Raw genomic sequence first — 230686 nt, forward strand, 5'->3', positions numbered from 1 at the left:
ACTGCATTATCTCGCGTGGAAACGACTCGCGCAGGATTTGGGCATTACAGATTTCACAGAGCAGGACAACGCCCGGCAAAGAGGAGTGAGCCGAATGGCTTCACTGCAGGTTGTTCTGGAAAAGTCAAACCATTCCTACACTGACCAGGAAAAAATCGATTTTGCAGAAAGAAAGAATCAATATTATGTTGAATTGCTGGAAAGTCTGACAGAAAAAGCAATTTTGCCAAATGCGGCTGAAACAATCGTGCTGCTGCGTAAAAAAAATATTCAAATCGCGGTTGGCTCAGTAAGTAAAAACGCTCCGGCTATTTTGCAGCGGACGGGACTTCTTCCGCTGATTGACAAAGTCGGCTGCGGACTGGATATTATCCGTTCCAAACCTGATCCCGAGGTCTTTCTCATCGCTGCCAAGAAACTCGGACAGAATCCGAAGAACTGTCTTGTCGTGGAGGATTCCGAAGCCGGTATACAGGCTGCAAAAGCGGCAGAAATGAAATCCCTTGCCCTTGGACCTGAAAAAGAAAATCCTTTGGCGGATTATCACGCGGTATCCCTTGCCGATCCCAGTATTAACTGGGATATGATAATTGCGTCATAATTTATCGTAAACTTTGACCTGTATGATTGCTGTAAATTCATTCTGCAAAGTTAGAGGCATATACGTCAGTATTGAAATACTCGCTATGATTGTAATGATCCTGGCAATCTTTTCCCCGTCAACAGGCGTGTAAATTCCCGTCCGCTTCATATTTAGCGGAGCTGTATCTGTTCTAGGCTGCGCTATTCGATAAGAAGTTAGCCATTCATTTAAAACCGAAGGGGGTGAATGAAAAAACATCCTTTTAGTGTGAGCGGTTTTTTACCTTTTGCAGTCTGAAAATATTGGAGGGGAAATTATGAAAATGCATTTTAAAAGGTATACCCATGTGATTTTAGCCTTAGCAATCATTTTTACACAGTCGTTTGTTTCAACGCCCGCTGCATATGCAGCAGACACGACGAATCTTGCTGCCGGGAAGACAATAACTGCTAACAATTATACTCAAATTTACGTACCGGCAAATGCGAATGATGGCAACATTAACACATACTGGGAAGGTGAGATGAATTCATACCCTAACACCTTAACAGCTGATCTTGGCAGTTCACAGTCGGTCAGCAAAGTTGTATTGAAATTAAATCCATCCTGGCAAACGAGAACGCAGACTTTATCTGTCCTATCCAGCACAGATAATAGCAACTATGTGACCCTCGTTTCCTCAAGCACATACACGTTTGATCCTTCATCCGGTAATACCGTAACCATTGCCTTTACTGAGACAAGCGCGAGGTATATCAGGTTAAATTTTATGGCGAACAGCGGTGCCACGGGCGGGCAAGTTGCAGAATTTGAGGTTTACGGTCCTTCTTCCACTACTACCGGAGAACCCGATTTGGTTGTAACGGATATCACTTGGAATCCTGTAAGCCCTGCGGCTGGCAATGCCGTTACCTTCAGTGCAACGATTAAAAACCGGGGGACAGGTGAGACAACGGCTGGAGTAATCAATGGAGTGAGTTTTTTTGTTGATGGTACTCAAGTAAGCTGGTCCGACAACAATACAAGCTCAATAGCAGCAGGTGATTCTATAAAGGTAACTGCCAGTGGAGGACCAAATGGATTATCTACATGGGCAGCGACACCAGGTTCTCATACCATCATGGCATGGGTTGACGATGTCAACAGAATAACGGAATCAAATGAAAGCAATAACAAGTATTCAAAGATGCTTACGATAGGTGGAACAACAAGTAAACCGGATTTAATCGTTACTGATATTCTATATTCTCCAATAACTCCTAAAGAAGGCGACGAGGTTACGTTCAGTGCAGTCGTGAAAAATCAGGGTACAACAGATGGAGCCGCCGGAATTGTTGCATTTCAAGTTGATGGCGGCCGGATCGCAACATCTGCAAACAACACCGTTCCTATTGCAGCCGGTTCTACAAGTACCATCAAAGCAAGTAGCACGTGGACTGCGGTAAACGGTGTTCATTCGATCAGTGCTACTGCCGACAGCAGTGATACCACCGCTGAAACGGATGAGACGAACAATACATATAGTCTCAAGCTGGCAGTAGGAAATCTCGGACACGGTGCTACAGTACCATACCATAGATATGAAGCGGAAGATGCCTCAATCGGCGGCGGAGCCATATTGCGTTCTGCCCCCGACTTCAATTATGACCTTATTGCCGCGGAAGCTTCAAATCAAAAGTATGTAGCGCTTCCGACGACTGGTTCCTATGTCGAATGGGCAGTCAATCAGGGTGGCGCGGGCGTAGATTTGAGATTTACAATGCCTGATTCCAGTGATGGTATGGGACTGAACGGATCACTTGACTGCTATGTGAATGGCAAAAAAGTTACAACCATTCCATTGTCTTCTTATTGGTCATGGCAGTACTTCAACGGCGACCAGCCCCAGGATATCCCGAACGGTTCACAGGCTGCTTTTCGTTTTGACGAAGTACATTGGAAACTTCCTACAGAACTAAAGTCCGGCGACAAGCTCAGAATTCAAAAAACAAATGAAGACAGTTTGGAATACGGCGTTGACTTTGTGGAAATTGAGCCGATTCCACCTGCAATTTCACAACCACCCAATTCCCTTTCAGTCACAGATTACGGGGCAAATCCGGATGACGATACAGATGATCTGGCCGCTTTTAATTCTTGTGTCAATGCTGCGACAGCCTCAGGAAAATCTGTGTATATTCCGGCGGGTAAGTTTCATTTAGGCGGTATGTGGACAATAACTGCAAACAATATTACCATTACCGGCGCGGGGATCTGGTATACTAACTTGCAATTTACGTCGCCAAATGCAGCTAGCGGCGGTATTTCGTTCCGTATCACCGGAACAGTGGACTTCAGTAATGTATACATCAACTCGAGACTTAGGTCACGTTATAATCAAAATGCAATTTATAAATGCTTTATGGATAACTTCGGTATCAACTCCAAAATCCATGATTTCTGGGAAGATCATTTCGAAAGTGGTTTCTGGGTAGCAGATTACGCTCATACACCGGTTGTTGTAGCAGACAATCTGCTGATCGAAAACGGTCGCGTAAGAAATAATCTGGCAGATGGAGTTAATTTTTGTCAAGGAACCAAAAATTCTACAGTTCGCAATTGCAGTATAAGAAACAATGGTGATGATGGATTGGCTATGTGGTCTGACAATTCAATGAATGCGCCGATGGAAGTGAATAACTCTTTTTTAAACAACACAATTGAAAACAATTGGCGCGCGGCAGCAATTGCTATTTTTGGCGGCTCAGGACATAAGGCACAGTACAACTATATCAAGGATTGCTTTATGGGTTCCGGTATTCGGCTGAACACTGTATTCTCAGGTTATCATTTTGAAAATAATACGGGAATCACATTCTCCGATACTACCATTATTAATTCCGGTACCAGTAAAGATTGTTACAATGGCGAACGCGGTGCAATTGATTTGGAGGCGTCCAAGTCCAGTATTCAAAACATTACATTTGAAAAAATTGATATTATTAATTCGCAAAGAGATGCAATCCAAATAGGATACAACGGGGGTTTCAGCGGTATTGTGTTCAGAAATATTCATATTGATGGAACAGGCAAGGATGAAATTACAACATCAAGATTTTCATCACCGCATTTGGGAGAAGCTATTTATACCTACACAGGCAATGGTTCAGCAACTTTCATAAACCTTACCACAAGTAATATTGAAGCTCCTGAAAAATATCTTATCCAGAGCGGATTCAACATTATCCTTCAATAATTATTCCAAAGTAAAAAGGATGCCTACAATATAAATGATTATAGTTCAATTGTAAACAGGCTGAGGCCATGGCGAATTCGCCATGGCCTCAGTGAAGTATGGAGGAAGTTTTTTGTCCAACCGCTGTTGACAAACCCGCTATTGCGTGTTACTATATAGAGGTAATAAGTATGACTACATACAAGTCATACAAAATAGCAAGGGGTGAATTATGTTGGAAAACCTAACGGAAATGCTCAAAGGCGTGCTTGAGGGCTGCGTTCTTGAAATTATAAGCCGCGAAGAAACCTACGGCTACGAAATCACGCGGCGGCTGAACGCCCTCGGCTTCACGGACGTTGTTGAGGGAACGGTCTACACCATTCTGGTGCGGCTCGAGAAGAATAAGCTGGTGAATATTGAAAAAAAGCCGTCCGATATGGGGCCGCCGCGCAAGTTTTACGCGCTCAACGACGCAGGGCGCGAGGAACTGCGGAAGTTCTGGGAAAAATGGGAGTTCGTAGCATCAAAAATTAACGAGTTAAAGGGGAAAATAAAATGAATTTTTGGGAAAAGGTCACAGGCAGCGACATGACCAAAGAAATGAAAATTTTTGAATCGCGAGCCCAAAAGCTGCCTGCTGATTATCAAGCGGCATGGGAAAAAATCAATTCCAATCTTTGGCTGCATGCAGATTTCACCGGCCGCAACCTCATGCCGATTCTTGACGGTGTGCTTGGCCTGCTCGAAGAAGCGGCGGCGGACGGTCAGAGCATCCGGGAGGTTTTGGGCGACGACATCGAAGGCTTCTGTTCAGCGCTGGCCGGCGAAGAAGGTGCAAAGTCTTTTCGCGACAAGTGGCGCGAGCAGCTCAATAATACTATCGCTAAAAAATTAGGCAAATAGGAGGGTAAAATGAGCATACAGGATATCATCGAAGGCAAAAAAGAGTGGCGGGCGCACATGGCGCGTGTCAAAGCGCTCCCGCAGGATTATCAGATTGTTTATAAAGAGATTCAAAAATATCTCTTTAAGGTCGGCCCTGTTGAACTGACCGAAGAGACGGGTCTGCTCTCGGGGATTGTCGATCTTTTTGAAGAGGGCGTGGCCTCGGGGAAAAGCGTGCTCGAAGTGACGGGCAGCGACGTGGCGGCTTTCTGCGACGATCTGCTCAAAGATTCAAAAACTTACGCAGGCATCTGTCAGGAATCTGTTGGCCAGGAAGTTAACAAGGCTATGAAAAAGGTTGCGCACAAAACCAAAGGAAAAGGGGAAAATCGGGATCGAAAAAGCAATTTAAATAAAAGTCTTTCGAGACCGCGGAAGTCCTGAAGGGCGTGGATTTTTAAGACGCAGAGCCGATAACAGGTGAGATTGTTCACCGTTATCGGCTCTTTTTTAGGATAACTTAAAAGCGATGGCGGCTGCGGGCATTCGATAACAATGCATGAAAAGCCGCCTTTTTTCTTTTTGAAAATAAGGACAATGATGGGCATAATAATGCAGCTTTGGATGGAAAGTTTCTACTATTTACAAATAAAAAAGATTGGTGTATAATAACGACAAAAATTTTATGAACCATGATTCATAACAGGGGGCCGTGTATGCCAAAGATCATAAAGAATGTGGATCAAACCATTCGGGAATGCGCAAGGGAGCTATTTATTCAGTCTAGTTTCAATGATGTTGATATGCAGATGATATCAAAAAAATCCGGAATCGCTGTGGGAACCCTATATCATTACTATGTAAGCAAAAAGCAGCTTTATATCAGTATTCTTAACGAAAGCTGGGAAAGCACTTTTCGCAGGCTTGATGCTGTCAATCATTCCGATCTTCCATCAAAAGAAAAATTGAGGCGATTCCTATGCACGTTATATGATGATATTGAAGCAAGAAACGGTATAGGGAAAGTAATCCTGAATTCTTCAGCGGATGTATTTAGGGATGACAAAGAGGTTCAGGATATAAAGAACAGCTTGTTTCTAAAAACGAAAACGCTTTTTCAAAGTTTTAAAAAGATTGAAACATTCGGAAACTGCGATGCCAAATTAGCAGAAACATTAATCGTATCCGTCTTAACAATGCTGGAATTTTATCCAAATGATAAAAACGGAAATATTGACTATTTATCAAATTATTTTAATCTAACAATCTTATAAAAAAGGGGTCTATCATAATTATATGCAGATATTTTATTATTTAATGGCAGTCGTAGTCGGCGTTCTCACGGGAAGTATCACAAGCCTGATAGGAGCAAGCGGGGTTATGATCATTGTTCCTATCTTGACGATGTTCTTTCATGTCAGTATCCACAATGCGATTGGAACAAGCCTTTTCGTTGATGTTATAGCATCTTTGACGGTATCTTATTCCTACTTTAAAAAGGGCAATATTGATCTTAAATCAGGCATCTGGATCGCTTTGACTTCCATAATAGGCGCTCAATTCGGCGCGTCGTGGGCAAATAAAATGGGGGCGGCTAATTTATCCGCCGTCTTCGGTATTGTGATGATTCTCGCTGGATTCTCATTGCTTCGCAAAGGCTTTCAAACAGAAGACGACTCGTCTAAACCCATAGGCAGATTTTTGAATTTTAACAAGGAATATCAAAAAATCATAGCGGCTTTGCTGATAGGGCTCGGTATAGGCATATTAAGCGGCTTGTTTGGTGCCGGCGGCGGCGTTATGATCCTGTTAGCTTTAACTGTCTTAATGTCTTTCCCGCTTCATAAGGCGATCGGAACTTCAACGATGATCATGGCTATAACAGCTCTTTCTTCAACGATCGGTTATGCCAGCAGAGGAAATATTGACCTTGTAATCGGAAGCTTTATCGCCGCAGGGGCAGTGATCGGCGGAATTGTAGGATCGAAGTTTGCCAACAATATGATTGAAAAGACACTCCAAAAGGTTGTCGGAATATTCTTTATGGCTATGGGTGTAATCATGGCTGCAATCGTTATCATAAAGTCGGTAAATATTCACTGAAAGCTGTTATCGACGCTTTTGATGTTACGATTGCGGTTGATTTCGAAACCTGCCGCCGGAAACAATAGCTTACAGATACAAAAAAATATCCCGCAGTTCAAAAAGCTGCGGGATATTTTTTGCAGAATTGGTTTTCCTTTATTCTGTAGCTTTTTGTCCGGAATAAAATCGAATGGCGCCCGCAAGGCCGACGACGGTAATTCCCGCGAGTACGTAATATGCCGTACGAATATTGAATTGCCCCGTAACCGCGCCGGTAATCATCGGGAAGGTGGTCATGCCGATCGCGTAAACTGCCTGATAAAAGCCCATTGCCGTGGAGCTTTTTGCTTTCGGAATGTCCTTCATTGCTTCCGAAGTACAGAAGGAGAACAGGATTCCGGTTGAAAGTCCGGATAAAATCTGCGCCGCACAAATCCATTCTACTGTCGGAAGGTTGGGAAGGAGGATGCAGTACGCCGCGAGACAAAGCAAGATTACGGGAATCCAGATTCGGGCCCCGGCTTTCTGTGCCGCTTTTGAAGCGGTAAAATAGGAGCTGATGACGGCTGTCAGAATATAAATAATGGAGCAGATGCCAATCTGAACGCTGCTCGCGCCCCGGGACTGCGCGATTTTCGTGGTAAAGGACATCGAAGTAGACAGCTGGACGCCTTGCTGAATGAGCGCCAGCAGGGAAAACACAATCAGCCGCTTGTTAAAGTAAACCTGAACGAGTTCTTTTACAGGAAGCGCATCTTCGCCTGTATCCGCTTCTTTCAGAAAGAAGGACAGCAAAAACGCGGGAATCGCAAGGAGGAAGCTTAAGGCGCAAAGCAGCTGCATCCCGTATTTTTCGTGCAGCAGGGTACCGGCCAGAAAACCGATCAGAATGCCGAAATTATTCGCGCCCACTGCCAAGCCGGAAGCCTGCTGAAGCTGTTCCTTTTCATAATAGGAGAAAAACAGAATCATAAAAGAAATCCACATGGCGGACGCGCAGCCGGACAGAATGCTGCCGATCAGATAGCCCCATTCATTCGGAAGCAGAATCCGGAACAGCGAGGCAGTGCCGGCCAACAGTATCCCGAGAAGAATAAAGGGTTTATGCCTTGCTTTCCGGTCGGCCATCAATCCGATCGGCATTCGTAAAGCAAGCTGGGAAAAGCCATAAGCGCCGACGATCAGGCCGATCAGGGACGGAACGACCCCGATGGAAGTCAGGTAAGTTGCCTGATAGGGAATATAAATATACTGGGAAAACCAGAAGACGGTGATAACGGTTAATAAAATCCGTTTTTGCTGTTGATTCGACCGAAACATGAGATCATCCCTTCCGTGCCGTTCATTCGAAGAGATCAGTATGCCAGCGAAAAGGGAGACTACTTCCATTAGCGAAATAGTCTCCCTTTTCTTTTATAAATAGGGGATTGGAAAAAGTATAGGCTTATTGATATATTTTATCGGATGGGAAATTAAATGGTGCCGTCCCATGTGCTTACATTTGTGGATTTGCTTTCTTCCTCGTCAAACCAGCGGGTGGTAACAACCTTGCTTTCCGTAAAGAAGCGGAATCCGTCTTTTCCAAGGCAGTGCAGGTCGCCGAAGAAGGATTTCTTATGTCCGGCAAACGGGAAGTACCCTACCGGTACCGGAATACCAACATTTACGCCGACCATGCCGCCGTCCGTATGACGGACGAACTCTCTGGCATAATGGCCGTTTTGCGTAAAGATAACCGAACCGTTCGCGTACGGATTGTTGTTCATTACGGCAAGGCCTTCTTCAAAGGTTTTTACTCTCTTTACGCAGAGAACCGGCCCGAAGATTTCACGGTCGCCGATCGTCATGCCGGGTTTTACATGATCAAAAATCGTCGCCCCAAGGTAGAAGCCCTCTTCAAAGCCTTCAACGGTAACATTTCTGCCGTCGAGGACCAGCTCCGCGCCTTCGTCGATGCCCTTCTGAATCCAGTTCAGGATGGACTGGCGATGCGCTTCGTTGACAACCGGGCCGAGTTTTGTGGATTTATCATAGGCAGGTCCGATCTTAATTTCTTTTGCCTGCTTTGCAATCTCCGCTACCAGCTTATCGGCGATTCCTTCCTGCGCGACAATAACGGGAAGCGCCATGCAGCGCTCGCCGGCACAGCCGTATGCAGCGTTAATGATACCGGCCGCCGTTCTCTCAACCGGAGCGTCGTTCAGAACAAGCGCGTGGTTTTTCGCCTCGCACAGAGCCTGTACACGTTTGCCGGCTGCCGCGGCGGTGGAGTAAATGTGAAGGCCGACCTCTGTGGAGCCTACAAATGTAATAGCCTTGATATCCGGATGCGTCAGGAGGATTTCCGCCTCGTGACGGGAGCAGGTAACAATGTTGATGACTCCGTCCGGTAAACCGGCTTCTTTATACAGTTCGACAAAGCGGAGCGCGGACTGCGGGGTGAAAGTCGCCGCTTTCAGAACGATTGTGTTGCCGCAGGCGATGCAGATCGGGGTCATCCAGCCCATCGGAATCATGGACGGGAAGTTGAACGGGATGATGCCGGCGCATACGCCGAGAGGCTCACGGTACAATACGGTATCGTATCCTCTGGAAGCGTCCATCAGGCTGTCGCCCATCATCAGGGATGTTGCGGAAATAGCCTGCTCCGTTCCTTCTTTTGCTTTCAGAACGTCGCCCTGTGCTTCCGCCCAGTTCTTGCCGTTTTCCTGTGCAACCAGGTAGGTCAGCTCATCCATGTGCGCTACGATCAGTTCACGCATTTTAAACAGAATCTGTACGCGCTTGGTGACAGGGGTTGACGACCAGCCCGGGAATGCCGCTTTTGCGCTTGCAACAGCCTTTTCCACTTCGTCCGGTGTGCAGCAGGGAACCTGAGCAATAATTTCGCCTGTGCTCGGGTCATAAGCGTCGCTGTATTTGGAAGTTTTGGACTCCACAAATTCACCGTTAATATAAGGCTTTAGTTTTTTAACTTCACTCATTACATAGCTCCTCCTTCAAAATGATTAAGTTTTGAACATATTGAATACTTTTGGACTCATTATAGCCTGCTATTTATCAAAAGTCAAGAACTATTCAAAATATATTCATTTTTTGAAGGCGAGAGCGGATAAAGAAGGAATGAACCGGGTTATGCCGTTCATTTTTGAATTTCGATTTGATCAAATTGAAAGCTTACTTTGCAATTAGAATCCTTCCGCCGTGCTCTTCAATATAGCTGCAGACGTCTTTCGGCGGGTACTCGTCGGTTACGAGCGTATTTACTTTACTGAGGTTGCAGTACGTAATCAGGGATACCACCCCGCATTTGCTGCGGTCGGCCAGCAAATATACCTGCTGGCTGCGCTGCACGGCCATCCGTTTCACATCCGATTCCAGCGGGGAGGAATTGGTGCAGCCGCTGGCGATGGAAAAGCCGGTGGCGGCCATGAACGCCTTACTGATATTATACGTTTGCAGAACCTGCGCGGCGCTGGAGCCGGTAAAGGACAGCGTCTTCCGGTTCAGCGTGCCGGACAGCGAAATAATGTTTATATTGCTGTAGGGGATGGCGCGTATGATAATTTCAACATTATTCGTCAGGATAGTGACTTCTTTCTTGTTTCCGATATGGTCAATGATTGGAAGGGTGGTTGTACCGGAGTCAATGAAGATAATGTCGCCGTCTTCCACCAGTTCCGCGGCCGCGGCCGCAATACGCTCTTTTACGTTCAGGTTGGATATGTTTCTTTCTTCAAAGGAGGTCAGCTCTTTTTCCGGAAGAACCGTAACGCCCCCGTAAATCTTTTTGATATCCCCGCCTGCCAGAATTTCGTTCAGGTCTCTTCGGATCGTACTTTTCGAGATCTTAAAATTCTTACAGATTTGGTCAAGTGTAACGGTTTTGTTTTCATAAATGTAGTCTTTAATTTCTTCAATTCTTTGTGGTCTCATAACTATTAGCTCCCTTATGTAATGATTGGTTTTGAGAATCATCACAAATAAATACCGGCATGCAGCGAGGCGGACGATGATTCGCAAAAAATGAATACATCTTTATCTGTATTATAGTAAATTTATTCAAAATTTGCAACAGGTTTTCAACTGCAAATGCAAAAAATATTTTCCGATACGAATTATGATGAATATATAAGGAATTCAAACATGCCTATATTGGGTAAGTTTGTTCTAAAATATACAGAAAACGCCGGATTATCACCACTTATTGGATTGAATTTCTTGTAGGTTATCATTTTTGCACAAAAAATTAAAATATTTTAAAAATAACTATTGAAAAACTGAAAAACATATGCTAACATATAGTCAAAACTTGTTCAAAATGTTACAGAGAGAAGGACGAACATGTCTATCTGCTATATGAAAGAGCTTTTAAAGGAAGCAGACAAACACGGCAGGGCGGTTGGAGCCTTCAGCGTGGGAAATATGGAAATGATCATCGGCGCGGTAAAGGCTGCGGAAGAACTGAACACGCCGATCATTCTGCAGATTGCCGAAGTGCGGCTGCCGCACTCCCCGCTGCACCTGATGGGACCAATGATGATAAAAGCGGCAAAGGAAGCCAAAGTGGACGTTGCGGTTCACCTTGACCACGGTTTAAAAATAAGTACCGTACAGCAGGCGCTTGATCTTGGCTTTACTTCCGTTATGTTTGACGGCTCGCGGTATGACCTTGCGGAGAATATCCGGCTGACGGTGGAAGTTGTTGCAATGGCTTCCCGCACCGGGTCGACAACGGAAGCGGAACTCGGCGTGGTCGGCGGCAGTGAAGACGGCAGCGAAAACCACAAAATCGTCTGCACGGACCCCGCGGTGGCGAAACGCTTTGCAGAAGAAACCGGCGTGGACGCGCTTGCGGTCGCGATCGGCAACGCACACGGGCATTACGCCGCGGAACCGAAACTGCGGTTCGATATCCTGAAAGAGATCGCGGATCAGGTTGACCTTCCGCTGGTTCTGCACGGAGGCACCGGTATCAGCGCCGAAGATTTCCGCAGAAGTATTACCCTGGGAATACGGAAAATCAATATTGCAACGGCGAACTTTGACGCGCTTACACAGGAGGCCGGCATCTATTTTCAAGAAGACGCCTCTCCCAATTACTTTAAGCTGAACGAAGCCATGGTGCGCGGCGTTTATAAAAATGTAAAGCGGCACATCCTGATATTCAACAATCAGGTACCGCTTGATCAAATAGAAAACGCTTGAAAGGAACGGAGTGAAAGAATGAAATACATAGAATTTGACGCGAATCGTAAGTTTGACCTGACCCTTTTAGGAAGAGTTACCATCGATTTCAATCCTGTGGATTACTACATGACGCTGGCGGAAAGCACAACGTTTAAAAAGTATCTGGGCGGTTCCCCCGCGAATATTGCGGTCGGCCTTTCCCGTCTGGGCAAAAAATGCGGCTTCTTCGCGCGGGTTTCCGACGACCGGTTCGGCGATTTCGTAACGGGCTATTTCGAAAAGGAAGGAATCGATACTTCCCGCATCCGCCGCTGCGAGCATGGGGAGAAGCTGGGGCTTACGTTTACGGAAATCCTGAGCGAAACCAGCAGCAATATCTTAATGTATCGCAATGAGATTGCGGATTTGCAGCTTTGCGTGGATGACATTGACGAAGAATACATCAAGCAGAGCAAAGCGATTTTGATTTCCGGCACGGCGCTTGCCCAAAGCCCGTCCCGCGAGGCGGCGCTGAAAGCATTGTTCCTTGCGAAGAAGACCAACACGCCGATCATTTTTGATATCGACTATCGTCCTTACAACTGGGTGTCAAATGAGGACATGGGCATATACTATGCGTTTGCGGCAAAGCAGGCGGACGTGATTCTCGGTTCCCGCGAAGAATACGACCTGACCGAGCAGTTGATTGAACCCGGCCGCACCGATCCGCAGACAGCGGCTTACTGGCATAAGCAGGGCGCCAAGATCGTGGTGATTAAACACGGCAAGGAAGGCTCCACCGCCTACACCTGCGACGGCCAGAAATTCACAATCAAACCGTTCCCCATTAAGCTGCTGAAAGGATTCGGCGGCGGCGACGGCTATGCTTCCGCTTTCCTGTACGGACTGATGGAGGGCTGGGAGGTTATCGACTGCCTCGAGTTCGGCAGCGCTTCCGCTTCCCTGCTGGTGGCCAGCCATTCCTGCGCGGACGATATGCCGGGCGTGGAAAAGGTAAAGAAATATATTGCGGACTGCAAACAAAAATACGGCGAAATGATTGCAAGAGCCTAACGAAAATCAGAAAGGGAGCGTTATGATGGGCACGATCAGAATGACTACGGCACAGGCGCTTGTGCGTTTTCTGGATAACCAATATATCTGTGTGGACGGCAAAGAAATCAAATTTGTCGAAGGTATCGCAACGATTTTCGGGCACGGAATCGTCTGCGGACTGGGTCAGGCGCTTGACCAGAACCGTGGGGGCCTGAAATATTTCCAGGGCAAAAATGAGCAGGGCATGGCCCACCTGGCCACTGCTTTTGCAAGACAGAACAACCGGAGGAAAATCATTGCCTGTTCTTCCTCCATCGGGCCGGGCGCCGCGAATATGGTGACGGCCGCCGGCTGTGCCACCGTAAACAACATTCCGCTTCTTCTTCTGCCCGGCGACGCGTTCGCCACACGGCAGCCGGACCCGGTATTGCAGCAGGTGGAGCAGACAAACAATTTGACGGTAACGACCAATGACGCGTTTAAGGCCGTCTGCAAATACTGGGACAGAGTCCAAAGGCCGGAACAGCTGATGACGGCAATGATCAACGCGATGCGCGTTCTGACGGATCCGGCGGATACCGGCGCGGTCTGCATCGCTCTGCCGCAGGACGTTCAGGGCGAAAGCTATGATTATCCCGATTATTTCTTACAAAAAAGAGTACACCGCATTACCCGCCCGCTCCCTGCGCAGGAAGAATTGCAGGACGTTATGGACGCGGTCATGGCTAGCAAAAAGCCGCTGGTTATCTGCGGCGGCGGCGTGAAATATTCCGAAGCCGGAAAAGCGCTCCTTCATTTCTGCGAAAGCTTTTCCATTCCGTTCGGCGAGACGCAGGCCGGCAAAAGCGCCTGCCCCTCGAGTTCCGAATACAACCTCGGCGGAATCGGCGTAACCGGAAATCTGGCGGCCAATCAGATTGCGGAAAAAGCGGATCTGGTGATCGCGGTCGGTTCCCGTCTTTCCGACTTCACAACCTCTTCCAAGTGGCTTTTCAGAAATCCCGCTGTCAGGATCGTAACCATCAATGCTTCCCGGTTCCATGCCTACAAGATGGACGGGATCAAAGCTGTCGGCGATGCAAAAGCTGCGCTGGAAGCACTGACAGAGCTTTTGAAAAACAAAAAGTACCGTTCTGCCTATAAAAATGAAATCAGAGACGCAAAGGCGGCCTGGAATAAAGAAATGGACCGTTTGGCGGCATGTACCTACAATAAGGATTTCAAACCGGAAATCGAAGCACGCAATCCCGACAGCATCGACGAATTCGCAAAGATGACGGGAAGCAGCTTGACGCAGACCGCGGCCATCTGTGAAATCCGCAGAGCGATCGCCGACGATGCGATTGTGATCGGCGCTTCGGGAAGCCTTCCGGGTGATCTACAGAGAATGTGGACGACTGACGTACGCGATTCTTATCATATGGAATACGGTTATTCCTGCATGGGCTACGAAATCTCCGGCGCGCTCGGCGTGAAAATTGCGGAGCCGGAACGCGAGGTTTACGCGATGTGCGGGGACGGAAGTTTCCTGATGCTGCATTCCGAATTCTTTACCTCCATTCAGGAACACCAGAAAATCAATGTTCTCCTGTTCGACAACGCCTCATTCGGATGCATCAACAACCTTGAAATGGGCAACGGCATCGGGAATCTGGGAACGGAGTTCCGTTACCGCGAAGCCTCGGGCGATCTGACGGGCGGTTTCGTACCGATTGATTTTGCAATGATCGCCGCGGGTTACGGCGCAAAAAGCTATACCGTCCACAATATGGAGGAACTGAAAGCCGCGCTGGAAGACAGCAAAAAGCAGAAAGTTTCCACCCTGATCGATATTAAGATTCTGCCGAAAACAATGACGCACGATTATCTGTCCTGGTGGCATGTGGGAATCGCGAGCACTGCGGAGAAATCTTCCGTTTGCTCAGCCTGCGAAAAGAAGAACCAGCATCTTGCAGAAGCACGGAAGTATTGATAAACAGGAGGATTTGAAAATGTTTGACAAAGAAAAGGTATTTTTAGGAATCGCCCCCATCGCATGGACAAACGACGATATGCCGGATTTAGGCAAGGAAAACTCTTTTGAACAGTGCATCAGCGAAGCCGCTCTGGCCGGTTTTCAGGGAACGGAAGTCGGCAACAAATATCCGCACGACGCCGATACGCTGAAGGGTTATCTGGAAGTCCGCAACCTTCGCATTGCGAGCGCGTGGTTCAGCTCCTTCCTTACGACAAAGCCGTACGAGGAAACCGAAAAGGAATTCATCAAGCACCGTGATTTCCTGTACGCCATGGGTGCGAAAGTCATTGTTGTTTCCGAGCAGGGACACAGCATTCAGGGCCAGATGGAAACTCCGATTTTCGACGGCAAATATATCATGAACGACGAGGAGTGGAAGCTCCTGACCACCGGCCTGGAAAAGCTCGGGAAACTGGCCGCTGAAAAAGACATGAAAATTGTTTATCACCATCACATGGGCACCGTTGTCCAGACAACGGCCGAAATCGACCGCTTAATGGAAAACACGGACCCCGGCCTTGTATCCCTTCTGTTTGATTCCGGACATCTTGTGTATTCCGGCGAAGATGAGCTTGCCATTTTAAAGAAATATATCCATCGTATCAAGCACGTTCATTTGAAAGACGTCCGTCCGGAAATTGTCAAACGGGTAAAGGAAGAAAAACTCAGCTTCCTGAAAGCGGTTCGTCTGGGCGCGTTCACCGTGCCGGGCGACGGCTGCATTTCCTTTCAGCCGATTTTCGATGTTCTGGCGGAAAACCATTACGAAGGCTGGCTCCTTGTGGAAGCCGAGCAGGATCCCGCGGTGGCAAATCCGTTTGTTTACGCGAAGATGGCGCGGGAATACATCCGGAAAACCGCCGGAATCTAAATGTAATATTTGGTGTGTGTAAAATCGCTTGAAACCTTTGAAAGAAAGCAGTCAGGATTTAAAATCAAATCCAGGGAAAGAGAGATTGAAAATATGGATAAAGTAAGGATTGGGTCGATCGGATTAGGCCGGCTCGGCGCCCAGCATGCGGAAAACATCGCAACAAAAATTCCGAACGCAGAGCTGGTCGCTCTGTGCGATATGGACACCGCTAAGCTGAAGGAAACGGCGGAACGCTTACATGTTTCCAAGACGTTTACAGACTATGATGAAATGATTGCATGTGACGATATTGATGCGGTCGTCATTGTATCACCATCCGGCCTGCATACGGAACAAATCGAGAAAGCACTGGCAAGCGGAAAACATGTATTCTCTGAAAAGCCCCTCGGCACAACGGTGGAACAGTGCAGAAAAGCGGAGAAAGCGGTTGAAAAATACTCCGACAAAGTATTTATGCTCGGCTTTATGCGCCGGTTCGACGATTCCTACCGCTATGCGAAGGCGAAGGTGGACGCAGGGGAGATCGGAAATCCGATTTTATTCCGCGCCTACAGCCAGGACCCCGAGAAATTTATCGCAGGTTCCATTGCTTTTGCGGCACACAGCGGCGGCGCGTTTCTGGATATGGCCGTGCATGATATTGATCTTGCCCGCTGGTTTGTAAAGAGCGAGCCGGAGAGTGTTTATGCAATCGGCGGATGCTATGCGCACCCGGAATTTGGAAAGTATAACGACGGGGACAACGTTTCCTGCCTGATGAAATTCCAAAACGGGGCCATGGGATTCCTGCTTGCGGGCCGTACCGCTCCGCACGGTTATAACATTGAAACCGAAATCATCGGCACAAAGGGGACTTTACGGATTGGTTCCGTACCCCAGAAAAACTTGGTTGAAATTCTTGATTCCTACGGCGTACGCAAAGAGTGCAGCGAAAATTTCCTTGAGCGTTTCGAGAAGTCCTATGTGGAGGAAGTTAAGGAATTTGTCGATTGCATTTTAAACAACCGTAAACCCGACGTAACAGTATACGACGGCAGCCGCGTATTGGAAATCGCGAATGCATGCAAGAGATCCTTCGAAACAGGAGAACTGGTTAAAATCTGATTTTTGATTGAAACGAATAGAATTTTCCTTTCGCCGCTTATCCGGACCGTTAAAATGATCGCATAGTTTGGGGCCTGAAGGCTAACTGAAAACAGCAGGAGTTTTATTTCATGTAAATTGGACAGAAGGGTCCTTTTACATAAAAGACAGTATTGAAAGGAGATCACTATGAAAACCAGGAGAATTTTAGCAGCAATTTTGGGAGGAGCAATGGTTCTAAGCATGGCTGCCTGCGGCAGCACGGGCGGTTCAAGCACTGCGGCAAGCGCGGCGGCTGAAAGCACCGCAGCCAGTGCAGCAGCCAGCACAGCCGGCAAAGGCAATTCCGACATTACCATTGGTGTTATTTTAAAAACATTGTCCAGCGAATACTGGGGCTATGTTGCCGCCGGTGTAAAACAGGCGGAAAAAGACTTAGGCATTAAGGTGGAACTGCAGGGACCTCCGTCTGAAACTTCTTACAATGAGCAGAGCAACATGATTGAAACCACGATTTCCGCGGGCAAAGTGGATGCGCTTGTCATTTCTCCGCTTCAGCCGGACATGGTCGTTACAAAATTGCAGGATGCAACCATGCCGATCCTTTTTGTTGACACCGACGCAAAGTATGACAAGAAAGTCGCGTTTGTCGGCACCAGCAATGAAACCGCCGCAAAAACAGGCGGCGAATATATTGCAAAGCTGATCGGCAAAGGCAAAAAGGCGGTTCTGATCGGCGGCGTACAGGGCGATACAACCTGCGAAGCCCGTATGAAGGGTTACAAAGAGGCTCTTGAAGCCAACGGCATTCAGGTACTCGGCATACAGTATGCAAACGCCACGGCGGACAAGGCTGTTCAGGTAATGGAAAACTTTATGCAGACATATCCGCAGATCGACGCTGTTCTTTGCAATAACGACGATATGGCAATGGGCGCGCAGAGAGCCGCCGCTCAGGCAGGCCGCGCGGACAAGATGAAGTTCATGGGATTCGACGGCAATGCAACCAGCGTGCAGAGCATTATCGACGGCAAAGAGACCGCTTCGGTTGCACAGTCCCCGTACGACATGGGCTATCAGGCAGTTGCCAATGCAGTGAAAGCTGTTAAGGGCGAGAAAGTCGAAAAGAATATCATCGTTGAAACAAAGCTGATTGATTCCTCCAATGCGAAAGAGTATTTAGCAACGCTGAAGAAAATGTCAGGCAAATAATAACCTCCTAGTTTGCCGGGAATCCCCCCTGCCGCAAGGCAGGGGGCGGCTACCCGGCCGATTCTTGACAGCGATATCATGAAAGAATAGTGGGATTCGAAAAAATCCGATCATTTGGAAAGTAGGAATACACTTTACGGTAACCTTACGAAGATATTTGATTTTATAAAAACAAGCGGAAATAAAATTTGACTTCGAAAATACTGGATAAGGAACGTTATCCAAATAATATGAGGATACCCTCAAAAGACAGGTGAAGCTATGAGTGAATATGTAGTTGAACTGAAGAATGTTACGAAACGCTTCCCCGGTGTAGTGGCGTTAAGGAACATGTCGATTCAGATTAAACCCGGCGAAATTCATGGCCTTATCGGAGAGAACGGCGCGGGAAAGTCCACACTTATCAAAGTGCTGACCGGCGTGCACGCTGCCGATGAAGGAGATATCTATGTTGACGGCGAAAAAAAGGTCTTTAAGAGTCCGAATGACGCAAAAGCGAGCGGTATCGCGTGCGTTTATCAGGAACTGAGCATCGTTAAGCTGCTTTCCATTACCGACAATATTTTTATGGGCAATACCATTAACCGGAAGGGCAGCCCCTTCCTCGATTACGATCAGATGCACAAAAAAGCGTCCGAACTGATGGAGTCGCTGGGGCAGAAAGTGGACCCCCGAAAGCTGTGCGGCACCCTTGGCGTCGGTGTGCAGCAGATGGTTGAAATCGCAAGGGCAATTTCCATCGATACCAAATTGATCATCATGGATGAGCCTACGTCGAGCCTGGGGGAAACCGAGGTTCAGCAGCTGATGAAAACCGTACGAATTTTGAAGGCAAAAGGGGTTGCGATCCTGTTCGTATCCCACAAGCTGGAGGAATTGTTCGAGCTGTGCGACCGCGTAACGGTCATGCGCGACGGCGAGCATGTTTTTACGGACGATATCGGCAATATCGACAACGACCGGCTCATTACCGCGATGGTCGGGCGATCTATGGATAAGCAGTTCCCGAAGATTCCCGGCAAACGCGGTTCGGAAGCGCTTCGAGTGGAAAATCTGTGTTCCGCGGGTGTTCTGCACGACGTCAGCTTTACGGCGTACCACGGCGAAATCCTTGGCTTTGCCGGTCTGGTCGGCGCAGGGCGCACGGAAACATTCCGGGCGATTTTCCGGGCGGATCCGATTGACGGCGGAGATATCTACATAGACGGCGAAAAAGTAAAACTGAAATCCCCGAAAGACGCAATCGCTCATAAAATTGCTTTCTTAACGGAAGACAGGGGCAGTCAGGGCCTTGTGCAGGCGATGGATATCCGCACCAACCTGATTCTTGCCAATATGAAGCGGTTCCAGAAGGGCCCCTGGCTCGATAAAAAGACGACCACCGAAATCGGCGAGGAGAATATCAAGTCCCTGAAAATTAAGACAACGGGACTGGACGAATCGGTTGCCCAGCTTTCCGGCGGCAACAAGCAAAAGGTTGTTATCGGAAAATGGATTAATACCAGCGCGGATATCTTCATTTTTGACGAGCCGACCAGAGGAATCGACGTCGGCGCGAAAGTGGAAGTTTACAATGTTATGAACAGCCTCGTCGAGGCGGGAAAATGCGTTATCATGATTTCCTCCGAACTGCCGGAAATCCTCGGAATGAGCGACAGGGTCATTGTTATGCGCTCCGGCCGGATTATGGCGGAAATGGAAAACAAGAGCGATCACTTTAACCAAGAAGATATTATGAAAGCTGCCTGGGGAGGTACATTAGAATGACTAAGGGAAAAACGAGTTTAAAAGACATCATGGGGAAGCTCGGTTCGCTTCTCGCACTCTTTATTCTGGGTGTGATCCTATCCATCGCAACGCCCAACTTCTTAACAATCAGCAACCTTTTGAACATTTTAAGACAGACAGCGGTAAACAGCCTGATCGCTTCCGGTATGCTGCTTACACTGATTACGGCGGGTATCGATCTTTCCGTTGGCGCCAACTGCGTGCTCTGCACCTGCGTCATGGGTGCTCTGGTCAATAACTTCGGCGTGACCAACCCCATACTGCTGATCATCATCGGTTTGTCAACCGGTCTGGCAATCGGCCTTTGCAACGGCCTTCTGCTGACAAAGCTGCATCTGCCTCATCCGTTCGTATCGACATTAGGTATGAAAAACGTACTCTGCGGCCTCGCTTTGCTGGTTGTTTCCAGCAAAACGGTTGCCGGTTTCCCGGACGGCGTTACCGCCCTCGGCGCAACGAACCTCTTTAAGATTCCGGGGAAATTCTCCGGTTTCCCGCTTTCCTTTATTGTTGTAATTCTGCTTTTCATCGGATTCCATTTCTTCCTGAATAAAACCGCGCTCGGCAGACAGATCTTCTGCGTGGGCGGCAACCCGGAGGCAACCCGCCTTTCCGGTATCAATTCGGACAACGTTCTGATCTTTGTTTACGCGCTTTGCGGCCTGATGAGCGCCATCGCGGGTATCGTACTGATTGGCCGTACCGGCGTTGCGAACCCGGCTTCCGCAATTGAACCGTATGATACCGACGCCATCGCGGCCTGCATCATCGGCGGCGCCTCGTTCATGGGCGGCAAAGGCACCATCTGGGGCACACTGATCGGCGCGATTCTGATTTCCACCATCCGCAACGGCTTAACCCTTCTGGAAGCATCCAGCGATATTCAGTACATCGTAATCGGTTTGGTTATTATTACTGCCGTATTTATTGACGTAACCCGCGGAAGAATGGAAGCAAGAGCCAGACGTTTAGCTACAAAATAAAAACTGTTTCGGCTGAAAACATTCACTTCAAGAATTCATTAAGCTAAGGAGAGATGATTATGTTAAACATCGGCATCATCGGCGCCGGAAGAATCGGGAAGGTTCACGGGGAAAGCATCAAATTCCATGTTAAGAACGCACAGGTGGCCGCGATCGCGGACTCCTACTGGACGGAAGCATCAAGAAAATGGGCGAAGGAAATGGGTTTCCCCACCTATGACGATTATCATGAGATTCTGAACGACCCTTCCATTGACGCCGTCATGATCTGCTCGTCCACACAGACGCATGCGCCGATTTCCATCGAAGCGATTAAAGCGGGCAAACATGTTTTCTGTGAAAAGCCGATTTCCAAAGACCTTGCGGAAATCAAGGCGGTTATGCAGGAGCTGGAAAAAACGAATTTGAAATATCAGGTCGGTTTCAACCGCAGATTCGACCACAATTTCCGCGCGGTTCGGGACGCCGTAACTTCCGGCAAAATCGGAGACGTTCAAATCGTAAAGATCACCTCCCGTGACCCGGATGCACCGCCGGTTGAATATGTGAAGGTTTCCGGCGGCATCTTCCTCGATATGACAATTCATGATTTTGATATGACACGCTACCTCACCGGCAGCGACGTGGAAGAAATCTATGTCAACGGCGCGGTTCTGGTTGACCCGAAAATCGGGGAAGCCGGCGATATCGATACCGCGATCATCACCATGAAGCTGAAGAACGGCTCTCTTGCCGTAATCGACAACTCCCGTAAAGCCGTTTACGGATATGACCAGCGCGCGGAAGTGTTTGGCTCCAAAGGCCAGGTTGCCGTATCGAACGATACGCAGTCCAGCGCGGTCATCAGCACAACCGACGGAATCGTCGGGGAGAAGCCGCTGTATTTCTTCCTGGAACGCTATATGGAATCCTTTGCCCGCGAGGTTTCGGAGTTCACAGAGGCGGTCCTGAACGATACGCCGGTGCCTGTAACGGTTGTTGACGGACTTCAGGCGGTTTTGATTGGCATGGCGGCAGGAAAGTCCTTTAAAGAGCATCGTCCGGTTAAACTTTCTGAAATTCAATTTTAATTGAAACAAAATGCAGGCTACGAGAGATCATTCCCGTTTCGGGGAAAGGTTCCTTTTAGCCTGCAAATGATTGTGAGGGTATTTTCATGAGTAATATTTTCGGCTATCCCGCGTTCGACGAAGACGGCGTGAAGGAGCTTACACGTACAAAAGGCCTTTATGCCGATATGCTGATGAATATAACGGTGTTTCATCTGGAAGAAGGAAAAACGCTTTCTTTTTCCTTTCCTGCGGAAGAAATGGCGCTGCTGCTCATTCAGGGCGGAATAAAAATCAGTTGGCAGGGAAAGGGCGTTACCGCTGAACGGGATGATTTTATCAAACAGGGGACAACCTGTCTGCATGTTTGCAAAAATGTTCCCGTTACCGTTACCGCAGTGAAAGAAAGCGAAATCCTGGTGCAGTCCACGGAAAATGATAAAACGTTCGACAGCATCCTTTACACGCCCGAAAACTGCGGGGAAGAAACCTTCGGGCAGAACCAGTTCGAAGGAAAAGCGCAGCGCACGGTCCGCACGTTTTTTGATTACCACACCGCCCCGTATTCCAATATGGTCATGGGCGAAATCCTTGTTCCGCAGGGCGGCTGGTCGAGTTACCCGCCGCATCATCACCCCCAGCCGGAAGTCTATTATTACCGCTTCCAGAAGCCGCAGGGGTTCGGCGCCTGCTTTATCGGCGATGAGGTAAACAAGATTAAAGACGGAAGCTTCTGTGCAATTCCCGGAGGGAAAACACATCCCCAGGTAAACGCGCCCGGTTATCCGATGTACTACGTATGGATGATCCGCCATTTTGATGGAAATCCGTGGACGGACCGCATTTTTGACCCGGCGCATGCATGGCTTTTGGATGAAGCCTGAGAAACGGTTCCTACTGAATGAAAAAAAGGGCATCGGTATTTTTTCGATAAAATGCGGATGCCCTACATAAAACCAATTCAAAAAAACATACTAAATACATGGAAAACACTTGAAATAAAGCATTTAGCATGGTATGATAATACCGTCAAATGATTGTTATTATTTTAACGAACAAATAACATAAGAAATTTCTAGGAGGAATCAAAAATGGCACGTTTTACTTTACCAAGGGACATTTATTTTGGGCCGAATGCGATCAGTGAGCTGAAAAACTTAAAGGGTTATAAGAAGGCCTTCATTGTCACCGGCGGTCATTCGATGAGGAAAACCGGATTTTTGCAGAAACTGGAAGACGTATTGAAGGATGCGGGTTTACAGACTTATATATATGACGGGGTAGAGCCGGATCCGTCCATTGAAAGAGTATACGACGGCGCCAAAGCCATGCGCGAATTCCAGCCGGACGTCATTGTTGCGATCGGCGGCGGTTCTCCGATGGATGCGGCGAAAGCCATGTGGGTTTTCTATGAATATCCGGAAAAGACCTTTGAAGATATCAAGAATCCTTTCACAATGCCCAAACTGAGAAAGAAAGCCATCTTTGTCGGGATTCCTTCCACCAGCGGCACGGCTTCCGAAGTGACCGCGTTCTCCGTTATCACGGACTATTCCACCGACATTAAATATCCGCTCGCCGACTTCGAAATCACCCCGGATATTGCGGTTCTGGATTCCGATATCCCCATGACGATGCCCAAAACGCTGACGGCGCACACAGGCATGGACGCTTTGACCCATGCGATTGAAGCGTATGTCGCTTCCGCGCGCTCCGATTTTTCCGACGCGCTGGCGCTGAAAGCGATTTCCAATATATACGACAGCATTCTTGATTCCTACAACGGCGACGCGCAGGCGCGCGGCAAAATGCATATTGCACAGTGCCTTGCCGGTATGGCGTTCTCGAATGCCCTGCTCGGAATTGCGCACAGCCTTGCGCACAAGACCGGCGCGGTGTTCCATATTCCGCACGGCTGCTGCAACGCGATTCTCCTGCCTAGCGTTATCCAGTACAATTCGAGAGTCTGCATGGAAAGATATGCGCAGATCGCCAGAGAAATCGGCCTTCCGGGCGTAACAGACAAGCAGCTTACAAACGCGCTTGTGGATTCTGTCCGCGAATTGAACAGGAAGCTCAATATCGCTCAGACCTACAAGGACAACGGCGTAAAAGAAGAGGATTTCAAGGCACACTGCCAGGCCATTGCGGAGAACGCTGTGGGCGATCCCTGCACCGGTTCCAACCCGAGAGAAACAAACGCGGAGAATATGCTGAAGGTTCTTACCTGCGCCTATTACGGCGAAGACGTCAACTTCTGATTTATTTGATTCATACCGTCTATCATAGTAATTGCGAAGCGCCCGGCTTATGCCGGGCGCTTCTTCGTCTGTAATAAGGTAAAATAACAGGCGAAAGAAAAGGAAAAGAACGGGGCAGGTTCTATTTGGAACTTCGGGAACGATGTGCAAGGGGTATCCCGTATTCACAGGACGCCCGATCATACACTGGAAATTTTTCTTGACTTTTAAAAAGAATTGGACTAAAATACTTAATCAGTTAACTTTTAACCGGCTAAGTAATAAAGGGGGGATTTCAGTGAATACCGACATACGCAGAATCGTCGGCCTGTTGGGGCAGATTCATATTCTTCACCGGATATACGTTCACCGTGCGCTTTTGGCAACGGATATTTATTTCGGGCAGTTTCCGATTTTGGAATATGTTGAAAAGCACGACAAATGCACGCAGCGGGAGTTGGCGGATACGCTTCAGGTTTCCGCGCCTTCCATAGCGACTTCCATCAAACGCATGCAGAAAACCGGGCTGCTCGAAAAGGAATGCGATGAGAAGGATTTGCGGTGCACCCGTATTTCCATTACCGAAAAAGGCAGGGATCAAATGCTTCAATGCCGCAGGGCATTTGATGCGATTGATAAGCAGATGTTCGAAGGCTTTTCAAAGGAAGAGACGGCTGTGTTCAAAGAGTACCTGAGCCGTGTCATATCGAATTTGACAACCGATGAATTCAAGGGAAAAACGATGTTTTCCCTTATTGAGACAATGACGAATGAAAAGCATGTACAGCGGCAGGGAAAGGAGGAGTCGATTTGATAAAGCAGCTTGCTCCCTTTGCCCGCAAATACTGGTGGGCGATGGTCATTGCTCCGGTGACCATTCTTTGCGAAGTATTGATTGAAATCCGAATCCCGGTATTGATGGCCGCGATTGTGGATAAAGGAATCCCCAGCAGGGACATTTCTTACGTAACGCGGACCGGCGGCATTATGGTCATGATGGCGCTGTTTTCCCTTCTGATGGGAACTGTTTCCGCGCGCTTTTCGTCGGTTGCCAGTATGGGCTTCGGCAGCGAAATCCGCGCGGGACTGTTCAGAAAGGTGCAGGAGTATTCCTTTTCGAATGTGGATAAATTCAGCACGGCGTCGCTGGTTACCAGGCTGACGACGGACGTCAGCAATGTGCAGATGGCGTTTATGATGCTGATCCGCATTGCGGTTCGCGCCCCGATCATGCTCGTAGGCGCCACGGTGATGGCTTATTATATCAATTCCAGGCTGGTAACCATCTTTTTGGTGGCGATACCCGTGCTTGCGCTGATGCTGTTTACCATCGGAATCACCACCTTCCCGAAGTTTCAGGCGATGCTGCGGAAATACGACGCCATGAACGCCTCGGTTCAGGAAAATCTGATTTCCATCCGGGTGGTAAAAGCCTTTGTACGTTCCGCACATGAAAAGAAGAAATTTAAAAATGCAAACGACGACCTGATGGCCGCTTCCATTAAAGCGGAGCGGATTCTCCAGCTGAATATGCCCGTCATGCTTCTTACGATGTATTCCTGCATTGTGGCGATCATGTGGTTCGGCGGCAACATGATCATCGTCGGCGGGATGAAGACCGGCGAGCTGATCGGCTTTATCAGCTATGTTACCCAGATTCTGATTCAGCTGATGCTTCTCTCCATGGTGTTTATACAGGTGATCATATCCCGGGCTTCCGCCAGCCGTATCGTGGAAGTGCTCAACGAAAAAATTGATATTACGGACGACGGGGCAAAGGAGGAAACGAAAGTGCGGGACGGCTCCGTGCGGTTCGAGGATGTTTCGTTCCGCTACAACCGGGATGCGCAGGACAATATCCTGAAACATATCAATCTGAATATCCAATCGGGGGAGACGATCGGAATTATCGGCGCGACGGGCAGCGCGAAAAGCACGCTTGTCCAGTTGATTCCGCGTTTGTACGACGTGACCGAAGGCCGTGTTCTGGTCGGCGGCCGGGATGTTCGGGACTATAAAATCAAAGAGCTCCGCGACGCGGTCAGCATGGTGCTGCAAAAGAACGTGCTGTTTTCCGGTACGATTAAAGAAAATCTGAAATGGGGCAATGAAAACGCAACGGACGACCAGATCACGGAAGCGTGCAAAGCGGCGCAGGCGCATGACTTTGTCATGAGCTTCCCGGACGGTTACGATACCGATCTGGGGCAGGGCGGCGTCAATGTGTCCGGCGGCCAGAAACAGCGCCTCTGCATTGCGCGCGCGCTGCTCAAGAATCCGAAAATCCTGATTCTGGACGACAGCACCAGCGCGGTGGATACCGCTACAGACGCGAAAATCCGCGCTTATTTTCGGGAAAACCGGAAGGATATCACCACGATCGTGATCGCCCAGCGCATTACTTCGGTTTGTGATTCCGACCGGATTGTGGTCATGAACGAGGGCGAAATCAGCGCGGTCGGAACCCATGAGGAACTTTTGCAGACAAGCGAAATTTACCGCGAAGTATACGAATCCCAACAGAAAGGAGTTGCTGACTGATGCCGGGACCGGGAAGACCGAGGACGGGTGCAAAGCCGAAAAGCATCCGGAAAACCTTATCCAGAATAATGGGCTATATTTTCCGTCAGAAGACAAGGTTTATTCTCATTATTCTTTTTGTTTTTATCGGCTCCTGTGCGAATGTTGCAGGCACGTATTTTATAAAACCGCTGATCAATGGCTGCATTGTGCCGCTGATCGGCAAACCTGTTACAGCGCAGGCTCTTCTGCCGTTTCTGAAAATGATTTTGCTGATGGGCGGAATTTATCTCATTGGCGTACTGGCAACCTTTCTGTACACACAGCTTATGATAAAAGTGGCAAACGGAACGCTGAACGCCGTACGAACCGATTTATTCAACCGGCTTCAGGATCTTCCGATCAGCTATTTTGACACGCATACGCACGGGGAGCTGATGAGCCGCTTCACCAGCGACGTCGATACCCTGCGCGAAGCGATTTCCATGGGCGTAACGCAGCTTTTGTCCTCCGCGATAACCGTGGTGGGAACCTTTGTGATCATGCTCGTTCTCAGCCCGATTCTGACGGTGCTGATTGTGCTGATGCTCGTGGTTATGATGCTGATTATTAAGAAAATCGGCGGAAATTCCGCCGCGTATTTCAAAAAGCAGCAAAAGGCGATCGGTGCGGCAAACGGATATATCGAAGAATTAATCGAAGGCCAGAAGGTTGTCAAGGTTTTCAGCCATGAAGACGAAGTCAAAAAAGAATTCGGCGTGCTGAACAACAATCTGCGTCAGGCCGCAACCAACGCGAACTTTTACGCCAATGTTCTGATGCCGATTATGGGGAACCTTACGTATGTCAATTACGCGATGACGGCGACCGCCGGCGCGGCGCTTGTCATTACCGGAAGGATGGATATCGGTTCCATCGCGTCTTTTTTGCAGTACACAAGGACTTTCTCCCAGCCGATTACGCAGATTTCACAGCAGTTCAACGTGATTCTGGCGGCTCTTGCCGGTGCGGAGCGCATTTTCGAAGTGATCGATGCCGAACCGGAAACAGATGAAGGGTATGTAACGCTCGTGAATGCGAAAACGGACGCGGACGGGAGTTTAACGGAAACGTCGGAACGCACCGGCCTGTGGGCGTGGAAGCATCCGCACGGCGACGGAACCACAACGTATACGCAGCTCAACGGCGACGTCCGCTTCAACGATGTAACTTTCAGCTACGACGATAAGAAAACCGTTCTGCACGATGTATCGCTTTACGCGAAGCCGGGGCAGGAAATTGCTTTCGTCGGTTCCACCGGAGCGGGAAAAACAACGATTACCAACCTGATTAACCGCTTTTATGACGTGAACGAGGGCAAAATTACGTACGACGGCATCAATATTAAAAAGATCAAGAAAGACGATCTGCGCCGTTCGCTTGCCATGGTTTTGCAGGATACCCACCTGTTCACCGGAACCGTGAGGGAAAACATTCGTTACGGCAAACTGGATGCCACCGATGAAGAGGTGATTGCGGCGGCAAAGCTGGCAAACGCCGATTACTTCATCCGGCACCTGCCGCAGGGCTACGACACGATGCTGACCGGCGACGGCTCGAACCTGAGCCAGGGACAGCGCCAGCTTCTCGCAATTGCCCGCGCGGCGGTTGCCAATCCCCCGGTTCTGATTCTGGATGAAGCGACAAGCTCAATCGATACCCGAACCGAAGCCCTGATTGAAAAGGGAATGGATAAACTGATGAACGGGCGCACGGTATTCGTAATCGCGCACCGGTTGTCCACCGTTCATAACGCGGACGCGATCATGGTTTTGGAAAACGGCGAAATCATTGAACGCGGCAGCCATGGCGACCTGATTCAGGAACACGGAAAATACTATCAGCTTTATACCGGACAATTTGAATTGGATTAAATAAATTTCCGTATAAAAACGGGCCCGCTGCGGTATCCATTACCACAGCGGGCCTGTCCTGTATTTTCCTAATTTATATATTTAAGGTTTTATAACGGTTTCGTCGGTTTCCGCCTCAAATTCGCTTTCGATTTCCTTCATATCTTCCGAAAGGCTCTTGCGTTCTCCGTTTGCCTTTTGCAGGCGGATACCGGGTATGAAAGAGATAAAGGAGCCGATAATAATCAGAAGGATGCCGATTGCCATTTGCAGGGTGATGGGTTCGTTCAGTACGAAAAAGGCAAAAATCGGCGCGAGAACCGGCTTGATGTAGAAAACAAGGGAAGCGGTTGCGGCGGAAGTTTCCTCCATTGCGCGGAAATAAAAGGTATATCCCAGCCCCGTAACGAAAATTCCGACGTAAATCAGCCCCGGAATGGAAGAAAGCTGGATTCCGGACAGAACCGGAACGTTCACAAACATCGGAAATCCCGCGCCGGTGAACCAGTTTGCTACGGCTGAAAGATGCGTAACCGCAATGAAAAGAAGCATTTCGGCGCATCCGAACAGAAAGCTGAAGCAGGTAAGAGTGATGCCGCCGTACCGGTCGCTCTTTGTACGGCCGATCACGTTGTATAAGGCGAAGGTGATGGCCGCGCCGATGGAAAATACAATTCCCGCCGCGTTTCCGGAGAGATGGGCGGGATTAATGATGACAAGCATGCCGGCGACGCTCACAAGAATCGAAAGAATGGTATGGCGGTATATTTTTTCAGCAAGCAGCAGGTAAGCAAACAGGACAACGAAAACCGAGTTGCAGCTGAACAGAACAGCAACGACAGATGCCTTGGCGTACACAATCCCCAGCTGATACAGGATCATGCTGACAAAAACGCAGATGAATCCGGTTAAGGAAAAGAATTTCCAGTCACGGATGTGGAAGGAAATCTGCCTTTTGCGGATTTCACGGATTGCCAGCGGCAGCAGAACCAGCGCGCCGATCAGGAACCTTAAAAAGGTAAGCTGGATGGGGTTGTACGATCCTGCGGAGATTTTTAAGGCAATTTCCATGGAACTGAAAAAGAAAGTTGCCAGAATGATGTAAAGATAGCCTTTTTTCAAAAAATAGTCCTCCTAACTTAGTAACCAATATATAAGTTTATCACAAAACGGCAATTATGCAACGCGCGCAGGCGTATGAAAACGACGAAGTATCGGAACCGTTTTTAAAATATTTTAGGTAATTTCCAGTTGACAAAACACGAAATCCGGTTTATATTGATGATACACCCCACAGGGGTGGGAGGTATGAAATGAATCAGAAATTTCAAGTTACAGGCATGACCTGTTCCGCCTGCTCGGCGAATGTAGAAAAGAGTGTAAGCAAACTGGAAGGCGTTCAAAAAGTCAATGTGAATTTGCTTACCAACAGTATGATGGTTGATTTTGACACCGCGCTCACCGGGGACGGCGCCATTATAAAAGCCGTGGAAAAGGCGGGCTACGGCGCGTCGGTTTTTCACCGGGGCGAGGCGGCCGAAGGAAAAAAAGAGAAGGGCGAAAATCCCGTGGAGACACAGCGCCGGTCCATGAAAATCCGGCTGCTTGTTTCTTTCGCGTTCCTGCTTCCGCTTCTGTATCTTTCCATGGGACACATGCTGCACCTTCCTTTGCCGGGCTGGGCGCACGGAACCGAAAACGCCCTCGCTTTCGCGTTTACCCAGTTCCTGCTCACCCTGCCGATTGTATACGTTAACCGGAAGTATTATCAGGTTGGTTTTAAAACCCTGTTCCACGGCGCGCCGAATATGGACTCGCTGATCGCGGTCGGTTCGTCGGCCGCGCTGCTGTACGGTGTGTTTGCGATTTATGAAATCGGTTACGGGCTTGGCCACCACGAGATGCAGCTGGTAATGCAGTACAGCATGGATTTATATTTTGAGTCGGCCGCAACCATTTTAACCCTGATCACGCTTGGCAAATATCTGGAGGCGCGGTCGAAGGGAAAAACCTCCGAAGCAATTGCGAAGCTGATGGACCTTGCCCCGAAAACCGCGACGGTTTTGCGCGGGGAAGAGGAAACGGAGGTGCCGGTCGAAGAAGTTGCCGTAGGGGATATCGTGATCGTGCGGCCCGGGCAGAGCATTCCGGTGGACGGCACCGTCGTTGAGGGAAGCTCGGCGGTGGACCAGTCGGCGCTTACGGGCGAGAGTATCCCGGTGGAAAAACAGGCGGGCGACAAGGTTGTTGCCGCAACCATTAATAAATCGGGCTTCTTAAAGTTCCGGGCGGAAAAAGTTGGAAACGACACCACACTGGCAAAGATCATCGAGCTGGTGGAAGACGCAAGTGCGTCCAAAGCGCCGATCGCCAAGCTGGCGGATAAAATCAGCGGCGTTTTTGTACCGGTCGTGATCGGTATCGCCGTTTTGTCCACAATCGTATGGCTTCTCGCGGGGCAGCCTTTTTCCTTCGCTCTATCCATCGGCATATCCGTGCTGGTGATTTCCTGCCCCTGCGCGCTGGGGCTTGCCACACCGGTGGCGATCATGGTGGGAACCGGCCAGGGCGCGTCAAACGGGATCCTTATTAAATCCGCCGAAGCGCTCGAAACCGCCCATACGGTAAAAACGGTTGTCCTCGACAAAACGGGAACCATAACCGAGGGCAAGCCCGTTGTTACGGACCTTCTCGTCACCGGGGGCACAACGGAACAGGAGTTGCTAACGGCGGCGGCGTCCATTGAAAAGCGGTCGGAGCATCCTCTGGCGGAGGCAGTCGTGGAAAAAGCCGGTCAAATGGGGATTTCCCTGCAATCCGTACAGAATTTCCAGGCGCTGTCCGGGCTGGGGATAACGGCGGAAATCGACGGGGAACCGTATTTTGCCGGAAACCTTGCCTTTATGAATCGCAGGGAAGTGGATACATCTTCGCTTGCGGAACAAGGGGACGCATTCGCCGCAAACGGAAAAACGCCTTTGTATTTTGCAAAAGGCAGGAAACTGATGGGGATTATCGCCGTAGCCGATGTCGTAAAACCGACCAGCGAAGAAGCGATCCGCCAGTTCAAATCCATGGGAATGGATGTTGTCATGCTGACGGGCGATAATAAAAAAACAGCCGAGGCGATTCAAAAACAGCTTTCGATCGACCGGGTTGTAGCCGAAGTACTGCCGCAGGATAAGGAGAGCGAAATCCGTAGAATACAGCAATCCGGCAAGAAGGTTGCCATGGTGGGGGACGGCATCAACGACGCCCCGGCCCTTGCAAGGGCGGATGTCGGCATCGCCATCGGCGCCGGAACGGATATCGCATTGGAATCGGCGGATATCGTACTCATGAAAAGCGATTTGCAGGACGCGGTAACCGCCATTCAGCTCAGCAAAGCGGTTATCCGGAATATCAAGGAAAATCTGTTCTGGGCATTCTTTTACAACAGCATCGGAATTCCGCTTGCGGCCGGCGCGCTGTACTCCCTGTTTGGCTGGAAGCTGAACCCGATGTTTGCCGCGGCGGCGATGAGTTTAAGCTCGGTCTGCGTGGTTACGAACGCGCTCCGGCTGAAACTTTTCAAGCCTGTCCGGGGGATACAGAATCATCAAAATTTATCAGAAGCGAAAGGGGATTTTATCATGAAAAAAGTAATTCAAATCAATGGAATGAGCTGTGAGCACTGCAAGGCAAGAGTGGAAAAAGCGCTGAACGCGATAGAAGGCGTAGAAGCAAAGGTGGATTTAAAGCAGAAAAACGCGACGGTAACGCTGAAAACGGACGTTTCCGACGAAGTCCTGAAGAACGCGGTGAACGAAGCGGGCTACGAGGCGGTTTCGGTCGAAGAGAAAAAAGGACTGTTCGGAAAATAAGAAAAGATCAGCGGAGGAGAAAAAATGAAAGCGGACAAAACCAAAATCACCCGCTTATTGAAGACGGCCAGGGGCCAGCTGGACGGGCTTCTGAAAATGGTGGAAGATGATCGCTACTGCATCGATATTTCCAACCAGTTGATGGCGACACAGGCGATTCTGCGCAAGGCAAACTGTGAAATCATGCATGCGCATCTGAATTCCTGCGTCCGGGAGGCCTTCGAAGAAGGGGACTCCCTTCGTACACAGGAAAAGCTGGACGAGATTATGGAAATGATGGATAAACTTTCAAAATAAAGAAATTCAGAAAAGCTCCCATTTATTTGGGAGTTTTTTCTATACTATGCTTAAATGGACTGTGTATTTCAACAAATATCTACAAAATTTTCATAAAGTAATATTCATTGACAAAATTTCACGTCTGAAATATAATAATTGTACAGCATGTATTGTTAAATGTAACATGGAATAGTGGTAAATGAGTAAAATTTTAATCAGTTTTGAACTGAATTTCAAGGCGGTAAGGAAATGAATACTACATTTAAGAAATCCGTACTGGCTTCCCTGGCGGGCATTGTTCTCTTGCAGGGAATAGCATTTCTATTCCGTTTCAGCGGCTTCACTCAGTTTCTGTTTTCCGTTATTGGCAGTGCTCTGGTTCTTTTTGCGGCCGACCGGTTCTTTGGCAATACCGACAAAGATGCTTATTCTTCCGCGCGAAAGCAGCCGAACGACGACGGGGACTTAGGCGAAGAACTGTTTCGCGTAGCGGAAACAATGGGATTTGACTCCCAGCAGCTGATCTGGCTTTCCAAAGACAACATGAAAACCTTTGAGAAGCTTATGAAGATTTCCTTCGAAATTGAAAAGCTGAGCGAGCAGAACGCCGCCAGCACGGAGGAGATCAACGCGAGTATCAACGAATTGGCAGGGGTTTGCTCCGACCTGAATTCCGGTATTGTAAAAATAAAGGAGCATTCCGAAACTTCCGTAGAGATGCTGGATAAAAACGGACAGACCATCCGCAGCATCGGTGACTTTATTCTCGATCTTACTTCGAGAATTAAGGTGGCTTCCGACAGCAATTTGCAGCTTCAGGAATCTTCCAATAAGATTAACGAGATTGTGGATTATATCCGCAAAATTTCAAGCCAGACAAATTTGCTCGCCCTGAACGCCGCGATTGAGGCCGCAAGAGCGGGTCAGGCGGGGCGCGGATTCTCGGTGGTTGCCGGTGAAATCCGAAGGCTTGCGGTTCAGACGGATGAGGCGATTTCCGTAATTGAGGGCGTCGTGAAAAATATTGTGGAAAAAATCGATACATCCAACGCGGCGATGTCCGATATCGGCGACAAGATGAAAAATGTGGATACGATCGTCAATGAATCATCGAAAATCATTCAGGAGATTAATTCCATTTTAAAAGATGTGGACGGCTCGATCGTTGCGCTGACGGAAAAATCCTTAATGCAGAAAGATACTGCCGCCGAAATTGAACATGCGGTCGGCAATGTTGCGCAGGCCGTGCAGGAAACGCACGATGTTTCCTGCAAATCGATTCAGATGGTGGATGTGCAGCAAAAGAAAAACCAAACCATCCTTGCCTTCTGTAATAAAATCGGAGAAACGGCTGAATCACTGCAATTGGACGCCATGCATTTTAAAAAGGACAACGAAATCATTTTCGGCGTCAATCCTTTCGTCGAGCCGGAACGGATTAAAAAAACCTATGTACCTATTTTGGAACGGGTCTGCTCCAGCATCGGTTTAAAATGCCGCACGCTGATTGTAAGAAATTACGATGCGCTGAGTGAAAGCGTTGCAAAGGGAATTATTGACATCGGATGGTTTTCTCCTTTCGCTTACGTAAACGCGCACCAGAAATGCGGCGCGAATGTTCTGATAACGCCGAAGGTGAACGGCCGCTGTTCCTATAACGGGTACATCATCGCGCGCAAAGACGGCAGGGTGCATTCGCTGAACGATCTGCCGGGAAAAACGTTTGCCTATGTGGATGAAAAAAGCGCTTCGGGATATCTGTATGCAAGGGACATGATGAAGCAAAATCATATGAATCCCGATACAATTTTCGAAAAAGTGGTCTTTCTGGGAAATCATAATAATGTTGTGAACGCGGTTCTTTCCGGCGAAGTGGATGCGGGCGCAACCTATGACGAGATTTACGATCAGGCCCGCGCGGACGGTTTGTTTACGGATGAGATCAGCATTGTCGCCCGTACGGAGGAGATTCCGAAGGATGCGCTTGCCGCAAGAAAGGACTTCCCGCAGGCGCTGGCGGATCAGTTAAGCACCGCTTTTGTGGAATTCAAAGATTACAGCGGAATCGATACGACGGTTCAGGGCTTTATTAAAAATACCGATCAGGCGTATGATATTATTCGCAAGTTGAATTAATTACCAGAATACGGTTTGGTTTACATAATTTTCAGTATTGTCTTCTTAATCGGATGGTGTTACCATGGGAAACAAGAAAAGTTACAAACATGTAACCTTTCAATCGGGGAAATCCCAGAAAAGAAAAGGAGACAATGCATGAAAACGAAAATACTTGCTTTGATAGCATGTGTGTTTGTATCCGGTACGGTAGGCGCGATTCTGAATAACAACGCGTCGGCCGCGGCAGTTAACGGCAAAACGGTTACAAGTACCTCCCAGTCGGTGTGCAATCAGACAAATGGCACCGCTGCAAAGACTTGTTCCACAGTACCGACATACACACAAACAAGCAATGCTGCAAATAAGGGAAATTGCGGCACTTCAGGCACCTGCCCCCAGACTGCCGGCAAAACAGCCGGAGCAACAACTTGTAAAACGGCTTCCAACTGCGCCGGAAACACGGTTTGCAACAGCGGAAACTACGTGAACAGCGCAAACTGCAAATCCGGAAACAGCACCGCATGCACTTCCGGAAATTGTGCAAACAGTTCCAATTGCAAAGGCGGTAACTGCGCGAGCAACAATTGTACGAACGGTACAAATTGTGTAAACGGCAACTGCGTGTGCGTTATTGGAAACAATAAATTTGTTGTCAGCGGATCGTTCCCGAATTTTAAAATCTGCCTTCAGCAAAATTCCGGTTCCTGCCCGAATTCTGCAAGCTCCAAACCAAGCACAGGCACAAAGTCCCCCGCCAGTTCTCAGCCCGCTTCAAGCAATCCTTCTTCCGGTTCAGCGGCAACCGGCAGCTACGCCTCTTTCCAGAATCAGGTTGTTCAGCTTGTAAACCAGGAAAGAGCAAAAGCCGGCTTAAAGGCGCTCACTGTAAATTCACAGCTTACCAAAACGGCTACTCTGAAATCGGAAGACATGGCAAAATTAAATTATTTTGACCATACTTCTCCGACGTACGGCTCGCCGTTTGATATGATGAAGCAATTTGGAATCAGCTACCGTGCCGCCGGCGAAAATATCGCAATGGGCCAGACTTCTTCCCAGCAGGTTATGCAGGGCTGGATGAATTCCCCGGGACACAGAGCCAATATTCTGAATGCTTCCTTTACGCAGATCGGCGTAGGCATTGCCAAAAATGCAAACGGACAGTATATTTGGACGCAGCAGTTTATCGGATAAAATGAAAAAATCAGAGGGTTGCCGTTTCCGGCAGCCCTCTTTTTCATTTGCCTTATCGGCAAACCCGTTTTACATTACCCTGACCGGGAACAGGGCGTCCAGAACACCAATTACCAGGGCGCCGAGAACGGCGCCGATAATGGAAACATTCATACCTGGTACCAAAAATTGTGTGACGTATATGATGACCGCGGAAATGAAGAATCCGGCTAATCCTTTGCCAAACGGCGAAGCATCAATGCCCATGATTCTTTCCACAAGATAATCGAGTAGGCTGATCACTACCGCAGCCAGTAAAAACGACCACAATCCATGGATGGAAAATCCGGGGGTTAAGAAGGATACAACCATCAGGATAATTGCTACAATTATAAACCTTCCGATCCACCGAAAAAATTCTGAACCTCCGCTTGTTGGTTTGCTTTCTGCACGCGTTTCATGTGTCGTCATTCGCTTCTCCTCCTAAATATAAAGTCTGCGAACAGATATATCTTTGCCATAATCACGCGCGCTATCCTTCCGGATTGCTAGCATATATTGTTATGGTAAAAATGGAAAAGAACGGACAAATGATATTCTTGCACAAAATTTCACCTGCTGCATTATTATAGCAATAAAAGCTTTTTGGCGGGTGAATGAATGTGAATGTCCTTTCCGCGCTTCTGTTTGCGCTTTCCGCGAATCTGGATAATTTTGCCGTTGCAATTACCTTTGGAATGCGAAAAATTCGAATAGGATTTTTCATTAATGTTCTGATTGCCGTCATCATAGGTGCCGGTACTTTTTTTTCCATGTCGATCGGGCGGGCGGTGTCCCGATTTCTTCCCGCGGGCGTGTCCAATATTCTGGGCGGTATTTTGTTAATCGGAATTGGCGTTTGGTTTTTAAAGGATTTTTTCAAAAAACCGGAGGAAAAGGAACCGGCGGAAGAGGAGCCGAAAATCGATCTCAACCGGATGCTGAAAGAGCCCGAAAAAGCGGATATCGATCATTCGGGTACGATTGACGCGAAAGAATCCGCCATCCTCGCTCTCGCATTGACGATTAATAATTTTGGAATGGGCGTGGGCGCAAGCTTTGCGGGTCTGGAAATTTACAGTACGACCGCCTGTACTTTTTTCGTAAGTATGCTGTTTATCGCGCTGGGATATCGGGTGGGGGAAAAATGCATTCCCAAATTTTTGTCCCGTTACGTTTCGCTTTTGTCCGGTGCAATTGTTATCATTCTCGGCATTTATGAGATGATTTTTTAAATTTCAATAAAAATTTTGGATTAGCCGCCGAGGGTGACATCCTGTTCCTGATACCACTCCAATGCTCTGTAAAACTGTTCCGGCGTAAAATCGGGCCAGAGCTCGTCCAGAACGTAGATATCCGCGTAGATGGACTGGATCGGCAGAAATCCGCTTAAGCGCCGCCTTCCGCCCCAGCGGATAATCAGGTCGATCCGGGAAATGTCGGCGGAGGCAATCGTATTTGTCAGGTTTCCGTTAAACTTTGCCTCGCTGTTTTTCAGTGAGCAGTTCAAATCCCAGTTCCAGCCGTAATTTACAAGAAAATTCAGCTTCATCCGTCCGCGGCCGAACTTGACCCGCTCGGAATAAGGAATCAGTTCCGGAGGAAACAGAGGCGAATCGGTGTTGCCGACAATCAGCAGGTCGGCATCCTGATTCGCGAGGGTCTGCACCGCATCCACACATGCTTTTTGAAATGCCCTCGTTTGTATGGACGGGCGTTTGGTATTATCGATGGTAAAACCGTAAAATGTCATTTCCTGAATACCCAGATCCAGGCAGAGTTTGTAAAGCTCAAAGCCGGGCTGGATGCCGAACCGGTATCCGTCCTGCTTCTCGTATCCGTTTTTTACCGCCCATCTCCGATTCCCGTCGGGTATAATACCAATATGCCGCGGCAGCCTTTTAAACCGTTTTTCGTTCATTTTTTTCTCCGATTCTTTTCTATCGTTATTTGAATAGTTTGCATTTCCTCCCGTTATTTATACTGCCTTTTGCAATTAAGAATCACAGAAATAAAAGCAAATGGATTTGAAGTCCGGGCATATTACGGATAGAAAGCGGAATCAAAAAAGCCTGCCTGTATACCGTGTTGGTCAGGCAAAATGAAATTTTTAAAAATGACAGGAAATACGGCTGAAATGGGAAGATCAATCGATGAAAAATATGGATTTCACGATTCCGGCGATGCGTAATCGGATTCATTTTTAATAATATAACAGCTATCCCGGGAAGGATAGCTGTTATATTATAGAATAATTAGAAAAATCTTCTCCTGAGGGATAATTCCGAGAGCAGCAAAATATCAATCATGTCACGGAATAATCCTCTCCGGCGAAATCGGCGGTCAAAAAACCCGGGATGGGAAAAGCCGGGACCAAAACCTAACATTCCAAGGCCAATTCCGAACGGCGGGTCGGACGGATCGTTGTCTTTCATTTTTTGCTCCGATTCACGCGCATATTCCGCCAGGTCGGGATGCATTCTGCATACGTCTTCGTAAATACCGTCGCCCATTTGCTCGATCATTTCCTGAGAAGGCATCATGGGCCCGAAGGAATCCATCTGATCGCAGGCGATTAAAATATAGGGCTGCAATTTGTAATAAACTTCCGGATAAGCCATCTGCACCTTTCTGCTCATAAAAGGAATGCCCTGCATCGGACAGCGGCAGGACGGTACCATTTCCGGCATTGGCGCTGCCGGATTCATGGAAGAAATCAGGTTTTCCTCGAATGGTTTCTCACTTATATTGCTTATATTGCTTACATTTTCATTGCTTATATTCATATTTGCTTGTTGCACTTTGCTTCCTCCGTTTCCTTTATTGCGGGACATTCTATCTTATGATTCGCGTAAACGTATTGTCACAAGATCGATCATCGGCCGGTCGATTTTCCGTACGGAGTCCGCAAACATCAGCTTAAAAAGAAAAACCGCGCCTGTTTGTCCGGGTGGAACAACGGGCGCGGTTTCGGGGAATCCCTCAATCTTTCGGTTTTAAACGGGCGGCGCCCAGCGCAACAACAGCCGCGCCGCATAAAGTGACAACGATACCGAGTACAAACTCGGCGATGGACAAACCTTTTCTCAATTTTTCATCACCTCTTTTTCAGTATAGCGTATGAAAAGGCATATGACAATAAAGAATATTTACGAAAGGCTACATAAGGAGAATTCTATTCGTTAGACGAACGGTTTCGATTATGTTATAATTTATAGAACAACAGATGGATAGAGGGTTTCCAAATGCTGCACAATGACAGATGAAAATCAATATTAGGAGAAATTATGAACTTTAACGATCTCAAACTCAATCCAAGAATTTTAGACGCACTCGAAAAAGAAAATTATGTAAAACCGACCCCGATTCAGGAGCTGGCGATACCGCTCGTACTGGAAGGGAAGGATTTACTGGGCTGTGCACAGACGGGAACCGGAAAAACGGCCGCATTCGCCGTGCCGATTTTGCAGCTTCTCAGTACGCGTGCGGTGAACAAAAGCGAACCGCGCAAAATACGCTCGCTGATCTTAACGCCGACAAGGGAGCTTGCCCTTCAGATTTATGATAATTTTCATTCGTACGGACGGTATACAAGGCTTCATGCCTGCGTGGTGTTCGGCGGCGTATCCCAGAAGATGCAGGTGGAAAAACTGAAACGGGGCGTGGATATTCTGGTCGCGACGCCCGGTCGGCTCAATGATTTGATGAATCAGGGATATATCGACCTGCAATTTGTGGAGATTCTGGTTTTAGATGAAGCGGACCGTATGCTCGATATGGGTTTTATTGCGGATGTAAAGAAAATTATTACAAAAATACCGGCGCAAAGGCAGACGCTGTTATTTTCCGCAACAATGCCGAAGGAAATCGAAGAAATGGCGGAATCCATGCTGAAAGATCCGGAATATGTTACGGTTACGCCGCCCGCAACCACGGTGGAGAAAATTGAGCAGTCCGTTTATTTTGTGGACAAGGACAATAAGCGAAAGCTTCTTATCGATCTTTTAAGAAATCCGGAAATCAAATCGGCTTTGGTTTTCACCCGGACAAAACACGGTGCGGACAAAGTGGAAAAGGAACTGGTCCGTGCCGGAATCGGCGCGCAGTCGATTCACGGAAATAAATCGCAGTTTGCGCGGCAGACCGCGCTGAACAGCTTTAAAAACGGAAGCATCCGTGTCCTTGTCGCAACGGATATTGCGGCAAGAGGAATCGATATTGAAAAACTGTCCTGTGTTTTTAATTACGATCTTCCGGAAGTACCCGAAACCTACGTGCACCGAATCGGAAGAACCGGACGGGCGGGATTAAGCGGGACCGCCGTTTCCTTCTGCTGTATTGATGAAAAAGAGTATTTAAGGAATATCCAGAAGCTTATTGGCATGACCGTTCCGGTGGTGGAGGAGAATCCCTATCCCATGCTGATTACGACGCCGACGCCGAAGTCGAAACGCCGCCGTCCTTCCGAACGAAGCTCCGAGCCGAGGCGTCCGGCCTTGCTGAAAAAGGAAGTTCGCCCAAAAGAAACGAAAAGTGAACAGCAAAAACGGAGCTATCCCACAAAAAAGCAAAGGGGAAAACCGAACTGGAGAAGCAAAGCGTATCATAAGGATTAAGCCCTGTTTGTTTTGCTGAACTTACGCTGCGTTAAGAAAACGGGAAGAGTTCTGCCGGATTTTCCCTGCCGGGCGCAGTTAAATTTTACAAAGCTAAAGAAAACCGCCGTGAGAATTTCGCGGCGGTTTTTCATAACAGTTTACGATATTATAGTTTAAAATCATCCGCCCGATACCGTTTTAAAGGCGGAAGGTTATTGGGGGAACGTTTCAGCGGGTCGTAAGAAAAGCGGCTGCAGCTTCCGTCCAGCTGAAGGTATCTTCCAAGGCCGCAGACATCCGCTCCGTCAAAGTCGGAACTGTTTGTGCAGTATTTGCAATTCGTTTCAATATTCTTGCCAAATAGTTTTTCTTTTTTCTTTCCAAACATTTTCTACTCTCCTAAAATGTACAAATCGTATCTTCTGTAATCTTCGGTTGTATAGAATTTCTTTGACAACCCTATTATAGCATCAGATATCCTCAATTTCCAGTTTTTCACGCGGAAGGCAAATTATGAGTGCGATACAAAGAATAATTAATGCCGCGGAAGCCGGAACGGACCCGGAAAGGCTTGGCGTCAGCGGTTTCGATATATTGCTGAACGCTTCGATGTCAACGGGAAAGACCCGCATCAGCAGTACGGTTGTCAGCGCGGCAAGCAGGCCGTGCAGCAGGCGGTAAAAAACGAAGCGGGGAAGATGCACCTTTATATTGGGAAAGAAGGACAGAATCTGGAAATGTACGCTGATGCCCGCCCAGCCGATGGCGAGCGAAAACGCCCACAGCGGTACGCCCAGCTTGGTAAGATCGGAGCAGCCGCCCGTCACCTCCATCAGTGCCGAAAGCACGGTTGAGGCGATCGGCTGCTTTACCCAGATTCGAAACAGGTTTAAAAAAGCGGCGAATAAGATGACGAAACAGCACATCCCGACCATTGCTTTCGCGGCGTCCGCCGCCGAGAGCACCAGCGCGTTCGCCGCTCCGACTCCGCGCCGTTTCCCGGCCTTGCGGGGTACCGTTTCGTTTTTTGCGGAAATACTGCACAGAATGCTTAAAAAGAAGGAGGCAATCAACTGCGAAGCAAAAAGAATTCCGCCGGCGCGGGAGCTCTTTAAAAATCCGGCGCCCACCGCGCTGATAACAAAAGCGGGCCCGGCGTTTACGCAGAAGCAAAGCATTCGCGCCGCCTGGCTTTCCGTCAAGGCGCCGCATTCGTACAGCGCGGCGATGCCGCGCGCCCCGGTCGGGTATCCGCCGATCGCGCTCATCAGAATAGTTGCGGCGGCGCTGCCGGGCAGCTTCAGAACTTTCCGGCAGGGCACTTCCAATACGTTCCCCATTTTTTCGGAAAATCCGGATTTTACGATAAATACGGATAATACCATAAACGGGTACAGGGAGGGTACGAGAATTTGCAGGCAGTAGCCGATTCCGTTTTTTGCGCCCGCTGCTGCCTCTGCCGGAAAAATCAGAAGCGCGCACGCGGCAAGAAAAGTAAAGATGAGCAGAAGGCTCTGTCTGATTTTCATAATCTACCACCGTTTCTTAAAGGAAAGTAAAATCCATGGGACTACAAATTATATATATGCCGCCGCGCGGATATTTACGCCACCGTCCGCATAGGCTTAATGTGACAAAACGTTGAAGGCGGCGATGATATTGGTTAAAAAAGTGAATATCCAAAAGCTGACGGCGCCGCTGAAAATGCCGTCTCATATGGAAATAAACGGGAACCAGGAAGTCATTGTAGACGGCTGCAGCGGAGTGCTTGAGTACGACACCGACGTCGTCCGGATTAAAACGGGCAAACTGATTGTCCGCTTTACCGGCCGTGGCCTCGTGATTAAATGCCTTACCGCCGATTCTCTGGTGGTCGCAGGCTTTTTAACCGGGATTGAGTTTATTGTGTGAGGTGGCGGGATGATTTCTTTGCGACTGACGCGCTGGCTTTTAGGCTATGTGCGCTTTAAGACGGTCGGCGGCAGCTCCGAGCGCTTTCTGAATCACTGCGCCCGTTCGGGCATTAATTTGTGGGACATTAAAAGCGGAAGAGAGTGCGAAGCCTGCGTGGCCGTTCAGGGTTACCGTGCGATTCGGGCCTGCGCGCGGAAGGCAAACGCAAAGGCGAAGGTACTGGAAAAACACGGTTTTCCGTTTGCGACGAAAGGAATTCGAAAGCGAAGGGGAATCCTTTACGGCACTATTCTGTTCTTTTTCATCCTGTATGTGCTGTCCATTCATGTCTGGAGCATTGAAATTATCGGAAACGAAACCATACCGACCCAGCAGATTCGGATGGAGCTCACCCGTCTGGGGATAACGACCGGCACGCTGAAATCAAAGGTGCATCCGCTGGAGCTGCAGCAAAAGCTGATGCTGAAATTCCCGAAAATCAGCTGGCTGTCGGTGAACACAAGAGGGTGCAGCGCCGAAATCCATCTTCAGGAGAAGGTCGACCGGCCGCCGATGATTGAACCGGAAGAAAAGAGTTTCTGCAATATAAAAGCCTCCCAAACCGGGCAGATCATTTTTATGGATGTCTACGCGGGCACGCCGCAGGTTGCGGAAGGCGACGCCGTGATCGAGGGGCAGCTTTTAATCAGCAGTATTGTGGAAAACAATGCGGGGGAAGTCTCCCTTAAACATGCGGGGGGAAAGATCATTGCGGAAACCACCCATAGTTATTCGGCGGAAGTCAATTTAAAACAGACGGCAGTCAGGCCGACGGGACAGACGGTAACCAGGCGCAGCCTCTGCCTGTTCGGGGCCCGCGTACCGCTCACCTTTGAGGGAAAACCGGACGCAAGCTATCGGGTGCAGGGGGTGCATACCGACGTCAAACTGATGAATTCCGTTCTGCCGCTCAGCATATACGAGGAAACATGGACGCAGGAGAAGGCGGAAACGATCACGCTGACGAAGGCGCAGGCAATTGCCCAGGCACAGAAAATCATACAGGAAAAGATGAAAGAGGAATTAAAAGATGTAAAAATTATCACTTCCGCGCCGACCGAAAAAATAGCCGGAAACAAGCTGATTTATAATTTATTTATAAAATGTGAAGAAAATATTGCCCGAGAATCGGAAATATTAATAAAATAGAAACAATTTTCGGCATTTATTATGGTGACGAATGAGAATTGTTGTGTTATAATAAAATTAATTTATCGTGTGACATTTGTTGCCCGATAACTTCTTAAGGTGATAGAATGTTTGAACAAAGGATTAATATAGACCGTATGGAACAGGCGGTTGCTCTTTTCGGCAACTTCGATGAAAATATCAAGCTGATTGAAAAGGAGTATCATGTCAGTATTGTTGGGCGCGGCAGCGAAATAAAAGTTTCCGGAGAACCGGAAGACGTCGCTTTGGCGGTTCGCGCCATCGACAGCCTTTTAACGCTGATTAACCGCGGAGAAGCATTAAGCGAGCAAAACGTGCGCTACTGCATTTCGCTTGTAAACGAAGGCAGCGAGTCAAAAATTGAAACCCTTGCAGGCGACTGCATTTGTATAACGTCCAAAGGGAAACCGGTCAAGGCGAAAACACTGGGGCAGAAAAAATACTGCAGCGCCATTCAAAAAAATACGATTACCATCGGGGTGGGCCCCGCGGGAACCGGTAAAACCTATCTTGCCGTGGCGCTTGCGGTTACCGCGTTCCGCGCGCAGGAAGTAAACCGTATCATCCTGACGCGCCCGGCGGTGGAAGCCGGAGAAAAGCTTGGCTTTTTGCCGGGCGATCTCCAGCAGAAAGTAGACCCTTATCTGCGCCCCCTTTACGACGCGCTGTTCGACATGCTCGGAGCGGAGACTTATCAGAGATATGTTGAGCGGGGCAACATCGAGGTGGCTCCGCTCGCGTATATGCGCGGAAGAACGCTGGACGACAGCTTTATCATTCTCGACGAAGCGCAGAACACCACGCCGGAGCAGATGAAGATGTTCCTTACCCGGCTGGGGTTCAATTCAAAAATGGTAATAACGGGCGATATTACCCAGATCGATTTACCCGACGGCCGCCGGTCCGGTTTAAAAGACGTTATTAAGATTTTACGCGATGTGGACGATATAGCCCAAGTAAGGTTTAATGAAAAAGATGTCGTGCGCCATAAGCTGGTACAGGACATTATCAAAGCATATGAAAAAAATGAGGAGGCCGGGCGTTAATTAAAATGGAAAAGATTAGAGTTATTATTGAGAACAAACAAAAAGAAGTAAAAATCCCGACTGGCTTGCGCATGCTGGTCCGCCGCTGCTGCAACGCCGTACTGAGGATGGAAAAATTCGGCTCGCCCGCGGAAATCAGCGTAACGTTTGTCAATAACCAGCAGATTCAGGAACTGAATAAACAGTACCGGAACAAGGACGTTCCGACGGATGTTCTTTCTTTCCCGATGGGTGAAAACGGCGTTTACGATATAAATCATTCCACCGGAGCGAAGATACTCGGCGATATCGTTATTTCCATGGAAAAAGCCGTGGAACAGGCGGATCGCTACGGGCACAGCCTTGAGCGCGAGGTCGGTTATCTGTCGGTACATTCGATGCTGCATCTTCTTGGCTACGACCATGAAAACGGCGGTATCCAAAGGGTGCATATGCGTGAAAAAGAAGAACTGGTCATGACGCAGCTTGGTCTTCCGGGAACAAGCAGCTATGTACTGGATGAGGATGAGGAATAGGTTTGCGGTTTTTTAAAAGCTTTAAATATGCTTTTCGGGGGATCGTTTACTGTATTAACAATGAACGGAATATGCGAATACATACAGTGGCAGCGCTGTATGTATTCGTCTTTTCACTCTTTTTTAAAATGTCACGGACAAGCTATGCGGCGGTATTTTTAGCCGTTGCCATGGTGATGGCGGCGGAACTGTTCAACACGGTGGCGGAGGAGCTTTGCGATATGACCGCGGCCAGCTTTCATCCGGTTGTCCGTATTGTGAAGGATATGGCTGCGGGCGCGGTTTTGGTCTGCGCCGTTTTTGCCGCCGCCGTCGGTATCTGCGTATTTTGGCAGCCCGCGGCGTTTCTGAAAATCCTTCAGTTTTTTGCCGCAAAGCCATTGATGCTTCTTTTGCTTGCCGTGTCTGTTGCAGTAAGCATTGTGTTTATTATATCCGGCCCGATTGGAATCCGTGACCATATCCGGAGAAATCGTGAAGAATGAGGAGAAATATATGATAGAGCGAACAGGAGAGAAGTCGGCCTTTATTGCAATTGTAGGCCGTCCGAATGTAGGGAAATCGTCCCTTTTGAACGCGATGCTCGGACAGAAGGTCGCGATTGTTTCCAACAAACCGCAGACAACGCGCACACGTATTATGGGCGTGCTGACGCAGGAAGAATATCAGCTTGTCTTTATCGACACCCCCGGCCTTTTAAAGCCGCACAACCAGCTTGGCGAATATATGGCGCGTTCCGTAAGCGAGTCTGTTGCCGGTGTGGACGCGTGCCTTTTGGTGGTGGAAGCGGGAAAAAAGACGTCTCCCGCCGATTTAACGCTGATCGAAAAATTCAAATCGCTTCAAATGCCGGCGGTTCTGGCGATCAATAAAATTGATCTGCTGGCGGATAAAAGCGCGTTAATGTCCCAGATTTCCGAGCTTTCCGCCCTCTATGCGTTTGAAGCCGTCGTGCCGGTTTCGGCGATTGACGGCAATGGGATAAAGGATTTAACGGCGGAACTGGAAAACCTCGCCATGCCGGGCGGCCATTTCTTTGAGGAGGATATGCTGACCGACCAGTCGGAACGTGTTTTGGCCGGGGAAATGATACGCGAAAAGCTGCTGCGCCTTTGCAGCAAAGAGGTTCCCCACGGCATCGCCGTTGTGGTGGAGCGGATGCATGAGCGGAGCGACAAAAGCGGCATAACCGATATCGACGCGACCATCTATTGCGAAAAAGACAGCCATAAAGGGATTATTATCGGGCACAGCGGCGCGATGCTTAAAAAAGTGGGCACGCTTGCGCGCGAGGACATGGAACGCTTTTTCGACTGCAAAATTAATCTGAAATTATGGGTCAAAGTGAAAGAAGACTGGCGCAACCGCGCGGAGGTTTTGCGCAGCTTCGGTTTTGACAGCAATCATTTTAACCAATAAGGCAAAGCATATTTTAACAGTAAAATTTGTCAGTTTATGGGTTTAAATCATTTATTTACCGCTCATATAAGAGGATTTAAGGCAAATACTTAAATTAGCAAATGAAAAAGGAGCGGGAAAAATGGATGAAAATACTGCGTGGAATTGTTTTCAACATACGGGGAATATCAGCGATTATCTGATTTATACGCAATGTAAGCACAATCATGAGGAAATGCAAATGCGGGAGGACCTGGATGCAACTGGAGACCAAGGGCCTGGTGATTCTGGAGAAATGCGTGGGTGAGAGCGACCGTCTTGTCACCGTGCTGACGGATAGAGAAGGCGTTTTGCACGCATTTGCCCAGCAGGCGAAAAAAATAAAAAGCAGCAAGCTTTCCGCAACTCAGCTGTTCAGCTATTCCCGCCTTTCCATTTTTAAAGGGCGGGATAAATACATAATCGATGACGCTCAGCCCATCGAGGTCTTTTTCGACCTGAGAAAAGATATTGAGCGCCTGTCCCTTGCCCAGTATTTCTGCGAGTTGGCGGGTGCGCTGGCTCCGCAGGAAGCGGAGGCGGGGGATTTTTTGCGTTTAATGCTGAATGCCCTGCATTTTCTCAGCAAGGGAACCCGCCCCAACGACCTTTTAAAGGCGATTGTGGAAATGCGGATGCTTTCACTAGCGGGTTATATGCCGAATTTGATCTGCTGTTCCGGCTGTTCGTGCTATGAAGCGGACCAAATGGCTTTTCTTCCGCGCAGCGGGCTGATTTACTGCGGGGACTGCTATAAGCCTTCACAGGAACAGGCGATTCTTTTGGGCCGCGGCGCGTTAACCGGAATGCGCCATATTATTTACTCCGATTTTGAGAAGCTTTTTTCTTTTACCCTTTCAAAAAAAGGATTAAAACAGCTTTCAAAAGCGAGCGAATGCTTTACGCTATGCACCCTTGAACGCAGTTTTCAAACGCTCGATTTTTACCGGCAGATGAAAACGGAGCAGGAGTAGGGTTACAAGGCAAAGAATCGGAGTTGGATGAATAAATTGATTAATAAAATCGCAGGAAGAACATAGAAATAGAAGAGGTACCTATGGAAGAAATGCAAAAACATTACCGGGCGCTGGAGCTCGATAAAATACTGAAAATGCTGGCGGGGGAAACCGCCTGCGACGATGCCGCGGAGCTTGCTTTACAGCTTACCCCATCCCATTCCCTGAGCGAGGTCCAGCGGCTTTTAAATGAAACGGACGAAGCCCATACCCTTATGGCCCGTTTTGGCGCGCCGTCCTTCGGCGGGCTGAAAAACGTTTCGAATTCCCTGCGCCGTGCGGAAGCGGGGGGCACGCTGACCATGGCGGAGCTCCTGCGTGTTGCCGGGGTGCTTCGCACGCTGCGCGGCATTGTGGATTGGCGGGCAAAAAGCGCCGGTCTGAAAAGCTGCCTTGACTGGCGTTTTGATTCCCTGATGCCCAATAAATATCTGGAAGACCGTATTTTCGGCGCGATTCTTTCCGACGAGGAAATGGCGGACACCGCGTCCGCGCAGCTTGCCTCCATCCGCCGCAAAATCCGTTCCGCCTCGTCCCGCGTAAGGGAACAGCTGGATAAAATGATTCATTCCACCGCCTACCAGAAATATTTGCAGGACCCGATTGTAACCCTGCGCGGCGGCCGTTTTGTTGTTCCGGTAAAAGCGGAATTCCGCGGGGAAATTGCCGGACTGGTGCACGATACCTCCTCAAGCGGTGCAACCGTATTTGTGGAGCCGATGGGTGTGGTCGAGGCCAACAATCAGGTAAAAGTGCTCCAGTCGGAGGAACAGGCGGAAATCGAACGGATTCTCGCGGAGCTTTCAGCGGAGATGGGAAATTTCGCAAGCGGCATTATCAGCGGATATCAGGCGGCCGTGGAGCTGAACCTGATTTTTGCAAAAGCAAACCTCGGCTACAAAATGAAAGCGAGCCTGCCCCTTGTGAATGATAAAGGGGAAATCCAATTAAAGAAAGCGCGCCACCCGCTGATTGACCCGAACCGTGTCGTACCGACCGATATCGAGCTGGGAATCGGATTTGACACCCTCGTCATTACCGGCCCGAACACCGGCGGGAAAACGGTATCGCTGAAAACCGTCGGCCTTTTAACGCTGATGGCGATGTGCGGTCTGCTGCTCCCGGTTGCCGAAAACAGCCGCGTCTCCGTTTTCCAGAAGGTTCTGGCAGATATCGGCGACGAGCAGAGTATTGAACAGTCCCTGTCTACATTTTCGGCGCATATGACCAATATCATAAAAATTATCGCACAGGCGGACGAAACCAGCCTGATTTTGATGGATGAACTGGGGGCGGGAACCGACCCTGTCGAGGGGGCGGCGCTTGCCATGTCGATTCTGGAGGCACTGCGCAGGAAGGGCGCGCGGATTGCCGCAACCACGCATTACGCCGAACTGAAAGCGTATGCCCTGCAGACGGCGGGTGTGGAGAACGCATGCTGTGAATTTGACGTAACCACGCTTCGCCCGACCTACCGCTTGCTCATCGGTGTGCCGGGGCGCTCCAATGCTTTTGCCATTTCCCGGCGTCTCGGGATGGATGATGAAATCGTGGGACGCGCGAGGGAACTGGTGTCCAGCGAGAACACCCGCTTTGAAGACGTGGTGCAAAGTCTGGAAACCAGCCGCCAGAAGCTGGAAACCGAGCGGGCGCAAACCGAGCAGGCGCGTCTGGAAGCCGACCGCGCGCAGAAGGAAGCGCAGAAAATCCGCGACAGTATTCAAGAAAAAGTGGATCAGGAAATGGAAAAAGCACGCCGTCAGGCCTCCGAACTGGTTTCGCGCACGCGCGGCCAGATCGACGCGCTGCTGAACGAAATGGAAGAACTGAAAAAGCAGAAGGATAAAGCGCTGAGCGCCGAACAGAAAGCAAAGCTGAAATCCGGTCTGCGCAGCCTTGAGGAAACCGCCGACCCCGTTCACAGCCGCGAGGAGCAGGGCGCGTATATTCTGCCCCGTCCGCTGAAAGTGGGCGATACGGTTTTGATCTACGATATTGATAAACAGGGAACCGTGCTGCAGCCTCCCGAAGGAAGCGGCCAGAACGTACTGGTTCAGGCCGGAATCATCCAGACCCGTGTTCCGCTTTCCAACCTCCGTCTGGTTCAGGAGAAGAAAACGGCCCGTAAACCGCGCAGAACGGTTACGCGCAGCATGACGAGCAGGGCGGAAGCCAAAGTGACAACCGAATGCGACCTGCGCGGGCAGACCATCGAGGAAGCGATTATGAACGTCGACCGCTTTATTGATTCCGCGCTTCTCAGCGGAATCGAACAGCTTACCGTTATCCACGGCAAGGGAACGGGCGCCCTGCGCACCGCGGTGCAGCAGCATCTGAAGCGCCATCCGAGCGTGAGAAGCTACCGCCTTGGCACCTTCGGCGAGGGTGAAGCGGGCGTAACCATTGTGGAATTAAAATAAATGGTTGGATAAGCGCCTGTGGGAACAAGATTTGCAGGAGGGGACTTCCATGAAGACAACCCAAAAGCACAGTAAAACACCGGCCATTGTAATTTCCGTTTTTGTTTTTCTGCTGGCCGCGGCTGGAATCGCATTCGGCCTTGCGCTGAATGATCCCAATCCGCCGCTTGTTCCTTCGGGGCAGACGGACAGCATCGCCGTCAGACTGATTCATGCCGCTGTTACCGGAGAACCTGCGCGCCTTTCAGAAGAGGAGGTCAGCGCACTGGTATCGCATAAACTTGCGCGGGATGGCGGCAAGGTTCAAGGCGTACGGTTCTCCATCAATGATAATCACACGGTAAACGTCTATATTCCCGCGGCCTATAAAGGGCTGCGCCTCGGTTTCAGCGCCGTGGTATCGCCCGGATGGGACAGTACGGCAAAACAGATGACTGCCGCCGTTCAATCCGTTCGCATCGGACGCCTGCCGGTGCCGCCCCGCTGGTTTTTATCCCGGGTAAAAAAGGAGGCGCCGCAGGGCCTGACTGTGCAGGGAAATCAGATTCGGATTCCCTCTTCTCTGCTTGGCGGAATTCCTTTGACAGACAATCATGTGGCGTATATCAACGGATTATCCGTATCCGACCATGTTTTTCTTGTAAATGTTACGGCGGATTTAAACGGCTTGAAGAATTATCTGGAAAACTTTTTAAAACCGTAAAAATACAAAGCGCGGTGAAAAATAGGGCTTTTCCTATTGACATTCACCGCGCTTTATTGTATAATTCAAACCTGTAAAGCAATTCACTTTACAGGTAAACGGAGGGACACGCTGTGGCAAAAAATTTGGAAATATCGCTGTTGCTTGATTTTTACGGCGATATGCTGACTGAAAAACAGCGCGAAGTCATTGAATGCTATTACAACGAGGATTTATCCCTCTCTGAAATTGCGGACAACCAGGGCATTACCCGTCAGGGCGTCCGCGACTCCATTAAGCGCGCCGAGTTTCAGCTTCTCGATATGGAGGAGCGTTTGGGGCTTGCCCGCCGCTTTCGTGAAATGCGCAGGGGCTTGGAGCAGATTAACGCAGCCGCGCAGCGCATTAAAGAATTTAATCAACATTCCATCTATTCCAATGAACTGGAAGAAGATGCGAAACGCATACTGGAAATTACACAAAAGCTCTGCGAGTAGGAAGGAGGGGCTCCGTTGGCATTTGAAGGACTTGCCGATAAATTATCAGCCGCGTTTAAGCGCCTGAAATCAAAAGGAAAACTGAACGAAGCCGACGTAAAGGAGGCAATGCGCGAAGTGCGCCTTGCCCTGCTGGAAGCCGACGTAAACTATAAGGTAGCGAAAGATTTTACGAATACGGTCAGCGAACGCGCCATTGGCTCCGAGGTTATGGAGAGCCTGACGCCGGCGCAGATGGTGATCAAAATCGTCAACGAGGAACTGACTGCGCTGATGGGCGGAAGCGACGCGAAGATTGCCAGCGCGTCTTCTCCGCCGACCATCCTCATGCTCTGCGGTTTGCAGGGCGCCGGTAAAACCACCCACGCGGGCAAGCTTGCGGTGATGCTGAAAAATAAAGGGCACCGTCCTCTCCTTGTCGCGTGCGATATCTACCGCCCCGCGGCGATTAAGCAGTTGCAAGTCGTCGGCGAAAAAGCGGGCGTTCCCGTTTTTGAAATGGGTACGGCGAATCCGGTGGAAATCTGCAAGGCCGCAATACGCCACGCAAAGGATTACGGAAACGATATGGTTTTAATCGATACCGCCGGCCGGTTGCAGATCGACGAAGTATTGATGAATGAACTGAAAGACATCAAAAATACGATTTCCCCGCATGAGATTCTGCTGGTCGTGGACTCCATGACCGGGCAGGAAGCCGTCAACGTTGCAAAAACCTTTGACGAGCTGCTGAATATCACCGGCGTTATCCTGACGAAGCTGGACGGCGATACCCGCGGCGGCGCGGCGCTTTCCGTACGTGCGGTTACCGGGAAGCCGATTAAATTTGTCGGTACCGGCGAAAAATTACAGGATCTTGAAGTGTTCCACCCCGACCGTATGGCCTCGCGAATCCTCGGCATGGGCGACGTTCTGACCCTGATTGAGGATGCGCAGAGCAAACTGGACCAAAAGGCCGCGGAGAAAACGGCTCAGAAGCTGATGCAGAATAAGTTCGATTTCAACGATCTGCTCGATCAGCTGGTGCAGGTAAAAAAGATGGGGCCGCTGAAAAGCGTGCTGTCCAAGATGCCGGGAATGGAAAAGCAGCTGAAGGATGTGGATATCGACGACCGCGAAATGGACCGTATCGCCGCCATCATTCTTTCCATGACGCCGGAGGAGCGCGGAAAGCCTTCTCTTATTAATCCGTCCCGCAAAAGGCGCATGGCCGCCGGAAGCGGCATGAAGGTTGAGGATGTCAACCGTCTGTTAAAGCAGCTGGAACAGATGCAGAAGCTGATGAAGCAGCTGAAAGGCCGCGGCAAACGCCGGTTCCCCGGCATGGGTATGCCGTTTTAATCAGAATTCATCCAAGAAGGAATTTTTGGTGAAGATATTTATCAATTCATGGAGGTGAACATTATGTCAGTGAAAATCAGATTACGCAGAATGGGTGCAAAAAAAGCTCCTTTCTATCGCATAGTTGTTGCAGATTCCCGCTTCCCGCGCGACGGTCGTTTTATCGAGGAAATCGGTTATTACAATCCGCTCGAGCAGCCTGTCGTTGTGAAGGTTGACGCGGAAAAGGCCAAAAAATGGATCGCAAACGGTGCGCAGCCGACAGATACCGTAAAAGCTCTTTTAAAGAGCAACGGTGTACTGTAATCGCGGAGGTTAATCATGAAAGAACTGCTGATTACAATCGCACAGGGTCTTGTGGAAGACCCGTCCGCCGTTCGTGTGGACGTTGACGAACCCAACGAGGAAGGAACCGTTGTTTATCATCTTCATGTTGCCGAAGACGACATGGGGAGGGTAATCGGAAAGCAGGGACGCATTGCCAAAGCGATCCGCATTGTCATGCGCGCCGCAGCGACCCGTAACAACGGCAAAGTTTCCGTTGAGATTGACTGAGTAGGAAACAGGGCTGCAACGGTTCTTTTGTTGCGGCCCTGCTTTGTAAATTGAAACTTTAAAATGATAGCAGAGTAGAATTTTGAGCGTTAAGTGCTGCCTGAACGGGGAGTTGTCAGGCGGACGAAAAGGAAACTTGCGGTTCAGAATTCGCATCCCGCTGCTGCATACTCTGAGGGAAGCCTCTTTTATGTAGCAGAAAAAACATGAAGGAGGCTTTTTTATGTATTCTTTTTTTCGTTCTATCAAACAATCTGCTGAAGAGTTAAAAAACGCGTCAACCATTGCAATCTGCGGCTTGCTGATTGCCCTGAACGTAGTGCTGGGCCTTTTTGCCATCGTTATTACCAACGTATTGCAGATTCGGTTTTCGTTTCTTGCGGTGGCGGTGGCGGGTTTTCTTTACGGCCCTGTTGTCGGCGGGATTGTAGGCGCTGTCAGCGATATTGTGAACTTTGTTGTTCGCCCGACCGGGCCGTTTATCCCGGGCTTTACTCTGGATGCGTTTTTTACCGGATTTATCTATGCGCTCGTTCTTTATAAAAAGAAAATTACCGTCCGGCGGGTTTTGGCGGCAAACACGGCCGTGATGATTATTGTCAATATTTTTTTCAATTCCATCTGGCTTTCGCTCATGTACGGGCAGGCTTTTACTGCCATTATTTCTGCGCGTATCATAAAAAACCTGATTATGCTTCCGGTAAATACCGGACTGCTGTATGCTATGATTCGGTTTGTTGAAAAAGTGCCGAGCCTTCGTTTCAAAAGGCAGAAGTAACGGCATACGGCTTTTCATAAGCAGGCATCAATATTTGGAGGTCATTATGCTGCATCAGTTTTTAGAAGCGGGGAAGGTTGTGGGAACCCATGGTCTTCAGGGTGAACTTCGCGTCGACCCATGGTGCGATTCCGCTGAATTTTTGGCGCGTTTTAAAACACTGTATTGGGATGAGGGCGCGGAGGAGGCAGACGTTGTTTCTTCCCGCGTGCATAAAAACCAGCTTTTGTTAAAATTGAAAGGCATCGATTCGATCGAACAGGGCGATATGCTGCGCGGAAAAGTGCTGTATATCCGCCGCGAGGATGCAAAGCTGGACGAGGGTTCCTATTTTATGCAGGATTTGCTCGGCATGGATGTGTACGACGCCGATTCCTATATTTATTACGGCACGCTGACCGATATTCTTCAAACCGGTGCCAATGATGTTTATCAGGTTACAGCGGAAGATAAGAAGAATTATTTGATTCCTGCTATACCGGATGTAATAATTAATATCAATTTAACGAACGGTAAAATGCAAATTCGGCCGCTCAGGGGGATTTTTGACGATGCGGATTGATTTTCTTACCCTTTTCCCGGATATGTGCGAAGCGGTGATGTCTGCAAGCATTATCGGACGGGCCCGTAAAAAGGGCGCGGTCGAAATTCATTGCCACCAAATTCGTGATTTTGCATATGATAAGCATAACCGGGTCGATGACGCGCCCTTCGGCGGCGGAATGGGAATGCTTCTGATGGCGGAGCCGATTGCCCTCTGCATTGATGATTTAATTGAAAAGCTGGGGGAAAAACCGCATTTGATTTATATGTCTCCGCAGGGGCAAACCCTTACGCAGCAGCGCGTAAGGGAACTGGCGGAATATCCGAATCTTGCCTTGCTTTGCGGGCATTATGAGGGGATAGACGAACGCATTATCGACCGGTATGTGGACGAAGAAATTTCAATCGGCGACTATGTTGTTACCGGCGGTGAGCTTCCGGCGCTCGTTCTGGCGGATTCAGTCTGCCGTATGATCGACGGGGTGCTTTCGAGCGAGGAATGTTTTCGGGAAGAAAGCCATTTCCATTCGCTTCTGGAGTACCCGCAGTATACCCGGCCGGCTGTTTGGAGAGGAATGAAAATACCGGAGGAACTTGTTACCGGGCATCATGAAAATGTACGAAAATGGCGCAGGAAGCAGTCGTTAATTCGTACGGCTTTGAAGCGCCCGGATCTGCTGGAAGCAGCGGAATTGACCGAGGACGACCGGAAGTTTTTGTCCGATCTGCGGGAAAAATCGGAAAATACGGAAAAAGAAACGGATTCAGCGCAAGACTAGCAAAAAACGGTCATGGCATAGAAACCAAAAGTTTTCAACAATTACGGCAAATTGCACAAATTGAAACCAAATAGAAACCTCCCTATTCAGTCATCAATCCAAAGTTTTTTTATTTTGTTGACGGTTAACCGAATTGTGCTATAATAACCTTGAATCTTGAAATTAACTAATTAATGATTTGCGGAATTGATTTCCTGTTAGGAGTGAATAGTAATGTGTGTTAAAGAAGTTCTGGTTCAGAATCAGGTGGGGCTTCATGCCCGTCCGGCGACTTTCTTTATCCAAAAAGCAAATGAATTCAAATCCTCTATTTGGGTTGAAAAAGAAGAAAGACGTGTAAATGCAAAAAGTTTACTGGGCGTATTGTCTCTTGGAATCGTTGGCGGAACCACCATCCGGATTATTGCAGATGGTGCGGACGAAGAAGAAGCCGTAAAAAGCCTTGTAGAATTGGTTCAGTCCGGTTTCACCGAGTAATTTTTCCGACGAATAGCACCGCTTAGTCAGCGGTGCTTTTTTTGTATTGTTTCAAGGAGAATGCAATGACCGACCACGAAAAACATATTAAAGAACTGCGCAGCCGCGCCATGCGCCTTCCCCTGAATCCGGGCGTCTATATTATGCACGACAAAACCGGGAAGATTATTTATATCGGCAAGGCAAAGGCGCTTAAAAACCGTGTGAGCCAGTACTTCGGCTCGGAAAAAAACCATGACGACAAGGTACGCCGCATGGTTGCAAACGTCGATTTTTTTGAATATATCCTTACCGACAGCGAGTTTGAAGCCCTTGTGCTGGAGTGCAGCCTGATTAAGCAGCACACGCCGAAATACAATATTCTTTTGAAGGACGATAAAGGATACCATTATATTAAGGTAACCGCCGGCCCGTGGCCCAGGATATCGGAAGCGAAGCAGATTGCCGACGACGGCGCGAATTATATTGGCCCCTATGTCAGCTCCTGGGCGACAAAGCAGTCCGTTGACGAAGCGCTGAAAATTTTTAAACTGCCGACCTGTACGCGGAAATTCCCGCAGGACATCGGCAAGGCAAGGCCGTGCCTGAATTATTATATCAAGCAGTGCTGCGCGCCGTGCCGGGGAAAAATTTCCGAATCGGAGTACAATGAAAGCGTTGAAGAAGCAATCGGTTTCCTGCGCGGCGGCAGCGCACAGTGCGTGCGTCAGCTTACCCGGAAAATGGAAGAGGCTTCCGAAGCGCTGGAATTTGAACGCGCGGCAAGAATCCGTGACCGTCTCGCGGCGATTAAACGGATGGGTGACCGCCAGAAGGTGGTTGCGGCCCGCGTGCCGGAGCAGGACGTTATCGCGCTGGCGCAGGGAGCGGGGACGAGCTGCTTTGAGGTTTTCCGCTTTTTGAACGGGCGCCTCTGCGACCGGGAAACCTTTTTAATGGGGGAAACGGGAAACCCGAAAACCGCCCGCGGGGAATTCATCGAACGCTATTATTCCATGCGGGATCGGATTCCGCCGCGTATCTGCCTGGACGGAGCGGCGGAAGGCAGCGAGCTTTTGGGAGACTGGCTTTCGCAGAAAGCGGGCAGGAAGGTGGTTCTGTCCGTACCGCAGAAAGGCGAGCAGGCGAAGTTGGTGGAAATGTGCCGCAACAACGCCGCCGAGCAGGTGGCGCAGGCTACGGGGCGCACGGTGCACGAAGCGTCGGCTCTGGATGAGCTGGGCCGTCTGCTTGGCATGGAAAAACCGCCGCTTTATATTGAATCTTATGATATATCAAATCTTGCGGGAAGCGGGAACGTCGCCGGCATGATCGTTTTTGAAAACGGAAGACCTTTAAAATCCGCTTACCGGAAATTTAAAATGAAGACCGTGATCGGGCAGGACGATTACGCGTCCATGCATGAAGTGATGGAACGGCGTATTCGTGAATATTTTGACGCGCAGGGGAAGAATATTTCCGACGGCTTCGGCAGGCTGCCCGATTTAATCCTGCTGGACGGCGGACAGGGTCAGGTCGGCGCGGTGAAACCCGTGCTGGAGGCCGCCGGTCTGAAGGTTCCCCTTTTCGGCATGGTGAAGGACGATAAACACCGAACGAGGGCAATTGCTTCCGACGGCGGCGAAATCGCCATTCATTCCAACCGGAAGGCCTTTACGCTGGTTTCCTCCATTCAGGAGGAGGTTCACCGGTTTGCGATCGGGTATCACCGCCAGACCCGTAAAAAAGCCACGATATCGTCCACGCTGACTTCGATTGAAGGGGTCGGCACATCCCGGGCGAAGGCGCTTTTAAAGCATTTCAAAACGATTGCCGCCATAAAAAACGCAGACCTGGAAGAGCTTTGCGCAGCGCCGGGTATGACGAAGCCGGCCGCCCAAAACGTGTACGATTATTTCCATGCGCAGGAGGAAAAAAGTTGACACGGCGGCGGTGAAATGGGATAATATCGGGTATAAGGTTCGAATTTGCAGTTTAAGGAGTTTTCATAAATGAGAGTAATAACCGGACTGGCGCGCGGAAAACGGCTGACCACGCCGGAAGGCGAAGACATCCGGCCCACACCGGAAAGAGTGAAGGAAGCATTGTTCAGCGCCATACAGTTTCAGATTGAAGGACGGCGGGTCCTGGATCTTTTTGCGGGAACCGGCCAGCTTGGCATTGAGGCGCTGAGCCGCAGAGCGAGGGAAGCGGTCTTTGTGGATGCGAGTAAGAATTCCCTTGCCGTAGTGCAGAAAAATCTTGAAAGTACGGGGCTCAGTGAAAACGCCCGCGTTAAGAATATGGATTTCGCCTCGTTTTTCATGCAGAGCGGAGAACCTTTTGACTTAGCGTTCCTCGACCCGCCGTACCGTACCGGCCTTTTGCAGCGCGCGCTGCCGATGACCGCCGAGCGGATGAACAAGGGCGGAACCATTATCTGCGAGAATCCTTGCGATGACGACATACCCGAAACGGCAGGAGAATTTGTTCGGGACCGAAGCTACCGCTATGGAAAAATCCAGATAACATTCTACAGACATAAGGACGTGACCTCAGAATGAAAATTGCAATTTGCCCGGGCAGCTTCGACCCGGTTACATTAGGCCATTTGGATATTATCAATCGGGCGCGTAAAGTGTTTGATAAGACCATTGTCGCAGTTCTGGTGAATCCCGAAAAACATACCATGTTCACGGTGGACGAGCGTATTGAGCTTTTAAAAAAATGCACCGCGGGTATGGACGATGTCGAAGTTGTCGGTTTTGAAGGCCTTTTGGCCGATTACGCGAGGGAACGCGGCGTAACGGCGATTGTGAAGGGCCTGCGGGCATTGTCAGACTTTGAGTATGAATTTCAGCAGGCGCTGACGAATAAGAAACTGAATCCGAATCTGGAAACCATGTTCTTAACGACAAGCTCGGAAAACATGTTTTTAAGTTCCAGCATTGTAAAGCAGATTGCGCGTTTCGGCGGCGACATTTCCAACTTCGTGCCGGAATGCATCTTAAAAGATATTAAAAAGCGTATTTATACAGGAGGAGGAAAAAGCGAATGAGTGAGCTAAATACAGAAGAGTTAATTGACGAACTGTATGAAATGGTTGAAAAAGCCTGGAGCCTTCCGCTCAGCCACGGACGCGCGGTTCTGGACGGGGAAGAAGTAAAGCAGATCCTTGATGAAATCCGCAGCAGTCTTCCTCAGGAAATCCGCCAGGCACGGGCAATCTGCACGGACCGTGCCCAGATCATCGCCGACGCGAAGCGCGAGGCGGAGACCGTTGTCCGCGTTGCGGAAGAACGGGCCAAGGCAATGGTGAATCAGGATGAAATCGTAAAGCAGGCGCAGCAGAAAGCAAACGATATGCTGAGTCAGGCGCAGGCGAAGTTCCGCGAAATGCGGAAAGCCTCCAATGATTACATAGACGATTTAATGAAGCGTACGGACGACGGCCTTGCCGCCAATCTGGCGGAGCTTCGCCAGACACGTCAGAATATAAAAGCGTCCCAGAGGTCCGGGCAAAATTAAAATTTTTGTCGAATTTTAAAAAATGCACCACAAGATATTGTGGTGCATTTTTTGTTTCTTCCAGATAAGTAAAAGTATGAAAAATCAAGGGAATTTGGTAATAATAATCAAAAAATAATGGTTGCAATTTGTTAATAAATACGTTATAATCAAAAGCACAAGTGGTGAAAGGTGGGGACAAGTAGCACAATGTGGTTGGCATGTTGCGCTTTTGCTCTATAAGTGGCTTGCTATGTTGATCGGTGAGTACCAACATAATATTGACACAAAAGGCCGTGTAATTGTTCCGGTCAGATTCCGTGAGGATCTGGGCGATCATTTTTATATCACAAAGGGACTGGATGGCTGCCTTTTTGTTCTTTCACAGGAAGAGTGGGCAAGGCTTCAGGATAAGGTAAAAGCAATGCCGATATCCAAAGCGCGGGGCCTTCAGCGCTTCTTCTTTTCCGGTGCGGCGGAAGCCGAGCCGGACAAGCAGGGCCGCATCTTAATTCCGCAGGTACTGCGCGACCACGCGCATCTCTCAAAGGATGTAACCTTTATCGGTGCTTCCAGCCGGGCGGAGATTTGGGATACCGGCCGCTGGAACGAATTCAATTCCAATTTAACAGAGGAAAGCATAGCCGAAGCAATGGATATGCTTGATTTATAACAGGCGGTAAAGTATGGAATTTCAACACAAACCGGTACTGTTTGACGAAACGATTGCCAGTTTGGCCATTCGTCCGGACGGTATTTATATTGACGGCACGGCCGGCGGAGGCGGGCATTCCCACGCAATTGCGGAAAAGCTCGCAACCGGAAGGCTTCTGTCCATTGATCAGGACCCGGACGCCATCCGGGCGGTTACCGAAAGACTGAAAAATTATCCGTGTTCTATTGTTTATCAGGCGAATTTTTCCGAGATGGCCAAGGTGGCGGAGAAGCTTCAGCTCGTCCCCGTCGACGGCGTACTTTTGGATATAGGCGTTTCTTCCTACCAGCTCGACAACCCGGAGCGCGGGTTTTCTTACCATAACGACGCGCCGCTGGATATGCGGATGAGCAGGCAGGGCGTTTCCGCCAGGGATTTGGTGAATACCCTTACATGGCAGGAGCTGGCGCAGATCATCAGCCGCTACGGCGAAGATAAAAATGCGCGCGGCATTGCAAAAGGGATCATCAAAGCAAGGGAACAGGAACCGATTGAAACGACGCTGCAGCTGGCGGAAATTATAAAAGCTTCCGTTCCGGCGGCGGTAAGGCGGGAGCCGGGACATCCGGCCCGCAAGACCTTTCAGGCGCTGCGGATTGCGGTTAACGGGGAATTGGACAGGCTGTCGCAGGGACTGGACGCCGCCTTTTCCATTTTAAAGCCGGGCGGGCGTCTGGCCGTTATTACTTTCCATTCGTTAGAAGACCGTATTGTAAAACAGAGAATGGCTTCGTGGTGTACGGGCTGCACGTGCCCGCCGGATTTTCCGGTTTGCGTGTGCGGGAAAAAACCGAAAGCGGAGCTCCTTTATAAAAAGGGTCTGGCGCCGTCGGAGGCGGAATTGGAACAGAATCCGCGCAGCCGAAGCGCAAGACTCCGGGTTTGTATAAAACTGTAAATACGAATATTCAAGACAAGGAAGTGGAAGTATGGCTACACCGAACAGCAATGGTGCTTATGATTTTGCGTTATTTGAGCCAAAACGGCAGCAGGAATCACCGCAGAAAAAAAACAATATCATTGAAATCCCTCAGGAAAAACTGGAACAAAACCGCAGAACAGGAGCAAAACCGTTCCGGGCGGTTTCCTATTTCCTTGCGCTGGCGGTTATGCTTGGAATAGTCGGTACCTATGTTTACGGCCAGGTACAACTCACGGAATTAACCGAAAACCTGAATGCGGCGACAAAAACGCTCAATGAAAGTGAGAGTGTTTATACACAGACGCAGATGAAAGCGGATTCCCAGCTTTCCCTTGAAACAGTGGAAAACTATGCAACCAATAAACTTGGCCTGCAGAAAATAGCGCAGAATCAGGTGGAGCCGATCTCCCTTTCAAAGGGGGATAAGATACAGGTTATCCAGAGCGGAAAAGGGAAAAACTGGCTGTCATCCCTTTGGAACTCCATTCAGCATTTGTTGTCATAAAAAAAATAGTTGATCAATAAGTATTACTACCCGTATTCGAGAGATGTCCGGGTTGGCATGCGATAAGGGAGAGTTGAGAGCGAATCTTAACTCTCATTTTTGTAACACGGCCTAATTTTGGAGGAAAGAAAATGGCAAAAGGCACGACAATAAGAATGTGGCGCCGCACGGTTTTTGTGCTGCTGGCTCTGATCGTAGTCGGTTTCGGCGCAATTATATTCAGCTTGGCCAAACTGCAGCTTGTGGAAGGGTCCAGTTTGCAGACGCGCGCGGTTGACCAGCAGCTGAAAGACACTTCGTTCAGCGCCCAGCGCGGAACGATTTATGACTGCAACATGAAGCCGCTTGCCGAAAGCGCCAGCGTGTGGAAGGTTGTGCTGGAACCCGCGTTTATCACGGATAAAAACCGCGAGGTCATTGCAGACGGCCTTTCAAAAATCCTTGGAATGGATAAGAATGAAATCATCAAGCGCAGCATGAAAAAAACTTACTATGACGAACTGAAGCGAAAAGTGGAAACCGATGTAAAAGATCAAATCATTCAGTTTAAGGTAGACCATAAAATCGACAGCGGCATCCGCCTGATCGAAGATTATAAACGGTATTATCCTTACGGCGAATTCGCGGCGCCTGTGCTTGGCTTTACCGGTACGGACAATCAGGGACTGTACGGCCTTGAAAAACAGTACGACAGCTATTTAACCGGCGTGCCGGGGAAACTGGTCACCGCGAAAAACGCAATCGGTACGGATATGCCTTTCCAGTATGAGCAGAAGGTAAACGCCCAGAACGGCGACAGCCTTGTCCTCACAATCGACGAGGTTGTGCAGCATTTCCTCGAAAAGAATATGGCGGAAGGCGTTGTAGAAAACAAGGTCGGAAACCGTGCCTGCGCGATCGTTATGAATGTAAAAACCGGCGCGATTCTCGGAATGGCGGTCAAGGGGGATTTTGACCCGAATAACCCGTTTGCCGTTGCCGATAAAGAGGAAGCCGCCAAAATCGCCGCCATGCCGGAAGGAGACGCGAAAAAGGCCGCGCTGAAAGCCGCGCAGGAAAAGCAGTGGCGAAATAAATCCATCAGCGATACCTATTACCCCGGTTCCGTTTTTAAAATGGTAACGGGTTCTTCCGCCATGGAGGAAGGCGTCGTGAACGAGAGTACCCCGTTTTTCTGCGGCGGGTCCATTAAAGTCGCAGGCCAGACGATCCATTGCTGGCGTTCGCGGGGCCACGGCAGTGAAAACTTTGTGCAAGGCCTGTGCAATTCCTGCAACCCGGTTTTTGTCCAGATAGGGGAAAAACTTGGGCCGCAGAGATTCTTTAAATATTTCTCCGCGTTCGGTTTTACAAGCAAAACGGGCATTGACCTGCCCGGTGAGCCGCTACGGACGATTTACTATACGCCGGATAAATTGAACCCGGTCGAGTTGGCGACCGAGTCGTTCGGCCAGAACTTCAGTATTACCCCGATTCAAATGATTACGGCGATTGCCGCTGTTTCCAACGGCGGCTACCTTGTGCAGCCCCATGTCGTCAGCCAGATATTGGACGAAGACGGGAATATCGTCAAAACAGCGGACACAACACCGAAACGCCAGGTGATTTCGGCGGATACTTCCGCCCGCATGTGCAAAATTTTACAGACGAACGCCACGATCGGTACGGCGAAAAACGGCTATCTGCCGGGCTATCGCATCGGCGGAAAAACAGGAACCTCCCAGAAAATGGACGTTAAGCAAAAAACGGGCGTTATGCAGTATATCGCTTCCTACGGCGGCTTTGCGCCTGCGGACGACCCACAGGTCGCCATGCTGGTGTTTTTCGATGAACCGCACGGAAACAGCTACTACGGCGCCGCCGTAGCAGGGCCTGTATTCGCGAAAACGATGGAGGAAATCCTTCCGTATCTTGGGGTTCAGCGCAAGTATACCGACACGGAATTAGCAAAACTCGACGTGAAAGCGCCGGATGTTGTCGGAAAGACGATCGATGAGGCAAAATCAGCCCTGAGTAAACAGAAGCTTACGCCAAAGATTTACGGCAGCGGGACGAAAATTGTTTCCCAGGTGCCGGAAGCGGGCAAGACTATACCGCAAAACGGCACAATGGTACTGTTTACCGATGAAAAGAGTTCGGATACGACCGTAACGGTTCCGAAGCTGGTTGGACTGTCGCTTCCCGCGGTGAACAAGGCGGCGGCGAACGCCGGGCTGAACATCAGCATTACCGGCGCCGCGCTGACCGGGACGAATCCGGTTTCCAATTCGCAGAGCATTGCCGAGGGAACCAAGGTGCCGCCGGGAACGGTCGTTGTGGTTGGGTTTATCGAGCCGAACCAGGTGGAGTAGGATTTTTCCGGAAAGGGGATGGCTGCATGGAAAACCTTCATTGTATGAAAAAGCGGATTGCTGTAAGTGACAAAAAAGGGAATACTCTTTCCATATTGAATGAAATTCTGGCTTTCTGCGGCCGGGAGAACTACATTGTTCAGTCAGCGGAAGAACCGGCTGCAAAAAATACACAGCCGTCGGTGCTTCTCCTCTGCGATGCAGATTCCCTGAATCAGACTTCCGATTTTATAGCCTGTGTGGCGGAATACGAATTGCTTACAAAGCCCGAGGTGGCGGAGCGAAATCCGATTACATATTCCGTTTCCAGCGACAGTGCGGATTTTACCGCCAGAAATATTCGGAAAACGCCGGACGGCTTTGCGGCGTTTGAAATCATCGGTGTGGGCGTGATCGGCCGTGTGCGGCTTTCCGCAACCACTCTTGAGCCGGTCAGGGATGCCCTTGCCGCTTCCGTAGCGGCGGTCGCCGGGGGAATCCCGTTTGCGGATGTGCTTGATGCTTTAAATAACATTCATTTTGAAAGATAAATGATTGGAAGAATATGATATAATATTACCTAAGTCTGTGCCCAAACGCATGGACAACAATAACAAAAGGTGGAGTTAGAATATTATGAACCTGGTTTGGACTGCTTTGGCGGCCTTGCTCTCTTTCGGGATTACCGCAGTCATCGGAAAGTGGATGGTGCCTTTCCTTCACAAAATCAATTTTGGGCAAACGATTCGTGAGGTAGGCCCCAAGTGGCACAGAAAAAAGAACGGAACACCAACCATGGGCGGCTTTATGTTTATCATCGGGATTACGGTGACGATCGTCATCTGCGTCCCCCTGTATTACACGGTTACAAAACAAGACTCGCTCGCCATGCTGATGCGCACGAAAATATTCGGCGGCTTATTAATGGCAATCGGTTTCGGCGCAGTCGGTTTTTTCGACGATTATATAAAAGTCGTAAAAAAGCGCAACCTTGGCTTAAATGTAAGGCAAAAGCTGGTTTTGCAGTTTTTGATTGCCGCGGCGTACCTTTATTCGCTGTATCTCGCAGGCGGCTCTTCCGTTACGCTGATTCCCTTCTGGGGCAGTGTGAACCTCGGGATCTGGTATTGGATAATCGCGTTCCTCGGCATTGTCGGCATTGTGAACGCCGTGAATTTTACGGACGGAATCGACGGCCTGAACGCGACGGTGACTTTCTTTGTATGTTTATTCTTTATGCTTCTTTCCGGAATGATGGGTGTGAACGGCCTGAGCATTTTTGCGTCGGCGTCGGCCGGCGGCTGCCTCGGCTTTTTAATCTGGAATTTCAATCCGGCGAAAGTATTTATGGGGGATACGGGTTCGCTGTTTCTGGGCGGCATTGTATGCGCGCTGGGCTTCGGCTTGAATATGCCGATTTTGATTTTGCTCCTTGGAATCGTCTATATCTGTGAAATCCTTTCCGTTGTGCTGCAAGTCTCTTACTTTAAAGCGACACACGGCAAAAGGCTGTTTAAAATGAGCCCGATCCATCACCATTTTGAGCTCTGCGGCTGGAGCGAAATAAAAATCTGCCGGGTTTTCGCTCTGGTAACCGTACTGTGTGGAATTTGCTCCGCGTTGCTTGTTTATTACGGATTCTAAACCGGAATATTTTCCACTATATATGTGAAGGATATCCATGTAAAGAACGTTATTGCAGGCTGTCGATAAAGCCGGACGCACAGCGTCTTTGGCCGCTTCCCCCGCGGAATGTTGATGGGCAGCGGTTGCAATTTTCGGTCGCATACAGCAAGTATGCTCCATGATTTGCCGCTCTTACACCTTCCTGCACGATTTCCCGGCACCTGGCAAGTTACGCTCATATTGCTTGTCGATTTCCATTATTTCTGACAAAATATTTCGTATACTTATGTTTCAATTGGATTGATACTTACCCTGATGGACAGAAAGGGGGACAAAAATGACAGGAACCAAACCAAAAAACAATACGGCCCCCCGCCAGCAAAAACAAAAGGAACAAACAGAAAAACCCAAGGGAATCCGAAAAAAATTCCGGGTCTTTTCCGCGCGCTCCGGTTTGGATATGCCTTTCCTGTTTTTGGTCTTAACGCTTTTGATTATCGGTTTGATCATGCTGTTTTCGGCGAGCTTTGCAAACGCCCTTTACCGTCACGGAAGCAGCTATTTCTTTATCAGCCGTCAGGCGTTCTTTGCGGTTCTCGGGGTTGCGGCCATGATCGCTATTTCCTATTTTGATTATCACCATCTGCATAAGTTCGCGATTCCCATCCTTCTTTTTTCCTATATGCTGCTGGCGATTGTGCTGTTTATGAAACCGATCAGCGGCGTGCACCGCTGGATCAGCCTTGGGCCGCTCGGCCAGTTTCAGCCGTCCGAGCTTGCCAAATTTGCGCTGATTCTGGTGTTTTCGCATTTAATTTCCCTGAACTTCAAGCGGATGGATACTTTTCGGTACGGCGTTTTGCCGTACATACTCATTTTGGGTTCCATGACCGGCCTGATGGTGCTGGAGCCGCATGTTTCGGCTACCGTCATCTGCGTGCTGCTCGCGGCCGTTATGCTGTTTATCGGCGGCGTCCGTCTTCGCTGGTTCGGCCTTGCGTTCGGCGGCGCGGGGGCGGTCGTTGCGTACCTTGTTCTGTTTACAAAAAAATTCAGCTACGCCAATGACCGTATTATTGCCTGGCTCGACCCGTTTTCCAATGCGAGCAAGGCGATTATGGAAGACACCTGGCAGACCCGCCAGTCGCTTTACGCCATCGGCTCCGGCGGATTACTCGGCCTTGGGCTGGGACAGTCCCGGCAGAAATATCTGTACCTGCCCGAGCCGCAGAACGATTTTATTTTTGCCATTGTCTGCGAGGAACTGGGATTCATCGGCGCGCTGATTATCATCATTCTTTTCGCAATGCTTGTCTGGCGCGGAATCAGCATTTCCCTTAAGGCAAAGGATAAGTTCGGTATGCTTCTTGGAATCGGCCTGGTGGTACAGGTTGGATTGCAGGTCGTTTTAAATATCGCCGTTGTGACGAATACCATTCCGAATACCGGAATCAGCCTGCCGTTTTTCAGTTACGGGGGTACCTCGCTGGTTCTGCTGCTGGCAGAAATGGGCGTAGTGCTTTCCATCTCACGAACGTCGGCGATTGAAAAGACTTAGCTCCGTTTAAAGCCTTCATTTTTTTATTTATGAAACAAGGCCGGACGGCGGAATGACAAAGGGGACTTATTTATCATGAGAATTTTATTTGCAGGCGGCGGCACGGCGGGCCATATTAACCCGGCGCTTGCCATAGCCGGCTATGTGCGCGAAAAGGAACCGGATGTAAAAATCCTTTATATCGGGGCAAAAGGCGGTATGGAGGAACGCTTGGTTCCCGCCGCGGGTTTCGATTTTAAAAGCATTACCATTTCCGGCTTCCAGCGTAAGCTCAGCCTGAAAAATGTGAAAAGAAATATCGAAACGGTTGTCCATATTTTTACTTCCAGCCGGGAAGCGCGCAACATTATCCGCGATTTTCAGCCGGATATCTGTGTAGGAACAGGCGGCTATGTTGCCGGGCCGGTTCTCCGAGAAGCAATGAAAATGAAAATACCGGCCATTATTCATGAACAAAATGCCTATCCGGGCATTACCAATAAAATGCTTTCGAAGCACGCGGATAAAACCATGCTTGCCGTTGCGGACGCGCAGAAATTCCTCGACCCGGCGGCGAAATGCGTTTTAACCGGAAATCCGGTGCGACAGGCGGTTATCCGCGCGGACCGCGCCGCATCCCGCAAGGCGCTCGGTCTGGACAGCCGGCCGCTGATCCTGTCGTTTGGCGGGAGCCAGGGGGCGCGGAAGATCAACGAGGCGGTTGCCGAGCTGCTGGTAAAAGGCGCCAAGTCCGACCGCTTCCAGCATATTCACGGATACGGCCAGTGGGGCGGCTGGTTCCCCGATTTACTGAAGGAAAAGGGCCTGAACCTTTCGGAGCACCCCAATATGGATATCCGGGAATATATTCACAATATGCCGGAATGCTTGGCCGCGGCCGATCTCGTTATCTGCCGTGCAGGCGCGATCACGCTGAGCGAGCTGCAGGCGCAGGGGAAGGCTTCGATTTTAATTCCTTCGCCCAACGTAGCGGAGAATCATCAGTACCACAACGCCATGGCAATGGTGGACCGCCATGCCGCGGCGATTCTGGAGGAAAAAGATCTGACGGGAGCATCCCTCTGCAAATTGGTCGACGACCTTTTCAAAGATCCGGATATGATTTCGTCACTCGGGAAAAACGCCCGCTCCATGGCGATTCTGGACGCCAACCAGCGGATTTATCGAATCATCAAAGAGGTATTGGCCGGGATCTGACAAAGCAATCACCGCAACGCCGAAAGCCGCATAGTATGTCATTAGACTATGTGGGGGTGTTGCTATGTCAGAGCTTTTTATACAGGGACCAAACAAACTCTCAGGGGAAATTTGCATTCACGGTGCAAAAAACAGCACATTACCGCTTATGGCGGCTTCCTTGCTCTGTGACAGCGGGTGCATACTACATAATTGTCCTGTTTTGTCGGATGTTGACACATCTTTAAAGATTCTGCGTTATTTAGGGTGCGGGGTTCAGCGCTCGGGAAGCGATGTCGCAATTGATCCCTCGAGCGCGGATCATTATGAAATCCCGGACAGCCTGATGCGCGAAATGCGCTCTTCCATTATTTTTTTGGGCGCAATCGTAAGCCGCATGGGCAAGGCCGAGCTTTCCTTCCCCGGGGGGTGCGAACTGGGGCCGCGGCCGATCGATCTTCATCTTCTGGCTTTAAGGAAGATGGGGGTAATCATTGAAGAAGACCACGGGTGCCTGAAATGCAGCGCGCCGGACGGCGTGAAGGCTGCCTGCATCAATCTTTCCTTCCCCAGCGTGGGCGCGACGGAAAACATTATAATTGCCGCCTGCCGCGCAAAGGGAACCACCGTAATCACCAACGCCGCGCGGGAACCAGAAATCTGGGATTTGGCGGATTTCCTCAACGCATGCGGCGCGAAAATCTATGGGGCGGGCGAAAGCACCGTTGTCATAGAGGGTGTAAAATCGCTGAGCGGCTGCGAACACAGCGTAATACCGGACCGTATCGCCGCTTCAACCTTTTTGACTGCCGCCGCGATAACCGGCAGCACGCTTACGGTATCAAAAATCATTCCGGAGCACATCGCGCCGATCATTCCGATCCTTGAGGAATGCGGCTGTCGTTTTGATGTCAATAAAAACAGTATAAAAATTACATCACCCAAACGGCTCGGAAGAGTCAAGAGTGTCCGTACGATGCCTTATCCCGGATTTCCCACGGATGCGCAGGCGCCGGTTATGGCGATGACTACGCTGTCGGACGGAACGAGTATCTTTGTAGAAACGATCTTTGAAAGCCGGTATAAACATGTCGGCGAGCTGCTGCGCCTGGGGGCCAATATCAAAGTCGAGGGGCGCGTAGCGATTGTGGAAGGAGTCAGCCGCCTTTCCGGAGCACCGGTGGAAGCGGCCGATCTGCGCGGAGGCGCCGCCCTTGTGGTTGCAGGGCTTGCGGCGCAGGGAGTAACACAGATCAGCGGTTTAAAGCATCTGGATCGCGGATATGAAAGTTTGGAAAAGAGTTTGGCTTCGCTGGGCGCAGATATTAAAAGAATCTAGGCGCTTTTTATTTTTTAACGGGGCCTGAACGTCACCGGAGGAATTTCAATGAACAGGAAGGAAAATAGCAGGAGGGATCCGACGCCGCGCGTATACGATAAAAAAAGCGGCGAATATCGCCCTGTGGCCGGCCGGCAGGAACAAAACGCCCCCGGCCGTAAAAAGTATGCTACACCGCAGCGCCGGTCGGAAATTCGGAGACGGCGAAGGCGCAGGTTCCTTCTGGTTTTCTATATTCTGCTGTTTCTGGCGGTTACCGTGGGAGCGGTGGTGGTTTCCTTAACCGTCCTGTTTAAAATCGATACCATTGAAGTGGCGGGGACTTCCCGTTATCCGGCCGACGTCATTATAAAAACCGGAGGAATCAGCAAGGGAGAAAATCTTTTTCTTGCCGATACCGGAAAAGCCAGCGCCGCAATACAGCAAAAGCTTCCCTATATCGGAACCGCAAAAGTTTCCCGCGGGCTGCCCGCGAAGATTAAAATCGAGGTTGCCGAAGTACCGGTATCCGGCGCGGTGGAGGATAAAGGAAAATACATCGTGATTGGAACGAACGGAAAAGTACTTGAGCTTGCCGGCGAACTTCCCAAAAACTGCCCTGTGATTAAGGGGCTTTCGCTGGCAAAAGCGGAAGTGGGCAAAACGATGGTCTATAAAGATACCTCCCAGAAGGAAACCTTTGAAAGTCTGACGGCGGCGATCAATACTAATAAATTAGGAAAAATTACGGAGATCGACCTGAGGAATCCTTCGAAGATTCAAATCCTCTATGATTCCCGTATTCTGATGAATCTGGGTCTGCCGTCCGATTTTGATTATAAAATACGATTTGCCAAAACCATTTTGGATGAAGGCGGAATTAAAGAGAATGAACAGGGCGTTCTGAATCTTTCCGTCGCTGCAGAGGATAACAAAACCTTTTTTGATCCGTCCCATACGGTTTCCTCAGCGCCTTCCAGCCAGAGTTCTTCAAAATAGTTCGCTTATTTCTCATTCTTAAATTAGATTATTCTGAATTATAATATACTAATACGATAGAATTTTATTGAAATTCAAGCCAATACGTGATAAATTATTAATTATAGTGTAAAATTTGAATTTTCATGAATGGAAATACTTCATGGATTTTAGACGTATAGTAAGGGGGATGCAGCACATGTCTATCGAAATAGAAAATGACTTTGACAACATCGTACAAATTAAAGTAATTGGTGTAGGCGGGGGCGGCGGAAACGCAATTGACCGCATGGTCACCATGGGCGTGAAAGGTGTGGAGTTTATCAGTGTGAACACGGATAAACAGGCGCTTTACCGTTCCAAAGCTACGCAGAAAATACAGATTGGCGAAAAGGTTACCCACGGTAAGGGCGCCGGTTCCAAGCCGGAAATGGGCCAGAAGGCCGCGGACGAAAGCCGCGAGGCGATTGCAGCCGCCATCCGTGGCAGCGATATGGTGTTTATCACAGCCGGAATGGGCGGCGGTACCGGTACCGGCGCGGCTCCGATTGTTGCCTCCATTGCACGCGACATGGGCGTGCTTACGGTTGGTATTGTAACAAAGCCATTTGATTTTGAAGGACGCCGCCGCATGGAACAGGCCGAAAGCGGCATTACCGCTTTGCGTGAGCATGTGGATTCCCTTGTTGTCATCCCGAATGAACGGCTGAAGCTGGTAAGCGAACAGCGCATCACCCTTCTTAACGCGTTTTCCATAGCCGATGATGTTCTGCGTCAGGGCGTTCAGAGTATTTCAGATCTGATTAAACTCCCCGGTTTGGTTAACCTGGATTTTGCGGACGTAACCGCCGTGATGAAAGACGCCGGCTACGCGCATATGGGCGTCGGCAGAGCTTCCGGAAAGGATAAGGCCGAAACAGCCGCCAACATGGCGATTTCCAGCCCGCTTCTTGAAACCGCAATCAACGGGGCCAAGGGCGTCATTATCAATATTACCTCTTCGCCCGATATCGGCCTCGATGAAATAGAGACCGCTTCCTCCATGATTGCCGAGCAGGCGCATCAGGATGCGAATATCATTTGGGGCGCGGCGTTCGATGAAAATATGGACGACGAAATGAGCGTTACCGTTATCGCGACCGGCTTCGCTACAAACGAAGGCGAGGTTTTAAGCGAGGACAAGCCCCAGGAAAGCGCAAAACACGAGGACCCGGTAAAGGCCGCGGCAAAAGCAAGCCCGATTGATGATGAGGATTTTACGGACATCATGTCTATTTTCAATCGGAAATAACCAATACATACTTTCTGAATCTGAGGCGGATACGTTTGTATCCGCCTCTTTAAATTCTCATTCGGCGGTTGAAAAAGCGTTCGTGTTTCCGGCAAAGTTTGAAAGAAATCCCCTAATTCGCCCAAATAGCGCCTTATACGGCATTTTAGCTCGAATTTATAGAAATATTGCTCAAAATACCCTGCTTGCTCTTGCAATCTCGTCATACTGTGTTATAATAACACTTGGGTAAAATTGAAAACATATTGGGGGTGGCATTGTGAAACCTGACCCTTTAAGTCGAAGTAGTCAAAAACATAATAAAGGAGACGAGCGCAATGCTATCCTATTACAAGACGATCAACGGCCATATTACGCCGATTCCTTCCTGTGAGCCTGGATGCTGGATAAACTGCGTAGCGCCGGACGATGCGGAGATCAACAGCCTTATTGCGGATTTTCATATCGAACCGGATTTTTTCCGCGCGGCAATGGATGAAGAGGAATCCTCGCATATTGACAGCGAAGACGACAGCACGCTGATTATTATCGATATTCCGGTGATTGAGAAGGCGGGAAAAAACATCACCTATACCACGATGCCGGTGGGCATTATTATAACGGAGAAAAACGTGATTACGGTTTCCACCAAAGAGAACCCGGTGATCAATGAGTTTTCCGAGGATGTCGTCAAGGGTGTTCAAACCAACATGAAAACCCGCTTCATTCTGAATATCATGCTCCGTGTTGCGACGCGTTATCTGCAATATTTGAAGCAGATTGATAAAATCAGCAATTTCATTGAAAAAGAACTCCGCAAGTCCATGAAAAACTCCGAGCTGATTCAGCTTTTGGATATCGAAAAATCCCTGGTGTATTTTTCCTCCTCCTTAAAGGCGAATGAGATTACGATTGAAAAAATCATGCGCGGCCGCGTTGTAAAGCTTTACGAGGAAGATCAGGATTTAATTGAAGACGTTCTGATCGAGGTCAAGCAGGCGATTGAAATGTCCAGCATTTATCTGAATATTTTATCCGGCACAATGGATGCTTTCGCATCGGTTATTTCTAATAATTTGAATATTGTAATGAAAGCGCTTACTTCCATTGCGCTGATTATTTCCATACCGACCGTTATAGCAAGCATGTACGGAATGAATGTAAGCGGAATTCCTTTTGCGAATTTCTGGTTCCCGGTAAGTATTTCCATTCTCTTTATGGGGATTTGTTATTTTGTTTTGCGAAAGAAAAAAATGTTTTGATTAAATTGGCAGAATACGGTATAATGAATGAAAATGTTGTAGGGAACTGTAATACAGTTCCCTATTCTGATGTGAGGTTACGATGCAAAGATTAAAAATTCATACGAGTGAGATTGCCGAGGCGGCCAAAACACTGCGTGCGGGCGACAAAATCCTGTTGAGCGGAACCGTATACACTGCCCGCGACGCGGCTCACAAACGTATTTTTACAATGCTGGACAACGGGGAGAAACTGCCCTTTGAACTGAAAAACGCAACGATTTACTATGCCGGGCCGACCCCGACCCCGCCGAATCTTCCGATTGGGGCCTGCGGACCGACGACTTCATCCCGAATGGATGTATTCGCACCCCGCCTGCTGGATCTGGGGCTGAAATGCATGATCGGCAAAGGAGGACGTTCCCCGGAGGTTGTTGAGGCGATCAAACGGAACAGCGCGGTTTACCTCTGCGCAATCGGCGGAGCGGGTGCGCTTGCCGCAAAGTGCGTCCGTTCCCTGAAGGTTCTCGCGTTTCCCGATTTAGGCTGTGAATCCGTAAAAGAACTGCAAGTTGAGGATTTTCCTTTATTCACAACGATCGATTGTTGTGGAGGAAGCCTTTTTGAGGTGAAATAATGTTTGATTTTCTGATCAAAACATTTGTAAAGGATTATCAAAATAAGGATGACGAAAAAGTAAGGGAGCGCTACGGTAAATTTTCCGGAGCCGTTGGAATTGTAACAAATATCCTGCTGTTCGCACTGAAAATGACTGCGGGAATTGTATTTCACAGCATCGCGATTACCGCGGATGCAATCAACAACCTTTCGGATTCGGGTTCTTCCATCGTTACGCTGGTGGGCTTTAAGCTGGCCGGCAAACCGGCGGACGAAGAGCATCCCTACGGGCACGCGCGCATTGAGTATTTATCCGGATTAATCGTATCGTCTGTGATCCTGATCGTCGGTTTCCAGCTTGTTCAAAGTTCATTCGATAAAATTCTGAATCCGCAGGAAGCCGATTTCAGCATGCTCACCTTTGCGGTGCTGATCCTTTCCATTCTGATTAAAATCTGGCAGGGCCTGTTTTATAAGAAGGTGGGAAAAACGATTGGCTCTTCCGCTATCTCCGCCACGGCGGCGGACAGCCTGAACGACGTTTTTGCAACGTCCGCGGTGCTTCTCGGCTTGTTAATCACCTATTTCACCGGGTTTAATCTGGACGGTTACATGGGCGTGATTGTCGCTGTTGTGATCATGATAACCGGTGTCCGGCTGATTATGGAAACAAGCAACCCGCTGTTAGGAATGGCGCCTTCCAAAGAACTGGTCGATGCGATATACGAGAAAATCATAAGTTATGACGGGATACTGGGAATCCATGACCTTCATGTGCATAATTACGGCCCAAACCGCCGTTTTGCTTCCGTACACTGCGAAGTTGCCGCCGAGCAGGATATCATGGTCAGCCACGATATCATAGACAATATCGAGCGTGATTTTTTAAAGGATAACGGGATTCATCTGGTTATCCACCTTGACCCGATCGTTACCGGCGACGAACGCACAAATGAGCTGAAAATGCAGGTGGGGGAGCTTATTCGGAATATTTCTCCCAAAATCGGGATGCACGATTTCCGCGTCGTATGGGGAACCACGCATTCGAACCTGATTTTTGATGTCAGCGTGTCTTTTGATTTCCCGCTCAGGGACGCCGAGCTGACGCAGCGTATTTCCGAAGAAGTGTCCAAGCTGGACCCAAGCTATTATGTTGTATTAACGGTTGACCACGATTACGTGCCCACGGAAGAGATTCGTTAAGGGCTCTTGTATTATTCGCAAAAAAAAGGAAGCGCTGCGGATCGTTCCGCGCGCTTCCTTTTTTACGAAACAAAAAATTAACAATTCAGGTACTTGCATTTTTCCAGCCAATGTATTAAAATGATTTTAGCACTTAAACATGGAGAGTGCTAAAATTTTTATAACAGAGGGTTGATGATAGGATAATGAAGCAATTCAAAGCAGAATCCAAACGCCTTTTGGATTTAATGATTAATTCGATCTATACGCACCGTGAAATTTTTCTCCGGGAATTGATTTCCAACGCGAGTGATGCAATTGATAAACTCTATTACAGAACGCTCAGCGACGGCGACACCGGCCTGAACCGCGACGATTTCTGCATTAACATTCTGCCGGACAAGGAAAACCGCACCCTTACCATTTCCGATAACGGCTGCGGCATGACAAAAGAAGAACTGGAAAACAATCTGGGCACCATCGCGAAAAGCGGGTCGCTGAACTTTAAAAAGGAAAATGAGCAAAAGGAAGATATTGAAATTATCGGCCAGTTCGGCGTAGGTTTTTATTCCGCGTTTATGGTCAGTGAAAAGGTAACGGTGCTGAGCAAAGCGTTCGGCAGCGAAGAAGCCAGCAAATGGGAAAGCACCGGAACGGCCGGATATACGATTGAACCCTGCGAGAAAGAAAGCCATGGGACGACGATCATCTTAAAATTGAAACCGGATACGGAAGACAATCATTACGACGAATTCCTTGAAACCTATACGCTTCAAAACCTTGTGAAAAAGTATTCCGATTATATCCGCTATCCCATTAAAATGGATGTTGAGAAGAGCCGCCTGAAAGGGGGGACCAAGGACGAGTACGAAACCTATACCGAAAATGAGACGCTCAACAGTATGGTTCCGATCTGGCGGAAAAATAAAAATGAGATAAAAGAAGAAGAGTACAACGAATTTTATAAAAATAAATTCATGGATTATACCGATCCCGCGAAGGTAATCCACTCCAGCACCGAGGGCACGGCAACCTACAACGCCCTGCTTTTCATTCCCGCAAGAGCGCCGATGAATTTCTATACGAAGGATTATGAAAAAGGCTTGCAGCTCTATTCCAACGGCGTTCTGATTATGGACAAATGCGCGGATCTGCTGCCGGATTATTTCAGCTTTATACGCGGCTTGGTCGATTCCCAGGATTTATCGCTGAATATCTCAAGAGAAATGCTCCAGCACGACCGTCAGCTGAAAATTATTGCCGGGCGCCTTGAAAAGAAGATCAAATCCGAACTGGAGAGTATGCTTTCGAACGAACGTGAAAAATACGAGGAGTTTTTCAAAAACTTCGGTTTACAGTTAAAATACGGCGTTTATCAGGATTTCGGTGCGCATAAGGATGTTTTGCAGGATCTGCTGTTATTCTATTCTTCCGGCGAGAAGAAGCTGGTAACGCTGAAAGAATACGTTTCCCGCATGAAAGAGGGGCAGAAATTCATCTATTATGCGTGCGGCGAAAATGTTGACCGGGTGGACAAGCTTCCCCAGACGGAGGCGGTGAAGGAGAAAGGCTATGAAATCCTGTACCTGACCGACGGTGTTGACGAATTCTCCATCCGTATGCTGATGAAGTACGATGACAAGGAGTTTAAGTCTGTTTCCGCGGATGATCTGGGGCTGGAGACCGAGGAGGAAAAGCAGGCCGCCGCAAAGCAGGTCGAGGAAAATAAGGACATGCTGAACTTCATGAAGGACGCCCTGAAGGGGAAAGTAAAGCAGGTCATCCTGTCACAGAAGCTGAAAACCCATCCGGTCTGCCTGTCGACCGACGGCGCGATTTCCATTGAAATGGAAAAGGTGCTCAATTCCATGCCGACCGACGAAAAGGTTACCGCACAGCGCGTATTGGAAATCAACGCCAACCATCCGATTTTCAAAAAGCTTTGTTCCCTGTATGAAAATGATCAAGATCAATTAAAGGCATACGCATCCCTTCTGTACACGCAGGCTTTGCTGATTGAAGGCGTTACAATCGACGATCCGGTTGAATTCTCCAACCAGATTTGCGGCCTGATGACAAAAGAATAAAAATAATGTCGGGAACGGAATCCCGATAGACAGCAAGAGGCCCCCAATCGCAGGATATAAGACTACGATTGGGGGCCTTGCTATGCACAGACAAGAGATACCAAAATACCGCAAGAGTGTTTTCTATAATAGCGGCCTTTTTGGACTGCCCGCACAAAATTGGTGCAGTTCAGTAGACGAACTACAGGAATAGGCTTTGTCTGTGTACGCAATACCACCGGTAACGTCGTAAGGTCAGATACATTGCGGATTTATTGCCTACCTGAATATTGCCCCGTTCCGTCCACAATATTTCCTGTGTGGGTGGGGAGGGGCACGCCGTTTTACAGAAGATTATAAATATACTTAAACAAAATCTGCTTCCATTTCGGCAGGTTCCGGTAATTCTCCCGCGCGAGGCGGCGCGCGGAATCCGTCATGACTTTTAACTCATCTTCGGTAATCCCGTTCCGGCTGAACCGTGCTTTTTGGGCAAGTTCATTAACCTCCGCGCTGATTTCCCCGCCGAACTTTGTAAGCTGCGTCAGGTACGCATAAACACCGACTGCGGCCTGACGGAAATCCGGCTGCGCAAAGCATTTTTCCCGCCGGCTTAACCCAAGTTTGCGTTTCAAGACGGTAAATACCAGCAGAGAGAACAGAACCGCCGCCGCAATGAAAATCGGTAGCCTGGCGGCTTTGGAATCCGCGGCCGCCTTAGCGCCGGTTTCCGCTGCGGGGTTTGCTGCGGAGGAAGGCGCGGCACTGTTTGGAGCTTTGCTTTCGGCTTTCCTTTCCGGGCTGCTTTCCGCCTGAGAGGAGGATTCGTTTTCAAACGAATTCTGAGCAGGAAGCGGGTTAACGGGGTCGCTTTCCTGTGTCAGACTTTTTCCCACATTGAAGCCGGGAGTAACTTCCAGAGGCTGCCAGCCAAGCCCGGGATAGTATATTTCCACCCAGGCGTGTGCGCGGCAGTCCGGGATATTCGCCCAGCCGCCCGCTGAGGCGCTTTTATAATCTTCGGGAGTAACAATGTACCCCTCGGCGTAACGGGCCGGTACGCCCATTGCGCGCAGCATAACGGTTGCCGCGGTGGCGAAATGTACGCAGTAGCCTTGGTGGCTTTTCGTCAGGAAGTACTCCGTAAAATCTTCACCGGCGGGAATCTTGCCGGGATTCAGGGTATAAGAACAGTTTTTGCTTAAATAACGCTTTACGGCGTTTGCCATACTTTCCACGCCGGAATAATATTTGGATTGCGAAGCTGCCCGAATATTTGCGGAGTCCATCAAACCTTCCTGCTTTAGCAATTTCTGCACTTTTTCCCGTGTGCTTTGGGGGAGCTGGGTGTATTTATCATACAGGAACACGCGGTAATCCTGTTCCGCTTGCATGTAGTCCCTGCTTTTAATATCCATTGCCTGCAAAACATTTTCCGGAATCGTGGTTTCGTAATAGGACTTCACATTTTCAGAATTTAAAACATAATATTTTTCTTGATTATGAAAGAAACTTTTCGTGCTGTCCGGAATATTCGTATCTCCCTCGGAATGAAACATCCGCTTAGTCATTACACTGTAAACCAGGCCGCTGATATTGGAAGTAATTTCACCCGGACCAAAACCGTATGCGTAAAAAGTATATTCGGACGTGCCGAAGAGAGAATCGGAGCGGATAAATTCATCATTTACGAAATGTACGCCGGTAATGGCTTCCGGCGTTGTAGAAAGATTGTAAGGCGCGTAAATGCACTGCTTTGATGCATTTACATTCTTTACCCGTATTCCAAACGGATTCAAAACGGGATTGTTCTGCTGATGAAGAAGGGATGCGAACAGATAGAACATGTTTTGCGCGTTCCGACCGCCGAGCTGCCGGTTAATGCCGGTATAATCCGAATCCGGAAGCTTTTCCCAGCCCGATCCGGTAAAAACACTTCCGGCGAAGCTTTTTAAGTAAAGGGGATATTGCTTGTCCGATTTTATCTGCAAGGCGGTTTCGCCGGTAAAATGAATACTGCCCGCGTTATTTAAATCGACGTGGTCCGTGTTTCCCGCCAGCGCCCGGCTGCCGTTCAGGAGCGGGCTGTTCGCCGCTGTTTCAACCAGATTCGATCTTATTTTGTCCAGTTCCCGCGGCCGCTGGTAGCTTTGCCTGGGGAACAGGGAAAGAATCAGCGCGAAGCAGAGAAAAAGCGCCGGAATGGAAAGCAGGCCGCTTCTCGCGGCGGTAGAACTGCTTTTGCCCGCGTATCCGCTGTGGATTTTCAGAAATCCCTTCTTCTTTTCGGCGGGAAGGCGGGTTAAAAGTAGAGCGGTCCAGCAGGTGAACAGGGAAAGTACGGCGATAAAGTTCGGCGTAATGGTAAACGCAAGCGCGGCCAGCAGGAAGGGAGCGGTTGCAAAAAAGGTAAGACGCAGGCTTTTTTGCTTGATTACCGCGCAGCATACAAGGCCGGTTACGATGAAGAGGATGAACACCAGAAATAACGTGCAGACTTCCGGGTACAGTTCCGTTTTTACGGTAACCAGATAAACGGGAAGATTCAAACCCGAATGGTTTGCATAGGTTTTCATAATCTGATTGGTGGTAATTACAAACCCCTGTGCCATTGCAAAACGGAAATGCCAGGCGGCAATCGAATAAAGAACGATAAGCAGAAAATGGATGTAAATCCGTAAACGATTTAAAAAATAAGACAGCGTAAAAACAGCGGCGAACAGAAGGGCGTACAGGTTCACCGTAAGGGAAAGCACAGGCAGCGAAAAAGCGGAGATAAAGCACCATGCGGCGCCCAGAACGCCCAGAAGGACTACGGCAAGGGAAAACACCGCGTTCTCGGCAACGGACGCTTTCTGCTCCGTCAGGCGGGGGGCGGCGATTTCCATGCCGGACGGGTTTATTTTGCGCTTGTCTTCGCTCATTTTGTCACCTGCTTTCTTATATCGTAATTCCCGAGAGACATTCCTGTATGGTATCCGGTACGATTTCCACTACGTTCGCATGCATGGTTTTCAGGCTCTCGGCAAGCTGCGTGTCGTTCTCACTTTTTAAGCCGCCCGCGTACAGCACAGTAGCCTTTTCTCCTTCCATCCCGCCGAAGAAGGAGGAGAGTTCGCCGGTCAGCCCGCCGGTAATATAAATGACGTGCGCGCAGTGCGCCTTGTCCATGTTTTCCCGGCATTTCAAGGCATAGGGTTCATCGGAATAATAGCCGGACGACAGTACGGAATGCAGAAGCACCGCCAGGTCTTCCTCCTCCTCAACGGCCGCGTTCTCGGTATGGCTGCTTTTGATGTCGTACCATTCAATCCGGTGATGGATTCCGTTTTCGATCAGAAATTGCGAAAGGGAGGCAAACGTTTCAATCAGGGCGTTCGCCGTCTCCATATCCGGAGCAAGCAGTTCCACCAAAAGGAGCACTTCACTGTCGGTCGGCAGGCTGAACTCCTTTACCATCAGCTCGTCCAGCTTGGAACTGAGTTTCCAGTGGATGCTCCGGAGCCGGTCGCCGCTGCGATACGGCCGGATATCGAAAATTTCCGACGGGTCATCGCCGGGCTTTTCCTTGGAATAGACGCTGCTCTCCGCTTCCGCTGCCGTTGTCCGGTCGATTTCGATATCGATCGGGTAGATGCCGGGGGTCACGAATAGCTCGGCCTGAGCGGAAAGCGTCTTGTGCATGGAAAAAATCCCCAGAAAATCATAATAAGTAACCTTCGTCAGCTTCACCCGGATTCTGCCGCAGTACTGCGAACGCATCCGGTATTCCACACGCTGTTCCGTTTTGGAGTTGACCGGAACAAACAGGGTTTCTTCCTTCTTATAACCGCTCAGAGTATTCTCAAAGGAGATTTGTATCCCTGCACCGGCAACCGGGAAAAGGGATGTGTTTTTCAGCACGATATAAGAACAGAAATCCGTCTCTTTCTTTACGGCGGAACAATCCGTTTCCAGCGAAACGGTTGTTTTCCGAACCGCCGCAAGTAAAAAAAGCAGAGGAATAAGCGGAAGGAGAAGAAGGAACAGGAAGGTAAAAAAAGAAAGGTATTCCTTAAAAAATATACAAAAGAAAAGAGCGGCAAAAAGCAGCAGGCCGTATGAAAACCGATAACGAAACATAGGGCACCTCTAACGGACAATGGATGGCGCGTGTACTTCTTTCAGAATTCCGTCCAGAAGTTCCCCCGCGGATACACTGCTGATTTTCGCCTGGGAGTTCAGAAGGATGCGATGCTCAATGACATCGCGGAAAACAAACTGAACGTCCTTCGGCACGATATAATCCCTGCCGGAAAGATAAGCGGCAGCCTGTGCCATCCTCGCCAGCGCGATGGAACCGCGCGGGCTTGCCCCGAGGCGGATCATGCTGTTTTCACGCGTGGCGCTGACTAAACGCGCGATATAGGCGTAGAGATCGTCGGAAATATAAACCGCGTCCGTTTGCACCTGCATGCTGAGGATGGCCTGCTCGTCCACAACCTTGCAGACCGAATCCAGCGGGTCGTCGCCCTGCTTGCGTTTCAAAATTTCAACCTCGTCGCCGAACTTGGGATACCCCATCGTCAGCCGCACCATGAAACGGTCGAGCTGGGATTCCGGAAGCATCTGCGTTCCGGCCGAACCGACCGGATTCTGGGTTGCAATTACGATATAGGGCTTTGGGGTGGAGCGGGTAATCCCGTCTACGGTGATGCTTCCTTCTTCCATTACCTCCAGAAGCGCGGACTGGGTTTTGCTGGAGGTTCGGTTGATTTCATCCGCCAGAAACAGGTTGCACAGCGCGGCGCCGGGCTTGTATTCCAATTTGCCGGTCGCCTTGTTATAGATTGAAAACCCGGTTACGTCGGTCGGCATAACGTCGGGGGTAAACTGGACTCTTTTATAATCAAGGGACATTGCTTTCGAAAACGCAAGCGCCAGCGTCGTTTTGCCTACGCCGGGGATATCTTCCAGCAGGATATGCCCCTGCGCCAGAATGACCATCAGCACCTTGCAGATGATCGCGTCTTTTCCGACAACGGCCTTTTTAACCTCGTTGATAATTTGAGAAGCTTTGCCCTGCATTTTAAAACCTCCTGAGAATTATTTATCATTATAGTATAGTTGAAAAAATGCCGTATTGCAAACCACAATTATTGACAGAGATTTTCTGTTCTGCAAAAGGAAAAAACGGACTTTACCCTTGCAATTGTTTTTTACCGGGTTACAATAGAATTATTGGAGAAAGGGGAGACTGTTATGGAAGATAAGATTGAAAAACTGCAAAAGTGGATTGACGGCAGTAAACGGATTGTGTTTTTTGGGGGAGCGGGGGTTTCCACCGAAAGCGGAATTCCCGATTTTCGCAGCGTGGACGGGCTTTACCACCAGCATTACAAATATCCGCCGGAAACCATGCTGAGCCACAGCTTTTATGTAACGCACACCGCGGAATTCTTTGACTTTTACCGCGCCAAAATGCTCTGCCTTGACGCAAAGCCCAATGCCGCGCATAAAAAGCTTGCGGAGCTGGAGGAAGCGGGAAAACTGACCGCGGTGGTAACGCAGAATATTGACGGCCTGCATCAGATGGCGGGCAGCAAAACGGTTTACGAACTGCACGGCTCCGTGCACCGCAATTATTGCCAGCGGTGCCATGCGCTGTACGACGCACAATTTATGCTGCAAAGCAAGGGGATTCCCACCTGTACCTGCGGGGGTACGATTAAACCGGACGTGGTATTATACGAGGAAGGCCTGAATCAGCGCACGCTTTACGGCGCGGTAGAGGCGATTGAAAAAGCGGATATGCTGATCATCGGCGGAACCTCGCTTGCGGTTTATCCCGCCGCAAGCCTGATTGATTATTACCGCGGGGACAGGCTTGTGCTCATTAACCGCGACGCGACTCCCCAGGACGGCAACGCCGACCTTTTGATTCAGGGGAGCATTGGTGAAATCCTGAGCCAAGTCCATTAACGGAAAAGAGATGAGGGTATAACCCCCCATCTCTTTATTTTTTAACGGCTTCGTTATAAATCTTATTCAATTCCTCATACTGAGGGGAAACAATCATGCTGACGTAATTTCCGTTCTGGTTCACGCCGCATTTTTTCAATACGGCGAATTCCGCCGGAAGGTAATCTTTCATTTCCGTTTCCTTTTGCTTGTACCGGGTATCCAGCTTCTCTTTGATCCGCTTCGCGGCGTCGGCGTCCTTGCCTTCCAGAAAGATAATTTCATCGCCCTTGATACCGGTGGAATCAACGTAGGCTGCAAACTGCTTCACATCGTCGGTGGAAATTCCGTAGTTCGGCATTAAATCGTCGGCTGACAATTCCATCATTTCCTGATTTTTTATTTTCGGCTTCATATCGGCCATTACTTTTTTCAAGTCGGCCTGCTTGGTTCCTCCGCCGCAGGCGGCCAGCGAAAAAAGCGTTGCCGCGGCAAGCAGCAAGGATAAAAGTTTTTTCATTTCGATTCTCTCCTATTTCACGGCGTGGGTTAAAATATAATCGATCCAGACCTCGCACGCCTTGTCGGTAAAATGAATGCCGAGATCGTTCGGGTCACTGCAGTATTCCCGCGGCAGATTGCCCTCCTTGTCACGCATTACGGAGGCAACGTCAATAAAATAATAGCCTTTCTGTTCACACAGATCTTTTAATTTCTTATCGTAAGCGGCAAGATTCGGGTTGTTCAGATTCGTCATCTGCTGTTCTTTGATAATCGGAGTCGCAGACTGTACAAATAGTTTCGCATTCGGCGACTTTGCGCTGATTTTTGCCAGTAGCTTCGCCATATTGTCCGCGGAATCATTGACGCCGTACAGGCCGATATCATTGGCGCCGAGCATGATATAGACTTTTTTTGCGCCCATTGCGGCCACGCTGTCCTCCAGAAGGGCTTTTTTGCCGTTGTAGGACGGATGGATGGAGTTGCTTTTCAGCGGCTGGAGAGCGTTTCCGCTGCCCATGCTGCCGGCGGCAAGAAACTGAGCCTTACCGAAGTAGCCGGGATTTGTTTTACGCTTTATCGTTACATAATTTTTGAGTTTTAAGGTAACGGAATCGCCGATGAACACCGCGTCATCCAGATAACTCGGTTCGGCTTTTTCGCTTTGTGCGACATTGCCGTTTGGGTCGTTATGGAAAGAGGAAGCTTGTTGTGAAATCTCCTGTTCTGAACTTGCCGCAGATGCAACTGCGCTTTGCGGAGCGGAAGAATTCCCTTCGGACTTGGAGTTTACCTTATTTGCGTCATTTCCCTTGCAGCCGCTTAAAAAGATTAAGCAGACGGCAAACAGGGCAAGACCTGATTTTGCTGTCATATTCGTTTTCATAACCTACCTTCCATCTTCTTTCTCACGAAACAAATTGTGAATTCAGTATAGCATATGTTCGATGGTATCACAACAATTCTTACAAAATTTGCGACAATTTACTTCTTGTTTCTACTTCTCTCTTCATTTATAACAAAATAAAAAGAGCGGTATCGCCGCTCTTTCATCTTTGACAGGAAATTGTTCTTTTATGCACTATTGATTTTCGAAGCTTGCACACTCGGTATTCGACTGGGAATTCGGATTTGCCGTTTCGGCATGAATGCCGATATGGTCGGCGGAACACTTTTCATCGATATTGTATTTGCAGTTTTCCGCCTCGCAGTAGATTTCGAGCGAAGTGTTGGGCAGCACGGTCCCGACTGCGTTCTGCGCGCTGTCTGTAGCGTCTGAAAAGGAGGCGCAGCTGGTCTGCCGTGAAGCGTTTGCGCTCCGGCCGCCTACCTGAATTTCCGGACGGCAGCAATACCGGTCTTTATTGTTTGCACAGTTCATTACGTCACAGGATAAATTTATCATAACAGCACCTTCTTGATTCGTTTGCACTATTATGCTTCGTTTTCCGGATCTTATTCAAAACGGTGGTTCATATGCTTTTTAATCGGATAACAGATGGCGTAAGCCGCCGCGCCGCCGATTACCGCCTCCGGTATTCCGCTCGTTAAAATCGTAAGCCCGATCAGGCCCAGCAGAAGGTTAAAGCTTACTTTAAGGGCATCCGCGTAGCTTTGGCCAAAAAAGACGTAGATGCCGCCCAGTACCAGAAGGGTATTGGTCAGGCTGCCCAGTACGCCGCTCAATCCGTAGGCGACGGCGTTCTTCCATTTCCATTTCGTAAAGAGGTTAAAACAGGTTCCCGTTACGGTTCCGACCAGGATGCGGGGAAGAAAGCAAATCGCAAGGCTCCAGTAATTCCGGGCGACCGGTCCGGCGGAATAAAACGGCGTAAACACAAAAGCCATCGGACTTGGCGGGGTGAACGTCCAGACACAGAAGCTGAACAGCCCGGCGAAAAATCCCATCATCGTACCGGCGCCTGTTCCCAAAAGGATGGACGTGATAATGACCGGCACCATGCCGAGGGTTGCCACAATCGGGCCAAAAGCCGGAAGGGAGCCGAGAGGGGTGAAACAGACAATTGCTTCAACAGCCAGCAGCATCGCGAATTGCGCTAAAAACAAAGTCTTTTGATTGATCGAAGCTTTCATGGTAATTCTCCTGTTAATAAATTAACAACAAAGATGTTTCCTATAATATAAAGCATGAATCAAAATTTATATTTCAATATATGAAATATAGGACTTTTTCTTGCGCTAAACTTCTTCTTTCGGTCCGGCTATAATCCTTTTATTTTTCCATTTGCCAAATTTATAGTAGGGAAAGGAGATAAGGATACCGGCTGCCCAGCCGACCGCATAGGAATAGTAGATATATTCTTTCCCAAAGTGATCGGCAATCATGTAAGCGATCGGCACCCGGACGAACCAAAGGGAAACAAAGGTTGAAATCATGGGAACGATCATTTCCCCCGCGCCGCGCAGTACGGCGTTTAAAACGAATAAGACGGCAAGAATGAAGAAAAACGGCAGCACGCAGTGCAGATACGCGACGCCCGCGCTGATCACTTCCGGATTGGAGTTAAACATCCGCATAATAAAAGCGCTCAGCGGGTAGACGATACTGCTGATCACAATACTGGAGCCGACCGCCAGAACGAGCCCCGCTTTGGTTCCGGATTTTACACGCTCAATCCGGGAGGCGCCGATATTTTGCCCCACATAGGTTGTAACGGCGGTTGAAAAACTCAGAATCGGCATGAACGCAAAGGTATCAATTTTATTTGCGCCGTTAAATCCCGCCATGAAGGAGGAGCCATAGGAATTCACCAGCGTCTGCATCACCATAATGCCGATGGAAAACAGAGCCTGCTGTATGCCCGAAGGAATGCCGAGCTTAATCGCTTTCTGAAACAGTTCCCTGCGGAATTTGCTCTTCAGCGGCTGAATATGGATGAACGAAAAATTCCGGTTGATAAAGCGAATCCCGAAAACCCAGGAACAGAACTGGGCGATCACCGTAGCAAATGCTACGCCGAATACGCCCCATCCGAAAGCGACCGTGAATAAAAGGTCGAGGATAATATTGATGATGGTTGCCACCAGTAAAAACAGCAGGGAGGTCCGGCTGTCGCCGAGCCCCTGCAAAATGCCCGCGTTAATATTGTATCCAAGGTTGCCGATTACACCGGCAAAAATCACGATCAGGTAGACCTTGGCCATTGCGAGAGTTCCGTCGTCGGGAACTTTCATTAATTTCAGAAGAGGTTCACTGAATAAAATACCCATGATGGTCAGCGGAACCGTGCCGACCATCATGGCCATATAAATTGTATTGACGGTATTTTGAATGTTTTCGAATTCTTTGGCTCCGTAATACTGAGAGATCATAATGGTGGAACCGATGCCAAGCCCGATAAACAGGGCGCTCAGCATAAAGATGATCGGGAAGCCGGTTCCGACGGCCGCCAGAGCCTTTTCGCCGACGAAATTGCCGACAACAATGCTGTCGACCATATTGTAAAGCTGTTCAAATATGTTTCCCAGCAAAAGCGGGATGGAAAACACAAACAGCAGTTTATAGGGATTTCCGAAGGTCATATCCGTAGCACCGGATAGTTTTTTCACAGAATTATGCTCCTTTTTTCTTCAAATTCGATTTACATACCTTCCTTCATTGCGGCAGCCGTTTTAATTAATTCGACTGCCCCGCTGATTCCCGTTGCGGAAGAATCAATGGTCAGGTGGTAGTTTTCAAGGTCTCCCCATTTTTTATTTGTATAAAAATTGTAGTAATTCGCGCGCTGTTTGTCCATTTTTGTAAGGAAATCAGCCGCTTTTTCCGCCTGTACATGGTATTCCTGCACAACCCGTTCCATACGGCTCAATTTGTCCGAATGGATGAATACGTTGAATACGTGGTCCGTATTTTGCAGCACATAATCCGCACACCGGCCGACGATGACGCAGGGACCGACTTTGGCTGCCTTTTTAATAATATCGGACTGGATCAAAAACAGCATGTCGTTTACGGGCATCCCGCTGATCGGTGAAGCCGCGCTTCCAAAGGGAAAACTGCCCATCAGGAGGGAATACAACAGACTCCCGGTCACTTTTTCATCCGCTTTTTCAAATACGGTTTCACTGATTCCGCTTTCCTTTGCGGACAGAGCGATTAATTCCTTGTCAAAAAAGGGAATGTTCAATTCCTGTGCCAGCTTCTGGCCGATTTCCCGGCCGCCGCTTCCGTATTGCCGTGCAATTGTAAAAATAGTTCTGGATTCCATTGTAACACCTCATTTCAATTATTTTGTACTGCTTGTACCGGTACTGCCGGAAACCGCACCGCTCGCTGCTGCGCTGCCGGACGCCGTGCTGCTTGCTCCGGAGCTGCTGGAAGACGCGCCCGATGCACCGGAGGATGCGGAACCTCCCGCGGCGGAACCCGCAGGACCGGCGGGTTTGCCTGCTGTAGAATTGGCTGTGTTTTTATCGCTGGGATTCTTTACAATGGTAATTTCAACACGCCGGTTCTTTGCCCGGCCTTCCGGGGTCTGATTTGAGGCAATGGGTGAAAAATGAGCGAATCCCTGAATGGAAAGCTTATCTTCCCCAAGGCCGTAACCGACAAAATAATTCATTACGGTGATGGCGCGTTCTGTTGAAAGCCGCCAGGATACCTGATCGCTGGCAATGGTATGTTCGCCGGTGTCGGCGGTATGGCCGCTGATCGTGATATAGTCCACATGGTCGTAGACTTTGTCGATCGCTTTTTCAATCTCCAGCAGAATCGGCTCGCTTGCGGGCAGCATGGCTGGGCTGTCCGGCTTGAACATCAGGGTGTCCTTCAAATGAATTTTAACATATGTATCCGAATTTACAAGTCCTACGGAATTTTCAAGGTGATTTTTATCGACATAATCCTGAAGAATGTTGTAAACTTCATCCAGTGCATCCGGGTTCACGGCGCTGCCGTTCATCGAGCCTTTGCCGGTACCGGTGCCCGTTCCGGTTCCTTTTCCGGTGCCTCCGGTTCCCGCCGCATTGCCCGCGGTGCTTGCCGTTCCCATGGTGGTCCCGAAATTTTCCGCCATCTGCGCTACTTTTTTGGCGTCGATGGTACTCATGGAATAGAGAATAATAAATAAGGCGAGCAGAAGGGTGATCATATCAGAATAGGTAAGCAGCCATCTTTCGCTGTTTTCCTCGGCTTCCGGCTCTTCTTTGCATTTTTTTGCCATAGATTCCCCTCCCGATTATTTTTGAATTCCTTCTTTATACAGCTTATCGCCTTTCGGAAATACCTGATAAAATGCGGAAAGCTTGTTTTCAATGCTGCGCGATGCTTCTCCGCGCGCAATCATGCAGATTCCTTCCACCATCATTTGCCGGATAATCATCTGGCGCTTCAGCGTGTTTTTTAAACGGTTGGCAAACGGCATATAAATAAGGTTTGCAAAAACAACGCCGTACAATGTGGCGATAAACGCAACACCGATGGAAGCAACCAGCTGTTCCGCGTCCGTCATATGGGAAAGAACCTGTACCAGCCCCATAACGGTACCGATAACGCCCATGGTGGGGGAGTAACCGGCCGCGCTGACCCAAACAGAAGCCTCAATTTGTTTTTTTGCGTTAAATGTACTCAGGTTGGATTCCAGCGCTTCCTGAATTTCATCCGCGTTTTTCATATCCAGCGCAAGGACCATGCCTTCTTTTAAAACCGTATATTCATCCTTATCCAGATCGGGATCATTAATCAGTTCCTGCAATTTTAAAATACCGCCCTGGCGGCAGGTGTCCGCCATGCCTGTGATTTTTGTAATGACTTCGGTTGGATTGCCCGCGGATTTATTTGAAAAGGTTCCGACAACGGCTTTAAAAGAGGCAATCAGATCCGGAAGATTATACGACAGGATCGTCGCGCCCGCTGTGCCGCCGAAAACGATCAGAATCGGGCTGAGCAGAATCAAAGAACTTATCGTGCCCTTTTCGATCGTGTAACCTAAAAGGATAGAGCCAAAAGAGATCACTATTCCCAAAATAACTGAAATATCCACAATATACCTCCGATATTTAAATGCATAAGAACGTTTCGAATGATTAAATTAGACTTAATGTTAACACATAAATCGACACATTTCAAACACCCACTTAAATAATATCGACAGGACTTTCCAATTATGTAGGAATTAACAAGAATTTCTTTTAAATATGGTCAATATAGATTATAAATGAGGATTTACGACAGAATTTTAATGGGAAGCCAGAATAATCTTGACGTTTTTTTCATGCCGCATATCCTATTTTAATAGGTAAATCGCGGATAAAAACCGATGATTCAGCGTAGTAAGCCGGGGGGTTATGCTCTTGTCCCTGTTTATGCAGGGGCAAGGGCTTTTTTCGTATTGCAATGAAAAAGGAAGCGAGCCTTTTGGCGCGCTTCCTTTTTATAATCCGGAGCAATCCCCGGAAAGCCGGCTGGTTTCCATATTTTTCAATACATCCGCCAAGGTGGTGCCGGTCAGCACTTCGTTTACATTTTTGTCGATGACATCCCATACGTTCCGGTTCAGGAAACTGCGTATTTTTGTTTCTTCGCCAAAGCTGTCGTAAACGGACATGCTTCCTTCCAAAACGGTCATAATCTCGTACAGCGTAATTTCATCCGCCGGTTTTGCAAGCATGTAACCGCCCTGTGCGCCGGCGATTCCGACGACCAGGCCCGCGCGTTTTAAATAGGAAAAAATACTTTCGAGGTAATTCAGGGATAAATCCTGCCGGTGCGAAATATCGGCGAGTGACGTGCATCCTTCGCTGCTGTTTATGGCCAGATCGATCATGGCGCGAAGGCCGTATCTGCCTTTAGTGGATATTTTCATTTTCTGCACCTTCGCCTTCCTGAATAAATTGATTCTTCAGCATTTCCAGCGTCTGTTTGTCCGCCGTATCCGAAATCGCCTGCGAAATCCGAATCCAGACATTCCGGCTTACGCAGTTCGAGCGCACCTTGCTTTTGCAGGCGGACAGACTGGCTGCGCAGGGAACCGGTACAAGGTTCCCGTCAATTGCGCGGAGAATCGTGCCGACCGTAATTTCATTTTCCGGGCAGCCAAGGGCAAACCCGCCCTTGGCTCCGCGCACCGTAGACACCAATCCGGCTTTTTTTAAGGTGAAAAAAATCTGTTCCATATATGCCGGGGAAACGGTTGTACCGGCGGCAATTTCTTTTATACTCAGCAGTTTGTCCTTCCCGTAAACCGCGATATACAGCATCCCTTCGAGCGCGTAACGGCTTTTTGTCGATAACTTCATAGGCTTCTCTCTCCTTACGACCCTTATCTTACTATCTTTTTCAAATTCCTGCAATAAAAAAGCTGAGTTTTCCTATTGACTTTATTATATATAGAGCGTATACTATTTTCAACTTAAATACATTACTAATTCGGTAGGAATTATCATCAATAGGGGGCGTACCCGTGAGAAGGCTGTATTTTCGAAGAGCCGACCGGAATATTTACTGTTGCGGCTTGTAAAACCCGATTCTGCAATACTATAATAAGAAAATAGATTTGATTGAAGGAGAGACTATAATGGAAATCGCAAAGAATCTGACGGAACTGATCGGCAACACGCCGCTTTTGGAACTGACGAATTATGAAAAGGCAAACGACCTGGAAGCAACCGTTGTGGGAAAACTGGAATATTTCAATCCCCTTTCCTCCGTAAAGGACAGGGTCGGCTATGCGCTGATTCAGGATGCGGAAGAAAAAGGGCTTATCAATAAAGACACGACCATTATCGAACCGACCAGCGGGAATACCGGGGTTGGCCTTGCGTTTGTGGCGGCGGCAAGAGGATACCGCATTATTCTGACCATGCCCGAAACCATGAGCCTTGAGCGCCGCAGACTGGTTTCCGCTTTGGGCGCGGAGCTTGTGCTGACGGAGGGCGCGAAAGGGATGAAGGGCGCGATTGACAGGGCGGATGAACTTGCCAAGGAGATTCCGAATTCCTACATTCCCGGTCAGTTTGTAAATCCCGCCAATCCGGCGGTTCACCGCGCGACAACGGGACAGGAAATCTGGAAGGATACCGACGGGAAGGTCGATATCTTTGTCGCGGGCATCGGCACGGGCGGCACGATTACCGGCGTGGGAGAAGCGCTGAAGGAGCATAATCCGAATGTAAAGGTGGTCGGCGTGGAACCCGCCGGTTCGCCGGTTATTACGGAAGGAAAATCCGGCCCGCATAAAATTCAGGGAATCGGCGCGGGCTTTGTCCCCGATATCCTGAATACCGATATTCTTGACGAAGTGATCGCGGTAGCAAACGAGGACGCTTTTGCCGCTACCAAGAGCCTTGCGGGAAGCGAGGGCCTGCTGGTTGGTATTTCCGCGGGCGCGGCCGTATTTGCCGCGATGCAGCTCGCAAAGCGCCCGGAAAACAAGGGAAAGCTGATTGTCGCGCTTCTGCCCGATACCGGCGAACGTTACCTTTCAACCGGCGTGTTCGATTAATATTCTCTATCCGATTCGGAGCCCCGGCAGATTTCATTCGTCTGCCGGGGCCTTTCTCTGCTCATTTTCACCGGCTTCCAAAAAAGGTGTATACATCATAACCGCGTGGTTTTCGGACAGGTATTCATCCCGAACGATTTCTCCATCCGGACGGATTGTTTTGCGGTACAATGTATTATTGCGCGTGAAGCCTCCCCAGTATTCGTGCGTGATGTGCTGTTCCTTTTCATACACTTCATAGGTGTAATGCGGCTTTGCGTCCGAACGCCATTCCCCTTCCAGATCGGTATCGGTTACGTTCAGGCAAAGCTGAAATGAGAAAGGCGTTTCGTTCTTTATCGTCAGGTCTTTATAATTGTAAAAACAGGTCGCGCCGCTGCCAAAGGGCTGCGTTCGGTTGGAATCGGGGAAAACGTCGTAGCTGTGGCGGTATCGTTCCGTAACGGTCAGCCCGGTGTGCAGCGTCATCCAGTAAATTAAGTTGGAAAGCTGGCACAGCCCGCCGCCGACTCCCTTCTGTACGGTGCCGCAGAACAGGACCATGCCTTCCAGGTACCCTTTGCGGCGCGTCGGCTTTCCGATGGTCCTCCAGTAAGAAAATGTTTCACCGGGGCGAATCAGAATGCCGTTCAGCTTCTCCACGGCCAGTTTCAGATTCGTAATTTTGTTATATTGCAGCTGCATGTCCAACTCTTTCAGTTTGCGAAACAGCGGTGTGGAATGGGAAAAACAGAGGTAGGAAAGTTTGCCGCGGCTGAAGGAACGCGCCGGGCGTTCGGTGCCGAAAATCCATTTACAATACCGTTTGCAAGTAAAATACTGTATTCCGAAAAATAAACGCAGTCTTGTGCGTTTTTGCGGGAATAATTGATTGACGGGTGCATAATTGCGGTTCATACCCTCACCTCACGCAAATTCTAATTCCATTATGCCATAAAAGCACTATTCCCGCAAGCCGGATTTATGTTACAATACATCTGTAAAATCATCACAAGGCTTTCACATTAACGGTTTAAAATAAATAAAAAGCATAAGCGCGCACAGATCGGCACCGGCCTCGGCCTCGGCCTTTCCATTGTGAAAGCGATATTGGACATGCACGGGGGCGCTTACGGCGTACAGAGCGAAGAGGGAAAAGGGAGCGTTTTCTGGTTTGAACTGGATGCCTTGTCCTGAAAATTTTCCGTTTTCAGAAGGTTTTCCTTTCAGGGCAAAATTATGGTATACTAAAGGAAAACGGAGGGGATAACATGAATATATCCGTCATCGGCTGCGGAAGATGGGGCAGCTTTATAGCCTGGTATCTTGACCGGTTAAATCATACGATAACGCTTTACGGGCGTGAAAACTCTCAGAAGCTGCAGACGTTCAGAAAGCAGCGCACAAACGGACTGGTAACCTTAAACGAAGGCATTCAGCTTACCAGTGATTTGAAAAATGCGGTGGAATCGGCGGAAATCCTGGTGGTATCCATCGGAGCGCAGAGCTTTCGCGGGTTCATGCAGCAGCTGGCCGCGCTGGATTTGGGCGGAAAAACGATTGTGCTGTGCATGAAGGGAATTGAAGCGGACACGGGAAAACGGCTGACGCAGATTGTACAGGAATACGCCCCGAAGGTTCCTGTTGCGATTTGGGTAGGGCCGGGCCATGTTCAGAATTTTGTACGCGGAATCCCGAACTGCATGGTGATCGACAGCAGCAGTATGGAAATTAAAGAATATCTGGTGAAAGCGTTTTCCAGCGACCTGATTCGCTTTTACTACGGAACGGATCTGATCGGCAACGAAGTCGGTGCCGCCGCGAAAAACGTAATCGGGATTGCCGGGGGGATGCTGGACGGCCTGAACCGCACGGCGCTGAAGGGCGCTTTAATGTCCCGCGGGACAAGGGAGATTGCGCGGCTGATTCAGGCGATGGGCGGAAATGAAATTACCGCCTACGGTTTAAGCCATTTGGGCGATTATGAAGCGACCGTATTTTCCGAATACAGCCACAACCGGAAATTCGGCGAGCTGTTTGTTAAAGGAGAGAACTATGGCGAGCTGGCGGAGGGCGTTGCAACCACGACCGCCCTTTTGAAACTGGGGCAGGAAACCAAAGTGGAGCTTCCAATCTGCCGCGCGGTAAATTCCGTCATCAATGAAGGAAAAGAACCGAAAACCGTTCTTTCCGATTTGTTCCTTCGCAGCCTGAAAATGGAGTTTTAGCTTCCCGCTATCTAAAATATAAAATTGACAAAATCAGTATATCATTTTACAATAAGAACTGCTTGATAATGAAGTCCTGCGCGAACCGCAGGACATGAAAAAGGATGATTCGATGAGTGAAGAAAATTGCACGCATAACTGTGATTCCTGCGGCGAAAATTGTTCTTCCCGCAAGGTAAACCCCGCCGATTTTATTGAAAAACCAAACGCAATGAGTAAAATTAAAAAAGTAATCGGCGTAGTCAGCGGAAAAGGCGGCGTTGGAAAGAGTATGGTAACTTCCATGCTTGCTGTTTTGCTGAACCGCCGCGGAAGCCATACGGCGATTTTAGACGCGGATGTTACCGGCCCGTCTATTCCGAAGGCTTTTGGATTAAAGCAGAAAGCAATGGGCAGTGAATTCGGCCTGCTGCCGGTGAAGACGAATACGGGAATCGACGTCATGTCCGTAAACCTGCTGCTGGAAGACGAGACCGCCCCGGTCGTCTGGCGCGGCCCGGTGATTGCCAACACCGTAAAACAGTTCTGGACGGATGTTATTTGGACGGACGTGGATTATCTGTTTGTCGATATGCCCCCGGGAACCGGCGACGTTCCGCTTACCGTGTTCCAGTCCATTCCGCTGGACGGCATTGTCATCGTAACTTCTCCGCAGGAGCTGGTTTCCATGATCGTTGCCAAAGCGGTGAATATGGCGAAAATGATGAACGTACCGATTATCGGTATTGTGGAAAACATGAGCTATGTAAAGTGCCCGGACTGCGGAAAAATCATTTCGATTTTCGGCGAAAGCCATGTTGAGGAAATCGCGGCAAAATTCGGGCTGAAAGTACTTTGCAGATGTCCGGTTGACCCGGAGCTTGCTAAGAACTGCGACGTGGGTCTTGTCGAACTTGCCAACGCTCCCTGGCTGGAAGCGGCGGCGGACGCTGTGGAAAAACAATAAATAAAAAATCAAAGGTAAGGGCTGTCTGATCGAAAGAATCGGGCAGCTCTGTTTTTGTGCACGCTTTTTAAAATTTCTATGTATGAGCTGGGGGGAGTGTACGGTTGAAAGAATGAAATAGTCTTTTGAAAGGCCGCAGGGAATAGGCTGTGCCTTTTGGTGCCATGGAAGTAGCACCACTTGTCGGTGAGTATCCATTATTCTTTGTTCATAAACCGGCAGGAAATGGAAATGATAGGGACAGCGATTTTGGAAAGGAAAAACAATATGGCAAAACTGGCAAGCTATTTAAAACCCTATACGGCATCCCTTCTGCTGTCCGTCTTTCTGCTTTTCGGGCAGGCGGTCAGCGACCTGAATCTGCCGAACTACATGTCGAAAATTGTAAACGTTGGCATACAGCAGGGCGGTATTCAACAATCCGCGCCCGAGGCAATCAGCGCAAAGGGCTTTTCCTTTATGCGGATTTTTATGACGGATTCGGAAAAGCAGGTAATGGAAAACGGTTATAAGAGGATTCCGACAAAGGGTTCCGGAGCGGAGAAGGAAGAATATCTCAAAAAATATCCTCTCCTGAAAACGGAGGATATTTATGTCCGGTCTAGCTCCGACCCGCAGTTGGACCGGATATTCGGCGAATCCGCCTGGACTTTTCTCAATACCATGAAAAGCATAGCCAAACAGTCGGGGAAATCCTTCTCGGCGGGGAAGACGGACGTTACAAAAATTGATCTGTCCGGGCTCTATGCGCTTGAGCCGGTGTTCAGCCGTTTGCCTTCGGGTACGATTGCGGATGCGCGCGCGCAGGCGCTGAAAAATCCGGAAGCGACGCTCCTGCAAAGCGGGGCGGCGTTCAGCCGGAGCTTTTACCGGGAGCTGGGGGTGAATACAGGAGCAATCCAAAATCATTATATTTTGCGGACGGGGGCGGTCATGCTGCTGATTGCGCTTGCGGGCGGAATCGCTACCGTTCTGGTCGGCTATTTTTCCGCAAAAATCAGCGCCGGGGTTGCCCGGGATCTCCGCCGTGCTGTATTTAATAAGGTTGAGAGCTTTTCAAACGGCGAGTTTGACAAGTTTTCCACGGCATCTTTAATTACGCGAACAACAAACGATGTCATGCAGGTACAGATGCTTCTGATGATGGGCGTAAGGATTTTTTGTTATGCTCCGATTCTGGGGATCGGCGGTGTCTTTATGGCGCTGCGTAAATCCGTATCCATGAGCTGGATTATTGCTTTGGCCTGTGTCATCCTGACCGGCATGATTTTCGTGGTATATTCCGTTGCCATGCCGAAATTCCGAATCATGCAGCAATTGATCGACCGGCTGAATTTAATTACGCGTGAGAACCTGAACGGTCTGATGGTTATCCGCGCGTTTGGAACACAGAAATTTGAAGAAGACCGTTTTGACATTTCAAACCGCGATCTTACAAATAATTCCCTGTTTGTGAACCGCGTCATGGTGTTTCTGATGCCGGCCATGATGCTGCTGATGAATGCGGTTACTTTGCTGATCGTATGGGTCGGCGCCCGGCAGATTGCGGATTCCGCTATGCAGGTCGGCGATATGATGGCGTTCATGCAGTATGCAATGCAGATTATTATGAGCTTCTTAATGATCTCCATTCTGTTCATTCTGGTGCCGCGCGCGGCAGTTTCGGGCCGGCGCATAGCAGAAGTCCTCGGCGTGGAGCCGTCTATTCAGGACCCGCCGCGGGCGGAAGAATTCCGTTCGGATAAAATCGGGACGGTGGAATTCCGAGATGTATCCTTCCGCTACGGCGGAGCGGGCGAGAACGCGCTGGAAGGAATTAACTTTACCGCTTTTCCGGGGCGCACAACGGCGTTTATCGGTTCAACCGGTTCGGGGAAGACAACGCTGATCAATTTAATCCCGCGCTTCTACGACGCGACTGGGGGGGAAGTGCTGGTTAATGGCGTGAATGTAAAAAATGTTAAGCAGCACGACCTGCGGGAACAAATCGGGTATGTTCCGCAGAAGGGATACCTGCTGTCCGGTACGATTGCTTCCAATCTGCGCTACGGCGACCGGAATGCGGATGAAAGCAAACTGAAAGAGGCCGCTACGGTTGCGCAGGCGATCGGCTTTATCGACGAAAATCCGGAAGGCTTTGAATCGGAAATTGCACAGGCTGGTTCCAATGTGTCCGGCGGGCAGAAGCAGCGGCTTTCCATTGCCCGTGCGTTGGTGAAAAAGCCTCCGATTTATATTTTTGACGACAGCTTTTCCGCTCTGGACTTTAAAACGGACGCGGCGCTCAGGCGGGCGCTGAAGGATTATACGGGGGACAGTACGGTTCTGATTGTGGCGCAGCGCGTCGGCACGATTATGGACGCGGATCAGATCCTTGTGCTTGACGAGGGGAAGATTGTCGGCAGGGGTACCCATAAGGAATTGCTGCATACGTGCCGGACGTATTATGAAATCGCTTCGTCCCAGTTTTCAAAGGAGGAACTCGCATGAGCAGACCTTCCGCAAAGCCAACGCGCCAACCGGGGCACGGCCCCGGCGCAATGATGCCGAAAGGGGAGAAAGCCAAAGATTTCAAGGGCACTTTCCGAAAACTGCTCCGTTATCTGGGCAAATATCGCTTTTCCCTGCTGATCGTCATCCTCCTTGCGATTGCTTCCACCGTATTTTCCATCCTTGGCCCGAAAATACTCGGCGAGGCCACCAATGCGATCTTTACGGGGATTATGAATCGGATCACCGGAGCGGGCGCGGGAATCGATTTTCAATATATCCTGAACATTATGCTTTGGCTTGTCGGTCTTTACCTGATCAGCGCCATTTTTTCCATTATACAGGGGTATGTTATGACCGGCGTCTCCATGAAAATCACCTATAACATGCGCCGCGAAATTGCCGCGAAGATACAGAAGCTTCCTTTGAGCTTTTTTGATACCACCAGCAACGGCGAGGTGCTGTCGCTGATGACCAACGACGTGGATGTGATCAGCCAAAGCCTGAACCAGAGCGTAACGCAGATTGTAACTTCCATCACGACGATCATCGGTATTTTCGTCATGATGCTGTCCATCAGCTGGCAGATGACGCTGGTTGCTCTGTGCGTGGTACCTTTATCCGCTCTGTTCGTCATTCTAATCGTCGCAAGGTCGCAGAAATATTTTCTCGCCCAGCAGACGTATCTCGGGCATGTAAACGGCCATGTTGAAGAAATGTATGCAAGCCATATCGTTGTGAAAGCGTTTAACAGCGAGGAGGAATCCGTAAAAATGTTTGACAGCTATAACGATACGCTCTATTCGTCCGCGTGGAAAAGCCAGTTCCTGTCGGGCATGATGATGCCGGTGATGAGCTTTATCGGCAACCTCGGATATGTTGCGGTTTGCATTCTGGGAGGATATCTTGCCGTAAACGGAAGGGTGACGGTTGGGGATATTCAGGCTTTTATTCAATATGTCCGTCAGTTTAACCAGCCGATTACGCAGGTAGCGAACATTTCCAATGTATTGCAGCAGACCGCGGCGGCGGCCGAGCGCGTATTTGCATTTTTGAATCAGGAGGAGGAAACTGCCGAAAGCGCGGAGCCGGTACGCCTGAAATCGAAAGACCGGGAAGACGGGCTTCAAATCCAGGGTTTCGTGGAATTTTCGCACGTTCATTTCGGCTATACTCCGGATAAAACGATTATCAACGATTTTTCCGCGAAAGTGGAGCCGGGCCAGAAGATCGCCATCGTCGGCCCTACCGGCGCCGGAAAAACAACGATGGTCAAACTTTTAATGCGTTTCTATGATGTGACCGGCGGGGCAATCTTAATTGACGGCCATGATATCCGCGACTTTTCGCGGGACGGGCTTCGCTCGCTTTTCGGGATGGTTTTGCAGGACACATGGCTTTATAACGCCAGTATATATGACAATATCCGTTACGGACGGCTGGATGCCGCCGAAGGAGAAGTGTTCGCCGCCGCGAAAGCGGCGCAGGTAGATCATTTTGTGCGCACACTCCCGGACGGTTACAACATGATTTTAAACGAAGAAATCAGCAATGTTTCGCAGGGGCAGAAGCAGCTTCTGACGATCGCCCGCGCGATTCTTGCGGACCCGCAGATTCTGATTCTGGACGAAGCAACCAGCAGCGTGGACACCCGCACGGAAATCCTGATTCAGAAGGCAATGGATAACCTGATGAAAGGCCGTACCAGTTTTGTCATTGCGCACCGTCTCTCCACGATTCGGAACGCGGATTTAATTCTCGTAATGAAGGACGGCGATATTGTGGAACAGGGAAAGCATGATGAACTGATGCAAAAAAACGGTTTCTACGCCGGCCTGTACAATAGCCAGTTCGATACGGCGGAGGATTCGTAAAGAAAAAGGAACCGCGGAAATCGCGGTTCCTTAACATATATAAGGGTATAACGGATAGATTGCTAAATCGAGATAAAATGAAAAAGAAGCGCTTCGATTTGGAAGCACTCCCGAATGAATCGTTTATAATAACCGGAAAAGGAAGGTAAAGGCCGCGCCGAGCAGCATCGTTGCGGGAATCGTAATAAACCAGGTAATGATGATATCCTTGGCCGTTGACCATCGTACAGCGGAAAAGCGCTTGGAGGAGCCAACGCCCATGATGGACGAGGAAATGACGTGGGTTGTGCTTACCGGGGCGCCTAAAGCCGTCATAACCTGAATGACCGCCGCCGCCGAAGTTTCGGCTGCAAAGCCTTCAACAGGCTGGAGTTTAATCATATTCATGCCGACGGTTTTAATAATCCGCCATCCGCCGAGCGATGTTCCAAGCGCCATTGATAAGGCGCAGATCAGTTTAACCGCAAGAGGAACGCCGTCGCTTGCCTTAATAAAACCTCCGCTGACCAGCGCCAGCGTAATAATGCCCATCGTTTTCTGCGCGTCGTTGCTTCCGTGCGAAAATGCCATCAATGCCGCGGAACCAATCTGTAATTTCGAAAACCACTTATCAACGAAACGCTGGGAGGAGGTCTTTAAAAGAAAATATAAGAATTTCATGACAAAATAACCGATTACAAAGCCAATAACAGGGGATGTAAAGAGAGGAATAATCACTTTGTCCAGAATATTCGTCCAGTTAGCGACCCGGAGATCACCGGACACCACGATGGCGGAACCGATTAGGCTGCCGATCAGCGCATGGGATGAGCTGCTTGGCAGCGCAATATACCATGTAATCAGGTTCCAGACGATTGCGCCGCACAGGGCGGAAGCGATAACGAACTGTTCCAAATGCCCGTTTATAATACCGGATGCGATTGTATTTGCAACGTTTACGCTGACCAGCGCGCCAAGGAAATTCAGCGAAGCCGACATCAAGGTTGCGGCCCGCAGGCTCAAAACCCGCGTGGAAACGGATGTCGCAATGGAGTTCGCGGTATCGTGAAAACCGTTGATAAAGTCAAAGATAATTGCGAGGAGTATTACAAGAACGAGTGTTATGTTAATCATTTGGAACGATCCCTTCAAAACTACATAAAATCAGAACTTCGACAAATACAGACGCCGAAATATAAGTATATTTTTTTTGTATGCATATGTCAATGGACTTACCGAATAATCCCCTTTTCTATTCCGGCAGAATAAAGGAACCGCAGAGTATCCTTACCCCTGCGGTTCCTTTTTTATGTATTTATTTTGTGAATCGCTTGTACAGCGCGCCGAGTGATTTTTTTTCAATTCTTGAAACATAGGAGCGTGAAATACCGAGCTTTTGCGCTACTTCCCGCTGGGTTAAGGGATTATGTCCGGTCAGCCCGTAACGAAGCTCGATGATGATCTGCTCGCGCGGGGAAAGTACCTCCTGTATATAGCGTTTTAACTGTTCCGATTTGATTTTACAGTCGAGATTTTCCAGAATATTGTCTTCGGTTGCCATAACGTCCATTAAAGTCAGCGCGTTGCCGTCTTTATCGGTGTCGATCGGCTCGTTGATGGAAATATCCTGTGCGGTTTTCCGCGAGGAGCGGAAGAACATCAGCACTTCGTTTTCGATGCATCTGGCCGCATAACTGGAAAGGCGGATTCCTTTGCTGCTGTCGAAGGTGTTTACGGCCTTGATCAATCCGATCGTGCCGATGGAAATTAAATCGTCCTGATCATTGGAGTTCGCGTAGTATTTTTTAATAATATGGGCAACAAGCCGGAGGTTGTGTTCGATCAGCTCATTTTTTGCTTTAAGGTCCCCGTTTTTCATACGTTCCAGGCAATCGCGCTCTTCCTGTGCGGTGAGCGGCCGCGGAAAGGAACCGGAACCGGTGACATGAAGAATAAAAAACAGCAAGCCGGATATTGCAAATCCTAGAACGGCACCAAACATACAGCCACCCCTTTATAGTGTTATTCTGCCATTATATGCCCTTTGCGCCTGTCTGTTGCAAGTCCGGAGGAGAACAAAATCAAGGGGTGGCGGCCTGCTTTTCCGAAAAAACCGCATAACGACGCAGCAGCAAATTACAAGCGTAATTTGCTGCTGCGCCGGTTGTGTTTATCAATTTACGAATCGGAGAATACGGATGTTATGGCGCTCCAAATTTTTACAAACAGATTTTTAATTCTGTCCAGTACGCTCAGATTATTCTCCGATTTTTCGAGATCTCCATTGTTCGCTTTGTCGTCGTCCTTGCTGATTTCCTGTGTTCGGAGCACGATTTGAACGCTCGACGGCGCCGGATTTTTCAAAGAGGTAAACGAAATCGGTTTTGCTTTCGAGTCAAGATTCAGTAAATTATTGTCATCCTGGAATTTGTCGAATTCCTTATTAAGGGCGTCGTGAATCTTATTGTTTGCATCCCGAATGGTCGGGGTGTTTCCAATTCCGTTCAGGCTTTGCTCCAGTACGCTGATTAAGCCGTTCAGGGTCTTGCGGGTGCCGTCGTCCAGCTTATTTCCGCTTAACCGCACCATGGATTCCAGCGAAGCCAGAAAAGCGTGGGAATCCGCTATTCCGTTTGACAGGCTCTGCATCAGGTTTTGGGTATCTTTCAGCGCGGAGACCGTGTCATCCTTGTACTGGTTTGCGGTGGTATTTAATGTATTGATATTGTCGATTAATGTATCCGCAATACTTAGGAGATTTTTTAAATTTGCGCCCGCGTTGTTCGCGTGTTTCAGCAAATCGTCGGCGTCGTTAATACCATCATCTACTAGACCTAAATAAGAATCCACTACGTCAACCGTATCGCTGCCTGTTTTTATTAATGCATCCGATTGGCCCAATACTTTACTGAGATCATTTACTAAAGGTGTGGTTTCGTCAGAAACTTTTTGGAGACCTTTAAGCGTTTTTTGGGAATATGTTAAAACATTGACTATATTGGGATCTGCTAAATATTTGGGGTCGTTTAGTTTAGTAAGTGAGGCACCTAAATTTGCTGCGTTTCCCTGAAGCTCGCCGGCATCTTTTTGGATTGTTGGAAGAATCTTTTTCAGTAGATCGGCTTGTGCTTTTGCGTTTTTTAAATCAGTATTGAGATCATTTGTTACATTAGAACGCTTGCCGGTTCTACTGCTTGCGTCATCCAGATTATCACGGATGTCATTTACATCGCTCCGAATCGAGCTGATGGAACTGGACAGGGAATCCAGATAAGATTTCGAAACATTCAGCGTTTGCACAAGGGAGTTTACATCGGTATTTACATCCTGTACAAGCTGCTGTCCCTTTTGCAGATGGGGAACAAGCGCGCTGGTATTATTTGCGATATTGGTTAAGTCCGCGAGGGATTTATCGGCATAGTTATACATATTCCCTTTTGAAGAACTGACAATGCCGCGGGCGCTGTCCAGTGAGCCTGCGCCGGATTGCAGCTGGTTAAGGCCGCCGGTCATGCCCTCCATTGTCCCCAGAATCTGATTCGTGCTGAGGTTAATTGCGTCCAGTGAACTTTTAAAGGTGTCCTTATCTTCTTTCAGGTCCTTAATATCCTTTAACTGATCCAGTGTGCCGGGCACCATCAGCATGAAGACGCCGGTTGTTTCAAAGCTGTTCGTACCAATCCGGATGGTAAAGTTGGTTTCTTCTCCGGGCAGACCGGCAAACAGAACGGCTTTATAATCGCCGAGGGATTGCAGCTGCGCGCCGGGGGCTTCCACGCTCAGCGTATCCTTCATTTTCACCAGCGTTCCCACCTGAAGGAGAAAATTATTTTTGTAATAATCGGCTGCACTCTTATTCGGAATGGCTTTTACGTCGATTTCGACCATTCCGGAAACACCGGCAAGTTTCTTTGCGTCCGTGGGAACGCCGTTCAGCTTATACGATACGTCGAAATTCCAGGGCATGCCGACCGCGCCGTTCTTGGGCGTGCATTGATAATAGAATCTGCCGGTGGCGTCCTTCGGAAGATTCCAGCTTACGGAATCACCCGACAGGGTCGGTTTTGCGTCCGTGGACATATTGATTACATTGCTGTAGCTGCCGTAATCGGTGAATTGGTTGTTCCCATTTAAATTGCATCCTTTTACAATTTCAACATTTTGCGTTTTTCCATAGTAATCCAAATTTACATAAACTGCTTCATCCGTGGTAACAACCGGGGCTGCTGCCTGAGCGGAAGTAGACAGAATCGGTATCAGGACCGCGACTGAAAGAAAACCTGCTAAAACTCTTTGTAATTTCGCTTTCATGGTAAATCCTCCCTGATTTGTTATACGGACTGCTCGTTATGAGCGTTTAAAAATTGTAGTTTGGAATTGAGGTTTTGCCGCAGGGCTTTCTGCTTTGCCTCTTTCTTTTCGCGCAGGCGGTCCATTCGGGCCATGTGCTTTTGGATCGGTTTGTCGAAAATATAAAGCAATGCCGGAAGCACGGTAACAACCAAGGTGAAACCGAACACCGTTCCTCTTCCGATCAGATGGCCGATATCCGCGATTGCGCTGATGGAGCAAGTGAAATAAAGAATATAACCGACCATCGTAAGGATGGTTGCGGAGGTTAAAAGGGGAGGGGTGGTCGTAGCAATTGCATCAATGGTTGCCTCTTTCCGCCCGAGCCGCGCCCTGCTTTCCATGAAATTGTTTGTCATCAGGATGGCGTAGTCAACCGTGGCGCCCAGCTGAATACAGCTGACGATGACGTATCCCATAAAGATCAGCCGGTTTCCCGTCAGGTACGGGAACAGCATATTGATGAAAATAGCGATTTCAATCGGAATAAGAATCAAGACCGGGATCAGCAGAGACCGGAAGGTGATCATAACAACAATAGCAACCGACAGTATGGACAGCGCGTCGACAAAGTCGTAATCGCTTGTGATCGTTGTTTTGATATCCTGTGTGAACGGCGTTGTGCCGACGACGTAGGACTCCTTTGGGTAATATTTTTTTACAATGGATTGGATTTCGTCAGAACACTGGAAGCTCAGTTTGCTTTCATCTTTTGTTTTTATGTACATCAGGATTCTTGCATAATTCTTTGTGTGAAGCTCGCTGGTAATACTCTCCGGAATGATGCTTTCCGGAAGACCATCCGGCAGCGTATCTGCAAGGGAAGTGACGCTCTTTGAATAATCCAGATTATCCAGTTCTTTTGCAAGGGCCTTTTCCGTTACCCGGGAAGTATTCGGAACAATGACCAGCATCATGTTGCTTCGGCCGAATTGCTTATTGATAAGCTGGTCGTCCTCATACGCCTTCGTACCCACGCCGGCGCCGACAGCCTGCGCTCCGTAAACGAAGTCGGTCATTCCTTTTCCTATGTAAGCCGGAAAAGCGACAAACAATGCCAGCGCAACAAAAGCGTAGCGTCCCTTGAACACGCCCTTGGCAAATTTTCCAAACGGAGGAAGGAACGAGCGGTGTGCTGTTTTTTCAATTAAACCGGACCAACGGATGATCAGGGACGGCATCAGGAACAGAACGGTGGCAACGCTGCAGAAAATTCCCTTTGCCAGTACAACGCCCATATCAAAACCAATCGAGAATTTCATCAGGGACAATGCGATGAATCCGAAGAACGTCGCGACGCCGCAGGCCAAAATGGATTTTGCGGAATGCCGGATAGCCACGGCAATGGCGTCTTCCAGACTCATGCCCTTTTCCCGTTCCGCCGTAAAGGAATGGATTAAGAAAATCGAGTAGTCCATCGCGACGGCCAGCTGCAAAACAGGGCCGACGCTGGAAGTGAGGAAGGAGATTTCCCCCAGAAAGATATTGGTTCCCATGTTGATAATAATGGCGACACCCATGATCAGCAGGAACAGAATGGGTTCAAACCAGGATGTAGTCGTTAAGATCAGCGTGACAAGGATTAAGCCTACGCAGATAACGGTCGCCTTTTTTACTTCTATGTTCAGGTTTTCGCTGAGGGATTTACTCTGTACGGCCGATCCGGTAAAATGACCTTTGTCTCCCGTAATGGCCATAATTTTATCAATTGCCTTTGAAGTCTTTTTGCTGGCATCGCCTTCGTCAAAGGTAATATCCATAACGGAGTAACCGTTTTTATAATACTCATCAATATCTTTGCTGCTGATAAACTCGCCCGACTGATAAACGTCTTTTTTCGTATCGGCCCAAACAACCATATCCACGCCGTCGACCGCTTCAATACGGTCTTTATAGGCCTTGGCCTGATACAAGGTTACATTGTCGATCATTACCCGTGCCGTACCGGGGTATCCGAATTCCTTCCTCATCACGCTGATGCCCTGCTGAGAAGGAGTGGTATCGGGAAGGTATTTTGTTAAATCGTAATTAATTTCAACGAACGTGTTTAAAAAAGCACAGATAATAACCATAATGATAAAGAATTTTTCGATATGTTTCCTTTTGTTAATAATAAAATCTACAATAGAATGCGTTTGCTTCTTTGTGCCCTGTACATTCATTCGTGCCGCGCTCCTATTCCATATTTTGTGCCGCAATTGTTATGATCGTTGCAAATTTAGATTTCCGGGCGGATTAACAGGTGAGTAATTCTGAGATGGACAAGTACAATTCATGCTTGATACTGTCGATAGGATAAGGCATTTCCAGTACAATGGAGTTGTAACATACGGCCCCCACCATGGAAACAACGATAAAAAGACGTTGCTTTGCAACTTCACTGTTCCCTCCGCTTGTAATAAAGTGCTGGATAAAAACTCTTTTTGCTCCTTCCATTTCTTCACAGTTCAGCGCTTTTTCGTAAAGTTCAAATGAAAGGTTTTTGTAGATCAGGGAAAGCAGGTCCTTATCATTTTTGAAATAGTTCAGGAAATAATCTACAAAAAAAATAACGCTTTCCGTAAAGTCCATTTTACCCGTCTTTTGTTTTTCCGCAACGGCTTTCATGGCGCTGTCAAACAGGGAAGAGCTTTTGTGCAGGATAATCTTGTCGACCAAATCGTATTTATTTTTACAGTAAAGATAGAAGGTTCCTTTTGCAACGCCGGCTTTTTTTACAATATCGTCAATTACCGTTTTATGTACGCCGTTTGATGTGAACAATTCGTAAGCGGAATCATAAAGTTTTACCATCTTAATCCTTTTGTTTTCATTTACTTTTGTCTTTTTCACCGGCAAATAATCCTTTCTCCATAGTCTGTTTTCCAATTTATTACAAAATGACTTTTAGTCAATTTGTATTATAATCCTTCGTTAGAAAGCTGTCAAGTTGCAAGTAAACAAATCCATTCTCCATTCGGCTGAGGATATTGTGTATATTTTTCTGTAGAAATGGGTCGAATAAAATCTTTGCACGATCTTTATATCAAAATACTGTGAATTTATGAAATTTTAATGTATAATAAAAAATCGGTTTTTTCAGATGTTTTCGGGAGATGCTCGAAAAGAAAATGCTTTCCGTTTTCGTATGGAAAGGATGAATTCGGAGGGGTTTTTGCGAGTTTTAAAAGAACGGAATCCTGCTTTTTATCTGTGCTGATTCTTTATTGTTTTAGGAGTGTACAAACATGTTCAAAAAAATGAAAACCATTGTAATCGGAAAAGCCATTAAAAGCGCGGAAAGTGAATCGGAAAAATTCAGCGTTATCTGGGGCCTTCCCGTATTGTCGAGCGACGCGATTTCTTCCGTGTCCTATGCCTGCGAAGAAATTTTAATGGTTCTTGTTCCGGTACTTGGCATAGCGTCTTATAAGCCCCTGATGGGGATCGCGGCCGCGATTGTCGGCCTGCTTTTGATTTTGGTCTTTTCGTACCGCCAGACGATTGAATGCTACCCGCACGGCGGCGGTTCTTACAGCGTTGCCAGCGACAACCTGGGAAAAGTGCCGGGTCTGGTCGCGGCGGCGTCGCTCTCCATTGATTATGTACTTACGGTCGCGGTCAGCACCTGTTCGGGCACGGCGGCCATTACGTCCGCCTTTCCGCAGACCATTCCGTTCCGCGTGGAAATTACCCTGTTCCTGATTCTTTTATTGACGCTGGGAAATCTTCGCGGTATCCGGGAATCCTCCATCCTGTTCGGCATTCCCACCTATCTGTTCATTTTTTCGATCATTGCGATGATTGCAACCGGCTTAATCAAGGTGTTTGTTTTTGGACAGGTACCGCAGCCGACGACTGCTTTGCCGCCGCAGGCGCAGGATGTTACCATCCTTCTTCTTTTAAAAGCGTTTTCTTCCGGCTGCACCGCATTAACCGGAGTGGAAGCGGTCAGCAACGGTATCCCGAACTTCAAGGCGCCTTCCCAGAAAAACGCAAAAAGGGTACTTGCCCTTCTTGCTTTGCTGGTCTTTGTTATTTTCTCGGGTGTATGTTATCTTGCCTCCATGTATAAGGTAGCCCACGCGGAAAATGTAACGGTTGTTTCCCAAATCGCGTCAAGGGTTTTCGGTTCCGGGACGATTATGTATTTTACGGTACAGGCCACGACCGCAATGATTTTGATCATGGCGGCAAATACTGCGTTTGCGGATCTGCCCCTCCTTCTTTCCCTTTTGGCGAAGGATGGCTTTGTTGCGAGAAGCTTCGGCAGCCGCGGGGCAAGACTGAGCTTTTCAAACGGGATTATGCTCCTGTTCCTTCTTTCCTCCGTTCTCGTAATTGTTTTTAAAGCGGAAACCCATCTTTTGATTCCGCTCTACGCCGTGGGAGTATTTCTTTCCTTTACGCTTTCACAGACCGGTATGTTAAAAAAATGGATAACACACCGGCAGGGAAACTGGAGGCATAAGGCGGTTATCAACGGTTTCGGCGCGCTTATGACGGCCGTTACCTGTGTGATCATCGCCGTAAGCAAGTTTGCAAGCGGCGCCTGGATTGTTCTGATCTGCATCCCGTCGCTGGTAGCTTTTATGCTGTTTATCCGTAAACATTATAATAAGGTAAGAGACAACCTCTCGATTGAAGACAGCTCCAGTGACCTGATTCTTGAAAATCCAACCGAAAATTATATTCTTCTTCCGGTGCAGTCGGTCAACAAGTCTTTTGTAAAGGCTCTGAACTATGCGATGACGCTCGGAAAGAAGATTGAAGTTTACCATGTGAGCACGAACAAGGCGGAAACGGAAAGACTGAAGGTGAAATTCGGCCAGTTGGGTCTTGATTTTCCGCTGTTGATTGAAGAGGCGCCTTACCGGAATATTAATGAAACCCTGCTGGCTCATGTGGATAAGGAACAGGCAAGGCTGAATAAGCACGAAATGCTGACGGTGGTTCTGCCTCAGTTTGTGATTCCGAAACGGTGGCATTATATGCTGCACAACCAGACCTCGCTGCGTTTAAAATCCGCGCTGGTAAGGCGGCGTGACGTAGCGGTTGTGACGATTCCCTATATTATTAATGAATGAAAAGCAATTTTCCAATTTTTTTGCTCAAATAAGTTGAAATTCTATTTTTAATAAACTATAATAGAGTAAAAGAAAAAAATAGCCTTAAAAACGGACTTTGAACCATTTACTAAAGCTAGACGCAGCGTTTCAAACCGTTACGTCTATTTTTTTACAGAAAAAGTAGTTTTTGGTTATTATTCTTCCGGAATTTTAAATTAAATTATTTTTTGTTCTTGCATTGTGACCGTCATGTGACAAAACAGATTTATAATGTTACTAATGTCTAAGAATAAAGGTGATGAAATGCATCAAATGAAAAAAGTCAGGCTGACGCCGTCTCAGAGTATTATTTATTTGAATCCCGTATGCAGTGAAACCCTGAAAGGGCGAATATACAGCGAACATTACAAGAAAACGATGCAGTTTCAAAGCGAATGGGAACTGCTTAACGGCATGAATGACATGCTTGACAGCATTGGGTTCCCGCAGGCAGCCTTTAAAAGCCGTACATTTCAATATAAAAAATTCAGACGAATTGTGAAGAGGGTGGAAGATACTGTGGATGAATCCTTGAACGATTGTTTAAAAGAGAAACCGACAACCTTCATCGTCAATGTGCAATACAGGATGAACGGGACCTGGCAGGGAACAATTACCTGGGTTGAGCAAAACCTGACACAGCATTTCCGCAGTGCGTTTGAAATGCTCAAACTGATGGAACAGGCAAACCAGCAGGCGAAGGTAATCCGCTGGGAAGACGAAAAAAAAGAAAGCTGATAAAGCATTTTGTACACCACATAAAAAAGAACTTGAAGCAGTAAAAACTGTCCAAGTTCTTTTTTATCGTCTGTATTTTTTTAATGCAGCCATTGCTGTTCGAGATCCAGAACCATTGCTTCATAGGATTCCGCGCATTCCTGCAAATGCCCGTCTTCCAGTTCCTTAAGGCAGGGTTTCAGGTGGCGGAGCCATATATCCCGGTAAACGTCCTGCTTGTTTTCCGTACCGTCAATCGCACGGACAATCATGGGCGCAAATAAGTAGTATTCGCTGATTTTGGCTTTGCCTTCAGGCGTTTTCGCATACCAGCCGTCACGGAAACAACGGAAAGCGTTCAGCTCGTAGCAATCGTCGTCCTTTTGGAGCGAGCGGCACACCGCCGTTGTAATATAGCAGAACTTTTTCCGGAATCCGTTGCTGATGGATTCATAATTCGATTTTCCCAGCGGATTTTTCGGATAGTAGGAATTCCATAGCTTCAGAAAGCTGTCCGCAAGCGCTTCCGCCTGCGGTGTATTGCGTGCAACGATCGCGGGAATGGTGAAGGCCACGATCATATAACGGTATTCGAAAAGGCGCGCGTCACTTTCTTTTTTAATGCCCATCGCCGCAATCTGCTTTTGAAAACGGTCGTACAGAATACCCGCGAAATAATCGGCGGCCTCGTCGCTTTCCGTCGCCGCCATGCAGTACGCTTTTAATGCCGGGGAAATCATGCCGTCATACTTCTGAAAGGCGGTGGAATAGGTGCTGGAACGGATATTTTTAAATTGGTCGGTACAAATGAAGATCTCATCCGTTAAAAGGGACTCGGCTTCCTCCATCAGTCTCTGATAATTTCCACCGGTTTCCGGTTTCCCGTACAGCAGTTCTTTGACATCGATTGGCTGGGCGCAGTACATGCATACAATACTTTCTGCGTCGTCCGGAATCTGCAGCTCCTTCTTGCAGTGGGGACAAACAGCGCTTACATAATTCATAGGGCACCTCTTTTTTCAAGAATTGGGTTTCTGTGTATATTTTTTAATTTGTTCAAAGCTTTCGGCACTGATGACATGTTCAATGCGGCAGGAATCCTGCAAAGCGATTTCACTGCTTACACCAAGGGTCATCTCCAGAAATTTTGCGATTAAGGTATGACGTTCGTAAACCGAGCCGGCTTTCATTCTCCCGGACTCCGTCAGGACGAGGCTGCCGTTCGGCTCCATCGTAAGATATCCTGCTTCCTTCAAAATACCCATGGCGCGGCTTACACTGGCTTTTGAAAAATTCAGATAGTTTGCCACGTCGATTGAACGGACAGAACCGTTTTGGTTTTGCAGGATCAATATGGTTTCCAGATAATTTTCACCGGATTCCTGAATTTTCACGATCGTAACCCCCATGCGCGCGGAGCGGAAATGCTCGGATTTCTTCATATTGTAGCATTGTTCATCAAAAATGACAAGTACGATCCCTTTTACTTCATAATTTTCACTATACTTATCTTTACCAACTTATGATAAAATTACAATAGAACAATTTTGATACGAATTCCTTTTTCATTAGTCTGCTATTGTATTGTATTTCTTCCCCCGCCGTAGGCGGGGGAAGAAATACGAATTAAAATGCCTTTTTATCAGGAAATCGTATGAAACAACTTTGGAGGAACTATGATTACTGTATCGGATCTTAGCCTGGCATTCAGCGGCCAAAATCTGTTTTCCCATGTAAATTTGCTTTTTACCGAAGGAAACTGCTATGGCGTCATCGGCGCAAACGGCGCGGGAAAGTCAACGTTTCTGAAAATTCTGTCCGGCGAGCTTGAGCCGACGACGGGCGAGGTGTCCATTGATAAAAATCTCCGCATGTCCGTGCTGCGGCAGGATCACCACGCCTATGATTCCTATACTGTGTTCGAAACGATCCTGATGGGAAATGCGCGCCTTTATGAAGTATTAAAGCAGAAGAACGCAATTTACGAAAAGGAAGACTTTACCGATGAAGACGGGATTCTTGCCGCCGATCTGGAAGCCGAATTCGCCGAGCTGAACGGGTGGGAGGCGGAAACCGAGGCCGGCAAGCTTTTGCAGGGCCTTGGCCTCGACAATATGATGCTCTATTCCCAGATGGGTACGCTGACCGGTACCGAGAAGGTTCGGGTCCTGCTTGCCCGCGCGCTGTTCGGCCAGCCGGATATCATCCTTTTGGACGAGCCTACCAACGACCTCGACAATAAATCCATTGCCTGGCTGGAAGGCTTTTTGATGGACTACGCCGGAACGGTCATCGTCGTATCCCATGACAGACATTTTCTGAACAATGTCTGTACCCATATTGTCGATATCGATTATAATAAAATTAAAATGTATGTGGGCAACTATGATTTCTGGTATGAATCCAGCCAGCTCATGCAACGCATGATGCGCGACCAGAACAAAAAGGCGGAGGATAAAATTAAGGAACTGCAGAGCTTTATTCAGCGGTTCTCCGCCAATAAATCGAAATCCAAGCAGGCGACCTCCCGTAAAAAGCTGCTTGATAAAATTACGGTCGAGGAAATGCCCGCTTCTTCCCGGCGCTATCCTTATGTCGGTTTCACAATGGACCGAGAACCCGGAAAGGAAATTTTGGAAGTTGAGGGACTTACAAAGACGGTTGACGGTGTGAAAGTCCTGAATAATGTCAGTTTCCGTGTCAACAAGGGGGATAAAATCGCGTTTGTCGGTTCCAATGAAACGGCGAATACCGCCCTGTTTAAAATCCTGATGGGAGAAACGGAGCCGGACGAAGGCTCTTTCAAATGGGGCGTTTCGACCAGCCGTTCCTATTTTCCCCAGGACAATTCCGCTTATTTTAACGGCTGCGATAAAAGTATTATCCAATGGCTGGAACAGTATTCCAGGGATACGACGGAAACCTATCTGCGCGGGTTTCTGGGAAAAATGCTGTTTTCCGGCGACGATGTTTTAAAGCCCGTGAATGTCCTTTCCGGCGGCGAAAAAGTGCGCTGTATGCTTTCGCGCATGATGATGTTCGGCTCGAACGTCCTTGTACTGGACCAGCCGACCAACCATCTGGATCTGGAGTCCATTACGGCGGTAAATAACGGAATGATGGATTTTAAAGGCGTTGTGCTTTTCGCGTCCCACGACCACCAGTTTGTGCAGACAATTGCCAACCGCGTTATCGAGATAACGGAGGACGGAATCATCGACCGTCCCTGCACTTATGACGAATATCTCGAAGCGCGCGACGGCATTTTAGCATAGCGAGAACAGAAGAGATTCTATTTAGGGAGTGAAAAAATGGCAAGTGGAGAATTTATCCTTAAAATCAATTCGCGTTATAACCTTTTTACCAAGGCGGAAAAAAAAGTAGCGGATTACGTCCTGCAAAACCCCAAGAAAGTTTTGTTTATGTCCATCACCGATTTGGCGGAAGCCTGCGACGTAGGGGACACCAGTGTGTTCCGTTTCTGTAAAACCATGCAGCTTCAGGGATATCAGGAATTTAAGATGCAGCTTTCGCTGAGTATTTCCGATGATGACGACGACGACCGAATTGCCTCCATGCTGTCCGGGGAAATTACGCAGGAGGATTCGATTGAAGACGTTGCGAAAAAAGTGCTTCAAATCAATCAGAACGCGTTGAACGAGACCTATGACCTCCTTGACTATAACGCGCTGAATCTTGCGGTAGACTACATGATTTCCGCAAAGCAGATTTATTTCTTTGGCGTTGGCTCCTCCCTGATGACCGCTCAGGATGCGGTGAACAAATTCACCCGGATTACTCCGAAAGTCCACAGCGTTCCCGACGCCCATATGCAGGCGATGGCCGCCTCCATCCTGGCACCGGACGACCTTGCGTTCGTTATTTCCTATTCGGGCGCAACAAAGGATACCATTCAGGTGGTTCGTCAGGCGAAGCAGGCGGGGGCAAAAGTGGTCAGCATTACACGCTTTGTAAAGTCCCCGCTTACCGCGTGCTCCGATGTGGTTATCCTTTGCGGTACGAACGAGGGCCCTCTCCAGGGCGGCTCCACCTCCGCCCGGATCAGCCAGATGATGCTTCTCGACCTGATTTACATGGAGTACTTTAAAAGAACCTACGAAACGAGCAGCCGGAACAAGAAGAAAACCTCGGGCGCCGTTTTGGAAAAGCTATATTAAATCATTTTGGACGCTCTCATGAAAAGATGGGAGCGTCCGTTTTTTGTAATACGAAAAAGTGCCGACCGTTCAAAGGAACGGCCGGCACCGGGTTGTCAGCGGTTTTGCAGGGGGATATATTCCTTGTGGGAAGAGACACTCTTGTAAGCGGGGCGGATAATTTTACCGACGTTGATCTGCTCTTCCATCAGATGGGCGCTCCAGCCGGCGATACGCGCCATGGCGAAAACCGGCGTGAAAAGCTCCGGCGGAAGGCCGAGCATGTGGTAAACAAAGCCGCTGTAAAAGTCAATGTTTGCACTGACGCCCTTGTAGGTTTTGCGTTCACGCCCGATAATTTCCGGAGCAAGACGCTCGACAAGGGAATATAATTTGTATTCTTTTGTAAGGCCTTTTTCTTCGGAAAGACTTTTTACAAATTTTTTAAAGATATTGGCACGCGGGTCGGAAAGGGAATAAACGGCGTGCCCCATGCCGTAAATCAGGCCCGCGCGGTCGAATGCTTCCTTATTTAAAAGCTTATCAAGGTAATCGGCAACCTTGTCTTCGTCTTCCCAGTCGTCGATATTCTTTTTCATATCTTCAAACATCATCATCACTTTGATGTTCGCGCCGCCGTGCTTCGGCCCTTTTAACGAGCTGAGCGCCGCCGCAATGACCGAGTAGGCGTCGGTGCCGGAAGAAGCCACCACGTGCGTGGTAAAGCTGGAATTGTTTCCTCCGCCGTGTTCCGCGTGCAGAACCAGAGCGAGATCCAGAATCCGGGCTTCCAAAGCGGTGTATTTATTATCGATTCGCAGCATGTACAGGATATTTTCCGCCACCGAAAGTTCCGGCTTCGGGGTATGAATAAAGAAGCTGTAATTCGGGTCCATGTCGTGGGCGTATGCCTGATAGCCGTATACCGCCAGCTGCGGGAACAGGGCAATCATTTCGAGGCACTGCCGCAGCACATTGGGAAGCGAGGTGTCGTTTGGCTTTTGGTCATAGGCGTAAAGGGTCAAAACACTTCTGGCAAGCGTATTCATCATATCGAAAGACGGTGCTTTCATGATGATGTCCCTTACAAAATTGGTGGGAAGGGTTCTGTATTTCGAAAGCAGCTGTTTGAATTCCCCCAGCTTTGCCGCGCTCGGTAATTCACCGAAAAGCAGCAGATAGGTCGTTTCTTCAAAGCCGAAGCGGTTTTCGGCTATAAAGCCGCGGACAATGTCTACAATATTAATCCCCCGATAGTATAGCTCGCCTTCGCAGGGTACGCTTTTTCCATCGATTTCTTTTGAGGAGATAATATCGGATATTTCGGTCAAACCCGTTAAAACGCCTTTTCCGTTAATATCCCGCAGGCCGCGCTTCACGTCATACCTTGCAAACAGCCCGGGATCGATGGTGCTGTGGCTTTTGCAAAGACTGGTCAATTCCAGAATTTCAGGGGTCACTGCAAAAAAGTTGTCGTCTACGTTTCTGGCCATTTTTCCAACTCTCCTTTTTCGAATAGTAATAATTATACACGCTACCGTTGGGGGAATTTGGTGAGAATCCGGTTTACAATTCGAATCGCATAACTGAAGTCTTTGTAATCCGCTTCGTTCAGCCCTTTCAGGTAGGTTTTCAGGGCCCTGTCAAAATTTTTACGTCCCTCGTTAATGCATTTTGCCGTTTCTTCCGAAATGGCAATCCGTATTTTCCGCCGGTCGTTTTGGTCAAGACTGCGGACAAGGTAGCCGTCTTCGTACAGTTTCTCGATCAATTTGCTCATTTGCTGGCGCGGAGTGTGCAGGCTGGCAGCCAGATCGCTCATGGTCATAGGGCCGCTTGCGCACAGGATGCACAGCGCGTTAAGCTGTAAACTGGTAAATTTTCCTTTGAAATAGTCTTCGAACGGCTTTTCCAATGCACGGTGAACAAATACGATAAAATTAAATACATCCTCGTCGGTCTGTACGGAAGGATTCTCTGTCATAATAACACCCTTAACCATTTTAATAAACATTTTATGATTATCATATTTTGATGAATTTAAGTTTAAATTATTTTCGAAATCAGGTCAAGCGTTTACCTGTGAACATAATGTTAATTTTTACGAAAATATACGGTTAAATATACATTTTATTCAAATAAAGAAATACGATTTCCTCTTCAGGATACCTTGACAACATTTTCGAGAGAGCCTATACTTTTTCCTGTGCGGTCCTTGAATTTATAAAAAAATGGCTCAAACCTTAACGGTTTGAGCCGGGTTGCGGTATAAAATTATCAATTAAACACAGAAATTGAAATGGCAACCGCTGAAGCATTTGCTAAGATAGCTCATAATCTGAGAACAACTCATTTCAGTTACCTCCGAATTTATTTGTCTTTTGAAGACGGTTAAATTGTAACAAAGTTGTAACCATTTTGCAAATGTAAGTTATGGAAATACAAAACACATCTCTTTGCATCTCAATAGAAAAGGAGTAATACTATGATCAGCGTAAACGAAAGGCTGGCCGGGCTTCGCCGCAAAATGAAGGAAAACGGCGTGCAGGCCTGCATCATCCCCTCATCCGACCCGCATATGAGCGAATACCTTCCCGATCACTGGAAAGCGAGAAGTTATTTTTCGGGCTTTGACGGTTCCGCCGGAACTTTGGTGGTAACCGAAAAGGAAAGCGGCCTTTGGACGGACGGCCGGTATTTTATTCAGGCAGCGCATCAGCTTGCGGACAGCGAAATCGAATTGTACCGCATGGCGGTCAAAGGGGTTCCGACGTATACGGAATTTCTGGCCGACAAGCTGGGAGACGGCGAGACCGTCGGTTTCGATGGAAAAATGCTTCCGGTTTCTTCCGTTCAGGAGATGGAGGAAAAATTCAAAGAGAAAAAGCTGAAAATCAAGTCGGTTGACCTTATCCGTGATATTTGGCCGGGCAGACCCGAAATTCCCGCGTCGGAAGTCTTTGTTCATGATGCGAAATACGCCGGTTACACCTGCAAAGAAAAGCTGGAGCAGGTGCGTTCCGAGCTGAAAAAACAGAAAGCGGACGGGGAGATCATCGCGAAGCTGGACTGTGTTGCCTGGCTGATGAACATCCGCGCGGACGATATTGAATATAACCCGCTTGCGGTTTCCTACGCCGCTGTTTATATGGATTCCGCTTATCTTTTTATCAATACAAAACGCGTTCCAGCCGAGGTGATGGCTTATCTGAAGGAGAACGGCGTTACCGTTCGGAAATACGAGGAAATTGACGCGGCGCTGAAAGATATCGATACAAAGAAGACGATTTTAATTGATCCTTCGAGCTTCAATTATGAGCTGTATTTGCTTTTGAAACAGAATCAAAATGTTACCGTTCAGGAAGGAACCGATACGGTAACCGGGCTGAAAGGCGTAAAAAATGAAACGGAAATCAAGAACATCGTAGAGGCGCACGTAAAAGACGGCTGTGCGATGGTTAAATTCCGTGTAAAGCTCGAGGAAATGATGAAGAACGGCGAAACGGTGACGGAATGCACGGTCTGCGACATGCTCAGGGAGTACCGGGCGAAGCAGCCGAACAACAAGGGCGAAAGCTTCGGCACGATCGCTGCCTATAAAGGGAATGCCGCGATGATGCATTATGAGCCAAACCCGGATACTTGCAGCACGATTCAGAACGAAGGCTTCCTTCTGATCGACTCCGGCGGGCAGTACCTTGAGGGTACGACCGATATTACGCGTACCTTTGTGATGGGGCCGCTTACACAGGAGGAAAAAGAGCATTACACGTACGTCCTCAAAGCGCACATTGCTCTGGCGTCCGCCGTATTTCTGGAAGGCTGCACCGGCGGCAACGTGGATATTCTCAGCCGCGAGCAGGTCTGGAAGCACGGCATTGATTACCGCTGCGGCACGGGTCATGGCGTCGGCATGTTCGGCGGCGTGCATGAAGGCCCGCAGAACCTCCGTATCAACAATCATGTTGTACTGAAAAAGGGTATGACCATTACCAATGAACCCGGTATCTATGAAGAGGGCAAGCACGGGATTCGCACGGAAAATATTATGCTGGTTACAGAGGACCGGAACACCGAATACGGCCAGTTTTACCGGTTTGATATTATAACGTATTTCCCAATCGATACTGCGGGCATCGTCATCGACCTTATGTCCGACGATGATCTGGAATGGCTCAATCATTATCATCAGTTGGTTTACGATAAGCTGTCGCCGCAGCTTGCCGGAAAAGAGCTTGCGTGGTTAAAAGAACATACCGCGCCGATCGGCAGATAAATAAAATTTGTAAAAGAAAAGGCGTACTGCGTAAAAACAGTACGTCTTTTTTGCCGCTATTTTTCAAAATTTCGGCAAGATAAAACTTATCTGAAATTAACCTTCGTTAAAGCGGGAGAGAAAAGCTTTTGTCCGCTCATTCTGCGCATTTTCAAATACCTGATCCGGCCTGCCCTGCTCAATGATGGTACCGTTGTCCATAAAAACAACGTAATCCGCAACGTCGCGGGCGAATTTCATTTCATGCGTGACGACCACCATGGTCCTATGTTCCGAAGCAAGGGAACGGATGACCTTTAAAATTTCCCCGGTCAGTTCCGGGTCAAGCGCGCTGGTAGGTTCGTCGAAAAACAGGATGTCCGGATTCATCGCCAGAGCACGCGCAATGGAGACACGCTGCTGCTGGCCGCCGGAAAGCTGGCAGGGGTAGGCGTCGGCTTTATCGGACAGATCCATTTTTTTCAGCAGGGCGTGGGCGGTGGATTCGGCTTCCTCTTTTGATTTGTTCAGTACCCGAATCGGCGCCTCCGTAATATTCTGCAAGACGGAGAAATGCGGGAACAGATTAAAATTCTGAAAAACAAGCCCAATGTGCAGGCCGATCTTAACGCAGGACGCGCGGTCGGCATAGACAGCCTTGCCGCTTGCGTCGTTCTTTACCAGGGTTTCGCCGCAAATCGAAATTTCACCTGAATCCACCGTTTCCAGCTGTGTAATACAGCGAAGGAACGTGCTTTTTCCGGAACCGGACGGCCCGATAATCGCGAGCACTTCGCCTTTTTCAATCCCAATGGAAATCCCGTTCAGCACCTTTGTGCCGTCGAAACTTTTCTTTATATTCTCAGCAGTTAGAATTTGCATTGATAAATCCCTCCTAACGGTAATAGCCAAGACGATTTTCCGCAACGGTAAAGCAGCGGGTGACGATGCCGTTCATAATCAGGTAGAAAGCCCCCGCAATGACCAGCGGCGTCATATCCACCGCAGAGGAAACCCAGTTGGAGGTTATCTTCAGCAGCTCGACGATTCCGATTACCTGCGCAAGGGAGGTATCTTTTACCAGCGTGATGAATTCGTTCCCCATCGGGGGGATAATGTGCTTAACCACCTGCGGAAGAATAATGCGGAAAAAGGTTTGCCGCCGCGTAAAACCGAGCACTTTCGCGGCTTCGTGCTGCCCTCTCGGGATTCCTTCGATTCCTCCGCGGAAAATTTCCGCAAAATAAGCCGCATAGTTCAGGACGAACGCGACTTCGGCGGCTAAAACACGGTCAAGCTGAATACCGAAAAGGGGCTTGAATGCGTAGAAGAAAAACAAAAGCTGGAGCATCAGCGGGGTGCCGCGCATCAGAAGGATGTACAGCTTTACCGGCAGGTTAATCACTTTGATTTTCGTCATTCTTCCTTTGGCAACAAGCAGCCCCAGCGGAAGCGAAAAAATCAGCGTGACAAAAAAGATACGCAGGGTCATAAGCGTTGCTTCCAGCATCTGCGTCAGCAGCATTTGATAATTCATGAATAAGAACCTCCCAGTACGACCTTGCCTGAGGTAATTTTCTTATTGAGCAAGGTCCGGATAAAAAGTCGAAGGCACGGAACCGGATTTTGTCCGATTCCATGCCGCTCAGGGGAAAACAGGTTTCTTCCGTTCCGAGTGAAGAGAAAGTCTCGGAAGGAAATTTATAACATGGCTTCCTCGGTTACCAACCTTGGAATGCAGGATAGATCCTCTTCAAACCGTTACTTTCCGATGGTCGTAACATCCTTGCCGAACCATTTTTTTGAAATATTGGCTATTGTTCCGTCGGCGGCCATCTCTTTCAAAGCCTCCTCGATTTTGGCTTTTAACGCGTTGTCCGTTTTCCGGAAGCCGATTACGTAGTCTTCGGTTGCAAGGGAAGCGTCTTTTCCGTCTTTTTCCTGAAGAATCCTGTACGCGTTGGGATTGTTCGTCAGGTAGTAACGGGCGACAACTTCATCAATGCCGATGGCGTCGATTGTACCGTTTTGCAGTTCGAGCACCGCTTTCGAGTAGTCGTCGATCTGAACAACCGATTTCAGGGTTTTCTTAAATTGATCGTTGGAATTCAGTGCGGATTCGGCGGAAGAGTCCGACTGCACACCGATGGTCTTTCCCGCTAACGAATCAAGCCCCTGAAAGGCGGAATTTGTTTTCACCAGAATAATCTGCTGGTTTTTCATGTATGGTGCGCTCAGATTGAATTTTTCCTCCCGTTCGGCGGTTTTGCTGAAACCGTTCCACAGGCAGTCTACATTGCCGTTGTTCAGTTCGACGGTTTTGTTATTCCAGTCGATCGGCTGGGTTTTCAGTTCGATTTTCAGGCGTTTGCAGGCTTCTTTTGCAAGGTCAAGGTCAAAGCCAATCAATTGGCCCGTCTTGGTATCGATATACCCCATCGGCGGGAATGCGTCGTCCAGCCCAAGCACCAATTTGCCCGCCTTTTGTACTTTATTCCAGGAATCATCCGCTGCCGCGGAGGAGGTACCGGAGCTGCCGGAATGGCTGACCAAGCCGCAGGCGGCGCAGGAAAAAGCGATTCCGGCTGCTAATAATAAAGAAACTATTTTTTTCATCATAAAAACCTCTCTTCAATAAGCATATCTGCTGATTAATATATTACCTTATTAGCACGCTAAAGTAAAGAGGCAAACGAAAATTCAGAATATTGCACCACGAACCTTTCCTTTTCCGGAAATACGGCGGCGATATCAACAAACCCGGAAAGAATCATCCTTTCGGTGATTCAAACAGGACTTGGATTCGAATGGGAAGATGGAAGGTTTTTGATTCGGTCCGGCTGCCGAATATCCGGTATATTTTTTTTAAATTCAATCTAAACTAAGCTTAACATACATTTAACATTGCGCCTTTACTATAAAATCGTACTCGATAAACAGGAATGATTAGGGGGGCATTATGAGAAAGATTTTATCCGCCGTTTTATCGGCTGCGATTCTGTGTTCCGCGTTTGTGGGATGCAGTTCAGAAATTCAGGGAACCACTTCCGTAAATTCTTCTCCGAAAACGTCAGCGACTGGGAACGCTTCCGCGGACACAGCCAATTTAAGCGGGAAGTTAACGCTGAACGGTTCCACTTCCATGGCGAAGGTTTGCCAGGCGCTCGGGGAAGCCTTTCAGGCAAAATACCCGGATGTAACGGTTGAGAAAGGCGGAACGGGTTCCGGCGACGCGGCGAAAGCTGTTAGTGCGGGCACTGCTTTAATCGGCGACCTGTCCAGAAATATGAAACCGGAGGAAAAGCCGGGCGACTATGAGATTGTGCCGATCGCAATCGACGGGATCGCAATTGTTGTCCATAAAGACAATACGGTTTCCGGTTTATCCAGCGATCAGATTGCAAAAATCTTTACCGGGGAAATAACCAATTGGAAGGACGTCGGCGGAGACGATCGGAAAATCACCGTTCTCGGCCGCGAAGCCGCAAGCGGTACGCGCGACGGGTTCGAGAGCATTTTCAAATGCGCTAAAAAATGCAAATACGCCGCGGAGCTCTCTTCCACCGGCGAGGTTGTAAACAAGATTGGAAACGACAGGGGTTCCATCGGTTATGTTTCGCTCGATTCGCTGAACAACAGCATAAAGGCGGTTGACATTGACCATGTGAAAGTAAATGAAGAGAATATTGTGAACGGAACCTACAAAGCGCAAAGGCCGTTCATAGAAATTTATAAGAAGGGCACCGACAGCGACCTTGTGAAAGCGTGGTTTGCGTTTGTTCAATCGGATGAGGGCAAGGCTGTAATTAAAAAAGCCGGATTGGTAACGGTAAAATGAGCAAATTCAGCAGCGTGGAGAACACGCAAAAGGAACGAAAGAAGAATAACGTGAAAAAAGGTCTGGCAGTTGGGTTGGGCCTTGTTTCCGTTTTCTCGTTTTTTCTTCCGTACATGCAGTTCGTCTTTAAAGATACAACTTATCTGGTAAGCGGTTTTCAGCTTGCCACCGCAAAAGGTTTCCGCGTACACGGCCCGGAACTCAGCGGGCTTGTCACGATTCCACTGCTGACCAGAATCGCGGTAATTGCCGGTGTATTGTTCGCGGCTGCCGGAATCCTCCTTCTCTTTTTCAAAAAACCCGTATTGGCGGGATTCGCTTATGTTCTGTCCGGGGTTACGCCGCTGATTGTCCTGATCTCCACAGCTTCTATTCAGACGGCGGTCACGCAGTTGAATATCAGTAAAATTTCGATCAGCTATCTTTGGCCCTTTCTGTTTGTACTGATCGGAGGAATCGCCTGCGCGGTTCTCTCCATTTGGACGCAGGGAGCGGAGAAGCTCGCAGAATCCATTTTCCTTGTCTTCTCCTGTGTATCCATCGGTTCGGTTATCCTGATCACGATTTATATTTTTGCCGCCGGTTCCCCTGCCATCATGCAGATCGGCCTTGGGCAGTTCCTGTTTGGGAAAGAGTGGAACGCGGAGGCCGGAACCTTCGGAATTCTGCCCCTGATTCTGTCCTCCATTGCGGGAACGGTCGGCGCGATTCTTCTTGGCGTTCCGGTTGGCATTCTGACAGCCGTATTTCTGGCGGAAACGGCAAAGCCGCAGGTAGCCAGACTCGTTCATCCGGCAATTGAACTGCTGGCGGGAATTCCGTCCGTTGTATACGGCTTTTTCGGCATGCTGGTCATTGTTCCCGCAATCCGCAGTTTCCCGCCGTTTCAGAACAACACTATCGGCGACAGCCTGCTGGCCGCCATTCTGATTTTGGCGATTATGGTGCTTCCCACGATTGTCAGCGTTACGGAAACGTCGCTGAAAGCGGTGCCGCAGGCTTACCGCGAGGCATCGCTTGCTTTAGGGGCGACGCCTGTTATTACGATTTTTAAAGTCAGTATTCCGGCCGCCCGGTCGGGCATCCTCGCGGGGGTGATTCTGGGCGTAGGCCGCGCAATCGGCGAAACCATGGCGGTGATTATGGTTGCGGGCAATGTGGCCAATATGCCGTCGCTTCTCGGCACGGTACGTCTTCTCACGACCGGTATCGCGATGGAAATGAGCTATGCGTCCGGTCTGCACCGCGAAGCGCTTTTCGCCATTGGGTTGGTGCTGTTTGTGTTTATCATGATCGTCAATATCAGCTTTACGTTTCTGTCAAGGAGAGGGGTGCAGATGGATGCCAGGTAATTCGCTGTACGGCAAAAGAAAGCGCCCCGCAGATGCCGCCCTGAAATTCCTGATCAATGCCGCGGCTGCGCTGACGGTAACTGCCCTTGTCGGAATTCTGCTGTATATTCTGGTAAACGGCGTTCCGTATATCTCGTGGACGTTCCTTTCAACGGCCTATTCCGAAACCGACGAAAACTTAAAGGGAATCCTGCCCATGATCATCAATACCATGTATATTGTTGTGATCACGCTGCTGATTTCCGCCCCGATCGGGATTTCCACGGCAATTTATTTAACGCAGTATGCAAAGCAGGGGAGACTGGTGAAAGCGATTCGGTTTACCACCGAGGTGCTTTCGGGCATCCCTTCGATTCTGTTCGGCCTTTTCGGATACACCGTATTCTGTATTCTTTTCCGGCTGCAAACCTCCATCCTTGCCGGATGCCTGACGATGTCGATTACCATTCTGCCGACCATCATCCGTACTACGGAGGAGTCGCTCCTTTCCGTGCCGGAAGCTTACAAAGAGGGCGCGATGGCGCTCGGGGCCGGGAAACTGCGCGTCGTAATGGGAATCGTTCTTCCCTGCGCAATGCCCGGAGTACTTACTGCCGTTATTCTGGCAATGGGACGGATTGTCGGAGAAAGCGCGGCGCTGCTTTTCACCTCCGGTTTGTCCTACAATATGCCGCGCGGCTTCTTCCGGCAGATTTTTGCCAGCGGGCGCACCTTAACGCTGCATCTGTACCAGACGGCGCGCGAAGCTTCTTCCCCCGACGCGATGCACATTGCCTTTGCAACCGCGGCGGTGCTGCTGATTTTAGTATTCTTGCTCAACCGGATTGCAGGGTTGTTTTCCCGTGCTCTTAGGAAAGGATAAGAAATGGAAAGTAAAATTGTTATACAGGATTTAAATTTATATTATGGTGATTTTCACGCGCTGAAGGGAATCAATATGGAGATTCCCAAAAATCAGATCACGGCCTTCATCGGCCCGTCCGGCTGCGGAAAATCCACCTGTTTAAAAACGCTGAACCGGATGAATGATCTGGTGGAAAACTGTAAAATCACAGGAACCGTGCTGATTGACGGAGAGGACATTTACGACCCGCGCACCGACGTAACCCTGCTGCGGAAACGCGCCGGGATGGTGTTTCAGAAGCCGAACCCGTTCCCCATGTCGCTGTACGACAACATCGCTTACGGCCCGCGCGTCCACGGAATCAAGTCGAAACAGGCGCTGGATGAGATTGTGGAAAAATCGCTGAAAAGCGCCGCGCTCTGGGACGAAGTGAAAGACCGGCTGAGAAAATCCGCGCTCGGCCTTTCAGGCGGGCAGCAGCAGCGCCTGTGCATTGCGCGCGCGCTTGCCGTGGAACCGGACATTCTTCTGATGGACGAACCGACCAGCGCGCTCGACCCGGTCTCCACGCTGAAAATAGAGGATTTAATGGATGACCTCCGTGAAAAATATACGGTTATCATTGTAACCCACAATATGCAGCAGGCCGCGCGTATTGCGGACCGCACCGCTTTTTTCCTGCTTGGCCAGATTGTTGAATACACGGATACGCTTACCATGTTCAACAATCCGAAGGACGAACGCACGGAGCGTTATATCACCGGGCGTTTCGGATGATGGACGCACAGCGTTGCCGCTCCTCCACGGAGTGGCTGCACGTTCTGTTCGTCCAATCGGCTTCGCGAGTTTTTTAACGAACTCGATTGATATAGCTATTTCAGAAATGAATATGTATAATATGAGGAGGGATTCTTATGCCCAGAAAAATTTTTGACCGTGAAATCGCAAACCTGATTTCGCAGATGACCGATATGGGAAATACCGTTGACCAGCGTATCGAGGAAACGATCGCCGCGCTGCGTACGATGGATTTAAAAAAGGCGGCGGACGTCGCCAACAGCGACAATGAAATCGACCAGATGGAGCACAATATTGAAAAACTGTGCATGAACCTGATTGCATTGCAGCAGCCGCTGGCGTCCGACCTGCGGGTCATCGCGGCCTGCCTGAAAATTCTTACCGATATGGAACGGGAAGCCGACCAGTGCGCGGATATCTGCGAAATACTGACGATCGGCGAGCTGAACACCAACAGTCTGGCCATTACCCATGTGGTCCAAATGATGGAAGCCGCCCGCGAAATGTTCCGCAATGCGATGGATGTTTTCCTCAGCCGCGATCTGGAAGCCGCCCGCGAGGTCTGCCTCAGCGACGATAATGTCGATTCTATGTTCGCAAAGATTATCCTGGAAGTCTGCGGCATCATTACGGAAAATCCGAGCAACGTAATGCGCGAAGTGGATCTTCTCTTTATTTCCAAGTATGTGGAGCGCATGGGCGACCACGCTACGAATATTGCCGAATGGGTTATTTATATGGAGACCGGAGTCCATCCCGATCTGAATACAAAAGAAATGTAAGGGGATACGCATGGCACTCGTTTATATAGCGGATGACGAAAGGAATATCCGAAAGCTGGTTGCAATCGGGCTGAAAGACAGCGGGTTTGAAACCGCTGAGTTCGCCGATGGGACGGAACTGCTCAACGCCGTAAAACAGCGGCTGCCGGACGCGGTTATTTTAGACTGGATGATGCCGCATCCGGACGGTTTGGCGGTATGCCGGACGCTGAGGGAAGACACCGCGACCCGGAATATTCCGATTCTGATGCTTACCGCGCGGAGCGCGGAGATAGACCGCGTGCTCGGCCTTGAAATCGGAGCGGATGATTATATTGTAAAGCCGTTCAGCATAAAAGAACTGTGCGCCCGCGTCCGCGCTGTTTTGCGCCGGACGGCGCGGCAGGAGAAAGAAGCGCCGGTACAGGCGCTTTCGAAAGGCGGCCTCCATGTGGATATCGTCCGCCATCTGGTGAAAAAGGGGGATCGGCCCGTCGAACTGACCCTAAAGGAGTTTGACCTTCTCGTTATGCTGATGCGGAACAGCGGGAAGGTTCTGACGCGCGATGTTCTGCTCGACAAGGTTTGGGGTACGGAATATTACGGCGATACCCGCACGGTAGACGTACATATCCGCTACCTGCGCCAGAAAATCGAAAATAATCCGGATAACCCGGCTTACATTCAGACGGTGCGCGGGGTCGGTTATAAATTTACGGAACCGGATTAACGGAGGCGGCTATGAAAAAGAAACTGATGCTCATCAACGCGGCGATCATCGTGGCCGGATTCGTCGCGGCATTTTTGCTGGCGGCTTTTCAGATACAGCAGCAGTACTATAAAGAATTTACAAGGCGGCTCGATACCGCTCTGAGCATTCTGTCCACCCAGACCGATGAAATCCGGCGAAACCCCGAAGCCGCCGCAACGGCGGTGGGGGTTCAGCTCAAGCAGTCCAATCAGGAGATGCGTATCAGCATTATTGATTTGAACGGAAAAGTCATTGGGGACAGCGCGGACAAGGAAATTCATCAGAACCACAGCAGCCGCCCGGAAATCATGCAGGCAAGGGAAAAGGGGCGCGGGTACGATACGCGCGTCAGCACAAGCCTGGATGAGCAGTATTACTATGAAGCGCTGTATATTCCAAATCAGTTTTTTATCCGCGCGGCGCTGCCGACAAAGGATTTGGACCATATTATCGAAAACCTTTGGTCTACCGCGGCGCTCAGCATGTTTTTGGGCATTGCCATCGTCTTTGTCATAACCGGAATATTGTTTTATCGCCTATCCGAACCGTTAAACCGGCTGACGGAATCCGCGAAGCGCATTTCCGAAGGGGATTATACCAGCCGCGTAAAGGGAACGTACAAGGACGAAATCGGCGAGCTTGCCCTTTCCTTTAACCGGATGGCGGAAAATACCGAAACCGCCTTTTCTCAGGTGACAGCCAAACAAAACCAGCTGGAAGGCGTGCTTCAGGGAATGGAGGACGGCGTGCTGGCGGTCAATGAGGAAAATGAAATTCTTTTTCTGAATCACAGGGCCCGGAAGCTTTTGGAAAGACTGAGCCTAAAAGAAGGCGGAAAATTCGAGGGCAGCCTTTTCATCGGTAAAATCGCCGGGTTGATGAAACAGGCGATGGATACTTCGAAAACGGGAATGGAAACGCTCACGGTACCTCCGGACGACAAGCAGTTTACCGTTTATGTTTCCCCGATTGCTGGGCAGGAGGAAAAATCCGCCCTTGCCGTCATTACCGATGTGACCCGTATGCATAAGCTGGAACAGATGCGAAGCGAATTCGTCGCCAATGTAACGCATGAACTGAAAACGCCTTTGACTTCCATCAGCGGAAGTATCGAGCTTTTAAAAAGCGCGGATCGGGATGAAGAAACCCGCCGCTATTTCTACGACGTGCTGGATATTGAAGCGGAAAGGCTGCGCCGTTTGATTGACGATATGCTGGCGCTGTCCCAGATCGAAAACGCAAAGGAGGACCCGAGCGTCTGCCCGTGCGATCTGGAGGATGAACTGAAAAAATGCATAGACCGATTGCTTCCGGTGGCGGAAAAAAACAAGATAGAGGTTACCCTGGACGCCGACCGTTCCCTGTTTGTTTCCGCGTCGCCCACAAGGCTGCAGCAGCTTTTCGGGAATCTAATCGAGAATGCCATTAAATACAACAAGCCGGACGGAAGCGTAACGGTGACTGCCCGCCGGCAGAAACAAACGGCGATCATCAGTGTAAAGGACACCGGAATCGGGATTGCTCCGGAGCATTTTGAGCGGCTGTTTGAACGCTTTTACCGCGTGGACGCAAGCCGTTCCCGTGAAATTGGCGGAACCGGGCTGGGGCTTTCCATCGTGAAACATCTCGCCGCTCTTTACGGCGGCGAAGTGGGTGTGGAAAGCGAAGCGGGCAAGGGGAGCAATTTTATTGTCCGGCTGCCGCTGCTTTCCGTACCAAAACCCGAAGACGGCTGACGGCTGAAAAAGGTTTCTGTTTTGCGGAGGCGGCTTTGAGCCATGTTTTGCGGATTTCCTGTTGATTCGGGATTTAAAAAAGTACCTTTGACAAGGTACTTTTTTGCAGTATAAAATACCGTCTGTTCGTTGTATTACGACACAACGGATCTTTCCTCTTTTCCTTTTGTTTAATGCTTTAGACGTTATCACTGATTCCGTAAATTATTTTAAAATAGAGAGAAATTAAGAAGGAGTTCAAAATATGAGTGTTATCCAGGCAATTGTTTACGGCATCGTTCAGGGAATCGCAGAATTTTTACCAATATCCAGTACGGCTCATTTAACGCTTCTTCCCTGGATTTTTGGATGGCAAAATCCGGGAAACGTTTTTGATGTCGCTTTACATTTCGGTACTGCCATCGCGGTTATCGCCTTCTTTCTCAAGGACTGGGTTCGGCTTATAACAGCCGGGGTTAAAAATCCGACAACGCCGGACGGCAGGCTGTTTTGGGGCCTGATCATTGCAACGATACCGGGGGCTTTGGCCGGTGTTACTCTGGACAAATATATGGGAGCGTTTTCAAGCCCCCTTTTAATTGGTATCCTCTTAATTGTGATGGGCATTGTTCTCTATGCCTGCGATCGGTTTGGCAGGAATACGATTCACTTGGAGAAAATGGGCATTAAACACAGCCTGCTGATCGGTATTGCCCAGGTACTCGCCATCATCCCCGGCGTTTCCCGTTCGGGGATTACCATGTCTGTCGGCAGGGCGGTCGGAATCGAACGGGAAAGTATTGCAAAATTTACGTTCCTGCTGTCCACACCGATTATTTTAGGCGATGCGCTTTATCACGCAAAAGATATGGCCCATGTAAATATCGACGTGCTGCCGTTTGTCGTTGCTGTCGTTACGGCCGCCGTCGTTGGGATGCTGAGCATCAAGTTTTTATTGAACTATCTGAAAACGAAAAGCTTTTTCATCTTCACCGTTTACCGTTTTGTTTTCGGTATCTTGATCATCGCGCTTTTTTTCATTCGGCACTAAAAACAGGAAAGCCGGAATAGCTGAAACAAACAACGAAAGGGTTAAGGGAAATCAATGAACTATAAAATCCGGGAAATGGCCGAGGATGACTGGAGCAGCGTTCGTAAAATTTATCAGAGCGGCATTAACTCAAACCTTGCGACCTTTGAAACCCATTGCCCGACTTATACGGATTGGGACAAAACGCATATAAAAGACTGCCGGTTCGTCATTACAGACGAGGAAATCGTGATCGGCTGGGCGGTATTAAGCGCCGTTTCGAACCGCGCTGTTTTTGCAGGCGTCGCAGAAATCAGCATTTATATCGATGATCGTTATAAAAATCAGGGCGCAGGAACCCTGCTGCTAAATCATTTGGTTCGGGAATCCGAAAAATGCGGGTTCTGGCTTTTGGAATCTGTTATCTTTCAAAACAACACGGCCAGTTTGGAGCTGCATAAAAAATGCGGGTTCCGCGAGGTAGGATACCGGGAAAAAATGGGGAAAGACCGGTTCGGGGAATGGCGCAATGTTGTGGTGATGGAAAAAAGAAGTCCGTCCGATTTGTATAATTGAAAAGGTTTCATTTTTAAGAGCGTTCGGTTAACATCCGGACGCTTTTTTGTATATCAGGCAAAATTTTGTAAATCTTAACCTTGGAGGGATAGTCTATGAAATCGATTTGGAACGAAAGCTGCAGTCTCCCAAAAAGGGATTCCCTGAAAGGCGATCTTGTTGTGGACACCATCGTAATCGGAGCCGGAATGGCCGGAGTGTTGACCGCGTACCTTCTGCAAAAAGAAGGAAAGAAAGTTGCGGTTCTGGAAGCGGTGGAAACGGCAAGCGGCGTAACAGGAAATACAACGGCAAAAATAACCTCGCAGCATAATTTGTTTTACAACACCCTGATACAAAAAGTGGGGCAGGAGCAGGCAAAGCAGTACGCCGACGCAAACCAGAAAGCAATTGAAATGTATCGGAGCATCATCTCCGAAAACGGCATTAACTGTAATTTGGAAACAAAGTCCGCGTTTGTATATTCGCTCGATCAGATGCAGGACATTGAGGCCGAAACAAATGCCGCGCTCAGTTTGGGAATTCCCGCGGAATTTACAACATCCACCGGTTTGCCTTTTGAAGTGAAGGCGGCGGTGAAATTCCCGAATCAGGCACAGTTTCATCCGCTCAAATTTATACAATCTATTTCTAAGGATTTGGATATCTATGAAAACACAAAGGCGTTATTCGTCAGCGGCGACAGCGTTGTTACAAATCGCGGCAGGGTAACGGCGGACCATATTGTTATTGCTACGCATTTTCCCTTTCTGAATGTTCCGGGCTGGTATTTTGCGCGGATGCATCAGGACCGCTCCTACGTGATTGCGCTGGAAAACGCAAAAGACCCGGATGGAATGTATATTGACGCGGATCCGAACGGCTACTCTTTCCGCAGCTATGAAGGGCATTTACTTCTCGGCGGAGGCGGTCACCGTTCGGGCAAGCATCCGGATACAAGCAGCTATGAAAAATTGCGGGCTTTTGCAAAGAAGTACTATCCGGACAGCCGCGAGGTCTGCCATTGGTCCGCGCAGGACTGCGTATCATGGGACAGCATTCCTTATATCGGGCGTTACAGCGCTTCAACCCCGCATCTGTTTGTGGTGACCGGATTTAAAAAGTGGGGCATGACCAGCTCGATGGTCGCCGCCATGATTCTCAGTGACGAAATCTGCGGCCGCACGAATGAAAACGCGGAAGTTTTTTCTCCCCGGCGTTTTAATGCGTCCGCTTCCGCAAAAAATCTTTTCACCGATGTCGGGCAGTCTGTGGCGGGTCTTACCGCGGGTTTGTTTTCTCCGCCCAAGCGCAGATGCGCGCATTTGGGCTGCCGCGTTCACTGGAATCCGGACGAGGAAACATGGGACTGCCCCTGCCATGGTTCAAGGTATACCAAAGACGGTGAACTGATCAGTAATCCGGCGCAGAAAGGTTTAAAAAACAAATAGAACGGCTCGCAGACGGAATCCGAAGGAAAATGCATAGGACAATTCCGTCTGCGCATAATACGGATGGAGGTGATTGCAATGCCGAAGGACAGCCAGCCGGACAATAAAAAAGACCGGGTGAAAAAAGCAAACGGACAGACGACCATTACAAGGGAGAATCAAAATCAAAACCGGAACGCAAAGAAACAATCCATTCAAAAGAATGACGTGTAAGGAGGCACAACGTGGCTAAAGCAGGAATGAGGCGCCCGGATCCGAAGGACCCGCACGGCACGGAGAGCAATCATAAAACGCATATCCCGAAGAATGATGTGAATCCCGTACCCGAAATTCAGGGAAAGGCGAAGCACACCAAGGAAAAAGCCGCCCCCATGTAAAAAATTATGTAAGACCGGGCGAGGTTTGGGCCCCGCCCTAACAGGGTGAATATCCATGCACATTCGGCACGTTTTTTCAAATACGATATTTGCCCTGCACGCTATTATCTTTGCCTTCGCACGATTGATTATGAATGTTAATATTTGTTTTTAATACTGGCTACAAACTCATGCATTTCCCCGTTTGAATTTACTTCATGCGTATGATCCAATATCTCCTGCTGCTTTGCGCGGGGAAGAGCCGAAAAGTATTCCATCGCCTCCTCGTTTTGGGCGAGCGCCATTCCAAAACCCAATGGAAGATCCAATTTTATCACCTCCGGCATTAGTGTTCACCTTCCAAATTAAAAAATTCAGTCTTTGTGCTTTTATTCGAATACGCAATATGCTATTATTAGAATAAATAAAAAACAAGGAGGTATTCAAATGGAAAGAACATACATTATGCTGAAACCGGACGCGATCAAAAGGAAGTTGGTCGGGAAAATTATTTCGAGAATCGAAGAGAAGGGTTACATAATTACCGATGCGAAAATGATGCAGCTTGACGAAGCCATCTTAAAGGAGCATTATGCGCATCTTGCGGATAAACCTTTTTTTCACAGCATTGTGGAATATATGGTTTCCGGCCCCGTGCTGGCAATGATTGTGGAAGGGGAGAATGCCGTGTTGGGAATGCGCAAAATTATGGGCGCAACCAAGTTTGAAGACGCCGAAGCCGGTACGATCCGCGGGGATTATGCGTTCAATACGCAGGAAAACCTGATCCACGGTTCGGATTCCGTTGAAAACGCGGAAATAGAGATTAAACGTTTTTTTCATAAATAAGGACGGCGGGAAAATCCCGCCGCCCAGATAGCTCTTGGGTATAGAAAAATGCGGCGGAATTTTCCGCCGCATTTCTTCCGTAAATTAAGAAACAATGACTAAGCACTGCCGAACCGGCTGCTGGCCGGGAAGGGTGGAATAAACGCTGGTGCATCCGGTTCCGACCGCCTGAACCTTGTAGTAATAGCTGTTGCCGGACTTTACAAGAGCAACCTGCTTCAGGATACTGCCGTTGCCGGTTGCAAAGTACGGTGTCGCAGTTGTTCCCATCGGGGTGAACTTAAACTGATACGTCTTTCCTTTTTTCATATACAGAGGAGAGGTGGTGTCGGAAGCAACCGACATGGAACGGCCGTAAGCGGTAAAGGCAACGGAAGTCGAGCCGGTTCCGGTGGTAATCAATGCCGATCCCGAGCCTACGTTCGTAATTTTGTAAATATAGCCGTCCGTGAGCTTTTTGCTGAATTCCACAGAAACCGCGGAAGGATTGGAAGAGGCGGCCGGCGGCGCGGAAGAACGGGTCGTTGTAATTTTATAATAGTAAGCGTTGTTGGAGCCGAAGGTGTAGTCCCATGTAGTGTCGGACTTAAGCATATCGTCCCCGTCGGTTCCGGGATTTAAATTCGGATCACTGGGGTCCACGGGGGTGGTATTCTGGCCGTTTGAGGAGTAGTCCACATAAGAGTAATTGAGGTCGACAACGCCGGTGGTAATGCCCGGAACGTTTCCGGAACCATATTGCCACACCGTATACGGATTACTGTATTTTGCGGAATCTACACCCCAGCTTGCCACCCATTTGTCGTAACAGTCCAGGCTGGAACTGGAAAGGTTTGTATTGAAGAAACTCGGGGAACTGTAAATTCCCGCTTTGTAGCCGCCGTTTTCAATTGCGGAACAGAACGTGGCGGCAATGCTTGTAAGCTGCTCTCTGGACAGCGTGCGCTGTGCCTGATATTCAATATCGTAAAAGACCGGATAGTCCAAATGACGCCCATTTAATATGCTGAGGCACATTCTGGCTTCTTCCGCCGCCGCGGCTGTGGTTGTCGCGTAGCTGAAATGATAAACGCCGACTTTTATTCCGTTTGCGGTTGCGCCGTCGTAATTCTGGCTGAAATAGGCGTCGGTCTGCTGGGACCAGTTTTCGCTGCCGAAGCCTGTTCGGATAATCGCAAACTGGACGCCGCTGTTTTTTACATCGGTCCAGTTAATGGATTGCTGATATCTCGAAACATCAATTCCTTTTAATGCCACATGTACAACGCAGGAAGCGCTTTGACCGTCGGTCGCGGTCGCGGTAACAGTCGTTCTTCCCAGCTTCAGGCCCGTAACAACGCCGCCGCTGACGGTTGCAACGCTTTCATCGCTGGAAGTCCATGTGGAATCGCTCATGATGCAGCCCGATTCGGACGCTGTGAGCGTTGCGGTGTCACCCACACCCAAAGCAAGTTTTGTGTTGTCCAGGGTCAGCGTTCCCAGGGATGAGTTTACATCGGTCGCAAAAGCAGTTACGCTGAACGATGCAATGATTGCGAGTATTAGCACGAGAGAGATTAGCTTTTTTTTCATGAATTTTCCTCCATCCGTTTCTTTCTGCATCTTATTTTCTGTAACCCACTGAATTATTCGTATCATGCTATCATTCTTCTCAAATTCTGAAATAGCAACATTGCACTGAACAGTAGGATTGTTTATTTCCAATTATATTTTTAAAACCTATTTATGTCAAGTATGTACACTAAAAAACACCATGCGACAAAAGGGGATATTATCATAAAATTTGAGGGCTTAAAAAGTCAAAAAATGGCGACTCTGCTGATTATTTTGGCATTTTCCATTCCAACTTACGGCACACAATCCGTATTTCTCTGGAATAAATTACCGATAAAGGATTTTTTAATTTTGGAAATAAAGACGGAGAAAATTATATTTGATTATTTTTGGCAAATGATTTAAAATGAACAAGTGTATTTTTTACTGGCTGGAGGAAGAATTTTGGCAAATTACGTAGATGAAATCAAACGGAGAAGAACCTTCGCAATTATCTCTCACCCGGATGCGGGTAAAACGACATTAACGGAAAAGCTTTTGCTCTACGGCGGCGCCATTTCGCTTGCCGGTTCCGTAAAAGGAAAGAAAACGGCAAAGCATGCGGTTTCCGACTGGATGGAAATTGAAAAGCAGAGAGGGATATCGGTTACTTCCTCTGTTATGCAGTTTAATTATCAGGGCTTTTGCATTAATATATTGGATACGCCGGGACATCAGGACTTCTCGGAAGACACCTACCGCACGCTGATGGCCGCCGATTCGGCGGTAATGGTGATCGACGCTTCCAAGGGTGTTGAAAAGCAGACCCGCAAGCTCTTTAAGGTCTGCACCCTCCGCAATATTCCGATCTTCACGTTTATCAATAAAATGGACCGGGAAGCGCGGAACCCGTTCGACCTGCTGGAGGAAATCGAAAAGGAACTGGGAATCCGCACGTTCCCGATGAACTGGCCGATCGGTTCCGGTAAAGAATTCAAGGGCGTTTACGACAGAAACAAAAAGGAAATCATCGCGTTTAAGGCAAATAACGGCCAGCACGAAGTGGAAGCGACGAAGGTCGATATCAACGATGAGCGGCTGAATGCCCTGATCGGTGAAGACCATCGGAATACGCTTGTCGATGATATTCTGCTTTTGGACGGCGCCGGGTACGATTTTGACCTTGAAGCGGTTCGGAACGGAAAGCTTTCCCCTGTATTCTTCGGTTCGGCTCTGACCAACTTTGGGGTGGAACCCTTTCTGGAAGAGTTTTTGAATATGACCACGTCCCCTTTGCCGAGGAATGCGGATGTGGGGTTGATCGACCCGTTTCAAAATGAATTTTCCGCCTTTGTCTTTAAAATTCAGGCGAATATGAATAAAGCGCACCGCGACCGCATCGCTTTTATGCGCATTTGCTCCGGCAAATTTGACAAGAGCCTGGATGTTTACCATGTGCAGGGCGGGAAAAAGATGAAGCTTCTGCAGCCGCAGCAGCTGATGGCACAGGACCGGGAAATCATCGATGAAGCTTACGCGGGCGACATCATCGGCGTTTTTGATCCCGGCATATTCTCCATCGGGGACACCCTGTGTTCGCCTTCCAATAAGTTTTCGTTCGGCGGTATTCCGACGTTTGCCCCGGAGCATTTCTCCCGCGTGCAGCAGGTGGATACCATGAAACGCAAACAGTTTGTGAAAGGAATGTCCCAGATTGCGCAGGAAGGCGCGATTCAGATCTTCCAGGAACTGGGCGGCGGTATGGAAGAGGTGATTGTCGGCGTAGTCGGAACCTTGCAGTTTGACGTATTGGAATACAGACTGAAAAATGAGTACAATGTGGATATCCGCATGGAAGGACTGCCGTACCAGTATATCCGCTGGATTGAAAACAGCGGCCTCGACCCGAAAACCCTGAACCTTACGTCCGATACCAAACGGATTCAGGATCTGAGGGGACACCATCTTTTAATCTTTGCAAATGAGTGGAGTATCCGGTGGGCGCAGGAACACAATGAAGGGCTGGTACTCGCGGAATTTGGAAAAGGTTAATGTACGGTGAAAGCCTCTTTTGCAATCACCGGCAGGAAGGGAGGGATAGACGGTGCGCTGTTTGGATTCCTTTAATAAATTCATAGAGAAGTGGATGGCGCTTGTTACACCCGCCTGCCTGCTTATCGGCGTCCTTTTTGCGGATTCGCTCAGCCATTTCCTGTTTATCGTTCCGTATGTCTTTGCTTTTATGACGTTCTGCGGCAGCGTGGGTTCCCGATTCGGTGATTTGAAACGGGTATTTCAGCACCCGCTGCCGCTTCTGGTTTCCCTCTTTGTCATCCATTTTGTTATCCCGCTTTTAGCGAATGCGGCCGGAACTCTGCTGTTCCCCGGGCATCCCTATACGGTAACGGGAATGGTGCTGGAATTTGTTGTTCCCAGCGCGGTTGTCAGCTCGATGTGGGTTTCCATCTACCGCGGAAGCGCCCCGTTTACGCTGTCCATTATCCTGCTCGATACGCTTTTCGCCCCGTTCCTTGTCCCGCTGAGCCTGCATTATTTTGTCGGTTCCAATGTACAGGTCGACACGGCCGCGATGATGCAGGAATTAGCACTGATGGTTGCGGTTCCGGCGATTCTCGCCATGGCGCTCAATCAGGCCAGCGGCGGCACGTTAAAGCAGACGCTTTCCCCCAAGCTTGCCCCGTTCGGGAAAATTGCGCTGATGATTGTCGTTTCGGTCAATTCCTCCAAGGTTGCGCCTTTTATCAAGCATATGAACGGTTTTCTGTTTGCCGTTACCGGAGCGATGCTTGGCATTGCGGCGCTGGGATATGCCCTTGGCTGGGTCTGCGCAGTGCTTTTGAAAAGGAAGCGGAATCTTATCGTTTCCATGACGTTCGGGTGCGGTATGCGCAATATCAGCGCGGGCGCCGTTATAGCCGCCGCGTATTTCCCGGCGGAAGTAATGTTCCCGGTTATGATCGGGACGCTGTTCCAGCAGGTTCTGGCCGCCTTTTACGCGCAGCTGCTTGTGAAATTTTACGGCACCGGCGAAGAAGCCGCATGAAATTGAGAATCGAAAAACCGCCGTCCCAGAAGACCGGCGGTATTTTTTTAAGGTTTTGTTTGTAAAATTATCCTTTCCAGTCAGTGTTTTCCTATCCCTCTTGTGATTTTATGAAAACAGTTTATAATGTAGGAATACATACTATTGCTTCGAAAACATCGTTTATCTGGAGGTATTCTATGGCATTCCATTTTGAAAATTACTGGCAGCAGCTGTTGAAAACACTGGAAGCGGGGCTGCCGAAAATAATAGGCGCGCTGCTGATTCTGGGGATTGGCTGGTGGCTCAGCAATAAGGTGGTTCACCTGATGTTCCGGGCCATGCAGCGTTCGAAAGCAGACACCGGCATCGTAACCTTTCTCTGTTCGTTAAGCAGATCGCTTTTAAAAATCATTGTCTGCATTACGGCAGCCGCGCAGCTTGGCATGAACGTCAACACCATTATCGCGGCTCTCGGTGCGGCGGGTCTGACCGTCGGGCTGGCAATGAAGGACAGTATGTCTAATATCGCCAGCGGTGCGCTGATTATTTTTACGCACCCTTTCCGCGTCGGCGACTATCTTTCCTTCGAAAAGATAGAAGGTACGGTTGAGCGGATTGAAATCATGTTTACCTCCTTACGAACCTTCGATAATAAAGAGGTGGTAATCCCCAACTCAAAACTTACGGCCAGTACCATTACCAACTATTCCGCAATGACGACGCGCAGATTGGATCTGCATTACAATATCGGGTATCATGACGATATCGCAAAAGTTAAGCAGCTGCTTACGGAGCTGATTGAAAGCAGCCCGCTGGCGCTGAAAGAACCGGCTCCTTTCGTAGCGGTGGGGGAACATAATGACAGCTCCGTTACCATGGAAGTTCGGATTTGGTGTAAAACAGAGGATTTTACGGCGCTTTACTTCGATATGCAGGAAAAGGTTAAACTTGCATTCGACGAAGCGAGAATTCACTTTCCATTTAACCAGTTGGACGTACACGTGAAGCCGGAAGACTAAAATAATAAAAACAGGGGATCTGCTAAAAATAGCAGGTCCCCTGTTTTCTAAAAAAGCTGTATTTACGATAGTCCCGGTCTAGGCCATAGAGCGAATCATCGATATACTCGGTACCGACGGAAAGGCGGATGGTGCTCGGCTTAATATCGGATTCCAGGGTTCGCTTTCCGTCATCCGGCACGGGGTCTTCCGTAGAAAATTTTTATATAATTTGGAAAATATAAAATTTCAGATAGTCGGTTTCCGGTACGCTCCACAGGATGGGGTGGTCGGGAGACTGCTGGCGGGCTTCGATCTGTTTCAGCGATACCTGCGCGTCGAACGCCGCGCTCCGGAGCATGCTGCGGAAAAGCTCGTCGGTCATAAAGTGGGAGCAGGAGCAGGTCGCCAGATATCCTCCGCGCGGCAGTACCTTCATTGCGCGCAGATTGATTTCCTTGTACCCCTTGACGGCGTGTTCAACCGTCTGGCGGGACTTCGTAAAGGCAGGGGGGTCCAGTATGATGAAATCGTAACCGTCCTTCGCGCCGCAGGGCATTTCCGGAAGAAGATCGAACACATTCGCGGTTTGAAAGGTCATTTTATCCTGAAGGCCGTTGCGTTTTGCGTTTTCCTGCGCCATGGCGATTGCGTCGCCGGAGATATCCACGGCGTGGACGCGATCGGCGCCGCCCTTCGCCGCGTTCAGCGCGAAGGAACCAGTGTGGGTAAAGCAGTCCAGCACCCTTTTTCCGCGGCAAAGCTGTGAAACGGCCTTGCGGTTGTATTTCTGGTCGAGAAAGAATCCGGTTTTCTGTCCGTTTTCAAAATCCACGCCGTATTCGATTCCGTTTTCAACGATCGTTGTTTCGGTTGATTCCGGCAGGGGCAGCCCGGGAACCGGATAAAAGCCCTTGTTTTGCTCCATCCCTTCGAGTTCGCGGATGATAACGTCGTTGCGCTCATATATGCCGTCAATGGTCTGCCCGTCTTCCGCGAGGATTTTGCAGAGCAAAGGAAAAAGAACCGGCTTTAATTTTTCCATTCCGAGGGAAAGCGTCTGCGTAACCAAAATGTTGCTGAACCGGTCGACGGTGAGCCCGGGGAACTGATCGGCTTCCCCAAAAATAATGCGGCAGCAGGACAGGCCATCTCCCATCACCGTTTTACGGTAGTCCCAGGCGTACCGCAGGCGGCGCTCGAAAAAGGCCCCGTCGAAAACATCGTTGGCGCTTCGGGAAATCAGCCGGATTCGGATTTTTGAATGGTCATTGATGAATCCGGTACCCAGATATTTTTCCCGGATACTGAATAAATCAATGAAATCGCCGTTTTGGTACGAGCCTTCAATTTTTAAGATTTCGGTATTGTATACCCATGGATGGCCAGCCAAGATGCTGTTTTCCGCTTTTCGGGTCAGAATCGCTTTCGGATAAATTCTTTTTTGCTTCATATTTTTTCCTCATCTTTTTACTTGACAGCCGACCGCTTTTTTTGTAGTAACCCGGTTGCCTTTTTTTGTATCACTTATATTTTAAAATCAGCACTTTCAGAGCCTTTTCCCAACCTTTGAGAGGCTCAAAAAATACATTTGGAATACCACCGTTTACAGTTTTGTAGCAACCCCTTACAGTTCTGTTGCTTTTCTTGATTTCACGCTGGAACCGGGCTATGATGGAATTGTAAAAGAGTGATGAACAGGGGTGGAGTTTCAATGAAAATCAGGAAGTTTACAGTGATCATTGTTTTGGCGGTTTTATTGTTGATTCCGGCCGCCTGTACCAAAGCGGGATCCGCTAAAGAACAGCCCGCGGCGTTTCAGCCGACGCTGACGGTACAGAACGTTGACCAGAGCGAGGCTGCGAATGTCATCAAAAATACGATCCGTTTGGATTATCAGCAGTATAAAGTGGATTTGACGAACGAAAACTTCAATTATAACGGAAACCAGTACTATCAATTCGTGATTTCCAATAATCACAGCGAAATCGGCCCGTCCGTTATCGTCAGTAAAAACAACGGCATGATTCTTTGCTATTATCCGGACCATTCCGTTTCGGAAGTCTATCAGGACGATGTATTCAAATCGAAATGCTGATGTGTTATCCGGTTTCCGGAATCTTTTGCTGCGCCTGCAGGGATACTGGGGGCGCAGTTTTTATGAAGAAACGGAATCTTAGATTCCGATCAGCTTTCTTACAAAAAAATAAAGAAAAGGGAGAAAAATGGCCGGCAGCATATTGCCGACCTTTATTTTTTTGATTTTCAGCATATTCAGGCTGATCGCGATAATTAACACGCCGCCGACCGCCGTGATTTCCCGGATGATTTCCGCCGTCAGAACGGACTTTAACGACGAGGCCAGAAGGGTGATGATTCCCTGATAGATCAGGATTGCGGCGGCGGAAAAAATGACGCCGAAGCCCAGCGCAGAGGCGAGAAAGACCGCGCAGATTCCGTCCAGCACGGATTTAGCGAAAAGCGTCTGGTGATTTCCGGTAAGGCCGCTTTCAATGGAGCCGACAATTGCCATGGAGCCGACGCAGAAAATCAGGCTTGCGGTGACAAATGCTTTCGCCACGCCGCCGTCCGATCGGGAGATCCGGCTTTCAATCATCCGGCCGAGGCCCTCGAGCCTGTCCTCAATTTTCAGCGCCTCTCCGATGATGCTGCCGACGGCCATGCAGATAACCAATAAAATCAGGTTGTTGGTTTTGATTGCGCTCATGATGCCGATCAGCAGTACCGAAAGGGCAACCGCATCCATAATGGTTTCCTGATAGTTTTCCCGGATTCCGCCTTTTAAAACCAGTCCCAAGGCGGTTCCCGCCACCACGGCAAGCGCGTTTACAATTGTTCCCAGCATCTCATAAAAACTTCCCATCCGTTCATGTGCTTTTTATGATATATCAATTTATGTTTGTGTGTCAATAAGATTAACTTTTTCTTTGGGGTATGGTATGATATATTTATCTGGCTGGGAGGTGTCGGCGGAATGAATAAAGCGGCAATTAAGGCGTTTGCAACGGACGCGCGAAAGAAGCTTATCGCGTCGGTCTCCCAGCAAATGACGGAGCATCTCGAAGGGAACGGAAAACGGATTGCGGAGCTGGAAGCGGATGTTGCGGAAAAAGGTTTCGATGCCGTAGCGGAGGAAGCGGCCTACCTCTGGTTTAAGCGGATCATCGGGGTTCGTTTTATGGAAGTCAACGGGTATCTGCCCGGCGGCGTGCGCGTGTTGTCCTCCTGTAATCCGGGACAGGCTGTTCCGGATATTGTTGCCGCCGCGCCGCAGAGGGAAAAAACCGATGCACTTTTTACCTCGCTGTTTATCGACTGCTGTCGTTCCCTCGCAAAAATTCTGCCGGATTATTTCGGGAGTGAATGTGGGTATCCGGACGTTTTGCTGGAGCTGTCTTTTCGGGACGAAAACGGGATTGTCCGCAGTCTGGTCGACGGTATTTCGGAGGACGATTTGCGCGAAGCGGTGGAAATTGTCGGCTGGCTGTACCAGTATTACAATGACGACCGGAAAAACGAGGTGACCGGCCTGAACGGCGGGCGGGTAAAGCGCGAGGATGTTCCCGCCGCCACCCAGTTTTTTACGACGGACTGGATTGCACGCAGCATGGTTGACAATTCGCTCGGCAAATACTGGCTGGAGCGCCGCCCCGAAAGTCCGCTGAAAGCGAAGCTTTTATACTATCTGGGGGACGGGACGGAAGTGCCGGAGCAAAGCGTTGCCCCGCAGGAAATCAAAATCCTCGACCCTTGTATGGGCAGCGGGCATATTCTGGTTTACGCCTTCGAAGTACTGATCGAAATTTACAAAGAATGCGGCTATTCGGCTTCTGCTGCCGCCGAACAAATTCTTCGCTGTAACCTTTACGGCCTTGACATTGACCAGCGGTCCTATGAATTAACCTGCTTCGCTCTTTTCATGAAGGCGAGAAGCTATAATGCGGATATCCTTGCCCGAGAAATCCCCCTTAACCTGTTTTCCATTCAGGAAAGCAATGCGATCGGCGAAAACCTGCTTTCCTTTGTGGCAGACGGTGACGAAGAAATAAAAGCGGATTTGCAGAATCTAACGGCTTCTTTTCAGAATGCCAAAGAATACGGCAGTCTGATTTCCATCGGTTCCCTGCATTTCGACCGCATCAACCGGCGCGTGGAGGAAATCCGCCGGCAGGAATGCGGTGATTTATTCCGTCTGGCGTTTCGTGAGGATACCCTGAAAAAACTGCTGCCGCTGATCCGTCAGGCGCAGGTCATGGCGGGAACCTATGCGGTCGTGGCGACGAATCCTCCCTATCTCTATAAGATGAATAAGAAGCTGAAAAATTATGTCAATCACCATTACCATGAGTACGCCAGTGATTTGTTTGCCGTCTTTCTGTACCGTAATTTCGGATTCTGCAAAGAAAACGGATACTGTGCGTTTATGTCCCCGTTTGTCTGGATGTTCATTAAAACGTATCAGAAATTACGGGAATATATCCTTCAGAAGAAATCCATTTCTTCCCTTATTCAGCTGGAATACTCCGCTTTTGAGGAAGCCACCGTGCCGATCTGCACCTTCGTTTTGAAAAACGGGCCGGAAACAAAGCCGGGCGTTTATTTAAGGCTGTCCGATTTCCGGGGCGGAATGGAGGTTCAAAAGCAAAAGGTGATCGAAGCCGTAAAGAACCCGCATTGCCCTTATCGCTATGAAACACCGGCCGACCGTTTTACGAAGATTCCCGGAATGCCGATTGCGTATTGGGCAAACAGGGAATACGGCGATATTTTTGCGGATACGCCGAATATCGGCGCTTACGCGGCCGTAACCAACGGGCTTTTTACCTGCGATAATCAACGTTTCCTGCGGTACTGGTATGAGGTGCCGCCCGAAGAAATCCACTTTCACTGCTCCGGCAGGGAGGAGTGTGAAAAAAGTCCGCTGAAATGGTATCCCTACAACAAGGGCGGCGAATTTCGGAAATGGTACGGCAATCACGAATATGTTGTGAATTTTCAGAAATTCGGTGAGGAAATCAGCAGATACCGGGTGCAATCCGGGCAATCCGGCGTTTTTCCCGGACGGGCCCATTATTTTATGCCGAGCATTTCCTGGTCATTTGTCAGCTCTTCAAAATTCGGCGCCCGTTATTATCCCGGGGGCTTCGTATTTGATGTTGCCGGTTCTTCGGTCTTTATGAACCGCGAGGAGGATGTCTTCTATACGCTTGGCTTTTTATCCAGCAAATGCGCGTTCGAAATGCTGAATTTAATGAATCCGACGTTAAATTATCAGGCGGGAAATATTGCGAAACTGCCGCTTAGTATAGACGAAAGCGTAAAGCCCCGGGTTGACGAACTTGTCCGTGAAAATATTGCGATTTCCAAAGCGGATTGGGACCTTTCCGAGACAAGCTGGAATTTTGAGACGCATCCGCTGTTGAAATTCAAACCGGAGGGCGGGAACCTGTCCGACGCTTATGCCGCGTGGAAAGAATATGCCGGTTGCCGGTTTCAGCGGCTGAAGGAAAATGAGGAAGAAATAAACCGTATCTTTATCAGTTTATACGGCTTGCAGGACAGCCTTACCCCGGAAGTGCAGGAGCGCGATCTTACGGTTCGCCGGGCGGATTTTGCACGGGATATTCAAAGCTTTCTCCATTTTGCGGTAGGATGCGTTTTTGGCCGCTATAAAGTGCCGGGATATCATCCGAATATTACAGATGTGCTGCCTGTTTCCGGCGAGCTGCCGAATGACCTTGTCACGCAGGTGGTTTCTCTTATTCGCTGCCTGTTCGGTGAGGCGCCGCTGGAAGGAAATCTGGAATTTATCGCATCCGCTCTGGGTGGTTCCGGAAGCCCTCTGGAGAAAATACGGGCGTATTATACGTATTCCTTTTACCGGGAACATTGTAAAATGTATAAAAAAAGGCCGATCTATTGGCTTTTTAACGGCGGAGCCTGTAAGGCGCTTTGCTATATTCATGCCTATCGTGAAAATACCCTTTCCCACATGCTGGAATATTTTATGGAAACCCGGCTGCGTCTGGAGGAAAAGGCAAAATGCGCGGAATGCTCCAGGGGAAAAGCGGCAGTGCGGTTAAAACAGCTCAAACGGCTGGAACAGTACGCCGGCAAGCTGGAAAAGGCCGCTTCCCGGCGCATCCGGCTGAATCTGGACGACGGGGTATTGGTGAATTACAGCAAAGTTCAAAACGGGCAGAATTTGCTTTCGCCCTTAAAATAAATTGTGAGGTTGATACGATGATTAAAGCAGTAATACTCGACATGGACGGCACGATGTTTAACACTGAACGGATCATGTCGGATGCCTGGGTAAAAGCGGGGAAGGAGCTCCGCTGCGCCGACGGCCGTGAAATCTACAGGCAGATTATGGGGATGACTCATGATTCTGCAAAAAAAGTGTTCAGGGAAACCTATGGAGAAGGTTACCCGTACGAGGACTTTATTGAACTCGGCAGGAAATTTAACAACGATTATCTTGCGGAAAACGGTGTTCCGGTAAAAGAGGGACTTTACACGTTACTGGATTATTTAAAAGAGAACGGCTATAAAACAGCGGTAGCGACTTCCACACAGCGGGAAACCACGCTGAGCCATTTGAAAAGCACCAATACCATTCAATACTTCGATTCCGTTATCTGCGGGGATATGGTGGAAAAAAGCAAACCGGACCCGGATATTTACCTGAAAACAGCCGGTGCGCTACAGGTTCAGCCCGCGGAATGCATGGTGATTGAGGATTCCCCCAACGGGATTACTTCGGCCTACCGCGCGGGGATGAAAACGGTCATGGTACCGGATATGATTGAGCCGAATCCGGAGCTGAACGCGATGCTCTACGCCTGTGCGGAAACGCTTGACCGGATTATCCCGATCCTAAAAAAATAAGCTGTCAGTAAATGACAGCTTACCGTTATTTTGTGTTTGCATCTAATATTTGAAACCGCTTCTTCACTTCTTCCGTTGGAAGAATCATGCTGTTGTACAAATCTGCTTTCGTCCCTACATCATAGGGACAGTCCTTTGGCAGCGTACAGATGTAGACGATGTCGCCCTTTGTACCAAGATAGACGGGATCGCCGGAAGGGTGTTTCGTCGATTTTTTGTCCCACCCTTTTTTGGGAACAAGGGAGATGGAGAGCAGAGGGTTTTCCGCGTCTCCCTGAAACTGAAAGGAGACCGTCGTCGTTTTCGACCCGTCTTTCAGCTTTTTTTCAATGATAACCGCTTTATAATTTTCACTTTCCCAGCTGTCCGGTATGGCGAAGGAAAAGCCAAGCTTTTCGTTCGTATATTGTATCCGCTCGGCGCTGCTTTCCGGGGGAGCGGCTTTTGCCAGTTTTACTGCGGTGGATTCCGCTTTCGAAGCACATGCGGCCAGCGCGATCATGCAGAAGGCGAGCCAGAGCAAGAGAACGGGTTTTCGCATAAATCTCCTCCTTTCGGGGATTTGTATACGGGTACATCATATGCCGCAAGCCCGTAAATGTCAATTAAGGTATTAAAACTGTAACAAATTCATTACAATACTGTTATAATTTAAAATTTTTTAGGATTTGTGTTATAATGAAAATGGTAAAATTTTGAAGGTGGCGGTAGGTCGATGAAAATTTTGGTAGACGCTGATGCCTGCCCTGTTAAGGAGATTATTGTCCGGCTGGCGAGTGAAAGAAACCTTCCTGTCACCATGCTGATTGATACCAGCCATGAAATTCATGACGGTTACAGCAGGGTCATTACCGTCGACAAAGGGCGCGACAGCGCAGATATCCGCCTCGTTAACCTGATTGAAAACGGCGATATCGTTGTTACGCAGGATTTCGGCGTAGCAGCGATGGCTCTTGCCAAGGGAGCAAAGGTACTGAATCAGAACGGCATGATTTACGATAATTCCAACATGGACCGTCTTCTTTTTGAACGCGCGCTCGGCCAGGAGGTTCGGCGCGCCGGGGGAAGAACCGGGAAAATTAAAAAACGCACCAAACAGGATGATGAAGCGTTTACGCGAGCGCTTTCCCGCATGATTCGGGAAAGTCTTTGCTAAAATTCTTTTTTATGGTATAATACCTGTGTTTTGCTTGAAAAATAAAGACGTGGGGTTGAAAATATGTTTGATTATGATGTCATAGTAATCGGAGCCGGCCCAGCCGGCATTTTTACTGCTCTGGAAATGGATAAGCTTGCCCCTGAAAAACGGGTGCTTGTGGTTGATTCCGGTAGCACGATCGACCGGCGCGCCTGTCCGGCAAGGACCTCCGGCCAGTGCGCCCACTGCCCTACCTGCAATATTATGAACGGCTGGGCGGGTGCGGGCGCGTTTTCCGACGGAAAGCTTTCCCTCTCGGAAGAAGTCGGCGGGAATATTACCGACTACATGCCGGTTGCAAAGGCAAGGGAACTGATTCACTATGCCGATGAAATCTATCTGCATTTCGGAGCGCCGCATAAGGTGTTCGGGAAAAGCGACAAATTTGCGGAGAAAGTGTCCTATGAGGCGCGCAGGGAGAATATCCGGCTGATTCCCTGCCCGGTACGCCATATGGGTACGGAATATTCCTTCGAGGTGCTGCGCGGCATGTACCGTTATCTTTCCAGCCGCCCGAATTTCGAATTCCGGGAGCATACCACGGCGGATACGATTGAAGTAGAGGGCGGAAAAGCGCAGGGCGTTTGGCTTGTCGATTCAAAAGGGGAGCGCACGCTGGTTCGCGCGCCCTATGTCGTTGTTGCCCCGGGGCGCGGCGGTGCGGACTGGCTGGCGCGTATCGCGCAGGAGAACAATCTTGCTACAACGAATAACGAAGTGGATATCGGCGTCCGCGTCGAAGTTCCGAACGCCGTGATGGATCATCTGACGAAAAATCTGTACGAAGCCAAACTCGTTTATTATTCGGATACGTTTGAAAACAAGGTCAGGACCTTCTGCATGAACCCCGGCGGAATCGTCAGTGAAGAACATTACGACGGGGGAATTGACGGCGGAATCGCCGTCGTGAACGGCCATTCCTATGCGGACGAGGATAAACACAGCGAGAATACGAATTTCGCCATGCTTGTTTCCACCAAGTTTACCGAACCGTTTAACCAGCCGATCGAATACGGCCGGTATATCGCGCAGCTCGGCAATATGCTGACCGGCGGCGGGATTATGGTGCAGCGGCTCGGCGACCTGCTTCTCGGACGGCGCACGGATTACACAAGGCTGAGTAAGTCCACGACGATTCCTACCCTGAAAAACGCGGTTCCCGGCGACCTTTCGTTTGTGCTGCCGCATCGTCATCTCACCAGTATTGTGGAATCCTTACGGGCGTTCGACAAGCTTGCCCCTGGCCTGTATTCGAAAAATACGCTGCTGTACGGCGTGGAAGTGAAATTTTATTCCTCAAAGATTTCCGTGGGTAAAAACTTTGAAACGGCGATTCAGAATCTGTATGCCGTCGGAGACGGGGCCGGAATCACCCGCGGCCTGATGCAGGCTTCCGTAACCGGCGTTGTTGTTGCGAGAGACATTGCCGGAAAAAAAGAAGATAAATAAACCGACAGCGAACCTGAAAACCGGGTTCGCTGTTTTTTATGCATGGAAAAAAAGCTGAAACATATAATTTGATAGATATGCCGTCCTTTTTAAACCAAAATTCTTCTTATAGCAGTTTCAAATAAAAATTAGAAAGCAAAATGTTATCTTCCCCCGCCCTTGGCGGGGGAAGATAACAAAATTTATTCCATCCCGTTTTTTGAAAATGCTTTCATTATTATAAAATTGCTTGAATAGGCTGGCATGATAAATGAGGGGGAGGATACTTTTGCCTGAATGTACATTAAATTATTTTATCCGTTCCAATAGCTCCAGGGGATATGCAAGCTTTTTCCAGTCGAATTTCAGCCGCCTGCGTACGGTTGTCCGTTTAGACGGCTATCCGTCCGTCGCAGTGGCGGACATTGTCGGCAATATTTGTGCGGACGCGCTTGAAAAGGGATTTCATGCCCAGCTGATTCATAACTGCCTGGATAATTCGCTCGAGGGCGTGATTATTCCGGAGAGAAGCGCCGGTGTGATCAATTTCCCGCTCTACGACGAAGAAGAATATTGTATTGCCGCTATTTTGAACGATGACAACCTGAACCTGACTTTTGCGGGTCTGGAAGCGGCGCGCCGTCACTTTGCCGCGGCGCTGGAAATCCACGATCGATGGGAAAAGATCTATATTTCGAATATGGATTTTGACGCCGCAAACAAGCTGGCGGCCAATACGATTGAAAAGGTGGTCGGAGGAAATACGCTTCCGAAGCAGGGGGAGCAGATTCATCGCTTTTTCGGCGCGGCTACGATTGACGGTTCCTTCGACTATATCGACGGCCTTACCTCCCACCTTGCGAAACGGTATTTTATCAAAGGGCGGCCCGGTACGGGCAAATCTACTTTTTTACGCAAGATTGCCGATTATGCTTCTGCTGCGGGGTTTGAAACGGAAGTTTATCACTGCGCGTTCGACCCGAACAGTCTGGATATGATCGTTTTAAGGGAACTTAGCCTGTGCGTATTCGACAGTACATCCCCGCACGAATATTTTCCTTCCCGCCCCAGCGACGAGATAATCGATATATATAAGGCGGCCGTCGTAGACAAAACCGACGAAAAATACCGCACGGAAATTGCCGCGATTATGACCGATTACAAGTCGGAAATCGCAAAGGCTACAAAGCAGCTTACCCGTGCAAAGAAGTATTACGACGAAGTCCAGCGGGGGATTCTTTCGAAAATCAGCGCCAAGGCGCTTGGCAATGCGGAAAAGAAAATCCATAACAAGATTTTCGAAGACGGATGATTTGAATCACTTTGGGCGGCTATGGTTTGACCATGCCGCCTCTTTCTATGTCTTCCATGCCACGGAGAGGATAAGATGGGAACCTAATTGACAATTTATTTTGCTGCCGGTAACATTGTCTGTTGACAAAAGGTGAAAAACGGGTTATAGTGTTCCTATAAAGAAACACTATTGGGGGAATTGCATGGATACGGCTGAATTACTGGGCTATTTCGGGCTTACCCGCCAGGAGTCGGCGCTTTATCGGATGCTTTGCTCCGAAGGAAGAATGACAGGATACGAAGCGGCGAAAGCAACGGGAATTTCGCGCTCGAATACGTATACGGCGCTCGCCGGCCTTGTGGAAAAGGGCGCAGCGCTTATCGAAGAGGATACCGCAACCCATTATCTTCCGGTGCCCGCCGAGGAGTTCTGCGGCAACCGGATTCGCCGCATGCAGGAGTATGCACAGCGGCTTACGCGGGTTCTTCCGGAAAAAAGGGAAGAAGCCGAAGGGTATATCACCGTTAAGGGCGAGGAAAATATCTTCGACCGAATGAAAAATATGATTGATGAGGCGAAGGAACGGGTTTATCTCGCCGTTTCGGAAAAAACGCTTTCAAAGCTGATGCCGCAGATCGAAGCGGCTGTCGCGCGGGGGCTGAAGGTCGTTATTATTACCGACCCGCCGTTTTCGCTGGACGGCGCGCAGGTTTATCACACCAAAACCAGGCAGTATCAGGTTCGGCTGATTGCGGACTCGAAAAACGTTCTAACGGGCGATACCGCGTCCGGTTCCGAATCCACCTGCCTGTATTCGAAAAAGCGGAATCTGATCGAGCTTTTTAAAGAAGCACTGAAAAATGAAATCACTCTGATAACAATGATGGAAGGAAGCGGATTGTTTTGAAAGAACCGTTTGTAACATTGGAACAGTTAAAAAAAATTGCGGCACAGTACCCCACCCCTTTTTACCTTTATGATGAGAAGGGAATACGGGAAAATGTGCGAAAGCTGCAAAAGGCGTTTTCCTGGAATCATGGGTATCGGGAATATTTTGCGGTAAAAGCGACGCCGAATCCTTCTCTTCTTCGTCTGTTAAAAGAAGAAGGCTGCGGCACGGACTGTTCGTCTTTAACGGAGCTGATGCTCGCGGACGCCGTCGGCTTTCACGGCAGCGATATTATGTTCTCCTCCAATGATACCCCGGCGCAGGAATTTGAACTGGCTAAAAAGCTGGGCGGGGTCATCAATCTGGACGATTTCACCCATATCGACTATTTAAAATCAACGGCGGGCATTCCGGAAACGATCTGCTGCCGCTACAACCCCGGCGGAACCTTCCAAATCAGCAATGCGATTATGGACAACCCCGGAGAATCAAAATACGGGTTTACCTATGACCAGTTGAAAGAAGGATTCCTCAAACTGCGTTCCTATGGCGCGAAACGGTTTGGCCTTCATGCCTTTTTGGCAAGCAATACAACGGACGACGCGTATTATCCGGCGCTGGCGGGTATTTTATTCCGCACAGCGGTTGACCTGTACAAGCAGACGGGGATTGCCGTTTCCTTTATTAATCTGTCCGGCGGCGTGGGCATTCCCTACCGTCCCGAACAGAAACCGGCGAATATTGAGAAAATCGGCGAGGGAGTCCGCAGGGCCTATGAAGAAATTCTGGTGCCGGAAGGACTTGGGAATGTGGATATCTACACCGAACTGGGACGCTATATTCTGGGGCCGTACGGCTGCCTTGTTACGGCGGCAATCCATGAAAAGCACATTTACAAGGAATACATCGGCGTGGATGCCTGTGCCGCCAACTTAATGCGGCCGGCCATGTACGGGGCGTACCATCATATTACGGTAATGGGAAAAGAAAACGCGCCCTGCGACCATAAATACGATATTACCGGAAGCCTTTGTGAAAACAACGACAAATTTGCTATTGACCGTATGCTTCCCAAAATCGACAGGGGCGATTTGCTTGTCATTCATGATGCCGGGGCGCACGGCCATTCCATGGGTTACAATTATAACGGCCGTCTGCGTTCTGCGGAGCTGCTTCTGCGCGAGGACGGTTCCGTCGAATTGATCCGGCGTGCGGAAACCCCGATGGATTATTTTGCAACCCTCGATTTTTCCGAAACCTTTCAAATATTGAAAAAACGCAGGGAAGAGCTTGGAATAGAATAGTCCATACATTTTTTTGAAATGAATTGACATTTTATCGAGATAGGATAAAATAATCACGGGGAATGAAGTTCTCCCGCAGCGGGTGCTAAAAGTGCTTTTTAAAGCTGATGACTTCTATGGCATACACAGCAGGCGTCGGCTTTTTTCTTTTAAGACTTCCGGATTTCTTCAGAAAAGTTTTGGGTGCAGGAAGACAAAACGGCAGCCATTGCAGCAAAAGGATTCCTTTCACTGCAATGGCTGTCGTTTTATGTTTCTTTCGGCGGGAGTGTCTGCACGGAAACGCCCGAAACATTTGTTTAATATGAATTCATCCTTTTTCTTTTCGTCAATCTTCTGCCAGCGGATATAACTTCTCATTTTCGCGGCGAATTCTTTCTTCAATCAGGCTGAATATTTTTCTTCTGTCTGCAAGGAAAGAACTCTTATTTTGGAGAATTTTAAAGGGCGTATTATACTGTTGGACAAACGAACCGAACCGTTCCGCAAGGCCGCCCATTTCCTGATTAAACTCCTTCGCCGTGTCCCTCACTTCCGGATTGCCGCTTTGCATAAGCGCGGGATAAAGAAATTTATCTTCCGACATCAGATGCATTTTCAGTTTTCCGGATAGGGCATTGATATGGAAAGCAATGTCATTTACTTTTGCCTCGGGGTCGGCGGAAATCAAAGCGTTTATGTTTTTGATAAGCTCCTGAATTTCCCCGTGCTGCTTTTTTAACATCTCCAGATTGCTCATAATTTCGTCCTCCTTTATACTCGGGATTATGGTAATATTATACTGTGCTGTTAAGGAAAATTCCGTTGCGGATGCAACGGAAATATCTTTATGTAGCTGACAACAGTCTATAAAAAGCAAAATGAACGGCGGCCTGTTTTTCGTGAAGGCCGCCGTTCGCTATTTTCCATGCGGAAACGAAACGTTATTCGACTGTAATTACCGAAACAGGGCATCCCTCCTGCGCTTCCACGGCTTTATCTTCTGATTCTTTCGGGACATTTTCCTGATAAACTTCCGCCACCCCGTCATCGGCTATCCGGAAAACCTCCGGGCAGGTTTCCGCGCAGAGCCCGCAGGAAATGCATCCGCTTCTGTCAAGTTTCGCTTTCATAAAATTCTCATCCTTTCAAAAACAGTTTAAAATAGGCTTGTCACTGAGGGAATACAACCGTCAGCAGCATCTTGAATTTTCCGTCCGCCGCTACGGCGTGCGGGATTCCCGCCGGCATCACAATGGTTTTCCCTTCGGCCAGTGAAAATTCCTGATCGCCAACGGTAATATGTGCCGTTCCTTCCAGGACGGTCACCATTGCGTCGCCGTCCGATGAATGCGAGCTGATCTCTTCATTTTCATCAAATGCGAACAGTGTGATGCTTACGGCTTTGTTCTGCGCAAGAGTCCGGCTCACAACCTGCCCCTGCTGGTATTCAACCAGTGCGGGTAACTCCAATGCGCTCTTGAATTCAATATTCTTTAAATAATGCGTCTCCATACTTGAATCACCTTTCTTCAAAAATTTCAAGATTACTTTGAAACCAGGCGCTTTTCCCCTTTGATCTCCTGAATGGGCCGGATATTCTGGGTCACTTCCAGCACGCCGAGATACTCGCCCTTTTCACTGCGCACGGCAAAATACCGGATGAGGATATACTTTTCGCCCATGTCGATCCAGAAATCTTCACTCTCTTTCCGTCCGGTTTTGAAATCCTCTACGAGCTTTTCCACGATGTGCACACTTGCCGGGGGATGGCAGTTGGAAACCTTCCGGCCGATAATCGCCTTTGTCCGGGGAAAGACGCGCTCGGCTCCCTGCGAAAAATACTTTACGGTGTCATCCTTGTCCACAAAGGTAATGTCGATGGGCAGGGTGTCGAGCATCCGGACGAGTTCTTCGGTTCTCAGCACTCCGGTCGGCAGGGCAATGACACCCGGCGCGGCTTTTTCCTGCCGCACGGTTTCGCCCTCCTTTTTCGAGGCTGGTGACCAGTCGGGCACGCGGTCAATCAAGCAATAGCCAAGTTCGCCGCTTTCCTCGGCAATGCGCTTCCACTCGTCCTGTGTCAGGTTTTCGAGCAGCATCGGAAGCATGATGTTCTCTTCTTTAAAAATCATCTCGCTGATTTTTGCAAACAGTTCCTCAATTGGCCCCTTTAAATGCGAAAGATCGGCTGTTTTCAGCTGCGTGTTTATTTCTTTCAGCTGTGCGCGGATTTCGTCATCCACGCCCCACATCACCTTTGGCGGGGCGGTAATGCCATACTGCTCTAAGTAGGGGAAGAGGAGGTTTTCTTTTTTCAGATAATGGCGATCGATTTCGGTCAGCCGCCCGAGCGCTGTTTTCCCATCGTTGCCGCCGGACGGTTGGGCAATCTCTTCCCGAATCTCTGCGATCAATTTTTCAATGGCTTTGTTTTCACGTTTGAGGGTATTGGCCGGATGTCCGGGAATCTCCGACGGGTCGGATGGCTGATGAATTTCCTCAATCGAGCCTTTGAAGACAGCCGCGTGCACATCGCAAAGGCGCTGAATTTCGGAAACCGGCAGGCCGTTCGCGACAAGAGCCTGCTCCGCCTGTGCAATTTCCTCCGCGGATACTCCCCCAAACACGGCGGCAAATTGCCCTTTGACCTCTTCAACACTTTTGCCGTCGTGCAGTTGCGTGATCAATTCTTTCAGGACTTTTTGCCGATATTCCCGGTTGTTGATTTCCTCACTCATGTGGATTCCTCCTTTATTTTGTAGCCGTGTTCCGCAAAAGCCTGTTTTATGGCTTCAAGGTCGAAATTTTTCATTTTTGCGCCTTTTGGAATGGTCACGAACCTGCCCGCTGTTGCGAGCATTCCGGGCTTTGTGATATCCCGGAACCCAGCTGCTTCCAATAATCTAGTGATTCCCGGATCATCGCTGCATAATTCATACACCGTCTTATTTAAGTCCAGAATTTTGTCTTTCATATCGAATACCTCCCGCGGTCTGTTTTTGATTTCGTCCTTATTGTAACAGGCTGCGGGAGGTATTTCTGTGATTGCAATCAAATTTTTATATTTTATGGGTAAATTAAAAATCGGCGGATTTTCCGGCCGATGCCTCCAGCATACTGCGATCCAGCAGCAGGATGCTTTTGTTTCCGTTCGAGCGAATAATCCCTTCGTTTTCCAGCAGACCAAGTTTCCGGCTGACTGTTTCACGCGCGACCCCCAGATAATTGGCCATGCCCTCGCGGCTCAGCGGAAGATGGATCAGTGTGCCGTCCGGCACGGAAGTCCCGTATTTTTCCGCAAAATCAAGGAGCAGCGCGCTGATACGGTTGTCGATACTGCGAACCCCCATGCTTTGCAGGGCGCTTTCCATGCGGGAAATCCGTTCCTCCAGCTCCTCAATAATTTTTATTGCAATCTCCGGATATGCGTGAAGCAGCTCATGGAAGCTTTCCTTTGTAAAAGAGCATGTTTTGACCGGTTCCAGCGCTTCCACCGTGTAGGCGGATACCTGCCTGCCAAAAAGATTGCGTTCCCCGAAAAAGTCTCCTTCGGAAAATACATACAGAATCTGTTCCCGGCCGTCCGATGTAATCTTGAAAGCCTTGACGCTTCCCTCATTGACGATCACAAGGGCATCCGGCCGATTTCCCTCGGAAAAAAGCGTTTCTCCTTTCTGATATTTTTTATGGCGGATAATAGAAGCAATATGGGTCAGATCATCCTGACTCAGGGATGAAAAAATCGGCACCTTGTGCATGCAGAGCTTATGTAAGCATTGTGCGCCGCATACGTCACATTTCTCCATGAATCGTGTCACTCCTTTTTTAACAGTCTGCTTTTCCTTTATCACTCGGTGTGAAGCCTTTTCAGCGCTTCCATATTTCGGATTGTTATGTTTTTAGCGTCAAAGGCAATCAGGTTTTCATCGCGCATTTTCTTCAGTTCCCGGGACAGGGACGGCCTTTGGACCCCCAATTTTTCAGCAAGCTCCTTTTTGGATACTCCCAATCGTATCGTTGTATTTTTTTGAACGCGGCATTCATAAAGTAAAAATTCGATAATGCACTGGCGGATTGTTTTCATGGAAAGAGTTTTAATTTTTCCTGCCAGAATCAGTGTTTTGTCGGAAATCGACTGGAGAAAGTTTTCCAGAAATCCGCTGTTGCTTTGGCACAGGGACAGAATCAACTCTCGGTCCGCGTGAAGAATATCCGTATCATATTTCGCGGTCATTGTCATGGGATACGGATTGTTGCGCGAGAAAAGAAGGTTTTCGCCTATGGAATCACCGGCCATAAAACTGCAAAGCGTGAGCATATCCCCGTTTGAATCGATTTTTTGAACCAAAACCGTCCCGCGTAAAACAATGTCCAGACTGACACACTTTTCGTTTTGAAAGTGTATCACAGCGTTTTTGGCATATCGTTTGACACGGTAATGCTCTTTTTTAAAAAGCATCGATAATTCTTCGGTTGAAAAGCACCGGAACAGGCTGGTTGATACAAGCATTGGAATGAAATCTTCCATCATTTTCTCATCTTCTTCATAAAGAGTAACCTATGTTACTCTTATTTTTGTTGCTTTCGATTATAATACAAAAAGACAGGAAAAGAAAGGAGAAAATTTATTGGTGGAAGATTTATTTTTTAATCAGGCATCCAAGCCAATTTCGATATTCGGTGAAAAAAAGTCAGGTTTTCAGATGGCCGATTTCTCTATGAGGGGGGGTCTGGGATGAGTTTTATTCAATTTGAAGGGGTGGAACGGGAATATATTGTAGGAGACAGCGTTATAAAGGCCGTAAAGGAAGTCAGCTTTTCCCTTGAAGACAAATCGTTTAATGTTGTGCTCGGGCAAAGCGGAGCGGGAAAAACAACCGTACTGAACATGCTGGGCGGCATGGATTCGCCGACGAAAGGGGCAATCACGGTAAACGGCGAAGATATATCAAAGCTGGGAACAAGGGAATTGACTACGTACCGCAGGGATAAAATCGGATTTGTGTTTCAGTTTTATAATCTGGTTCCCAATTTGACGGCATTAGAAAATGTGCAGCTTGCAGAGGAAATCTGTAAAAATCCGCTGGATGCAGCGGAAATGCTGGAGCGGGTGGGTTTGGGAGACAGAAAGAACAATTTTCCGGGGCAAATGTCCGGCGGAGAGCAGCAGCGGGTATCCATCGCCCGGGCGTTGGCAAAGAATCCGCAGATTCTGCTTTGCGACGAACCTACCGGCGCGCTGGATTCCGGTACCGGGCGTATTGTACTGAAGCTGATTCGCGACATAGCCCGCGATATGGGAAAAACGGTGGTGGTGGTCACGCATAATGCTCCCATTGCCGAAATGGCGGATACCGTCATTCATATGCGGGATGGGCAGATCAGCGAAATCCGGCATACCGAGCATCCGCGGCCGGTGGAGGAAATTGTATGGTAAAGGGCGCGCTCATTAAAAAATCCATCCAGGATATGAAAAAAAACCGGTCACAGTTTCTGTCGATTTTTATCATGGCAGCCTTGGCCATCGGCATATCGGTTGGGCTGGACACCATATGGACCACAATTGACGCCCACTCCCAAAACTTTTATCAAGATACCAATATTTCGGATTTCTGGGTAGCGGCTTCCAATCCATCCGAACTGAATCTATGGAGAGTCCGGAATATAAAAGGCGTGCAGAAGGCGGAAAAACGTTTCACAGTGAATAACGCTACGGCCCGTATTGACGGAAAACCTATCTTACGGGTATACGCAGTTCCGTCGGAAAACACATTGGATATGTCCTTGATTATGTCCGGGAAAAAGCTCAGTAAGCACGGCGCAATCCTTGATCGTTCCTTTGCGCAGGCCAATCATCTCTCTGTTGGGGATCCTCTTACCATAGAGGTGAATGATAAAAGAATAGACACTACCATTGAAGCGCTTGCCCTCAGCAGCGAAAATATCTATGCCGTGAAAGACACTGCTTCCATGATGCCTGACCCGAAGGGATACGGATTTATCGTGATCGATGAGGATCGAATTGCCTCCGCTTACGGAGGACGGAAACCCTATAACCAGATTGAGGTTCGGCTAGCGCAGGGGGCGGACGCTGCGGAAATACAGAGCCGGATGGACTCCATCTTCGGGAAAAAGCTCAACTTTGTGATGGCTCAAACCGATAACCGCGGCGTTAATTTCGCAAACGCCAAGGTCATCCAGTTCCGGTCGTTTGCCACGGTGTTTCCGTTTATGTTCTTTCTGGTTACCGCCCTAATCACCTTCAGCACAATGATGCGGCTGACGGAAGACCAGCGCAACCAGATCGGAATATTGAAGGCCCTTGGCTACAGCAAAAAAAGCATTTTATGGCATTATACCTCCTACGGCGTTTTTGTCGGAATGGCAGGAATCCTCGTGGGAATCCTATTCGGGCCGAACGTGATCGGCAGGCTGCTGCTTTCAAAAATCAAAAACCTGATGACGTTTCCCGTCGAGGATATGGTTATCAACATTTCAAAATTTCTTTTCGGCGCTTCGATCATCATGACTTTTACCGCAGGAATCTCTTTTCTTTCGTGCCTAAAGCTTCAAAATGAAGCACCGGCCGAATTACTGCGGACCAAAATGCCTAAAAAAGGAAGACATATTTTTCTGGAGCATTTTCCTCATGTCTGGAATCATATGAAATTCAGCCAAAAACTGACTGCGCGGAATGCTATGCGCAATAAATTCAGAATCGTTGTAAGCATTCTTGGCGTCTCAGGCTGCGCAGGACTGATTATCGGCGCCCTTGCCCTGTTTGATCTGGTATCTGGCATTCCGAAAACACTTTATGAAAAAACATACTCTTATGACCAGAAAGTGATTCTGGACAGCGACACCACCGACAGGGCCATCCGGAATTTGAATCTCGACGGAATCGTGCAGGATATGGAGGAAAGTTCCGTCCAGCTTACAACGCAGGAAGGGCTGCGGAAAGTGACCGCCGTTTCCGTCTTTTCCAAGGAAAGCCCGCTGATTCATCTTAAGGACGCGGAGGGGAACAGCGTTACGCTTCCCGATACGGGAATTGCCATGACGAGGAAACTGGCTGAACTCATGAATGTAGAAGTCGGTGACATCGTAAACCTGAAGCGGAGCAGCGACACATACTATCCTGTTACCATCATGAAAATCGTCTATATGCCAAGCGCGCAGGGAATCTATATGACGGACGGCTACTGGCAGGAAATCGGCGAGAATTTTCGTCCCACCGCGCTGTTGGTTCAATGGAATAAGAAGGATAACGACTTTCTAAACAGCGGCTACATAACAAGCTATACGGACAGGACAACTCAGAAATCGGATTTTGAGGGGAACCTCAGCGCAATCTTCGGCACTTCCCTTTTGCTGATTGTGTCGGGCACGGTTCTGGCTTTTGTCGTGCTCTATAACATGGGAATGCTGAATTTCGCCGAACGGGTAAGGGATCTGGCCACGCTGGAAGTCTTGGGCTTCCATCAAAAAGAAATCCGGCCGCTTGTACTGACGGAAAATATTGTTTCCACCGTAGTTGGGATTTTTTTGGGAATTCCCATTGGGAAATATCTTGCCGGTACGATTGCCGGCGGGTTCGGCGACGACTTCGATTTGATCAGCCGTGTAACCCCGGACAGAATTCTGATTGCGGCGGCGATAACGCTGACGTTCGCGGCCATTGTAAACCATATTGTACGTAAAAAGATAAAATCCATCGACATGCTTCAGGCGCTGAAGAGTGTAGAATAATTGATAAAGGAAGGTCCTGTTCAGTATGAGATTCGATAAGAGAAAATATTTAGCGGCATTGACCATTGTACCGCTGCTGTTCTTTTCCGGCTGCCAGAAGAACCAGCCGGCGGTACCGGCAAATACGCCTGTTGAAAGTTCCGGGCAAAGCGGAGATATTGTCGCTTGGGGCGAAGTCAAATACAGCGACGTATACCAGATCAGCATCGACTTTCCGGCACGTGTTGAAAATATCGCCGTTAAGCAAGGGGATTCTGTAAAACTCGGCAGCACACTGATTACGCTGTCCACCGACGATTACCAGAAAACGGTTCAGAAATTGCAGACGCAGGCCGATTCAGCGAAAGCTTCCGCCAATCATGTCGACCACGCTGCACTGAAAGCGGATATTGCGGTGCTAAAGAATCAAATTGCCTACAAAACAAAAGAGCTCAGCAATGGAAGAAAACCCGAGCTGCAATTGCTGCAAAACACCCTTTCTCTTGCACAAAAAGAGGAAAAGCAGGCCCAGGACGACCTGAACAAATACCAAAAGCTGCTGAGTGAAGGCATGATCTCCGAATCCGATTATAATAAGTATTCCGATGTACTGGATCAAAAGACCAAAGCAGTAAAAGATGCGAAGAATAACATTACGAAAACCAGGCGTGCGCTCCAGGAGGAGCTTGATAATCTTAACACTCAGTTAAAAAGCAAGGAAGTTCAGCTCAGCCAGCAGGAGAACAGCGCCAATGCCGCACAGCTCGATCTTGATCTGATGAACGCAAAAACAAAGAAGCCCTATCTTTCCGGAAACAATATTATTTCCAATCTGAATTCAGGAATAGTAGAGGAGATCAGCGTTGTCAGGGGTGCCATCATCAACGGCCAGACAGCTCAGAAAGTAATCAGTCTGATCGACGCCGACAGCATCTATGTCAGCGCGGAGGTTCCGGAGGAATTCATCGGGCAGATATCCGCAGACAGCAAAGTGTATATTGTCCCTGCATCCAACAAGGATATGAAAATTCCGGGGCATATTCTTCAGATTCCAAATCAGGCGGTGGAAAAGGATGGCGACCGTATCATAAAGGTCCAAGTCAAAGCGGATGAAAAAAGTGATTTTATAAAACCGGGCCTGACTTCGGATGTGCATTTTTCCAGAGAAAGCAGCGTAAAGGGAATGAAAGGAAAGATCAATTGATACCGGTACCTTTCATATTTATAGGTAAGGAGGAATTCTCTTGAAAAAAAGAAAATCAATCGCAGCAATTGCTTTGGCAGCGTTGCTTTCCCTGAACACGGCGGTGCCGGCATTCGCGGATGATACAACCGCCTATACGATTGAATATCCGAAAGTGGAACAAACGGTTTTAGGCGGCAATTTACAGGTAAGCAGCAATGATTTTTTGCTGAAAAGCTTAGATAATCAAAGTGAAATCAAAGAAAAATATTCCCAGCTTTCCGATATGATTTCAAAAACATCTTCCAGTCTGGCGGCGATCATCGGAAATCCACAGGCCTCGGAAGAATTAAAGACGGTTGCGCAGGGTACGAACGTGGCGCTCTCAACCCTTTCTGCTTTTCTGAATGCACAGGAAGATATTTCGGATGATGATTATCAGCTCAGGGAACTTCAGGCAGACCTTGCGGATTATCAGCTTGTAAGAACCGCGCAAAGCCTGTTTTCGGTACATTATCAGCTACAGTACAATCTACAAAAGCTGACAAATACCCGCGCGGTTTTGCAAAACAACGAAAAAGCCGCACAGAAAAAATACGACTTGAAGCTTGGAACGGCTCTTGCCGTTTCCCAGGCGAAAGATGCACTGGCTGAGATGGACAACAGCATCACCGGCCTTCAGAACCAGTCAAAAGAGATTGATACGCAGATGAACCGGCTTTTAGGCCATTCCTACAGTGACTCCATCACCTTTGGTTCCATGCCGGACCCGGATACCTCTTATGTGAATAAAATCGATCTGCAAAAAGATACTGCGGCGGCACAGGATGCCAGTTATAATGTGCAGATTAAACAAAAACAGCGCGCACTGCTGGGTGACGAAACGATCGAAGACCGCGACCGGAAAAGATCGATCGGCAACTTAACCGAAGCGGAACTTCAAAATATCGGGGCGTCGCTCGAAAAGCAGCTTCATATGATACAAAGTCAGCAATCCGTGCTCGCAGCAGCCGAACAGAAATTGGAAACCGCAAAGCTTTCTGAAAGCCAGGCACAAAAAAAATATTCTTTCGGCTTCATGTCCTCCATGGAATATGACAATGCAAGGAATGATACCTTTGCGCAGGATTTCGCCGTTAAGACCGCTTCAGCGGAACTTTTCTGGGAGATCGAATCCTACAAGTGGATTGTAAGAGGGCTTCCTATGTCTTGAGAATAGAAGAATTTTCCGAATGGCTTTGTCAGTAGCCTTTTTCGAATTGGAACGACCATTACCCCCTTTAGGGGCTGCCGGGAACAGGCTGCGCCTTTGGCGCCACGGAAGCCCCACCGACTTGTCGGTGGGGCTCTATTGTGTCATCCGAAATCCCCCCGGCAAAGTATAGGTTCGTAAAAAACGGACCTCTGCATCCTATGTCGGGGGGATTCTTTGCAATAGCTGTTGTTTTTAAGGTTCAGTTCAGAAACGGGCGGTCATTACTCCTGATTCATTAAATTGTTTAACTGATCGGCAAGGCGAACGGAATCCTGTATAGCGGCGGATACTTCTTCCATTGCGCTCGACTGCTCCTGGGTTGTATGTAAGGTAATATTCGAGTTGTTTACCGTTTCCTTTATGGAATCCTTGATTTTTTTCGTGAGCTTCATAATGTGTTCGGCCGTATCGTTTGAGGTTTGGGATAAAGTCTGGATTTCCTTTGCAACGACGTCAAATCCCCTTCCGGCTTCTCCGACACGCGCCGATTCTATCGATGCATTGATTCCCAGGATTTTGGTGTAGGATGCAATCTTTGTAATGGATTTTAAAACATCATTAATTTCTTCCGTAACGGTTTCCACCTGCGCTATCTCGTCATTCAGTTCCTGCTGCTGGCCCGTAATATTTTGTGCGGAGGTTGCAAGCTCTTCCAGAGTGGACGAAATCTCGATAAATTTATTTGCCAAATGCTTGGCAAGCTGTTCCAGTTCAATTTTTGCGTAACCGTTTTTTGCCAGCGTATTTACAACGATAAACAGAACTTCCGCGGCGGCGCTGATATTTTTCATATCCGTAACATTGACATTTTTCACCGCTTCGACCAGTCCGCCCTCGCTGACGTCAATCTCCTTTGCGACTTTACGGTAATAATCCTCTTTCGGTTTTTCCGACAGTACCTGTCCGCCCAAAACCGTTCCGATCAATTCGTTATTAATAATAATCGGTGCGGCAAAGTCGATCAGGCCCGCATGGCAGGGGCCGACAAACGGCCTGCCGGTACGGGCGGCCGTCTCGCCCATGCGGTGGTGGGATTCGGCACAGCGGCGGTCGCCGATGGTGGACTGATGAACAAATCCATCACAGAATCTTGTATAGGAACTGGGCCTTGTAACGGGGGTGCCGTTTCGATCTACGGTTACACTGGCACAGTTCATTCCAATTGCAAAGTTATCCTGGAATTTTTGCAATAAAGGAATGTCTACAATGTCGCTTATTTCAAGCGCTTTCATGTCAAGTGTGCCGTCTTCATTTACTTTTTTCATAATTTCTTCCCCTTGTATTTTCTTATTCCATCGTTCCGTAGTAAGATGCAAATATTATAATTTGCAATCTGAAGTTTTGCACAGAATTTTCAACGATTCTCCCGCTTTATGCATTCGGATAGCACTTTTCGAGGAGGGAAAGAAAGGCTTCCATGTATTCCGGCAAATCCTGCGGCCGGCGGCTTGAAACGATATTGCCGTCCACAACCACGGGCTGATCCAGCCATTTTGCACCCGCGTTTTCCATATCGTCTTTAATGCCCGGTGTGCTGGTAACATTTTTTCCATCCAGTATATTTGCGGAAATTAAAACCCAGCCTGCGTGGCAAATCTGACCGATTGGTTTATTCTGCCGGTTCATTGAGCGAACGATTGCAAGGACTTCCGGAAAACGCCGGAGTTTGTCCGGAGCCCAGCCGCCCGGTACCAGAAGCGCGTCGTAGTCCTCGACGGCAATGCTGCCAAATGCGTAGTCGGAAGTGGCAGGTACGCCGTATTTTCCGATGTATTTTTCACCGGCTTTTTCCCCGACCAGATGAACGGTTACACCTGTTTCCCGAAGCCTTAGAACGGGATACCACAATTCTAAATCTTCAAAGTCGTTTGCAATAAAACAGATCGCTTTTAACCCTTTTTTCATAGACTTTATCCTCCTTATTGTTTTTTTATTTTCGAATTCCATTATTCCTGATTTTATTCTCATATTATATCATAATACCCGGGCACCGTCATCTTTTTACATAAGAAAAAACCTTGTGATTCTATGCCTTTTTGTAAGGGTTCCGTTGCTTTCAGGCGTTGGATTGCTATTGCAGGGCAGAATGGACTGGGAAACAAATGGTGGACGTACAATGGACATTTATGACAGAGTAAGCACAGGGCTGGCCGGTTAAGCTTTGCCCTTGTCCGGAATGTTCGTAAAGGGAAGGCGATAGATTGGAAAGCGAGTCTACAGGAGTTTGTCGGATTTACAGCAAACTTTGAAAAAAATAAGAAGTCATAAAATAAATTTCAAAAAAAACTTGCATTTTACCGCTGAATGTAGTAGAATATATCTCGCTGACATGTTAGACCCCGCTAAGATATAGGTGTTGATGACCCCAACGGGACACAATATATGGGATAACAAAGCCCAATATCGTTAGAACATGTCGATATTTTGATGCGGAATTGTGTAAAGGTAGCACGACAGACTCTGACTCTGTTTGTGAGGGTTCGAATCCTTCTTCCGCAGCCATGGCCCCCAATCGGGGCCGAATTTTTCGAGGTGTGGCTCAGCTTGGTAGAGCGCTACGTTCGGGACGTAGAGGCCGCTGGTTCGAATCCAGTCACCTCGACCACAATAAACGAAGGGTAAAAGTGTAGGCTTTTACCCTTGTTATCATAAAATTATATGTTCTTCATGAAAGCAGAGCACATAATTTTATGATAAAGATACGTATTATGTAGTATCTCTACCATAAAATTTGCTTGTCATCCGGAAGCCGTTCCTGCCACGCATAATCACATTTCTGGTGCAAATATGTTCCCTGGCGTTATTCACGGGGTTCAGTGGCCTGCTTCTAATCAGAGAAATGAATTCTCTTCATGATCGCCGCAAACTTGATGTAAACTCCGGTATCACTATCCGGCAAGCGTATTGATAGTAAATCGACACGAGCATTTGAAGTGCAATTTCAAATGTTGGTCTTAATTTACTAAGTATTGTCAAAGTGCGCCAACCTCTGCGCAGCGGCTTGTACAGCCGTGTTAAAGAGGTACACAATGATTTACATTGTGGAATGTGATGGAAAAAAAGAAAGTCTGCACCCTCACGATCCAATAAGGGTACAGACCTTGACATGTATCCGAAATACGTGTTAAAATAGCACGCATAAACGGCATTCACAAGTCATAACGGGTCTAGGTTACCCTTATGGCGCATGGGAGCTAATCGTTTGCTGACGATTGGTTCCCTGTGGATGTCTTTTTTTATTTTCCACTTAAAGGAAGTATATACCAATATTAGAGAAAAATCAAGATTATTTTTATTATTTTTAAAGAATTTCTTATAGAGGGAAAAAGCGGAACTGGTTCCGCTTTTTATATCGTTCGTCGTAAAATGTACTTTAGCTGAAAGGCATACTCTTTGAGTTTGTAATATAAATATTTAAATTTTTCTAATAACCATGCAATAAAAATCGGGAAATAGTGACCAAAGGCTGCTACTAATAGAGACATTAGTAATGTTAGCCAATCACCACCTGGTTGCTTATTAATTAAGCATACTATGGAGAACCCCACCCCCAAAATACCAGAAGCTGAAATAATCCATGCTATAACTGTTGAAATTCTTACTGAAACTTCAAACAGCCAAGTAAATAATGAAAAAATAGGTAGGCATGGAAAGATTAATATTCTCATAATAATGACGATTATTTTAACCGGTAGGCTATGTTGCATAAACTTCAATCGTACATACTCTTGATATGTTACGGGGATTGAAACGCTTCCATCATCACTATAAACAGCATCATTCTCATGGGTTTCCTGCCTTGGATTGTCATATTCTTCTCGTTTCTGAGGGTCGCTTAATGTTTCATAAGCTTCTTGAATCATTCTGAAAAAAGTCGCCGCATTTGAAGCATTATTTACATCTGGGTGATATTTTTTCACTAAAGTCCGATATGCTGTTTTTATTTGTTCCTGTGTTGCATGTTCATCTAAACCCAATACCTCATAATAATTTACCATATGGACACCCTCTCGCTAATAATACATTGTATGGTAAATTTTATCACTTATTGGAAAAACTCGCAAGAATTATGTCGCATTAGGAAGTAAAAGCGAAACCAGTTCCGGTTTACCGTTCTATATGAAAGTCCTCGCGCTTAATGTGATTTTTCTGACTTTTCTCCCTGGCATCATCAATCCGATCTTGCAAGGATATTTTTTCGGATGAAATGCCTTCTCCTTTATTTAAATCAAAGTCTTTTTGTTCTTCTAACATGATATGCTCTATTCTGTTGATATCCGGCTGCGTAGGAGTGAATTTCACTCCATGCCGCAGAAGCTTGATTATTTTTTTAGCATTTACCTCAATTTGTAGTAGCAATTTGGGATCTTTGATTTGAAATTCACCATAAATATTTTTATATACGCCCATTATGTATTTTGGCAGGATTGGAAACATGTCCTGATATAAAAAAACTTGTTTTTTTCCGCTTACAGCAATGATCTGAATATGATTAGAGGGTTTATGATGTTGCTTTTTCGCTGCAATGATCCGCTCATATTTACTAATCTGTGAGCTGCATGGAATCAGCCAAAGGAGTCCTGACTCCGGATCCTGAAATGCGTAATAATGTGGCCTGTAATTTTGCTCTTTGTTTACTTTTAAAAATTTGTCTTCCACCGCGGCAAAAAACTCATCCTTGACAAAATATAGCTTGCCCTTTTCGATATTATCCATTTTTCATCACCTAAAAATTAAGCCTCTGCCGTTTTCACAGCAGAGGCTCAAATACTTAATCGCTGCCTATTTATTACACGCATGGCAGTTAGCGAGGTACGAATTCATAGCCTATTTATTACACGCATGACTATCAGCGAGGAACTTAATCTGGCAATTTATCATGCCACTGCTATTATTATACTCGAAGCGCGGTTTTATGTCAATGATTCTTTTCAGACAGTTATAAAATTTTCATAAAATCGCCGCGGCAAGATGATTATGCCTGTCGCGGTTCCAATCAGCCATACCGTATCGTTTATTTTCAGGCCAATGCTTTCCATCCAGCCGGGATGAATATGTACGCTGGAGAGGAATACGTTGCGGACTGTTTCATTTTCGCAAAGCGTTCCGGGACGGAACTTGCGGAAATCCAGCCTATCCGGATATTCACTCCGAATTATCCAGTCATGTTCCGGATTAATGTCATACTGCGCCCAGAAAGATTTGGGAATGTAAATGACACTTCCCTTGAATATTTTCAGCGGGATCCCGAAGATTCGATTTACATCCGAGCTTTCCCAGGGATTAATCCTAACCTGGATGCAGTCATCGGCGGCCATCAGGAATGCCTGACCTCCGATTTGGACGTTCTGGCTCCTAACCCATTGCATCGGCAGATTCAGCCGGCCGATGGTAACCTGTTTGATTTCCGTATCCTGAACTTCCGCGGATTCAGGGAAAATATACAGGCTGTCTTCCAGGCATTTCATCCGCACCCGGCCGTCCCTTGGAATGCCATAGTATTTACAGAGTCCCTGATCCAGGACGATCCGGAACCGATCTGAAATCGGGACGGGAAGGCCGATTATATTCACTTTATTCACTTGAAATCTCCTTTTTCGAATTTGAAAGTTTTTTAACTCAAGAAAGAAAACGGCGCCGTTTATTCATGCAAATAAGCGCAGCATCTCCTGATAAAACTGATTTTGCAAGCCCGCTATTCTTTCCTGCATTCTGAATTGCGAAAAATCCTCCTATACCACCCAGCTACCTTAGAGAATAGTCTTATATCTCTTAGGTTTACCGTAACCTTCGTTCTGGACATAGTTCTTGGGGTGTCATCGGTGATATTGGGGAGGGTGTCATGAAACCCGGTAAAAAAGGAAGGCTGAAACGGGGGGCAGGTGGAACTGCTGCCGGCAGAAAAAGCTTGCGGTGTTTCAGAGTGCTTTTGACCGCAAAATACCGGCATTTCCCGGCATAAATTGTGTGCAGTTGGTGTTCCTTCAGGTTCGAAAGATTCCGGTCGTGAACGGTCGCATTCCGGTTGCACTGGAGCCGAGGAAACAGGTTTTTCCTCTTTTCCGGAATCTGCGTTTGCATCCGGACCGGTGTCTTTCCGCAGGATGTATTTATTTACGCTGGTTCCATTGTTTCCGTACACGTCGGCGCGGGTTTGCGGAACAACCTCAATCAGCCCTTTCCGGCACAAAGTGGAAATGGCTCTCCAGACGGTCGATACGCTGATTTCGCAGTCGGCGGCGATTTCCTTTTTCGACGGCATACATTCCCCGTCTTTACCGGCGCGGAAAGTAAGATAAGAATAGACTTTTATTTCATTCGCAGTCAAAGGATGCTTGAAAACACCCAGACCGCATTTAAATAGGCGTGGAGGGCTCTGTTTGCTGTTTTCTTTGGATTTGGATATAGAATCATGATTTTCATTACAGATTGAATCTGAGGGCATTTCAGAGGGCATCCGGAGCTGTGGGTTATCTATCAGTATGTATTCATTGGAAGTCTGACGGCCATTGTCAAAACGCCGGCGGATCTCCAACAGCCCTTTATCGCACAGAGTCCGGAGCGCCCGGACAACTGTGGATTTACTCACATTGCAGAATCGGGCGATGTTCTCCTTCTTGTAATAGCTTTTCCCGGTTGATACATTATTGACCCGGCAGAGAAAGTTATAGATAACAGCCGTCGAATGGGATAAGCCGAATACTTCCGAATTACATAGATAGAACGCTTCCATTTGATTCCCTCCGTAAAATAAAGGAGGCACAGAGAACGTTTTCCCTGTGCCTCCTGTTTTATATTGAATCAGCAATGAGCTGATAACTTGATGATCTCCTGTAAAAGCTCGCCAAGGCGGATAAGATTCGGATAATCAAAGCCGCCGCACTGAAGGCCGGTTTTGTAGGCCCTGGCCAGTTCTTTCTTGGATAATCCGCATTTCTCCAAATCGTTCAGCACCCTCCGAGCCATGCCCTCGGCGGAGTCGATATAAGTGATACTGTCAAGCGTCAGCAGCTCATTTTTCTTTTCCATAACTTATCCTCCTTTTCTGCCGGCAAAGATATCAACGATGGGAAAGAGCTAAATTGCTATCCCCGCGCTGCGGGATTCCTGCACCTTCCCATGTCGGTTAATTGGCCGGGACGGCTCCTGTACTTTTCCTTCCAGATTGTGCCGGTAGTTCTTCAGTACATCGTTCCAGTCATTCAAATGGGGCTGATGTATGGAAATGTGATAGGAGTTCCCGTACCTTTCCATAATTCTTTTTGTTCCGTTACGGCCGGCGTCAATCTCGTGTCCGAAATCTTTACTGTCATTATTCAGACCGATAACAATGTTCTTGATCTCCGGATGCTCTCTGAGATACCGGTCAAGTGCAAGTGTCGTCCCTGCGCCGCCAAGTGATATCATGGGGCAGTTAATCCGATCACTGCCGGTTATCTTGCACAGACTCCAATAGCTCATAGTCTCGATTGGGCTTTCAAATACGCAGATCGTATTATTCCCCGTACTGCCTTCCAGTGCAAAAGGATAGCTCTTGTCGGAACCGGAAACATCAACTTTTATGGGTTTTCCAAATGAATTCATTGAGCGCAGCGAAGCATAGTGGGGGACACCCTCCTGATCAAATCCCAACATCACCAGATTCTGATACATGCGGATTTGCTCTGTTTCTAATAGATTTTTGATTGTATCGGGGGACAGGCACTCTTTTGTAATGAATGGAGCACCTTTGAATCCGGTGCTGACCTGTTCCCGAATGCCGGGTACTTTCCCAAAATCCTTCAAGTCTTTTTCTTTAATTGCATATCGAGCCTGTCCGTCTTTAGTATAGCCTATAAGCTTTAGCTTGTTGTATGCTACGCACGGGTAGATTTTACGTTGCTCTACCAGGTCATTTATAAAGTCATGGTCAAAGCACCTTGTTTTGGTAAGATAGGCAAACAAAGCATCATAGTCCTTTGCGTGTTCCGGAAGAATGAATTCAGCTTTTTCTTCCTGTATAGAATGCGGCATGCTTAGTGCCGGCCCCACCGGCGCTGGTAAATTAATTGTCCCGGCAAGGATACAGACAGCCTCCTTGTAGCTTTTATTTTCATATGTCTGAATAAAGTCCAGTGCACGACCGTGCTTATGCTGAGAATTCCAGTACCATTTCCCGCTTTGCTGAAATACCATACTGTCATGTTCCTTTAAACGGTATTCATTGCCGACTCTAATCAGCTTGTAGCCTCTGGAAAGGGCGTATTGCAGCGCGTTATTATTTTGTAAGGCTACTTGAAGTTCGTCGTCAGTGTAATAAATTTCACCGGTTTTACGGCTAACGGACATTCCGTATCACTCCTTTCAGCAAATAGAAAGCGGGGCAGCTCATGGCTGCTCCGCCTCCAGATAATGTATTAGTTTCTTCCGCAGTTTGTTTCCCAGGCTTTGCTTTGCGGGTAAATATTTCTTAATATCTAACATCTGTGTCTGCGTAACGAATCGATAGACGGCTGTATGCAGCTTCCCCTTCCATGCCTTTTGTCGGTGGAAAGAGACTCTTTTCTGCCCCGGCTTCCGTCGCTGCGCTTGAAAATGAAAGCCAATAAAATGCAGGTTACGCCGATAACGCTGAACGAGCTTGCGGATCGGGACCCTTTGCATTACGGACTGCGCGGTTCCGCGACAAGGGTGGTAAAAATTTATCCGCCTTTGCGGACACAGCGGCGGCCGCGGAGTACGAAAAAAGGAAGACTTGGCGATGCTGGAGCATTTGGCAGAACGGCTGGGCGGTTCCCTTGCATGCTCACGCGCACTGGTGGAAAAGGGCTTGATGCCTCATGAAAAGCAGATTGGTCTGTCGGGGGCCGCGGTTTGTCCCGATTTGCTGCTTACCTTTGGAATTTCAGGCTCCGTGCAGTTTCAGGCAGGAATTCGCCGGGCGAAGACGATTCTTGCTGTCAATAATGATCCGGAAGCGAAAATTTTTGACATAGCGCATATCCCCGTCTGCAGCGATTTGTATGAAATTGTTCCGGCATTACTTGATAAACTGGGAGACGCAGTTCCGTAGGTTCCGTTTATTTGCTATCCCGAAATTACATACCCCCGGGGCCGAAGGAAAATACCGTAAAGGCGGATTATGTGAGTGGAGGAGGTTCTCTTTTGATACGATTTGAAAATGTTACGAAAACCTTTAAACAAGGCGATGTCATTCGGGACATCAGCTTCGAAATTCAGGACGAGGAAATTGTTGTACTGGTCGGCCCCAGCGGCTGCGGGAAAACCACAACGTTAAAAATGATCAATAAGCTGGTTTGCCCGACCAGCGGGAAAATTTTTATCGACAATAAGGATATTGCCCAGTGCGACTCGGTGAAACTGCGGCGCGGAATGGGGTATGTCATTCAAAAAACCGGTCTTTTTCCCCATATGACCGTGAAAGAGAATATCGAAGTCATTTTGCAGATTGAAGGAATGAAACCCGACAAAAGAGAACATGTCACTACGGAAATGATGCGGATTGTGGGGATGGACCCGGATCAGTATTTATACCGGTATCCTGGCCAGCTGAGCGGCGGTCAGCTTCAGAGAATCGGCGTCGCCAGGGCGTTTGCTTCCGACCCGAAAATCGTACTGATGGACGAGCCGTTTTCGGCGCTGGACCCGATTACAAGGGCGCAGCTTCAGTCCGAACTCATCAGTCTGCAGACCCGGCTGAAAAAGACGGTTGTGTTTGTAACGCATGATATGGACGAAGCCGTTAAAATCGCAGACCGCATTTGCATCATACAAAATGGCCGCATTGCGCAATATGACACGCCGGAAAATATTTTAAAATACCCCGCAAACGACTATATTTCCGATTTCGTCGGAAAGAAACGGATTTGGAATACGCCGCAGCTCATTCGGGTAAAGGATATCATGCTTAAAAATCTTGTTGTATGTACTCCGGATACTTCCCTCGCAGAGTGTGCGGAATTAATGGCAAAAAACAGGATCAGCATGGTTCCGGTTACGGATTCCGAAAACCGTGTGCAGGGTATCGTTCTCCAATCCGATCTGATCAAGCAGTCCGACCGGAATCGGCCGGTGGAAAGCATTATGGTGAAAGATTTTCCAGTGATTACAGCGGATGAAAGTTTGCTTGAAACCTTAAATTACATTTTAAAGAATAAGCTCGATTTTGTGCCGGTCGTAGAGGACGGGAAACACTTAATCGGCCTGATTACTTCCAGAAATCTGATGGCTGTTTTAAGCAGGCAGTTTGTAGACAGGGAGGGTGTGAAATGACAGCTTTCTTTACAAGCTTTTGGAATATGCGGGAGCAGGTGCTCTCTCTGCTTTTAGGCCATATTGAGCTGACGTTTTTGTCGGTGGGAATCGCCGTGCTGATCGGCGTGCCCGCCGGAATCCTGATTACCCGTTCCCCCGGCTTTTCGAAGCCGGTTTTGGGAGTGGCAAACGTTGTGCAGGCAATCCCCAGCCTTGCCATGCTGGGCTTTTTGATTCCTTATCTGGGAATCGGCAAGGCCGCCGCTGTTTTCTGCGTGGTGATCTATTCTTTACTGCCGATTATAAAAAACACCTGCATCGGGCTGAACAGCATCGACAGCGACACACTGGAAGCGGCGGAAGGTATCGGCATGACAAAAAGGCAGATTCTGGGAAAGGTGCGGTTCCCGCTTGCGCTTCCGGTGATTATGGGAGGAATCCGTATCGCCGCGGTGAATGCCGTGGGGTTTGTTACCATTGCGGCGTTTATCGGCGCCGGCGGCCTTGGTTATCTGGTCTATTCGGGAATACAGACCAGCAATATGGATATGATATTAAGCGGCGCGATTCCCGCCTGTATTCTTGCTCTGCTGGTCGATTTTATCCTTGGTTTGCTGGAGAAAGCGGTAACGCCGTTAAGCTTACGGAATCCGGCGGCCATTATGACAAAGGAAAAGATTGTCCGCCGGAAAAGGACGCGCAGAACGGTGTTTGTCAGTGTGCTGTTAATCATTGCGCTGACGGTCGCGAGCACAATTATGCCTTTCTTTAAGCCGGAAAGTAAAGTGATTCATGTTGGTTCGAAAAATTTTACGGAACAGCTGATTCTGGGAAACATATACGCAGACCTGATTGAGGCAAAAACCGATATAAAAGTCGTTCGCGATCTGAATTTAGGAAGCACGGACATTTGCTATAATGCTTTAAAAAATCATGATATCGATCTGTATGTGGAATATACGGGTACGGCATACGGCAGCCTTTTGAATCAGGGAATGTCGACGGATAAAGAGAAGATTTACTCGACGGTCAGTGATCTGATGAGTAAACAGGGAATCCGCGTTTGGAAACCGATCGGCTTTAATAATTCCTTTGTGCTGTCCGTTCGCCAGAGCACGGCGGATCAGTACCACCTGAATACGATTTCCGATCTGGGAAAGGTCAGCCGGCAGCTCGTGTTTTCGCCGACCATCGAGTTTAACAACCGGAAGGACGGAATAGACGCCCTGAACGACGCATACAACTTGAAATTTAAAAGCATTTCGCCGATCGAAGGCGGGCTTGGATACACCGCGATCGACAGTAAGAAATGCGATGTTTTAACGGCGTATTCTACGGACGGATTGATTAAAACCTATCATTTAAAAGTATTGCAGGATGATAAAAACGCGCTTCTTTCTTATTATGCCATTCCCATGATCAATGAGGAAAAACTGTTGAAGTACCCGGAGCTTGAAAAGGTTCTGGATATGGTAACCGGCCTGTTGGACGATGAAACGATGCGTTCTTTAAATTATCTTGTGGATCAGGAAAGACAAACGCCGGAACATGTCGCTTTGAACTTTTTAAAAAGCAAAGGATTGTGCTGAGGAAAAACATTAACAGGAAGTTCTGTAGTATACTGGAATAAATATTTTGATAAAGAGGTGCATAATGAGGCTGACTACAGAAGAGTTTTTAACAAATACGGAAATCTGCCCAATGATAGCGGCTGTGAATAAGTGGGAAGCGGTTGAAAAGTGCGGCGATGTGGATTGCAAGATGGTAAATGTTGTCTTTGGAGACATTTGTACCATTTCGGACATCGTAAAAAAGCTGAAGGATATGGGAAAGCAGGTTTTTGTTCATGTGGATCTGATTACGGGTTTCGCCAGTAAGGAAATTTGCGTGGACTTCATTAAAAAATATACTGAGTCAGACGGAATTATCAGCACGAAGCCCTATCTAATTAAACGAGCCAATGAATTGGATTTATTTACGATTCAGCGTTTCTTTATGCTTGACTTCATTACCTATGCCAATGTCGTTAAGCATGTGCATGTAACCAATCCGAATGTGGTGGAATTAATGCCCGCAGGATTGTCAAAGGTGATTCGGTATTTATGTGCAGAGATCGACCGGCCTGTTGTTGCGGGCGGCCTGGTACTGGATAAGGACGATGTAATCGGCGCCTTAAGTGCCGGCGCAATTGCCGTATCAACGACGAATCAGGCGCTTTGGAGCATAGGATGATCATTATGCACAAAAATTTCAAAATTAATTATAAAAAAGTAGTGTTGACAAACAGAAATTGATTCGGTATACTAAGCATAGTTACTAAAGAGATGAAGAGAAAGTAGCTTTAACACAGCACAATGTTGTGTTAAAGCTGCTTTTTTTGTTCTTTTGACTAAGAACAGCATACAGTATAGTGCGCAGATACTGTTTACCAAATCTTCGTCTTATAATTTATTTCAATAATTGGGAGGAAAAAATAATGGGATTCGATATCAATGACTTTTCAATGGACTTTTTCAGCCTGAAAGGGAAAAATGCAGTTGTGACCGGCGGAAACAGCGGTCTTGGGCAGTGCTTCTCCCTTGCGCTGGCAAAAGCGGGAGCGAATGTTTTTGTAGCAAGCTTTTTGGAAGATGACGGGACGACAGAAAAACTGATTGAGGGAACCGGCGGCAAGATGGGCTTTATGAAGTGCGATCTTACCGAAAAGGGCGTTCCGGCGAAAGTGATTGAAAGCTGTGTGAAGCAATTCGGCAGCATTGATATTTTGGTGAACTGTGCCGGTATTTGCAAGCTGGACGACGTGCTGGATTTCGACCGTAAAGACTGGGACCCGATGATTGCGGTGGGCCTGACAGCGGCCTTTGAAATGAGCTACGAGGCAGCCAAATACATGGTTCCGCAGAAGAGCGGTAAAATCATTAATATTTGCTCCCTGTTCTCTTTCCTGGGCGGCCTGGGTTCCCCGGCGTATGCCGCGATGAAGCACGGCCTTACCGGTTTCACAAAGGCTTATGCGGATGAACTTGGAAAATATAACGTTCAGGTGAACGGAATTGCTCCCGGTTATTACGCTACCGACATTACGGTTGCTACCCGCAGCAATCCGGTAACAAACCAGCGTGTGCTTGACCATATTCCGGCGAATCGCTGGGGCGAGCGGCAAGACCTGATGGGCACCACCGTGTTCCTGGCGAGCCACGCGTCCGATTACGTGAATGGTACGATGGTTGTTGTAGACGGCGGCTATCTCGTACGCTGAAATTCCCGAAATTATGGTATGGTGGCGGGATTCGTCCCGCCGCCTGTTTTCGTTAGAAAGGCAGTGAAGCTTATATGAATAAGAAATATATTTTGGCTGTGGACGGCGGTTCCCAAAGTTCCAAGATCATGATTTTTGATCTGGAAGGAAATGTTGTCTGCGAGGGGAAAGAAAACCTGAAGCCGTTGAATCTGCCGTCGCCGGGAGTTGTTGAGCATCCGGATGACGATCTTTGGGATTCGATCGCCGTTGCCAGTAAAAAAACGCTGAAAGCATTTGAAGGAAATACAGACGATATTCTGGCTGTGGGGCTTTGCACGATACGCTTTTGCCGCGCTCTTCTGAAAAAGGACGGCTCCCTTTATTCCCCCGTTATGAGCTGGATGGATCAGCGCGTTTCGCGCAAGCACGAGCAGGTCAGCGACGAAATCGCCTATGTAACAACTTCTTCCGGGTATATCACGCATCGCTTTACCGGGAATTTCAACGATACCGCGGCGAACTATCAGGGCGTTTGGCCGATGGATACCGATACGTGGCAGTGGTATGAGGACGATCAAAAAATTGCCGATTATAATCTGACGCGCGATATGCTGTTCCACCTGCAGATGCCCGGTACCATTCTGGGATATGTAACGAAGGAAGCCTCGGAGGCAACGGGTATTCCGGAAGGTCTCCCGGTAGTCGCGACTTCCAACGACAAAGCCGTTGAGGCGCTGGGCGCGGGCTGCACCGGGGAAAGAACGGCGCTGATTTCGCTCGGCACCTATATCGCCGGAATGGTTCAGGGGCACGACAATCCAAAGAATACCGTGAATTTCTGGACTAACTTTGCTTCCGTCCCCAACCAGTACCTGTACGAGAGCAACGGGATTCGGCGCGGTATGTGGACAATCAGCTGGTTTAAAAACGTATTAGGAGACAGCTTTGAGCAAAAGGCGAAGGAAATGGGAATCTGCGCAGAGGAATTGCTGAATCGGGAAGCGGAGGAAATTCCGGCGGGCAGCGATGGTTTAATGACGGTATTGGATTGGCTGGCTCCGGCGGACAAGCAGTTTAAAAAGGGCATGATGATCGGTTTCGACGGCCGCCATACCCGTGCGCATATGTACCGCTCCATTCTGGAAGGCATTGCGCTGACAATGAAGTGCCGGCTTGATGAAATGTGTGACGAACTGGGAATCACGCTGGACAATCTTATTATTTCCGGCGGCGGTTCCAACAGCGATTTGTTTATGCAGATTTTCTCGGATGTATTTGGGATTCCGGCTTCCAGAAATATTGTGAACGGCTCGGCGGCGGTTGGTTCGGCAATCTGCGCGGCGGTTGCGGTCGGAGCATATAAGGATTTCGATGAAGCCGTGCGCCATATGGTACGCATTCGCGATACGTTCCGGCCGGATCTAAAGAATACGGAGCTATACGGAAAGATGAACGCCGTATATCAGGATATTACGAATCATACGGATGATATTCTGAAACGTTCTTACGAAATATTCAGTTGATTTTTTGATCATGACCGAAAAGCAGAACGAGTCTGTCAATATCCTTTTTGGGTTAGATCGGAGAAAATATGAAGCCTTTGATATTGATCACGAATGACGATGGAATTTATTCTCCCGGACTTCATGCGGCGGCGGAGGCAGTATCGGATTTAGGCGAATTGCTGATTGCGGCGCCGCATTGTCAGCAGACCAGTATGGGGCGTGCTTTTCCGCGTACGGAGGATTTGGGAATCATTGAGACGACCTCGCTGATGATTCATGGTAAAAGCACCAAAGCGTACGCCGTACATGGTTCCCCCGCCTATGCGGTGGCGCACGCTGTGCTGGAAATTGCGGGCCGCAAACCGGATTTGTGCATCAGCGGGATTAACTACGGTGAAAACCTTGGTATGGTGGCTACATGCAGCGGGACGCTGGGAGCGGCTTTCGAGGCGAATTCTCATGGAATACCGGCGATTGCTTCTTCGTTGCAGACGCCGATCTCTTTGCAGAGAAAAACAGATTACGGCCCGGCGGATTGGAGTGCGGCTTCCGTTATAACGCGGAGGACAACGGAATTTGTTTTGAAAAAAGGGATGCCGGAAGGCGCCAGTATTTTTAATATCAATGTTCCTGAAAAGCCGAAATATCTTCAGAATTATCATATTACACGGCAAAGCCATCAGAATTATTTTGATTTTATCCGCCCTGAGCAGCGGGATTTTTCGAAAAGATTTGAATTAAAGTCCCGGTTGTACGTAGACCTTGATACGCTCGAGCCGGACAGTGATATCTATGCGGTTTATATTGAAAAGGTTATTTCGGTAACGCCTATGACATGGGACATGACGGCCAGAGTATTTTAAATATAGACTCTTGCAGTGTTTTGGAATGTAATATCGTTTTCACCAAGTATTGATAGAAGGATTTCTGTCCATACTTGGTGAAATTTTTTTGACATTCCTGATGAACTGTGCTATATAAGAAGAGTATGGCGAACCGAAGGGATGATTTCAGGGCAGCGCGAATCACCAAATCAATTTTCAAGGAGTATCAAAAAACATGCAGTATATCATTGATCAACTGAAAAACCTTACGTCGATTGACAGCCCAAGCGGGTTTACCGGAGACGTTACCAAATATACGATGGAACAGTTCGAGAAGCTCGGATATGCGCCGTATCTGACCAAAAAGGGATGCGTGGTGTGCGATCTGGGCGGAGAGGGCAGCCCGTTGATTCTCTCTGCTCATATCGATACGCTTGGCGGTATGGTGGCCGAGATCAAAAAGAACGGCAGGCTGCGCATTACCAACATCGGCGGTTTAAATGCCAACAACTGTGAAACCGAAAACTGCCGAATCCGTACCCGTTCCGGCAAAGTATTTGAGGGGACGCTTCAGATGAATGACCCCTCCATTCATGTTAACGGAGAATACTCCAAGCAGAACAGAACGTTTGACGATATGGAGATCGTTATCGATGAAGAGGTAAAGGAGAAAAAGAATACCGAGGCCCTGGACATCTGCAACGGGGACTTCGTTTGTTTTGATCCGCGCACTACGGTCACGGAAAGCGGATATATCAAGAGCCGTTTTCTGGACGATAAACTTTCCGTCGCGATTCTTCTGGGCCTTGCAAAGGAACTTCGGGAGAAAAAGCTTCGGCTCAGGCGAAAAGTCTATGTCTTTATTACGGTGTATGAAGAAGTCGGCCACGGAGCCTGCGGCGCTCTTCCGGCGGATGCGGAAGAAATCATCAGCGTGGATATGGGCTGTATAGGGGAAGGCCTGGCCTGTGACGAGAAGATGGTAAGCATTTGTGCCAAGGATTCCCATGGACCCTATGATTATGATGTCACCAACGATTTGATCCGGTGCGCAGAGGATAGCAAGCTCAATTTTGCCGTGGATGTGTACCCTTATTACGGGTCGGACGCCGACGCCGCGCTTGCCGCCGGTTATGATTTGAAGCATGGCCTGATTGGAGCCGGCGTCTATGCCTCCCATGGCTACGAACGGTCTCATATAGACGGCGTCGGCAACACGTTGAAATTGCTGGAATTGTACATAAAAAAAGAATAAGCTTTTACGCAGACTTGCGTATTTCCTATGACCGGACCCTCTCAGCCGATTGGCCGGGAGGGTTTTATTTTTTCCAATCCCAGCGATGGGGATATAGAAAAACTTGCATCTGCCATACAATCTGTCTTAGGATGCGAATCGGTCAGCCGAATCATAAAAAACAGCCCCCTGCGAGCCTCTTTCGGCAGGCAGGGGACTTGGATGCAGATCATTCCATAGGAACGCCGATAAAAATGGAAATAAGTATTGACAAGTATTCCAAAAAATAGTATTATGTAACGCGTCGCCAAAAAACGACAAAAGAAATGGGAGCATAGCTCAGCTGGTTAGAGCACCTGCCTTACAAGCAGGGGGTCATAGGTTCGAGTCCTATTGTTCCCACCAAGGAATGGCTCGGTAGTTCAGCTGGTTAGAACGCTAGCCTGTCACGCTAGAGGTCGTCGGTTCGATCCCGATCCGAGTCGCCATTTGCCTCTGTAGCTCAGTCGGTAGAGCAGGGGACTGAAAATCCCCGTGTCGGTGGTTCGATTCCGCCCGGAGGCACCAAATATGCGAATGTAGCTCATCTGGTAGAGCGCCACCTTGCCAAGGTGGAGGTAGCGAGTTCGAGCCTCGTCGTTCGCTCCAGTCTGAGTCCGGGCGCAATCTGCGTTCGGACTCTTTTTTTGCGCTTAGCTGTAACGAAAACGGGGAACCGATTTTTTCGGTTCCCCGTTTTGAGCACTACGGAATCATTCGAAGCTTACGGTATGATTTCATCCTTATTAAAACATTGCCCGTCGGAAGATAAGCAGATTCCTTCCTTTGTCTTGATCAAATCAAAATCAATCGATTCAATATGGAATCCGGACCGTTCCAATAAGTTGATCAGGTGATCCTTGTCTTTTCCCATTCTTCCTAAGTATACACACTCAATCCCGCTGTTCAGCGCGTCTAAAATATCGTCTCTGAATCCGTGGTATTCATTATAAAGCATACGGTACGCTCTGTAAGCCATGACCGTTTCCGCTAAATACTCTCTTGATACATTTTTTAGCGAACATCCGCGGTTCTGGCTGCTGATTAAAGAATTTACGTCGCTGTAGGAATTATATTCCACATAGTATGTTCCTTTATATTTTGTAACGGAAACACTGCACTTAACCCCGTTTTTCAAATAATAATAAACTACACAGGGGACGTTGTCTTTTGATTTTGTTACCAATACGTCGTAACCGGGATCGCCTTGTCCAAATCCGGCTACGTGATGAATTGTCCCTTCGCCCGGTACTTTGAGTTTATTTATAAATTGAGCCATTTTGCCACCCCTTCTCTATTTTTTCGATTATTTTCCTTATTATATAACTCTATATTTTATCTGTAAAGAGATAAATTTCCCGGCATATTGAATAAAGCAAACCGTGAACCGGTTAGATCAAGATTTGCATCATTCCTTTTTATAAGAAAAATCCCCCTGCCGGAAAAAACGGCAAGGGGATTTCGCATTTCTCAAAATTAGGCTTCGATTTCTTTTTTATCGAAATCCGGACCAAATTTCAGCCTGGCGCTTTCGATAATCAGGCGGATACAGTTGTCGTCGCCAAGCCGTTCGCTATTGAAGCAAAGGTCGTAGTTTGCAGGGTTGTTCCAATTTCTGCCGGTATAATATTCGTAGAAATCGGCACGGTACCGGTCGATCTTTTCAATATGGGATTCCGCTTCTTTTTCCGAAAATCCCATAAGGTCCATGACAGCTTTTGTACAGAATGCGTGGGATGCCTGAATATTCACGCTCAGTACGTTCGGGCTATCCTTCAGGATAAAATCCGCGGCACGGCCCATTACGACGAAGGATTCCTTTTGCGCCAGGCTGCGGAGAACCTTGGCCTGGAAATTAAACAGATTTTCATCGGAAGTAAAACCGTTTTGTTCGGGTTTCAGGACATCGCCCAAATGGCCTTTTCCGCTGTTTTTAAAAAGCAGGGCCGATTTTTTCACCCGTTCGTCCGCCTGACCGAAAAGCGCTTCGTTAATTCCGCTTTCGATTGATGCAAGCTGCAGCAATTCCCTGTCCACAAAATCAATATTCAATTTATCGGCCAGTTTTTGCCCGATGCGTCGTCCGCCGCTTCCGTATCCGCGCGCGATCGTAATTGCATAATTCATAATTTATTCCTCCTATTACGCTAAGTGCCGCTCTTGTGATCTATTTTCGCCGTGATTTATTACTATTATCAGTATAAATATTATTGGAATTTTGTCAATATTTCATAATGAATTTCATGAACAAAATCCGCATGAAATGGAAAAGCAATGCAGGCTTTTCCGTATCTTTGTTCATGCGCCGGGAATGGAGCCGAACGATTTGCCTTTCTTATCATACTGTAAAATAAATTGAATTGCAACTGCTTATGATTACCGGGAATTGGGAAATACTATCTCAATAAAATAACATCGAGGTAGTAAAAGAATTGGGAAAAAACGGTATATCTTCAAGCATTTCGGAAAATTTAAAGCAAATTACAAATACAATCGGAAACGATCTGGATTTTACCGTTCGCGTTTTTGATATCCTATTGAACAAGCATGTTTTAAAAGGCGCGGTTATCTTTATAAACGGAATGGCGGATACAAACAAACTGAACAGCTTATCGATGGAGTTAAACGAAACAATTTTGTCCCAAACATGGGATGGGCTGACCTTAGAGGACTGCTTTATCAAATTAAAAACATCGCTGCTGTGTCAGGTGAAAGTTTCTGTGGGCTCCGACAGCGAAACAATATACGAGGAAGTGCTGTCCGGGAATACCATCCTTTTGCTGGACGGAATGGATCGATACCTGATTTTAAACACCATAGGGCCGGATGGCAGAAGTATTACGGAATCGACTTCGCAAACCATTATCCGCGGTCCAAAAGAAGCGTTTACGGAAAAATTAACGGTTAATATCACGCTAATCCGAAGAATTATAAAGGCTAAATCGCTTAAAATCGAAAAAATGTCGATTGGGAATCTTACGAAAACAAATGTGGCAATTTTATATTTGGATCAGATTGCAAAAGAAGAAATGCTCAACGAAGTAAGGACAAGGCTGAAAAACATAAAAGTGGACAGTATCCTCGACAGCGGATACATTGAGGAATATATCAAGGATGATCCAAATTCCATTTTTCCGACAATCCTGAATTCCGAAAGGCCGGATGCCGTGGCGGGCAACCTGCTCGAAGGGAAAATCGCCGTTTTGGTCGACGGTTCGCCGTATGTCTTAACGGTTCCGGCTTTCTTTATCGATTTTATGCAGGTAAGCGAGGATTACTACCATCATTATATCATTTCCTCTTTTATCCGGCTGCTGCGCTATGTTGCGCTGATCCTTACACTGATTGTCCCGGCGTTTTATATCGCGTTAACCACATTTCATCAGGAAATGATTCCTACAACTTTGCTGGTCAGTATAGCGGCGCAGAGGGAAGGTGTCCCGTTCCCCGCGTTTGTGGAAGTCTTTTTGATGGAAATCATTTTTGAAATTCTGCGGGAGGCCGGAATCCGAATGCCAAGGGCGGTTGGTTCCGCTATTTCGATTGTTGGGGCATTGGTGCTGGGGCAGGCAGCCGTTCAGGCGGGGATTATCTCCGCGTTTATCGTTATTATTGTTTCGATTACGGCTATCACCAGTTTCGCCATTCCAAACTATGAAATGTCCAATGCCGTTCGAATAATACGATTTGGGTTTATGATCCTGTCCACCTGTTTTGGACTATTTGGCGTTTTTATCGGCTTAGTTCTTTTAACGCTGCATTTAAGCAAGTTGAAATCCTTGGGGATTCCCTATATGACGCCTTTGGCGCCGGCAAATGTACAGGAAAACAAAGACGCATTGATTCGTTTCCCGCTGTGGAAAATGAGATATCGGCCTCGTATGATCTCAAAGGCAAAGACTCCCCGGGTTCAAACGGAGCCGCCGGTATCATCCGAGCAAAGTAAAAATCAGGAGATATATTAAACAGAGAACGATCGCGGGGGAGAATTTATGAAATCAAAATGGAAAAGAATTTTTGCCGTCCTCCTTTCTGTTGTGATGTGTTTCAATTTATGCGGATGCTGGAACAGCCGGGAACTCAATACCCTGGCCTTTGTTACTTCCATGGGTTTTGATAAAACCGATACAGGGATTCTTATGACTGTTCAGGTTTTCAATCCCAGGGCGATTGCTTCGCAAAAGACGGTAAATGAAACTTCCGTAATCGTTTATACGCAGGAAGGCAAGGATATCCTGGAAATGCTTCGAAGAATGATTACGCAAAGCCCCAGAAAGATGAATGGTACCCATCTTCAGACGGTTATATTCGGAGAAGACTTTGCAAAGGACGGTATTTCGATGGTTTTGGATTTTTTTACGCGCGAACATCAATTCCGAACGGATATGTATTTTGCGGTCGCCCACGGTACAACGGCGAACAACATTTTGAAGACGCAGACGAAACTGGAAACCAACCCCTCCAATAAACTTTTTTCTTCATTAAAATCATCGGATGAAATCTGGGCGGGAAACAAAGCGATAAAATTGATTGAATTGGTTAATGCGATTGTATCGGACGGCAATAATGCGGCCATCACCGGCGTAGAGCTTACCAATCCTCCTCAGGACAAAGATAATATAAATGCATTGCAGCGGATGGAGGAGGATCCCGTTGTGATAAAAAATCTTGCCGTTTTTAATAAGGATAAATTTGTAGGATGGATCAATGAGGATGAGTGCAAAGGGTACAATTATTTGACGGGGAACGTATCGGAGACCCTGGGTTCTGCTGAAAGCAAGGAAGTAGGAAAAATTACAATGGAGGTAACCCATACGGATGCAAAGCGCAGAGCGGCGTTCGTGAATGGGAAGCCGTCCATAAATGTGGAGATTCATGTTGATGCGAATATTGAAAACGTAACGGGGACGTATGATATTACAAAAGAAGAGAACCTGAATAAAATTGAAAAGCTTGCGGCGGAAAAAGTGGAGAGTCAGTGTTTAGGATCGCTGATACGGACCAAAGAATACGGCTGCGATATTTACGGATTTGGAGAACTGATCCACCGGACATACCCTCAGTACTGGAAAACGGTTAAAAATAATTGGAGTGAGGAGTTTCGAAACCTGCCGGTTTCCGTGAAAGTGGATTATAAAATATTGGCAACGGGCCCGCAGGGGAATCCGTTTTTTGAAAAGGAGAATAAATGAGCTTCGCTGGTGTTGTATTCGTAATCCTTCTCGCAGTTGTCTTATGTTTCCATGACATTCCGGAGATGAAGAAACAAAAGCTTTACCGGGATATTACCGTTTACGTGACTGCTCTTATTTTGGGCATCGTCTTTACTGTTTTAGAAGCCGGCGGGGCAAAACTGCCCAATCCTGCCGATGTTGTCGCTGCCGTTTGTTCGCCGGTTGTTTCGATGTTAAAAGGCGTTTTGGAGTGATACAATTGAATAAAGAAAAAATAAATAATTCTCAGGTGTTTGCGCTGGTTGCGGATTATACAATCGGGACGACCGTTCTTTCCATCATTTCCGGTGTTGCCGGATATGCCGGCCGGGATGCCTGGATTGTTGCACTTGTTACGCCGTTCATGGGGCTGCCGATTTTATGGATGTATTTCTACCTGAACAAATTGTTTCCGGGTAAAACATTGGTGGAAATCATACAGGATGTTTTCGGTAAATGGGTAGGCTGGATTCTGTCGGCCTATTTTGTTTTTTTCGTATGCTTTTTAAGTGTGTCCGAGGTTGTTTTTTATATGGGCAATTTCGTAAAATCGGAATATATGACGGAAACACCTTTATATGCCTTTAATACATTTTTAGTCATTGCCATTGCAGTGGGATTACTGTATGGCATAGAAACAATCGGACGTTCCTCCGAAATATTTCTTTATATCATCAGTTTTCTGATTCTGCTCACCATCTTACTGGACCTTCCCAATATTAAGACGGACAACCTGTTTCCTGTTCTTGAAAACGGAATAGGCCCCGTCTTGAAAGGCTGCCTGTATCTAAACAGTTTTTTGGCCCTGCCGCTTATTGTTTTTGCCTTTTTTTACCCGTTAAATGTTACGGACGTACAAAAGTCCCGTAAATCCTTTTTGGGGGGATATTTCTGGGCGTCTTTCCTGAGCTTCTTATGCACCATTATGTCCATATTCATTTTAGGCGCTACCATAACGGCAAAAACAAATTACCCGACCTATCTGTTTTCAAAAGAGATTAATATTTCATCGATTACCAGATTCGAAGGATTTATCACATTTTCATGGATGTTTGCCGAGTTTATCAAAGTTTCCATTTATTCTTACGCAGGATTAGTGGGATTTACGCAGTTATTCGGCCTGAAAGGTTATAAAAAAATGGTAATTCCCATCGGGATCAGCATACTGGTATTTTCGGGCGTCGTTTATCCCGATATTGCATACCAGCAAAAATGGGATTCGACAACATGGGTGGTTTCTGTTGGAACAATTGGGTTTGTTCTTCCCGCCGCTTTGATAATCGGAAAGAAAATAAAAGATGTCATCCATCATGTTAAAGCGATGGAAACCAAAGAAAAAGCATTCTATGATGACCTAAAAAGTCTGCTGTATCTCTGCCTTGCCGCTATTATTATCATTCTCTCTATCTTCCTGATAAGATTCTTATTGGTATAGATTGCAGCACTCAAGATTCATTAAAAGCAAAGAAAGATGGGGCAGGGAAGACCTGTCCCATCCGTTTCTTCAGAAGTCCGGCTCTTAACGCGCTTGCTTTTCAAGTCTGTGCAGAGGCGGGCTGTATGGATTGCCGGATGCAGACGGCGTTATTTGGACGGAACTGGATTTTTATAATACTGCTGCGCTTTTGTAATCCACCAATAACTGTCCGTCGGGGGAGATCCTGTGCCATGGGTGCTGCTGTTGACGCCTGCTCCGAAAAGAATGGAGGAAACGCCGGCCTGCTTCGCCTCCTGGATATGGGATTGCCAGGTAATCGTGTCTGTTCCGTTATTTGTAATTTTCGGGTCATTGCTCTCGTTCGTTTTAAAGTAGTTAAAGCGGGCGGAGGAACCCGGTTTAAATGTATCCCCCAGGAAGAATACCGGAGCGGAATCTTCGTACTTTGTGGAAGTTCCGTCTAAATCCGGGAATAAGCCGCCGCTGTAAGGGTTGGGGGACTGGCTGCCGTTAATATGCCCTACCGGAATTTGCCAGAGAATAACCGGCAGATTGGAGCCGGTGTGCATGGTGCTCACAAACAGCAGGTAATTGTTCCAGATATCCGCGTTCCAGAACCAGGTTGATCCCGCGGGATCGGAGGAAGCGTTGGTTGCCGCTCCGCCGTCGAGGCCGTATTTATCAATCGAGACAAAGTTTGCACCGTTCGCGGTGACTCCGGCAGATTTGTAATAATCCGTGATAAGCTGGGCTTTGCTTTTAATAAATTCGCGGCCTGCGGGTATTCCGAGCGTTTCGGTTTTATGTAAGATTCCTTTTCCGGGCACATCCGTACCGTCATAAGCCCAAAGATTGAACTGCCAGCCGAAATACGCCTGCGGGCAGTTTTTCCGGACGATATAGTTGATGGATTTTACCAGTCCATCCACCGTATCCGGGAAATCGGGGTCGGTGCCTTTTACCAGTACGCCGCTGCTGTAGGCCGTGTTGACCATTGCAGAAATCTGATTCGGCTGTTTTCCCGATTGCTGCATCATGTAGCCGAGAAAATCGGGTTCCAATACGATTCCTACCGTATCGTCGCCCGCGGTGTTTTTGCAGATATCAAGGAAGTATTTCAGGTCTTTGTAGTACGCGTCCATATAGCTCGCGCTTTGAATATGGTTCGTATCGACCGCAAAGCCTTCGTCGTTGTCCGGAATGTTGTAATAGACGAAGAAGGGGATCATGCCGAGCTGCTGACTGTTTTTAATATAGTTTCTGGCGCGGTCTCCGGGATTGGTTGTCCACGTTTTCCAGCCGTTGATCGGCCCGCCGTTAATGTAGATATAACGGGCGTCGATCTGCTTGTTTTTATCTCTGGGCTGAAAATCTTTCCAGAAATTCAAATCGGAATCGGTGTCTTCACTGACAGAACCGAGAGAAACAGAATCCGGCATGCCGGGAAGGCTTCCGTCCGCATTCCTGACGCGAACCCCGACATAGCGGGTGACGTTCGTTGTCGTCTCCCTGATCTTCAGCGAGGCGCGTCCGGCTTTTAAGCCCTGTATGTGCAGCGTGGACTTGTTTTGAATGGAGCAGCTGACAACGGTGTTATGATTGGTTTCAACCGTGTAAGCCGGATTCGCCGCGCCGACATAGCTGAGGGGGAAATCGCAGCTTTCCTGCTTGATGGTAAATTGGTTAACAAGGAAATCGCCGTCGACACTGTCGATCAGAATATCCCCGTTTGCATTTCCTACGGTTACCGTTATCGTATTGCTGGTGGATGTGCCGTAAGAGTTGGAAAGGGCAACATAATAGGAATAATTTCCGGAAACCGTTTTCCCCGTAATTGCCTTTACGGCGCTTTGCGGGGAGGGCGTGTTGTCTGCGATCGATTCGGAACAAATTTGCTTAAAGGAACCGCCTGTTCCTGCCTTTTCATACAGACACCAGCCGGTAGCGTTGTTTCCGTAATACATGTTCCAGGACAGATTATAATTTCCGTCGGTGTCACCGCCCCATTGGTCGCTGGAGAGGGTTACGCGTCCCGGGACACCGGAAGCAGCCGCGTTTGCGGCAACGAGAGAAGTACTGACCATCATAAGACAAATCACTAATGAAATGATTTTTTTTACTGTTTTCCTCATCTTTTTTCCTCCGTGTTGCAATACTTTCTTCTTTAATTTTCAGTTAACTACAATGCAGCTGGAGCGGGCCCCAGTCTGCATTGTAGAGAGATCATCCGTAACCGAACGCCGTTTTTTAAGGCGTTATTTTGGAAGCTGATTCAGAGCGGCGCTGACCGACTGCGAAAAATTATAATTATTGGATGCATCCCAGTTGGTGGACCAGGTCATTGCACCGCGGAGGGTAGGATACTGTCTGGGCGGCTTATAGCTTCCGCCGCTCGCTGTTCCTTTGGCAAGGCAGTTTAAAGCGCTGTTTACAACAGAGGGGTCGACGTAACCGCTGCCGGCTCCGCTTCTGGAAGCGGGAAGCCCGAGCCCGACCTGGTCGGGACGGAGTCCGTTTTCCAGCTGGATTGCGGCCAGTGCGGTTAAGAAATCAACAGAACCCTGCGAGTAAACCTTGCCATCCTGACCGATCATCGAACCGGAATTATAGTACTGCGTGTTTACAACCGTCAGGATATCTTTGATATTTAACGCGAGTTTGAAGTAATTTGCATTCGGGTTCTGCATGTCCAATGTTTGGGGCGCCATAGCGATGATCAAGTTGGGACCCGCTTTTGCGGAAAGCTGACGGAGTGCGGAAGCCATGTAGGTGGGATCAATCCCGTTTTCCAGATCGATGTCTACACCATCAAAGCCGTATTCCTGCATCAGCGCGTAGGCGCTGTTGGCGAAATTCGCAGCGGCGGATTCGTTTGAAACGCTGATGGATCCTTTTTCTCCGCCGACGGAAAGAATCACTCTCTGGCCATTTGCCTTTTTCGCCGCGATGTCACTGATAAACTGCTGTTTTGTGTAGCCGCCGAGTTTGGAACTTAATGTGGAATCAAGATTGAAAGTGATTGCTCCGGGGGTAGAAGTGGAATCGGCAAATGCGACGGCAATCAGACCGTATTCTTTCGGAACATCGCTGATTTTTAAACATTTCGCGCCGTTGTCGAAATTCTGCCAATAGCCGGTTAAAACATGGGACGGAAGATTTACAGGAGGAACCGCCCCAATGATATAGGTGGCTGTTACAGTTGCAGAATCATTCATTCCCGCCTTAAAGGCTTTCGCTTTGACCGTTGTTGTGCTCGCTACCTGGATGGCTCCGCTGTATTGGGCGGAGGAAGAAGTCGGTTCCGTACCGTCCGTTGTGTACCGAATCACGGCATCGGCGGTGGCGCAGGAAATCGTTACATTCTGGGTGGAAGTATAATTCCCTGCCGCAGGACTGAAAGAGGGATCGGCGACGGTTTCCATTACAGGCCCGCCGTATTCGCTCCAAAGAGCGGGTACGTTCGAAGGCTCCCAGCCGACTAAGGATGTATGGGGTTGCAGACATTTATAGTTTTTTCCGTTGTAGGAAACCAGGTCCCCCGCCTTATACGGTGTGTTTGGCTGCCACGGGGAAACCTGCGTGCCGCCATTGATGACATACGCAGCCGTTGCTGTTGCGGAATCATTCATACCGGCCTTGAAAGCTTTTGCCTTTATCGTTGTAGTGGCTGATACCTTGATTGCCCCGCTGTATGGAGCGGAGGAAGAACTCGGTTCCGTACCGCCCGTTGTGTAGCGGACGGTGGCACCGGCGGTGGCGCAGGAAATTGTTACATTCTGGGCGGAAGTGTAATTCCCACCCGCGGGATTGAAAGAGGGATCTGCGACTGCTTCTGCTACAGGCCCGCTGTATTCACTCCAAAGGGCAGGTACATTCGCGGGCTCCCAGCCGACTAAAGATGTATGGGGTTGAATACATTTGTAATTTTTTCCGTTGTAGGAAACCAGGTCCCCCGTCTTGTACGGTGTGTTTGGCTGCCACGGTGAAATCTGGCCGCCGCCGTTGATGACATACGCCGCCGTTGTCGTTGCGGAATCGTTCATACCGGCTTTAAAGGCTTTTGCCTTTATGGTTGCCGTGGCCGATACCTGGATTGCTCCGCTGTATTGAGCGGAGGAAGAGGTCGGCTCCGTTCCGTCCGTGGTGTACCGGATGACGGCGCCGGAGGTGGCGCAGGAAATGGTAACGTTCTGTGCGGAAGTATAGGTTCCCCCCGCAGGGCTGAAAACCGGCGCCGCGACGGTGTCGGCAGGGGGGGAGTTGATAACATACGCCGCCGTTGCTGTTGCGGAATCGTTCATACCGGCTTTAAAAGCTTTTGCTTTTAGAGTTGCGGTGGCCGGTACTTTAATTGCTCCGCTGTATTGAGCGGAAGAAGAAGTCGGTTCCGTCCCGTCCGTCGTGTAGCGGATAACAGCGCCGGAGGTGGCGCAGGAAATGGTTACATTCTGTGCGGAAGTATAGGTTCCTCCCGCAGGGCTGAAAACCGGCGCCGCGACGGTGTCGGACGGCGGGGTTCCAATCAGCTTGCCGTAGGCCAGATTGGTCATTTCAAAATTATCCGTGTCCCCGCTGATGTCCCAGACGATTAATCCTCCGAAACCATTGTTGTTGATATAATCGCATCTTGCCGACAGCGAAGTCGTATCTTCGTAGCTTAGGAGAATACCCTGGCCGGCATTGTAAAGCCACGGCGTTTTTGCGTAATCGTCGCGGTATTTTACAAAACCGTTTGCGTTTTCCATCGTTTTCAGAGTAAAGTAGGGATATTGGCCGCCGGGCGACTGCGGATTATCCCAGGAACCGGTAACTGCGCCTGTGCCGGTGCCGAACATTCCGTTATTCCCGCCGGTAACTCCTTTCCACCCTCTGGAATAGTAGGGGGTTCCTGCATTTAATTTGCTGTTCGGAATTTTGTAAATCTCCGTCAGGTTTTTCATAGCCGCGTCGGTATTGTACCGGCCTTTAATGTCAACCGGAGAACTGCCCGCGGTATCGTTCGGATTCGCGTAAAGACCGGCGTGGTGCCCGGTTGTGGTTTCCCATGCGCCGTGGAAATCATAAGTCATTACGTTCAGCCAGTCGAGATACGGAGCGTACTGATCAGGCTCCTGAAGTTCCAGTTTGTCGTATCCGGCCGGGGCCGCAATGGTCAGAATTTTATCCGGCATGGCGCTGCTGTTGTACGCTTCACGGATTTCCTTCAGCAGAAGCGTGAAGTTATGCTTGTCCTCCGGTCCGCCGGGACAGCCTCTGTCGTACTGGTCATTCGGATCGGGTGCCCTGTTAATCCCCGGATACTCCCAATCGATATCAAAGCCGTCGATGAAAGGATATGTTTTTAAAAAGTCGATCAAACTCTTAACGAAGACGGCTCTGTTCGCAGCGGAGGAAGCCATTGAATGGAAGTTTTCTCCGCGTGTCCATCCGCCGATGGAGACTAGAATTTTAACATTCGGATATTTGCCTTTGTAATATTTGTATTCTCCGAAATGTCCGCGGAGCTGGTTGCTGTTCCAGCCTTCCGAGTGTTCCATCGTTTTGTCAAAATCCGCAAAAGTATCGATAGAAGCAAGCTTGTTGCTGGAATCTACCTCAAAAAATGCGTGATTGACGACGGTTATTTTATCCCAGGGCATCATACCGACGGTCATGGATTTGTGGGCTGCATTGTAAATTCCCCAGTTCGGGAAATAGACAATGATGTTTTTGCTTTTTGCAGCCGCTGCATAAGAAACTGGCAAGCATGAAATGACTAACGCGAGTGAAAGAAAAAGTACAGATAACTTCCTTAATTTTCTTTTCATTTGTAATTGCCTCCCCATTTCATTTTATATTTAATCCATACTCCTCAAGCTTTTCTGCACTTCGAATGCGCAGCCTCCTTGTTTTTAATATTTGGAATATGAATCAATATACGTCCTGAAAATAGAAATCGAGGATTCACGAAGGGGTGGTAACGGACTATGAGGTCGGCCAAAAATCTTGCCAGATAGGTTGCTGGTCGTGTAAAAGGGTCAATTTCTCAAATGCTAAGAGCAGTTTTGATTCCGAAAGGGCTGGCGGAATAAATGTTTTGTTATTTTAAACATCAGAGAAAAAATTTTCTCTAAAATTTAGTAAAAAAAATTCTGAAATCAATATTTTAAAACTTGTGAAAGAAAAGAATTAAAAATTATTGTTCAGAATTGCAAATATATATTAACATTTAATTCCATTTTTTACAATATATTCTGAATAAGTTTTTTAAGAAAAAATAATGAACCGAAAATGCTGCAAAAACAGTAAAAGAAATGAATTTGCTGGTAAGAAAAAATGACGTTAACGGAATTCCTTTTTGCATTGCAATTGAATGCTTACCATTGTTCCGTTTGCTTTTGCGTGCATTTTTTCGATACCAATGATTTTCTTATTCCCGGGAGGACAGACATCGATCGGGATGAACGGAGTGCTTTCCCTTCTGTATCTCGGAGTGCTCAGCACGGGGCTTGCTTTCCTGCTGCCAAATGCTTCCCAAACATTGACAACCTCTACAAGGACTGCGATAATATTATCCAGTGAGTCTGTTTTCGGATCGCTGGCCTGCATGATGCTGAATGCTTCAGCTGTGCAGGTTTTTTTGATATTTCATGATATAATTTTAAAGATTTTTAAGATTTTGAAAACTATTTTCCAATCTACAGCGTCTAATAGATGTACACAGCAAATTGATACGTATCAAAAATCAGGAGGGAGAGGTTCGTACGAATGGGAAAGAAAACAATTGAAATGCAAATTGCGGATTATGTAATGAAATATCAGGATAGCCATTACCGGTTGGCTTATAGTATAGTAAAAGATCCATACGACGCACAGGATATTGTTCAGGAGTCGATTACAAAAGCATTTTCCTCAAAGAAATCCCTGAAAGAGCCGGATTACATAAAAACATGGTTTTACCGGATTGAAGTAAATACTGCTTTGGATTTTCTCAGAAAGCGGAACAAAACGGTTCTGTCCGATGAGGAAATGCTTTCCGACCAGGATTCGGGGGAATGTGACCAGTACACGGATTTTGATCTGCGAAAGGCGTTGGAGGATTTGCCGGTCAGTTACCGAAGCGTTGTCGTTTTAAGGTACTTTGAAGACCTTAAAATTGAAGAAGTTGCAGAAGTATTAAATGAAAATGTGAATACCGTCAAAACAAGATTGTATAAGGCGCTTCAAAAGCTGCGCATAACGATGAATGATGCGAAGGAGGTTTAACAATGGGTAATCAAAAACTGGATCAGTTAAAGAAAGAATATATGGATACGCCGATCCCCCAGGAACTGGATTTTTTAGTGCGTAAGACCTTGAAAGAAAATGGAGTTTATTCTATTCCGAATAAGAAAGCTTTTCGAAGGCTCGGCGCGATCGCCGCGTCGATCGCAATTGTCTTCGGAATCTTTATCGTAGAAATCAATTCAAGCCCCGCTTTTGCCAAATCCATGTCGGAAGTTCCGGTAGTCGGAAATCTGGTGAAGGTATTGACTTTCCGGGAGTATACGGTAAAAGATGAAGGGTGTGATGCGGAAATCAAAGTGCCTCAGGTTCAGGGGCTGAAGGATAAAAAACTGGAAAACAGCATCAATGAAAAATACCTGAAAGAGGGGAAAGAGTTATATCAGGGATTTACCGCCGATATGGAAGAATTAAAGAAAAACGGCGGCGGCCACATGGGCATCAGCAGCGGCTATGAAGTAAAGACCGATACGGACAGGATCCTTTCCATAGGCCGTTATACGGTAAACACGGTTGGGTCATCCTCAACGCAAATGAAGTATGATACCATCGACAAGAAAAAGCAGGTTCTACTGACACTTCCAAGTCTTTTTAAAGACGATCAATATATTAAGGTCATCAGCGATAACATTAAAAAGCAGATGCGAGAGCAAATGAAGAAAGACAAAGATGTCACGTACTGGCTGGATGATCCGGAAATCGATCCAAGCGAACAGTTTAACCAGATTAAAAAAGACCAGAGCTTTTATATCAATAAGGATGGCAAGCTGATCATTTCCTTTGATAAATATGACGTTGCTCCCGGGTGTATGGGGGTTGTTGAGTTTACAATACCAACGGACGTTTTGTCCAATATATTAGTTGGAAACGAATATATCCATTAAGCTTTTGGAAATGAAAACCGCTGTCAGCACAATCGGTGCCGACAGCGGTTTTCTGTATAAATCAGGAGTGGAGCAATCATTTATAAAGCGGGCCGTAAGCGGCGCACGCCCGGTAATCCGCGTCTTCCGGGTTCTTTGTTCCGAATGCGGACCAGGCATGCGGGCGGTAAATCTCTTCATCGGGTACATTGTGCAGGGAAACGGGAATTCGCAGCATACTTGAGAGGGAGATTAAATCTTTTCCGATATGGCCATAGGCGAAAGCGCCGTGATTGGCTCCCCAGTTCGCCATAACGGAATAAACGTCCTTAAAAGCGCCTTTCCCGGTTAATCTTGGAACGAACCAGGTTGTCGGCCATGTCGGGTCGGTACGGCTGTCGAGTTTCTTGTGAATTTCGTCCGGAAGGACAACGGTATAGCCTTCGGCAATCTGAAGCACCGGCCCCGCACCGTCGATAATATTCACGCGCATAAGGGTAACGGGCATTTCCGCCTGTGTCTTAAAGTGCGAGGAGAATCCGCCGCCGCGGAAGTAGCCAAGATTCGCCGGGCACCAGTCTGTCGCTTTCGCCATGGCCTGAATGTCCTCGTCTGTGACGTTCCACCACTTTTTCATAACGCCCTTGTTCTGTTCGTCTTTGCAAACGCCGGTACCGTCGAGCGCGGCCGCTCCGGAATTAATTAAATGCATAAATCCGTTGGAAGCCATACCGGTTGGGCTTTTCCCCGTTACGCGCTTTACCGCTTCGGGGCTCCAATAGGTTCTTACGTCCGCGAACACACAGGCCGTTCCGGTCAGCAGCTTGCCGAAGAGCATAGCGGTTCCGTTGAGTCCGTCGTTCTCGGTTGCCAGCGTGATCGGCTGCCGTTTGCCGTTCCAGTCAAAGCTGGAGTTGAGGATTGCTTCGGTAAAATCACCGTTCGGAAGCCAGTCCGTCCACATCCGCTGTCCCTGGAAACCGCCGAGAATCGCATTCCGGCCGAGGGCTTCTTCGTGTCTTCCGATATCGTTCAGCTTTTCATTGCCGAGCAGGATGTCACGGCAGGCCAAAGTCATCTTTACAACGAATTCCCACTCTTTTTCCTTCTGCTCTTTGGAATTCGGGTGGGCGTTGTTGTCCGCGCCTTCCTTGCAGTTTGCTTTTGTCCAGGCAAGCGCCTTTTCATATTCTTCATGGTCGTAGATTCCGAGGTGAATTCTTCTCAGTATTTCGGTCATATCCACCCATTCCGCGCGGATGCCGAGATATTTCTGGAAGAAGTTCGCGTCGCAGTAAGAGCCGCCGATTCCCATGGCGACCGCGCCCAGCCCCACATAGGCTTTATTGCGCATTTGCCCGACCGCGGCGGCACAGCGGGCAAAACGGAGGATTTTTTCGGCGACGTCTTCGGGAATCGTTCGGTCATCCATATCCTGCACGTCCCGGCCGTAAATGGAAAAAGCCGGCAGGCCGCGCTGCGCGTGAGCCGCCATTGCCGCGGCCAGATAAACCGCGCCCGGGCGCTCCGTTCCGTTAAAGCCCCACACGGCTTTGACCGTGAGCGGGTCCAAGTCCATCGTTTCGCTTCCGTAGCACCAGCAGGGGGTTACGCTCAGGGTTGCACATACGTTTTGCCCGGAAAAATATTCCGCGCAACGGGCGGCTTCCGCGCCTCCGCCGATGGTGCAGGGGGAAACGACGCATTGCACGGGGGTGCCGTCCGCATAGGTTAAATTTTCTTCAATTAAAGCCTTTGCGGCGTTTGCCATGCCCATGGTCTGGTCTTCCAGGCTCTCGCGAATTCCGCCCCAGCGGCCGTCAATGATCGGCCGGATTCCGATTCTTGGATAATTCATATTGCTTTTCCTCCTAAATTATTTATCAGATTTACAGCCGTTCCAATTAGCGGCTGATTATTGTTCCGTTTTAAGTAATCGTCTAAATTTTTCGAAATTCTGCTCCCAAAGAGCGTGATTTTCAGGGAAATAGGCGACCGGCTCGAATGAATTTCGTATCTTCTTTCTTGCTTCGGAAAGATCGGGTATCAAGCCAAGCGCGATCAGCTGAACCGCCGCGTTTCCAAGCGCGGTTGCTTCCGTGGGGCCCGCGATTACTTTCCGGTTGGCTGCGCTGGCGGTCATCTGGCAGAGGAGCCGATCTTTTGTACCGCCGCCCGCCATGTAAATGCAGGAATACGCTTTGCCTGTGCAGTCCTGTATCTGTTCAAGCGTGTATTGGTATTTCATGGCGATACTTTCGTAAATACAGCGGACGATTTCCCCGTCGGTCCGGGGCACATATTGTCCTGTTTTTTGGCAGAAATCCCGGATTCTGCCGGGAATATCGCCCGGCTGTACAAAGACCGGCGAATCCGGGTCGATCAGGCAGGCAAACGGCTTGCTTGCCTTCGCCATTTGCTCCATGTCGGCGTAGGAATATGCTTTGCCCGTGCGTTTAAACTGGCGGCGGGTTTCCTGAATCAGCCACAGCCCGATAATATTTTTCAGAAAAGTAGTCGTTCCGCCGTAGCCGATCTCGTTGGTCAGATTACAGCGGCGTGATTTCTCATTGATGATGGGGAACGGTAATTCCGTTCCGAACAGCGACCATGTGCCGCAGGAAATAAAGATAAAGTCCTCTGTTTCAGCCGGAATGGCGGCCACGGCGCTGGCCGTGTCGTGGGAAGCCACGGAAATTACGGTTTTCGGTTCTGTTTCCAGTTCCCGGCACAGTTCCTCCGTGAGGGTCCCCACGACCGTTCCGGATTTCACGATCGGAGGGAATAAAGAAGGCCGAAGCTCAAGCTGTTCCATCAGCGCTGGATTCCATTGCTGATGTACCGGGTCCATGAGCTGCGTGGTGGAAGCAATGGAACATTCGGCGTATTTTTTGCCCGTCAGCATGAAATTGAATAAGTCTGGCATCAGAAGTACGGTTTCCGCACTGCGCAGGAGTTCCGGCCTGTTTTGAACGATGGAATAAAGCTGAAAGACGGTGTTGATTTCCATCAGCTGATTTCCCGTAAGCTGATACAAACGCTCCGCGCCGATCTTTTTGCAGACGGCGTCCATCATTCCTGCCGTACGGCGGTCGCGGTAGTGTACCGGGTTTTCCAAAAGAGTGCCTTCCTTGGAAAGCAGCCCGAAATCCACGCCCCAGGTGTCGATTCCAATACTGTCGAATCCGCCCGCGTTATTGGCCTGAACGATTCCCTGCTTGATTTCGTGAAAAAGCCGCAGAACATCCCAATAAAGTGTGCCGTGAACCATGACGGGTTCATTGTCAAACCGGTGGACTTCCTTCAGCTCGATTTTTTGCCCGTCGAAACGTGCCAGCATGGCTCTGCCGCTGGAACCGCCGAAATCAAAGGCAAGTACTCTCTTTTTTCCCATACACACGCCTCCTTTTGCGCCATGCATGCCTTACTTATTGTATTTTTTATAACCGGGGTGTCTGCCGGTCACATGGTAATAGGAAGTTCTTAATTCCAGAAGTTTCTTTATATTCTCCGGAGGAATTTCCTGCGCGCCGCCCAACAGATGCGCGGTCAGACTGATTTTTGCAAACAGTTCAAGCGTTTCCATCCGATAGTAAGCGGTAATCAAATCGGCTCCGACGGACAGCGCGCCGTGATTCTGAAGCAGCATGACATCGTGTTCTTTTAAATAGGGCGTAATGGCTTCCGGTACTTCCATGGTGGAAGGGGTTCCGTAAGGGGTAAGCGGAATGGAACCAATCGCGATGACGGTTTCAATCATGGAATATTCGTCCAGACTTTTGCCCGCAACGGCATATCCGGTTGCTGTCGGCGGATGCGCATGGAGTACCGCGCCGACGTCGTCCCTTTCTTCGTAGCAGCGCAGATGCATCTTGATTTCAGAGGAGGGACGGTATCCTTCCGCTCCCTCCAGAATTTCCCCTTTTGCGTTGATTTTGACAATCTTTTCCGGCGTAATAAAACTTTTGCTGATGCCGGTAGGGGTGGCAAGGAAACTGCCGTCTTCCAGTTTGACCGTTACGTTTCCGTCGTTTGCCGCTACCCAGCCCAACTGCCACATTTTGTGGCATATATCACAAATCTGCTCTTTTACCTGCTGAATTTCCATAAAAGCTCTCCTCATATATTCAAAATATTTATATACTTGCAGTTCAAATTATAAATAGACTGAAACGAAATGTAAATATTTTGCAATATTGTTGCAAATATTGACGGAATAAAGGTATAATTGTTTCATAATTATTCAAAATGTTTCATACGAAGCGAAAAGGAGTTCAAAGTTATGTTTGCGGAAGAGCGATGCGATAAAATTATGGCAATCCTGAGGGCAAAAAAGCATGTATCACTGGATTATCTGTCCGGTCAGCTCTATTGCAGTCCTGCAACCATCCGGCGCGACCTGATCGGTTTGGAAAACATGGGGCTGGTAATCCGCAAGCGCGGCGGCGCGGCTCTTGCCATGGGGGGAAACTGGGAATATTCCTACACGTTCCGCGATATGGAAAAGAAGGATGAAAAAACATATATCTGCACGCTGGCGGAAAATTTTTTAGCGGATGGTCTTTCTCTGTTTTTAGATTCCAGCACAACGGTGATGAATATCTGTCCCGTTCTGAAAAAATATAACAATTTGTCCGTAGCGACAAACGGGATTACAACCGCCCTCAGTTTAATCCAGAATGACTGCGCGGATACCTATATGGCGGGCGGACATGTAAAATACGGTTCAACCTCCATCGTCGGGGAACAGGCAAGCCACTTTTTCACCCAGTTTAAAGCGGATTTGGCGATCATATCCTGCCGGGGAATCGACCGGCAGGGTGTTTGCGAGGCGAATCAGCAGCAGGTTATGGTAAAAAAGCAGATGATGGAAAACGCGGAATCGACCATTCTGCTTTGCGACAGCAGTAAATTCAATCAGTCCTATTTCTTTCGGTTAAGCGGTTTTAAGGGGATCGACGCAATCCTTACGGAAAAGAAGCCGCCGGAGGACATTGCAAGGGCGGCGGCGGAAGCGTCGTGCGATATTTTGTTTGAATAGCATACAGCAATAAGAATGCCGGTCATCCGCGATGACGGGCATTCTTTAAACGATCTCTTCGCTGTTGCTGTAATCGCGGGGGGAGCATCCGTAAAATTTTTTGAACTTCTTGCTGAAATAAAACACGTCGGCATAGCCTACCATTTCCGCTACCTGTATGATTTTATAATCCCGCGTGTTGAGCAGCTCTTTTGCTTTTCCCATCCGCAAAGCGGTAATCGACTGTACGATGGACTGCCCGGTGACTTTTTTATAGACGCTTCCCATATAAGCGGGGTTAAGATTGAAAGATTCGGATATTTTCGATACGGAAAGTTCGGGTTCCGTGCAGTGCTGAGAAATATAATCGCTTATTTTCTTCACCAGAACGGCGTCCGACGGCATGGTGACAATATGTTCCATACATTGCAGGCCGTAGGAGACGACGGTTTCCAGAAGTGCCTGCAAAGAATAGCCCTCATCGATTAGTTCTCTGGCAAAGGCGTTTAAATTTTTTGCCGGAAGGAATACTTCATGGGAGTTCACACTGTAAATAATCAGAATTTCCGTTACAATCAGGCTGAGCTGGTTGTGGTTCCCTGATTCCCGGATATCGTCAAATAAATTTTTCAGCAGTTTTTCCAGATTTGTCCGATCTTTTGCATTCAGGCAAAGGATAATGTTTTGCCGCAGGGACAAAAAGGCCTTTTTATCGATTTTGTAAATTTCACTGCTTTTCTGCCGGACCAGTTTCTTTTCCGTGTAGAAGTACCGTTTTGTCAGGTCGTCCAAAACCAGCTGATATTGTGCTGCCCAAACGGACTGAATCGGGAAAGGTTCCCCGAAAGACAGAAAGATATAATCTGTAAATTGGTTCAGAAATTCGCTGCAAAGCGCGAAAATATCCTCAGACTCGCTTCCCTTTTCAAAACAGAACTGAACGACTGCGGTGTGCTCATTTTCCTGAAAGTATTCAAAGGCGATGCCGCTGCCATTGATCTTTTTACAAAACAGTTCCATACAGGCTTTGATCTCTTCATAACAGTAAATCCCCAGAAAACAGCAGAAGCGGAAAGAGGAAAAATCCGGATATGCCTGGAACAGTTCGCGGACTTCTTTCCCGCCGGTGGCCACTTTGTAAACAAAGGAGCGCCGCAGGTATTGATTGTATTTTTTGATTCCCTCCCGGCTTTTCAGCGACGACAGGATGTTATCCCGGCAGGAGATCAGGGCGCTGTCCAGACTGGGCTTGTCAATGGGTTTTAACAGATAATTTACCGCCTGGCACTTAATCGCCTTTTGCGCGTACGCAAAGTCATTGTATCCGGAAAGAAAAATGATTTTCGTGTTGATGCCGTGTTCGTATATGTATTCCAGAACCTCCATGCCGGACTTTACCGGCATTTTAATATCCAGCAGAAGGATATCGACAAGATGGCTCGTGACAAAATCAATGACTTCCTGTCCGTTTTCGGCTTCCCCGACGCATCGGAGTTCCAGTTTGTCCCAGTCGATAATGCGCTTCAGGCGCTGACGGATAAAGAATTCGTCGTCCGCTATGAAAACATTCAGCACGGCTGTTACACCTCCTTTGCAATTTCAAGCGTAATTGTACAGCCTTTGTCAGCGTTTTGTTTGATTTTCAAGCCGTATTGGTCGCCATAATACAGTTTGATCCGCTGGTCTACATTTTTCAGCCCGAAATGACTGTTCTGCTCTTCCCAGATTTCCTGAATCCTTTTTTCGGAAATCCCGACCCCGTTATCGCAAACGGTGAAAAGAATTCCGTTTTCCGATTCCGCAATATCGATTTTGATGATGCCGGTCTCGTAAATTTGCGAAATCCCGTGGTAAATGCTGTTTTCAACAATTGGCTGTAACAGAAGCTTCAGGCAGGGGGACGTTTTTAAGGAATCCGGGCAGGAAATGGTGAATTCGAATTTATTAAAATAACGGATGCGCATAATATTCAAATAGGCGGTTGTAATGGAAATTTCGTCCTGTATCGTTACAAAGAAACTTCCCTTGCTTAAGGTTTCCCGATAAAATTTGGAAAGGTTCATGACCACTTCGATCAGCGTTTCGTTTTCATTGATTTCGGCCAAAGAACAGATATTATCGAGTGTGTTATATAAAAAATGCGGATTTACCTGTTCCTGCAATAAGTCCAGGGAAAGCTTCTGCTTCATTTTCTGTTCTTTCAGCAGGTTGTCCTTCAGGTTCGCCTGGGCGACGAGCATTTCGTTGAACCGGTTGAACAGAAAGCCGATTTCATTCTGTTCGGTATGGTTGGGAACGGGTTCCCACTGGCCCTGAATGACCTTTTGAATATGTAGGATGAGCTGATCAATCGGCGATGTAATCGTCCGGGCGATTTTGTGCGACAGGATGGTGCAGATTACAACACCGCACGCAGCAATGAAGACAGACAGGAAAATAAGGAAGTAAATCGGCTGCAAAAAGATGCTGCCGCCGACCTGGGTAATGATATACCAGTTCAGTTTCTGAAAATATTTGTAAAAGACAATTTTATTATTGATAAAATAAAACCCGGATTTGTTTTTATAAAGCGCGTTATCCAGATTTGGGTAGACGGAATACATGGGGTACAGGCCGTCCGTGCTTTGAACGGAACCGGTTGAATCAATGATGCAGGTATTATTTTCGTTTTCCGTATTCTGATAAATATCGGAAATGGAGGTTTCCGGTATGGATATTTCAATATAACCCAACATTTTTCCGGTGCTGTAACTGTAAAATCGCTGTACAAGCATCAAAACCGGTATTTTTTGATTCCGGTCAGAAATGGATGTCTTCCGCGCGGAAAGCCAGATGCGGTCGGACGGAATTTCAATGCCGCTCAGGCTGTCTTCGTTTGTCGGAACTTCGGTGGAAGCGATTAACTGTTTTGACTGGCTGTATACATTCACGCCGTAGATAAAGGAGGTTGACTGAATAATCGTGTTCAGCTCATCCTTCAGCCGCATTTGATCCAGTTCGCTGAATTTTTGTTTTTTGGTGTTATATTTGTTGGTAGCGTCCTGTACCGCTGCATTCACAATGATACTTTTCGTATAGTTGTCGACGGACGTCAGAAAAAAATCCAGCTGGCTGTTGATATGATCGAGATTTTGGATGGAGGATTTTGTTTCCAGATCCATTACTTTTGTAAAAATGATACTGCATGTGGCGATGGAAATGAGCAGAATAATAGCGGATGAAATGGCAAACATGCTCCCAAAAATCTGCTTATTCAGAGGCATTCCCTTCATTTTCGCGGGGATTTTCATAATGTCCCTCCTCTTGGCTTGTCTGCATTATTTTAACATGTTTTTTGAAATTGAGTTGCAATTATGAATAAATAATTCGATTATTTTGAACAGATTTTAAAGATTATATGAAAAAAGTACAAATTAAAAGGAAATTGTCCATGTCTTTCATAGTACGTTATTGCTATGATAAAGTCCAGAGGAAGGTAAAGGCAGTCCTCAATAAAAAACGGAGGTAGCGTTATGAAAAGGTTGATATCCCTATTTCTCGCAGTTGCGCTTTGCGTGGGTATGACGGCGTGTTCCGGAAGCACCGGAAGCCAAAGCGGCAGCAGCAATTCCGATGGGAAAAAAGTTGAGATCCGGCTTCTAACCAGAATGGCCGGTACAACCAAACAGGTTGAAATTTTTAAAGACATTATCAAAGAGTTTGAAAGCAAGCATCCGGATGCCAAGGTTATTGATGAGTCACAGGGTGACGAATCGTCCTTTAACAATAAGCTGAAGACGGATCTTTCTTCCGGAACACTCCCGAATATTTTCCGTATTCAGGGTGTTGCGAATCTGGGCGAATATATCGACAACGGTCTGATTATGGATCTGGATCCGGTTTTGAAGGCAGACCCGGAATGGAACAAATTCGTTCCCGGTGCGCTTTCCTACTATCAGGTTCCCGGCCATAACGGAACCTATGCGATTCCGATGGAATCCGGCTTAATCGGCGTTTATTACAATGAGGCTCTCTTTAAGAAGGCCGGAATCGACTCCTTCCCGGAGACATGGTCTCAGTTTAAAACAGCGATTCAGAAATTAAAGGCAATCAATGTAACCCCGATCGCTTTGGGCGCAAAGACAACGTATATGGCCGGCCATCTCCACGACCAGATTTTCTACAAGTGGATGGGAACCGAAGCCGCCAAAAAGCTTGGTTCAAGAGACATGAAATGGACGGACCCGGATGTTGTGAAATCCCTGGGCTTTGTAAAGGAACTCAATGATATGGGTGCGTTCCCGTCCGGAGCGGCCGGTATCAGCGACGATATCGTACTGTCCCAGTTCCAGAAGGGCCAGGCGGGCATGATTATTACCGGCACGTGGAATATCAGCAATTTCACAAACAAAAAAGACTGCCCGGCCGCAGACGATATTAAAGTTGCGAAGTTCCCGTCTTTCGATGAAAAACCGCAGTACAAGAATGAAGATATGCAGGTTATCAGCCCGTACATGGTGAACGGGAAACTGACCGGAAAAGATAAGGATTACACAATCGAATTACTAAAAATGCTTACTTCGAAGGATGCCGCGAAGCGCTTTGCGGAAGAGGCTTCTTTCCTGATTCCAAGAACGGATGTTACGCTTGATACCCAAAAGGTAAACCCGCTGCTCCTGAAAAACGTAGAGCTTGGGAAGACCTCCACGGGTATTGCCGTTGATGTTTTTGACTTCGATCCGCTTGCATCCATGCAGGATACAACAAGAAACGCGATCGTAAGCATGTTGGTTGGCAGTTCTCCTGAACAGGCGGCTCAGCAGATACAGTCCGAAATTGACAAGTCGAAATAAGCAGCCTGTAATGTTTTAAAGAGTAATTCCAGAGATGCGAGTCTCTGGAATTCCCTTTAATAGGAGGAAATGAAGATGATTTATTTAAAATCAAGAAAAGACAAATTCAAAATCTTTTTGTTTATCGTACCGGCGCTTGTGCTCTATGTTCTGTTCCAGATCGTTCCGATGATCGGCGCTTTCTACTTTTCCGTTGCGGACTGGAATGGAATTGCGGGCACCGCCATTAAAATGGTCGGCTTAAAAAATTACATAGCCGTTTTTAAAGATCCCGGATTTCTGATTTCCTTGCAGAATATGGGAAAAATGGTTTTCTTCAGCGTGCTTTTTCACACCCCGATTGCCCTTTTGCTCGCCGTTGCCATCAATACCAAATGCAGGGGCTACCGCTTTTACAAGGCTGTGTATTTTGTCCCTACCGTATTTCCGCTGACGGCGGTTGGCCTGTTATGGTACTTTATTTTTATGCCCAACGGCTCTTTTAACACTCTTCTGACGAACATGGGACTTTCCCAATTTGTTACTCCCTGGCTTATTAACACTTCGACAGCAATGAATACGATCATATTCGTTAACATATGGGCAGGAGTCGGTTATTACATGGTTATTTTAATAGCCGGACTGACGACGATTCCGGACGATATTTATGAAGCGGCTCAAATTGACGGCATTACCACGGTGAAAAAATTCTTTCTCATAACGGTTCCCATGCTGAAACCGATTATCAGCATGTGTATCGTAATGGATATTATCGGAACGGTTAAGGTGTTTGACTTGATCTTCGTCATGACGGAGGGCGGCCCGAACGGCCTGACGAATCTGCCGACAACGCTGATGTATTATGAAGCTTTCCGTTACGACCATTACGGAATCGGCAGTGCGATCGGTATTATTATCTTCTTGATCGCGCTGGTTCTGACGGTTGGCAGCGAGTATTTAACCAGCCGGACGGAGAATTGATTGGGAGGTTAAAGAAATGAATCATACAAATTACAAAGGCAGGAAAGCTTTGGGCAAGGTCGGCCTGTTTACGTTTTTAACCGCAATGGCGCTGATGTTTATTTGCCCGATGGTCTTTACCGTGTTTTCTTCTTTTAAGGACAACACCGAAATTTTCGGCGATCCCTTTTCCCTGCCGAAAACGTTTCGGTTCAGCAATTATGTGGAAGCGTGGAACGGCGCAAATATGAGCACCTACTTCATAAACAGCCTGGTGATTTCGATTGCGACGGTTGTGATTTTGGCGGTGGTGTCCTCCATGGCGGCCTATGCGCTTTCCCGGTTCAATTTAAAATGCGGGAAAGCGCTGACAATCTTTTTCCTCGCGGGCATGATGATACCGATTCATACTATACTGGTGCCGGTTGCCTACATAATTGGCAAATTCAACTTAAAGAACAACTTGGTTGCGCTGGTGCTGATTTACGTTGCTTTTTCCCTTTCCTTCAGCATTTACGTTCTCGCGCGCTTCATGAAGGGGATCAACCGGTCTCTTGAAGAAGCGGCGATTATCGACGGCGCCGGTTATTTTCAGATTTACACGCGGATTATGCTTCCGCTGACGGTTCCGGCAATTTCCACGGTTTCCATCTTCAACTTTTTGGGAGCATGGAACAATATCCTGTTCCCGCTTCTCTTTATCAATGACGATAAGCTCAAGCCGATTGCCCTTGGTCTTTTAAACTTTAACGGAGAAAGAGGTTCCGCCTACGGCCCGCTTATGGCCGCCATCGTTATCACGGTTTTCATTCCGATGGTAATCTATCTGCTGTTCCAGGAAAAAGTGGAAAGCGGACTTGCTGCGGGCGCGGTAAAGGAATAAACGAGCAGGAAAGGAGAAAAAACAATGGGCGAATTACGATTCAGGCAGATTCACCTCGATTTTCATACAAGCGAATATATCCCCAATGTGGCGAAAGATTTTTGTGCCGAAGATTTTGTGCGGACGCTGGAACAGGCAAACGTCGATTCCATTACATGCTTTGCCCGGTGCCATCACGGGTGGCTTTATTACCCGTCTAAAAAGTTTCCGGAACTGATTCATCCTTCGCTGACCAACCACAATCTTCTTCCGGAACAGATTGAAGCCTGCCACAGGCATAATATCAAAGTTCCGATTTACACAACGGTGCAGTGGGACGGGCGCGTCATGCGCGAGCATCCGGAATGGCTGGCGGTGGACGCGGACGGGGAATACATTGACACGCAGGGCGTTCCCAAACCGCATTTTTATTACACGATTTGTCTGAACAGCGGATACAGGGCGTTCTTTAAGGAACATTTGCAGGATATTATCGATGTGATCGGTGCGGAAAACATCGACGGATTTTTCATGGATATTCTGTTTAAAACGGACTGCGACTGTCCGCACTGTCAGGCGAAAATGAAGCCGCTCGGGTACGACCATACGAAAAAATCCGACAGGCTTGCGTATTCCCTTCACATGCTGGAAGAGTTCAAAACGGAAATTACCGCCTTTATCCGCGACCGGGTTCCGAAAGCAGAAATCTTCTACAATAGTTCCCATGTAGGCCCCGCTTCCAGAAACAGCTTTAAAGACTACACGCATCTGGAGCTGGAATCTCTGCCGAGCGGAGGCTGGGGGTATGACCATTTCCCGGCGACCGCCCGTTATGCCCGGACGCTGGGCAAGGATTTTATCGGGATGACCGGCAAATTCCACACCTACTGGGGCGATTTTCACTCCCTAAAAAATAAGGCCGCCCTTGAGTTTGAATGCTTCAATATGCTTGCGATGGGTGCGGGCTGCTCGATCGGCGACCAGCTCCATCCTTCGGGCAGGCTTTCGAAAGGCTCCTATGACCTGATCGGGCATGTTTATTCGCAGGTCAAAGCGAAGGAGCCTTACTGCAAAAGAGCCGTCCCCAAAGCGGAAATCGCTGTTTTAACGCCGGAGGAATTTTACACGGAGGAAGAACATGACCTTGGGCTTCCTCCGGCACTGGTCGGGGCTGTCCGGATGCTTCAGGAGCTTTCCTATCAGTTTGACATCATTGACAGCACAACGCCGATGGATTCGTATTCGCTGATTCTTCTTCCGGATGATATCCTTTTCCGCAAGGACGTGGAGGAGAAGCTGAAAGCCTACATCGCGAAAGGCGGAAAGGTAATCGGCACGTATCATTCCTGTCTGGACACGGAAAACGGTTCGGACAGTATTTACGGGGTATCCTATGAACGGGAGTCGCCGTATTACAGGGATTTCATTCTGCCGAATGATACAATCGGCAAAGAGCTGAACCGTGAGGAATATGTCATGTACCTTCGTGCGGCACAGACGCGGGTAAAAGACGCCGAGGTGCTGATGGACAGCATTCAGCCTTACTTTAACCGCGAGGGGAAAACGTTCTGCTCCCATCAGCACGCGCCCTCTTCCGGCAGGAAAGGATATGCGGCGGCAACAAGAAAAGGCAATGTGATTTACTTTGCGCATCCGGTTTTCCGCATCTACCGTAAAAACTGCGCAAACTGGTGCAAGCAGATTATGAAGGACGCCATTGCGCTTTTGCTTCCGCAGAAACTGGTGTCGCACAACGGGCCGTCCACCATGATTACTTCCCTGAACCGGCAGGAAAGCCAAAACCGCGATATCCTTCACGTGCTTCATTATATTACGGAAAAACGGTCGGAGGACATCTATACGATTGAAGATATTCTTCCTTTATATGATGTTTCCTTTCAGCTGTTTGTCGGGGAAAAGAGGGTGCAGTCTGTTCAGACTGTGCCGGAAAATACGCCCGTTCCGTTTGAACAGAAGGACGGAACCCTGAACTTTACCCTTCCAAAAATTGAGGGCCATACGCTGGTGGATATTCAGTATTAGCGGATGCGCAAAAAGAAGTTGACAACGAAGTCTGTAACTGATAAAATAGAATCAACCTGAGGGAGTAGTTTACTTACGTTTTTGCGTATGTGCCAAGTCAACATACATGGCCGATTCGGTCTGGCTTGTCTTAATGAACGAGACTCATGCATAACTTACATAGTTGTGCATGAGTCTTTTTTTATATATTCAATTCAATTTGGAAGGAAGAAACGAATGAAGTTTTATTTAGAAGACACGGAAAAGGTATTTCGGCATTTGAACAGCAGTGAAGAGGGGTTGTCGGGAGCACAGGCGCAGAAGCGTTTGCAGGCAAACGGAAAAAACAAGCTGGCGGAAGGGAAGAAAGAATCCGTTGTGAAACGGTTTTTCCAGCAGCTTTTAGAGCCAATGACCGTCATCCTGATTGTTGCCGCGGTGATTTCCGCGATTACTTCTGCTTACGCGAATGAATCCTCGGCCGATGTGTTTATCATAATGTTCGTGGTGCTGATTAACGCGATACTGGGTGTTTATCAGGAAAGCAAGGCGGAAAAGGCAATTGAAGCGCTGCAGGAGATGGCCGCTGCAACAACCAAAGTCCTTCGCGACGGTTCTGTGGCGGATATCAGAAGCGAAGATTTGGTTGCGGGCGATGTTGTTATTCTGGAAGCCGGCAACGCCGTTCCGGCGGACTGCAGAATTATTGAAAGCGCCAGCATGAAAATTGAAGAGGCGGCTTTAACGGGCGAGTCCGTGCCGGTCAATAAATTTGTCGATACCCTGTACTTAAATAACGAAAAAGAAGTCCCGCTCGGGGACCGGAAAAATATGGCGTACATGGGCAGCACGGTGGTATACGGCCGCGGCAGGGCGGTTGTGGCTGCAACCGGCATGGACACGGAAATGGGCAAGATCGCGGATGCCCTTGCGAACGCGAAACAAGGCGAGACGCCGCTTCAGATCAAGCTGAATCAGTTAAGCAAAGTATTAACCTACCTTGTGGTTGGAATCTGTATCTTTATCTTTGCGTTCAGCCTGCTGAAAGAAGGAAATTTCAGCGGAGAGGTTGTTTTGAATACCTTTATGGTGGCGGTAAGCCTTGCCGTTGCGGCGATTCCGGAAGGCCTTGCCACCGTGGTGACCATTGTCCTTTCTATTGGCGTTACAAACATGTCGCGGAGGAATGCGATCATCCGGAAATTAACGGCGGTGGAAACGCTGGGCTGCGCCCAGATTATCTGCTCCGATAAAACCGGAACGCTGACGCAGAACAAGATGACGGTTGTGGAGCACTACGGGGACGATGAGCGCCTTCTTGCTACAGCAATGGCGCTGTGCAGCGACTCCGAGCTGAACGAAGAAGGAGAGGTAAAAGGGGAGCCGACGGAAAACGCCTTGGTGAATTACGCGAACTCCTTATCTCTGAAAAAATATGAATTGAAAGTGAAAACGCCCCGCATCGGGGAAGCTCCGTTCGATTCCATGCGCAAAATGATGTCTACGGTGCATGCGGTAGAAAATGAATTTATTCAGTACACCAAGGGCGCTCCGGATGAAATCCTGAAAAAATGCACCCATATTCTTCAGAACGGCAAGGCGGTTCCGCTTACAAAAGAGCTTCGTTCCGATGTGCTGGCGGAAAACAAGAAAATGGCGGACAAAGCGCTTCGTGTTTTAGGCGCCGCCTATAAAACCCATCCGCAGGCTCCGGCTTCCTTCGAACCGGAATTTTTGGAGAAAGAGCTTACCTTCATCGGCCTTGTCGGGATGATTGACCCGATCCGCCCGGAAGTGGTTGACGCGATAAAAGAGTGCAAGGAAGCAGGCATCCGTCCCGTGATGATTACGGGCGATCATAAAGACACGGCGGTGGCCATCGCGACCCAGCTCGGCATTATAACCGACGCTTCGCAGGCGCTGACCGGCATGCAGCTCGATGATATCGGGGATGAAGAATTCAACCGGGATATCGAAAAATACGCCGTCTATGCCAGAGTTCAGCCCGAGCATAAGGTGCGTATCGTTAACGCGTGGAAAAAGAAGGGCATGGTCACCGCCATGACCGGTGACGGAGTGAACGACGCCCCTTCGATTAAAAGCGCGGATATCGGTATCGGCATGGGGATTACCGGTACGGACGTCACCAAAAACGTTGCGGATATGGTTTTGGCGGACGATAACTTCGCAACGATCGTTTCGGCGGTTGAGGAAGGCCGGATTATCTACGACAATATCCGAAAGTCGATTCAGTTCCTGCTTTCGTCCAACCTTAGCGAGGTAATTTCCGTATTTGTGGCGACAATCCTTGGATTTACCATTTTAAAACCCGTGCATCTTCTCTGGATTAACCTGATTACGGACTGTTTCCCGGCTCTGGCATTGGGAATGGAGCACGGGGAGAAGGACCTGATGTCCCGTAAACCAAGGGACCCGAAAGCCGGAATTTTTTCAGACAGTCTTGGCTGGGATGTGCTGTATCAGGGCATTATGGTTTCCTGTGTTACGCTTGCCGCCTATTTCATCGGCCATTTCATGGAGAACGGCCGGTGGGAGATTATGAACAGCCCGGACGGAGTTACCATGGCGTTTCTTACGATGTCCATGGCGGAAATCTTCCATTCGTTCAATATGCGCTCACAGCGCGGCTCCATTCTGACGATTCCATACCAGAATCCTTTCCTGATCTGGGCAATGATCGGTTCCCTTCTTCTTACAACCGCAGTGATTTCTATTCCGGCGCTCTCCATAGCGTTTGGGTTTGAGGAAATATCCATTGTAGAATATTCCGTGGCGCTTGCTCTCGCTTTTTCTGTTATTCCGATTGTAGAAATTGTAAAGCTGTTTAAACGGAAATTATCCTAAACACAGACAAATCAGAAACCGGATATTTACAGTGCCGCAGGATAACAAGGCTGTATCTCATTAATGGAGATGCAGCCATATTTCTTTGTCCATATCTACAAGTTTTTATAGCAGATTTGTTGCTGAAATAAACAGGGCGTAAGGCTTAAAAAGTCTTACGCCCTGTTGTACGGTAGGGACATTCTTATCGTTTCCACCACAAGGTGTCGCCGCTCTTATAGAGCCGGAACCCACAGCGGGATAATACATTTTGAGAAGGGCGGTTACCCCTTTCGGTTTCCGCTATAATGTGCCGGATGATTTCCTGCTTTTCCGCCCACTGACACATTGCCTGCACGGCCTCGGTCATATAGCCGTTATGTTCATACTTTTTCCCTAAGCCGTAACCGATTTCCACTTCCCCTTCCGCATTGGGCAGGGACTTAAAATCGGAGGAACCGATTACAATGCGATCTTCTTTGCGGACAATCAGCCAAAAGGTATGGTATAAATAATTTTCTTCATCCTCTTGGGTGATTTTCAGCTGACTTTTTATGATTTTCAGGAAAAAACCTTCCAGCGGTTCCGCGTCATAGGAACAGTTTAATTCTTTTTCTAAAGAGGGAAGTTCCTCCGCCCATAATTGAAGCTGACGGGCCGTTAGAGGAATTAAAATCAAGCGGTTTGTTTCAATGTTTATTTTTTGCATCTCCTTTTCCTTTATTTACTATGGTGCTTAAATTTGCCGGTTGTATCCATAGCGTAGCCGTTCTACCTGCTTCGGTAAACATCCGCGCCGGGTTCTCCCGCGATGCCTTTTATCGAACTGCGGTTTCAGAACCAATGCGTTGGCCGTTCCAGAAATTCAGGAAGCCGGGTGCGTGTGTCTCCTTTGGCACAATTGAGCTGGAACTGGGTCAGAAAGAGGCTTTGGGACAGGTCTGCCCCCTCCAAATTTGTATCGCGAAGGTCAGCGCCGGTAAAGTCCGTACCGGTCAGTTCCGCACCTTCTAAATTTGCGGCAATCAGGCATGTACCCCGTAAATCCGCGCACCGAAGATCCCTTTTTCTTAAATCTTTTCCAAACAAATCCGAACCCTTTTTTTGCCCCTTTGTTTTCCGGTCAAATTGATTCCCCATATCGGCACGAATTCGGCTGCTGATTTCGCTGAGCAGCCGGAAGATTTTTGTCCGGTATTCGGACAGTTGAAACTCCAATAAAGACCGGCAGGGGAGAAGGGTTATTTTTTCTGTTTCCTGAAGGGCTTCGAAAAGTTCGGTATTGGGCGCTTTCATTGTATACGATAACGCCTGCATTAAGTACCAGCGCAGTTCCTGTAGCTGCCGCATCCTCAAAAATGCGTCAAACATGGCGCTTGCAGCTGTGGGTTCAGCCTTCCAGCTTTTTCCTGAAAATGTAATCTGAGAAACCTGTTGCCCCGCGCCCAGGCATTCATATGAGATGCATCCCTTTAAATCGAGCTTTTCAAGCCGGTCATAAACCGTACAGCGGAAAGCGGTATCCAGATGGGGGCACGGCGTACCGGAACTTTTATCCTCCGGAAAACCGTCCAGCTTTGAAAAAAACAGTGCTACACAGCAAAGGCCGAAGCAATTTTCGCATTGGGGTTTTAACGAAGGAATGCGGGACTGTATAAAATCTTTATCAATAACTTGCGTCATATCCTGTCTCCGATTTCTGTGGAGTTTTCGACTTTACGGTAATCTTTCTCCCTTTCCGGACGAATGGTGAAATTCAAACACAGACTTCCTTTCCTATATTAAAATTAGTATCTATAAAAATAGTATATTCCAGAATGCTCATCATTTCAATATGACAATAAGAAATCCCCGCTGCCGGAAAAACAGCGGGGAGAAGACTTATAACTGATGCATCAAATCTTTGTTTGTAAGATACAATTCGTCAAACAGCTTCTGGAACTTCTCGTATTTTTCATGGTTTTCCATGTTCGGCGTATAGGTGATGCCGGGTTTGATTTTTTTCGATAGATCGGCAAAGCTGTCAAAATAATGGATTCCCATAGCGGCCATCATGGCGTCGCCGAAGCTGGCCCCGATCGTTACGCCGGCGGTTCCGATCGTCTTGCCGGTAATGTCTGCAACCATCTGCATCCAGGCCGGATTTTTGGTGCCGCCGCCGACAGCCATTATTTTATTGATTTGGACTTTGTCTTCTTCAAAGATTTTAAAGTGCTGGTTAATGGAATAGCCCACCGCTTCCAGCGCGGAGCGGTACATATGCTGTCTGGTATGGGTCAGGGTAAGGCCGAAAAGCATGCCCTTTGCGAGCGGGTCATTGATGGGCGTGCGCTCTCCCGCAAAATAGGGAAGAGTAATGAGTCCGTCGCAGCCGATCGGGATTTTGTCGATGCCCTCCATCATGGAAGAATACGCGTTAACGCCTGTTTCCTTTTCCGCTTCCAGGCAGTCCGTAAAGATATTGTCGCGATACCAGCGTGTCAGCGTACCGGCTGCGTTTGTGCCGGCGGAAACGTCGAAGGTGCCCGGAACAATGAACTCCTCGCGCCAGATGCGGTCGTCGTTTACCAGCTTGTCTGCGCAGAGAATCATGTAAATGGAGGAGCCGAACTGAAGCATCATGTCGCCCGGCTGCAGAACGCCGGTGCTGATTGCCTCGGCGCCCGAATCATCCGTGCCGACGATAACGGGGGTTCCTTCGGCAAGCCCGGTTTCCTTTGCGGCTTTCGCCGTAATATGTCCGGCAATTTCTACGGTATTCATGACATCCGCCAGCTGGTCGGGGCGGCAAATCGGTTTGCAGGTTTCCGGATTCGGGGTGCCGTCCGAATGATAAAGCGGGTTAAAGCTGGCAAGTCCAAGGAAACGGTCTACGGTAAATTTGCCGGTGAGTTTCGCGGTTATAAAGCTGGAGCCGGTCAGAAATTTATAGGTTTTTGCGTATACCCCCGGCTCGTTATTCTTAATCCAAAGGATTTTCGGCATGACGTCGGAAGAACAAAGCGGACGGCCGTACCAGGCTTTAATCTGGTCTTCGCCGTAGTATTCCGTCAGCCATTCCATTTCTTTGGTAGCCCGGGCGTCAATGCCGTACAGAATCGCCTTGCGCAGCGGGTTGCAGTCCTTGTCGACGGGCAGACAGTCCGCGCCTAACGCGCTTGCGCCCACAGCCTGAATATCCTTCGGGTCCACGCTGCTTTCCTGCAAAAGGGCGTTGCTGATCAGACAGAAATCGTGCCACCATACCGCGTCCGCGTCGTGCTCAAAGTAGTTTGGCTTAGGGTTCTCCATACCGTGGGTCGCGGTATGGGTTGCGATTACATTGCATTCCTTATCAATAATGACACCTTTGCTTTCAAAAGTTCCGGTGTCTATTCCCATAAAATATGTTTTTTTCATTTTTACACCTCTTTCATTCTGCTTTAACGTAATGTTCTGAACGGTAAAGAGGAAAGGAACGGCTGAAATTCGGCCGTCAGTAAATCGGGCCGGTTTTCAAATCCATATGCCGGAAGAACGGAAAAGCCCGCTGTATGGCAACGTTCCGGAGTTAAGATACTTATTTATAAAAATGTACGTTAAAATTGCATCGGTCGCTTCGGGTGTAGTTGCGGGTGAATTCGATTACGCGATTCTTGTCGTCGTAACTTGTACATTCAAATAAAAGAACCGGCTGGCTTGCGTCAATCCCCATCATCCGCGCGTCCTTTGGTTCCAGTTTGGCAAGATCCAGCGTCTGCCAGGCGCGTTTGAGATTCACTCCGTAAAAGTCGTAGATCTCGTAAATCCCGAAGACGGAAAGGTCGATGCCCTCCAGCTTCGGCACGATGTATTGCGGGATCAGAATTTCTTCGATTGAGATCGATTCGTTATCCGCGTAGCAGATGCGTTTAATATAGTACACCTTGTCATCCGGCTTAATACCGAATACCAGACTGTATTTATCGCCTGCGTCCCGCAGCGCTTTTGTCAAAACCTTTGTAGTGGGGCGGGTGTTTTTGGAACGCATGGTTTGCGTAAATCCGCCCAGCGTTTCAAGGTCCCGCTCAACCTTTTCGCCCATGACATAGACACCCTTGCCCTGAACCCGCTTGAGCATTCCTTCGTGGACGAGCGCGTCGATGGCGTTGCGTACCGTCAGCCGGTTGATGCCGTAAGTTTCAGCCAGTTCGTTTTCAGAAGGGATGGCAGTGCCGGGCAGATATTCCCCGTCTTCTATTTTGGTGCGGACAACCTCCCGCAGCTGCAAGTAAATCGGGGACTGATAACTGATCTTCTCTTCTGTCACACTCATTTTGCCAACTCCTCCTCTTACCAGATTAATTCTTAAAATATTTGATTATCACAAATATTTGATTACCACGCGCCGTTGTACTGCAAAGTTACGCTGCTGTTTGCCGCGCCCATGTGCATGCACTCTTTCAGTTCTTTGCCCTGAAGGATTCCCCTCAGGAAACCGGCAATATAGCTGTCGCCCGCGCCCATCGTATCTTTTACGTCGCAGGGAACAATTCCGAAGGTGGTGAATTTCTCGCCGTCATAGGCAATGCTGCCCTTGTCCCCTAAAGTAACGGTTACGATTTTCGGCCCCTTTGCATGCATTTTTTTCATATAATCCCGGATACATTCGGTATCGCCGTCATCGGAAGCAAAGAATGCGTAATCAACATGGTAAATTGCTTTTTCAATGACGGGGTCTTCCAGTTTATTTGCAAAGTCAAAGGCCACCGGGGTTCCCTTTGCCTTGATTTTATACAGGTCGTTTTCAATATTGCCCCAGAGTCCGGTAACGACCAGATCCTGGCTGCAAAGAAAATCGATATCTTCGTCGGAAAGTTTGAACCGGGCCAAAACGCCCTCGTCATAATCGCCGAAAACACGCTCTCCGTCCACCAGTTCCACCTGCGTAATCGCGGTGTTTCCCGGCAGTACTTTTAAATGGGATGTGTCCACCCCTTTGGCATTCAGCGCGTCGATCATGATTTTACCGTATTTATCGCTGCCCACGACGCCGGTATAAGAGGCCTCGCCTCCCAGCCGAACCGTGTAAACAGCCACATTCACCGGGTTGCCGCCCGGATAGGCTTTTCCCAGCTTCTCATAAACATCCATACAGTTGTCGCCGACTGCTGCTATTTTCATTTTTTGCTCCAATCTATCGGGTGAGCACGCTCGCAAAACGAACCGAGTCTGCCCGTACAACCGATTTAAAATATTCTATCGGGACATCCTCTCCGTCATTTACCACCCCTGTCAGAAAAAAGACGGGGGATTCTTCCTCGATTTTTAATAATGCGGACTCTTCCGGGGTCGTATAGGTAATTCCTATCTTTTCCTCGCCTTTTACGATATGGACGCCGTAATTGTTTTCCAATACCCCGTAAAAGGATTCCTGGCTGAAGTTGTGATGGATCAGTTCAGGGAAACGTTCAAAGTCCACGTAACAGGTTTCAATAATCAGGGGTTCGCCGTCTACAACGCGCAGACGGGTCAGTTCATAAACCTTATGCCCCAGGGGCAGGTGCAGCTTTTTCGTAATCTGTTTGTTGCTTTCGATTACAAGAGCGGAAATCACCTGCGTAGTAAGCTTTTTACCCGACTCCGCCACAAGCTGGGAAAAGGATTTTAAATCCTGCAGATTGCGCACCAGCTTCGGGCTGGCTACAAAGGTGCCGGAGCCTTTTCGATGGTACAGCTTTCCTTCTACAATTAAACGTTCGATCGCGCTTCGCAGAGTTGTCCGGTTAAAATTCCACATTTCACACATATCACGCTCGGAAGGCAGTTTGGCATGGGGCGGAAGTTTATTTTCAATGATATAGCATTCAATTTTTTCCGTAGCTTCATCCCTGGGGCGACTGCGAAATTCACTGGTCATGGGGATTTCCTCCTAAAGTCTAATGGCATAAATTTATAAAAATTACAGTACGTATTTTGGTACATATATAATCATTTAAATTATACCACTTTTAGAGCAGTTTGGGAAGAAAAAAATGAATGCCCGTACATTTTTTGAAAGCCCCCTATACTGGGAAAGCCTTCCAGCATAGGGGGAATCGTTTCAGTATAAAACTTATTCGGCCTTCTCTGTTGAAGCATTGACCTTATTTTTTTTATCCCAGTAATGGAATACCGGCAAACCGGTAACAACAACGAGTGCTGCGCAGATCAAACCGGGGATCGGAGCCCACAGGAAGGTGGAAACGATCAGTGTGCCGGTCATAAACATTGCGATACCGGCCATCAGATGGCCGCAGGGCATTTTCCACAGCGGGTCGTATCCGGTTTTGCGGCGTAATACGAAGATTGTGCCGAATGTCATGAAGTTTTTCAGCAGTGCAACAAGGGTGAAGTAACCGAGCAGGTCGGACAGGCTGGAAGCGAAAATCAGAACGATTGCAACTGCGCACTGAACAAGAATGGAGAAGTAAGGGGTTTCCCACTTCGGATGAACTTTTGCAAAGGATTTGAAGAACAGGCCGTCCTTGGCCATTGCATACTCGATGCGGGGCTGGAACATAATGCAGCTTGACAGGGAGCCGATGATAACGATAATGGCCATGATCGCCGTGATTGTGCCGGCTGCGCCGCCGATCATCGGAATCTGCGCCGCTGCCTGCGCTACCGGCGCGTCGCTTGCGGCAAGGGTTTGCTGCGGAAGCAGACCGGTGACAACGGTGCTGAGCAATACATAAAGTACGGTTACGACAATTACGGAGATAATTAAAGCACGCGGCATTGTCTTTTTCGGTTCTTTGATTTCACCGGTCATATAGCAGACAGCGCCCATTCCGTCGAAAGACCATGTGGTGGCGGAAATACCCGCGAGCAAAGCCGCAAATCCAACCGGAGCGCCCGCAACGGCCGGAGCGGAAATATAATCGCCTTTGATGTAGAACAGGCCGATGCCGATTAAAAGAGCGAAGGGGAGAATTTTAAAGGCGGTGATAAAAGACTGGAATTTGCCGCCGCCTTCCACGCTGCGCAGATGCACGACCATAAAGATGAGTACCAGACCCGTTGCGACAAATTTGGTAGTAAGGCTTGAGAACTTTGTAAAATAAGCAAGGTAATTTGCAATAGCGATCGCCATGATCGAGATGGACGGAGGGTCGGTTGCCCAGAAGCTGATCCAGCCGCAAAGGAAAGCCAGCGGACGGGAACCTGCTTCGCGGAAGTAAACGTATTGGCCGCCGTCTTCGGGATAAGCGGTGGCAAGTTCCGCGTAGCAAAGGTTTGCCGGAACCTGCATCAATCCGCCGATTACGAAGGCCAGAATGGTAAATGCGGCGCAGCCCGCTGCTGCGGCAACTGTCTGAAGCGAGGAAAAGATGCCGGAGCCGATTGTAGTACCGACGGACAGCGCAACCGCTGCGCCCAGACCGAGTTTTCGTTTCAGGTCCTGATTAGCCGGGGCTGCATTGCCTGATTTTTCTTTTGTAGACATGAATTATTCCCCTTTCTTACTTGACCGCCGTTCGGAACCGCTTCCGATTGCGGCCGATTCCCTTGTCATTCCCCGCTTTTCGCAGGGAATAACGTTTCGATACATAACACTATATATTTTCCATACCACTTTACAGAAATAATAGCATATACGATAAAAGTTGTCAATTATTTAAGGAATAAAATATCAAATATTAATAAATTCAGCATGTTAAATGAAAGAAAACCCTTAGAATTGTTGGATTAACTAAAATTATTGTAAGACACTATTGATTTATTATACCAATAGATTGAATTAAATTACCAAAATATAGGGTAGATATGAAAATATACCAAAAAATTTTTCTGTTTTTGTTTAAACTCATTCTGAATTACTCGCCGATAATGCTGATGCTGATCGTACGCTTCGCCGGACCATCAAATTCACAGAAGTATACATCTTGTGCATCTCCTTTAACCAGTTCTCCGCTTACAATCGGAAAAACACAGTGATTCCCGGTAAGATGTGCCTTTAAATGTCCGGTTGGGTTGCCGGCGGTAGAACCGTAGCTTTTCAGCATTCTGGCATGGTTATAAGGATAATTTTCCGGCACAAGCCTTTTCAGGAAATGATCGATGTCGCTTTCCAGGCATTCCAGCGATTCGTTAACGGTGATACCGGTTGTTGTGTGCTTGGAGATAACGGCTATTATCCCATTTTGAATACCGCTTTCCGCAACCGCTTTTTCAATCTCTTCGGTAATCAGAATCATTTCATTGTACTGTTTCGTCAGTAAGGTAAAACTTTTATAAACAACCATCTTGCTATATCAATCCTTTCGTGGAGACGAAGCTTAGTCAAGTCCGCCTAAAAATTCGATTGCGTTTCCGCCTTTAATCAATTCCAGCGTACTTTCCCGGAATCCCAGTTCCTGAATCGCTTGTGCCATACGAATCTGTTCGAATCGCGGATTGTTGCTGCCAAACATGACCTGATGGCGTAAACTGCGGTCAATCCATGTGACAGGGATATCCTGTGTCAGAACACGGGTATAAAATTCACGGGCACAGTCGAAATACAAAAAACTGGTATCAGCGTAAAGGTTCGGAAATTTTACCATTAACATAGCGGTTTCCTGTACCCAGGGCCAACCAAAATGAGCAAGGCAGATACGCAGCTTTGGATGGCGGCAGGCCACTTCTTCAAACTCGATCGGGCGTGCGTATTTGCTCAGTGTATCCGGTTCCCAGGAAAGACCGCTGTGGAACAGGATGGGCTTATTGTATTTTTCACAGATCTGATAGATCGGTTTGAGCCTCTCGTCGCTTGGATAAAACCATTGCCTGGATGGGTGAAGCTTCAGACCCTTTAATTTCAGGTCGGTAAAGGCATGCTCCAATTTTTCGCAGCAATGATCGGCCAGCGGATCAACGCTTGCGAAGCCGATGAATTTGTCCGGCGCCATATCGACAAGGCTGCGGATTTCCTCATTGGTTACCACCGCCCGCCCCGCCGTTGTGGTATAGTCTTCCGGAAGCAGGCAAAGCCTGTCGAGGCCGGCGCAGTTCATCTGGTTAAAAATGTGCTCCAACGGCGCTGTACCATTCCGGTGAATATCAAGTGTGTTATGGCGAAATTCCGTCTGGTCTTCATCCTTATTGATCGGTTCAAAAAAAGCCGGATGTACGTGAATATCAATAAACATCCTAAAAGTCCTTTCTTATAAGTGAAAATAGGGGGTATGCCCGATTTACCGTCATACCCCCTTGCATTGCCTCTATTTTAATAAATCTCTAATATTGTTAATTGCGCGGCGTGCGTAAAAACGCGGCTCGTTGATATACGAAGTGACGAGTTCGATCGTCATGGTTCCCTGATAGTTCATTTCCTTCAGCTCCGCCATCATTTCCCTGAGCGGCATTTGGCCTTCGCCGGGCATGATGTGCGTATCGCTTGCGCCGTCGCTGTCGATTACGTGCATATGGTACATTTTTTCGCCCAGTTTATCGAAGTAGGCCATGATGCTCTCCTGCTGCACATAAGGAGGGACAATATCGCACATGCCGACCAGACTGTCGGACGGAATCTGCCGGAATACTTCCAGCAAATCGTTTGCGCTCTTGCACACGTTTGATTCGTAAGGGGTCAGTGCCTCCAGAACGATTTTGTGGCCTATTTTTTCCGCATATTCCGTTAATTCACGCATGGTGCGGATGAGACGGTCCCAAATTTCCTGCGCGGTGGCGTTATAGCCCGCGTGCGCAGGGGACATAAGGGTAAAATCCGCTCCCATTTCCTTCGCCATATCCATGGAAAGTTTCAGATATTCTACCGCGTCGCGGCGCATGGACTCGCTGCCGATCATAAAGTTATAAGGATAGGCGTTATGTTCCGGCGTATAGCCTCTTACCGGCATTTCATACTCATCGATCAATTCTTTAATCTGATGGATATCGCCGGCTTTTAGATCCGGCGCGTAAGCGTGTGGGCGGGCTCCCCAAAGTTCAATATAATCATAGCCGAACCGTTTCGCGTCCTTGAAAACATCTTCAATGGGGTTGCGCTGATAACCGGATGTAAACATACCTATTTTCATAAAAACTTCCTCCATTCAAATTTCAATTTAGTGAAATTGCCAATTCAGCTACAGAAAAAAACCGTTCACAATGCGGAAACAGAGCAAACGGTTTTTTTACAGGCAAGTGTTGCTGCGGATTCGGTTAATACTGTACCAGTCCGCCGTAGTAACGCCTGTCATCCGGGTTGTGGTCTTTGCTGATGGACAGATAATAATAGAAGAATTCAAGGGGTACGAACAGTACCATCGGAGCGAGCATCGGGTGCAGGTCCACGTTCAGGTCTTTATAATCGAATACAATATAATTCTCGGTAAACTTTTTCACGAAATTAATGGTGCGCTCGGTTGTATGACGGGATTCGTCGGTGCCGAGCATGAAAACATACGGAACGCCCTTTTCAACGATTTCCAGCGGGCCGTGGCGGAATTCGGCGCTGTTCAGCATGCAGCCGTGCGTCCATGTGAATTCCATCATGGTAATAACGCCCTCTTTATAGGCGAGCGGCAGCATCGGGCCGGCGGCAACCGTATAGATAAAGGGCCATTTGCTTGCGCGGATACCGAGTTCCTTCGATTTCTCTTCCTGAGAAACCACGAGCTCGCCCAGAATTTTGGGCAGCTTCGGCAGGTCGGCAAGAATCTTGCTGACTTCTTTATGTTCCTTTACCGCGTTGATGTATTTGCAGGCGATGTAATAGCTGACCAGCAGATGAATTTCCCAAATGCATTCCGCGCCGTAGCCGAGAACATATTCCGCTTCCTTGCTTAAAGGAGTGCCTTCCTGGTCGCGGGTTACGCCGAGCGTTAACGCACCGGCTTCCCGCGCGCGCTTAATGCTGTTGTAAACTTCTTCGGTTTTGCCGTAATGGCTTATGCCGATAACCATAGAGTGCTCGTCCAGCTTACTGGGGGTTTGGTCCAGAAAATCCCAGCCGCTGTATGCTTTGCAGGGAATGTCGGAATACTTTTCAAACAGCATCTGCGCTGTCTGGCAGGCGCAGAGGGGGGAACCGCAGGCTACGAAGTAAACGCGGTCCACTTTCCGTTCGACCATTTTTGCAACGACTTTGTCGAGTCTCGGAAAATCCTTTTCCATCAGGTTTTCAACTTCCTTGACCATGTTTGTGGTTACAAGGAAATCAACCTTGTTCTTATCAATGTTTAGCATACAATCAATCCTTATCTGTTCGTATTTCGTGCAGGTGCACGATTGTAGAGTGAAGTGGTGGAAGATATATAATAAATGAGTAGGTATGAGTAAACAATTATTTCCCCTGTACCCAGGGTTCAAAAACACTGACGACTTCGGAAGCTACCTTTGCTCCTTTTTCCAGAGCCTGGTCAATGGGCATATTTGTCAGGATCCCATACAGGAACCCTGCAATGAAACTATCCCCCGCGCCAACCGTGTTTACGGTCTTTGCAGGGAAAATGCCGAATTCATAGAACCGGCTGCCGTCCCAGGCAAGACTTCCTTTTTCACCAAAGGTGGAAACCGCGATTTTCATTCCGCGGCTTACTTTATCCTTTAAAAATTTCTCAATAAATTCATCCCGCTGTTTATAAGAATAAAATCCGTAATCAACATAGGGAAGAGTACTTTCGACCAGTTCGTGCGTCAGCCTGTCGGCATAGTCAAAGCTGATTTTCGCACCCCGCTTTTTTATTTCCGGCAGAACCTTTTCTGCTTTTCCCCAAAGGGCGGTATGGACCAGATCATGGCTTGCCGCGAAACGAACGTCTTCCTCGTCAAAAACGATATTCTCCAAAACGCCTTCGGAATACTCGCCGTGAACGCGATCCAGACCGTTCATATCCATATAGGTGATTGCCGTCGGTCCTCTTCCGACCTTTAAGTGACTGATATCCAGCCCTTCGGAATTCAGACAGCTTAGCATCCATCTGCCGTTTTCATCGTCACCGGTTGTGCTGATAATCGAGGTTGGAATGCCCAGCTTCTGTAGGTTCACACCGGTATCGACTACATTGCCCGTGGGATACTTTTTCCCTAACCGGGGATAGACATCAATACAGTTATCACCGATTGCCGCTACTTTCATCATAAGACCTCCCATCTGCAAATTGAAATATATACGTGTTACTACCATTATTAAACCAATTTGCCTAAACTAAGTATAACGCTGCAATTTCATTTCGTCAACAAGTCAGATTATCCTAAATAAACACAGGATATTTATTTAAATTTAACAGTAATTATCCTAAAAAAGAATGGATGAAATTATACCACTTTTAGAAGCAGCCGAAAAGGAAGCCTAGCTTGAAGGGGAAATCATAAATTTTTCTACGATTTCCGCTACAGCATCATGGTTATTATCCTTTAAAGTAACATAATCCGCGGCGGCCTTCACATCCGGCAGGGCGTTTTGTACCGCTATACCGATTCCGGCATGGGTCAGCATGTCAATATCATTGTCGTAATTTCCCACGGCAATCGTTTGGGCCACCGGGATGGCAAGAGAATCGGCAAGCGCTTTTAATCCGTTCCACTTGTTGACGCCTTTCTTCATAATATCAATGCAGGTGGGCTCGGAGGCGACGTATTCCAAATTCAAATCCGCCCGGTCCAAAAACGCGCTGACTTCTTTGCCGTCGCTGGTTACCGTAAAGCCTTCTATCCGGTCGTACTCTACATCCGCAAGGGAATGATACAAATCCGGCTGAATTCCCAATTCCTCTATATAGCTTTGGGTACGCGGCGTAATCTTATTGATTGCCCAGTACATCCCGCTGAGAATATACAGCAGGTAGTCTTTTTGCAGGCAGTAGGAGATCAGTATTTTCGCTTCCTCTTTGTCAACCAGCTCATTTTTCAATATGCGGCCGTCGGCGGTGGAGATAATTTTCCCGCCGTTGTTCAGAATAAGATAGTCCGCGAAACGGTCGTCTTCGCCCAGCGGCACCATGTCGACGTCCCGCCGCCCGGTGACAAAACAGAGGATATGCCCCTTTTGCCGGGCGGCAATCAGTGCTTGTTTGGAAAGACTGCCCAGTTTGCCGCTGTCATCAACAGCGGTACCGTCAAGATCCAAAGCCAGTATTTTACGGTCCATATTACACCCGAAACTCACAGCTCTTTACGGTACTCTTTTACGATTTTCATAAAGTCTTTTACCCGGCCACAATCGACTGTGCTGTAGAAATCGCCGTTTTTCTTAAAGGTTGTGCCTACAACGGCTGCGTCCGAGTAACTGAGCTTTTCCTTAATGGTATCCATGCGGCACCCGGTGTTACAGATAACGGCAACTTCCGGAGCGGCCTTTTTTACGCTGCTCATCAGGGCCTCGTCTACTTCCTGACCGGCTGCGGAGGCGGAAATGCAGAGCCCGTCTGGAGACGCTTTGAAGATGACGGATTTTGCGATATCGGCCAGCGGGCGGGTATCCAGATTCCGGTCGGATTCCGGATTAATAAAGTACAGCATTTTCAGGTCGTCCAGATGCAAAGCGGCCTTGCGGCGCAGTAAATAGGAGAAGTCGTTGTCATAAAAACCGCCGTCGCCTACATAGGAACCGCAGAAAGTACCGCGAATAAATTTCGCGTCCACCGCCGCGGCCAATTCAATGCTGGCAAGTCCGTCCGAAATGCAGTCCGCACCGTACGGCACACGGATATTGCTCATTAATTCCCCGATGACGCGGGCCATGGCCGCGGGGGTAATGAAATCCATTTTCCGCTGATAGGGCAGGCTGAATTCATTGCTGAAGATGATTCCGTCCACGCCGCCGTCCTGCAATGCTTTCAGATCGGAGCGGGCCTGATCAACAACCGCTTTCATACTGTCCCCGTAACGGAATTTAGGGTCACCCGGCAATGCCTTTAAATGAAGCATTGCAAAGATAGGCTTTTTTACACCAAACATTTTCTCAGTCCAAAGCATAACCATCTCTCCAATTCCCTTATTTTCTAAATTTAAAAAGAAGCAAACTGATTTAAAAAGCATATAAGTTTGTAGTAATTGCATACCATTTTCAAAAACATAATAGCATTCCGTTTTCGGAATGTCAATAAGATTTCAGCATAATTCATTCGGATTTTTGTCGGATTTCCGCGGATAATCGTGCATAGGGCAGATTTATTCTACTATTTCAGATAATATCAGGTTTTTCAAAAAATGTTTCCATGTATTTTTAAAAATGGTATAAAACATAGGAACAGCGGATAAATCGAATCAATTTTTATTAATATTCCGCTTTGATTTTATAAATTGATAGAAAAACTGAAATATATGTTGCAAAATATAGGGATATATGCTATCTTTAAAAAAGAAATGGTATGGAAAATACCAGTTCTTATATACATAACACTTTATTCCTTTTCCGGATGCCCTGCTGTCGGCACAGCACACCGAACCTGTGCCGGACAGTGATTCCTTTCAAGCAAAAGCGTTTATAGAGAAGGAGTGCTAGGAATGACAAATAGTGGAAAAGCAGAGATTCTTTTAAAATCCAATTGTATTTATACGGCTGCTTCCGCAAAACCGATGGCGGGTTTTGTGGCCATTGCAGACGGAAAAATTCTCGCCGTAGGCAGCGAAGGAGAACAGGATTATACATGCCCGAATACGTGGGTATATGAATTGGGGGACAAACTGGTTTGTCCGGGTTTTACAGATGTACACTGCTTTTTTACGGGTTACGTGCTGCGCTTTGTCGGCGCGGATCTTTCATCCGCCAATACAGCGGATGAAATGATTGAAACGATGAAACAGTATGCTTCCGGAAAGGCTTCGGACAAGGCTTTGCTGGGGCATGGCTGGGATTCGGAAAAAATCAAGAATCCGGACCCCGCGCTGCTGGACAGGGCTTTTGGCAGCCGCCCGGTTATTCTGTTCGAAAAAGGCCAGGAGACTTGCTGGATGAACACAGCGGCACAAACCGTGTATCGGTTTACGCCGGACACCTGTTACCCGGAAGCATACTGGCGGCTTTTGGGTGAAGTGCTGGGTGACCGGGACTTTATTGTTCCGGAGTTCAAAAAATATATGGCCATGATGAACAGCCGCGGCGTTACTTCCGTAAAAGAGATGGGCTTTGATAATTTCTACGGCTTTATGGATGTACTGGAAGATTTGGAGAAGAACAAGGAACTGACTTTGCGTGTCAACTTTATGAGCCAGCCGGTGGGAGCCGGAATGAATCTCGAGTATGGCCGCGAGATGCGGGACCGTTTTAAAGGCGATTATGTTCGTTTCTCCGGTTACAACCGGATGACGGACGGCTCCATCAGCCAGTTATGCGGTGATCTGAAAAAACCGTACTGCTGCGCTCCGGATACCTGCTGCGCACAGGAAATCGACTATGATCTGATCGAAAAAGAGACTTTGGCTGCGGATGCGGAGAATTTCCGTTTTTCCCTCCACGCGCAGGGAGATGCAGCGATCTGCAAAGTCCTCGATATTTACGAAAAATGCAAACGGGAAAACGGCAGGCTGGTAAACCGCCACAGCATTACCGATCTTGAGTTCAGCGATCCCGCGGATTTGGAACGAATGGGGAAACTGGGCGCAATTGCGGAAATTTATCCGCAGATTATGGCTATCGCGGACCGCAAGAGCAAGTTGGAAATGATCAACGAGAAAATCGGGATGGAACGCGGCCGTTACTACTGGAACCGGCGCAAAATGGCGGACAGCGGCGTTTTAATTTCCTGCGGCACGGATCTTCCCCTGTTAATCGATGACATTCCGGAATCCATTTATCATGCCTGCGGAGGGCAGTTCCCCGAGGGCGGTGAACCCTTTAATCAAGAAAACACCCTGACGGTTGAAGAAGTGATGCGCGCCTGGACGTATGGCGGTCAGTACAATCTCTACCGCGAAAAGGAACTGGGAACCCTTGAAGCGGGGAAAAAGGCGGACATTGCGGTATTGAACGGCAATGTCTTTACCGCGTCAATGCAGAATATGCGGGCGGTGAAAGTCTGCCTGACGTTAGTGGAAGGAAAGGTAGTATATACCTCCCTGTAAATCTCCCCATAACCTGCGATCCCCGAAAGAAAGGGCCTGAAATGCAATGGAACAATCCGCTGCATTTCAGGCCCTTCTTTATGCTGATGGTTTCAATTCTGCCCACGCGGTAGACCGGGCGATGGTTTCGATGCGGATGATGATCTTCAATCGGTCAAAGCCATTCTGTCTTCTGTCAACTCCGGGATAGCGCCGCATTAAAAATTTTTGACTTTAAAATTGAATTTGGCTACCCGTTTCTGGCAGAAATAAATTCCGGTTGCTTGACCATACTTCTATTTTTGTTCAGCAGGAATATATTATAGAAAGATACGCAATTATTGGCTGAATACCCTGCTTTTTGATGCGGAGAAGGAGCGGGATGAAGTTTTGGCGGAAACCAACCGTCTCGGGATTTGCACCCGCCCCGCGTGGACACTGATGAATAAGCTGCCAATGTTCCGGGACTGCCCGCGCATGGATTTGTCCACAGCGGAAAATCTGGAAAGGCGTATTCTGAACATTCCGGGCGGGGCGGGCTTTCTAAGCTGTTTGAGAGCAAAAGCGAGGGATAAGATATGAAGCGGAAAATCTGTGTGGTTACCGGTTCGCGCGCCGAATACGGCCAGCTCGACATCCTGATGAAGGGCATCCGGGAAGCGCCCGGATTTCAATTGCAGCTGGTTGTAACCGGGGTGCACCTTTCCCCGGAATTCGGGCTGACATACCGGGAGATTGAGGAAGACGGGTTTGTAATTGACAGCAAAGTGGAAATGCTGCTTTCCAGCGATACGCCCGTTGGAATTACGAAGTCCATCGGTTTGGGCATCATCGGTTTTGCGGACGCCTTTTCTCGCTTGCAGCCGGACATTCTGGTGCTTTTGGGGGACCGCTATGAAATTCTGGCGGCCGCGCAGGCGGCGCTGATTTTTAAAATTCCGGTTGCCCATATTGCCGGCGGCGACACGACGGAGGGGGCTTTTGACGAGGCCATCCGCCACAGTGTCACGAAAATGTCACATCTGCATTTTGTTACGAACAGTGAAGCCTACCAAAGAGTAAGACAGCTGGGGGAAGACCCCTGCCATATTTATAATGTCGGCAGTATGGGGATTGACTGCATTGTCCATACGCCGCGCATGAGCCGGGAGGAATTGGAGAACTCCTTATCCTTTTCGTTTCGGAAACGGAATCTGCTCATTACTTTTCATCCCGCAACGCTGGATACGGAGCCATCCGCGATTCAGTTTCAGGCGCTTTTACAGGCGCTCGATAGTTTTGGGGGCGACACCGGTCTTCTGTTTACAAAACCGAACGCGGACCCGGAGGGCCGTGAAATCATCCGCCTGATGAACGACTTTGCCGCAAAACATCCGAACGCCGCTGTTTTTCCTTCTTTGGGAAGCCGGCGCTATTTCAGCCTGATTGAACAGGTGGACGCGGTGGTCGGAAATTCTTCCAGCGGAATTTACGAAGTCCCCTCCTTTAAAAAACCGACGGTCAATATCGGCGACCGGCAAAAGGGCCGGATTTTTGCTTCGTCCGTGATAAACTGCCCCTGTAAAAAAACAGAGATTGCAAGGGCAATCCACAAGGCTTTTCTAACGGACTGCTCCCATGCGGTGAATCCGTACGGCGAAGGGAACACTTCCGCGAAAATTCTCAGCGTTTTGCAGACGATACCGAATTACGGGGCTTTATTAAAGAAGCACTTTTATAAAATGGGAGCGGGAGTTTGAAATGGGTGATTTCCGTATACTGCCGTTTTGTGAAAAAGAGCAGTGGAACGCGATTGTCCGTTCCTTTGCTCAATCGAAAAATTGATGCCTAAAGCTGATCAGGAAAAGAGTCTGGCAAAGCTGGACTTTACCCTTGAAGAAGCCTGGAATATGAAATTGATTCGGCGGTACCGGCGACGACGATTCCATTCGGGAAATGGAGTTTTTTATGAATCTTATCCTGTGTAGAAAACCCTATAACAACATCAGCCATTGCTGTTCTGTCTTAAATTTGGCTCTGGAAAGGGGGACACAATGAAACTTCTGATAACGATCTGCGGGAGGGCAGGTTCCAAGGGTGTGAGAAATAAAAATATTAAGTTGTTTTTGGGAAAACCGCTTCTCTGCTATACGATTGCGGCGGCCCGTCTGTTCCGGGAAAAGAGCCGCGCGGATGTGGATATCTGTGTAAACAGCGACAGCGGGCAAATTCTGAATCTTGCGGAAGAATATGATTTAGCCTGTATCAAAAGGCCGGAGGAACTGGCGCAGGATGATTCGCCGAAAGTTCCGGTCATTCGGTATTCCCTTCAGTATATGGAGGAAAAACTGGGGAAAAAGTACGATTTTATCATGGATTTGGATATTACCTCGCCGTTTCGAACGGTTACGGACATAGAAAACACAATCCATAAATTAACGGATCAGCCGGAAGCGGACGTCGTTTTTTCGGTTGTGCCGGCCAGAAGAAATCCGTATTTCAATATGGTGGAATATAAAGACGGAAAATTCCAAAAGGTTCTGGGCGGCGAGTATACCGCGCGGCAGCAGGCGCCCGCCGTATTTGATATGAATGCGTCGATTTACGGTTACCGGCGGAACAGCCTGCTTAACCGATTGAAGAATTCTCCCCTGGACGGTGTCTTCGACGTGATTTTTATGAAAGATACCGCGGTGCTGGATATCGATTCGGAGGAGGACTTCCGATTGCTGGAAGTATTGGCGCATTATTTCTTCAAAGGGGAATTTAAAGAACTGTACGATTATACCTGCAAGATGTAAGTTGTCACGAAAAGTGCCCCCATCGATATACTGTTAAAAGGAATCCAGGCATTGTAAGCGAAACCGGATTACCGGAATGGATGAGGCGCATGGACGAATGGAAAAAAGTATTGGTATTGCCGGAAACAAAAATTCAGAACGCCATTGAAATTATTGATCGGTGCTGTTTGCAGATTGCCATCGTCGTCGATTCGGACGGCCGCCTTTTAGGAACCGTTACCGATGAGGATATCTGCCGCGGAATTTTAAAGGGAATCCCGTTAAATGACCCGGTTGAACGGATTATGAATCCGCACCCGGTCACAATCCCCGCGATTACGGATAAAAAGAGTATCCTTCCGATTTTAAGGGCCAATAAGCTGCGCCACCTTCCCGTTGTGGATGATGCAGGGCATATAATTGGAATCGAAAGGCTTGATGACCTGATCGAAAGCCCCAAAAACGAAAACTGGGTGGTTGTCATGGCGGGGGGAATGGGGAAAAGACTGCGTCCTTTAACGAAAGACTGCCCGAAGCCGATGCTTCAGGTTGGGGATAAACCGGTTCTGGAAACGATTTTAAACCAGTTCATGAGTCAGGGCTTTTATAAATTCTGCTTTTGCGTTCATTATAAGTCGGAGAAGATACGGGATTATTTTCAGGACGGGTCAAAATGGGGAGCGGAAATCCATTATATTGATGAGGAAAAACCAATGGGTACGGTCGGTTCTTTAAGTTTATTTCCTTTTCAGACCGACAGGCCCATTCTTATTATAAACGGGGATATTTTAACGAAGGTAAGCTTTAACCAGCTCATTGATTTTCATTTCAGACATCAGGCGCTCGCTACGGTTGCGGTTGCAACCTATGATTATCAGGTTCCTTACGGCGTTGTGAAAGCCAATAAAGACCGTTTAATCGGCTTTGAGGAAAAGCCCGTTTACGCAAACTTTGTTAACGCGGGCGTTTACGTACTGAACCCGGAGATATTAAATCTTATTCCGAAAAACAGGTATTTTGATATGAACCGTCTTTTGAAAAATCTGCTTGCCGAAGAAAAGAAAATCTGTATTTTTCCCATCCGCGAATACTGGATCGATATTGGAAATATTGAGGATTTTCAGCAGGCACAGCACGATTACGGCGGTGTATTTTTGTAGTACTTCCGGGAATTCAGGAGGATTTGCAGATGAACAACCCTGCTTTGGAGCCCTCAGTGTTAAATGAAAAAGAGCAGCTCATCGAGCTGCTTCAAATTGTAGACGAGGGACACGTTGTTAGGTTCGTAATCAGCCGGTAATTGTAGTGGTAGAAGCGGGCGCAAAGTTTAAAGAAAAATCTGTAGGATTGTCGGCTGTAAGCTGTTTCGTTGTATGCAGAAGGTTTTCATATGTGACAAGTTGTTCCCGGAACGCTCTTTGCGCCTTGCTTTTCAGCTCCTGCCATAAAAGATTGGACGACCTCGGTACCTCCATGGTCGGTTCTTTCCAACGAATCAATTTTTAAATTCTGAAAGCCCGCGCCCGACCATCGTTTTACCTCCCCGCATGTTTTATTGTATGCGTCGGAATCTTCGCAGTGATAAAAAAATCCACCGGTGCAGCACCGGTGGATTGCATGTTCTTTTTCTGTTTTTATTTTCCGAGGTATTCCATGCCGAACGCATCTGCGGCCAGAAGGGCGTTGTAAAGTTGATCCGGGGTAACATCGCCAAGCATATTGTGAATGGATTCTCCCGGCGCGCAAGCTTTTTCCGCGGCAATCAGAACCCTTGTTTTATCCGTTACGCCGATTTGCTCCAGCGTGACGGGAAGCCCGACGGAAAGGCAGAAATCGATAACCTCTTCCATTTCTTCCATCGGAGCGTCTTCCAAAATCAGCTGGGCAAGGGTACCGAAGGCAACCAGTTCGCCATGCATCGTGCCTTCGCACTCCTCCAGCGCGGTAAAGCCGTTATATACCGAATGCGAGGTGGCAAGTCCGCCGTTATCCGCTCCAACACCGCTCAGGTAGGTGTTCGCCTCAATAATTGCCTCGACAGCGGGGGTGAGAACACCCTGTTTGGCCGCTTTCATTGCCTTATAACCGTCTTCCAGAAGGGTTTCGTAGCAAAGCTCGCACAGTGCCATGGCGGATTTGGTAATGCCGCCGTTTTCAAGGCTCGGTGAATTGGTCTTCAGGCACATTCTTGCCTCAAAGTAAGTTCCGAGGGCGTCGCCCATCCCTGCGACAAGGAAGCGAACCGGTGCTTTAACGATGATGGAAGAATCCACGATAACCGCATCCGGATTTTTTGGATAGAAAATATAATGGGAAAAAGTACCGTCGTCATGATAGATAACGGATAAGCCTGTGCAGGGTGCGTCTGTTGCGCAAACGGTCGGAATGATAACAACCGGAAGCTTTTCGTAAAAAGCCGCCGCTTTTGCAGTATCGATTGCGCTGCCGCCTCCGATCGCGCAAATAACCTCGATTTGATTGTCTCTTGCGATCTTCTGCATTTTTGCGATTTCGCTTGTGGAACTGATTCCGCCGAATACTTCAAATTGAATTTTTGCTTCTTTTCCGGCGAAGCTTTTTTCAATTTTCGGCTGTGCCGCTTTAATTCCGCTCTTACTGCAAATAAA

At 48.2% G+C, this 230686-nt stretch carries 210 protein-coding genes, 6 tRNA genes, 1 pseudogene and 2 riboswitches (2 of these 219 only partly in view); of the genes and pseudogenes, 135 read left to right on the forward strand and 82 right to left on the reverse strand.

All coding sequences use genetic code 11. From position 1 onward, the window contains the following. The 7 genes from pgmB to OUY18_RS00300 form a co-directional block, all read left to right on the forward strand. On the forward strand, positions 1–601 hold the 3' portion of the coding sequence (gene pgmB, locus OUY18_RS00270) for a beta-phosphoglucomutase (protein ID WP_268056704.1). 53 nt of this gene lie to the left of the window's left edge; only the last 601 of its 654 coding nucleotides appear in the window; the start codon falls outside the window, past its left edge; its stop codon occupies positions 599–601. Positions 602–899: 298 nt separating this feature from the next. Beyond that, the gene (locus OUY18_RS00275) at positions 900–3818 is read left to right on the forward strand and encodes a CARDB domain-containing protein (RefSeq protein WP_268056705.1); all 2919 of its coding nucleotides are present in this window, start codon (positions 900–902) and stop codon (positions 3816–3818) included. Positions 3819–4029: 211 nt separating this feature from the next. Next, on the forward strand, positions 4030–4359 hold the full coding sequence (locus tag OUY18_RS00280) for a PadR family transcriptional regulator (RefSeq protein WP_326492968.1): 330 nt from the start codon (positions 4030–4032) through the stop codon (positions 4357–4359). Continuing rightward, entirely contained in the window at positions 4356–4703 is a 348-nt protein-coding gene (locus tag OUY18_RS00285; RefSeq protein WP_268056706.1) for a DUF1048 domain-containing protein, read from the forward strand. The genes OUY18_RS00280 and OUY18_RS00285 overlap by 4 nt, the downstream gene beginning before the upstream one ends. Positions 4704–4712: 9 nt before the next feature. After that, positions 4713–5129, forward strand: coding sequence for a DUF1048 domain-containing protein (locus OUY18_RS00290; RefSeq protein WP_268056707.1), 417 nt, complete (start codon positions 4713–4715; stop codon positions 5127–5129). 272 nt (positions 5130–5401) lie between these two features. Beyond that, positions 5402–5959 (forward strand): TetR/AcrR family transcriptional regulator, encoded by a 558-nt coding sequence (locus OUY18_RS00295; RefSeq protein WP_268056708.1) that lies wholly within the window; start codon positions 5402–5404, stop codon positions 5957–5959. Positions 5960–6002: 43 nt separating this feature from the next. Further along, a complete protein-coding gene (locus tag OUY18_RS00300; protein ID WP_268056961.1) occupies positions 6003–6788 on the forward strand; it encodes a sulfite exporter TauE/SafE family protein in 786 nt (261 codons plus the stop codon). A gap of 138 nt (positions 6789–6926) precedes the next feature. Here the strand turns inward: OUY18_RS00300 and OUY18_RS00305 are convergent, their stop codons facing one another. The 3 genes from OUY18_RS00305 to OUY18_RS00315 form a co-directional block, all read right to left on the reverse strand. Continuing rightward, entirely contained in the window at positions 6927–8159 is a 1233-nt protein-coding gene (locus OUY18_RS00305; protein WP_268056709.1) for an MFS transporter, read from the reverse strand. A gap of 83 nt (positions 8160–8242) precedes the next feature. Further along, complete coding sequence (locus tag OUY18_RS00310) at positions 8243–9754, reverse strand: CoA-acylating methylmalonate-semialdehyde dehydrogenase (RefSeq protein ID WP_268056710.1); 1512 nt, start codon at positions 9752–9754, stop codon at positions 8243–8245. Between the two features lie 193 nt (positions 9755–9947). Continuing rightward, positions 9948–10706 (reverse strand): DeoR/GlpR family DNA-binding transcription regulator, encoded by a 759-nt coding sequence (locus tag OUY18_RS00315; RefSeq protein ID WP_268056711.1) that lies wholly within the window; start codon positions 10704–10706, stop codon positions 9948–9950. A gap of 408 nt (positions 10707–11114) precedes the next feature. On the opposite strand from OUY18_RS00315, the gene OUY18_RS00320 reads away from it, so the two are divergent. From OUY18_RS00320 to OUY18_RS00385, 14 genes are all read left to right on the forward strand, one after another. Further along, positions 11115–11978, forward strand: coding sequence for a class II fructose-bisphosphate aldolase (locus tag OUY18_RS00320; protein WP_268056712.1), 864 nt, complete (start codon positions 11115–11117; stop codon positions 11976–11978). Between the two features lie 18 nt (positions 11979–11996). Continuing rightward, positions 11997–13013, forward strand: a complete 1017-nt coding sequence (iolC, locus tag OUY18_RS00325) for a 5-dehydro-2-deoxygluconokinase (protein WP_268056713.1) — start codon at positions 11997–11999, stop codon at positions 13011–13013. 25 nt (positions 13014–13038) lie between these two features. After that, positions 13039–14967 carry a 3D-(3,5/4)-trihydroxycyclohexane-1,2-dione acylhydrolase (decyclizing) gene (gene iolD / locus OUY18_RS00330; protein ID WP_268056714.1) on the forward strand — a complete coding sequence of 643 codons (1929 nt, stop codon included), beginning with the start codon at positions 13039–13041 and terminating at the stop codon, positions 14965–14967. 19 nt (positions 14968–14986) lie between these two features. Next, positions 14987–15883: a myo-inosose-2 dehydratase gene (iolE, locus tag OUY18_RS00335; RefSeq protein WP_268056715.1), complete on the forward strand. Its 897-nt coding sequence runs from the start codon at positions 14987–14989 to the stop codon at positions 15881–15883. Between the two features lie 93 nt (positions 15884–15976). Continuing rightward, entirely contained in the window at positions 15977–16990 is a 1014-nt protein-coding gene (iolG, locus tag OUY18_RS00340) for an inositol 2-dehydrogenase (RefSeq protein WP_268056716.1), read from the forward strand. A gap of 168 nt (positions 16991–17158) precedes the next feature. After that, positions 17159–18181, forward strand: a complete 1023-nt coding sequence (locus OUY18_RS00345; protein WP_268056717.1) for a sugar ABC transporter substrate-binding protein — start codon at positions 17159–17161, stop codon at positions 18179–18181. A gap of 261 nt (positions 18182–18442) precedes the next feature. Then, positions 18443–19948 carry a sugar ABC transporter ATP-binding protein gene (locus tag OUY18_RS00350; protein ID WP_268056718.1) on the forward strand — a complete coding sequence of 502 codons (1506 nt, stop codon included), beginning with the start codon at positions 18443–18445 and terminating at the stop codon, positions 19946–19948. Then, positions 19945–20952: an ABC transporter permease gene (locus OUY18_RS00355; protein ID WP_268056719.1), complete on the forward strand. Its 1008-nt coding sequence runs from the start codon at positions 19945–19947 to the stop codon at positions 20950–20952. Before OUY18_RS00350 ends, OUY18_RS00355 begins: the two co-directional genes overlap by 4 nt. Positions 20953–21011: 59 nt before the next feature. Next, positions 21012–22022, forward strand: coding sequence for an inositol 2-dehydrogenase (gene iolG / locus OUY18_RS00360; RefSeq protein ID WP_268056720.1), 1011 nt, complete (start codon positions 21012–21014; stop codon positions 22020–22022). 86 nt (positions 22023–22108) lie between these two features. Beyond that, positions 22109–22885 carry a 5-deoxy-glucuronate isomerase gene (locus tag OUY18_RS00365; RefSeq protein ID WP_268056721.1) on the forward strand — a complete coding sequence of 259 codons (777 nt, stop codon included), beginning with the start codon at positions 22109–22111 and terminating at the stop codon, positions 22883–22885. Positions 22886–23092: 207 nt separating this feature from the next. Further along, a complete protein-coding gene (locus OUY18_RS00370) occupies positions 23093–24262 on the forward strand; it encodes an iron-containing alcohol dehydrogenase (RefSeq protein ID WP_268056722.1) in 1170 nt (389 codons plus the stop codon). 277 nt (positions 24263–24539) lie between these two features. Continuing rightward, entirely contained in the window at positions 24540–25055 is a 516-nt protein-coding gene (locus OUY18_RS00375) for a MarR family winged helix-turn-helix transcriptional regulator (RefSeq protein WP_268056723.1), read from the forward strand. Continuing rightward, positions 25052–26782 carry an ABC transporter ATP-binding protein gene (locus tag OUY18_RS00380; protein WP_268056724.1) on the forward strand — a complete coding sequence of 577 codons (1731 nt, stop codon included), beginning with the start codon at positions 25052–25054 and terminating at the stop codon, positions 26780–26782. The genes OUY18_RS00375 and OUY18_RS00380 overlap by 4 nt, the downstream gene beginning before the upstream one ends. Further along, positions 26782–28674: an ABC transporter ATP-binding protein gene (locus OUY18_RS00385; RefSeq protein WP_268056725.1), complete on the forward strand. Its 1893-nt coding sequence runs from the start codon at positions 26782–26784 to the stop codon at positions 28672–28674. Before OUY18_RS00380 ends, OUY18_RS00385 begins: the two co-directional genes overlap by 1 nt. Positions 28675–28755: 81 nt before the next feature. On the opposite strand, the gene OUY18_RS00390 is transcribed toward OUY18_RS00385, so the two are convergent. Continuing rightward, the gene (locus OUY18_RS00390; protein ID WP_268056726.1) at positions 28756–29775 is read right to left on the reverse strand and encodes a DMT family transporter; all 1020 of its coding nucleotides are present in this window, start codon (positions 29773–29775) and stop codon (positions 28756–28758) included. 191 nt (positions 29776–29966) lie between these two features. Here OUY18_RS00390 and OUY18_RS00395 point away from each other — a divergent pair, with 191 nt between their 5' ends. The 4 genes from OUY18_RS00395 to OUY18_RS00410 all read left to right on the forward strand — a co-directional run bounded on the left by OUY18_RS00395 (position 29967) and on the right by OUY18_RS00410 (position 36107). Beyond that, positions 29967–32516 (forward strand): heavy metal translocating P-type ATPase, encoded by a 2550-nt coding sequence (locus OUY18_RS00395; protein ID WP_268056727.1) that lies wholly within the window; start codon positions 29967–29969, stop codon positions 32514–32516. Between the two features lie 24 nt (positions 32517–32540). After that, positions 32541–32813 (forward strand): metal-sensing transcriptional repressor, encoded by a 273-nt coding sequence (locus tag OUY18_RS00400; RefSeq protein WP_268056728.1) that lies wholly within the window; start codon positions 32541–32543, stop codon positions 32811–32813. 231 nt (positions 32814–33044) lie between these two features. After that, the gene (phnD, locus tag OUY18_RS00405; protein ID WP_268056729.1) at positions 33045–34931 is read left to right on the forward strand and encodes a phosphate/phosphite/phosphonate ABC transporter substrate-binding protein; all 1887 of its coding nucleotides are present in this window, start codon (positions 33045–33047) and stop codon (positions 34929–34931) included. Positions 34932–35069: 138 nt separating this feature from the next. After that, entirely contained in the window at positions 35070–36107 is a 1038-nt protein-coding gene (locus OUY18_RS00410) for a CAP domain-containing protein (RefSeq protein ID WP_268056730.1), read from the forward strand. A 69-nt stretch (positions 36108–36176) separates the two neighbouring features. Here the strand turns inward: OUY18_RS00410 and OUY18_RS00415 are convergent, their stop codons facing one another. Continuing rightward, positions 36177–36557, reverse strand: coding sequence for a phage holin family protein (locus OUY18_RS00415; protein ID WP_268056731.1), 381 nt, complete (start codon positions 36555–36557; stop codon positions 36177–36179). A gap of 185 nt (positions 36558–36742) precedes the next feature. Here OUY18_RS00415 and ytaF point away from each other — a divergent pair, with 185 nt between their 5' ends. After that, entirely contained in the window at positions 36743–37360 is a 618-nt protein-coding gene (ytaF, locus tag OUY18_RS00420; protein ID WP_268056732.1) for a sporulation membrane protein YtaF, read from the forward strand. Positions 37361–37380: 20 nt separating this feature from the next. Here the strand turns inward: ytaF and uppS are convergent, their stop codons facing one another. Continuing rightward, positions 37381–38046, reverse strand: coding sequence for a polyprenyl diphosphate synthase (gene uppS, locus OUY18_RS00425; RefSeq protein WP_268056733.1), 666 nt, complete (start codon positions 38044–38046; stop codon positions 37381–37383). A gap of 334 nt (positions 38047–38380) precedes the next feature. After that, the gene (locus OUY18_RS00430; RefSeq protein ID WP_268056734.1) at positions 38381–38926 is read right to left on the reverse strand and encodes a hypothetical protein; all 546 of its coding nucleotides are present in this window, start codon (positions 38924–38926) and stop codon (positions 38381–38383) included. Between the two features lie 486 nt (positions 38927–39412). Here OUY18_RS00430 and OUY18_RS00435 point away from each other — a divergent pair, with 486 nt between their 5' ends. Beyond that, a complete protein-coding gene (locus tag OUY18_RS00435; RefSeq protein ID WP_268056735.1) occupies positions 39413–40741 on the forward strand; it encodes a DEAD/DEAH box helicase in 1329 nt (442 codons plus the stop codon). 148 nt (positions 40742–40889) lie between these two features. On the opposite strand, the gene OUY18_RS00440 is transcribed toward OUY18_RS00435, so the two are convergent. Then, a complete protein-coding gene (locus tag OUY18_RS00440; protein ID WP_268056736.1) occupies positions 40890–41111 on the reverse strand; it encodes a hypothetical protein in 222 nt (73 codons plus the stop codon). Between the two features lie 82 nt (positions 41112–41193). After that, on the reverse strand, positions 41194–42252 hold the full coding sequence (locus tag OUY18_RS00445; protein WP_268056737.1) for a sporulation protein: 1059 nt from the start codon (positions 42250–42252) through the stop codon (positions 41194–41196). Between the two features lie 124 nt (positions 42253–42376). On the opposite strand from OUY18_RS00445, the gene OUY18_RS00450 reads away from it, so the two are divergent. The 36 genes from OUY18_RS00450 (at position 42377) to htpG (ending at position 76944) form a co-directional block, all read left to right on the forward strand. After that, positions 42377–42634, forward strand: a complete 258-nt coding sequence (locus OUY18_RS00450; protein WP_419196101.1) for a YabP/YqfC family sporulation protein — start codon at positions 42377–42379, stop codon at positions 42632–42634. Positions 42635–42643: 9 nt separating this feature from the next. Continuing rightward, positions 42644–43825 (forward strand): sporulation protein YqfD, encoded by a 1182-nt coding sequence (gene yqfD, locus OUY18_RS00455; RefSeq protein WP_268056739.1) that lies wholly within the window; start codon positions 42644–42646, stop codon positions 43823–43825. A 107-nt stretch (positions 43826–43932) separates the two neighbouring features. Continuing rightward, positions 43933–44892 (forward strand): PhoH family protein, encoded by a 960-nt coding sequence (locus OUY18_RS00460; protein WP_268056740.1) that lies wholly within the window; start codon positions 43933–43935, stop codon positions 44890–44892. Positions 44893–44897: 5 nt separating this feature from the next. Then, entirely contained in the window at positions 44898–45407 is a 510-nt protein-coding gene (ybeY, locus tag OUY18_RS00465) for an rRNA maturation RNase YbeY (protein WP_268056741.1), read from the forward strand. Positions 45408–45478: 71 nt separating this feature from the next. Continuing rightward, a complete protein-coding gene (locus OUY18_RS00470; RefSeq protein WP_419196102.1) occupies positions 45479–45892 on the forward strand; it encodes a diacylglycerol kinase family protein in 414 nt (137 codons plus the stop codon). A 10-nt stretch (positions 45893–45902) separates the two neighbouring features. Beyond that, entirely contained in the window at positions 45903–46826 is a 924-nt protein-coding gene (era, locus tag OUY18_RS00475; protein ID WP_268056743.1) for a GTPase Era, read from the forward strand. A 236-nt stretch (positions 46827–47062) separates the two neighbouring features. Next, positions 47063–47818, forward strand: a complete 756-nt coding sequence (gene recO, locus OUY18_RS00480; RefSeq protein WP_268056744.1) for a DNA repair protein RecO — start codon at positions 47063–47065, stop codon at positions 47816–47818. A 92-nt stretch (positions 47819–47910) separates the two neighbouring features. Continuing rightward, positions 47911–50280, forward strand: coding sequence for an endonuclease MutS2 (locus OUY18_RS00485; RefSeq protein ID WP_268056962.1), 2370 nt, complete (start codon positions 47911–47913; stop codon positions 50278–50280). 49 nt (positions 50281–50329) lie between these two features. Then, positions 50330–50983, forward strand: coding sequence for a hypothetical protein (locus OUY18_RS00490; RefSeq protein WP_268056745.1), 654 nt, complete (start codon positions 50330–50332; stop codon positions 50981–50983). Between the two features lie 113 nt (positions 50984–51096). Next, positions 51097–51459: a YlxM family DNA-binding protein gene (ylxM, locus tag OUY18_RS00495; RefSeq protein ID WP_268056746.1), complete on the forward strand. Its 363-nt coding sequence runs from the start codon at positions 51097–51099 to the stop codon at positions 51457–51459. A gap of 15 nt (positions 51460–51474) precedes the next feature. Next, complete coding sequence (gene ffh / locus OUY18_RS00500) at positions 51475–52800, forward strand: signal recognition particle protein (RefSeq protein ID WP_268056747.1); 1326 nt, start codon at positions 51475–51477, stop codon at positions 52798–52800. Between the two features lie 63 nt (positions 52801–52863). After that, positions 52864–53106: a 30S ribosomal protein S16 gene (gene rpsP, locus OUY18_RS00505; RefSeq protein ID WP_268056748.1), complete on the forward strand. Its 243-nt coding sequence runs from the start codon at positions 52864–52866 to the stop codon at positions 53104–53106. Positions 53107–53121: 15 nt separating this feature from the next. After that, on the forward strand, positions 53122–53355 hold the full coding sequence (locus tag OUY18_RS00510; RefSeq protein WP_268056749.1) for a KH domain-containing protein: 234 nt from the start codon (positions 53122–53124) through the stop codon (positions 53353–53355). Positions 53356–53423: 68 nt separating this feature from the next. Beyond that, a riboswitch (THF riboswitch) is annotated at positions 53424–53520 on the forward strand. 58 nt (positions 53521–53578) lie between these two features. Further along, on the forward strand, positions 53579–54133 hold the full coding sequence (locus OUY18_RS00515; RefSeq protein WP_268056750.1) for a folate family ECF transporter S component: 555 nt from the start codon (positions 53579–53581) through the stop codon (positions 54131–54133). A 46-nt stretch (positions 54134–54179) separates the two neighbouring features. After that, on the forward strand, positions 54180–54695 hold the full coding sequence (gene rimM / locus OUY18_RS00520; RefSeq protein ID WP_268056751.1) for a ribosome maturation factor RimM: 516 nt from the start codon (positions 54180–54182) through the stop codon (positions 54693–54695). Next, the gene (gene trmD, locus OUY18_RS00525; protein ID WP_268056752.1) at positions 54685–55455 is read left to right on the forward strand and encodes a tRNA (guanosine(37)-N1)-methyltransferase TrmD; all 771 of its coding nucleotides are present in this window, start codon (positions 54685–54687) and stop codon (positions 55453–55455) included. Before rimM ends, trmD begins: the two co-directional genes overlap by 11 nt. Positions 55456–55668: 213 nt before the next feature. Then, a complete protein-coding gene (locus tag OUY18_RS00530) occupies positions 55669–55932 on the forward strand; it encodes an HPr family phosphocarrier protein (protein ID WP_268056753.1) in 264 nt (87 codons plus the stop codon). 65 nt (positions 55933–55997) lie between these two features. Further along, entirely contained in the window at positions 55998–57854 is a 1857-nt protein-coding gene (gene uvrC / locus OUY18_RS00535) for an excinuclease ABC subunit UvrC (protein ID WP_268056754.1), read from the forward strand. A gap of 69 nt (positions 57855–57923) precedes the next feature. Further along, positions 57924–58475, forward strand: coding sequence for a 16S rRNA (guanine(966)-N(2))-methyltransferase RsmD (rsmD, locus tag OUY18_RS00540; RefSeq protein WP_268056755.1), 552 nt, complete (start codon positions 57924–57926; stop codon positions 58473–58475). Next, a complete protein-coding gene (coaD, locus tag OUY18_RS00545; protein ID WP_268056756.1) occupies positions 58472–58969 on the forward strand; it encodes a pantetheine-phosphate adenylyltransferase in 498 nt (165 codons plus the stop codon). The genes rsmD and coaD overlap by 4 nt, the downstream gene beginning before the upstream one ends. Beyond that, positions 58966–59439: an ATPase gene (locus OUY18_RS00550; protein WP_268056757.1), complete on the forward strand. Its 474-nt coding sequence runs from the start codon at positions 58966–58968 to the stop codon at positions 59437–59439. The genes coaD and OUY18_RS00550 overlap by 4 nt, the downstream gene beginning before the upstream one ends. A gap of 232 nt (positions 59440–59671) precedes the next feature. Next, the gene (gene mraZ / locus OUY18_RS00555) at positions 59672–60091 is read left to right on the forward strand and encodes a division/cell wall cluster transcriptional repressor MraZ (protein ID WP_268056758.1); all 420 of its coding nucleotides are present in this window, start codon (positions 59672–59674) and stop codon (positions 60089–60091) included. A gap of 13 nt (positions 60092–60104) precedes the next feature. Further along, entirely contained in the window at positions 60105–61031 is a 927-nt protein-coding gene (gene rsmH / locus OUY18_RS00560; protein ID WP_268056759.1) for a 16S rRNA (cytosine(1402)-N(4))-methyltransferase RsmH, read from the forward strand. A gap of 31 nt (positions 61032–61062) precedes the next feature. After that, the gene (locus OUY18_RS00565; protein ID WP_268056760.1) at positions 61063–61560 is read left to right on the forward strand and encodes a hypothetical protein; all 498 of its coding nucleotides are present in this window, start codon (positions 61063–61065) and stop codon (positions 61558–61560) included. 131 nt (positions 61561–61691) lie between these two features. After that, complete coding sequence (locus OUY18_RS00570; RefSeq protein ID WP_268056761.1) at positions 61692–63911, forward strand: penicillin-binding transpeptidase domain-containing protein; 2220 nt, start codon at positions 61692–61694, stop codon at positions 63909–63911. Between the two features lie 26 nt (positions 63912–63937). Next, a complete protein-coding gene (locus OUY18_RS00575; RefSeq protein ID WP_268056762.1) occupies positions 63938–64441 on the forward strand; it encodes a hypothetical protein in 504 nt (167 codons plus the stop codon). A gap of 85 nt (positions 64442–64526) precedes the next feature. Then, positions 64527–65534, forward strand: coding sequence for a phospho-N-acetylmuramoyl-pentapeptide-transferase (gene mraY, locus OUY18_RS00580; RefSeq protein WP_268056763.1), 1008 nt, complete (start codon positions 64527–64529; stop codon positions 65532–65534). 319 nt (positions 65535–65853) lie between these two features. After that, positions 65854–67074, forward strand: coding sequence for an FtsW/RodA/SpoVE family cell cycle protein (locus OUY18_RS00585; RefSeq protein ID WP_268056764.1), 1221 nt, complete (start codon positions 65854–65856; stop codon positions 67072–67074). Positions 67075–67149: 75 nt separating this feature from the next. After that, positions 67150–68271, forward strand: coding sequence for an undecaprenyldiphospho-muramoylpentapeptide beta-N-acetylglucosaminyltransferase (murG, locus tag OUY18_RS00590; protein WP_268056765.1), 1122 nt, complete (start codon positions 67150–67152; stop codon positions 68269–68271). Between the two features lie 64 nt (positions 68272–68335). After that, positions 68336–69589, forward strand: a complete 1254-nt coding sequence (gene murA, locus OUY18_RS00595) for a UDP-N-acetylglucosamine 1-carboxyvinyltransferase (protein WP_268056766.1) — start codon at positions 68336–68338, stop codon at positions 69587–69589. A 48-nt stretch (positions 69590–69637) separates the two neighbouring features. Further along, on the forward strand, positions 69638–70567 hold the full coding sequence (locus OUY18_RS00600) for a cell division protein FtsQ/DivIB (RefSeq protein ID WP_268056767.1): 930 nt from the start codon (positions 69638–69640) through the stop codon (positions 70565–70567). A gap of 178 nt (positions 70568–70745) precedes the next feature. Then, a complete protein-coding gene (gene ftsZ, locus OUY18_RS00605; RefSeq protein ID WP_268056768.1) occupies positions 70746–71837 on the forward strand; it encodes a cell division protein FtsZ in 1092 nt (363 codons plus the stop codon). 317 nt (positions 71838–72154) lie between these two features. Beyond that, the gene (locus OUY18_RS00610; protein ID WP_268056769.1) at positions 72155–73078 is read left to right on the forward strand and encodes a magnesium transporter CorA family protein; all 924 of its coding nucleotides are present in this window, start codon (positions 72155–72157) and stop codon (positions 73076–73078) included. Positions 73079–73160: 82 nt separating this feature from the next. Continuing rightward, positions 73161–73694 (forward strand): FumA C-terminus/TtdB family hydratase beta subunit, encoded by a 534-nt coding sequence (locus tag OUY18_RS00615; RefSeq protein WP_268056770.1) that lies wholly within the window; start codon positions 73161–73163, stop codon positions 73692–73694. Beyond that, on the forward strand, positions 73694–74878 hold the full coding sequence (locus tag OUY18_RS00620; protein ID WP_268056771.1) for a cation diffusion facilitator family transporter: 1185 nt from the start codon (positions 73694–73696) through the stop codon (positions 74876–74878). Before OUY18_RS00615 ends, OUY18_RS00620 begins: the two co-directional genes overlap by 1 nt. A 185-nt stretch (positions 74879–75063) precedes the next feature. Next, a complete protein-coding gene (htpG, locus tag OUY18_RS00625; RefSeq protein WP_268056772.1) occupies positions 75064–76944 on the forward strand; it encodes a molecular chaperone HtpG in 1881 nt (626 codons plus the stop codon). A 323-nt stretch (positions 76945–77267) separates the two neighbouring features. On the opposite strand, the gene OUY18_RS00630 is transcribed toward htpG, so the two are convergent. Genes OUY18_RS00630 through OUY18_RS00640 form a run of 3 tightly spaced genes read right to left on the reverse strand, consistent with a single transcriptional unit; the run spans position 77268 to position 81990 of the window. Further along, positions 77268–79847 (reverse strand): transglutaminaseTgpA domain-containing protein, encoded by a 2580-nt coding sequence (locus OUY18_RS00630; protein WP_268056773.1) that lies wholly within the window; start codon positions 79845–79847, stop codon positions 77268–77270. Positions 79848–79863: 16 nt separating this feature from the next. Continuing rightward, on the reverse strand, positions 79864–81045 hold the full coding sequence (locus tag OUY18_RS00635; protein WP_268056774.1) for a DUF58 domain-containing protein: 1182 nt from the start codon (positions 81043–81045) through the stop codon (positions 79864–79866). A 9-nt stretch (positions 81046–81054) separates the two neighbouring features. After that, positions 81055–81990: an AAA family ATPase gene (locus OUY18_RS00640; RefSeq protein ID WP_268056775.1), complete on the reverse strand. Its 936-nt coding sequence runs from the start codon at positions 81988–81990 to the stop codon at positions 81055–81057. A 174-nt stretch (positions 81991–82164) separates the two neighbouring features. On the opposite strand from OUY18_RS00640, the gene OUY18_RS00645 reads away from it, so the two are divergent. Then, positions 82165–82884 (forward strand): NAD-dependent protein deacylase, encoded by a 720-nt coding sequence (locus OUY18_RS00645; protein ID WP_268056776.1) that lies wholly within the window; start codon positions 82165–82167, stop codon positions 82882–82884. Between the two features lie 34 nt (positions 82885–82918). Here OUY18_RS00645 and OUY18_RS00650 read toward each other — a convergent pair whose 3' ends face one another. The 10 genes from OUY18_RS00650 to OUY18_RS00695 all read right to left on the reverse strand — a co-directional run bounded on the left by OUY18_RS00650 (position 82919) and on the right by OUY18_RS00695 (position 90621). Beyond that, positions 82919–83383, reverse strand: coding sequence for a DUF4358 domain-containing protein (locus OUY18_RS00650; protein ID WP_268056777.1), 465 nt, complete (start codon positions 83381–83383; stop codon positions 82919–82921). Positions 83384–83395: 12 nt separating this feature from the next. Beyond that, on the reverse strand, positions 83396–84250 hold the full coding sequence (locus tag OUY18_RS00655; RefSeq protein WP_268056778.1) for a GDSL-type esterase/lipase family protein: 855 nt from the start codon (positions 84248–84250) through the stop codon (positions 83396–83398). 195 nt (positions 84251–84445) lie between these two features. After that, positions 84446–84769 (reverse strand): DUF1540 domain-containing protein, encoded by a 324-nt coding sequence (locus OUY18_RS00660; protein ID WP_268056779.1) that lies wholly within the window; start codon positions 84767–84769, stop codon positions 84446–84448. A 50-nt stretch (positions 84770–84819) separates the two neighbouring features. Beyond that, positions 84820–85458: an ECF transporter S component gene (locus OUY18_RS00665; protein ID WP_268056780.1), complete on the reverse strand. Its 639-nt coding sequence runs from the start codon at positions 85456–85458 to the stop codon at positions 84820–84822. 105 nt (positions 85459–85563) lie between these two features. Further along, positions 85564–86934 (reverse strand): MATE family efflux transporter, encoded by a 1371-nt coding sequence (locus OUY18_RS00670; RefSeq protein ID WP_268056781.1) that lies wholly within the window; start codon positions 86932–86934, stop codon positions 85564–85566. A gap of 32 nt (positions 86935–86966) precedes the next feature. Further along, a complete protein-coding gene (locus OUY18_RS00675) occupies positions 86967–87593 on the reverse strand; it encodes an AAA family ATPase (RefSeq protein WP_268056782.1) in 627 nt (208 codons plus the stop codon). A gap of 18 nt (positions 87594–87611) precedes the next feature. After that, positions 87612–88547 (reverse strand): OmpA/MotB family protein, encoded by a 936-nt coding sequence (locus OUY18_RS00680; protein ID WP_268056783.1) that lies wholly within the window; start codon positions 88545–88547, stop codon positions 87612–87614. Positions 88548–88562: 15 nt separating this feature from the next. Then, on the reverse strand, positions 88563–89366 hold the full coding sequence (locus OUY18_RS00685; RefSeq protein WP_268056784.1) for a motility protein A: 804 nt from the start codon (positions 89364–89366) through the stop codon (positions 88563–88565). 390 nt (positions 89367–89756) lie between these two features. Beyond that, positions 89757–90188, reverse strand: a complete 432-nt coding sequence (locus tag OUY18_RS00690) for an RrF2 family transcriptional regulator (protein WP_268056785.1) — start codon at positions 90186–90188, stop codon at positions 89757–89759. Continuing rightward, a complete protein-coding gene (locus OUY18_RS00695) occupies positions 90172–90621 on the reverse strand; it encodes an RrF2 family transcriptional regulator (protein WP_268056786.1) in 450 nt (149 codons plus the stop codon). The genes OUY18_RS00690 and OUY18_RS00695 overlap by 17 nt, the downstream gene beginning before the upstream one ends. A gap of 275 nt (positions 90622–90896) precedes the next feature. Here OUY18_RS00695 and cysK point away from each other — a divergent pair, with 275 nt between their 5' ends. After that, positions 90897–91826, forward strand: coding sequence for a cysteine synthase A (cysK, locus tag OUY18_RS00700; protein ID WP_326492972.1), 930 nt, complete (start codon positions 90897–90899; stop codon positions 91824–91826). A gap of 33 nt (positions 91827–91859) precedes the next feature. Here the strand turns inward: cysK and OUY18_RS00705 are convergent, their stop codons facing one another. Beyond that, positions 91860–92723, reverse strand: coding sequence for a VanW family protein (locus OUY18_RS00705; RefSeq protein ID WP_268056788.1), 864 nt, complete (start codon positions 92721–92723; stop codon positions 91860–91862). Positions 92724–92870: 147 nt separating this feature from the next. Here OUY18_RS00705 and OUY18_RS00710 point away from each other — a divergent pair, with 147 nt between their 5' ends. The 5 genes from OUY18_RS00710 (at position 92871) to OUY18_RS00730 (ending at position 99343) form a co-directional block, all read left to right on the forward strand. After that, entirely contained in the window at positions 92871–93002 is a 132-nt protein-coding gene (locus tag OUY18_RS00710; protein WP_419196107.1) for an ATP-binding protein, read from the forward strand. A 74-nt stretch (positions 93003–93076) separates the two neighbouring features. Beyond that, on the forward strand, positions 93077–94033 hold the full coding sequence (locus tag OUY18_RS00715) for an NAD(P)H-dependent glycerol-3-phosphate dehydrogenase (protein WP_268056789.1): 957 nt from the start codon (positions 93077–93079) through the stop codon (positions 94031–94033). 112 nt (positions 94034–94145) lie between these two features. Continuing rightward, a complete protein-coding gene (locus OUY18_RS00720; RefSeq protein WP_268056790.1) occupies positions 94146–94979 on the forward strand; it encodes an Mrp/NBP35 family ATP-binding protein in 834 nt (277 codons plus the stop codon). Positions 94980–95246: 267 nt separating this feature from the next. Next, positions 95247–97469 (forward strand): ABC transporter ATP-binding protein, encoded by a 2223-nt coding sequence (locus tag OUY18_RS00725; RefSeq protein WP_268056791.1) that lies wholly within the window; start codon positions 95247–95249, stop codon positions 97467–97469. Continuing rightward, the gene (locus tag OUY18_RS00730; protein WP_268056792.1) at positions 97466–99343 is read left to right on the forward strand and encodes an ABC transporter ATP-binding protein; all 1878 of its coding nucleotides are present in this window, start codon (positions 97466–97468) and stop codon (positions 99341–99343) included. Before OUY18_RS00725 ends, OUY18_RS00730 begins: the two co-directional genes overlap by 4 nt. Before the next feature lie 123 nt (positions 99344–99466). Here the strand turns inward: OUY18_RS00730 and OUY18_RS00735 are convergent, their stop codons facing one another. The 5 genes from OUY18_RS00735 to OUY18_RS00755 form a co-directional block, all read right to left on the reverse strand. Then, complete coding sequence (locus OUY18_RS00735) at positions 99467–100456, reverse strand: inorganic phosphate transporter (RefSeq protein ID WP_268056793.1); 990 nt, start codon at positions 100454–100456, stop codon at positions 99467–99469. Between the two features lie 181 nt (positions 100457–100637). Further along, positions 100638–101324, reverse strand: a complete 687-nt coding sequence (gene sigK / locus OUY18_RS00740; RefSeq protein WP_268056794.1) for an RNA polymerase sporulation sigma factor SigK — start codon at positions 101322–101324, stop codon at positions 100638–100640. A 176-nt stretch (positions 101325–101500) separates the two neighbouring features. Continuing rightward, on the reverse strand, positions 101501–103633 hold the full coding sequence (locus tag OUY18_RS00745; RefSeq protein ID WP_268056795.1) for a hypothetical protein: 2133 nt from the start codon (positions 103631–103633) through the stop codon (positions 101501–101503). Positions 103634–103653: 20 nt separating this feature from the next. After that, a complete protein-coding gene (locus OUY18_RS00750; protein WP_268056796.1) occupies positions 103654–105834 on the reverse strand; it encodes an efflux RND transporter permease subunit in 2181 nt (726 codons plus the stop codon). A 73-nt stretch (positions 105835–105907) separates the two neighbouring features. Then, the gene (locus OUY18_RS00755; protein ID WP_268056797.1) at positions 105908–106504 is read right to left on the reverse strand and encodes a TetR/AcrR family transcriptional regulator; all 597 of its coding nucleotides are present in this window, start codon (positions 106502–106504) and stop codon (positions 105908–105910) included. 395 nt (positions 106505–106899) lie between these two features. Here OUY18_RS00755 and OUY18_RS00760 point away from each other — a divergent pair, with 395 nt between their 5' ends. Together OUY18_RS00760 and OUY18_RS00765 are read left to right on the forward strand one after the other, a co-directional pair. Continuing rightward, entirely contained in the window at positions 106900–108738 is a 1839-nt protein-coding gene (locus OUY18_RS00760; protein ID WP_268056798.1) for an APC family permease, read from the forward strand. Positions 108739–109032: 294 nt separating this feature from the next. After that, on the forward strand, positions 109033–109497 hold the full coding sequence (locus tag OUY18_RS00765) for a hypothetical protein (RefSeq protein WP_268056799.1): 465 nt from the start codon (positions 109033–109035) through the stop codon (positions 109495–109497). Between the two features lie 80 nt (positions 109498–109577). Here the strand turns inward: OUY18_RS00765 and OUY18_RS00770 are convergent, their stop codons facing one another. After that, entirely contained in the window at positions 109578–110480 is a 903-nt protein-coding gene (locus OUY18_RS00770; protein WP_268056800.1) for a CFI-box-CTERM domain-containing protein, read from the reverse strand. A 15-nt stretch (positions 110481–110495) separates the two neighbouring features. Next, a complete protein-coding gene (locus OUY18_RS00775; RefSeq protein ID WP_268056801.1) occupies positions 110496–110870 on the reverse strand; it encodes a metal-dependent transcriptional regulator in 375 nt (124 codons plus the stop codon). Positions 110871–111152: 282 nt separating this feature from the next. Here OUY18_RS00775 and OUY18_RS00780 point away from each other — a divergent pair, with 282 nt between their 5' ends. Both OUY18_RS00780 and OUY18_RS00785 read left to right on the forward strand, forming a co-directional pair. Then, a complete protein-coding gene (locus OUY18_RS00780) occupies positions 111153–112751 on the forward strand; it encodes an ABC-F family ATP-binding cassette domain-containing protein (RefSeq protein ID WP_268056802.1) in 1599 nt (532 codons plus the stop codon). Positions 112752–112787: 36 nt separating this feature from the next. Beyond that, positions 112788–113654 (forward strand): MurR/RpiR family transcriptional regulator, encoded by an 867-nt coding sequence (locus OUY18_RS00785; protein WP_268056803.1) that lies wholly within the window; start codon positions 112788–112790, stop codon positions 113652–113654. 95 nt (positions 113655–113749) lie between these two features. Here OUY18_RS00785 and OUY18_RS00790 read toward each other — a convergent pair whose 3' ends face one another. Together OUY18_RS00790 and OUY18_RS00795 are read right to left on the reverse strand one after the other, a co-directional pair. Beyond that, entirely contained in the window at positions 113750–115126 is a 1377-nt protein-coding gene (locus OUY18_RS00790; protein ID WP_268056804.1) for a citrate/2-methylcitrate synthase, read from the reverse strand. A gap of 41 nt (positions 115127–115167) precedes the next feature. After that, positions 115168–115617 (reverse strand): MarR family winged helix-turn-helix transcriptional regulator, encoded by a 450-nt coding sequence (locus OUY18_RS00795; protein ID WP_268056805.1) that lies wholly within the window; start codon positions 115615–115617, stop codon positions 115168–115170. Positions 115618–116118: 501 nt separating this feature from the next. On the opposite strand from OUY18_RS00795, the gene OUY18_RS00800 reads away from it, so the two are divergent. After that, positions 116119–117909 (forward strand): aminopeptidase P family protein, encoded by a 1791-nt coding sequence (locus tag OUY18_RS00800; RefSeq protein ID WP_268056806.1) that lies wholly within the window; start codon positions 116119–116121, stop codon positions 117907–117909. Positions 117910–118005: 96 nt separating this feature from the next. Here OUY18_RS00800 and OUY18_RS00805 read toward each other — a convergent pair whose 3' ends face one another. From OUY18_RS00805 to OUY18_RS00815, 3 genes are all read right to left on the reverse strand, one after another. After that, on the reverse strand, positions 118006–118770 hold the full coding sequence (locus tag OUY18_RS00805; protein ID WP_268056807.1) for an amino acid ABC transporter ATP-binding protein: 765 nt from the start codon (positions 118768–118770) through the stop codon (positions 118006–118008). A 13-nt stretch (positions 118771–118783) separates the two neighbouring features. Beyond that, a complete protein-coding gene (locus OUY18_RS00810) occupies positions 118784–119425 on the reverse strand; it encodes an amino acid ABC transporter permease (RefSeq protein ID WP_268056808.1) in 642 nt (213 codons plus the stop codon). Positions 119426–119649: 224 nt separating this feature from the next. Further along, entirely contained in the window at positions 119650–120507 is an 858-nt protein-coding gene (locus OUY18_RS00815) for an amino acid ABC transporter substrate-binding protein (protein WP_268056809.1), read from the reverse strand. A 340-nt stretch (positions 120508–120847) separates the two neighbouring features. Between OUY18_RS00815 and OUY18_RS00820 the strand changes: the two genes are divergently transcribed. The 12 genes from OUY18_RS00820 (at position 120848) to OUY18_RS00875 (ending at position 131360) form a co-directional block, all read left to right on the forward strand. After that, positions 120848–121726: a phosphate ABC transporter substrate-binding protein gene (locus tag OUY18_RS00820; RefSeq protein ID WP_268056810.1), complete on the forward strand. Its 879-nt coding sequence runs from the start codon at positions 120848–120850 to the stop codon at positions 121724–121726. Next, positions 121723–123078, forward strand: a complete 1356-nt coding sequence (gene pstC / locus OUY18_RS00825; RefSeq protein WP_268056811.1) for a phosphate ABC transporter permease subunit PstC — start codon at positions 121723–121725, stop codon at positions 123076–123078. The genes OUY18_RS00820 and pstC overlap by 4 nt, the downstream gene beginning before the upstream one ends. Then, positions 123068–123940: a phosphate ABC transporter permease PstA gene (gene pstA / locus OUY18_RS00830; protein ID WP_268056812.1), complete on the forward strand. Its 873-nt coding sequence runs from the start codon at positions 123068–123070 to the stop codon at positions 123938–123940. Before pstC ends, pstA begins: the two co-directional genes overlap by 11 nt. A 3-nt stretch (positions 123941–123943) precedes the next feature. Further along, entirely contained in the window at positions 123944–124699 is a 756-nt protein-coding gene (pstB, locus tag OUY18_RS00835; RefSeq protein WP_268056813.1) for a phosphate ABC transporter ATP-binding protein PstB, read from the forward strand. A gap of 137 nt (positions 124700–124836) precedes the next feature. Further along, positions 124837–125502: a phosphate signaling complex protein PhoU gene (phoU, locus tag OUY18_RS00840; RefSeq protein WP_268056814.1), complete on the forward strand. Its 666-nt coding sequence runs from the start codon at positions 124837–124839 to the stop codon at positions 125500–125502. A 10-nt stretch (positions 125503–125512) separates the two neighbouring features. Beyond that, a complete protein-coding gene (locus OUY18_RS00845) occupies positions 125513–126211 on the forward strand; it encodes a response regulator transcription factor (protein ID WP_268056815.1) in 699 nt (232 codons plus the stop codon). 11 nt (positions 126212–126222) lie between these two features. Beyond that, entirely contained in the window at positions 126223–127968 is a 1746-nt protein-coding gene (locus OUY18_RS00850; protein ID WP_268056816.1) for a HAMP domain-containing sensor histidine kinase, read from the forward strand. Between the two features lie 244 nt (positions 127969–128212). Further along, complete coding sequence (locus OUY18_RS00855; protein WP_268056817.1) at positions 128213–128998, forward strand: undecaprenyl-diphosphate phosphatase; 786 nt, start codon at positions 128213–128215, stop codon at positions 128996–128998. 54 nt (positions 128999–129052) lie between these two features. Then, positions 129053–129553, forward strand: a complete 501-nt coding sequence (locus OUY18_RS00860; protein ID WP_268056818.1) for a GNAT family N-acetyltransferase — start codon at positions 129053–129055, stop codon at positions 129551–129553. Positions 129554–129648: 95 nt separating this feature from the next. Beyond that, on the forward strand, positions 129649–130983 hold the full coding sequence (locus tag OUY18_RS00865) for an FAD-dependent oxidoreductase (RefSeq protein ID WP_268056819.1): 1335 nt from the start codon (positions 129649–129651) through the stop codon (positions 130981–130983). A gap of 78 nt (positions 130984–131061) precedes the next feature. Then, positions 131062–131196, forward strand: a complete 135-nt coding sequence (locus tag OUY18_RS00870; RefSeq protein ID WP_268056820.1) for a hypothetical protein — start codon at positions 131062–131064, stop codon at positions 131194–131196. Between the two features lie 11 nt (positions 131197–131207). Further along, positions 131208–131360, forward strand: coding sequence for a hypothetical protein (locus tag OUY18_RS00875; RefSeq protein WP_268056821.1), 153 nt, complete (start codon positions 131208–131210; stop codon positions 131358–131360). A 137-nt stretch (positions 131361–131497) separates the two neighbouring features. On the opposite strand, the gene OUY18_RS00880 is transcribed toward OUY18_RS00875, so the two are convergent. Next, positions 131498–131668, reverse strand: a complete 171-nt coding sequence (locus tag OUY18_RS00880; protein WP_419196103.1) for a hypothetical protein — start codon at positions 131666–131668, stop codon at positions 131498–131500. Between the two features lie 118 nt (positions 131669–131786). Here OUY18_RS00880 and ndk point away from each other — a divergent pair, with 118 nt between their 5' ends. Further along, positions 131787–132188: a nucleoside-diphosphate kinase gene (gene ndk / locus OUY18_RS00885; protein ID WP_268056822.1), complete on the forward strand. Its 402-nt coding sequence runs from the start codon at positions 131787–131789 to the stop codon at positions 132186–132188. Positions 132189–132272: 84 nt separating this feature from the next. Here ndk and OUY18_RS00890 read toward each other — a convergent pair whose 3' ends face one another. After that, positions 132273–133760 carry a GH25 family lysozyme gene (locus OUY18_RS00890; protein WP_268056823.1) on the reverse strand — a complete coding sequence of 496 codons (1488 nt, stop codon included), beginning with the start codon at positions 133758–133760 and terminating at the stop codon, positions 132273–132275. A gap of 426 nt (positions 133761–134186) precedes the next feature. On the opposite strand from OUY18_RS00890, the gene OUY18_RS00895 reads away from it, so the two are divergent. The 3 genes from OUY18_RS00895 (at position 134187) to OUY18_RS00905 (ending at position 137786) form a co-directional block, all read left to right on the forward strand. Then, the gene (locus OUY18_RS00895) at positions 134187–135773 is read left to right on the forward strand and encodes a peptide chain release factor 3 (RefSeq protein ID WP_268056824.1); all 1587 of its coding nucleotides are present in this window, start codon (positions 134187–134189) and stop codon (positions 135771–135773) included. A gap of 52 nt (positions 135774–135825) precedes the next feature. Beyond that, positions 135826–136785, forward strand: a complete 960-nt coding sequence (locus OUY18_RS00900) for a bile acid:sodium symporter family protein (protein WP_268056825.1) — start codon at positions 135826–135828, stop codon at positions 136783–136785. A gap of 179 nt (positions 136786–136964) precedes the next feature. Further along, positions 136965–137786 carry a mechanosensitive ion channel family protein gene (locus OUY18_RS00905; protein WP_268056826.1) on the forward strand — a complete coding sequence of 274 codons (822 nt, stop codon included), beginning with the start codon at positions 136965–136967 and terminating at the stop codon, positions 137784–137786. Positions 137787–137808: 22 nt separating this feature from the next. Here OUY18_RS00905 and OUY18_RS00910 read toward each other — a convergent pair whose 3' ends face one another. Both OUY18_RS00910 and OUY18_RS00915 read right to left on the reverse strand, forming a co-directional pair. Next, positions 137809–137967 carry a hypothetical protein gene (locus OUY18_RS00910; protein WP_268056827.1) on the reverse strand — a complete coding sequence of 53 codons (159 nt, stop codon included), beginning with the start codon at positions 137965–137967 and terminating at the stop codon, positions 137809–137811. Between the two features lie 21 nt (positions 137968–137988). Further along, complete coding sequence (locus tag OUY18_RS00915; RefSeq protein WP_268056828.1) at positions 137989–139218, reverse strand: class I SAM-dependent rRNA methyltransferase; 1230 nt, start codon at positions 139216–139218, stop codon at positions 137989–137991. A 261-nt stretch (positions 139219–139479) separates the two neighbouring features. Between OUY18_RS00915 and OUY18_RS00920 the strand changes: the two genes are divergently transcribed. Continuing rightward, a complete protein-coding gene (locus OUY18_RS00920) occupies positions 139480–139863 on the forward strand; it encodes a hypothetical protein (protein WP_268056829.1) in 384 nt (127 codons plus the stop codon). 78 nt (positions 139864–139941) lie between these two features. On the opposite strand, the gene OUY18_RS00925 is transcribed toward OUY18_RS00920, so the two are convergent. Beyond that, a complete protein-coding gene (locus OUY18_RS00925; RefSeq protein ID WP_268056830.1) occupies positions 139942–140631 on the reverse strand; it encodes a DUF554 domain-containing protein in 690 nt (229 codons plus the stop codon). A 129-nt stretch (positions 140632–140760) separates the two neighbouring features. Between OUY18_RS00925 and pglX the strand changes: the two genes are divergently transcribed. Further along, the gene (pglX, locus tag OUY18_RS00930) at positions 140761–144012 is read left to right on the forward strand and encodes a BREX-1 system adenine-specific DNA-methyltransferase PglX (protein ID WP_268056831.1); all 3252 of its coding nucleotides are present in this window, start codon (positions 140761–140763) and stop codon (positions 144010–144012) included. 17 nt (positions 144013–144029) lie between these two features. Then, positions 144030–144677, forward strand: coding sequence for an HAD family hydrolase (locus tag OUY18_RS00935; RefSeq protein WP_268056832.1), 648 nt, complete (start codon positions 144030–144032; stop codon positions 144675–144677). Between the two features lie 25 nt (positions 144678–144702). Here the strand turns inward: OUY18_RS00935 and OUY18_RS00940 are convergent, their stop codons facing one another. Continuing rightward, a complete protein-coding gene (locus OUY18_RS00940; protein WP_268056833.1) occupies positions 144703–145218 on the reverse strand; it encodes a hypothetical protein in 516 nt (171 codons plus the stop codon). Positions 145219–145392: 174 nt separating this feature from the next. Here OUY18_RS00940 and OUY18_RS00945 point away from each other — a divergent pair, with 174 nt between their 5' ends. The 5 genes from OUY18_RS00945 (at position 145393) to OUY18_RS00965 (ending at position 150790) form a co-directional block, all read left to right on the forward strand. Beyond that, positions 145393–145833: a YaiI/YqxD family protein gene (locus OUY18_RS00945; protein ID WP_268056834.1), complete on the forward strand. Its 441-nt coding sequence runs from the start codon at positions 145393–145395 to the stop codon at positions 145831–145833. A gap of 63 nt (positions 145834–145896) precedes the next feature. Next, a complete protein-coding gene (locus tag OUY18_RS00950; protein ID WP_268056835.1) occupies positions 145897–147324 on the forward strand; it encodes an NAD(P)/FAD-dependent oxidoreductase in 1428 nt (475 codons plus the stop codon). Positions 147325–147592: 268 nt separating this feature from the next. Beyond that, positions 147593–148615, forward strand: a complete 1023-nt coding sequence (locus OUY18_RS00955; protein WP_268056836.1) for a hypothetical protein — start codon at positions 147593–147595, stop codon at positions 148613–148615. A 184-nt stretch (positions 148616–148799) separates the two neighbouring features. Further along, on the forward strand, positions 148800–149504 hold the full coding sequence (locus OUY18_RS00960; RefSeq protein ID WP_268056837.1) for a TrmB family transcriptional regulator: 705 nt from the start codon (positions 148800–148802) through the stop codon (positions 149502–149504). After that, on the forward strand, positions 149501–150790 hold the full coding sequence (locus OUY18_RS00965) for a diaminopimelate decarboxylase (protein ID WP_268056838.1): 1290 nt from the start codon (positions 149501–149503) through the stop codon (positions 150788–150790). Before OUY18_RS00960 ends, OUY18_RS00965 begins: the two co-directional genes overlap by 4 nt. Positions 150791–150839: 49 nt before the next feature. Further along, a riboswitch (Fluoride riboswitch) is annotated at positions 150840–150914 on the forward strand. Between the two features lie 204 nt (positions 150915–151118). Here the strand turns inward: OUY18_RS00965 and OUY18_RS00970 are convergent. The 7 genes from OUY18_RS00970 to OUY18_RS01000 form a co-directional block, all read right to left on the reverse strand. Next, a complete protein-coding gene (locus tag OUY18_RS00970) occupies positions 151119–151529 on the reverse strand; it encodes a hemerythrin domain-containing protein (protein WP_268056839.1) in 411 nt (136 codons plus the stop codon). A 184-nt stretch (positions 151530–151713) separates the two neighbouring features. Beyond that, positions 151714–151902, reverse strand: a complete 189-nt coding sequence (locus OUY18_RS00975) for a ferredoxin (protein WP_268056840.1) — start codon at positions 151900–151902, stop codon at positions 151714–151716. Between the two features lie 40 nt (positions 151903–151942). Next, the gene (locus OUY18_RS00980; RefSeq protein WP_268056841.1) at positions 151943–152284 is read right to left on the reverse strand and encodes a cupin domain-containing protein; all 342 of its coding nucleotides are present in this window, start codon (positions 152282–152284) and stop codon (positions 151943–151945) included. Between the two features lie 32 nt (positions 152285–152316). Next, the gene (locus tag OUY18_RS00985) at positions 152317–153510 is read right to left on the reverse strand and encodes a DUF438 domain-containing protein (RefSeq protein WP_268056842.1); all 1194 of its coding nucleotides are present in this window, start codon (positions 153508–153510) and stop codon (positions 152317–152319) included. Next, complete coding sequence (locus OUY18_RS00990) at positions 153507–153746, reverse strand: DUF1858 domain-containing protein (RefSeq protein WP_268056843.1); 240 nt, start codon at positions 153744–153746, stop codon at positions 153507–153509. The genes OUY18_RS00985 and OUY18_RS00990 overlap by 4 nt, the downstream gene beginning before the upstream one ends. Positions 153747–153849: 103 nt before the next feature. Beyond that, entirely contained in the window at positions 153850–154578 is a 729-nt protein-coding gene (locus tag OUY18_RS00995) for a Crp/Fnr family transcriptional regulator (protein ID WP_268056844.1), read from the reverse strand. A 41-nt stretch (positions 154579–154619) separates the two neighbouring features. Next, on the reverse strand, positions 154620–155303 hold the full coding sequence (locus OUY18_RS01000) for a Crp/Fnr family transcriptional regulator (protein ID WP_268056845.1): 684 nt from the start codon (positions 155301–155303) through the stop codon (positions 154620–154622). 204 nt (positions 155304–155507) lie between these two features. Between OUY18_RS01000 and OUY18_RS01005 the strand changes: the two genes are divergently transcribed. Genes OUY18_RS01005 through OUY18_RS01020 form a run of 4 tightly spaced genes read left to right on the forward strand, consistent with a single transcriptional unit; the run spans position 155508 to position 160896 of the window. After that, entirely contained in the window at positions 155508–156209 is a 702-nt protein-coding gene (locus OUY18_RS01005) for an ABC transporter ATP-binding protein (protein WP_268056846.1), read from the forward strand. After that, positions 156203–158521: an ABC transporter permease gene (locus OUY18_RS01010; RefSeq protein WP_268056847.1), complete on the forward strand. Its 2319-nt coding sequence runs from the start codon at positions 156203–156205 to the stop codon at positions 158519–158521. Before OUY18_RS01005 ends, OUY18_RS01010 begins: the two co-directional genes overlap by 7 nt. 25 nt (positions 158522–158546) lie before the next feature. Next, a complete protein-coding gene (locus tag OUY18_RS01015; RefSeq protein WP_268056848.1) occupies positions 158547–159704 on the forward strand; it encodes an HlyD family secretion protein in 1158 nt (385 codons plus the stop codon). A 40-nt stretch (positions 159705–159744) separates the two neighbouring features. Further along, positions 159745–160896 (forward strand): hypothetical protein, encoded by a 1152-nt coding sequence (locus tag OUY18_RS01020; RefSeq protein WP_268056849.1) that lies wholly within the window; start codon positions 159745–159747, stop codon positions 160894–160896. 263 nt (positions 160897–161159) lie between these two features. Here the strand turns inward: OUY18_RS01020 and OUY18_RS01025 are convergent, their stop codons facing one another. Further along, on the reverse strand, positions 161160–162203 hold the full coding sequence (locus tag OUY18_RS01025; RefSeq protein ID WP_268056850.1) for a PocR ligand-binding domain-containing protein: 1044 nt from the start codon (positions 162201–162203) through the stop codon (positions 161160–161162). Positions 162204–162309: 106 nt separating this feature from the next. Further along, positions 162310–162843: a type 1 glutamine amidotransferase domain-containing protein gene (locus OUY18_RS01030; RefSeq protein WP_268056851.1), complete on the reverse strand. Its 534-nt coding sequence runs from the start codon at positions 162841–162843 to the stop codon at positions 162310–162312. A 523-nt stretch (positions 162844–163366) separates the two neighbouring features. Here OUY18_RS01030 and OUY18_RS01035 point away from each other — a divergent pair. Together OUY18_RS01035 and OUY18_RS01040 are read left to right on the forward strand one after the other, a co-directional pair. Next, positions 163367–163440 (forward strand) — tRNA-Gln (locus tag OUY18_RS01035). 26 nt (positions 163441–163466) lie between these two features. After that, positions 163467–163543, forward strand: a tRNA-Pro gene (locus OUY18_RS01040). A 742-nt stretch (positions 163544–164285) separates the two neighbouring features. On the opposite strand, the gene OUY18_RS01045 is transcribed toward OUY18_RS01040, so the two are convergent. The 7 genes and pseudogenes from OUY18_RS01045 to OUY18_RS01070 form a co-directional block, all read right to left on the reverse strand. Beyond that, entirely contained in the window at positions 164286–164936 is a 651-nt protein-coding gene (locus OUY18_RS01045) for a DnaJ domain-containing protein (protein ID WP_268056852.1), read from the reverse strand. A gap of 109 nt (positions 164937–165045) precedes the next feature. Next, positions 165046–165654: a type III toxin-antitoxin system CptIN family toxin gene (cptIN, locus tag OUY18_RS01050; RefSeq protein WP_268056853.1), complete on the reverse strand. Its 609-nt coding sequence runs from the start codon at positions 165652–165654 to the stop codon at positions 165046–165048. 215 nt (positions 165655–165869) lie between these two features. After that, positions 165870–166520 (reverse strand): hypothetical protein, encoded by a 651-nt coding sequence (locus OUY18_RS01055; RefSeq protein WP_268056854.1) that lies wholly within the window; start codon positions 166518–166520, stop codon positions 165870–165872. A gap of 113 nt (positions 166521–166633) precedes the next feature. Beyond that, positions 166634–167473, reverse strand: coding sequence for a helix-turn-helix domain-containing protein (locus OUY18_RS01060; RefSeq protein WP_268056855.1), 840 nt, complete (start codon positions 167471–167473; stop codon positions 166634–166636). Between the two features lie 9 nt (positions 167474–167482). Beyond that, positions 167483–167671, reverse strand: a pseudogene (locus tag OUY18_RS13830) (helix-turn-helix domain-containing protein); the annotation flags it as partial. A gap of 68 nt (positions 167672–167739) precedes the next feature. After that, entirely contained in the window at positions 167740–167967 is a 228-nt protein-coding gene (locus tag OUY18_RS01065) for a hypothetical protein (protein ID WP_268056856.1), read from the reverse strand. 48 nt (positions 167968–168015) lie between these two features. Further along, entirely contained in the window at positions 168016–169266 is a 1251-nt protein-coding gene (locus tag OUY18_RS01070) for a toprim domain-containing protein (protein WP_268056857.1), read from the reverse strand. 355 nt (positions 169267–169621) lie between these two features. Here OUY18_RS01070 and OUY18_RS01075 point away from each other — a divergent pair, with 355 nt between their 5' ends. From OUY18_RS01075 to OUY18_RS01130, 12 genes are all read left to right on the forward strand, one after another. Continuing rightward, positions 169622–169990, forward strand: a complete 369-nt coding sequence (locus OUY18_RS01075) for an electron transfer flavoprotein subunit alpha/FixB family protein (protein ID WP_268056964.1) — start codon at positions 169622–169624, stop codon at positions 169988–169990. A gap of 92 nt (positions 169991–170082) precedes the next feature. Further along, complete coding sequence (locus OUY18_RS01080; RefSeq protein WP_268056858.1) at positions 170083–171210, forward strand: ABC transporter ATP-binding protein; 1128 nt, start codon at positions 170083–170085, stop codon at positions 171208–171210. Then, positions 171207–172781, forward strand: a complete 1575-nt coding sequence (locus OUY18_RS01085) for an ABC transporter permease/substrate-binding protein (protein WP_268056859.1) — start codon at positions 171207–171209, stop codon at positions 172779–172781. Before OUY18_RS01080 ends, OUY18_RS01085 begins: the two co-directional genes overlap by 4 nt. A 64-nt stretch (positions 172782–172845) precedes the next feature. Beyond that, a complete protein-coding gene (locus OUY18_RS01090; protein ID WP_268056860.1) occupies positions 172846–173424 on the forward strand; it encodes a glycerol-3-phosphate responsive antiterminator in 579 nt (192 codons plus the stop codon). 244 nt (positions 173425–173668) lie between these two features. Beyond that, a complete protein-coding gene (locus OUY18_RS01095) occupies positions 173669–174451 on the forward strand; it encodes an SDR family oxidoreductase (RefSeq protein ID WP_268056861.1) in 783 nt (260 codons plus the stop codon). Between the two features lie 74 nt (positions 174452–174525). Then, a complete protein-coding gene (locus OUY18_RS01100) occupies positions 174526–175956 on the forward strand; it encodes an FGGY-family carbohydrate kinase (RefSeq protein ID WP_268056862.1) in 1431 nt (476 codons plus the stop codon). Between the two features lie 68 nt (positions 175957–176024). Next, complete coding sequence (surE, locus tag OUY18_RS01105) at positions 176025–176801, forward strand: 5'/3'-nucleotidase SurE (protein ID WP_268056863.1); 777 nt, start codon at positions 176025–176027, stop codon at positions 176799–176801. Between the two features lie 196 nt (positions 176802–176997). Further along, the gene (locus tag OUY18_RS01110) at positions 176998–178017 is read left to right on the forward strand and encodes a M42 family metallopeptidase (RefSeq protein WP_268056864.1); all 1020 of its coding nucleotides are present in this window, start codon (positions 176998–177000) and stop codon (positions 178015–178017) included. Positions 178018–178324: 307 nt separating this feature from the next. Next, positions 178325–178401, forward strand: a tRNA-Val gene (locus OUY18_RS01115). A gap of 6 nt (positions 178402–178407) precedes the next feature. After that, positions 178408–178484: transfer RNA gene (locus tag OUY18_RS01120), tRNA-Asp, on the forward strand. Positions 178485–178487: 3 nt separating this feature from the next. Then, positions 178488–178563, forward strand: a tRNA-Phe gene (locus OUY18_RS01125). Positions 178564–178568: 5 nt separating this feature from the next. Next, positions 178569–178644: transfer RNA gene (locus OUY18_RS01130), tRNA-Gly, on the forward strand. A 115-nt stretch (positions 178645–178759) separates the two neighbouring features. Here OUY18_RS01130 and OUY18_RS01135 read toward each other — a convergent pair. Together OUY18_RS01135 and OUY18_RS01140 are read right to left on the reverse strand one after the other, a co-directional pair. After that, positions 178760–179314, reverse strand: a complete 555-nt coding sequence (locus OUY18_RS01135; RefSeq protein ID WP_268056865.1) for a hypothetical protein — start codon at positions 179312–179314, stop codon at positions 178760–178762. Between the two features lie 197 nt (positions 179315–179511). After that, positions 179512–180162, reverse strand: coding sequence for an AAA family ATPase (locus tag OUY18_RS01140; RefSeq protein ID WP_268056866.1), 651 nt, complete (start codon positions 180160–180162; stop codon positions 179512–179514). Between the two features lie 305 nt (positions 180163–180467). On the opposite strand from OUY18_RS01140, the gene OUY18_RS01145 reads away from it, so the two are divergent. From OUY18_RS01145 to OUY18_RS01160, 4 genes are read left to right on the forward strand one after another with little or no spacing between them, the layout of a single operon-like run. Then, positions 180468–182000: a spore germination protein gene (locus tag OUY18_RS01145; RefSeq protein WP_268056867.1), complete on the forward strand. Its 1533-nt coding sequence runs from the start codon at positions 180468–180470 to the stop codon at positions 181998–182000. 27 nt (positions 182001–182027) lie between these two features. Next, a complete protein-coding gene (locus tag OUY18_RS01150) occupies positions 182028–183227 on the forward strand; it encodes a Ger(x)C family spore germination protein (protein WP_268056868.1) in 1200 nt (399 codons plus the stop codon). Next, complete coding sequence (locus tag OUY18_RS01155; RefSeq protein WP_268056869.1) at positions 183224–183463, forward strand: hypothetical protein; 240 nt, start codon at positions 183224–183226, stop codon at positions 183461–183463. Before OUY18_RS01150 ends, OUY18_RS01155 begins: the two co-directional genes overlap by 4 nt. Before the next feature lie 5 nt (positions 183464–183468). Further along, a complete protein-coding gene (locus OUY18_RS01160; protein WP_268056870.1) occupies positions 183469–184683 on the forward strand; it encodes a GerAB/ArcD/ProY family transporter in 1215 nt (404 codons plus the stop codon). Positions 184684–184832: 149 nt separating this feature from the next. On the opposite strand, the gene OUY18_RS01165 is transcribed toward OUY18_RS01160, so the two are convergent. Both OUY18_RS01165 and OUY18_RS01170 read right to left on the reverse strand, forming a co-directional pair. Continuing rightward, positions 184833–186818 carry a hypothetical protein gene (locus OUY18_RS01165; RefSeq protein ID WP_268056871.1) on the reverse strand — a complete coding sequence of 662 codons (1986 nt, stop codon included), beginning with the start codon at positions 186816–186818 and terminating at the stop codon, positions 184833–184835. A 123-nt stretch (positions 186819–186941) separates the two neighbouring features. Beyond that, positions 186942–190493 carry a glycosyl hydrolase family 18 protein gene (locus OUY18_RS01170; protein ID WP_268056872.1) on the reverse strand — a complete coding sequence of 1184 codons (3552 nt, stop codon included), beginning with the start codon at positions 190491–190493 and terminating at the stop codon, positions 186942–186944. 545 nt (positions 190494–191038) lie between these two features. On the opposite strand from OUY18_RS01170, the gene OUY18_RS13835 reads away from it, so the two are divergent. From OUY18_RS13835 to OUY18_RS01180, 3 genes are read left to right on the forward strand one after another with little or no spacing between them, the layout of a single operon-like run. Beyond that, positions 191039–191476, forward strand: coding sequence for an EamA family transporter (locus OUY18_RS13835; RefSeq protein WP_419196104.1), 438 nt, complete (start codon positions 191039–191041; stop codon positions 191474–191476). Next, positions 191434–191931: an RNA polymerase sigma factor gene (locus OUY18_RS01175; protein ID WP_268056873.1), complete on the forward strand. Its 498-nt coding sequence runs from the start codon at positions 191434–191436 to the stop codon at positions 191929–191931. Before OUY18_RS13835 ends, OUY18_RS01175 begins: the two co-directional genes overlap by 43 nt. 2 nt (positions 191932–191933) lie before the next feature. After that, positions 191934–192833 carry a DUF3298 and DUF4163 domain-containing protein gene (locus tag OUY18_RS01180; protein WP_268056874.1) on the forward strand — a complete coding sequence of 300 codons (900 nt, stop codon included), beginning with the start codon at positions 191934–191936 and terminating at the stop codon, positions 192831–192833. A gap of 76 nt (positions 192834–192909) precedes the next feature. Here OUY18_RS01180 and OUY18_RS01185 read toward each other — a convergent pair whose 3' ends face one another. Genes OUY18_RS01185 through OUY18_RS01195 form a run of 3 tightly spaced genes read right to left on the reverse strand, consistent with a single transcriptional unit; the run spans position 192910 to position 196920 of the window. Further along, entirely contained in the window at positions 192910–194670 is a 1761-nt protein-coding gene (locus OUY18_RS01185; RefSeq protein WP_268056875.1) for an L-fucose isomerase, read from the reverse strand. 57 nt (positions 194671–194727) lie between these two features. Further along, complete coding sequence (locus OUY18_RS01190; RefSeq protein WP_268056876.1) at positions 194728–196206, reverse strand: rhamnulokinase; 1479 nt, start codon at positions 196204–196206, stop codon at positions 194728–194730. 30 nt (positions 196207–196236) lie between these two features. Continuing rightward, positions 196237–196920, reverse strand: coding sequence for a class II aldolase/adducin family protein (locus tag OUY18_RS01195; protein WP_419196105.1), 684 nt, complete (start codon positions 196918–196920; stop codon positions 196237–196239). A gap of 174 nt (positions 196921–197094) precedes the next feature. Here OUY18_RS01195 and OUY18_RS01200 point away from each other — a divergent pair, with 174 nt between their 5' ends. Beyond that, positions 197095–197853: a DeoR/GlpR family DNA-binding transcription regulator gene (locus OUY18_RS01200; protein WP_268056878.1), complete on the forward strand. Its 759-nt coding sequence runs from the start codon at positions 197095–197097 to the stop codon at positions 197851–197853. Between the two features lie 45 nt (positions 197854–197898). On the opposite strand, the gene OUY18_RS01205 is transcribed toward OUY18_RS01200, so the two are convergent. After that, positions 197899–199407 carry a response regulator gene (locus tag OUY18_RS01205; RefSeq protein WP_268056879.1) on the reverse strand — a complete coding sequence of 503 codons (1509 nt, stop codon included), beginning with the start codon at positions 199405–199407 and terminating at the stop codon, positions 197899–197901. Positions 199408–199412: 5 nt separating this feature from the next. After that, the gene (locus OUY18_RS01210) at positions 199413–201122 is read right to left on the reverse strand and encodes a sensor histidine kinase (RefSeq protein ID WP_268056880.1); all 1710 of its coding nucleotides are present in this window, start codon (positions 201120–201122) and stop codon (positions 199413–199415) included. Positions 201123–201344: 222 nt separating this feature from the next. Between OUY18_RS01210 and OUY18_RS01215 the strand changes: the two genes are divergently transcribed. From OUY18_RS01215 to OUY18_RS01235, 5 genes are all read left to right on the forward strand, one after another. After that, complete coding sequence (locus OUY18_RS01215) at positions 201345–202664, forward strand: ABC transporter substrate-binding protein (protein ID WP_268056881.1); 1320 nt, start codon at positions 201345–201347, stop codon at positions 202662–202664. Between the two features lie 75 nt (positions 202665–202739). Next, on the forward strand, positions 202740–203624 hold the full coding sequence (locus OUY18_RS01220) for a carbohydrate ABC transporter permease (RefSeq protein WP_268056882.1): 885 nt from the start codon (positions 202740–202742) through the stop codon (positions 203622–203624). Between the two features lie 16 nt (positions 203625–203640). After that, positions 203641–204486 (forward strand): carbohydrate ABC transporter permease, encoded by an 846-nt coding sequence (locus tag OUY18_RS01225; protein WP_268056883.1) that lies wholly within the window; start codon positions 203641–203643, stop codon positions 204484–204486. 24 nt (positions 204487–204510) lie between these two features. Continuing rightward, positions 204511–206508 carry an alpha-amylase family protein gene (locus OUY18_RS01230; RefSeq protein WP_268056884.1) on the forward strand — a complete coding sequence of 666 codons (1998 nt, stop codon included), beginning with the start codon at positions 204511–204513 and terminating at the stop codon, positions 206506–206508. 216 nt (positions 206509–206724) lie between these two features. Continuing rightward, entirely contained in the window at positions 206725–209352 is a 2628-nt protein-coding gene (locus tag OUY18_RS01235; protein WP_268056885.1) for a cation-translocating P-type ATPase, read from the forward strand. 184 nt (positions 209353–209536) lie between these two features. Here OUY18_RS01235 and OUY18_RS01240 read toward each other — a convergent pair whose 3' ends face one another. The 14 genes from OUY18_RS01240 to OUY18_RS01305 form a co-directional block, all read right to left on the reverse strand. Continuing rightward, positions 209537–210040, reverse strand: a complete 504-nt coding sequence (locus tag OUY18_RS01240; RefSeq protein WP_419196106.1) for a GNAT family N-acetyltransferase — start codon at positions 210038–210040, stop codon at positions 209537–209539. Between the two features lie 125 nt (positions 210041–210165). Continuing rightward, the gene (locus OUY18_RS01245; protein WP_268056886.1) at positions 210166–211014 is read right to left on the reverse strand and encodes a pentapeptide repeat-containing protein; all 849 of its coding nucleotides are present in this window, start codon (positions 211012–211014) and stop codon (positions 210166–210168) included. 198 nt (positions 211015–211212) lie between these two features. Further along, positions 211213–212730 carry an FGGY-family carbohydrate kinase gene (locus OUY18_RS01250; protein ID WP_268056887.1) on the reverse strand — a complete coding sequence of 506 codons (1518 nt, stop codon included), beginning with the start codon at positions 212728–212730 and terminating at the stop codon, positions 211213–211215. A 160-nt stretch (positions 212731–212890) separates the two neighbouring features. Continuing rightward, positions 212891–213625, reverse strand: a complete 735-nt coding sequence (locus OUY18_RS01255) for a GntR family transcriptional regulator (protein WP_268056888.1) — start codon at positions 213623–213625, stop codon at positions 212891–212893. Between the two features lie 62 nt (positions 213626–213687). Then, positions 213688–214473: a fructoselysine 6-kinase gene (frlD, locus tag OUY18_RS01260; RefSeq protein WP_268056889.1), complete on the reverse strand. Its 786-nt coding sequence runs from the start codon at positions 214471–214473 to the stop codon at positions 213688–213690. A gap of 13 nt (positions 214474–214486) precedes the next feature. Then, the gene (locus OUY18_RS01265; protein WP_268056890.1) at positions 214487–215209 is read right to left on the reverse strand and encodes a GntR family transcriptional regulator; all 723 of its coding nucleotides are present in this window, start codon (positions 215207–215209) and stop codon (positions 214487–214489) included. 195 nt (positions 215210–215404) lie between these two features. Further along, positions 215405–216778 (reverse strand): amino acid permease, encoded by a 1374-nt coding sequence (locus tag OUY18_RS01270; protein ID WP_268056891.1) that lies wholly within the window; start codon positions 216776–216778, stop codon positions 215405–215407. A 370-nt stretch (positions 216779–217148) separates the two neighbouring features. Then, entirely contained in the window at positions 217149–217577 is a 429-nt protein-coding gene (locus OUY18_RS01275; protein ID WP_268056892.1) for a secondary thiamine-phosphate synthase enzyme YjbQ, read from the reverse strand. Between the two features lie 33 nt (positions 217578–217610). After that, positions 217611–218462 carry an amidohydrolase family protein gene (locus OUY18_RS01280; protein WP_268056893.1) on the reverse strand — a complete coding sequence of 284 codons (852 nt, stop codon included), beginning with the start codon at positions 218460–218462 and terminating at the stop codon, positions 217611–217613. Positions 218463–218534: 72 nt separating this feature from the next. Beyond that, positions 218535–219353 (reverse strand): fructoselysine 3-epimerase, encoded by an 819-nt coding sequence (frlC, locus tag OUY18_RS01285; RefSeq protein WP_268056894.1) that lies wholly within the window; start codon positions 219351–219353, stop codon positions 218535–218537. Between the two features lie 124 nt (positions 219354–219477). After that, entirely contained in the window at positions 219478–220503 is a 1026-nt protein-coding gene (frlB, locus tag OUY18_RS01290; RefSeq protein ID WP_268056895.1) for a fructoselysine 6-phosphate deglycase, read from the reverse strand. Positions 220504–220600: 97 nt separating this feature from the next. Next, positions 220601–221398, reverse strand: a complete 798-nt coding sequence (frlD, locus tag OUY18_RS01295; RefSeq protein ID WP_268056896.1) for a fructoselysine 6-kinase — start codon at positions 221396–221398, stop codon at positions 220601–220603. Between the two features lie 210 nt (positions 221399–221608). Further along, positions 221609–222406: a Cof-type HAD-IIB family hydrolase gene (locus OUY18_RS01300; RefSeq protein WP_268056897.1), complete on the reverse strand. Its 798-nt coding sequence runs from the start codon at positions 222404–222406 to the stop codon at positions 221609–221611. Between the two features lie 14 nt (positions 222407–222420). Further along, positions 222421–223233 (reverse strand): BtpA/SgcQ family protein, encoded by an 813-nt coding sequence (locus OUY18_RS01305; protein WP_268056898.1) that lies wholly within the window; start codon positions 223231–223233, stop codon positions 222421–222423. Between the two features lie 531 nt (positions 223234–223764). Here OUY18_RS01305 and OUY18_RS01310 point away from each other — a divergent pair. The 5 genes from OUY18_RS01310 to OUY18_RS01330 all read left to right on the forward strand — a co-directional run bounded on the left by OUY18_RS01310 (position 223765) and on the right by OUY18_RS01330 (position 229219). Then, positions 223765–225321 (forward strand): amidohydrolase, encoded by a 1557-nt coding sequence (locus OUY18_RS01310; protein ID WP_268056899.1) that lies wholly within the window; start codon positions 223765–223767, stop codon positions 225319–225321. A 369-nt stretch (positions 225322–225690) separates the two neighbouring features. After that, a complete protein-coding gene (locus OUY18_RS01315; RefSeq protein WP_268056900.1) occupies positions 225691–225882 on the forward strand; it encodes a hypothetical protein in 192 nt (63 codons plus the stop codon). Further along, positions 225879–227039 carry a UDP-N-acetylglucosamine 2-epimerase gene (gene neuC, locus OUY18_RS01320; RefSeq protein ID WP_268056901.1) on the forward strand — a complete coding sequence of 387 codons (1161 nt, stop codon included), beginning with the start codon at positions 225879–225881 and terminating at the stop codon, positions 227037–227039. The genes OUY18_RS01315 and neuC overlap by 4 nt, the downstream gene beginning before the upstream one ends. Positions 227040–227333: 294 nt before the next feature. Further along, on the forward strand, positions 227334–228080 hold the full coding sequence (locus OUY18_RS01325; protein ID WP_268056902.1) for a cytidylyltransferase domain-containing protein: 747 nt from the start codon (positions 227334–227336) through the stop codon (positions 228078–228080). A gap of 89 nt (positions 228081–228169) precedes the next feature. Beyond that, positions 228170–229219, forward strand: coding sequence for a nucleotidyltransferase family protein (locus OUY18_RS01330; protein ID WP_268056903.1), 1050 nt, complete (start codon positions 228170–228172; stop codon positions 229217–229219). Between the two features lie 129 nt (positions 229220–229348). On the opposite strand, the gene OUY18_RS01335 is transcribed toward OUY18_RS01330, so the two are convergent. Further along, positions 229349–229558, reverse strand: coding sequence for a hypothetical protein (locus OUY18_RS01335; protein ID WP_268056904.1), 210 nt, complete (start codon positions 229556–229558; stop codon positions 229349–229351). Positions 229559–229693: 135 nt separating this feature from the next. Then, positions 229694–230686: the 3' portion of a glycerol dehydrogenase gene (locus tag OUY18_RS01340; RefSeq protein ID WP_268056905.1), read on the reverse strand. Its footprint extends 99 nt past the window's final position; 993 of the gene's 1092 nt are visible here — the last part of the coding sequence; its start codon lies beyond the right edge, outside the window; its stop codon occupies positions 229694–229696.

Source organism: Caproiciproducens galactitolivorans (assembly GCF_026672255.1).
GTDB classification, from domain to species: Bacteria; Bacillota; Clostridia; order Oscillospirales; family Acutalibacteraceae; genus Caproiciproducens; species Caproiciproducens galactitolivorans_A.

What these genes read in the sequence shown, in the direction of transcription:
- OUY18_RS00275 (WP_268056705.1), top strand. Translation starts at nt 900, where the DNA reads ATGAAAATGCATTTTAAAAGGTATACCCATGTGATTTTAGCCTTAGCA.
- OUY18_RS00280 (WP_326492968.1), top strand. Translation starts at nt 4,030, where the DNA reads ATGTTGGAAAACCTAACGGAAATGCTCAAAGGCGTGCTTGAGGGCTGC.
- OUY18_RS00285 (WP_268056706.1), top strand. Translation starts at nt 4,356, where the DNA reads ATGAATTTTTGGGAAAAGGTCACAGGCAGCGACATGACCAAAGAAATG.
- OUY18_RS00290 (WP_268056707.1), top strand. Translation starts at nt 4,713, where the DNA reads ATGAGCATACAGGATATCATCGAAGGCAAAAAAGAGTGGCGGGCGCAC.
- OUY18_RS00295 (WP_268056708.1), top strand. Translation starts at nt 5,402, where the DNA reads ATGCCAAAGATCATAAAGAATGTGGATCAAACCATTCGGGAATGCGCA.
- OUY18_RS00300 (WP_268056961.1), top strand. Translation starts at nt 6,003, where the DNA reads ATGGCAGTCGTAGTCGGCGTTCTCACGGGAAGTATCACAAGCCTGATA.
- OUY18_RS00305 (WP_268056709.1), bottom strand. Translation starts at nt 8,159, where the DNA reads ATGGAAGTAGTCTCCCTTTTCGCTGGCATACTGATCTCTTCGAATGAA.
- OUY18_RS00310 (WP_268056710.1), bottom strand. Translation starts at nt 9,754, where the DNA reads ATGAGTGAAGTTAAAAAACTAAAGCCTTATATTAACGGTGAATTTGTG.
- OUY18_RS00315 (WP_268056711.1), bottom strand. Translation starts at nt 10,706, where the DNA reads ATGAGACCACAAAGAATTGAAGAAATTAAAGACTACATTTATGAAAAC.
- OUY18_RS00320 (WP_268056712.1), top strand. Translation starts at nt 11,115, where the DNA reads ATGTCTATCTGCTATATGAAAGAGCTTTTAAAGGAAGCAGACAAACAC.
- iolC (WP_268056713.1), top strand. Translation starts at nt 11,997, where the DNA reads ATGAAATACATAGAATTTGACGCGAATCGTAAGTTTGACCTGACCCTT.
- iolD (WP_268056714.1), top strand. Translation starts at nt 13,039, where the DNA reads ATGGGCACGATCAGAATGACTACGGCACAGGCGCTTGTGCGTTTTCTG.
- iolE (WP_268056715.1), top strand. Translation starts at nt 14,987, where the DNA reads ATGTTTGACAAAGAAAAGGTATTTTTAGGAATCGCCCCCATCGCATGG.
- iolG (WP_268056716.1), top strand. Translation starts at nt 15,977, where the DNA reads ATGGATAAAGTAAGGATTGGGTCGATCGGATTAGGCCGGCTCGGCGCC.
- OUY18_RS00345 (WP_268056717.1), top strand. Translation starts at nt 17,159, where the DNA reads ATGAAAACCAGGAGAATTTTAGCAGCAATTTTGGGAGGAGCAATGGTT.
- OUY18_RS00350 (WP_268056718.1), top strand. Translation starts at nt 18,443, where the DNA reads ATGAGTGAATATGTAGTTGAACTGAAGAATGTTACGAAACGCTTCCCC.
- OUY18_RS00355 (WP_268056719.1), top strand. Translation starts at nt 19,945, where the DNA reads ATGACTAAGGGAAAAACGAGTTTAAAAGACATCATGGGGAAGCTCGGT.
- iolG (WP_268056720.1), top strand. Translation starts at nt 21,012, where the DNA reads ATGTTAAACATCGGCATCATCGGCGCCGGAAGAATCGGGAAGGTTCAC.
- OUY18_RS00365 (WP_268056721.1), top strand. Translation starts at nt 22,109, where the DNA reads ATGAGTAATATTTTCGGCTATCCCGCGTTCGACGAAGACGGCGTGAAG.
- OUY18_RS00370 (WP_268056722.1), top strand. Translation starts at nt 23,093, where the DNA reads ATGGCACGTTTTACTTTACCAAGGGACATTTATTTTGGGCCGAATGCG.
- OUY18_RS00385 (WP_268056725.1), top strand. Translation starts at nt 26,782, where the DNA reads ATGCCGGGACCGGGAAGACCGAGGACGGGTGCAAAGCCGAAAAGCATC.
- OUY18_RS00395 (WP_268056727.1), top strand. Translation starts at nt 29,967, where the DNA reads ATGAATCAGAAATTTCAAGTTACAGGCATGACCTGTTCCGCCTGCTCG.
- OUY18_RS00400 (WP_268056728.1), top strand. Translation starts at nt 32,541, where the DNA reads ATGAAAGCGGACAAAACCAAAATCACCCGCTTATTGAAGACGGCCAGG.
- phnD (WP_268056729.1), top strand. Translation starts at nt 33,045, where the DNA reads ATGAATACTACATTTAAGAAATCCGTACTGGCTTCCCTGGCGGGCATT.
- OUY18_RS00410 (WP_268056730.1), top strand. Translation starts at nt 35,070, where the DNA reads ATGAAAACGAAAATACTTGCTTTGATAGCATGTGTGTTTGTATCCGGT.
- OUY18_RS00415 (WP_268056731.1), bottom strand. Translation starts at nt 36,557, where the DNA reads ATGACGACACATGAAACGCGTGCAGAAAGCAAACCAACAAGCGGAGGT.
- ytaF (WP_268056732.1), top strand. Translation starts at nt 36,743, where the DNA reads ATGAATGTGAATGTCCTTTCCGCGCTTCTGTTTGCGCTTTCCGCGAAT.
- uppS (WP_268056733.1), bottom strand. Translation starts at nt 38,046, where the DNA reads ATGAACGAAAAACGGTTTAAAAGGCTGCCGCGGCATATTGGTATTATA.
- OUY18_RS00435 (WP_268056735.1), top strand. Translation starts at nt 39,413, where the DNA reads ATGAACTTTAACGATCTCAAACTCAATCCAAGAATTTTAGACGCACTC.
- OUY18_RS00440 (WP_268056736.1), bottom strand. Translation starts at nt 41,111, where the DNA reads ATGTTTGGAAAGAAAAAAGAAAAACTATTTGGCAAGAATATTGAAACG.
- OUY18_RS00445 (WP_268056737.1), bottom strand. Translation starts at nt 42,252, where the DNA reads ATGAAAATCAGACAGAGCCTTCTGCTCATCTTTACTTTTCTTGCCGCG.
- OUY18_RS00450 (WP_419196101.1), top strand. Translation starts at nt 42,377, where the DNA reads ATGATATTGGTTAAAAAAGTGAATATCCAAAAGCTGACGGCGCCGCTG.
- yqfD (WP_268056739.1), top strand. Translation starts at nt 42,644, where the DNA reads ATGATTTCTTTGCGACTGACGCGCTGGCTTTTAGGCTATGTGCGCTTT.
- OUY18_RS00460 (WP_268056740.1), top strand. Translation starts at nt 43,933, where the DNA reads ATGTTTGAACAAAGGATTAATATAGACCGTATGGAACAGGCGGTTGCT.
- ybeY (WP_268056741.1), top strand. Translation starts at nt 44,898, where the DNA reads ATGGAAAAGATTAGAGTTATTATTGAGAACAAACAAAAAGAAGTAAAA.
- OUY18_RS00470 (WP_419196102.1), top strand. Translation starts at nt 45,479, where the DNA reads ATGCGAATACATACAGTGGCAGCGCTGTATGTATTCGTCTTTTCACTC.
- era (WP_268056743.1), top strand. Translation starts at nt 45,903, where the DNA reads ATGATAGAGCGAACAGGAGAGAAGTCGGCCTTTATTGCAATTGTAGGC.
- recO (WP_268056744.1), top strand. Translation starts at nt 47,063, where the DNA reads ATGCAACTGGAGACCAAGGGCCTGGTGATTCTGGAGAAATGCGTGGGT.
- OUY18_RS00485 (WP_268056962.1), top strand. Translation starts at nt 47,911, where the DNA reads ATGCAAAAACATTACCGGGCGCTGGAGCTCGATAAAATACTGAAAATG.
- OUY18_RS00490 (WP_268056745.1), top strand. Translation starts at nt 50,330, where the DNA reads ATGAAGACAACCCAAAAGCACAGTAAAACACCGGCCATTGTAATTTCC.
- rpsP (WP_268056748.1), top strand. Translation starts at nt 52,864, where the DNA reads ATGTCAGTGAAAATCAGATTACGCAGAATGGGTGCAAAAAAAGCTCCT.
- OUY18_RS00510 (WP_268056749.1), top strand. Translation starts at nt 53,122, where the DNA reads ATGAAAGAACTGCTGATTACAATCGCACAGGGTCTTGTGGAAGACCCG.
- OUY18_RS00515 (WP_268056750.1), top strand. Translation starts at nt 53,579, where the DNA reads ATGTATTCTTTTTTTCGTTCTATCAAACAATCTGCTGAAGAGTTAAAA.
- rimM (WP_268056751.1), top strand. Translation starts at nt 54,180, where the DNA reads ATGCTGCATCAGTTTTTAGAAGCGGGGAAGGTTGTGGGAACCCATGGT.
- trmD (WP_268056752.1), top strand. Translation starts at nt 54,685, where the DNA reads ATGCGGATTGATTTTCTTACCCTTTTCCCGGATATGTGCGAAGCGGTG.
- OUY18_RS00530 (WP_268056753.1), top strand. Translation starts at nt 55,669, where the DNA reads ATGTGTGTTAAAGAAGTTCTGGTTCAGAATCAGGTGGGGCTTCATGCC.
- uvrC (WP_268056754.1), top strand. Translation starts at nt 55,998, where the DNA reads ATGACCGACCACGAAAAACATATTAAAGAACTGCGCAGCCGCGCCATG.
- rsmD (WP_268056755.1), top strand. Translation starts at nt 57,924, where the DNA reads ATGAGAGTAATAACCGGACTGGCGCGCGGAAAACGGCTGACCACGCCG.
- coaD (WP_268056756.1), top strand. Translation starts at nt 58,472, where the DNA reads ATGAAAATTGCAATTTGCCCGGGCAGCTTCGACCCGGTTACATTAGGC.
- OUY18_RS00550 (WP_268056757.1), top strand. Translation starts at nt 58,966, where the DNA reads ATGAGTGAGCTAAATACAGAAGAGTTAATTGACGAACTGTATGAAATG.
- mraZ (WP_268056758.1), top strand. Translation starts at nt 59,672, where the DNA reads ATGTTGATCGGTGAGTACCAACATAATATTGACACAAAAGGCCGTGTA.
- rsmH (WP_268056759.1), top strand. Translation starts at nt 60,105, where the DNA reads ATGGAATTTCAACACAAACCGGTACTGTTTGACGAAACGATTGCCAGT.
- OUY18_RS00565 (WP_268056760.1), top strand. Translation starts at nt 61,063, where the DNA reads ATGGCTACACCGAACAGCAATGGTGCTTATGATTTTGCGTTATTTGAG.
- OUY18_RS00570 (WP_268056761.1), top strand. Translation starts at nt 61,692, where the DNA reads ATGGCAAAAGGCACGACAATAAGAATGTGGCGCCGCACGGTTTTTGTG.
- OUY18_RS00575 (WP_268056762.1), top strand. Translation starts at nt 63,938, where the DNA reads ATGGAAAACCTTCATTGTATGAAAAAGCGGATTGCTGTAAGTGACAAA.
- mraY (WP_268056763.1), top strand. Translation starts at nt 64,527, where the DNA reads ATGAACCTGGTTTGGACTGCTTTGGCGGCCTTGCTCTCTTTCGGGATT.
- OUY18_RS00585 (WP_268056764.1), top strand. Translation starts at nt 65,854, where the DNA reads ATGACAGGAACCAAACCAAAAAACAATACGGCCCCCCGCCAGCAAAAA.
- murG (WP_268056765.1), top strand. Translation starts at nt 67,150, where the DNA reads ATGAGAATTTTATTTGCAGGCGGCGGCACGGCGGGCCATATTAACCCG.
- murA (WP_268056766.1), top strand. Translation starts at nt 68,336, where the DNA reads ATGTCAGAGCTTTTTATACAGGGACCAAACAAACTCTCAGGGGAAATT.
- OUY18_RS00600 (WP_268056767.1), top strand. Translation starts at nt 69,638, where the DNA reads ATGAACAGGAAGGAAAATAGCAGGAGGGATCCGACGCCGCGCGTATAC.
- ftsZ (WP_268056768.1), top strand. Translation starts at nt 70,746, where the DNA reads ATGTCTATCGAAATAGAAAATGACTTTGACAACATCGTACAAATTAAA.
- OUY18_RS00610 (WP_268056769.1), top strand. Translation starts at nt 72,155, where the DNA reads ATGCTATCCTATTACAAGACGATCAACGGCCATATTACGCCGATTCCT.
- OUY18_RS00615 (WP_268056770.1), top strand. Translation starts at nt 73,161, where the DNA reads ATGCAAAGATTAAAAATTCATACGAGTGAGATTGCCGAGGCGGCCAAA.
- OUY18_RS00620 (WP_268056771.1), top strand. Translation starts at nt 73,694, where the DNA reads ATGTTTGATTTTCTGATCAAAACATTTGTAAAGGATTATCAAAATAAG.
- htpG (WP_268056772.1), top strand. Translation starts at nt 75,064, where the DNA reads ATGAAGCAATTCAAAGCAGAATCCAAACGCCTTTTGGATTTAATGATT.
- OUY18_RS00630 (WP_268056773.1), bottom strand. Translation starts at nt 79,847, where the DNA reads ATGAGCGAAGACAAGCGCAAAATAAACCCGTCCGGCATGGAAATCGCC.
- OUY18_RS00635 (WP_268056774.1), bottom strand. Translation starts at nt 81,045, where the DNA reads ATGTTTCGTTATCGGTTTTCATACGGCCTGCTGCTTTTTGCCGCTCTT.
- OUY18_RS00640 (WP_268056775.1), bottom strand. Translation starts at nt 81,990, where the DNA reads ATGCAGGGCAAAGCTTCTCAAATTATCAACGAGGTTAAAAAGGCCGTT.
- OUY18_RS00645 (WP_268056776.1), top strand. Translation starts at nt 82,165, where the DNA reads ATGGAAGATAAGATTGAAAAACTGCAAAAGTGGATTGACGGCAGTAAA.
- OUY18_RS00650 (WP_268056777.1), bottom strand. Translation starts at nt 83,383, where the DNA reads ATGAAAAAACTTTTATCCTTGCTGCTTGCCGCGGCAACGCTTTTTTCG.
- OUY18_RS00655 (WP_268056778.1), bottom strand. Translation starts at nt 84,250, where the DNA reads ATGAAAACGAATATGACAGCAAAATCAGGTCTTGCCCTGTTTGCCGTC.
- OUY18_RS00660 (WP_268056779.1), bottom strand. Translation starts at nt 84,769, where the DNA reads ATGATAAATTTATCCTGTGACGTAATGAACTGTGCAAACAATAAAGAC.
- OUY18_RS00665 (WP_268056780.1), bottom strand. Translation starts at nt 85,458, where the DNA reads ATGAAAGCTTCGATCAATCAAAAGACTTTGTTTTTAGCGCAATTCGCG.
- OUY18_RS00675 (WP_268056782.1), bottom strand. Translation starts at nt 87,593, where the DNA reads ATGGAATCCAGAACTATTTTTACAATTGCACGGCAATACGGAAGCGGC.
- OUY18_RS00680 (WP_268056783.1), bottom strand. Translation starts at nt 88,547, where the DNA reads ATGGCAAAAAAATGCAAAGAAGAGCCGGAAGCCGAGGAAAACAGCGAA.
- OUY18_RS00690 (WP_268056785.1), bottom strand. Translation starts at nt 90,188, where the DNA reads ATGAAAATATCCACTAAAGGCAGATACGGCCTTCGCGCCATGATCGAT.
- OUY18_RS00695 (WP_268056786.1), bottom strand. Translation starts at nt 90,621, where the DNA reads ATGAAGTTATCGACAAAAAGCCGTTACGCGCTCGAAGGGATGCTGTAT.
- OUY18_RS00705 (WP_268056788.1), bottom strand. Translation starts at nt 92,723, where the DNA reads ATGAACCGCAATTATGCACCCGTCAATCAATTATTCCCGCAAAAACGC.
- OUY18_RS00715 (WP_268056789.1), top strand. Translation starts at nt 93,077, where the DNA reads ATGAATATATCCGTCATCGGCTGCGGAAGATGGGGCAGCTTTATAGCC.
- OUY18_RS00720 (WP_268056790.1), top strand. Translation starts at nt 94,146, where the DNA reads ATGAGTGAAGAAAATTGCACGCATAACTGTGATTCCTGCGGCGAAAAT.
- OUY18_RS00725 (WP_268056791.1), top strand. Translation starts at nt 95,247, where the DNA reads ATGGCAAAACTGGCAAGCTATTTAAAACCCTATACGGCATCCCTTCTG.
- OUY18_RS00730 (WP_268056792.1), top strand. Translation starts at nt 97,466, where the DNA reads ATGAGCAGACCTTCCGCAAAGCCAACGCGCCAACCGGGGCACGGCCCC.
- OUY18_RS00735 (WP_268056793.1), bottom strand. Translation starts at nt 100,456, where the DNA reads ATGATTAACATAACACTCGTTCTTGTAATACTCCTCGCAATTATCTTT.
- sigK (WP_268056794.1), bottom strand. Translation starts at nt 101,324, where the DNA reads ATGTTTGGTGCCGTTCTAGGATTTGCAATATCCGGCTTGCTGTTTTTT.
- OUY18_RS00745 (WP_268056795.1), bottom strand. Translation starts at nt 103,633, where the DNA reads ATGAAAGCGAAATTACAAAGAGTTTTAGCAGGTTTTCTTTCAGTCGCG.
- OUY18_RS00750 (WP_268056796.1), bottom strand. Translation starts at nt 105,834, where the DNA reads ATGAATGTACAGGGCACAAAGAAGCAAACGCATTCTATTGTAGATTTT.
- OUY18_RS00760 (WP_268056798.1), top strand. Translation starts at nt 106,900, where the DNA reads ATGTTCAAAAAAATGAAAACCATTGTAATCGGAAAAGCCATTAAAAGC.
- OUY18_RS00765 (WP_268056799.1), top strand. Translation starts at nt 109,033, where the DNA reads ATGAAAAAAGTCAGGCTGACGCCGTCTCAGAGTATTATTTATTTGAAT.
- OUY18_RS00770 (WP_268056800.1), bottom strand. Translation starts at nt 110,480, where the DNA reads ATGAATTATGTAAGCGCTGTTTGTCCCCACTGCAAGAAGGAGCTGCAG.
- OUY18_RS00780 (WP_268056802.1), top strand. Translation starts at nt 111,153, where the DNA reads ATGATTACTGTATCGGATCTTAGCCTGGCATTCAGCGGCCAAAATCTG.
- OUY18_RS00785 (WP_268056803.1), top strand. Translation starts at nt 112,788, where the DNA reads ATGGCAAGTGGAGAATTTATCCTTAAAATCAATTCGCGTTATAACCTT.
- OUY18_RS00790 (WP_268056804.1), bottom strand. Translation starts at nt 115,126, where the DNA reads ATGGCCAGAAACGTAGACGACAACTTTTTTGCAGTGACCCCTGAAATT.
- OUY18_RS00795 (WP_268056805.1), bottom strand. Translation starts at nt 115,617, where the DNA reads ATGACAGAGAATCCTTCCGTACAGACCGACGAGGATGTATTTAATTTT.
- OUY18_RS00800 (WP_268056806.1), top strand. Translation starts at nt 116,119, where the DNA reads ATGATCAGCGTAAACGAAAGGCTGGCCGGGCTTCGCCGCAAAATGAAG.
- OUY18_RS00805 (WP_268056807.1), bottom strand. Translation starts at nt 118,770, where the DNA reads ATGCAAATTCTAACTGCTGAGAATATAAAGAAAAGTTTCGACGGCACA.
- OUY18_RS00810 (WP_268056808.1), bottom strand. Translation starts at nt 119,425, where the DNA reads ATGAATTATCAAATGCTGCTGACGCAGATGCTGGAAGCAACGCTTATG.
- OUY18_RS00815 (WP_268056809.1), bottom strand. Translation starts at nt 120,507, where the DNA reads ATGATGAAAAAAATAGTTTCTTTATTATTAGCAGCCGGAATCGCTTTT.
- OUY18_RS00820 (WP_268056810.1), top strand. Translation starts at nt 120,848, where the DNA reads ATGAGAAAGATTTTATCCGCCGTTTTATCGGCTGCGATTCTGTGTTCC.
- pstC (WP_268056811.1), top strand. Translation starts at nt 121,723, where the DNA reads ATGAGCAAATTCAGCAGCGTGGAGAACACGCAAAAGGAACGAAAGAAG.
- pstA (WP_268056812.1), top strand. Translation starts at nt 123,068, where the DNA reads ATGCCAGGTAATTCGCTGTACGGCAAAAGAAAGCGCCCCGCAGATGCC.
- pstB (WP_268056813.1), top strand. Translation starts at nt 123,944, where the DNA reads ATGGAAAGTAAAATTGTTATACAGGATTTAAATTTATATTATGGTGAT.
- phoU (WP_268056814.1), top strand. Translation starts at nt 124,837, where the DNA reads ATGCCCAGAAAAATTTTTGACCGTGAAATCGCAAACCTGATTTCGCAG.
- OUY18_RS00845 (WP_268056815.1), top strand. Translation starts at nt 125,513, where the DNA reads ATGGCACTCGTTTATATAGCGGATGACGAAAGGAATATCCGAAAGCTG.
- OUY18_RS00850 (WP_268056816.1), top strand. Translation starts at nt 126,223, where the DNA reads ATGAAAAAGAAACTGATGCTCATCAACGCGGCGATCATCGTGGCCGGA.
- OUY18_RS00855 (WP_268056817.1), top strand. Translation starts at nt 128,213, where the DNA reads ATGAGTGTTATCCAGGCAATTGTTTACGGCATCGTTCAGGGAATCGCA.
- OUY18_RS00860 (WP_268056818.1), top strand. Translation starts at nt 129,053, where the DNA reads ATGAACTATAAAATCCGGGAAATGGCCGAGGATGACTGGAGCAGCGTT.
- OUY18_RS00865 (WP_268056819.1), top strand. Translation starts at nt 129,649, where the DNA reads ATGAAATCGATTTGGAACGAAAGCTGCAGTCTCCCAAAAAGGGATTCC.
- OUY18_RS00870 (WP_268056820.1), top strand. Translation starts at nt 131,062, where the DNA reads ATGCCGAAGGACAGCCAGCCGGACAATAAAAAAGACCGGGTGAAAAAA.
- ndk (WP_268056822.1), top strand. Translation starts at nt 131,787, where the DNA reads ATGGAAAGAACATACATTATGCTGAAACCGGACGCGATCAAAAGGAAG.
- OUY18_RS00890 (WP_268056823.1), bottom strand. Translation starts at nt 133,760, where the DNA reads ATGAAAAAAAAGCTAATCTCTCTCGTGCTAATACTCGCAATCATTGCA.
- OUY18_RS00905 (WP_268056826.1), top strand. Translation starts at nt 136,965, where the DNA reads ATGGCATTCCATTTTGAAAATTACTGGCAGCAGCTGTTGAAAACACTG.
- OUY18_RS00915 (WP_268056828.1), bottom strand. Translation starts at nt 139,218, where the DNA reads ATGAAGCAAAAAAGAATTTATCCGAAAGCGATTCTGACCCGAAAAGCG.
- OUY18_RS00920 (WP_268056829.1), top strand. Translation starts at nt 139,480, where the DNA reads ATGAAAATCAGGAAGTTTACAGTGATCATTGTTTTGGCGGTTTTATTG.
- OUY18_RS00925 (WP_268056830.1), bottom strand. Translation starts at nt 140,631, where the DNA reads ATGCTGGGAACAATTGTAAACGCGCTTGCCGTGGTGGCGGGAACCGCC.
- pglX (WP_268056831.1), top strand. Translation starts at nt 140,761, where the DNA reads ATGAATAAAGCGGCAATTAAGGCGTTTGCAACGGACGCGCGAAAGAAG.
- OUY18_RS00935 (WP_268056832.1), top strand. Translation starts at nt 144,030, where the DNA reads ATGATTAAAGCAGTAATACTCGACATGGACGGCACGATGTTTAACACT.
- OUY18_RS00940 (WP_268056833.1), bottom strand. Translation starts at nt 145,218, where the DNA reads ATGCGAAAACCCGTTCTCTTGCTCTGGCTCGCCTTCTGCATGATCGCG.
- OUY18_RS00945 (WP_268056834.1), top strand. Translation starts at nt 145,393, where the DNA reads ATGAAAATTTTGGTAGACGCTGATGCCTGCCCTGTTAAGGAGATTATT.
- OUY18_RS00950 (WP_268056835.1), top strand. Translation starts at nt 145,897, where the DNA reads ATGTTTGATTATGATGTCATAGTAATCGGAGCCGGCCCAGCCGGCATT.
- OUY18_RS00960 (WP_268056837.1), top strand. Translation starts at nt 148,800, where the DNA reads ATGGATACGGCTGAATTACTGGGCTATTTCGGGCTTACCCGCCAGGAG.
- OUY18_RS00970 (WP_268056839.1), bottom strand. Translation starts at nt 151,529, where the DNA reads ATGAGCAATCTGGAGATGTTAAAAAAGCAGCACGGGGAAATTCAGGAG.
- OUY18_RS00975 (WP_268056840.1), bottom strand. Translation starts at nt 151,902, where the DNA reads ATGAAAGCGAAACTTGACAGAAGCGGATGCATTTCCTGCGGGCTCTGC.
- OUY18_RS00980 (WP_268056841.1), bottom strand. Translation starts at nt 152,284, where the DNA reads ATGGAGACGCATTATTTAAAGAATATTGAATTCAAGAGCGCATTGGAG.
- OUY18_RS00985 (WP_268056842.1), bottom strand. Translation starts at nt 153,510, where the DNA reads ATGAGTGAGGAAATCAACAACCGGGAATATCGGCAAAAAGTCCTGAAA.
- OUY18_RS00990 (WP_268056843.1), bottom strand. Translation starts at nt 153,746, where the DNA reads ATGAAAGACAAAATTCTGGACTTAAATAAGACGGTGTATGAATTATGC.
- OUY18_RS00995 (WP_268056844.1), bottom strand. Translation starts at nt 154,578, where the DNA reads ATGGAGAAATGTGACGTATGCGGCGCACAATGCTTACATAAGCTCTGC.
- OUY18_RS01000 (WP_268056845.1), bottom strand. Translation starts at nt 155,303, where the DNA reads ATGATGGAAGATTTCATTCCAATGCTTGTATCAACCAGCCTGTTCCGG.
- OUY18_RS01005 (WP_268056846.1), top strand. Translation starts at nt 155,508, where the DNA reads ATGAGTTTTATTCAATTTGAAGGGGTGGAACGGGAATATATTGTAGGA.
- OUY18_RS01010 (WP_268056847.1), top strand. Translation starts at nt 156,203, where the DNA reads ATGGTAAAGGGCGCGCTCATTAAAAAATCCATCCAGGATATGAAAAAA.
- OUY18_RS01015 (WP_268056848.1), top strand. Translation starts at nt 158,547, where the DNA reads ATGAGATTCGATAAGAGAAAATATTTAGCGGCATTGACCATTGTACCG.
- OUY18_RS01025 (WP_268056850.1), bottom strand. Translation starts at nt 162,203, where the DNA reads ATGAAAAAAGTAAATGAAGACGGCACACTTGACATGAAAGCGCTTGAA.
- OUY18_RS01030 (WP_268056851.1), bottom strand. Translation starts at nt 162,843, where the DNA reads ATGAAAAAAGGGTTAAAAGCGATCTGTTTTATTGCAAACGACTTTGAA.
- OUY18_RS01045 (WP_268056852.1), bottom strand. Translation starts at nt 164,936, where the DNA reads ATGGTAAATTATTATGAGGTATTGGGTTTAGATGAACATGCAACACAG.
- cptIN (WP_268056853.1), bottom strand. Translation starts at nt 165,654, where the DNA reads ATGGATAATATCGAAAAGGGCAAGCTATATTTTGTCAAGGATGAGTTT.
- OUY18_RS01065 (WP_268056856.1), bottom strand. Translation starts at nt 167,967, where the DNA reads ATGGAAAAGAAAAATGAGCTGCTGACGCTTGACAGTATCACTTATATC.
- OUY18_RS01070 (WP_268056857.1), bottom strand. Translation starts at nt 169,266, where the DNA reads ATGTCCGTTAGCCGTAAAACCGGTGAAATTTATTACACTGACGACGAA.
- OUY18_RS01085 (WP_268056859.1), top strand. Translation starts at nt 171,207, where the DNA reads ATGACAGCTTTCTTTACAAGCTTTTGGAATATGCGGGAGCAGGTGCTC.
- OUY18_RS01090 (WP_268056860.1), top strand. Translation starts at nt 172,846, where the DNA reads ATGAGGCTGACTACAGAAGAGTTTTTAACAAATACGGAAATCTGCCCA.
- OUY18_RS01095 (WP_268056861.1), top strand. Translation starts at nt 173,669, where the DNA reads ATGGGATTCGATATCAATGACTTTTCAATGGACTTTTTCAGCCTGAAA.
- OUY18_RS01100 (WP_268056862.1), top strand. Translation starts at nt 174,526, where the DNA reads ATGAATAAGAAATATATTTTGGCTGTGGACGGCGGTTCCCAAAGTTCC.
- surE (WP_268056863.1), top strand. Translation starts at nt 176,025, where the DNA reads ATGAAGCCTTTGATATTGATCACGAATGACGATGGAATTTATTCTCCC.
- OUY18_RS01110 (WP_268056864.1), top strand. Translation starts at nt 176,998, where the DNA reads ATGCAGTATATCATTGATCAACTGAAAAACCTTACGTCGATTGACAGC.
- OUY18_RS01135 (WP_268056865.1), bottom strand. Translation starts at nt 179,314, where the DNA reads ATGGCTCAATTTATAAATAAACTCAAAGTACCGGGCGAAGGGACAATT.
- OUY18_RS01140 (WP_268056866.1), bottom strand. Translation starts at nt 180,162, where the DNA reads ATGAATTATGCAATTACGATCGCGCGCGGATACGGAAGCGGCGGACGA.
- OUY18_RS01150 (WP_268056868.1), top strand. Translation starts at nt 182,028, where the DNA reads ATGAAATCAAAATGGAAAAGAATTTTTGCCGTCCTCCTTTCTGTTGTG.
- OUY18_RS01155 (WP_268056869.1), top strand. Translation starts at nt 183,224, where the DNA reads ATGAGCTTCGCTGGTGTTGTATTCGTAATCCTTCTCGCAGTTGTCTTA.
- OUY18_RS01165 (WP_268056871.1), bottom strand. Translation starts at nt 186,818, where the DNA reads ATGAGGAAAACAGTAAAAAAAATCATTTCATTAGTGATTTGTCTTATG.
- OUY18_RS01170 (WP_268056872.1), bottom strand. Translation starts at nt 190,493, where the DNA reads ATGAAAAGAAAATTAAGGAAGTTATCTGTACTTTTTCTTTCACTCGCG.
- OUY18_RS13835 (WP_419196104.1), top strand. Translation starts at nt 191,039, where the DNA reads ATGCTTACCATTGTTCCGTTTGCTTTTGCGTGCATTTTTTCGATACCA.
- OUY18_RS01175 (WP_268056873.1), top strand. Translation starts at nt 191,434, where the DNA reads ATGGGAAAGAAAACAATTGAAATGCAAATTGCGGATTATGTAATGAAA.
- OUY18_RS01180 (WP_268056874.1), top strand. Translation starts at nt 191,934, where the DNA reads ATGGGTAATCAAAAACTGGATCAGTTAAAGAAAGAATATATGGATACG.
- OUY18_RS01185 (WP_268056875.1), bottom strand. Translation starts at nt 194,670, where the DNA reads ATGAATTATCCAAGAATCGGAATCCGGCCGATCATTGACGGCCGCTGG.
- OUY18_RS01190 (WP_268056876.1), bottom strand. Translation starts at nt 196,206, where the DNA reads ATGGGAAAAAAGAGAGTACTTGCCTTTGATTTCGGCGGTTCCAGCGGC.
- OUY18_RS01195 (WP_419196105.1), bottom strand. Translation starts at nt 196,920, where the DNA reads ATGGAAATTCAGCAGGTAAAAGAGCAGATTTGTGATATATGCCACAAA.
- OUY18_RS01200 (WP_268056878.1), top strand. Translation starts at nt 197,095, where the DNA reads ATGTTTGCGGAAGAGCGATGCGATAAAATTATGGCAATCCTGAGGGCA.
- OUY18_RS01210 (WP_268056880.1), bottom strand. Translation starts at nt 201,122, where the DNA reads ATGAAAATCCCCGCGAAAATGAAGGGAATGCCTCTGAATAAGCAGATT.
- OUY18_RS01215 (WP_268056881.1), top strand. Translation starts at nt 201,345, where the DNA reads ATGAAAAGGTTGATATCCCTATTTCTCGCAGTTGCGCTTTGCGTGGGT.
- OUY18_RS01220 (WP_268056882.1), top strand. Translation starts at nt 202,740, where the DNA reads ATGATTTATTTAAAATCAAGAAAAGACAAATTCAAAATCTTTTTGTTT.
- OUY18_RS01225 (WP_268056883.1), top strand. Translation starts at nt 203,641, where the DNA reads ATGAATCATACAAATTACAAAGGCAGGAAAGCTTTGGGCAAGGTCGGC.
- OUY18_RS01230 (WP_268056884.1), top strand. Translation starts at nt 204,511, where the DNA reads ATGGGCGAATTACGATTCAGGCAGATTCACCTCGATTTTCATACAAGC.
- OUY18_RS01235 (WP_268056885.1), top strand. Translation starts at nt 206,725, where the DNA reads ATGAAGTTTTATTTAGAAGACACGGAAAAGGTATTTCGGCATTTGAAC.
- OUY18_RS01240 (WP_419196106.1), bottom strand. Translation starts at nt 210,040, where the DNA reads ATGCAAAAAATAAACATTGAAACAAACCGCTTGATTTTAATTCCTCTA.
- OUY18_RS01245 (WP_268056886.1), bottom strand. Translation starts at nt 211,014, where the DNA reads ATGACGCAAGTTATTGATAAAGATTTTATACAGTCCCGCATTCCTTCG.
- OUY18_RS01250 (WP_268056887.1), bottom strand. Translation starts at nt 212,730, where the DNA reads ATGAAAAAAACATATTTTATGGGAATAGACACCGGAACTTTTGAAAGC.
- OUY18_RS01255 (WP_268056888.1), bottom strand. Translation starts at nt 213,625, where the DNA reads ATGAGTGTGACAGAAGAGAAGATCAGTTATCAGTCCCCGATTTACTTG.
- frlD (WP_268056889.1), bottom strand. Translation starts at nt 214,473, where the DNA reads ATGAAAATAGCAGCAGTCGGCGACAACTGTATGGATGTTTATGAGAAG.
- OUY18_RS01265 (WP_268056890.1), bottom strand. Translation starts at nt 215,209, where the DNA reads ATGACCAGTGAATTTCGCAGTCGCCCCAGGGATGAAGCTACGGAAAAA.
- OUY18_RS01270 (WP_268056891.1), bottom strand. Translation starts at nt 216,778, where the DNA reads ATGTCTACAAAAGAAAAATCAGGCAATGCAGCCCCGGCTAATCAGGAC.
- OUY18_RS01275 (WP_268056892.1), bottom strand. Translation starts at nt 217,577, where the DNA reads ATGGTTGTTTATAAAAGTTTTACCTTACTGACGAAACAGTACAATGAA.
- OUY18_RS01280 (WP_268056893.1), bottom strand. Translation starts at nt 218,462, where the DNA reads ATGTTTATTGATATTCACGTACATCCGGCTTTTTTTGAACCGATCAAT.
- frlC (WP_268056894.1), bottom strand. Translation starts at nt 219,353, where the DNA reads ATGAAAATAGGTATGTTTACATCCGGTTATCAGCGCAACCCCATTGAA.
- frlB (WP_268056895.1), bottom strand. Translation starts at nt 220,503, where the DNA reads ATGCTAAACATTGATAAGAACAAGGTTGATTTCCTTGTAACCACAAAC.
- frlD (WP_268056896.1), bottom strand. Translation starts at nt 221,398, where the DNA reads ATGATGAAAGTAGCGGCAATCGGTGATAACTGTATTGATGTCTATCCC.
- OUY18_RS01300 (WP_268056897.1), bottom strand. Translation starts at nt 222,406, where the DNA reads ATGGACCGTAAAATACTGGCTTTGGATCTTGACGGTACCGCTGTTGAT.
- OUY18_RS01305 (WP_268056898.1), bottom strand. Translation starts at nt 223,233, where the DNA reads ATGCTTTGGACTGAGAAAATGTTTGGTGTAAAAAAGCCTATCTTTGCA.
- OUY18_RS01310 (WP_268056899.1), top strand. Translation starts at nt 223,765, where the DNA reads ATGACAAATAGTGGAAAAGCAGAGATTCTTTTAAAATCCAATTGTATT.
- neuC (WP_268056901.1), top strand. Translation starts at nt 225,879, where the DNA reads ATGAAGCGGAAAATCTGTGTGGTTACCGGTTCGCGCGCCGAATACGGC.
- OUY18_RS01325 (WP_268056902.1), top strand. Translation starts at nt 227,334, where the DNA reads ATGAAACTTCTGATAACGATCTGCGGGAGGGCAGGTTCCAAGGGTGTG.
- OUY18_RS01330 (WP_268056903.1), top strand. Translation starts at nt 228,170, where the DNA reads ATGGACGAATGGAAAAAAGTATTGGTATTGCCGGAAACAAAAATTCAG.